Raw genomic sequence first — 219,031 nt, forward strand, 5'->3', positions numbered from 1 at the left:
CTCGATGAAGACGCAGGCGTTCGAGCTGTCCACCATCGAAGCTTCCACGCGGCTGCCGTCCGGCATCTCAATCACGTCAATCACGTTGCCTGTGGGCAGCAGCTTGCCGGTGATCGCGCCCGCCGGGTCGAGGTAGTCGAGTCGGATCAGGTCGCCCGTCCCGGTCACCCCGGCGATGGCGAAGTCGCCCTTTACCGCGGGCCGCCCGTCAACGCTCTGGAAATGCGAGTGGATGATCTTGCCGGTCGAGGTCTCGTGGATGCGGACGGTGGTCGGCCCGTCGCCCGCCGTGACCAGCCCCTCCTCGACCGCGAAGGGGCCGACGGCGGAACTCAGGTTGCCGCAGACGCCGCCCCATTCGCAGACGGGTTCGTCCACCGCGACCTGCACGAAGGTGTAGTCCACATCCGCGTCCGGGTGCTGGGACGGCGTGATGATGACGGCCTTGGAGAGCGACGAAATCCCCCCGCCCATCCCGTTCAGCTGCCGCCCGTTCGGGTCCGGGCTGCCGAGGACCGAAAGCAGGATCGGCTCGATCTCCGCCCGCCCGCGCGGCAGGTCGCGGGCGTGGAAGAACACGCCCTTGGACGAGCCGCCGCGATAGAACACCGCGGGGATGAAACGCTGGCTCATGCCGCTGCCCCCACCATCTCGCGCCACACGGTTGGCATGATGCCGCCGTTCTTCCAGTAGTCCACGTCCTCGCCGGTCTCGAGCCGCGCCGCCAGGCCGATCTCGACGCTGCTGCCATCGGCGCGGCGGATAACGCAGGGAATACGCGACAGGACGCCGATGCCGGTCAGGTCGGGCAGGTCGATCACCTCCGAGCCGTCCATCCCCAGCGTCCGCCAGTCCGTGCCCTCGTCGAAGGCGAGCGGCAGCACGCCCATGCCGACCAGGTTGGTGCGGTGGATACGCTCGAATCCCTGCGCGATGATCGCCTTGACGCCCAGCAGCGCCGGCCCCTTGGCCGCCGAGTCGCGCGACGAGCCGGCGCCGTAGTTCTTCCCGGCCAGCACCGCCAGCGGCACCCCGCGGCGACCATATTCCTGCGACGCCTCGAAGACCCGCATCACGGTGCCGTCGGGCATCAGCCGCGTGAACGGTCCCTCGCGCTCGGGCACCATGGCGTTCCTGAGGCGGATGTTGGCGAAGGTGGCGCGCACCATCGCGTGGTGGTTGCCGCGCCGGGTGGTGTAGTTGTTGAACTCATGCTGCGGCACCCCATGCTCCAGCAGCCAGTCGGCAGTCGGCGTGCCAAGGCTGATCGCGCCGGAGGGCGAGATGTGGTCGGTGGTGATGCTGTCGCCCAGCAGCACCAGCGGGCGGATGCCGGTGATCGCGGATGGCGGGTCCGCCTTCGCCGGCAGGCCGTCGAACCATGGCGGGCGTTGCAGGTAGGTGCTGTCCTCGCGCCAGGGGAAGCGGACGAGGCCGGGCATCTTCAGCGCCTCCCAAGGCGCGCCGCCCTCATAGAGGCTGGCATAGCTGTCGGTGAAGAGCTTCGGGCCGTAGCCCTCGCGGATCACCTCGGTCACCTCGTCGGGGGAGGGCCAGAGGTCGGCCAGCCGTACGGGATTCCCGTCCTTGTCATGCCCCAGCGGATCGCTGGCGATATTCGCGCGCATCGTCCCGGCAAGCGCATGGGCGATGACCAGAGCGGGCGAAGCCAGATAGGCCGCGCGCACGTTGGGGTGGATACGCCCCTGAAAGTTGCGGTTGCCCGACAGCACGGCGGTCGAGACCAGCTTGCCCCCCTCGATCGCGTCCGCGAGCGGCTGCGGCAGCGGGCCGGAGCCGCCGTTGCAGGTCGTGCAGCCGAAGCCGACGATATGGAAGCCGAGCGCATCCAGCGACGGCTGCAGCCCGGTCTTGTCCAGCACCTCGGCCACGACCTGGCTGCCCGGCGCGAAGGAGGTCTTGACCCAGGGTTTCACCTCCAGCCCGCGCGCGACGGCGTTCTTCGCCAGCAGCCCGGCGGTGGCGATGCCCTCCGGCGAGGAGGTGTTGGTGCAGGAGGTGATGGCCGCGATCACGATGTCGCCGTCGCCGAGGCCGAAACCCTCGCCCGCGACCGGGACGCGGGCGTCGGACATCGGCCGCCCGGCGATCTCGGCCACATGGCCGGGGAAGGCGGCGGGTGCCTCGGGCAGCGCGATGCGGTCCTCGGGATTCTTCGGCCCGGCGATGCAGGGGCGGATTTCTGAGAGGTCCAGCGGGATCACGCGGTCGAACTGCGGCGCGGGCGTCGTCGCGTCGCGCCAGAGGCCCTGCGCCTCGCAATAGGCGCGGATGCGGGCGATCTGCTCGGGCGTGCGGCCGGTCATCCAGAGGTAGGCCTCGGTCGCGGCGTCCACCGGGAAATAGACCGCCGTGGCGCCGTATTCCGGGGCCATGTTGGCGATGGTGGCGCGGTCGCCCACGGTCAGCGCCTCGAGGCCAGGGCCGAAGAACTCGACGAACCGGCCGACGACGCCGATAGCGCGCAGCCGCTCGGTGATGGTCAGCACGAGGTCGGTGGGCGTGGTGCCCGCGGGCATCCGGCCCGTGACCTCGACGCCGATCACCTCCGGCAGGGCCATGGCGACGGGCTTGCCGACCATCACCGCCTCCGCCTCGATCCCGCCCACGCCCCAGCCGAGGATGCCGAGGCCGTTGACCATCGGCGTGTGGCTGTCGGTGCCGACGCAGGTGTCGGGGCTGAGCATCGGGCGTGGTTCGCCCTCATCGCACCAGACCACCTGCCCGATCCGCTCGATATGGATCTGGTGCATGATGCCCTTGCCCGGCGGGACCACGCGCACGCCTTCGAAGCTCTCGGCGCACCAGCGGAGGAAGGCGAAACGCTCGCCGTTCCGCTGATACTCGCGGGCGAGGTTCACGCGGGGGGCGTCGGGCGAGGCCCAGCGGTCCACCTGCAGCGAGTGGTCGATGATGATGTCGATCGGCACGCTTGGTTGCACGCGCGCGGGATCGCCCCCCGCCTCGGCCACCGCGTCGCGCAGGCCCGCGATGTCCACCATCATCACGAGGCCGAGGATGTCCTGCCCGAAGATCCGCGTCGGTCGGAACGAGATCGCGGCCCCCACCCGCCGCGCCAGCAGTGCCCCGATCTGGTCGCCCACGTCCTCGCCACGGGCGGCCTGCCGGCAGAGGTTTTCGAGTAGAACCTTGAGCGAGAAGGGCAGCGTCTCGACGCCGGGTAGCTTCGCGATCGGGACGTAGTCGTAATCGCGGCCGTCCACGGTCAGGATGGCGGTGGCGGGAGTCGGGGTCATGCGGGCCTCGGGGTCGCGGATGGGCGGTCCGGCTTGCCGCCTCGGGATGGCTAAGACATATGTTGACGGCCGGGACAATCCAGAGGGGGCCGCGAATGCCCGATCCCGCCGACCTTCTCGCCCCCGCCGGGCCGCTGCGCGCCGCGATCAATCTCGGCAACCCGATCCTCGCGCGGCTTGGGGCGGATGGGGCGCCGGAGGGCGTGTCGGTGGACCTCGCGCGCGCCATTGCTGCGCGTCTGGGACGCGAGGCGGTGCTGCTGCCGGTGGAGGCCGCGCCCCGCTCGGTCGCGGCGGTGGCGGGCGGCCGGGCCGATATCGGCTTCTTCGCCATCGACCCCGAGCGCGGGCGCGAGATCGCCTGGACGTCGCCCATCGTCATCATCGAGGGCGCCTATCTGGTCCGCGCGGAATCACCCTTGCGGCGGATCGAGGACGTGGACGCCCCCGGCGTCCGCATCGCCGCCGGGCGCGGCAGCGCCTATGCCCTGCACCTCGCGCGGCATCTGCGGCAAGCGCGGCTGGTCGAGGCCCCGACTTCGCCCGAGGTGGTGCCGCAGTTTCTCGCGCAACACCTTGAGGCCGCCGCCGGCATCCGCCAGCAGATGGAGGCCGATGCCGCCCGCCACCCCGGCCTGCGCGTGCTGCCCGGCGCCTTCATGACGATCCGGCAAGCCGTGGCCCTCGCCCGCAGCCGCGGCGAGGCGGCGGCCGGGGCGCTGACCTCGCTCGTCGCGGAACTGGTCGCCGGGGGCGCGGTGGCCGACGCGCTCACCCGCCACGGCATCGAAGGCGCGCGCGCCGCCGGTCCCGGCGATTGACGCCCGCGCCGCGCGGTCCTAGCGAGGCCGCGACCGCGAAGGAGGCCGCCATGACCGACACCCCCGCCGCCCGCCTGAGGGCGCTGATCGACGCCCGCCGCGGGGCGCTGCTGCCCGGCGCGGCCAACGCGCTCACCGCCCGGCTGATCGAGGACCTCGGCTTCGAGGCCTGCTACGTCACCGGCGCGGGCGTCACCAACACCTGGTTCGGCCTGCCCGACCAAGGCTTCATGGGCCTGACCGACATGGCCCACCATGTCAGCGCGATCCGCGACGCGGTGGAGCTGCCGCTGGTCGTGGACGCCGACACCGGCTTCGGCAACGCGGTGAACACCTGGCACGCGGTCCGCACGCTGGAGCGCGCGGGCGCGAACGCAATCCAGCTCGAGGATCAGGTGATGCCCAAGCGTTGCGGGCATTTCACCGGCAAGGCGGTGATCCCGGCCGCCGAGATGGCGGTGAAGATCCGCGCCGCGACCGACGCCCGCCGCGACGAAGCCACCCTCATCATGGCCCGCACCGACGCCCGCGCGATCGAGGGCCTCGACGCCGCCATCGACCGCGCCCGGAGCTATCGCGAGGCAGGGGCGGACATCATCTTCCTCGAAGCCCCGACGAGCGCCGGGGAACTGGCCCGCGTCGCCTCCGAGATCGACGCGCCGCAACTGGTGAACCTCGTCGTCGGCGGCCGCACGCCGCTGCTGCCGCGGGCGGAACTGGCCGAGATGGGCTTTTCGCTGGTCCTCTACGCCAACGTGGCGCTGCAGGCGGCGCTTGCGGGGATGACCCAGGCGCTCACCACGCTGAAGGAGGGCGGCGATGTGGGCGAGGGCAGCGGGCTGGTCGCAAGCTTCCAGACGCGCCAGTCCACCGTGCGCAAGCCGATGATCGACGGGCTCGAGGCGGAATACGAGGGCGGCTGACCGCGTCCGGGCGGATCGCCTCAGGCGAGCATCAGCCCGTCGAGGATCAGCGCGCGGAACAGGCGCGCACGCTCGGCGCGGTCCTCGGGCGTCGGGCCGGGGGTGATCGCGCCGGCCATGGCCTGCTGCAGGACCATGAAGGCCTCGGCCGTCACGTCCGGGCGCATCAGGCCCGCGTCGATGGCGGGCCGGGCGGCGGTCAGCAGCAGGTCGGCGATCTCGCGGCGCTCGTTCTGAAAACTGTCGCTCTCGCCGCGCTCCTTCTGAACGGCCTGCGAGAGGCCTGCGTTGCGGACATAGAGGCTGAGTTTCATGTCGAAGAGCGCCGTGAAGTCGCCCGGCTCGCCGGTCTGCCGCGCGGCGAGGGCGCGCATGCTGCCCATGCTCTGCTCGAAGATGGCCGAGGCGAGCTCCATCCGGGTCGGGAAGTTCCGCAGCAGCGTCGTGCGGCCGACCCCGGCCTCGGCGGCAATCTCGGCCATCGGCACGTCGAAGCCCCGCTCGGCAAAGAGCCTGGCCGCGGCGTCGATCAGCGCGGCGCGGTTGCGCGTGGCGTCCGAGCGCAGCGGGCGGTCTGATCTGGGAAGCGAGTCGGTCATGGCGGCCTCGTTGCTGCGGTCAGGCTATCCGATATGTCGCGCCCGACCAAACGGGTTCCCGACTGACGCGGCGTCGGCTCAGCGGCGCACCGCCGGGCTCTCGATCGCCAGCCCGTTCCCGCGCGCGCGCAGGTAGAGTTCCAGCTCGACGGCCATTGGCGAGCCTTCCTCCAGCTGCGTGGCGCGGACGGCCTCGTTGCACCAGGCGATCATGCGGCCCGCCGAGCCGATGTCCTGCCAGAGCTGGCGGTAGATCGGGAAGCCATTGACCTGCCCCTGGCTGATCGTCTCGCCGCGCAGGCGGCTGCCCGCCTGTTCGACATGGCAGTTGGCGCAGGAGAGGTTCAGCTGGCCGCGGCGGGTCTCGAAATAATCGCGGCCTCGGACGTAGGCCTCCGCGGCGGGGCCATCGGTCGCGACCGCCTGCGGCAGGCCGAGGGACTGGTGCATGACGAGTGCCGAGAGGGCCAGCAGCTCGCGGCTGCCATAGGGCAGGGGGACGGCCTGCTGCCGGCCCTCGCGGCAGAGGTTGATCTGCTGCTCGAGGCTGACGACCCGGCCCTCCGTCGCCGACCATGCCGGATAGCGGGCGCCGACGCCGCGCAGGGTCTCAGGGCCCCCGTGGCAACCGGCGCAGCTGTCGCCGCTGGCCTCGGGGCGGTTCCACAGTTCGCGCCCGAGATCGACCCAGAGCATCCCCGGATTGGCGAATGCGTCGTCCTGAAGCGCCTGCGTCTCGGGTTGCATGAAGGCGTAGCCCGAGACCGGCGCCTCGGCCTGCGCCGCCGTCGCCATGAGGGCGAGGAGGGCGGCGTGGCGGATCATGTGACGGTCAGCGTGGCGTCGTCGGTGGTGACCGCGCCATGCTGGTCCACCCAGCGGAACGCGACCGTGCCCGTGCGCTCGGCTCGGAGGCGGAACGAGAACAGCGGGTTCGCCGAGAGGCCGGGGGCGAGGCGGATGTGGACCACTTCCTCGTCCAGATAGGTGCAGGTGAAATCGGTGATGATGTCGACCGGGATGCGCTCGCCCTGGGTGGTGAAGGTGAAGCCGGTGTCCATCGGGTGCATGATCATCACGCGGATCTCAACGGACTCGCCCGCTTTCGCCGTCTCGGGCACGAGGATGCGGGTGTTGAACATCAGTATCTCCCCGGCAGGGCGGTGCAGGCGCCGACCACGACCCGCACATCCGCCCGCGCGGCCATGAGGCGGCCGTCCGAATGTTCGGCCACGCAGACCACCGTCTGCGTCGCCGCAAGCCTGATGTTGGTCACAAGCCGCGGCTCGGCCGCCATGGGTCCGAAGCGCACCTCGCAGCTCAGCGGGCGGGGGTTCTGCTCGGCGAAGACGGCGAGGCGGGTGATGCGGTCGTCCGCGGTCATCGGGCTCTCGACCGCGACCGTCATCGGGACCGAGTTGCCAGTCTCGGCCAGCGCGGGCAGGTCGATCGTGATCGGGCCGTCCTCCAGCGGGGTGCTGCCGAACAGCTTCACGATCTCGGCCGCGACTTCCTCGGGCGTGGCCCATACCGGCAGCGGCAGGATGGTGGCGGCGAGGCCCAGGAGCGCGGTGCGGCGCGAGAGAATCATGGCGCGTCCTCGGTCAGGCCAGAGAGATAGGCGGCCACATCGCCGATCTCTCCCGGCGTCAGGATCGGGCGACCACGGTAGCGCGGATCGACGTCGACCAGCCCCTCGGTGGTACCATAGGGCGGCATCATCGTGTCCGGGTTGCCAATCCGCGCGTCGGTGATCCGCGCGTGCAGTTCCGCGAGGCTCAGCCGTGCGCCGACGCCCGCGAGGGATGGACCGATGTTCCCCTGCGCGTCCTCCGGCAGGCCGATCCCCGGCACGAGATGGCAGATCGAGCAGTTGCCCTTCTGGGAGTCCCGCATCAGCGCCAGCCCGCGGGCCGGATCCTGCGCCCATGCGGGCGCGGCGAGGGAAAGGGCGGTCACGCAGCAGGCGAGGCGGGTCGCAGCCATGATCGTGCCCCCTTTGCTTCGCTTTGGCGCAACCAAATGCAGGGTTCTTTCTTCGTCCACGCCGCCTTCAGCCAGCAGGGTCGCGGCCAAGTGGGCCTCCATGTCCATTTAGACTTGCCCCTTCCGTCCCGGCGCGTCAACATGCCGCAGGAAGTGACCCGTCCGGTCCCGAGGAGGTTCCCCAGAATGGCTTTCACCTTGAACGTCAACGGCACCGACATGGAAGTCGATGCCGCGCCCGAGACGCCGCTGCTCTGGGCGCTGCGCGATCATCTGAGGCTGACCGGCACCAAGTTCGGCTGCGGCATCGCGCAATGCGGGGCCTGCACCGTGGACATCGACGGCGTCGCGACGCGGTCCTGCCAGTTCCCGGTCGAGGCCGCCGAGGGCGTGAAGATCACCACGATCGAGGGGCTGGGCGCCGAGGGCGAGCATGTCCTGCAGAAGGTCTGGACCGAGATGAACGTGCCGCAATGCGGCTACTGCCAGTCGGGCATGGTCATGGCCGCCGCCGCGCTGCTGAAGGACATCCCCGAGCCGTCGGACGCCGATATCGACCTCTATGTCGACAACATCTGCCGCTGCGGCACCTATCCGCGCGTGCGGCAGGCGATCCATCGCGCAGCCGAACTGCTGAAGGCCTGAGGGGGACGACATGACCGAACATATGAAACTCTCGCGGCGCGGCTTCATCTCGACGATGCTGGGAACGGGTGGCGCGCTCGTCATGGGCCTCAGCCGTCCGGTGGTGGCGGCGACGCTCGGGGCCAAGCCCTGGGACAGCTTCGGCGAAGGGGCGGCGTTCACGCCCTGGCTGCAGATTGACCCGACCGGCAAGGTGACGGTCTATGTCACCCATCCCGACATCGGGAACGGCGTGGTGACGCAGGCCTGCTCCTACATCCGCGAGGAGCTGGCCTGCCGCTGGGAGGACATCCGGGCCGAATACGCCGCGCCCGAGCGTGACCATGCTCTCGGCGGCGTCTATTCCGAGGTCGGCGGGCCGCTGGGCTATTTCTCCGGCCGCTCGACCTTCGAGGATCGCCGCACCGCCTACATGACCGCCGCCGCCGGCGCGCGCGAGCGGCTGAAGGCCGCCGCGGCCGAAGCCTGGGGCGTGGACGCAAGCGAGATCACCGCGGAGGAGGGCGTGCTGTCCCACGCCTCCGGCCAGTCGGCGCCCTATGCGGAATTCGTGGCCGCCGCCGCCGCCGTCACGCTGGCCGAGGAGCCGGCGCCGAAGCCGCGCGAGGAATGGACCTTCCTCACCAAGGCCAGCCCGGCCAAGATCCAGATCCCCGAGATCGTCACCGGCCGCGCCGTCTATGGCCTCGACGTGCGCCCGCCGGGCATGGTCTATGCCGCGCTGCGCCAGTCGCCGGTGATGGGCGGGCAGCTGGTCAGCTACGACTTCGAGGCGATCCGCGACATGCCCGGCGTCCGCGCCGTGGTCGAGGTGAAGCCGACCGAGCCGGGCGAGCCCGACCGCATCAAGCCGGCCTTCCCGCTGGGGGCCTCGGTCACCGGCTCCGCCATCGCGGTCATTGCCGATCACTACTGGCAGGCCCGTACCGCCCTCGACGCGCTGCCGGTGGTCTGGGACGATGGTCCCGGCGCCAAGTGGCTGAACATCGAGATGATGGAAGAGGCCGCCATGGCGGCGGTCCGCGCGCCCGGCGAGACGGTCGAGCTGTCGGTCGGCGATGTCGCGGCCGAGTTCGAGGCCGGCGGCACGGTGGTCGAGGCGGAATACCTGACTCCCTATTGCGACCACGTCCAGCTCGAGCCGCTCAACTGCACCGCGCTCATCACCGAAAACAGCGCCGAGGTCTGGGCCCCGGCGCAGCACACGCAGCAGGCCTTTTTCGTGACCGTGCAGGAGACCGGCCTCGCCCCCGAGCAGGTCAAGCTCCACCAGACCTATGTCGGCGGCGGCTTCGGCCGGCGCGTCTTCGGCGACGACACCCGCATGGCGGTGGCGGTGGCCAAGGGCTATCCCGGCGTGCCCGTCCAGGTCATCTGGAGCCGCGAGGAATCCGTGCGCCAGGGCCGCTATCGCCCGCTCATGGGCGCGCATATGAAGGCGCGGCTGGATGACGACGGCCTGCCCTCGGCCCTGCAGATGCGGGTCTCCGGCGGTCCCGGCTTCTTCTCCAACGGCCTGGCCAACACCGCCTTCCCGCTGGTGGTGCCGAACGCGCAGATCGAGAGCACCGTGGTGCGCGACTTCCACATCAAGGCCGGTCCCCTGCGCGGCCCCGGCTACAACTCCTTCGTCTTCTTCCACGAGAGCTTCATCGACGAGCTGGCCGAGGCCGCCGGCGCCGATCCGCTCGATTACCGCATCCGCATCTACGAGAAGTGGGAGGATGAGGGCTGGGTGAAGATCCTCAACGTCCTGAAGGAGAAATCCGGCTGGGGCACGCCCCTCCCGACGGGGCAGGCGCGCGGGGTCGCCATCGGCAACTGGGGCATGGGCGGCCGTCCGCAGCACGGCACCACGCTCGGCGCCGTGGTCCATGCCGAGGTCTCGACCGAGGGCCGGGTCAAGGTGCACCGGATCGACGTGGCCTTCGACAGCGGCCGGGTGATGAACCGAGACGCGGTGCAGGTGCAGCTGGAGGGCGGCGCGATCTTCGGGCTGAACCTCGCCATGAACGAGAAGCTGAACGTGCAGAACGGTCGCATCGTCGAGGGCAACTACGACGAATACCCGCTGATCCGCATGGCCGACACGCCCGAGATCCACATCCACTTCGAGGGCCTGACCGACCACGACCGCTACGACGAGATCGGTGAGCCTCCGGTGGGTCCGGTCGGCCCGGCGCTGGCCTCGGCCATCGCGCAGATCACCGGCAAGCGGCCGCGCAGCCAACCCTACCGCGAACATGACCTCAGCTGGGGCGGCGGCGAAGCCTGAGGGCGCGCCGTCCGGCTGACGAAGGGACAGAGAATTGAGAGCTTTTGCACGTTGGTTCGCCCGGCTGGCGGTGGTCGCGGTGGCGGCAGTCGTGGCCGCCTACTGGTATGGTACGCGGCTGCCCTCGAGCCCCTTCGACGGGGTGCAGGCGGCGGCCGCAATGCCGCTGGAGACCGGGCAATACGCCGCCCGCGTCTCGGACTGCGTCGCCTGCCACTCGACCCATGACGGCCAGCCCTTCGCGGGCGGGCTGGAGATGGGCACGCCGCTTGGCTCGATCCATGCCACCAACATCACCCCCGACCCCGAGCACGGGATCGGCAACTACAGCCTTGCGGATTTCGACCGCGCCGTGCGCCGCGGCGTCGCGCCGGACGGGCGGCGCCTCTACCCGGCGATGCCCTATCCCTCCTACGCCAAGCTCAGCGACGAGGATGTGGCGGCGCTCTACGACTACTTCATGAACCACGTCGAGCCGGTGGCGCAGCCGAACCCGCCTTCCGAGATCGCCTGGCCGCTGAACATCCGCTGGCCAATCGAGGCCTGGAATATCGCCTTCGCGCCGACCGACAGCTTCGAGCCGGACCCGGAGCAAAGCGACTTCTGGAACCGCGGCGCCTATCTGGTACAGGCGGGCGGGCATTGCGGCTCCTGCCACAGCCCGCGCGGGGTGGCGATGAACGAGCAGGGCTACGACGAGACCGACCCGGCGTTCCTGTCGGGCGCGCTGCTCGACGGCTGGTATGCGCCGCCCCTGCGCGGCGGGTCCGGGAACGGCATCGGCCGCTGGTCCGAGGACGAGCTGGTGGCCTTCCTCAAGCAGGGCCGCAACGAGCATGGCGTGGTCTTCGGCTCGATGATGGAGGCGTTCAACAACTCGACCGCCTTCATGACCGAGGCCGACTTGCGGGCAATGGCGCATTACATGAAGTCGCTGCCGCGCGCGTCCGAGCCGCTGTGGGAATATGACGAGACCACCACCGCGAGCTTCGCGGGCGGCATGGCCGAGGCGCAGCCGGGCGCGCAGCTCTACCTGCAAAAATGCAGCTATTGCCACGGCCGCGACGGGCAGAACCGCGGCACGTTCATCCCGCCGCTGGCCGGGCCGTCCTCGGTCCTCGCCGACACGCCGGCCTCGGTCATCAACATCATCCTGAACGGCGCCGGTCGCGTGGTGTCGGACGGCGTGCCCGACAGCTACCGGATGCCGCCCTACCGGGTGCAGCTGACCGATCGCGAGATCGCCGACCTCGCCACTTTCGTGCGGACCTCCTGGGGCAACACCGGCGACGCGGTGACGCCCGAGGAGGTGCGCGAGCTGCGCGAGCGCACGGACCCGTTCAGCGACCGCGTGATCGTGCTACAGATGCGGTGATGGCGGACGTGCTGGACATGATGCGGAGCTCGCTGGCTGGGCATCCGGCGCTGCTCGACCCGTGGCGGGCGGCGCTCGACTGGGGCGAGGGGACGGTGCTTGCCGTCCTGACCGCGACGCATGGCCCGGCCTATCGCCTCGCCGGGGCGGCCGCGGCCATCGCCGCCGATGGCCGCTTCGCCGGGGCGATCACCTCGGGCTGCGTTGAAGCCGACATTACGCTGCGCGCCGCCGAGGTCCGCCGCACCGGCGAGCCCCTGCGGCTGCGCTACGGCGAGGGCTCGCCCTTCCTCGACCTGCGCCTTCCCTGCGGCGGTGCGATCGAGGTCGAGCTGTTCCTGCCGTGCGACCGCGGGGCGCTTGCGAAGCTGGACGCCGCCCGCCGCGACCGCGAACCCGTGGCGCTCCACATCGCGCCCGGCGGCGCGCTGACCTGCGCGCCTTACCGCGAGACTGGCCCCACCCCCGAGGGCTACGCCATCGGCTTCCAGCCCGACATCCGCTTCGTCGTCTTCGGTGCCGGTCCCGAGGCCATCGTCTTCGCGAGCCTCGTCCACGACCTCGGCTACGATCACCTGCTGGTCTCGCATGACCACGCCTGCCTCGATGCCGCCCGCGAGTCCGGCTGCCAGACGCAGCGGCTCACGCGGCTGGACGACATCGCCGCGCTGCGCGTCGATCCCCGCACCGCGGCGGTGCTGTTCTACCACGACCACGACTACGAACCGGAAATCCTGCGCCGCCTCGTCCGCTCCGAGGCCTTCTACATCGGCGCGCAAGGCAGCCGGGCCACGCAAGCCGCGCGGCTCATGCGGCTGCACGAACTGGGCGTGCCGGAGGCCGACACGGCGCGGATACAGGGCCCGATCGGGGTCCTGCCCTCCTCCCGCGACCCGCGCACGCTGGCGATCTCGGCGCTGGCCGAGATCATCGGGCAAGCGGGCTAGAGCAGCCCCGCCGTCCCGTCCAGCACCTCCAGCCCGCGCACCCCGAACCGTTCCGCCAAGGGCGCGAAGCGGTGGGCGTTGGCGTCGGCGGCCGTCCCCGCGGCGGCGCGGTCGGAAATGCCGACGAAGATCACGCCGAAGCGGAAGAGGGCGAAGGCGACGTGGAAGGGGCGCAGGGGCGGGGCGTTGGGCATCATGGCGCGGTAGGCGGCGGTGAACTCGTCGAGGCGCGGGATGCCGGGCACGTCGAGGCCCTTGATGCCGCCATATTCATCCGGCGCGGTGAACCAGGGCATGGCGCAGAAGCCCAGGTCCGCGAGCGGGTGGCCGAGGGTCGAGAGTTCCCAGTCGAGGACCGCGACGACGCGCGGCTCGGTCGGGTGGAACATGAGGTTGCCGAGGCGGAAGTCGCCATGGGCGATGGAGGTGAGGCCGTCGTCCTCGGGCATCACCGCGCGCAGGCGGCGGCCGAGTTCGGCCAGTTGCGGCGACGGCTGGCCGGTCGAGCCCTCCAGCTGCCCGGTCCAGCGGTTCATCTGCCGCTCGAAATAGTTGCCGGGCCGGCCGAAGTCGCCCAGCCCGATGGTGTCAGGGCGGACGGCGTGGAGGCGGCCGAGGGTCTCGGCCATGGCAAGATAGAGCGCGCGGCGTTCCTCCGGGGCGGACTCAGGCAGGGCGGCGTCGTCGAAGACGCGGCCCTCGACGAAGGCCATCAGGTAAAAGGGCGTGCCGAGGATCGCCGCGTCCTGCTCGAAATGGACCATGCGCGGCACCGGCACCTCGGTCGGCGCGAGCGCCGCCATGATCCGGTATTCCCGGTCGATCGCATGGGCGCCCTTCAGCAGCGGTCCGTTCGGCTGCTTGCGGAGGATGTAGCGGTCGCCCCCGCGCCGGAGCACATAGGTCGGATTCGACTGCCCGCCGCTGATCCGCGTCAGCTCGATCGGCTCGGCGGTGCCGAAATGCCGGTCGAGCCAGGCCTCCAGCCGCGCGGGCTCGAAATCGACCGGCCCGCTCACGAGGCCTGTCCTTCGACCGGCCAGGACCAGTAGTTGCGTCCCTCCTCCGAGAGCTTCCGGGCCAGCACCATCCGGTGCACCTCGTCCGCGCCGTCCACCAGCCGCGCCTGCCGGGCGTAGCGGTAGATCCATTCCAATTGCGTGTCGGTCGAGTAGCCGCGCCCGCCGTTGATCTGGATGCCGATGTCGGCCGCGCGGTGCAGCAGGTTCGCGACATGCACCTTGGCGGTTGAGACCTCCTTTTGCGCGTAGCGGCCCTGATCGATCTCCCAGGCCGCGCGCATGACCAGCAGCCGCCCGACCTCGATGTCGGCGCAGAGCGTGCCGAGCATGATCTGGATGCTCTCGCGGTCGATCAGGCGGATGCCGAAGCCCTCGCGGCGCTCGGCGTAGTCGATGGCGATCTCGACGCAGCGCTTGGCGAGGCCGAGCCAGCGCATGCAATGCGTCAGCCGGGCGATGCCGAGGCGGGTCTGCACGACCTTGAGGCCGCGGCCCTCGGCCAGCACCACGTTGCGCGAGGGGATGCGGAGCCCGTCGAACGCGAGTTCGCAATGGCCGCCATGCTCCTCCGGGCCCATGATCGGGATGCGGCGGAGGATCTCCCAGCCGGGATCGTCGCGGTGGAAGAGGAAACAGGTGTGCCCGCGCCGCGCGTCGTCGGAGGTGCGGGCGAGCAGCAGGAAGTGCTCGGCCTCGCCGGCGCCGGTGATGAACCACTTGCGGCCTGTGATCACATAGTCGTCGCCCTCGCGCTCGGCCCGGGTCAGCATCATGCCAGGGTCGGAGCCGCCGCCCGGATGCGGCTCGGTCATGACGAAGGACGAGCGCACCTTGCCCTCGACGATCGGCTTCAGCCACCAGTCCTTCTGCGCGTCGGTGCCGAGCGCCTCGATCACCATCATGTTGCCGTCATCCGGCGCGGCCGAATTGAACACCGCCGGGCCGAAGATCGAGCGGTTCATCTCCTCGTAGCAGACCGCCATGCCGACCTTGTCGAGGCCCCCGCCGCCGGTCTCCTTCTTCAGCTGCAGACACCAGAGGCCTTCCGAGCGCGCCTGCGCCCGGAGTTCGTCCAGCAACTCGATGCGGATGTTCTGGTGCTCGTCGTAGCTTCCGGGGTCGGCTTCCAGCGGCAGGATGCGGTCCGCCACGAAGCGCGCGATGCGGGCGCGGGTGTCCTCGGTTTCGGGGGAGATGCGGAAATCCATGATGCCCTCACAAGCTGGAAACAAGGTGGCCGCCGTCCACGGCGATGACCGCGCCAGTCATGTAGCTGGACGCGTCCGAGCAAAGCAGCCGCAGCGGACCGTCGAGGTCCGACAGCTGCCCGAGGCGGCGCTGCGGAATGCGACGGATCAGCGCCTTGCCCGCGTCCGTGGCGAAGAACTCGCGGTTGAGCGGCGTCTCGACATAGCCGGGGCAGAGCGCGTTGACGCGGATGCCGTGCCGCGCCCATTCGAGCGCGAGGGCCTTGGTGAGCTGGATCACGGCCGCCTTCGACGCTGCATAGGCCGCCACGCTGCCGGCCACGCGCAGCCCGAGGATCGAGGCGATGTTGACGATCGCGCCGCCGCCCTGGTCGGCCATCCGCCGCGCCACCGCCTGCGCCACGACGAAGACCCCGCGCAGGTTGGTGTCGATCACCGCGTCGAAATCCTCGACGCTCTGGGTCAGGGCGGGCTCGGCGCGGCTGATCCCGGCATTGTTGACGAGCACGTCGATCCGGCCGCGGATGCCCTCGAGCGCGGCGGCGACCGAGGCCGGGTCGGTGACGTCCATCACCACCGCCGAGGCCTCGCCCCCGCCCTCCCGGATCTCGGAAGCGATCCCCTCGACCCGGTCCAGCCGCCGCGCGGCGAGCACGGTGCGGAAACCGTCGGCGGCCAGCACCCGCGCGAAATGCTCGCCAAGCCCGCTCGACGCGCCAGTGACCAGTGCAACCTTCTGCGCCATGCCAAGCTCCCTGCCTTTGTGCGGGACCGTCTTACCTCACGGACAGGGCGGCGGCACCCCCTGAAGCCGCGCGGCGGCGGCCGTCAGGCTCTCGGCCAGAAGCGACGACCAGCGTTCCGCGGCGTCCTCGCCCTCGGCCAGGTCGTTCCTGATCTCGATCTCGACGCAGGGCAGCCCGCGCGCCTCGCCGTGGACCGGGATCGCGTAATCGGTGTCGTCGCTGACGCGATAGGGCTCGTTGTCGCCGACGACGTGATGCGAGGTCTGGCGCAGGATCTCCAGCATCGTGGGCGAGAGCGTCATGTCGCGGTTGTGCAGGACCGCAATCTCCCAGGGGCGCGGGACGCCGAGGAAGACCGGCGTGAAGCTGTGGATCGTGACCAGCAGCGTGCGCCGCCCCGCGGCCTCGCGGCGGTCGAGGACCGCCGTCACGTGGTCGTGGAACGGGTGGAAGATCTCGCGGGCGCGCGTAGCGCGATCCTCGGCCGTGAGGCCGATGTTGCCGGGGATTTCGGTCGCCTCGCTCAGGACCGGGGCGAAGCCCGGCACATCCGGGCGGCGGTTGCAGTCGCAGACGAGCCGCGAGTAGCGCTGCATGAAGAGCGGCGCGTCGAGCTTCCGGGCGAGCGCCATGGCGATGCCGCGGGCGCCGATGTCCCACGCGATGTGGCGGGTCAACTCGCTCTCGGGCAGGCCGAGGCTGCGCAGCGACTCCGGGATCAGCCGCCCGGCATGCTCGCAGATCACGACGAAATCGGAGGCGCCCCCGTCGTTGAAGACATCCAGCGGCGGCGGCTCGTGAGGGGCGAGAAGGCGTGGCAAGCGGGTGCTTTCCGTCTGTCGGGGCGTGACACAAATCATACAAAGATGCCGAGCCGGGGCAATATGTCCGCGATGATTGACCGCCCGCCGGCTCTGTTGCTAGCCTTCGCGCCGGGGCGCAGGGGAAACGGGACCATCGACAGCGAGACGATCCTCTCGGCCGAAGGGCTGACGCGGCGGTTCGGCGGCATCACGGCCGTGGAGGGCTACGATCTGCGGCTTGCGCAAGGCGACCTCGTCGGGCTGATCGGGCCGAACGGCGCCGGCAAGACCACGGTCTTCAACATGCTGAGCGGGGTGCTGCGCCCCTCCGCCGGCGGGGTCGCGGTCAACGGGCAGGATCTGACCGGCCGTCCGGCGCACCGCTTCGCCCGTGCCGGGCTGGCGCGGACCTTTCAGAACATCCGCCTGTTTGATGACCTCAACGTCTTCGACAACGTGATGAGCGGCGGGCACATGCGCCTCGGCGCGGGCCTGTGGCCGACGATGCTGCAACTGCCGCGCTTCTGGCGGGCCGAGGCGGCAATCCGCGAGCGCGCGGCGGGGGTGGTCGAGCTTGTGGGCCTCGGCCCGCATATCGGGCGGCGGGCGGGTGATCTGTCCTATGGCGACCGGCGGCGGGTGGAGATTGCCCGCGCGCTGGCCTCGGACCCGCAGGTGCTGCTGCTGGACGAACCGGCGGCGGGGCTGAACCCGTCCGAGACCGCCGGGCTCACGGCGCTGATCCGCGAGTTGGTGAACCGGCATGGCATCACCGTCCTGCTGGTCGAGCATGACATGCGCCTGGTCATGGCGCTCTGCCACCGCATCCAGGTCCTGAACCGCGGCCGCTTCGTGGCCGAAGGCGCACCGCGCGAGATCCAGTCCGACCCGGCGGTGATCGAGGCCTATCTCGGCACCCGCCGCACCCGCGCGGGCGCCGCATGAACGCGCCCTTGCTGGCCATCGAGGGCCTGAACCTGCGCCGCGGGGCCACGCATGTGCTGCACGACCTGACGCTCGACATCCGCCGGGGCGAGATCGTGGCGCTGATCGGCGCGAACGGAGCGGGGAAAAGCTCGACCTTGCAGGCCATTTCGGGGCTGCTGCGGCCGCTTTCCGGGCGCATCGCCTTCGACGGTCCCGACGGCGCAATCGACCTGACCCGCCTCGCGCCCGAGGCGATCGTGCGCGCGGGCGTGGTCCACTGCCCCGAGGGGCGGCAGATCTTCCGCTCGCTGACCGTGCGCGAGAACCTGATGATGGGCGCCTACCCCCGGACCGACCGCGAGAACCTGCCGGCCGAACTCGACCGGGTCCACGAACTGTTCCCGATCCTCGCCGAACGAGCGAAACTCGCGGCGGGCTCCCTCTCCGGGGGCGAGCAGATGATGCTGGCCATGGGCCGCTCGCTGCTGTCAAAGCCGGTGCTGCTTCTGCTGGACGAGCCGTCGCTGGGCCTCGCGCCGCAGTATATCGAGCGCATCTTCGACGTGATCGAGCAACTGCGCTCTCAGGGCGCCACGATCCTGCTGATCGAGCAGAACGCGGCCATGGCGCTCGAGATCGCCGACCGCGGCTATGTGCTCGAGCATGGGCGCATCACCCTCACCGGCACGGGCGCCGACCTCGCCCGGAACGACGAGGTGCGCCGCGCCTATCTGGGGGACCTCGGGTGAGCCAGTATCTGTTCCAGCAGCTGGTGAACGGCCTCTCGCTCGGCAGCCTCTACGCGCTGATCGCGATCGGCTTCTCGATGATCTACGGGATCGTCCGGCTGATCAACTTCGCGCATGGCGATGTGGTGATGGTCGGCGCCTTCGCGTCGCTGGCGATGGTGCAGGCGGGCGTGCCCTGGTCGATGGTGGCGATGCTGGCGCTGGTGATCGGCGCCGCCGCCGGCATGACGATCGAGGCCGCGGTATTCCGCCCCATGCGCGGGGCGAGCCAGGTTACGGGTTTCATCGCCACGCTGGCGGTGTCGGTGCTGATCCAGAACGGGGCGCTGCTGCTGCTGTCGGGCCAACAGCGGACGTTCCAGTTTCCCGCTTTCATGCGCCAGAGGGTCAGCCTCGGCGGCGTCAGCGCCTCCATGACAGACGTGGCGATCATCGTGCTTGCGGTGGTGCTGATCGCGGTGCTGCTGTTCGTGGTCTACCGCACCCGGCTCGGCACGGCGATGCGGGCCACCTCCGAGAACCTTTTGGCGGCGCGGCTGATGGGGGTGCCGGTCAACCGCACGATCCTCGCGGCCTTCGGGATGGGCTCGGCGCTGGCGGGCATCGCGGGGCTGATGTGGGGCGGCAAGTTCGGGCAGATCGACCCGCTGATGGGGGCGGCGCCGGGACTCAAGGCCTTCATCGCCTGCGTGATCGGCGGCGTCGGCTCCATCGGCGGGGCGCTGCTGGGGGGCTATCTGCTGGGCATGGCCGAGGTGCTGTTCGTGGGCCTGCTGCCGCCGGAATACGCGTCCTATCGCGACACCTTCGTGTTCCTGCTGCTGATCGTGATCCTGCTGGTGAAGCCCTCGGGGCTGTTCATGCGCCATGTCGAAGAACGTGCCTGACGCGCTCGCCTTGCCGCAGGCGCGGCCCCTCGCGGGCGGGTTGCGGCTGGCAGCTCTTGTGGCGCTGCTGCTGGCGGCGCTCTGGCTCGCCTCCAGCGTCCTCAGCGCCTATGGCGCGACGCTGGCGGCGCTGGTCTGCCTGAACGTGGCGCTGGCCGTTTCCTTGCAGCTGACCAACGGCCTGACGGGCATGTTCTCGCTCGGGCACCCGGCCTTCATGATGATCGGCGCCTATGTGGCGGCGGTGCTGGGCTATCCGGTGGCGCGGAAGTCCACGATGCTCTCGGGGCTGCCCGAGGCGCTGGCCGCGTGGCAGGCGCCGTTCGTGGTGGCGGTCGCCCTCGGCGCAGTGGCGGCGGGGGTCGCTGCCTGGCTGATCGGACTCGTGGTGCTGCGGCTGAAGGGGCATTACCTCGCCGTCGCCACGCTGGGCCTGATCGTGATCGTGCAGGGGCTGGCGCTCAACTGGCAGGGGATCACGCGTGGCGGCTCGGGACTGTCGGGCATCCCGCGAAAGACCGACATCTGGTGGTGCGCGGGGCTGATGATCGCGGTGCTGGTGATCGTCTGGCGGCTCAAGTTCTCCTCGCTCGGCCGCGCCATGATGGCCACGCGCGAGGACCAGCTCGCGGCCGAGTGCATCGGCGTCCGCACCGCGCGCGTGAAGCTGGTGGCCTTCGTCCTCGGCGCGGTGATGGCCGGGATCGTGGGGGCGCTGATGGCGCATCTGATCACGGTCGTCACGCCGCGCAGCTACGGGATCACGCTCGCGTTCAACCTCGTAGTGATGGTGGTGATCGGCGGCACCGGCTCCATCACCGGCGCGGTGATCGCCGCCGTCGCCATCACGCTCATGGGCGAGGGGCTGAAGCCGCTCGAGGAGGGGATGGGCCTGTACGGTCTGTCGCAGATGATGGTGGCGCTGGCCCTCGTGCTGGTGCTGCGCTTCCGCCCGCAGGGGCTGTTCGGCTCGGGCGAGCCGGGCTGGCTGATCCGCTTCTTCCGGCCGGAGCTTTCTCGATGACCAAACCTCGCCCGCAGGACGTCTTCGCCACCCGCGCCCAGCCTCTGGTCGCCGCCCGCACCGCGCTGCTGGTGATCGACGCCCAGAACTGGGTGTTGGACGAGCCGGCCCGCCAGCCGCGGCCGGAGTTCTACGAGGACGCGCGGGGTTTCGTGATCCCCAACATCGCCCGCCTGATCGCCGCCTGCCGCGAGCGGTGCATCGAGGTCGTCTACACGGTGATGGAGAACGAGACGCTCGACGGGCGCGACCGCTCGCTCGACTACAAGCTGTCGGACTTCTTCATCGCCAAGGGCTCGCATAACGCCCGTGTGATCCCGGAGCTTGCGCCGGGGCCGGACGAGATGGTCATTCCGAAGACCTCGTCGTCGCTCTTCAACTCCACCAATTTCGACTACCTGATGCGGAACATCGGCATCGACACGGTGATCGTGACAGGGTTCCTGACCGATCAATGCTGCGACCACACGATCCGCGACGGGGCCGACCGCGGCTATCACATGATCTGCGTCGAGGACGGCTGCGCGACCGACACCCGCGCGCGGCACCGCGCGGCGCTCGCCGCGTTTGGAGGCTATTGCGTGACCGAGACGACGGACAGCCTGGTCGCCCGCATGGGTCAGTAGACCTCGGCGTAGCGGGCGCAGAGGGCCTCGGGCGGGAGGTCCTTCAGCAGGCCGATCTCAAAGCGCTTGAAGGCGAGGAAGGCAGATTTCAGCACCGGCGTGATGATCGGCGTCAGGTCCTCGTCGGCCTCGAAGGCGTCGAGCGCGTCGGTGAGCGACAGCGGCAGGCGGCGGACGCCCCGCGCCTCGTTGTGGGCATCGTCGAAATGCTGCGGGGCGCCCTCGAACACGCGGGCTGGGTCGAGCCCTTGGTCGAGTCCCCACAGTCCGGCCGCCAGCATGGCGCCGAGGACCATGTATGGGCTCGCGGTCGCATCCGCAGCGCGATACTCGAAGTGATACTGCTTCGCGATCCGCGTCGGGTCGAACACCGGGCAGATCCGCACCCCGGCCTCGCGGTCGCGGTAGCCGAGGTTGTTATAGGCAGCGCTCCAGCGGTTCGGGGTGAGGCGGTAGTAGCTGACCGGCGAGGAGGCCGTGAGTGCCAGATAGGCCGGCATCTTCCGCAGCATGCCTTCGATGAAGCGCCCGGCGGATTCCGAGAGACCGTCGGGCCGGTCGGGATCGTGGTTCACCGGCCGCCCGGTGGCGGATTCGAACAGCGAGAAATGCACATGCACGCCGTTGCCGACCGCATCCGGGCGCAGCAGCGGGGCGAAGCTGACCCGCTGCTCGCCCAGCCGCCACGCCGTCGCGCGGGCGAGTTCGCGGACCAGCACCGCATGGTCGGCGGCGCGCACCCCGATGGCGGGGCCGACGGTCACCTCGTATTGGCTGGGCCCGTATTCGGCCATGAAGGTGTCGAGCTCGATCCCGGCCTGATCGAGCGCGGCCAGATACAGTTCGCCGAACGGGCCGAGGCGGCGCACGGCGCCGAGCGCGTAGGGCGAGTTCGGCTGCTCGTCAGCGCCGAAATAGGCGAACTCGTGCTCGAAGGCGGCGCGGACCGAGAGGCCGTGGCGCTCGTCCAGAGCCTTCAGCACGCGGTTGAGGAAGCCGCGGGTGCAGACCTCCCAAGGGGTGCCGTCCAGATGGCAGATGTCGGCCATGACGAAGCCCTCGACCGCGCTGCCGTCGCCGAAGTCGATCCGCGTCTCGGTCGCCGGGTCGGGGTGCATCACCAAGTCGCCGAACGGCCCCCAGGGCGATGGGGCGATCTTGCCGAAGGGCGTGATGAGCGCGTTGGTGGGCGTCCAGCCGATCCCCCGCTCCAGCCGCCGCTCGCGGTCGCGGGTGGGGTAGCCCTTGCCGCGCGTCTGCCCGCCGATGTCGCTGGTGCAGATGGTGGTGATTTCCTGACGCATCATTGGCCGGTCCCTGTCCTTGTCTTGTCTGCCGCGAGCCGCGCCTGCGCGTCGCGCAGAGCCTCCAGCCGCGCCATCCGCTCGCGCCCCTCGCTTCCGCTGGCATGGGCAACCGCGCCCAGCAGCGCATCCGCCACTGCCATCGCCCCGGTCATCACGTCGAAGATCGAGGGCGAGGCGATCGGGAAGGTCAGCACATGGTCCGCAACCCGTGCGGCGGGCGAGAGCCACGGGTCGGTCAGCACCACCACCTTCGCCTTCTGCGCGGCGGCGAGGCGGGCGAAATCCACGACGTCATCCTGATAGCGGCGCACGTCGAAGACGCAGAGGACCGAGGCGCGTCCGATCCCTAGTAGGTGCTGCGGATGCTTCTGCGCGTCCGGGTCCACTGCCCGCACCCGCGGCCGCACCGAGGCCAGCAGGTCAGCGAAATAATGCGCCACGCGCCCGGAGTAGCGGCCGCCGATGACGTGCAGGTCGCGCTTCGGATCGGCCAGCAGCGCCGTGACGGCGCGAAAGGCGGCGCGGTCCATGCCCGTCCGCAATTCCTCCATGTCGCGGGCGAGCCGCGCGAAATAGGCGTCGAGGAAGTCCGTGCCCGCGCCCTCGCTCCGCTCGAGCCGGATCAGCGGCGATTGCAGCCGGATCTCCAGCTGGGTCTTCAGCGCCGCCTGGAACTGCGCGTAACCCGCGAAGCCAAGGCGGCGGACCAGACGCAGCACGGTCGCGGTGCTGACCCCGCTCGCCTCCGCCAGTTCCGCCACGGTGCCAAGGCCGGAGATAGGGAAGTTCGCGGCGAGGTGCCGAGCGGCGCGAAGCTCGCGCGCGCTCAGGGACGACGCAATGTCCTGCAACCGCGCCTGAAGGTCGCCCGCCGCCTCTGCCTCTACCTGCGCCACGCCCGCTCCCTGCCACCAGCCTGTATCGAAACAGACAAAGCCGCCGCGTTCCACCGAAATGTATGTTTCGTTTGACAGGCCGAAGCGGCTGCTGACACACTCCCGGCCAAGGTCGCCCGACGACCGGCAGGGGGAGAAGCACCATGACAAGACTGTTCGGCGCGACGACGGCCATCGGCCTCGTCCTCGCCTCAGGCGCGATGGCGCAGGAGGCGATCAAGCTCGGCGCGCTCTACAACCTCACGGGCGGCATGTCCTCGCTCGACGGCCCCTCGCTCGCGGGCGCGCAACTCGCGGCCAAGCAGATCAACGAGGCTGGCGGGCTGCTCGACGGCCGCCAGATCGAGATCATCGCGCCGGACGGCAAGACCGACCAGCAGGAGACCGCGATCAACGCCCAGCGGGTGCTGTCCGAAGGCGTCGCCGCGGGCTTCGGCCAGTCCGACACCACCTTCGTGATGGCCGGCGCGCCGCTCTTCCAGGAGGCGGGTATCCCGTTCCTGACCTCGGGCGCCACGCACCCGGAACTGCCCGCCTGGGTCGGCGACCACATGTTCATGACCGCCTTCGGCGACGACGACCAGTCCTTTGCCATCGCCGACTATGCGATGGACACGCTGGGCCACGACAGCTTCGCTGTCTGGACCGACCAGTCGATGGACTTCACCAAGGCGCTGTCGCAGTTCTTCAAGCAGCGGGTCGAGGAGAAGGGCGGCACCATCACCGCCGAAGACAGCTTCATGATCGGCGACACCGACTTCTCGGCCCAGATCGCGCGGCTCGCGGCGCTGGACCCGGCGCCGGATGCGGTCTTCATCTCGGCCATCCCGGCCGAGGCGGGGCTGACCGTCAAGCAGATCCGCGAGGCCGGCATCGAGATGCCGATCATCTCGGGCGACGGCTTTGACACGCGGCTAATCTCAACCATGCCGGGGCCGGAGCTGGCCAATGACGTGTGGTTCTCGACCCACACCTATCTGGCCGACGACCGGCCCGAGGTGGCGCAGTTCATCGAGGACTATACCGCCGAATACGGCCACCCGCCGGAAAACAGCTTCGCGCCGCTGGGCTATGACGCGGTGAAGCTGCTGGCGGACGCGATCACCCGCGCCGGTTCGGCCGAGCCGGAAGCGATCCGCGACGCGCTGGCCGAAACGCGGGACTTCCCGGCTGTGACGGGGACGATCAGCTACACGCGCGAGAGCATGGTGCCGCCGAAGCCGATCTCGATCGTCGAGATGCAGGGCGGCGCGTTCAGCGTCGAGGAGATCTGGCGTCCCGAAGGCCAGTGAACCAGATGAAAGGCGGTGCGGCCGGCCCCTCCCAGGCCGGTCGCTTGCATGATGGAGGCATGAATGACCGCTGCCGGAACCACTCTGGCGCATTACACCGGCCGCGACCGCAAGCTGGACCCGCGGCGCACCGCGGTCCTGATCGTGGACGCCCAGAACGCCGAGGTGTCGCCCGAGGTCGAGGCGCAGCACCCGGATTTCGTCCGCGAACTCCGCCAGAACGCGTTGCCCGCCATGCAGCGCCTGCTGGCAGGCGCCCGGGCGGCGGGGGTCGAGGTCGTTTATACGGTGATCGAGTCGCTGACGCTCGACGGCCGCGACCGCTCGCTCGACCACAAGCTGTCGAACATGCACATTCCCAAGGGCTCGCCGCTCGCGCGAGTGATCGACGCGGTGGCGCCGGCGGGCGACGAGATCGTGGTGCCGAAGACCTCCTCGGGCGTCTTCAACTCGACCAACATGGATTACCTGCTCCGCAATCTCGGGGCCGAGAACGTGATCGTCGCCGGGTTCCTGACCGATCAATGCGTGGACATGGCGGTGCGCGACGGGGCCGATCGCGGCTTCTACATGGTCTGCGCCCATGACGCCTGCGCCAGCTACACGCCCGAGCGTCACGCGGGCGCGCTGAAAGCGTTCGGCGGCTACTGCCGCTTGCAGACGGTGGACGAGGTGCTGGCCGACATCGTGGTCTGAACGCCGGGTGCTCGCCGCGAGCGTCGCCGTGCCGCGCCCCCGCGTTGACTCACGACCGTCCTCGCCGCTACACCCGTGACAAGGCCGCGGATGCGCCTTGGTTGATCGATGCCCGGTTCGGGCTGCCCAGGTTCCGACATCCTGCAAGCGGAGAGCGCGTGGCCGTTCCGTCCCCTGTTGCCCTTGCTGCCGACCCGTCGGCGGCCACCTCGCCGGGCATCTTCGCCGCCCTGCGGCTGCTGCCGGGCGCGGATCTGATCGCGGGCCTGCGCGCGTTGCAGCGGCGGGCGGATGCCCCGGCCATGGCGGTGGTCGCCTGCGCGGGCAGCCTGACGCGGGTGCTGATCCGCCATGCCGATGCCGCCGAAGGCACGCTCTACGAGGGCCGGTTCGAGATCACTTCGCTCTCCGGCACCATCGACCCGCGCCACCAGCATCTGCACATCGCCATCGCCGACCCCGAGGGCCGTGTCTTCGGCGGCCACTTGCTGCCCGGCTCGCAGGTCCGCACCACGGCCGAGATCGTGGCCCTGATCCTGCCCGGCCTGCGCTTCGGCCGGGCGCCCTGTCCGCGCTCCGGCTACGACGAACTGACCATCGCCGCAGAGGAGGCCCCATGATCCGCCTAGCTGTCCCGCTCGCCCTTGCGGCGGGCCTCGCCCCCGCCCAGGCGCAGGAGATCGATCCCGCAGACCTCGCCGTGATGGCCGGGCCTTGCGCCAACTGCCACGGGCCGGACGGGCGCTCGCCGGGCGCGATCCCCTCGATCGCGGGGCTGCCGGAGGGCGAGGCGGCGGCGAAGATGCTGGCCTTCCGGGCCGATGAGGACCCGAAGGCGACCATCATGCCGCGGCTGATGAAGGGCTATGGCGAGGCCGAAATCCGGGCGCTTGCCCGCTGGTTCGCGGAGGTGGGGCAATGATCGCGCGGCGCAGCGTTCTCAAGGGCATCGGCGTGGGCATGGGCGCGCTTGCGCTGCCGTCGCTCGCGCGCGGACAGGCGGCGGCGCATGTGGTGGTCGTCGGCGGCGGCTTCGGCGGCGCGACGGCGGCCCGCTACCTGCGGCGCGGGAACCCCGATCTGCGCGTCACGCTGGTCGAGGCGGACGAGCGGTTCGTGACCTGCCCGTTCTCGAACCTCTATCTCGGGGGCCTTCGCGACCTCGACAGCATCACCCACGGCTATGACGATCTCCGCGCCGCCGGGGTCGAGGTGGTCCATGCGCGGGCCGAGGGGGTGGATGCGGCCGCCCGCACGGTCACGCTCTCGGACGGCTCGCAGCTCGCCTGGGACCGGCTGGTCCTCTCGCCCGGCATCGACATCCGCTGGGGGGCGCTCGCCGGCTATGACGAGGCCGCGGCCGCGCTGGCGCCCCATGCCTGGAAGGCCGGGCCGCAGACGCAGCTTCTGCACGACCAGCTGCGCGCGATGGAGGATGGCGGCACCTTCGTCATGGTCCTGCCGGAGGGCCCGTTCCGCTGCCCGCCGGGCCCCTACGAGCGCGCCAGCATGGTCGCGCATTACTTCACGACCGAGAAGCCGCGCTCCAAGATCCTGATCCTCGATTCGCAGGAGCGCTTCTCCAAGCAGCCGCTGTTCCAGCAGGGCTGGGAGGCGCTCTATCCCGGCATGATCGAGTGGGTGAGCCAGTCCGATGACGGGCTGGTGGTCGAGGTCGACGCCGCCGCGCGCGAGGCCGTCACCGGCTTCGGCGAGCGCCACAAGGCGGATGTGCTGAACGTCATCCCGCCGCAGAAGGCCGGGGCGATCGCCGAGGCAGCGGGCGTCACCGACGAGACCGGCTGGGTGCCGGTCCGCGGCGACCGGTTCGAGTCGGCGCTCGTGCCGGGCATCTACGTCCTCGGCGACGCGACCATCGCCAACCCGATGCCGAAGTCCGGCTTCAGCGCCAACACCCAGGGCAAGGTCGCCGCGGCCGCGATCATCGCCGAGCTTGCCGGGCGCGAGCCGCCGACCGCGAGCTTCGCCAACACCTGCTACAGCCTGATCGGTCCCGGCTACGGCATCTCGGTCGCGGGCGTCTATGCCGCGGACGGCGGGACCGTGATCGAGATCGAAGGGTCCGGCGGCGTCAGCCCGCTCGAGGTGGGGCCAGAGTTCCGGCGGGCCGAGGCCGAGTATGGCGCCGGCTGGTATGCCTCGATCTGCGCCGACATCTGGGGCACCAGGGCGTGACCGGACTGGCCCTCGGCCTCGTCCTCGGCGCCGTCTTCGGCGTCGCGGCCCGGCTCGGGGCCTTCTGTCTGCTGCGCGGGATGAAGGGGCTGCGGCCGGGGGGCGATCTGTCGGCGCTGCGGGCCTTCGCGCTCGCCATGCTGGTGGCCTTGCTGGCAACGCAGGGGTTGAACGCGACGGGCGCGACCGATCTCGGCGCGGCGATGCAGCTGAACGCGACGAATCCGTGGGTCTCGATGCTGACCGGGGGCGTGATCTTCGGCCTCGGGATGGTGCTTGCCAATGCCTGCGGTGCGCGCTCGCTCGTGCTGCTGGCGGGCGGCAACCTGCGATCGCTTCTGGTGCTGCTCTGCCTTGGGCTGGCGGCGCAGGCGACGCTGACCGGGGTGCTGGCGCCGCTGCGTATGGCGGTGCAGCGGATGGGGACGCGCGGTGATGAGACCGCGCTGCCGCAGCTGCTGCAGGCGGCGGGGCTGACCGGGCCGCTCGCCCTCGGCCTCTCCATCGCCCTCCCCGCCCTCGCGCTCGGCTGGTTCGCCTGGCCAGTCCTCCGCCGCAGCCGGATCGAGGCGCTGGCCGCCGCGGTCATCGGCCTCGCCATCGCCGGTGGCTGGTGGATCACCTTCGCCACCGACGATCCCTTCGACCCGAGGCCGCTCATCTCGCTCAGCTTCGTCGGCCCGGTGGGCGAGGGGATGCTGTGGATGATGCTGGCGACCGGGCGGCAGGCGGGTTTCGCCGTCGCCGTCATCGGCGGCACGATCCTCGGCGCCTTCGCCACGGCGCTGGCGACCCGCAGCTTCCGCGCCGAGGGCTTCGGCTCGGCCCGGCAGATGCTGGGCGCGGTCGCGGGCGGCAGCCTGATGGGCTTCGGCGGCGTCCTCGCCCTCGGCTGCTCCATCGGGCAGGGCCTCTCGGGCTTCTCGACCCTTTCCATCGGCAGCCTCGTCGCTCTTGCCGGCATCGTCGCCGGCATCGCGGCGGGCCTCTCTCTCACCCCGCAACCCACACCCGCAGGAGCCCGGACATGATCATCCGCCGCCGCAGCCTTCTCGCCGCCGTGCCGTCCCTCGCGCTCGGGGCCACGCTCGCCGGAAGCCCCCTTCTCGCCGCGCCCGCCTCGCTGAGCGCGGACACGCAGCTGCTCCCCCGCAGCGGCAGCGCCCCGCGCATCGTGATCTGCGGCGGTGGCTGGGGCGGGCTGACGGCCGCCCGCTACCTCAAGCAGGAACTGCCCGGTGCCGAGGTGATCCTGCTCGAGCGCAACCCGTCCTTCTGGTCGGCCCCGTTCTCGAACAAGTGGCTGATCGACGTGGTGGACACCAGCTTCCTGATCCACGACATGCAGCGCCCGGCGAACAAATACGGCTACCAGCTGGTGCAGTGCGAGGTCACGGGGATCGAGCGCGACCGCAAGATCGTCCGCACCTCGAAGGGCGTGGTCGATTACGACTACCTGATCCTCTCGGGCGGCATCCGCGACGCCTGGGACGCCTGGTTCGGCGACGACAAGGCCGCGGCCGCCTATACGCGCGCGCATTACGCCTCGGCCTATATCCCGCAGGGCGAGGTCCTCGGGCTGAAGGACAGGGTGCGCGGCTTCCAGGGCGGCACCATCGTGATGACCCTGCCGCCGCCGCCGCACCGCTGCCCGCCCTCGCCCTATGAGCGCGCCTGCCTCATGGCCTGGCACTTCAAGACCAACAACATTCCCGCAAAGATCGTGATCCTCGATCCGAAACCGCAGGTGGCGCCGATCGGCGGTGGCTACCGCGCGGCCTTCGAGGAACTCTATCCCGACATCATCACCCATGTCCCGAATGCGCGGGTGAAGGAGGTCGATCCTTACAACAAGCGCATCTCGACCGAGGCGGGCGATTTCGACTTCGACGACGCCATCCTGATGCCGCCGCACCAGGCCTCCGACATGGTCTTCTACGCCGACCTGATCGGGAAGGACGTCGAGGGGAAATCGACTGGCTGGGCCGACATGCACCCGCGCCTGTTCCACGCCAACACCGACGAGGACGTCTATATCGTCGGCGACTCGATGGGCGCGGTCTCGCCGCATTTCGGCCATTACCCGAAGAGCGCGCATGTCGCGAACTACATCGGCAAGATCGTCGCCGGCTATATCGGCCAGCGGGTGCGCGGCGAGGAGGTCGTGGCGGCGCTGCCCGACAACCTCTGCTACATGCTGGTGAACGGCGACCCGCGCGAGGCGATCTCGGTCGAGTTCGACTACGAGGTAGGCGCCGACGATCAGGTCCATCAGACCCAGATTGATATCGACGTCCGCACACCCGATCTGATGGCCGAGGACTTCGTCTGGATCAACGGGATGTTTGATGACTTCGTTCGTGTTTGAGCCAACGCGCCGCGACCTCCTTGCGGGGGGCGCGGCGCTCGCCGGGCTGGCGGCGGCGGGCCTCGGGGCCTCCGCCGCGCAGGCGCAGGGCACCTCGCTCGCCATGCCGCAACTCGACTCGGCCGTCGCCGACGATATCGCGGCCGCGTTCGCGGGCGGCGCCACGCCGATCATGGAGGGGCTGGAACTCGACCTGCCCGCGCTCGGCGACAATCCGGCCGCCGTGCCGGTGCGGGTCCACGTCACCGAGCCGATCACCGAGGCGTCATGGTGCGAGGAGCTGATCCTCATCGCGGACCTGAACCCGCTGCCGCTCGCCTGCCGCTTCACCTTCACCCCCGATGCGGGGTCGGCGGATGTCGCGGTGCGGCTGCGGCTGATCGGAACCATGCCGATCCGTGCGCTCGCCCGGATGAACGACGGCCGGGTCCTCGTGGCGCGGCAGGAGATCACCGTCGCCGCCGGCGGCTGCGGTCTTTGAGGAGATGAGCATGGCCCGTCCCCCCCGCATCTGGATCAGCAACGACACGCCCGCCTTGGGCGAGATCGTCCGCGTCCGCGCGCAGATCGTCCATGTCATGGAAAGCGGCTTCCGCATGGATGCGAATGGCGACCCGATCCCGCCGAACCTGCTGACCGGCTTCACCGCGACGCTCGACGACAGGCTGCTGATGGAGTGGCTGCCCGAAACCGCCATCTCGCAGAACCCCTATATCGAGTTCACCTTCGCCGCCCGCGCCTCCGGCACGCTGCGGATGGTCTGGACCGACGAGAGCGGCGTCGTTGCCGAGGCCGGGCAGGAGATCGCGGTCGGCTGACCGTCAGGCGCGGGGCGGCTGGACGCGACTGACATATTCCATCAGCCCGAGGTCATCGAGGTTGCTCTCGACCAGCAGCCGGGCGAGGTCGTCGTCGATCTCGACCGGCTCACCCCCGGCCACGTTCTCGCGCGGGGCCGCGACGGTGAAATCGGGCCATTCGCCCGCGATCTGCTGGCGCAGCCGCTCGACCGCGTCGGGGAAGCGCTCGACCACGCCGAGGACGCCCTCGCGGCGCAGCATGTCGACGGCCAGCATGGCCCGATGCAGCTCCGGCTCCGGGCCGGGGAGGAAGGCCGCGAGGCGCAGGGTCTGGAAGTTACGGCACTGCCGGTCGCCGGAATGCGCGAGCCGGGCGCGGACATAGGCGCCGAAATCGCCGCGCTTGGCCAGCTGCGCGCCCCAGTTGTCGGCCTCCTGCTGCCGCTCGAAGCGGTAGACCGACACGAGCCGCGCGATGGGGTTGCGCAGGAAGGCCACCGGCACCACGCGCGCGCCGTCGATCCGGGGCACCGGGCCGAGGGCGGAATGCGAGGAGAAGGCGACCGCCTCCGGCGCCCCCGCGATCCACTCGGCCAGCAGGGCCGAGTTGTCGCCGCCGCGGGCCGGGAACTCGGCCGTGACCCAGCCGTGACCGAAGTTCCGCTGCAGGACCCGGTCGAAGGAGGTGCCGGCGTTCTTGAACAGGTGGTAGTGCAGGATGACGGTGCGCGCGGTCATGCGCGGCCAGCCCGCCTGAGGGGGCCTCCGCGCGGCGGGATCACTCGCGGGCAGAGGGGCGCGGGAGAGGCGCTGTGATGCATGAAGCGGCGAGGCTCCGTTCGGCGTGGCGGCAGGCGCGATGATAGGATCAAGGCCGAGCCCTGCACAACCAGGCCGGAAGACCTCGGGCCGGCGATGTTGGATTTCACCGCCCCGCTTGGGGCCTGCGCCGCGGGCTGCGAGGGGCGCTGAGGTCAGATCGCCACAGGCTCGGGCCGCACCACCTCGCGCCGCGGGCCCCAGGTGCCGGGGGCGGCGGCGAAGACGCCGGGCAGCCTTGTGCCGCAGGCGGTGCAGGCACCTTCGGGTGTCAGCTTCCAGTCCGACAGTCGGTACCAGTCGCGGCCGATCACCGCCCCGCCGCAGCCGGGGCAGTAACTCGACTGGCCCTCGGGGTCGTGGGTGTTGCCGGTATAGACGTGGCGCAGCCCCACCGCCTTGGCGATCCGCCGTGCCTCGGTCAGCGTCGCAGGCGGGGTGCGGGGCACGTCGGGCATCCGGTGGTCGGGGTGGAAAGCCGAGAAATGCAGCGGCACGTCCGGGCCGAGGCGGTCCATGATCCACTCGCACATCCGGGTGATCTCGTCGACCGCGTCGTTGTAGCCGGGGATCAGCAGCGTCGTCAGTTCCACCCAGCAGTCGGTCTGGTTCACGACGTAGTCGATGGTCTCCAGCACCGGCGCGAGATGCGAGCCGGTCAGCTTGCGGTAGAATTCCTCCGAGAAGCCCTTGAGGTCGATGTTGGTGGCGTCCATCGCGGCGAAGAACTCGGCCCGCGGCGCGGGGGTGATGTAGCCCGCTGTGACCGCCACGCTGCGGATGCCGCGGGCGCGGCAGGCCTCGGCCGTGGCTGTGGCGTATTCGTGGAAGATCACCGGGTCGTTGTAGGTGCAGGCGACCGAGGCGCAGCCCGCGCGGACCGCAGCCTCGGCGATCGCCTCGGGCGTCGCCTCGACGGCGAGGGAGTCAATCTCGCGGCTCTTCGAGATCTCGTGGTTCTGGCAGAACTTGCAGGCGAGATTGCAGCCCGCAGTGCCGTAGCTGAGGACCGGGGTGCCGGGCAGGAAGTGGTTGAGCGGCTTCTTCTCGATCGGGTCGATGCAGAAGCCGGTGGACCGGCCCCAGGTGTCGAGGACGATCCCGTCGCCCTCGCGGCGGCGCACGAAGCACATGCCGCGCTGGCCGGGGCCGAGGGCGCAGAAGCGGGGGCAAAGCTCGCAGACGATACGGTCGTCGGCAGGCCGGGCGGACCAGAAGCGGGCGGTTTGCATCGGCGCAGGCCCTCGCAGGGGCGCGGTCAGTGACTACATGCGGGATATGGGGGCGGCGGGCCGCCGCGCAAGGAGGATGCCATGACCGCGATGCCGCGCCGGTTGCGATTTGCGGGGTCGTTCTTTCCGGGCGAGGTCGGGGCGCTCGGCGCGGCGGTGGACGAGGGTTTGGCGGGGGCCGCGGGCCTGACCGCCGGGGCGATGCCGCGCGCGGTGGTCGCCGCGCATGCGGGATATGTGTATTCGGGGCGCTTCGCGGGGCTGTCGCATGGCGTGGTGCCGCGGCGACCGGGGCGGGCCGTGGTGCTGTCGCCCTCGCACCGCCACGCGTTCCGCGGCGTGGCCTTTCCGTCGCAACCGGCCTTCGTGACGCCGCTCGGGCAGGTGCCGATCGACCGCGCGGGCTGCGCCGCGCTCGCTTCGGCCGGGCTGGCGTGCGAACTCGATGCCGCCCATGACGACGAGCACGGGATCGAGACGCAGCTGCCATTCCTCGCCCGGCTCTGGCCCGGCCTGCCGGTGGTCCCGCTGGTGATCGGGGCCGAAACCCCCGCCACGGTCGCGGAGGCGATCGACGCGCTCGATGACGGGGCGACACTGTTCGTCCTCTCCTCCGACCTCAGCCATTTCCTCACCGACGCCGAGGCCCGCCGCATCGACGCCGAGACGGCGGCGCTGATCGAGCGTGGCGAGGCTGGGGGTCTTGACGGCCAGCATGCCTGCGGATGGCAGGCGGTCGCGGGATGGCTGGCCTCCCGCGCGGGCGCGCAGAGCCGCGCGCTGCGGCTGGGCATGGGGAACAGCGGTGACGTGTCGGGCGACCGGGGGGCGGTTGTGGGCTACGGGGCCTGGGGGTTCTACGATCTGGACGCGGACTGCTTCCCTGCGGCGCACCGGGCGCGGCTTCTGGCGGCGGCGCGGGCGGCCATCGCGGGGCGGCTGGCAGGCGAGCGTTCTGCTGTGCCGGAGGTCCCTGCGCCGCTTCGGACCACGGCCGCCTGCTTCGTCACCCTCACCGAAGCGGGGGCGCTGCGCGGCTGCATCGGAACCCTCGAGGCGCGCGAGCCGCTGGTCGGGGCGGTGATCGATGCCGCCCTCGGCGCCGCCTTCGACGATCCGCGCTTCCCGCCGCTCCGGGCGGGGGAGCTGGACCGGCTGCGGATCAAGATCTCGGTCCTCACCCGCGCCGCGCCGATGGCGGTGGGCTCCGAGGCCGAAGCCCTTGCTGCCATCGAGCCGGGCCGCGACGGGCTGATCCTCGAGGACGGGGCGCGGCGCGCGACCTTCTTGCCGGCGGTATGGGAGAGCCTGCCCGATCCGCGCGACTTCCTGCGCGACCTGCGGCGCAAAGCGGGGCTGGGCGCGGATCACTGGTCGGCGGCGACCAGGCTCTTGCGCTACCGGGCGGAGGAGTTCGGGGAGGAGTGAAGGTCCGCAGGGCGGTCGATGTCGAGCAATTCCTCCGCCGCAACCTCCACCACCGCCGCCTCCGCCAGCAATGCGCCCGCGCCGCGGTCGCCTGACAGCCCCAGCAGCCCTGAAAACATCGTGGCGGGAAAACAGGCGGGGACGCCGGGTCTCCCATCGGGGTGGCGCACCGCCGCCGGTGTCGCGCCGCAGGCCGCCACCACCGCGTCGAGCGTTTCCGGCCGCAGGCGCGGCATGTCCCCGAGGAGGATCAGCAACTTCCGCGCACCGACGGCCTCCGCGTGACGCACGGCGGCGCGCAGGCTCGCGGCCTGCCCCTCGTCCGGCTCGTCGGGGACGAGACGCTCAAGCCCCGGCAAGGCCGCCGCCACTTGGGGCGCGCGGACCACCGCTGCACGGTGATCCACCCGCGCCGCGCCAAGCGCCGCCGCCGCCCATGTGACCAGCGGCCGTCCCTGCCAGTCCGCCAGCAACTTCTCGCCCGCGCCCCATCGGCGCGAATGACCGGCGGCCAGCAGAACGCCCGCGACCCGCATCATGGCCCGCACCCTGTCCTCCGCAGACGGATCACCCAAGGGACGCACGGGGCAGCGAGGGGCGCGGAAAGCATCATCGGCGATGGAACATCCCGCCGTGCGCGTTGTTCCCTGTGGCGGCCAAGGGAGGGGACAGATGCAGCTGAGACTGACGGTGAACGGGACGGAGCATGCGCTCGACCTCTCCGATCCGCGGGTCACGCTGCTCGACCTGCTGCGCTACCGGCTGGGGCTGACGGGCACCAAGAAGGGGTGTGATCACGGGCAATGCGGCGCCTGCACGGTGCTTGTCAACGGGCGGCGGATGAACAGCTGTCTCAGCCTTGCCGCGATGCATGAGGGCGACGAGGTGACGACCGTCGAGGGGATCGGCACGCCCGACAACCTCGCCCCGATGCAAGAGGCCTTCGTGCGCCACGACGGGTTCCAGTGCGGCTACTGCACGCCGGGGCAGATCGTCTCGGCCACCGCCATGCTGAAGGAACTCGCTGCCGGCTGGCCGAGCCAGGTCAGCGGCGATCTGGACGCGGTCGCGCTCAGCGACGACGAGATCCGCGAGCGGATGTCGGGCAATCTCTGCCGCTGTGCGGCCTATCCCAACATCGTGGAGGCGATCCGCGAGGTGGCCGAGCAGGAGGGGCCGGCATGAGGCCCTTCGACTTCCAGCGGGCCTCCGGCGCGGCCGAGGCGATGGACCCCGGCCTGCGCGTGATCGCGGGGGGCACGAACCTGCTCGATCTGATGAAGCACGAGGTCGAGACGCCCGCACGGCTGATCGACGTCAACCATGTCGGGCTTGACGAGGTCAGGCGCGAGGGCGAGGGGCTGCGGATCGGCGCGCTCGTCCGCAACTCGGACCTCGCCGCTCATGAGGCGGTGCGGCGCGACTGGCCGCTGCTGTCGCGGGCGATCCTTGCGGGCGCCTCGGGGCAGATCCGCAACCGCGCCACCACCGGCGGCAACCTGATGCAGCGCACGCGGTGCCCGTATTTCTACGACATCCATGCGCGCTGCAACAAGCGCGAGCCGGGTCAGGGCTGCGACGCCATCGGCGGCTTCACCCGCAGCCACGCGATCCTCGGCGCGTCGGAGGCCTGCATCGCCACCTATCCCGGCGACATGGCTGTGGCGCTGACCGCGCTGGACGCCGTGGTGGAGGTCGAGGGGCAGGGCGGCGCGCGCGAGATCCCGGCGGCCGGCTTCCACCGCCTGCCCGGCGACGACCCCTCCCGCGACAACGATCTGCGGCCCGGCGAGTTCATCACCGGCGTGCGCCTGCCCGCGCCGCTCGGCGGGCGGCAGGTCTATCGCAAGGTGCGCGACCGCCGCTCCTACGCCTTCGCGCTAGTGTCGGTCGCGCTGGCCGTGACGATGGAGGGTGGGCGGATGACCCGTGTCCGCCTCGCCTTCGGCGGGGTGGCGCACAAGCCCTGGCGGGTGCCGGAGGCCGAGGCGCTGCTCGAGGGGCACGCGCCCCACGCGGCGCTCTTCGACCGCGCTGCCGACGCGGTGCTGGAAGGCGCGCGAGGGCAGGGCGACAACGACTTCAAGATCGAGCTTCTGCGCCGCACGCTGGTCGCGACGCTCACTGATGCGACGGGGGACGCGGCATGAGCGATACCGTGCAGGTCGAGCGCCAGCAGAAGATGGACAGCCGCGAGGACACCGATTTCTTCGGCGGCACCGCGCAGGGCGTCCTCTCGACCGCGATGGACCGCCCGGACGGGCCGCAGAAGGTCACGGGCACCGCGACCTATGCCGACGAGGACCACCCGCCGGGCACCGTCTTCGGCTGGCTGGTGCGGGCCACCGTCACGCGCGGCTTCGTCACCGGGCTGAACACCGACGAACTGCGCGCCATGCCCGGCGTGCTGCTGGTCCTCCGCGACGACCGGCTGCTGAGGAACCCCGCGCAGGGGCAGGCGGGCCGCGCGCCGGTTCAGTTCAAGGGCGAGGTCGCCTACAAGGGCCAGCCGATCGCGCTCGTGGTGGCCGAGAGCTTCGAGCAGGCCCGCCACGCCGGGCTGGCGGCGAAGGCCGACTATCTCGACCGCGGCGGCAAGGCGGTGATCTGCCCTGAAGATGCCGAGTTCGAGACGCCGAAGGCCAAGCAGTCCTCCATGGGCGACCTCGACGCCGCCATGACGGCGGCCGCGCACCGGCTCGACGGCGAGTGGACCACGCCCTCGATGAGCCATGTGGCGATGGAGCCGCACAGCGCGGTGGCCTGGTGGGAGGACGGCAAGCTGACGGTCCGCGCCAGCCAGCAGATGCTCAAGCACAATGTCAAGGAACTGGCGGATTCGCTCGGCATCAGCCCGGCGATGGTCCGCATCCTCGCACCCTTCGTTGGTGGCGGCTTCGGCAGCAAGCTGGGGATCAGCCACGAGTCGGTGGCGGCCGCCATCGCGGCGCGAAAGCTGGGCCGACCCGTCGCCGTGCCGCTGCACCGCCGTCAGGTCTGCGAGACGACCACGCGGCGCAGCGAGAGCCGGCAGCGCGTGCGCCTCTGCTGCGACAGGGACGGGGTGCTGACCGGGGTTGGACACGAGGTCTGGGTCTCGAACCTTCCCGGCGAGACCTTTTCGGAGCCCGTCACCCAGTCCACCCCCTTCACCTATCGCGGCGAGAACCGCGAGATCGCCCACCATGTCGGCCGGCTGAACATCACCTGCGCGGGCTCCATGCGGGCGCCGGGCGAGGCGATCGGGGTGCCGGTGACGGAGGCCGCGATCGACGAGCTGGCCGAGATGGCGGGGATCGACCCCATCGAGTTCCGGTTGCGGAACATCCCCGAGGAGGACCCCTCGAAGGAGATCCCCTACAGCTCCAACCGCCTGGCCGACTGCCTGCGCCGGGGCGCCGAGCTTTTCGGCTGGTCCGAGCGCAAGCCCGCGGGCACGCGGCGCGAGGGCGAGTGGCTCATCGGCATGGGCATGGCGACCGCGGTGCGCGTCAACATGCTGCAGGAGAGCGAGGCCAGGGTCGTGCTGCTGCCCGACGGCAGCGCCCGGGTCGAGACCGACATGACCGACATCGGCACCGGCAGCTACTCGATCCTGACGCAGATCGCGGCGGAGGCGCTCGGCCTGCCTGCCGACCGCGTGACCACGGTGCTGGGCGACAGCGACCTGCCGCCCGCGGCCGGCTCGGGCGGCTCCTTCGGCGCGGCATCCTCGGGCAGTTCGGTGACGCTCGCCGCGCAGGCGGTGCGCGAGGAGCTGGCGAAACGCATGGGCGCCGACCCCGGCGAGCTGACACTGAAGGACGGCCACGCCATCGCCGGCAACACGCGGCGCAGCCTGCCCGACCTGCTCGGCGGCGAGGCCATCGAGGGCAAGGGCACGATCAAGCCCGGCAGCAACGCCAGGTCGGTGCGTCAGGCAAGCTGGGGGGCGCAGTTCGCGGAGGTCGCGGTCAGCGCGGTCACCGGCGAGGTGCAGGTGCGGCGCATGGCGGCCGTCTTTGCCGCCGGGCGGGTGCTGAACCCCAAGACCGCGCGCTCGCAATGCATCGGCGGCATGGTCTTCGGGATCGGCTCGGCCCTGACCGAGGAATCGCATTACGACCGGCGCGACGGCAGCTTCGTCAACCGCGACCTCGCCGAGTACAAGATCCCCGCCAATCTCGACGTGCCGAAGATCGAGATCGAGTTCCTGGAGGACCGCGACGCCTGGGCCAACCCCATGCAGGCCAAGGGGATCGGCGAGGTGGCGGTCTGCGGCACCGCGGGCGCGATCCTGAACGCGATTGCCAACGCCACGGGGGTGCGGTTCCGTCATCTTCCGGTTACGCTGGACAAGGTGATCGCCGCCCTGCCGCGCCCCTGAGGGCTGCCGAGGCGGTCCGACAGGGAGGCCTGCCCGTGAACATCGCCCAACTCGACGCCCGCGCGGCGGCCGATTCGCTGCCCGCGCCGCGGCATCCGCAGGTGGTGACGCATTGGGGCCTCTACCGGGCGGTGATGGAGGAAGGCCGGGCCGTGGGGGTGCGGCCGTTCGACGGCGACGTCGCCCCCTCGGCTATCGGGTTGGATTTGATCGCCGACCGCCTCGCGCCCGCGCGCATCACGGCCCCGGCGGTGCGGCAGTCGTTCCTCGAAGGGCGGCGCGGCGGCTTGCGGGGGGCCGAGCCGTTCGTGGAGGTGGGTTGGGACACCGCACTCGACCTCGCGGCCGGGGAACTGGACCGGGTGCGCCGCGAGCATGGCAACGGCGCCATCTATGGCGGCTCCTACGGCTGGGGCAGCGCCGGGCGCTTCCACCACGCGCAGAGCCAGCTGCACCGCTTCCTTAACTGCATCGGCGGCTACGTCGCCTCGCGCCAGAACTACAGCTTCGCGGCGGGCGACGTGATCCTGCCGCATGTGATCGGCTCGTCGGACGGCCTCGCCACGCATCACACGCCCTGGCGACTGATCGCGGGCGAGGCGGAACTGGTCCTCTGCTTCGGCGGGTTGCCGGAACGGAACGCGCAGGTGAGTTCCGGTGGCATGGCGCGGCACGAGGCGGCTCCGGCGCTCGCGGGCATCCGCGCGGCGGGCGGGCGGTTCGTGAACATATCGCCGATCCGCGACGACATGGGCGAGGCGCTCGGAGCCGAGTGGCTGGCGATCCGGCCCGGCAGCGACACGGCGCTGATGCTGGCGCTCGCGCATGTGCTGATCGCTGAGGGGCGGGTGGACCGCGCCTTCCTTGCGCGCTGCACGACCGGCTTCGACCGGCTCGAGGCCTACATCATGGGCGGCGACGAGCCGCGCAGCCCCGAATGGGCCGAGCCGCTCACCGGCATCCCCGCCGCCCGCATCCGCGATCTCGCGCGCGAGATGGCATCCTCGCGGACCTTCATCACCGCCGCCTGGTCGCTGCAACGCGCGCGGCATGGTGAGCAGCCCTACTGGATGGCCGTGGCGCTCGCCGCGATGCTGGGCGGGATCGGGCTGCCGGGGCAGGGCTTCGGCTTCGGCTACATGTCGTCGGGCGGCATCGGCCAGCCGCGGCCGCAGCTCCGCTGGCCCTCGCTGCCGCAGGGGCGGAACCTCGTCGCGGACTTCATCCCGGTGGCGCGGATCGCCGACATGCTGCTGCATCCCGGCGAGCCCTATGACTACGACGGCGAGCGGCGGGCCTATCCCGACATCCGCCTCGTCTACTGGTGCGGCGGCAACCCCTTCCACCACCACCAGGACCTGCACCGGCTGCGGCAGGCGTGGTCGCGGCCCGAATGCGTGATCGTGCAGGACAGCTGGTGGACCGCGAGTGCGCGCCACGCCGACATCGTGCTGCCCGCCTCGACCTTCCTCGAGCGCAACGACATCGCCGCCTCCGGCCGCGAGTCCTTCATCGCCGCCTCGCACAAGCTCTTCGATGCGCCGGAAGGGGTGCGCGACGATTTCGACATCTTCCGCGGCCTCGCCGTGCGACTCGGCGCGGAGCCGGGCTTCAGCGAGGGGCTGGACGAGGCCGCCTGGGTGCGGCGCCTCTACGACGAGGCGCGGGCGCGGGTCGCGGCCATCGGCCAGTCGCTGCCGGAGTTCGACGCGTTCTGGACCGGCGAGGGGCTTGTGGAACTGACCGTGCCGGAGGCCGACGACCCGTCGCTGCTGGCCGGGTTCCGCGCCGACCCGGAGGCGCATCCGCTCGGCACCCCCTCGGGCCTGATCGAGCTTGCCTCGGAGCGGATCGCAAGCTTCGGCTATGACGACTGCCGCGGCCATCCGGTCTGGCTGGAGCCGGAGGAATGGCTCGGCGCCCCCTTGGCCGCGCGTTTCCCGCTGCACCTGCTCTCGAACCAGCCCACGCGGACGCTGCACGCGCAGTGGGACCACGGGCGGCATGCGCGCGCCGACCGGCCCGGCGGGCGGCCGCCGGTGCGGCTGCATCCCGACGATGCCGCCGCGCGGGGGATCGCCGAGGGCGATCTGGTGCGGGTGTTCAACGAGCGTGGCACGGCGCTCGCCTCGGCCCGGCTCTCGGATGCGCTGCGGCCCGGCGTGGTGCAGATGACCACCGGGCCGTGGTTCGACCCGGAAGGTCCGGAGGCAATCGGCGGGATCGACCGCAACGGCAACCCGAACACGCTGACCCCCGACCGCGCCACCTCGCGGCTATCGCAGGCGCCGGGGCCGAACAGTTGTCTGGTGGATGTGGCGCGCTTTGAGGGTGCCGCGCCGGACGTCCGGGTCTATGAACCCCCGGTGATCCTGCGCTGACTACGCGTCCGCCTCGCGGCGCAGCGCGGGGAGGCCAACGCCCGCGGCCTCGAAGCCGCCGTCCACAGCCAGCGTCTGGCCGGTGATAAAGCTTGCCGCCTCCGAGCACAGGAACACGATCGCCTCGGCGATCTCGCGCGCCTCGCCGTAGCGGTTGAGCGGGATCGCGTCGTAATAAGCGGCTATGATCTCGGGCGCGTGGACCGCCATCGCGAGCTTGGTGCGGACCGGGCCGGGGGCGACGCAGTTCACGCGAATGCCGTGCTCGCCCAGTTCGACCGCGTGCTGCTTGGTCAGGTGGATCACGGCGGCCTTGGAGGTGCCGTAGGCCACCCGCAGCGTCGAGGCCCGCAGCCCCGAGATCGAGGCGATGTTGACGATCGCGCCCTTGGTCTCGCTCAGCGCCGGGATCAGCGCCTGGGTGCAGAGGAACACGCCGTCGAGATTCGTCTCCATCACCTCGCGCCACTGCTCGAACGCGGTCTGCCCGACCCGCGAAAACAGCGCCACGCCCGCATTGTTCACGAGCGCGTCGATGCGGCCGAAGCGGGTGGTCGCCTCGGCCACCATGCGCTCCACCTGCTCGGGGATGGAGACATCCGCGACCACCGGCAGCACGCTCTGCCGCTCGCCCGAGGCGAGGCCCAGTTCGTCGCCGTCGCGGTCCACCATCACGACCTGCCAGCCGCGTTCAAGGAAGATGTCGGTCGCGGCGAGGCCGATGCCGCGCGCGGCGCCGGTGACGAGGGCGGTCTTGGTCATGGGGCCTCTACGGGTTCGATCAGGAGTTCGAGGGTGACGCCGACCGGATTGCCGCCGCGCGCGAGGATGCCTGCGGCGATGCGGCCGTCGATGTCCACGACCTCGATTGGCAGATGCGCGCGGCCGCCGGTCACGCGGGCGTCGCGGAACATGAGTTCGGTCGCGTGGCAGTCCATGCGGCTGCCGTCCGCAAAGCGGATGTGGTCGATGGAGCCGACGCCGTGGATGCGGGCGTCGAAGATGCCGTGGGCGGCGCACAGGGTTTCGATGCCCGCGGTCACGTCCTCGCCGGGCAGGATGCGGGCGATCAGACCGGAGGCAGGCGCGCCGCCCTGCGGCTGAAAGAGGGTGAAGGCGGTTTCCTCGTCCGGCAGGGCCTCGAACCATGCGTCTCGCGCGCCAAGACCCGTGACGGGTGCATCCTCGGTCAGCACGGAATCGAGCGGCAGCAGGTGGCCCATGCGCACCTCGCCGCGCCCCTGCCAGATGCCGTGGCAATGCAGGAAACTCGCGCCCTCCTTCTGGCCCACGACGGCCGTAGCGCGGAGGATCGTAGCGCGGCCGAGTTCGTGCGTCTCGCTATACCACGCGCCATGCACCCCGTCGGTCGCATGCGCGGGCAGCACATAGCGCAGCGGCGCGCAGCCGACCCGGTCGAGCGACACCATGCCGCCCTTGCAACCGGCGGCCTCGAACAGCGCCGCCACCCCCTCCATCACCGTCCGTCGGGCCGGCAGCGTGCCCGCCACCGGCACGAGCCGCGTCCGCCGCGCCTGCACCCGCTCGGCCGCGCGCGGCCCCGGATGGATCATCCTCAACCCGCTCATGCGTCCTCTGCAAGCCCGCGAGCCATGATCTCGTCGCGGATCATCTTCTTGGTGATCTTGCCATAGGCCGATTTCGGCAGCCCCTCCCAGATGAGGAACCGCCGCGGCAGCTTGTAGCGCGACAGCTTGCCGTCGAGGAACGCGGCTATGGCCGCCTCGTCCAGCCGCGCGCCGTGGCGGGGCACGCAGACCGCCCAGCCGACCTCGCCCCAGATACGGTCGGGCATGCCCAGTACCGCGACCTCGGCCACGTCCGGGTGCGTGAGGATCTTCTCCTCGATCTCGCGCGGATAGACGTTGGAGCCGCCAGAGATGAACATGTCCGACTGCCGCCCCGTGATGTAGACGAAACCCTCCGCGTCCATGTGGCCGAGGTCGCCGGTGCGGAACCAGCCGTCGCGGAAGCTCTTGGCGTTGGCGTCCGGGTTCTGCCAGTAGCCGGCGAAGACGGCGGCGCCGATGACGCAGATCTCGCCGGTTTCGCCGGGGGCGAGTTCGCGGCCGGTGTCGTCCTGGATCTGGACCTCGACGCCGGTGCGGGGATAGCCGCAGGTGCCGATGCGGGCGCGCTCGCCGTCCTCGGGTTCGTGCAGCCACGGCGGCAGGACGGTGATGTTGCCGGTCACTTCGCCGAGGCCGAAATACTGGACCAGCACCGGGCCGAGCGTGGCAAGCGCGCGCTTCTGGTCCTCGCGATACATGGGCGAGCCCGCGTAGATCACGTAGCGCAGCGAGGAGGTGTCAGCGCGCGCAGCCGAGGGATGCTCGACCAGCAGTTTCAGGATCGTCGGCACCGTGAACATGGTCGAGACGCGCCATTCCTCGACCAGCCGCCACACGGTCTCCACGTCGAACTTGTCGGACGGCATCAGCACTGTCTTCACGCCGCGCGCCACCTGCGTGAGCTGATGCACCCCCGCGCCATGCGAGAGCGGCGCCACGACCAGCGAGGCGTCCTCGGGCGTCAGGCCAGGCATCAGGTCGGCGAGGTGGTTCGTCACCACGAAGGCCATCTGCCCATGCGTCAGGACCGAGGCCTTGGGCCGCCCGGTGGTGCCGGAGGTGAAGAAGAACCAGCAGGGATCGTCGCGGTCCACCGCCGCGACCTCCGGGCGGCGGCCCATGAAGTCGTCGGTCAGGGCCTCGACGGATGGGCCGAAGGCGGATTCGCCGAAGGACAGGGTGAACTCGACGCCCGGGCAGGCGGCGGCGTGGTCGGGGAAGGCGGCGTTGCAGACCATGCCGCGCGCGCCGGAGGCCTCGGCCTGATAGGCCACCTCCTCCGGCGTCTGGCGGAAGTTCGCGGGCACCCAGACGCCGCCCGCGCGCCAGACGGCGAACATCGCCTGCATCATCTCCATGCAGTTCTGCGACTGGCAGAGGACGCGGTCGCCTTTCGTGAGCCCGAACCGCTCCTGCAAGGCCGCGGCGAGGGCGTCGGTGCGGGCCTCGAACTCGGCCCAGGTCCAGCGACGCTCGCCCATGACGAGGGCGATGTCGTCCGGCAGCCGGCGGGCGGACTGCGTGAGGAACGTGGCAAGGTTCATCACCCGCGTGGAGACCGGCGTCATTTCACGCGCTCGAGGATCGAGCAGTAGTTGGCCACCGCCGCCCCGCCCATGTTGAACACGCCCGCGAGCTTCGCGTCCGGCACCTGCATCGCGCCCGCCTCGCCCGCAAGCTGCATCGCCGCCATGACGTGCTGGCTGACGCCGGTCGCGCCGATCGGGTGGCCGCGCGACTTCAGCCCGCCCGAGGGGTTCACCGGCAGCTGGCCGTCCATGCGCGTGGTGCCCTCGCGCACGACCTTCCAGCCCTCGCCGGGGGCGGCGAGGCCCATCGCCTCGTATTCGATCATCTCGGCGATGGTGAAGCAGTCGTGGGTCTCCACGAGGTCGAGGTCCATGATGCCGACCCCCGCCTGCGAGAGCGCATCGGCCCAGGCGCGGTGCGCGCCCTCGAAGGCGATCGGGTCGCGGCGGGATAGCGCCAGCATGTCCCCCGCCTGCGCCCGGGCGCGGAAGCGGATCGCGCGGGCGAGGCCAGCGGCGGTCTCCGCATCGGCCAGCACGATCGCCGCCGCGCCGTCCGAGATCAGCGAGCAGTCGGTGCGCCTGAGCGGCCCGGCCACGCGGGGGTTCTTGTCGGAGGGCGTGTTGCAGAACTCGACCGAGAAATCCTTCTGCATGTGGGCGTAGGGGTTGCGGGTGCCGTTCGCGTGGTTCTTGGCGGCGATCATGGCGAGCTCCTCGGAGCGGTCGCCGTATCGCTGGAAATAGGTGTTGGCGATCTGGCCGAAGACGCCCGCGAAGCCGCCCTCGCCCGCCTCCTCGGGGACGTAGCTGGCGGCCAGAAGGATGTCGCCGACCTCGGCCACCGGGGTCGCGGTCATCTTCTCGGCCCCGATCACGAGCGCGACCTTGCCGCGGCCCGAAGCGATGAAGTCGGCGGCCGCGTAGAGCGCGGCCGAGCCGGTGGCGCAGGCGTTCTCAGTCCGCATGAAGGGCACGCCCGTAAGCTCCGGCGTCCCCATCGCCACTAATGCGCCCTGAAAATCCTGACGCGCGAAGCCGTTGTTCCAGACGCCGACGAAGATGCCGTCCACGTCGCCCGCAGCCAGGCCCGAATGGTCGAGCGCCGGGGTGGCGACCTCGGCCATCAGCGCCATGGTGTCGGGCGCTTCGGACTTGCCGAAGCGGGTATGCGCCCAGCCGACGATCAGGGGCTCGGTCATGGCTTCTCTCCTTGAATGGGGGGCCGCGGCGTCACCGCGGCCCCGTCGGGCATCAGGCGAGCGGACGGCCCACAGCGGCCTCGAGGATCGCCCAGGCCTCGTCGCCATAGTTCTTCTTCCACTCGGCATAGAAGCCCACGTCGCGCAGCTTCTGCTCGAAGGGCACGGGATCGACCTCGTTGAAGACAAAGCCCTCGGCCTCAAGGTCGTCCCGCAGCGTCTGGTTCATCGCCATGACGTCGGCCCGCTGGTTCATGCCGGCCTCGTTGAAATGCTTCGCGACGATCTCCTGCAGGTCCTCGGGCAGCGCCTGCCATGCGCGGCGGTTGCCGAGCAGCCAGAAGCCGTCCCACATGTGGTTGGTCATCGAGGCGAACTCCTGCACCTCCCACAGCTTCGCGGTCTGCATGATCGCCAGTGGGTTCTCCTGCCCGTCCACGACGCCGGTCTGCAGCGCCGAATAGACCTCGGCGAAGTTGATCGAGGTGGGGGCCGCGCCGAAGGCGGTGAACATCGAGGTCCAGAGGGGCGAGACGGGCACGCGGATCTTGAAGCCCTCGAAATCCTCCGGCGTCACGATCGGCCGGGTCGAGGAGGTCGTCTGGCGGAAGCCGTTGTCCCAGATCCTGTCCATCACCACGAGGCCGGCCTTCTCGATCTCGCTGCGCTCGTAGGCGCCCAGATCGCCGTCCATCGCGCTCCAGACGGTATCGTAGTCGGGGAAGGCGAAGCCCACGCCGTTGATCGAGGCGTTCGGGACCAGGGTCGAAAGAATGATCGGCGAGAGCAGGAAGAACTCCACGCCGCCCGCGCGAAGCTGGCTCAGCACGTCCGTATCGGCGCCCAGTTGGTTCGAGGGGAACACCTGCACATCTACCCTTCCGCCCGATTCCTCGGCGATGGCCGCCACCGCCTCGGCCGCGCGAATGTTGGTCGGATGCGTCATCGGCTGGTTGTTGGCCAGCTTCATCGTGAACTCGGCCGCGCGGGCGGCACCCGGACGGATGAAGGGCGCGGCGAGGGCGCCGGCGGCGGCCCCCATCAGGATCGTGCGGCGGTTCAGGATCATGGCTCTGGTTTCCTCCTTAGAGCAGTGCGGTCGAGATGGCGGGCACCGCGGCGATCACCGCGAGGCCGACGAGAAGGGCGGCGATATAGGGCCAGATGCGGCCCATGACGGCGTCGGGCTCGGCGCCGCCGATCTTGCAGGCGATGTAGAAGCCGATGCCGATCGGCGGCGCCATGAGGCCGATGTTCATCGCGGTGACGACGACCATCGCGTAATGGACGTCGTGGATGCCGAGGTTCCTCGCCAGCGGGAACATGATCGGCGCCAGCAGCACGATCGCGGGCAGCCCCTCGAGGATGCAGCCGAGGATCAGGAAGATCAGGATCGAGACGCCCATGAACCCCAGCCAGCCGCCCGGCATGGAGCTGACGAGGGTCATCAGCTCGCGCGCGAAGCCCGACTGCGTCAGCGCCCAGGCCATGGCGGAGGCGAAGCCGAGGATCAGCAGGATCGCTCCCGACATGGCGGCGGTGGCGACCAGCATCGGCATCAGCCGCCGCGGCGGGATGCCGCCGTAGAGGATCACGCCGATCACGAAGGCATAGACGACCGCGATGGCCGAGACCTCGGTCGCGGTGGCGACGCCGCCGCCGACGAGGCCGCGGATCATGAAGGGCAGGACCAGCGCCGGGGTGGCGATCACCGCCGCGCGCAGCACGTCGCCCCAAGTGGCGCGGCGCACGCCGCGCATGTCCTCGCGCCGCGCCTTCCAGCGGGCGAGGGCCGCGAGCGAGACCAGCAGCACGATGGCGATGGCGAAGCCCGAGGTGAACAGCCCCGCGATGGACACGCCCGCGACCGAGCCGAGCACGATCAGCACGATCGATGGCGGCACCGTGTCGGCCATCGCGGCGCCCGTGGCGAGCAGCGCCGTCATCTCGGGCGTGGAATGGCCACGCCGCTTCATCTCGGGGAACAGCGCCGGGGCGACGGTCGCCATGTCCGAGACCTTGGAACCGGAAATGCCGGAGACGAGGAACAGCGAGCCGAGCAGCACATAGCTCATCCCCGCCTTCACATGCCCGAGCAGCGAGCCGAGGAAGCCGACAATGGCACGGCCCATGCCGGTCTCGTCGAGGATCACGCCGAGCAGCACGAAGATCGGAACGGAGAGCAAGATCAGCGACGACATGCCCTCGTCGATGCGGCCGATCATCACGAAGACCGGCGCGGTCGTGGCCAGTGTCAGGTAGCTGAGCGTGCCGAGGCCGAAGCAGAAGGCGATGGGTACGCCCACGGCGAGGAAGGCCGCGACCAGCAGGACGAGGAAGATCGGCAGGTTCCAGAGGCCGAGCGAGGCGAAGAGGGGCTGGCCGAGCCAGGGGAGGCCGATGCCTGCCGCGACCGTCAGCCCCGCCGGGACAAGCATCTTCCGGTCGCCGTCGCGCAGGATGGAGAGCAGCGTCAGCAGCGCCATCAGCGCGATGCCGACCGGCAGCGCGGCGGCGCGGACGGTCATCGGCAGCCCGAGCGCAGCGGAGGTGACGTAGCTCTCCTCCCAGGCGTAGGAGACCGCGACCGGCAGCAGGCGCAGCAGCAGCACCGCCACCGCAATGCGGCCGACGAGTTCGAGGAAGGCGCGGGGACGCTCGGGGATCAGCGGCAGCACGATCGTCAAGCGCAGGTGCTCGTGGCGGTCCACGGCGAGGGCCGCGCCCAGCATTGCCATCCAGATGAAGCTGATGGAGGCGACCTCGTCGCCCCAGATCAGCGGCTTGGTCAGCACATAGCGGAAGAAGACGTTGGCGAGGATCGTGACCATCATCACGAGGAAGAGGCCCGCCGCCAGCAACTCGACCGGGCGCATCCAGCCTTCCGCCCGCTGCGGCGCGGCCTCGATCTCGAGGCCGCCGACGGCCAGCACGCTCTCGTCGGTCATCCGATCCTCCGTCCCCTGCGGCAGCTTACGCAGCGGCGGGGCGGATTCCACGATTTTCGCGCTTCAGATCGGCACCGCGCCGATACTCGCCCCACCGCAGATGTATAGGGTCTGGCCCGTCACGAATCCCGCGCCGGGATCGGCGAAGAACATGAAGGCGCGGGTGATGTCCTCGACCGTGCCGAGTCGGCCGACCGGCAGCCGAGACGCGAGGTCCTCCTGCTGCGGGCTGTCCTTCGGCACGATGCCCCAGAAATTGTCGGTCAGGACCGGCCCCGGCGCGATCACGTTGACCGTGATGCCGTGCGGCGCGAGCTCGAGCGCCCAGGTCCGCGCCATGCCCGCGATCCCCGCCTTGGTGGCGCTGTAGGCGGTGCGGGTCTTCGCGCCGAGCGCCGCGCGGGAGGAGTTGAAGAGGACGCGCCCGAAGCCGCGCGCCTTCATCGCCGGCAGGACAGCCTGCGTTAGCACCAGGGGCGCTGCGAGGTGAAGCTGCGTCAGCGTGGCGAGGTCCTCGGGCCGGGCGTCTTCGATCAGGTTCGGCAGGATCATCCCGGCGTTGTGCACGATATGCGTCACGTCGCCCCGCGCCGTCAGCGCCGCCGCCGCCTCCGCCACCGCTGCGGGGTCGGTCAGGTCGGCCTCCAGATGCCCGATCCGCGCATCCTCTGGCGCGCGGCGGGCGATGGAGACGACCTGCCAACCCTGATCCGCCATCGCCGCCGCGATCCCGGCGCCAATGCCCTTGTTGCCGCCGGTGATGATGGCGGTGAAGCCGCCCGCGCTCACGGCAGAAGCTGGATGTTGCCGAAGGCGGCGTCGGAGTTCAGCAGGTCCACCCGCTTCAGCGCCATCTTCCAGCGGCCGTCCTGCCGCACGAGGTCATGCGTGACCGTCACCGCCAGCAAGAACTGCTCGTCGAGCCGCGTCTCGACATAATGCATCTGCGTCACGACCTTGGCCCGGTCCTCGCCCAGTTCCAGCACGCGGGGGCGGTTCAGGACGTGGTGGCAGCGGCTCTTGGGCTTCTGGCTGAAGGTCCGGGCCCCGTTCAACCGCTCGACCCGCAGGCGCAGCATGAACTGGTCCTCGTGCAGCAGCGAGGTCTCGTGGACCGCGTCCTGCTGCTTCCAGTCGAGCGGCATCCAGTAGATGCCCTCGGGCGTCCACAGGTCCAGCCATTCGGTAAAGCGGCCATCGTCGAGCAGCCAGGCCTCGTCATGGACGAAATCGGCGATCTCCTGCGCGGCGGTTCCGCGGGTCGCCTCGGCGGTCATCACGTCATTCATTCCGCCGCCTCCGGGCGCTGCATGGCGGCCGCGCCGCTCTGGTTCTCGCCCCACAGCATGAACTTGCGCCAGGCGTGGAACTGGTTGCGCATCTGCCGCTCGGTGGTGCCGTTCAGCACCGCCTCCTCCTCGAGGTTCTCGCCGTCCTCGTAGAGCCGCTGGACGTTCACCCATTCGAGGCCGTCCGAGGCCATCCCCTCCTGCGCGCGCTCATACATCTCGAGGTCGTCATGGCCGACCATCGAGGTGGGCGCGTTGATCATGCGGTTGTACATCGCCGTCCGCGCGACCAGCTCGTCGGGCGCCCCGGCGAGGCGGAAGATCCAGCTCTCGACCAGCGTCCGGTCGGCCGCCAGCGGGATGAAGTTCCGCAGCTGCTGGATCGGGCCTTTTATCATGATGTTCGGAAAATAGACGGTGTTGTGCCGGTTCTCGCCAAGGATCGTCTTGGCCCTCTCCTCGCCATGCGTCGCGGACAGCGCCTCGAAATAGCCCGGCACGGCCGAGTAGTCGGAATGGATCGAGTGATGCACCCCGGTATGGCCGTGGCCGTTCGGCCAGGTGCGGATGCCCATGTTCTCGAAGAACTCGTAGGGCGACATGAAGGGCGCGATGATCTCCATCGCAGGGGGCTTCGGCGCGCCCTCGGGCTTCTCCATCTCCTCCCAGATCTTCACCGCCGTCCCGGCGCTCGACTCATGCGCGACCATCGGGTGGCAGGTGTCGGTCTGGTTCTCGACCAGCATCTTCCAGTTGCACTTGTGCATGTAGCGCAAGGGCTGGCCAGAGACGATGAGCCGCCCCTCGGGCGAGCGGTCGACCATGTTGTCGAAGCTCGACAGGCTGCCGCCGAAATACTCGTGGAAGCCGATCCCGTCCTCCGCCAGCCGCGCAAAGACGAAGCCGCGGTAGTTCTCGACCGCGCCGACCGAGGCCATGCCGCCCGCAGCCTCGGACTGGTCGAAGCCGGTGCCCTCGTAGCCCTTCTTCAGCGGGATCGCGAGCAGGCAGCCGTCGGTCTTGAAGGACCAGGCGTGATAGGGGCAGCGGAAGAACTTGCCGGTGTTGCCGCTGCGGTCGATGACGATCTTGGTGCCCTTGTGCGGGCAGCGGTTGTGCAGGACCTTCACTTCGTTGTCGACATGGCGGACCATGATGACCGGCTGATCGCCGACCTGGGTGGTGTAGTAATCGCCCTTGTTCGGCACCTGGCTGTCATGGCCGACATAGACCCAGGTGTTGCGGAACAGGTGCCTCATCTCGAGGCGGTAGATGTCCTGCGAGGTGTAGAGGTCGCGATGCACGGCTTGGGGCCTCATCAGCGGGTCGATCCGTTCGGCGAGCGACATGGCGGTCATGGTCACGTCCCTTTCGGTTTACAGGTCCAGCTTCAGGCGGGGCGTCAGCGCGCGGCTGACGCAGATCTGCATGACGTCGCCGGCCGCGCGCTCGGCCTCGCTGAGGACCACGTCGCGGTGGTCGGGCACCCCCTCCAGCACGGTGGTCTGGCAGATGCCGCAATCGCCGCGCTGACAGTCGAACATGACGTCGTGCCCGGCTTCCTCCAGCACCTCGATGATGGTGCGGCCGGGGGGCACGGTCAGGACCTCGCCGGTGGAGGCCAGCTCGACCTCGAAGGGCTGGTCGCCGGCCTGCTCGGTCGGGTTCTCGAAGAGTTCGGAATGGATACGGTCGGAGGTGAAGCCACGCGCCTCGGCGGCGGCGCGGACCGCTTGGATCATGGGCTTGGGGCCGCAGACATAGACGTGGTCGGCGGCTCCGCTGTCCGCCAGCACCGCCGCCACGTCGAGAAAGCGGCCCGCCTGATCGTCGAGATGCAGGTCGAGCGCCGCGCCATGCCGCGCCGTCAGCGCCTCGGCATAGGCCGCGGCGGCATGGGTGCGGGCTGCGTAGTGGAGGCGGTACGGGCGACCCGATTCGGCCAGCGTCACGGCCATGGACAGGATCGGCGTGATGCCGATGCCGCCCGCGATGAGGATCGCCCGGCCGGGATGCTCTGCCAGCGGAAAGTCGTTCTTCGGCCCCTCGGCCGTCACCCGGTGGCCGGGCTGGAGCGCGTGCATGTGGCGCGAGCCGCCCTTGCCCTCGGCCTCGTAGAGCACGGCGAGCGTGTAGGAGTCGGGCGCCCCGGCGCGGCCGTCGGCATCGACCAGCGAATAGGCGTTGCTGCGCCCGTCAGGCAGGTCGATCCGCAGATGCGCGCCCGCGGTGAACGGCGGCAGCGGCGCCCCGTCCGCGGCCCGCAGCACCAGCTGGCGCACGCCCTGCGCGACCTCTGCCGCGGCCTCGACCGTCAGGTTCAGCTTCGTCATGCGCGTCCTCCCTCCCGAAGCATGAATTATCATGGACCGGGCTGTCAATCTTCCGGCTGGAAAGGGTGCGTTTTCATATTTCCAGTTGCGCAGGGCAGGCGCGGGCTGTCAGCTTGCGGAAAGGACGACCTGTCCGAGGAGGCGGCGCCGGATGACTGCTCCCCTTGACCCGAACAAGCCCGCCGCCGGGCAGGAGTTCCTCCCCGATTACCTGCTGTTCCTGCTGGCCACGGCGAGCGCCGCCGCGAGCGAGGGCTTTCACGCCCGGGCCCGGCAGGCCGGGCTGCGGGTGCCCGAATGGCGCGTGCTGGGCAGCCTGCACGATCAGGACGGGCAGATGATCACCCGCCTCGCGCAGCTCTCGCTGATGGAGCAGTCACGGCTGACGCGGGTGGTCGAGCGCATGGTGGACCGCGGGCTGGTGATTCGTCAGGGCGACGCGGGCGACCGCCGCCGGGTCCGTGTCTGGATGACCGACGAGGGCAGGGCCCTCGCGCGGCGCGTGGTGGCCGAGGCGCGGAGCCATGAGGCGGGGCTGATCGCGCTGCTGGGCGAGGCCGAGGGGCGGCAGCTCAAGGACTTGCTCAAGCGGCTGCACCATCTCGCGAGCGAAGCCGAGGGCAGCGCCCCGCACCCGGCCCTCGGCCCGGCGGTCGCGGAAGACGCCTGACCGTCCGGCTGCAGTTAACATTTCCCCAAGAGACGCGGCCGCTCAGACGGTGAAGCGCCCCTGGTCTCCAGTCGAGCCGTAGAGCCAGGCGATAGTGTCGAACCAGTCCTCGTCCGACTTCGCCTTCATCACCGCGTTCCGCAGCGCCGCATGGCCGCCGGCGGGGTGGTAGACATGGTTGCCGAGCTCGCGCGAGGTCAGCTGCACCCGCGCCGTCCGCAGCATCCGCCGCGACTGGTAGTCCGGCAGCGCGCGGTCGATCTCGCCTCCCGCCGCCTCCATCGCCGCGGCGAGCGCCACCGCGTCCTCCATCGCCATGCAGGCGCCCTGAGCGAGATATTGCAGCATCGGATGCGCCGCGTCGCCCAGCAGCGCCACCCGGCCGTCGAGCCAGTTCGTCACCGGCTCGCGGTCGCAGAGCACCCAGAGCTTCCAGTCGCGGCCGCGGTCGATGATCTGACGGGCGACCGGGCTCACATGCTCGAAGCCGCGGCGGACCTCGTCATGGCTGACGGGGAGGCCCGCGACCGGCTCGGGCGCGTCGTTGTGATAGGTGACGACGAGATTGAACATCTTCCAGCCCTTCAGCGGGTAATGGACGATGTGGCATTTCGGCCCGGCCCAGAGGGTGGCGGCATTCCAGCGCAGATCCTCGGGCATGTCGTCGGTCGGGATCACGCTGCGGTAGGTCGTGTGGCCCGAGACCCGCGGCGGCCCGTCGCCGACGACGCGGGCACGGACCTTCGACCAGAGGCCGTCCGCGCCGATCAGCGCGGCCCCCGCGACCCGGCTGCCGTCGCCAAGGATCGCCGTGACGCGGCTGCTGTCCTGATCGTAGCCCACTACCTCGGCGGAGGTCCGCAGCTCCACCAGCGGGCTCGCCTCGCAGGCGCGCAGGAAAGTGCCGTGGAGGTCGCCGCGGTGGATCACGGCATAGGGGTTGCCGAAGCGGGCGCGGAACGGCTCGCCCAGGGGGATGCGGGTGATCTCGTCACCGCTCAGCGCGTCCATCAGGCGCAGGCTGTCGATATAGACCGCCAGCTCGCGCGCCCGGTCGCCGACGCCGAGATAATCGAAGGCGTGAAAGGCATTGGGACCAAGCTGGATGCCCGCCCCGATCTCGCCCATCCGCGGCGCCTTCTCGAGCACGGCGGAGCGATAACCCTTCTGCGCCAGCCCTATCGCGGCGGCGAGGCCGCCGATGCCGCCGCCGGCGATCAGGATCGGTTGCTGGCTCATCGGGCCCTCACACGGCGTCGGGCTGGCGCGACGGCGCGGCCTCGGCAAAGGCCGGCAGTGCCTCGCAGGCGGCCCGGATCGCGTTGAGGCGCGGGAAGGGCCCGGTGTCGAGGCCGAAGCGGTCGGCCGAGGCCATTTGCGGCACGAGGCAGATATCCGCGAGGCCGGGGGTGTCGCCGAAGGCAAAGGCGCCGCCATGGGTCTGCCGTGCCGCGATCGCCTCGCAGGCGGTCAGGCCGTCGCCGATCCAGCGATGCGTCCAGGCGGTGACGGCGTCCTCGTCCTGCCCCAGGTTCTCGCGCAAATACCTAAGCACACGCAGGTTCTGCAGCGGGTGGACCTCGCAGGCGATGATCTGCGCGAAGGCGCGGACATGGGCGCGGGCGATGGCTCCCGCGGGCAGCAGCGGCGGCGCGGGATGCGTCTCGTCCAGCCACTCGATGATGGCGAGCGATTGGGTCAGCACCTCGCCCTCGGTCTCGAGCGCCGGGACGAGGCCCTGCGGGTTCAGCGCGAGATAGCCCGGCGCCCGCTGCGCGGCTTCGCGGAGCGGCACGAAGACGGTCTCGGGCGCGATGCCCTTGAGGTTGAACGCGATCCGGCAGCGCCAGGCGGCGGAGGAGCGGAAATAGCCGTGGAACCGCATCACCCGGCCGCCCCAAGCGTCAGTTCGAGCGCGGACTTGGTGAAGTAGAACGGCGCCTCGCGGTCCACCTCGAAACCCATTTCGGCGGCGTGGGCGGCGTAGTTGCGGCCGACGCAGAAGACCCGGCGGACGGGGAAGCGGGCGGCTTCGCCCTCGACCGCGAGGGTCGGCCATTCGGGGGCGGGGAACAGCAGGTCGGTCAAGCGACGGTCCTTTCGTCTTCAGGCGCGGGCGGCGCGGCGCGCCTCCCGCGTGTGGCGCGGTCCAGAGGGGACCGGCGGGAAGCGGGGCGGCGTCGGGCGCGGGCATCGCCGATGGCAAGGGCGGGGGCGAGCCGCATTCCGGTCAATACGGCAGCCCGACGTAATTCTCGGCCAGCGATTCCTGCAAAGCAGGCGAGCCGAGGAGATAGTCCAGCTCCGCCGCCTGGATCTTCGCCGCGAACGGCCCGTCATCGGGAAAGCTGTGCAGCAGCGAGGTCATCCACCAGCTGAACCGCTCGGCCTTCCAGACCCGGCGCAGGCAGTCGGCGGAATAGCTCTCGATCCCCGCCATGTCGCCCCCGAGGCAGGCGGCGGCAAGCGCGCGATGCGCGTAGAACACGTCCGAGGCGGCGAGGTTCAGCCCCTTGGCCCCGGTCGGCGGCACGATATGCGCGGCGTCACCGCAGAGGAGCAGGCGGTGCCAGCGCATCGGCTCGGCCACGTAGCTGCGCAGGGGCGCGATCGATTTCTCGATCGAGGGGCCGGTCTCCAGCCGCGCCGCGATCTGGGGCGGCAGGCGGCGGGCGAGTTCGGCCCAGAAACGCTCGTCCGGCCATTCATAGAGATGCTCGGCCAGCGAGCATTGCAGGTAGTAGCGGCTGCGGGTGGTGGACCGCTGGCTGCAGAGCGCGAAGCCGCGGTCGTGGTGCATGTAGATCAGTTCGGACGAGACCGGGGGCGTGTCGGACAGCAGGCCCAGCCAGCCAAAGGGATAGACCCGCTCATACTCGCGCAGGGTGCCCTCGGGGATCGAGGCGCGGCTGATGCCGTGGAAGCCGTCGCAGCCGGCGATCCAGTCGCAGTCGAGCGCGCGGGGGTGGCCATCCTCGACCCAGGTCACGCGGGGGCGGGTGCTGTCGATGTCGCGCAGCGCCACGTCCTGGGCCTCATGGATCACGCGGCCGCCACGGGCCTCGCGCGCCGCCATCAGGTCGCGCGTGACCTCGGTCTGGCCGTAGACGACGACGCTCGCGCCGGTCAGCGCCTTCAGGTCGATGCGCTGCAGGCGGTCGTTCCAGCCGATCTCGATGCCGTCATGGACCAGCCCCTCGCGGTCCAGCCGCTCCGCCACCCCGGCCTCGCGCAGCAGGCGGACCATCCCCTCCTCCAGCACGCCGGCGCGGACCCGGCCGAGGACATAGTCGCGGCTGCGACGCTCCAGCACCACGGTGTCGATGCCCGCAAGGTCCAGCAGTTGCGACAGCAGCAGCCCCGAGGGACCGGCGCCGATGATCGCGACCTGGGTGCGCTCGGCCATCAGCGCTGCCGGATCACGGTGACGGGGCAATGCGCGCGGCGCATGACCTTCTGGGCCGCACGGGCGCAGCCCTTTCCGCGGTCGGCGAAGGGAAAGCGGATGTGGGGGAGCACGGCGGCCCTCAGTTCAGCAGCCGCACCAGCCCGAGGCTGATGGCCGGGAAGGCGACCAGCAGGGCGATGCGGATGATGTCGGAGATCAGGAACGGGATCACGCCGCGGAAGCTCTCGATCATCGGCGTGTCCTTCGCCATCGCGTTGATGACGAAGACGTTCATCCCCACCGGGGGGGTGATGAGCCCGACCTCCACCACCACCACGGCGAGAATGCCGAACCAGATCATCGTCTCCTCACGGCTCATGCCGAAGTCGAGGCCGGCGATGATCGGGTAGAAGATCGGGATCGTCAGCAACAGCATCGACATGCTGTCCATGACGCAGCCGAGCGCAAGGTAGAGCAGCAGGATCGCCAGCAGGACGAGCATCGGCGAGAGGCCCGATCCCACGATCGCGCTGGCCGCGATGCTGGGCGCCTGCGTGAGCGCGAGGAAGGCGTTGAAGGTATCGGCCCCGAGCAGGATCACGAAGATCATGCCGCTCGTGCGCGCCGTGCCCATCAGGCACTCCACGAAGCCGCCCCAGCGCATCCCGCCCTTGATGACGGCGAGCAGGAAGGCCCCGAATGCGCCGACCGACGCGCCCTCGGTGGGCGTGAACCAGCCGCGATACATGCCGACGATCACGACGAGGAAGATTGCGGCAATGGCCCAGGTCTCGCGCAGCGCGGTCAGGCGCCCGGACCAGCCGACGCGCGGCCCGGCGGGACCGGCGGCGGGGTCGAAGCGCACGAAGACGGCGACGGCCAGCATGTAGCCGGCGGCGGCGAGGACGCCCGGCACCATGGCCGCGACGAACATCTTGGCGATGTTCTGCTCGGCCATGAGCGCGTAGAGGACGAGGATCACCGAGGGCGGGATCAGGATGCCCAGCGTGCCGCCCGCGGCCAGCGCGCCGGTGGCGAGGCGGCCGGAATAGCCGTAGCGCCGCATCTCGGGCAGGGCGACCTGGCCCATCGTCGCGGCGGTGGCCAGCGAACTGCCGCAGATCGCCCCGAAGGCCGCGCAGCCGCCGATCGAGGCCATCGCCATGCCGCCGCGCCGATGCCCCAGGAAGGCCGCCGCCGCCCGGAACAGCGCCCGGCTGAGGCCCGCATGGGTCGCGAACTCGCCCATCAGCACGAAGAGCGGGATCACCGACAGCGAATAGGTCGAGAACTGGTAGTAGGGGGCGGTCTTCCAGTAGGCCAGCAGCGGCATCAGCCCGTTGAGCGAGATGTAACCCACGAGGCCGGTGGCGATCATCGCGATCCCGATCGGGATGCGGAATGCCATCAGCGCCAGCAGCGCCGCGAAGCCGGTCAGGCCGGCCGCCATCCCGCTCATCGGAACGCCTCGCGCAGATGGCCGGTCATGGTCCAGAGGCAGGTGACGCAGAGCAGCGCCAGCGACGGCAGGATCACCACGAAGCCCCACCAGAGTGGCAGGCGCAGGATCATCGAGCTTTCCCCGTAGCTGTAGAACTCGGCTGCGCCGACCGAGAGACGCCAGGTCAGCAGCGCGGCGATGACCAGCCAGATGAGGTCGCCGACGGCTTCCAGCAGGTGGTTGGTGCGCGGGCTGGCGCGCATGGTGAAGAAGTCCACCAGCACGTTCCCGGCCCTGAGTTGGCACAAGGGAAGGAAGGCGAAGATGGCGACCGCGCTGGCCATCTCGACCATCTCGAAATCGCCCGGCAGCGGGGCGCCGAACAGCGTCCGGCGGGTCACGCTGATGACGGTCATCAGCATCATGCCGACGAGGACCAGCCCGCCGGCGGTGGCGATGAGGCGGCAGGCCGCCTCGAGCCAGCGGGGCGCGCGGAGGGCGGTCCCGGTCTCGGTGTTCAGTTCCGCGTCGGCCATGCTCGGCGCGTGCCGTCCCTTACTGCGCCTGATGCGCGGCGATCATGTCGCGCGCGTCCTGCAGCATCGCGGCGCCGTCATGGCCGGCCTTGTCCATCGCCGCGACCCAGGCGTCGGTGACGGGCTGGCTCGCGTCCTTCCACGGCTGCAGATCGGCCTCCGGGATCACGATCACCTCGGCCCCGGCGTCGATCGCGTCCTGGCGGATGTCGGCCTCGATCTGGTCGTAAACCGCGGCCGCCTTCCGGGCCAGCACGGTGCCGGAATTGTCGTCGATCACCTGCTTCAGGTCGTCGGGCAGCGAATCGAATTTCGCCTGATTCATCACCAGCGCAAAGACCGAGGTGTACATGCCATGCGGACCGTCGAACTCGGTATGGTAGGGCGTGATCTCGGACAGGCGCAGCGAGGGCGTGACCTCCCACGGGACCAGCGCGCCGTCGATCACGCCGGTCGTCAGCGCCTGCGGCAGCTCGGGCACCGGCATGCCCACGGCCGTTGCGCCGAGCGCGTTGAGCGTGTCGGTCATGGTACGCGACGGGGCGCGGATCTTCATGCCAGCGAGATCCGCAAGGCCCGTCACCGGATGCGTCTTGAGATGGAACTTGCCCGGCGCCGGGACGTGCAGCAGCAACGGCTTCACCTCGCCCAGCTCGTCGGCGAGATACTTCGCCTGGAAATCCTGGAGCGCCATGTTGGTGGCGGCGGCGTTCGAGGCGACGAAGGGCAGCTCGAACACCTCGGCGACAGGGAAGCGGCCGGGGGTGTAGCCCAGAAGCGTCCAAGCGATGTCCACGACGCCGTCGCGGGCCTGGTCGTAGAGCTGCGGCGGCTTGCCGCCGAGCTGCATGGAGGGGAAGATCTGCACGTCGATCCGGCCGCCCGACTGCTCCTCCACCGCCGCGGCCCAGGGCTCCATGATCTGGGTCTGGACCGGCGCGGTCGGCGCGAGGAAATGGTGCAGCCTCAGCGTGACCTCCTGCGCCGAGGCGGCGCCGGAGGTGAGGAGGGCGGCTGCGGCCGCGGCGATCAGTGTCTTCATCATGCTCTCCCCGAATCCCCCCGCGGCACGGCATCGCATGCCGCGCTTGCGCCCAATGGGTGGCATGGCCGGGGGCGTCCGGGCAAGCGCTCTGTGTTGAAAAGGCGAGGCGTTATTCCGCGCGGGGGAGAAAGGCGAGCAGTTCCGGCTCGCCCGGTTTCAGTCCCGGCCGGGGGCTCGCGTGGATGGCGGCCAGCTGTGAGCGGCGCAGGCCGTCGTCGAGCTTCGACAGCGCGAGAACGGCCGGATGGATGTAGCTGTTGCGGCTGATCGTCGGGGTGTTGTGCAGCCGGTCGGCCGCGGCCTGCGAGAGGCCCTTGATGGTCAGGATCTCGGCCTCGCGCGCGTACTGGAAGGCGGCATGGGTGCCGTTCCAAGTGCGGAAGGTCTTGGCCGAGTGACCCTCGCCGCAGACGGCGCGGATGGCGTCGTTGACCTCCTCGGAGGTCACGGCGCAGGGGGTGCCGTCCTCGTCGAGCCAGGTGAAGAGGTCCGCGCCCGGCAGGTCGCCCAGCTGGTGCAGCACGCGGGCCAGCTTGCGGCCCGTCAGCCGCTGCGAGACCTGCTTGCCCCCCTTGGCCGGGAAGGCGAGCGTGACCTCGCCTTTGCCGAGCGTCAGGTGGCCGGTCTGCAGCGTGGTCGCGCCGAAGGAGCCGTTCTCGGCCGCGTATTCCGGGTTGCCGACGCGGATCGAACTGGCGTCGATCAGCGCCAGCACCGCGCCGACCGCAAAACCGTGGTCCCCCGCCTCGCGGCGCAGGCGCGAATCGATCCAGCGGCGCAGGCCGGGGAGGGACTCGCCGAAGGCGGCGAGGCTGGCGTATTTCTTCTCCGACCGGGTGCGGGTCCAGTCGGTGTGATAGCGATACTGCTTGCGGCCCCTGGCGTCGCGGCCGGTGGCCTGCAGGTGGCCATTGGCATGGGGCGAGATCCAGACGCGCTTGTAGGCCGGCGGAATGCCGATCGAGTCGATCCGCAGCCGCACCTCGGGGTCGCGGATCAGCGCGCCGTCGATGTCGAAATAGGCATAGCCGCGGCCCGAGCGGCGGCGGGTGAAGCCGGGGCGGGAATCGGGGTAGAAGCGCAGCCGCGGCATGTTTGTTGCCTCCGCCCGCGTTGTCAGGGCCTCCGCTAACGCTGGGTTGTGACCCCGCGGTTCCCACGGGAGCGGCCGCTAACGATCAACGTCCGTTTAGTCCGATCGCGACGTGAACAGTTTCCCAATAGTCTCGGCGAGAGCTCCTCGGGGTGGCTCGTCAAGTCTGCTGGATATCGAGCTTGGAGGGCCAGGTTGACCATCATCGCGAAGATTCTGCTGCTCGGCGCAGTGTGATCAATGGCCGCGTGCTCTGGCACCATGCAGGGTGTGGTCCGAGGTTCCGGACAGCCGGTGCAGTTCAGTTATGAACAGGGCACGGACAGCGTTACGCTGACCGCCGTCATCGACGGCGAGACATTCAACGGCAAGGCCGTGATGCGTGGTGCGAGCACCACTTGGGCTACTGGCTTTGGCACTGCCACAGCCGGATCGACGGTTGCATCGGCAGTGACAACAATCAGTGGGGTCGGCACGACAGGGGATTTTGTCGCCGTCCTAATCGGCTCGCGCGGGTCGTCGCTTTCGTGCCAACTCCAATACGCCGATTCGAGCGGCTTCACTACAAGTGGCGGCGTCGGCGTCTGCCAGCACAGCGACGGAAGGGTGATCGATATCGTCTGGTGATGCGCCGCGGCGAGCTCGGGACCGGGCGCGGGAACTGGTTGGCTGATCCGGGAGGCCGATCCTATGGCGACGGGGTACGGAACTTCGGACGACAATCCGGTGCTCAGCGCGCCGCCGCGCCGCTTGCATATTCGAGGAACGCGCCCACGGCCTGCGCCTCGCGGCGGCCCTTCAGCGACAGGCCCGAGCGCGCCGCCCAGTCATGCAGCGAGCGTTTCGCGCCGTCATTGAATCCCATCGCCCAGCGGCTGAAGCGACGGTTCGGGATCGGGCCGAGGTGCAGCGGCGTCACCCCCTCGTGGCGCGGGTCGTTCTGGATCGCGTGCCAGACCTGGGCCACGGCCTCGGCCTCGCCCTCGATATACTGGTAGAAGACCCCGTCCTCGTGATGGATGAAGCCGGTCAGATGCCGCTCGCGGTTCCGGGCCGCAAAGCGGTCGAGCGCGCCGCTTTCCAGCAGCCAGGTGCCGAGCGGGGTCGCCACGCTGCGGTAGAGGACCGACCTCAGACCGGACGATGCGCCGAAGATCAGGCGCTGCGGATTGAAGGTCGCGTTCATCTCGTTTCCTGCGATGGTCTTGCTGTTGCCCGTATTTCGAGCTTCTCACAGCAACCCCTAACCGACAATGAACGCCGCCGCACAAATCCTTGTGCGGGGCGTGAGTGTGACCGATCGGACGCGGCGTCACGTCGTGGTCTGCGTCTGTCCCCCGTCGAGAAGCAGGTTCTGGCCGATGATGAAGCGCGCCTGCTGCGAGCAGAGGAACGCGCAGGCGGCGCCGAAATCCTCGGGTCGGCCGTAATCGCCCGCGGGGATTCGCGCCTTGCGCTCGGCCCGCGCCTCGTCGAACGAGACATTGCGGCTGCGCGAGACGTTCTCGTCCAGCTGGATCAGCCGGTCGGTCGCATGCATCCCCGGCAGCAGGTTGTTGATGCAGACGCCCTGTCCCGCGACCTGCCGCGAGACCCCGGCGACGAAGCCGGTCAGCGCCAGCCGCGCCGTGTTGCTGAGGCCCAGCTCGGGGATCGGCGCCCTCACCGACTGCGAGGTGATGTTGACCACCCGGCCCCAGCCGCGCTCGGCCATGCCGGGCACCAGTGCCTGCATCAGCGCCACGGCGGCCAGCAGGTTGCCGTCGAGCGCGCCGATGAAGTCCTCGCGGCTCCAGTCGGTCCAGCGGCCGGGCGGCGGGCCGCCGGCGTTGTTGACGAGGATGTCGGCCTGCCCGCCCAGCGCTTCGAGCACTGCCGCGCGTCCCTCCTCGGTGGTAATGTCGCCCGCCACCGGCGTCACCTCGACGCCGTGGCGATCGGCGATCTCGCGCGCGGTCGCCTCCAGCGTCTCGCGGGTGCGGGCGTTGATGACGAGGTTCACCCCCGCCTCCGCCAGCGCCTCGGCGCAACCGCGCCCGAGGCCCTTCGACGCCGCGCAGACCAGCCCGCGCTTGCCCCTGATGCCCAGATCCATCTCGTTTTCTCCCTCAGAATGGCTGCGGATGCGCCTTGTGGGCCTCCGCGACGGCGTCCAGCACCTCGGCCGAGAGCCGCAGGTCCAGCCCGTCGAGCAGATGCGCGAGTTGCGCGTCGGTGGTGGCGCCGATGATCGGGATGACCGGGAACGGCCGCTGCCGGGTGAAGGCGAGCGCCATCCGCACCGGGTCGAGCCCATGCCGCTGCGCCACCTCGTGATAGGCGGCGACCGCCTCGTCCGCGCGCGGCGTCCGCCGCCCGCCGAGGTCGCCCGCGCCACCCGTGGCGATGTCGTTCGCGGCCCGGCTGGGCTGCGGCGTGCCGCTGGCGTATTTGCCGGTCAGCAGCCCCGCCGCCAGCGGCGAATAGGCCAGCAGCGTCACGCCCTCATTGGCGCCAAGCTCGGCCAGATCGGTGTCATAGAGGCGGCAGAGCAGGGAATATTCGTTTTGGATGCTCGCCAGCGTCAGCCCGTGGCGCGCGGCCGCGTCGATCCATCGCGCGGTGCCCCAGGCGGTCTCGTTCGAGAGCCCGACGGCGCGGATGCGCCCGGCCTGCACCTCGGCGGCGAGCGCCGCCATGACCTCGTCCATGTGCCGCAGGGTCGCGTCGCGGTCGCTGGAGGGCGCGAAGGTCCATGTGCGGCGGAAGTGGTAATGCGGGCGCATGGGGACGTGCAGCTGGTAGAGGTCGATGGTCTCGACGCCCAGCCGCTCCAGCGATTCCGCCACGCGGGTGGCGATGGACGCGCCGTCGAAGCCCGCGCCGCCGCGCACCGCCGGGTTGGGGCCGGAGACCTTGGTCGCGATCTCGACCCGGTTGCGGGTGCCGTGCGCCTTCAGCCAGGCGCCGATCATGCGCTCGCTGTCGCCCACGGTCTCGGGGCGGACCGGGTTCACCGGATACATCTCGGCGCAGTCGAGGAAGGTGATGCCGGCGTCGAGGGCGCGGTCCATCTGCGCGAAGGCGTCCTCGCGGCCGGTCTGGTTCGCGTAGGTCATGGTCCCGAGGCAGACCTCGCTGACCTCCACGTCCGTCCCGCCCAGTCTCACGCGCTGCATCCGCCACTCCTGTCTTGCCGGGCAGCGGCTAGCACGCGGGGACGCGGGGGAAAAGCCGAGGCGGCTTGCGCCTGCGGAGTGCCGCGCGCCAGATGCGCCGACAGCCGAAAGGAGCCGCTGATGTCCCTGCCGCCGATCCTGCAAGACCTGCGCCTGCCGGTGGTCGGGTCGCCCATGTTCATCGTCTCGGGGCCGGAGCTGGTGATCGCCCAGTGCAAGGCCGGGATCGTCGGCTCGTTCCCGGCGCTGAACGCGCGCGAGAGGGAGGGCGAGCCGCCGTTGCTGGACGCCTGGCTGACTCGCATCGCCGAGGAGCTGGACCGCCACAACCAGGCGAACCCGGACAGCCCGGCGGCGCCCTTCGCGGTGAACCAGATTGTCCACCGCTCGAACGCGCGGCTGCAGCGCGACATCGAGATCTGCCACCGCCACAAGGTGCCGATCTGGATCACCTCGCTCGGCGCGCGGGTCGAAGTGAACGACGCCGCGCATGATTGCGGCGGCATCGCGCTCCACGACATCATTAACGCGACCTTCGCCCGCAAGGCGCTGGAGAAGGGGGCGGACGGGCTGATCGCGGTGGCGGCGGGGGCGGGCGGCCATGCGGGGCCGCAGTCGCCCTTTGCACTGGTGCAGGAGATCCGCGAGTTCTTCGACGGCCCGCTGCTCCTCTCGGGGGCCATCGCCACGGGCCGCGCCGTCCTCGCCGCGCAGGCGATGGGGGCCGACCTCGCCTATATCGGCAGCCCGTTCATCGCGACGGCCGAGGCGCATGCGCCGGCCGACTACAAGCGGATGATCGTCGACTCCTCGGCCGAGGACATCATCACCTCCTCGGTCTTCACCGGCATCTCGGGCAACTATCTCGGCCCCTCGATCCGTGCCGCCGGGATGGACCCGGACGTGCTGGGCCATGGCAGCCCGTCGGACATGGACTTTGCCGAGGACGGCGCGAAGCCGAAGGTCTGGAGCCAGATCTGGGGCAGCGGCATGGGTATCGGCGCGGTGAAGGAGGTGGTGCCCGCCGCCGCGCTCGTGGACCGGCTGGCGCGGGAATATGCTGCGGCGCGGACGGCCTTGGCCGCCGCGCCGGGCCTGCGCGGCGGTTGAGGCGCGCGGCTCAGCCGTTCAGCTGCGCGAAGGTGCCGCCCTCGTCGGCCATGCGCCGCAGGATCGCCGGCACGCGCCACTGCCAGGGGTCCTCGGCGCTCCACTCCTCCATCCGCCGCACCAGCTCGGCCGCGCCGATCACGTCGGCCTGATGCAGCGGGCCGCCGAGATGGCGCGGGAAGCCGTAGCCGTTGAGGAACACCGCATCGACGTCCGAGGGGCGCTGGGCGATGCCGTCCTCGACCACCCGCGCCGCCTCGGCTATCATCGCGGTGAGATAGCGGTCGCGGATATCGTGATCCGAGAACTCGCGCGGGGCGATGCCCGAGAGGGCGCGCTCGTCGGCGACGATGCCGTCGAGGTCCGGGTTCGGCACCGGCTTGCTTTCCCCATAGACGTAATAGCCCTTGCCGGTCTTGCGGCCGAGGGTGCCGGCCTCGACCAGCCGGTCGGCGACCTTGCTGTAACGCTCCTCCGGCGGGCGGATCGGGTCGCGGCGGCGGCGGTTGAAATAGCCGATGTCGAGCCCGGCGAGGTCGGCCATCTCGAACGGTCCCATCGCCATGCCGAGGCCCCGCACGGCCCGGTCCACCTGCGAAGGCGCCGCGCCGTCGAGGACCAGGTGCTCGGCCGCGCGGGCGTAGTTGCCGAGGATGCGGTTGCCGATGAAGCCGTCGCAGACCCCGGCGCGGACGCCGATCTTGCCGAGCCGCTTCGCCAGCGCGAAGCCCGTCGCCACCACCTCGGGCGCGGTCCGGTCCGCGACCACGATCTCCAGCAGCCTCATGATGTGCGCGGGCGAGAAGAAATGCAGCCCGATCACGTCCTCGGGGCGCGACGTGACGGCCGCGATCTCGTTCACGTCGAGATAGGAGGTATTCGTCGCCAGCACCGCGCCGGGCTTGGCGATGCGGTCGAGCGCGGTGAAGATCTCGCGCTTGACCTCCATCTTCTCGAAGGCCGCCTCGATGATGAGGTCGGCATCGGCCAGCGCCTCCATGTCGGTCGTGGCGTCGAGCGCAGCCTCGGCCTCGGCGCGGGCGGCGGCGGTCATCTTGCCGCGCTCCATGGCGCCGTCCAGGTTCTTCGCGATCGCCGCCTCGCCGCGGCCGAGGGCCTCCTCCTTGACCTCGACCAGCGTCACGTCCAGCCCGGCGAGCAGGCAGGAGGTGGCGATCCCTTGCCCCATCGTGCCCGCGCCGATCACGCCGACGCGTTTCACCGCGCGCGGCTTGGCGCCGGCCTCGGGATATTTCGCAACCGCGCGCTCGGCGAGGAAGGCGTGGACCAGTGCCGCCCGCTGCGGGTCGTCGTAGCATTCCATGAACAGCCGCCGCTCCTCGGCCAGCCCCTCGGTGATGGGCCGGGTGCTGGCGGCGACCGCCTCGACGATGCGCGGCGGCGCGTTGAGGCCCGGCTTCTTCGCCAGCTTCACCTGCGCGGCGTTGATCGCGTCGGTGTCGGCGGGCGTCTCGAGTTCGCCCGTGCGACGGGTCTTGAGATCGCCCGCGGCCGCGCGGCGTGCGGCGTCGAGCGCGACCTCCCGCGGCTCGCCCCGCGTCAGTTCATCGATCAGCCCGTGCTTCAGTGCCTCCTCGGCCGGCATCGGCTTGCCCGAGAGCGCCATGTCCAGCACCGGCGCGATGCCCGCCAGTCGCGGCCCCCGCTGGGTGCCGCCCGCGCCGGGGAGGATGCCGAGGTTCACCTCGGGGAAGCCGACCCTGAGCCCGCTGAGGCCGATGCGCGCGTGGCAGGCGAGCGCCAGCTCGAACCCGCCGCCCAGCGCGGTGCCGTGCATGACGGCCACGATCGGCACCGCCGAGGCTTCGAGCGTGTTGCAGACCTCGGGCAGCGAGGGCGGCTGCGGGGTCTTGCCGAACTCGCGCACGTCGGCCCCGGCGGTGAAGGTCCGGCCCGCGCACCAGAGGCCCGCGGCCTTCGCGCCGCTGCCCGCCAGCCACGACACGGCGGCGGTCAGGCCCTTGCGGACTTCGTGGCCCGCGGCGTTGACCGGCGGGTTGTCGATACAGATCAGCGCCACCTCGCCGACCATCTCGCCCGTGACCGCCTCGCTGAACCGTTCCATGCCGAACCCTCCGCTCTGATATGACGGCAAGCTAGTAGCAGCGTCGCGCCCCGCGTCAACGCGGGTTGCCCGGCGGGGCCGCTTGCCGCAAGGATGCCGCCGCAAGCGGCGCGAGGCTCCGATGACGTCGATCCTGATCCTGAACGGCCCGAACCTGAACCTGCTGGGCACCCGCCAGCCCGAGGTCTATGGCCCGACCACGCTGGCCGACATCGAGGCGATGTGCCGCGAGGCGGCGGACCGGCTGGGTATCGAGGTCGCGTTCCTGCAGTCGAACCACGAGGGCGCGCTGATCGACGCCATCCATGCCGCGCGCGGGGTGCATCGGGGCATCGTCATCAACGCGGGCGCGCTGACCCATACCTCGGTCGCGCTGATGGATGCGCTGGCCTCGGTCGAGCTGCCGGTGGCCGAGGTGCACCTGTCGAACATCCACCGGCGCGAGGAGTTCCGCCACCGCTCCTACATCTCGCTGGTCGCGATCGGCATGATCGCAGGCTTCGGCCCGAAGGGCTACGTTCTCGCCCTCGAGGCGCTGTCGGAGCGGCTGGCATGAGTGCGGCGATGCGGATGACCGTGGACGAGGCCCTCAGCCGCGGCGGTGCGGGCGCCTTCCAGCGGCGGATGCTGCTGATCTTCGGCCTCGTCTGGGCCGCGGATGCGATGCAGGTGATCGCGGTCGGCTTCTCGGCCCGCTCGATCGCTGACACCTTCGGCGTCACGGTCCCGGTCGCGCTGCAGACCGGGACGCTATTCTTCCTCGGCATGTTCATCGGCGCGATGCTCTTCGGCCGCATCGCCGACCGGATCGGGCGGCGCAACGTGCTGCTGTTGACGGTGGGCCTCGACGCGATCTTCGGCCTCGCCTCGGTCTTTGCGCCGGACTTCCAGACGCTGCTGATCCTGCGCTTCCTGACCGGCGCCGCGGTGGGCGGCACGCTGCCGGTGGACTACGCCCTGATGGCCGAGTTCCTGCCGCCGAAGAACCGCGGACGTTGGCTCGTGCTGCTCGAGGGCTTCTGGGCGGTCGGCACGGTCATCATCGCCCTGACCGCCTGGGCCGCGAGCCTCGCCGGCCACCCGGAGGCGTTCCGCTGGATCTTCTTCGTCGCGGCGGTCCCGGCGCTGATCGGCATCTTCCTGCGCCTGCTGGTGCCGGAATCGCCCCTCTACCTGCTGCGCCGGAACCGCGAGCCCGAGGCGCGGCGGATCGTCTCGCGCATCCTCGCCACGAACCGGGCCGAGCCGCTGCCCACGGGCACGACCCTCAGCCTGCCGCAGCAGACGCCGACCGAGGGCGGCATCTTCGGCCCGGCGATGCGGCGGCTGACCTTCGCCGTGCTGGCCCTGTGGTTCGTGGTGTCGCTGGCCTATTACGGCGTCTTCACCTGGCTGCCGCCGCGGCTGGCCGAGGAGGGTTTCGGCTTCGTGCGCGGCTACGGGTTCCTGCTGTGGCTCGCCGTCGCGCAGCTGCCGGGCTACGCGCTCGCCGCTTGGGGGGTCGAGGCGATCGGGCGGCGGTGGACGCTAATGCTGTTCCTGGTCCTCTCGGCTGCGGGCTGCACGATCTTTGCGCTGGCCGCTTCGCCGATGGTCGTGGCGCTCGGCCTGACGCTGATGAGCTTCGCGCTGCTCGGCACCTGGGGCGCGCTCTACGCCTTCACGCCGGAGCTCTATCCGACCGACCTGCGTGGCACCGGCATGGGCACCGCTTCGGCCGCCGCGCGGCTGGCGGGGCTGCTTGCCCCTTCAGCCCTGGCGCCGATGGTGGTGGGGCGGGGGTTTCCCTTCGCCGCAGGGGTGTTCGCGGCGCTGCTGCTGCTGGGCGTGGTCGTGGCGCTGACGATCCGCGAGGAGACCCGCGGCCGGGCGCTCGACTGACGTGACCGTCGCGATCCTGCTGGCCACCTACGACGGGGCGCGGTGGCTGCCGGAGCAACTGGCAAGCCTTGCGGCGCAGGGGGGCGTGGAGTGGCGGCTGGTCGCCGGGGACGATGGTTCATCGGACGCGACGCCCGCCATCTTGCGCGCCTTCGCAGCGGCGCATCTGGGACGGGTCGAGTTGCATGACGGCCCGCGCGCCGGGGTGGCCGCCCATTTCCGCATGCTCATGGCCCGCGCCGGGGAGGCAAAGTTTGCCGCCTTCTGCGATCAGGACGATGTCTGGGACGCCGACAAGCTCTCCCGCGCGATCCGCGCGCTCGCGCCGGTGGAGGGACCCGCGCTCTGGGCCGCGCGGGTGCGGTATGTGGACGAGGCGCGGCGGCCGCTGGGCCTGTCGCCGGGGCTCAGGCGGCCGGCGGGCTTCGGCCACGCGCTGATCCAGAACATCGCGCCGGGCAACAGCATGGTCCTGAACCGCGCCGCGCTGCGGCTGCTGCAGGCGGCGGATGCCGAAGCCGGGCCGGTGCCGATCCATGACTGGTGGGCCTATCAGCTCGTGACCGGCGCGGGCGGCGCGGTGCTGTTCGAGGACGCGCCCTGCCTCGACTACCGCCAGCACGACGCGAACGCGATCGGCACGCCGCTCGGGCTGCGCGGGCTGGCGCGCCGGGCGACGCGGCTCGTGGGCGGGGATTACGGCAGGGCGCTCGCAGCCGGGCTGAAGCCGATCGCTGCCTCCGCGCATCGGCTGACCCCTGAGAACCGCGCGCGCCTTGACGCCCTGCAGGCGGCATTGGCGGCGCGGAGCGCGGCGCGCCGGATGGCCTTCCTCAGGGCCTCGGGGGCCTACGCCCAGCGGCCGGTGGCGAACCTCGCCCTGCGCGCCGCCGCGCTCGCCGGCTGGGGCTGACTTCCCGCTTGCAAGACCCGGGCCGGCCGGGCTAGCGAAGGGAACGGACAACGGGAGACACCGGGCGGGCAACCGTCCGGGGCCGAAGGAGCAACCGCCCCGGTAAACTCTCAGGCGAAAAGAACCGCTGTTCGTGACGGACTCTGGAGAGTGGCGCAGCCGCGCCCGCCGAAGGGATAACGATCTCAGGCGCCCCGTCCGGGGCAGGGACAGAGGGGGCATCGGCGGGCGATCGGACCCGCAGCGATGACGCCGGTGCCGGGAACGCGCCGGTCCGGGAGGGGACAGGCATGGCTGATACGCCGGGCGGTTTGCGGCGGACGCCGCTCCACGATCTGCACCTCGCCCGCGGGGCGCGGATGGTGCCCTTCGCCGGCTGGGAGATGCCGGTCCAGTATCCGATGGGCGTGCTGGGCGAGCACAACCATACCCGCGCGAAGGCGGGTCTCTTCGACGTCAGCCACATGGGCCAGATCGTGCTCCGGCCCGCGGTCGAATGGCCGAGCGGCCATGCCCGCCCGGCGGCGCATGAGGAGGTGAACGACCTCAAGCTGCGGCTGGAGACGCTGGTTGCCGCCGACGTGCTGGGCATCCCGCAGGGGCGGCAGCGATACGGGCTGTTCACCACGCCCGAGGGCGGGGTGCTGGACGACCTGATGATCGCGGACAAGGGCGACCACCTGCTCCTCGTCGTGAACGCGGCCAATGTCGAGGCGGATCTGGCGCATCTGCGGACGCTCGAGGGCACCGATGTCGTCCTGCTGGACGCCCGCTCGCTCATGGCACTGCAGGGGCCGGAGGCGGAGGCGGTGCTGGAGCGGCTCGTGCCGGGTGTGGCCGCGATGCGGTTCATGGACGTGGCCGAGTTCGACTGGGACGGGGCGCGGCTGTGGGTCAGCCGCTCGGGCTACACCGGCGAGGACGGGTTCGAGATTTCCATCCCCGACCACCGCGCGGTGGAGTTCGCCGAGGCGCTGCTGGGTGACGAGGCGGTGGCGCTCATCGGCCTCGGGGCGCGGGATTCGCTGCGGCTGGAAGCGGGGATGCCGCTTTATGGCAACGACATGGATGCCGGGACGACGCCCGGTTCCGCGGGCCTCGGCTGGTCGATCCCCAAGGTGCGGCGCACCGGCGGCGCTCGGGCGGGGGGCTTCCCCGGTGCCGAGCGCATCCTGGCAGAACTGGCCGAGGGCGCGAAGGCGACCCGGCGCGGCTTAAGGCCCGAGGGCCGCGCGCCGATCCGCGAAGGGGTGCCCCTCTACGAGGCCGAGACCGGCGGCGAGCCTATCGGCACCGTCCGCTCCGGCGGCTTCGGCCCGACCGTGGGCGGCCCGATTGCCACCGCCACGCTGCCCGCGCATCTCCCCGAGGGCGCCACCGTCTGGGCCGAGCTTCGCGGCAAGCGCATTCCCGCGACCATCGTGCCCCTTCCCTTCATCAAACCCTCCTACAAGCGCTGAGGTCAGACATGCTGCGTTACACCGAAGACCACGAATGGCTCCGCGCCGAGGGCGAGGAAGTCGTCGTGGGCATCACCGCCCATGCCGCCGAGCAGCTGGGCGACGTGGTGTTCATCGAACTGCCCGAGGTTGGGCGCGAGGTCACGAAGGGCGAGGAGATCGTGGTGATCGAGTCGGTCAAGGCCGCCTCCGAGATCACCGCGCCGCTGGCCGGGACCATCACCGCCGTCAACGACGCGGTCGAGGCCGATCCCGGCAGCGTCAACAGCGACGCGGCGGCCGCGTGGTTCTTCCGCATCAAGCCCACCGAGCCCGACCTCACGGGCTTCATGGACGAGGCCGCCTATCAGGCGATGATCGGATAACCGCCATGCCCCTGCCCGTGACCGACTACGATCCCTACGACTTCGCCAACCGCCGCCACATCGGCCCCTCGCCGGCCGAGATGGAGGAGATGCTGCGCGCGCTTGGCGTCGCCTCGCTCGACGCGCTGATCGACGAGACGGTGCCGCCCTCAATCCGCCAGTCGGAGGCGCTCGGCTGGGAGCCGCTCAGCGAGCATGAGCTGCTGGCGAAGATGCGGGGGCTGGCCAAGCGCAACCCGCGCATGGTGAGCCTGATCGGGCAGGGCTATCACGGCACCGTCACCCCGCCCGCGATCCAGCGGAACATTCTGGAGAACCCGGCCTGGTATACGGCCTACACGCCCTACCAGCCGGAGATCGCGCAAGGGCGGCTCGAGGCGCTGCTGAACTATCAGACGATGGTCTCGGACCTGACCGGGCTGCCGGTGGCGAACGCCTCGCTGCTGGACGAGGCGACTGCGGCGGCCGAGGCGATGGCGATGGCGCAGCGGTCCTCGAAGGCGAAGACCATGCGCTTCTACGCCGACGAGGCGCTGCACCCGCAGACGCTCGCGGTGGTGAACACGCGCGCGCAACCGCTGGGGATCGAGGTCGTGACCGGTCCCGCCGACGACGTGCCGGGCGATGTGTTCGGGGCGATCTTTCAGTATCCCGGCACGCATGGCGACCTGCCGGACCTGACCGCGCCCATTGCCGCCGTGAAGGCGGCGGGCGGCCTCGCGATCGTCGCGACCGACCTGCTGGCCCTCTGCCTGCTGAAATCGCCGGCCGAGATGGGCGCCGACATCGCCGTCGGCACCTCGCAGCGCTTCGGCGTGCAGATGGGCCACGGCGGCCCGCATGCCGCCTTCTTCGCCTGCCGCGACGAGTTCAAGCGCGCCATGCCCGGCCGCATCGTCGGCGTCAGCGTGGATGCGCGCGGCAACCGCGCCTATCGCCTCGCGCTGCAGACGCGCGAGCAGCACATCCGCCGCGAGAAGGCGACCAGCAACGTCTGCACCGCGCAGGCGTTGCTGGCCGTCATGGCCGGCTTCTACGCCGTCTTCCACGGCCCCAAGGGCCTGCGCGCCATCGCCACCCGCATCCATCACCGCACCGCCCGCCTCGCCGCGGCGCTGAAGGCGGCGGGCGCGTCCGTCGCCAATGACAGCTTCTTCGACACGCTCACGGTCGAGGTCGGCATCGGCCAGACCGCGGTGATGACCGCCGCGCAGGACAACGGCATCCTGCTGCGCCGCGTCGGCCGCTCGCGCGTGGGCATCAGCGTGGACGAGACCACCACCGACGAGACCCTGAACCTCCTCCTCCGCAAGGCCTTCGGCAGCGAGGCGGGCCTGCCCGACGCGGCCCCCGAGGGCGTGCCGGAGGGGCTTGTCCGGACCTCGGACTACCTCACCCATCCGATCTTCCAGATGAACCGGGCCGAGTCCGAGATGATGCGCTACATGCGCCGCCTCAGCGACCGCGACCTCGCGCTCGACCGGGCGATGATCCCGCTCGGCTCCTGCACGATGAAGCTGAACGCCGCGGCCGAGATGATGCCGATCACCTGGCCGGAGTTCGCCGACGTCCACCCCTTCGCCCCGGTCGAGACCGTCAGCGGCTACCGCGAGATGCTGGCCGACCTCGAGGCGAAGCTCTGCGCCATCACCGGCTACGACGCCTTCTCGATGCAGCCAAACAGCGGCGCGCAGGGTGAGTATGCCGGGCTGCTGACGATCCAGAGCTACCACCGCGCCAACGGCGACGATCAGCGGACGGTCTGCCTGATCCCCGTCAGCGCGCATGGCACCAACCCGGCTTCCGCCCAGATGGCCGGGATGGAGGTGGTGGTCGTCAAGTCCACCGCCACCGGCGACATCGACCTCGACGACTTCCGCGCCAAGGCCGAGGCCGCGGGCGACCGCCTCGCGGCCTGCATGATCACCTACCCCTCGACCCACGGCGTCTTCGAGGAGACGGTGCGCGAGGTCTGCGACATCACCCACCGCTTCGGCGGGCAGGTCTATCTCGACGGGGCGAACATGAACGCCCTCGTCGGGCTGGTGCGGCCGGGCGAGATCGGCAGCGACGTCAGCCACCTGAACCTGCACAAGACCTTCGCCATCCCGCATGGCGGCGGCGGGCCGGGCATGGGCCCGATCGGCGTCAAGGCGCATCTGGTCCCGCACCTGCCCGGCGACCCGCGCGACCCGGAGGCGGGGGCGGTCAGCGCCGCGCCCTTCGGCAGCGCCTCGATCCTGCTGATCTCATGGGCCTACATCCTGATGATGGGCGGCGCGGGGCTGACGCAGGCGACGCGGGTGGCGATCCTCAACGCCAACTACATCGCGGCGCGGCTGAAGGGGGACTATCCGGTCCTGTTCCTCGGCAATCGAGGGCGGGTCGCGCATGAGTGCATCCTCGACACCCGCCCCTTCGCCGCGCATGGCGTGACCGTGGACGACATCGCCAAGCGGCTGATCGACAACGGCTTCCACGCGCCGACGATGAGTTGGCCGGTCGCCGGCACGCTGATGGTCGAGCCGACCGAGAGCGAGACCAAGGCCGAGCTCGACCGCTTCATCGCCGCCATGCTGGCGATCCGGGCCGAGATCGAGGAGGTGGCGCAGGGCCGCATCGACGCCGCCGCCAGCCCGCTGCGCCACGCGCCGCACACGGTCGAGGACCTCGTCGGGGACTGGGACCGCCCCTACCCGCGCGAGCAGGGCTGCTTCCCGCCCGGCAGCTTCCGGGTGGACAAGTACTGGCCGCCCGTGGGCCGCGTGGACAACGTCGCCGGCGACCGCAACCTGATCTGCACCTGCCCGCCGCTGGAGGCGTATCTGGAAGCGGCGGAGTAGGGGCGGGAGACACGCGTTTGGCCCCGCGACCTCGCTTGACAACCCCCGCACCCCGCGCCAGATAGGCCCCCGGTGCGGGGCAGTAGCTCAGTTGGGAGAGCGCGTCGTTCGCAATGACGAGGTCAGGGGTTCGATCCCCCTCTGCTCCACCAGGCACCGGTTCATGTGAGATTTGGGTTGGGCGCGGGGCGCGTGTTGGGCTTGCGCCTCGGCATAGAGCTGAATCATGCTAGGTGCAAAGACGAGGTGCCGCGGGCCTACATGGACGGACAGCAAGCGGAAAGAGATCGTGCGGGGGAAAGCAGTGTCATCCTCTGCCTACCCCTTAGCTGTAACTGTTAGATGTTTGCCGTGACTCTCGTTTAAATAGAGTTGCAAGCGTTGAAAGGGCAACGTCGTTGCGCGTAGCCGAAAAATGATTTTCGAAATCTACAACGGTTTCGAGTGCCGGCCGTTGATAGCCGTATCTGAGAAGGATGTGCTCTAGCGCATCCTCCCGGCTTTTTGACGTGCTCGACGACCGGCGAAGGGACAGGACCCTTCGCACAAAGCTCTCGGGGAACTCTTTTTCTAAAGACGTAGGGGAGAACAGGAATCTCCCCCTCTCCACAGCTAGAGAAATGAGGATCGTTCGGGCGCACCACGCAAATCGCCGATTTATAATGCAGGGATCTGCCGATTTAGCCTGATCAATGAGAAACCAGCCCAGATCAGATGCCCTTCTGCGCGGCTGGTCGTAGTTCTTTTGTACAGTAATCGATTCCCGAAAATTAGAGAAAAAACCTGAAGGGTCGAAAATAGTTTGCCCTTCAAGCGCAAGATGGAGCGCAAACAGGTCTCCCTCGCGGGCCATCTCAAGCAGTTTCCCCGCAGGCATGACTTGGAGTTCAACGTTCCCCCGTCTAACTGAAAATGGTCTTCCGCTTTGCTTTATCTGAAGCAGGTCGATATCGGAAGTCTCGGTGAAGTCGCCCCGTGCGAAACTGCCGTAGAGCATCATCGCATCATACACTAGCGAATCCTCGTGAGTTTATTTACGACGGTAGGCACGGCGACGATATACCAAACAACCCCTGCCAGCGCATTGGCAAGCATCATGCTGTCCCCGGTTGGGTGAGATGGAGACGGTGAGTGTTTAGTGTAGCCGAACAGCAGGAACAGCTCGGTAGCTTCCTTGAATGCGGAGGAGAATGCTACATTATCGGCTCCCACATAGTAATAGGAGAAAACGCAAAGGACCACCGTGCCTACCGCAATAGTTCTGCTGATGCTGGCGCCCCAAGCGTTTATGGCGCCTAAGATAGACAGGGCGATGACGTCAATCGCAGACAACAGGAGCACGAGCAAGCCACGAACTGCCCTCGCGAGATACCTTACGATTTCGTGAGCTCTCCATTGGATTTGGAAATTACGTCAAGTAAGCCAGTCGACGCTCGGGCAAAGCTCTCCTGCCGGGAGGCAACGCGCACACATTCGTAGAATGAGGCATCAGGTCCCTTGCGCGACAGGTTGCTAAGAAGAGCACGTGCGACGGCAGAGCGGTCCCTCTGAAACCGTAGAAATTGCCTTGCGGCATTAACGCCGGAGGGGGGATTCTTGAGGTTAGTTCGCGTTGCTCTGATGAACGCTGCCGGATTAGAAATTATGGTGCTGGTCAGGTCGGTTTCGTTGCTTGAGATTCCGATATCATCGAACTCACATCCTTGAAAGTCGCAACCGCTAAGAGAGCATTGCGTGAATGAGCTGCTCCTGAACTCGCACCCGCTGAATTTTGCGCCTTGAAACGTGCTTAATCCAAAGTCGCAGAGTGTGAACTTGCAGTCCTTGAATACGGGTCACGGTGAGGAGAAGACGCCTTGGAAGTCACACTCGGTAAAGCTTATGCCGCGTACGACTGGAGGAGCTTTAGACGAGAAATCGGACGCGTCGAGATGGCAGCGGACCACCCCACTTTCGTGTTCGAAATCCCAGTCGTGGCATTTAAACAGCTTCGGAGCGTTCGGATCGTATATTACCTCCCAATAGCTCTCTAGCCTGCGATTCCTGGCGGGTGCGTTGGCTGTTGTCATTCCCCGATAACCTCACCCCTGCAACGTCCGCACGCGCACATCCTCCTCCTCCCGCGACCGGATCGCCGCCGCCGCCGCCACCGCCCCGGCCGCCGTGGTGAAATACGGAATCCGGTCCATCAGCGCCACGGCGCGGATGTCGCGGCTGTCGCTGACGGCCTGCGTGCCCTCGGTCGTGTTCAGGACCAGCGCGATCTCGTCGTTCTTCAGGCGGTCCACGATGTTCGGGCGGCCTTCGTAGACCTTGTTCACGCGCTCGGCCTCGACCCCGCGCGCGGCCAGCCAGGCGGCGGTGCCGCGGGTGGCGACGAGGGTGAAGCCATTCGCCGCGAGGTCGGCCATCGCGGTCCCGAGCTCCTCGGTCTTGTCGGCGTCACGGACCGAGACGAAGACGCGGCCCGCCTCGGGCAGCTTCACCCCGGCGCCGAGCTGGGCCTTGAGGAAGGCGCGCGGGAAGCTGCGGTCCCAGCCCATGACCTCGCCGGTCGAGCGCATCTCGGGGCCGAGCAGCGGGTCTACGCCGGGGAAGCGGGCGAAGGGCAGCACCGCCTCCTTGACCGAGAACCAGGGCGTGATCGGGTCCGCGAGCGTCAGCGGGTCGGCATAGGGCAGCGGCGTGTCGGGGCCGACGCCGGCGGGGTAGGGTTCGCGCAGCGGGAAGGCCGAGAGCGGCTCGCCCGCCATCAGCCGCGCCGCGATCGAGGCGATGGCGCTGTCGGTGGCCTTGGCGACGAAGGGGACGGTGCGGCTGGCGCGGGGGTTGACCTCCAAGACGTAGATGTGGCCGTCCTTGATCGCGAACTGGACGTTCATCAGCCCGACGACGCCGAGGGCCAGCGCCATGGCCTCGGTCTGGCGCTTGAGCTCGGCGATGGTGGCGGCGTCGAGCGTATGCGGTGGGAGCGAGCAGGCGCTGTCGCCGGAATGGACCCCTGCTTCCTCGATATGCTCCATGATGCCGGCGACGTGGACCTGGCGCCCGTCGCTGAGGGCGTCCACGTCCACCTCGATCGCCTTCGAGAGATAGCTGTCGAGCAGCACCGGGTTCGCGCCCGAGACCTGCACCGCCTCGGTGATGTAACGCCGCAGCTGGGCCTCGTCGCGGACAATTTCCATCGCGCGGCCGCCGAGGACGTAGGAGGGGCGGATGACCAGCGGGTATCCGACCTCGCCCGCGATCCGCAGCGCCTCGTCGGGCGCGCGGGCGATGCCGTTGACCGGCTGGCGGAGGCCGAGGCGGTTCAGGAGCTGCTGGAACCGCTCGCGGTCCTCGGCCAGGTCGATGGCGTCGGGGGAGGTGCCGAGGATCGGGATGCCCTCGGCCTCCAGCGCGTCGGCGAGCTTCAGCGGCGTCTGGCCGCCGAACTGGACGATGACGCCGTGCAGCGTGCCGGCCTGCTGCTCGGTCCGCAGGATTTCGAGGACGTGCTCGAAGGTCAGCGGCTCGAAATAGAGGCGGTCGGAGGTGTCGTAGTCGGTGGAGACGGTCTCCGGGTTGCAGTTGACCATGATGGTCTCATAGCCCGCATCGCTGAGCGCAAAGCAGGCGTGGCAGCAGCAATAGTCGAACTCGATCCCCTGACCGATCCGGTTCGGGCCGCCGCCCAGGATGACGACCTTCTTGCGGTCCGTGGGGCGGGCCTCGTCCTCGGCGGCGCCCATCGCCGGGGCCTCGTAGGTCGAGTACATGTAGGGGGTCTGGGCCTCGAACTCGGCCGCGCAGGTGTCGATGCGCTTGAAGACCGGGGTGACGCCGGCGCGATGCCGGGCGCGGCGGATGTCGGCCTCGGGGTTGCCGGTGAGGCGGGCGAGGCGGGCGTCGGAGAAGCCCAGCATCTTCAGGCGGCGCAGGCCGGGCGCGTCGGCGGGCAGGCCCTCGCGGATCGCGGCTTCGGCGTTCACGATCTCGCGGATCCGGGCGAGGAACCACGGGTCCCATGACGTGACGGCGCCGATCTCGGCATCGTCGAGGCCGGCCCGCATGGCCTCGGCGATGACGCGGATGCGGTCGGGGGTCTGCCTCGAGAGCGCGGCGATGATGGCGGGTTTGCCCTGCTCGGCCGCGCCCTCGATCGCGATCTCGTCGAGGCCGGTGAGGCCGTTCTCCATCGAGGCGAGCGCCTTTTGCAGCGACTCGTGGAAGCTGCGGCCGATGGCCATGACCTCGCCCACGGATTTCATCGCCGTGGTCAGTTCGGGCTTGGCGCCGGGAAATTTCTCGAACGCAAAGCGGGGGATCTTCGTGACGACATAGTCGATGGACGGCTCGAAGCTCGCCGGGGTGACGCGGGTGATGTCGTTGTCGAGCTCGTCCAGCGTGTAGCCGACCGCCAGCTTCGCCGCGATCTTGGCGATCGGGAAGCCTGTCGCCTTCGAGGCCAGCGCCGAGGAGCGGCTGACGCGCGGGTTCATCTCGATCACGACCATGCGGCCGGTCGCGGGATCGACCGCCCATTGCACGTTCGACCCGCCGGTCTCGACGCCGATCTCGCGCAGCACCGCGACCGAGGCCGAGCGCATCCGCTGGTATTCGCGGTCCGTCAATGTCAGCGCCGGGGCCACGGTGATGCTGTCGCCTGTGTGGACGCCCATCGGGTCCATGTTCTCGATCGAGCAGACGATGATGGCGTTGTCGGCGGTGTCGCGCACCACCTCCATCTCGAATTCCTTCCAGCCGAGCAGGCTCTCGTCGATCAGGATCTGCCCTGCGGGGCTGGCATCCAGACCGCTGCGGCAGATCGCCTCGTAGTCGTCGCGGTTGTAGGCGACCCCGCCCCCGGTGCCGCCCAGCGTGAAGGCAGGGCGGATGATCGCCGGCAGGCCCACGGTGTCGATCGCCTCCATAGCCATCCGCACGCCCGCGGCGGTGTCGAAGCGGCCATCGGCGCGCTTGGGCGAGGTGACGATGGTGGCGCGCGGGTTCTCGAGCCCGATCCGCTCCATCGCCTCGCGGAAGAGCTTGCGGTCCTCGGCCATCTCGATGGCCTCGCGCCTGGCGCCGATCAGTTCGACCCCGTAGCGCTCGAGCGTGCCGCGGTCGGCCAGCGCAAGCGCGGTGTTCAGCGCCGTCTGCCCGCCCATCGTCGGCAGCAAGGCATCGGGGCGCTCGGCTGCGATGATCTTCTCGACGATCTCGGGGGTGATCGGCTCGATATAGGTGGCGTCGGCCATGCCCGGGTCGGTCATGATCGTGGCCGGGTTCGAGTTCACGAGGATGACGCGATACCCCTCCTCGCGCAGCGCCTTGCAGGCCTGGGCGCCGGAATAGTCGAACTCGCAGGCCTGACCGATGACGATGGGACCGGCGCCGATGATCAGGATCGACTGGATGTCGGTGCGTTTCGGCATGGCATGTCCCCGGAGGCTGGCGGCGCGGGCGCGCGTCAGCCGGGCGTTATAGCCAAGGGGGGCAGCGGCGCAACCCGATGGGCCGGGCGCCCCCGCCGCGTCGCCGCGACGCGCGCCACGTCTTTGCCCGTACCGGGCGGGAGGGACCACCGAAAGCACCGGCTACGTGGTCGGTCGACGAAGGGGAACGTTGATTGCCTCCCCTTGTCCCTACGCTTTTTGTTCCCGCTCCCGCTCCCGCTCCCGCTCCCGCTCCCGCTCCCGCTCCCGCTCCCCTGCCAGGCCTCCACGCCCCGCCTCAGCCCCGGAGGATCGCAAGGGCCGCGTTCCAGGGGCCCGATACTGCCGTGGCCTGCAGGCTTGCCCGCGCGAGGAAGGCATCGACAATCCGCGACATCGTGGCCGGGTCCTCCAGCTGGTTGAAGCTGCCGATTCCGAGGCGGCGGCTTGCCGTCTCGGCGAAGAGTTCGACCTGACGGTCGATCGGCATCCGGATCGTCTCCTTCGGAAGCCCAAGCGCCGCCTCCATTACCTGTCGCAGCGGCGGGGTGCCCATGACCTCGAACCACTTGGTCCGATCACTCGAGCTCCGTCCCGCGATCGAGGCCAGCTCGCGCCCCGCGTTCATGGCAAGGCGCAGGTTGCCATCGACCTCGCCGACCCGACGCTCGAACTCGCGTTCCAGATAGAGGCCGGACACACGTGCGGCAATCGCATCGGGTTCCGGCGGAACCCCTCCCGCGCCGAGGCCAAAGGTCTCGGCTAACTGGCGGTACCGCTTGTCCGTCAATCGGTTGGCCAGGCTCTTGGGATCCGAGAGGTCCGATTCCATTACCTTGCGCAGGAACGCCTTGTTCGGGAGATCGGCCTCCAGTCCGAACGCACTCAGCGCCACCTTCAGCATCTGGTAGTCGCCAACCAGCGCCTGGGCAGAGTCGAGCTTGTCCGCCCCGGCCTCGAAGCGCGCCCGTTCGCGCGCGACCTGTGGATCGCGGGCCAGCGCCGACAGCTGCTGGCCGGACGTGCGTTGCAGCAGCCGCCAGCCCGCCAGCCCGCCGCCACCGACCAGAGGCCGCATTATTGCATGGGCGCGAGCAGCCGCGCCTCGATCGGTATCAGTCCGCGGAGGGCCTTGAGGGTGCCGTAGTCGTTCCCGGAGAGCAGGGCCGAGCGCGCCTGACCGATCAGGCGGCCGCTTTCCGTGGCGGTAAAGACCTGCGCCAGCTCCTTGAGCGCGCGCGACAACTCGCGCCGGCCCTGCGCGGGCGGGAGGTCGCCCGAGAGAAGCAGCTGGCACAGATAGATGGCGCGCGTCACGGGCGTGGTGGCCTGGTCCGGGTGCAGCGCGTCGGACAGCCGCAGGATGTTGGCGTTCGGGGTCTTGATCCACAGGCTCGCGCGGCGGTCGCCGTTCTCGATCACGGCGCTGTTGATCAGGACGCGCTCCCTCGGGGCGAGCTTGAGGACAAGGCCGCCGCCGCTCATGCCGCGAGCGCCTGAGCGCTGAGGCCGTGAATGACGGCGCGGTTAACCTCGATCAGAGGTTCCGCCGCGGCCTCGCCGGCGAGGACGCGCGAGGAATGGGCGAGGACGAACCCCGCGAGAGAGATCATCCCGGCCCGGAGATCGGCCGGCAGGCCGTTGCCGTCGTCCGCGAGATCGGCCGCCGCCGCGGTCCAGAAGCGGCGGTTGTCGTTCAGCGCCACGGCGAGCTGCGGGAAGCCGTCGCGCCCCCTGGCCGCGGCGGTGTGGAGGCGCGCGGTGATCCGGGCGAGCACCGCCGATTCGGCCGTGCGCGGGTCCTTGGCGGGCGAGTGGGCGGAGCCGTAGGCATGCGGGAGCGGAGGGGTCATGTAAGTTCGCCTCATCCTGGTGACGGGGGCACGAAGCCCCAAGGGGAAGAGGGCGCGGGCGCCCCCTTCCGGTCGCATGGCTTTGATCAGCGGAACAGCGACAGCAGCTGCTGCGGCGCCTGGTTGGCGATCGACAACGACTGCGTGGCCAATTGCTGCTGGACCTGCAGGGCCTGCAATCGGGCCGAGGCTTCCTCCATGTTGGCGTCCACGAGCGAGCCGATGCCCGACTTCATCAGGTCGGAGAGCTTGCCGACGAAGTCGTTCTGGATCTCGATCCGCTGCTGCGCCGAACCGAGGGCCGAGGCGGCGTTGATCGAGGTCTGGATCAGCCCCTCGATCGCCGTGAGGGCGGCTGTTGCGCCGGAGTCCGTCGTGACGCTCATGGTGTTCAGTGCGCCGAGGCCGCCGCCCGACGCGGGAACGCCGCCGGTCGCCGTCGTTGCGGTCACGCTGATGTCGTCTCCAGAGGCGTTGGTGAACTCGATCCGATCATTGACCCGCAGCACCGAGTAGTTCGTGTTGTTGGTCGAGGCAAGGTGCTGCGCGATCTGGTCGCCCAGACGGGTCGCCACGTCGACGGCGCTGTCCTGCGCCGTTGCCACATACGAGAAGGTCCGCGAGCCGAGGCTGTTCGCATCAGCCGTGTCGTCCAAGGTGATGCTGTAGCTGTGACCGGAACCCACCGATTCAATGGAGATGGTCTGCGTGCCCGCGGTGGCGAGCGTCGCCGCGGTTCCGGCGGCCGTGCCGCCGTTGTCGATGATCGAGAGGTCGTTCACCGCGGTGGCGCCGAAAGTCGCGGCGACCGCAGGTACCAGTGAAATATCCTGACGCGCGACCGAAATGTGCCGGGGCGTCACGCCGCCGCCGTCGCGATCGAGCGACGACAGCACGTTCATCGGCGTGGTGCTGGAGCCGTTCAGCAGGTTGACCCCGTTAAACTGGGCTGCACCCACGACCGAGCCGATCTGCTCCCGCAGCGCCTCGATGTCGGTCTGCATTTTGAGGCGGTCGCTGCCGCTGGCCTGCTGCGCCGAGACGATCTTGCTCTTGATGTTCTTCAGCAGGTCGGTGACGGATTCCGCCGCGGCGCGCGCGGTCGCGACGGTGGACTCGCCCTGGCTCAAGCCGTCGGAAATTCCCTTGAAGCCGTCCATGTCGGCCTCCATCGTCTTGGAGATCGCCCAGACCGCGGCATTGTCCTTGGCGGTGCCAACCGCCTTGCCGGTCGAGATCTCGCTCTGGGTCTTGCCGAGGCTCTGATTGATCCCCTTGAGGGTCTGCAGCGCGACCATTGCGCCGTTGTTGGTCAGGATGCTGGACATTGCGTCCTCCGAAATTGGGGCTTCGGCCCCGGATTGTTGACCGGCCTTCTGACCCTTGGGGCCTTTGCCCCGATCGACCTTCTGTCGCCTTCCCGTCTAGCGTGCCGGGATTTCCGAATACTGAACGGCGGGGCGTCCGCCTATCGAGAAGCCCGTAAAATGCCCCCTAGAAGGCGCGGCCGGGGCGCGGGCGGGCCTGGCGATGCGCGCGCGCGCCCCCCGAGTCGTAAGTGGTCAGCTGGCCCGCGGCCTCGAGCGCCTCGGCAAAGGTCCTGCAGGCGCTGGCCGCGCCTTCGGCGCAGGCCTGGGCGAGCCCGTGCAATTCCCGCACCAGCCGGACGCAGCGTTCGCGCTCGGCGGCGGGTGCGGGTGCAGTTTCCAGAAATGCCTCGAATGCGAGGATTTCCCGCTCGCAATCCTGCGGGCGGCCCTCGAGCAGCGCCTTTCGCGCCCGCACGAGCGCCCCGAGATGCCCGCTCACTGCTTCGCCCCTTCGAGCCGCAGGTCGATCCGCTCGCTCAGCAGGCGCGCGTATTGCTGCTGGAGGAAGGAGTGGAACTGCGATTCGCCGGCGCCGCCGGAGAGGGTGCCCTCGCGGGCGCGCAGGCCCATGGGGGTGAGCATCTGCTCGAGAAACGCGGCCTCGAGGGCCTCGGCGGGCGCGGTGCTGCCGCGGCTGGGGAGGCCGGGCCGAATCGGCGCGAGGCCCGTGATGGGAAGGGACGACATGGGCAGGCTCCTTTCGGTTGCGGTGCCCTTGGCATAACGCGCTGCGGTAAACATTCTGGTAATGCGGCTGCGGTAAGGAATCACGAAACGAGGAGCGTTTCCCGTGATGCCGATTCTTCCTCCCTCTGCTGCGGCGACCCCCGGAGTGCCGCAGCCTGCGCCACCGCGCAGTGGTGCTGCGGGCGAGTCCTTTCTTGCCTTCATGTCGACGTCGGAACCCGTCTGCGGCGAGAGGTGCGAGCGGGATGCTGGCAGCCTGCCCGACGCCACCGGGCCTTCGGACGGTGTCGAGATGGAGGTGGAGGACCCCGCAGGCGGTGCGGAGGACTGGCCGGAGGTGGACGCGCGTCCTCTCCCCATCATGCCCGGCGCGCATTCGCCGGATTCGGGGCCCGACAAGGGGAAGCCCGCGATCATGGTGGCGGCGAAGGTGATGGCACCCGCGCCTGGCGTGGAGGCCGGGCCTCCGGGTGGGATAGAGCGGGGTTTGCCAGTCGTGGCCGAAGCAGGGTCGGGCAAGCCGCTCGAAGGGAATCCGATTGCTGCAGCTGGCGGCCAGGTCGGAGCGGCCGCCGAAATGTCGTCCTTTCCACCTCGCAGTGGCGACTTCGACAACAGGGCCGCGGGTCCGACACTTCCGAAGGAGTCGGTCGAAATCGACCGGCCGTCCTACCGCCCCGCCACGGTCCCGCGGCCCGACATCATTCCGGCCCCGGAGCAGGGAACGTCCGGCGCCCGGACAGGCGAGGGTGCGGGCGTCACCAGCCTTGCTGCGCCGCTTCAGCGAGCGGATATGCCCGGCAGCCCGCGGAACGCGGCGTCGCAGCAAGTGGCGCGTCAGGCGGATGCGACTGCCAGCGTGAAAGTGGAAACCGGGGTCGAGGCGGAAAAGGCGACGGGTCACGGCGCGGTTGCGCCCGCTCGGAACGTCGGGACGGCCGCCGCGATAGTTGATTTGTGCCGGCCTCCCGGCGCCGACGGAACATATCAGCGGACCTCCGAGGCCGTCACCGCGCGAACCGGGGAAGCCGGGGTTCTCGAACTCGCAGAGCCGCCGGCGGAAGCTGCCACTCGCAGCATCGGGGGCGAGGGCGCTGCGGCGACCCCGCTGCGACCCGAGTTGCCGTCGGCGATCCCGGCTCCCGCCGGGGAGACGATGGCGATAATGGCGATGCGCGATCAGGCAGAGCGCCCCGAAGAAGGTCAGCGCCATCAGGAGGCAGGCGCGCCGGAGGGTGACGGGCCGCAGGCTTCGCCCGTGCGAACGCCCGTCCCCGCCGCGCCCGATGCGATGCGCGTGCGGCTCCGTGTGGATGGCGAGACCGCGCGGCTCACGGTGGCGCCGGATGAGCTCGGGCCGGTCGAGATCAGCGTGGCGGCGGATGAGGCCGGCCTCGCCATCCATGTGCGCGCCGATCGGGCGGAGAGCGGCGATCTGCTGCGCCGCCACGCCGAGCTGTTGCAGCGCGAGCTTGCCGAGGGCGGGGTGGCGGCCTCCCGGCTGACCTTCTCGCAATCCGGGCAGGACGGCACGCCGGGCGGGCGCTCCGGCCATGCCGGCGAGCCGATGCGCCACCCCCGCGCGCGCGGCACGGACGCGCCGCAACCCGCGCCAGCCCCCGCCGCCTCTGGCGTGACCGGGCGTCTGGACCTGCGCCTGTGAACGCCGCGTCCAAGGCCTGCGCCTGCTGCGCGAGGACGAACGGCGCCGCCGCGACGCAACAGAATCCACGTCTCACCGAGGAGTCGGCATGATCCCCCCCATCGCAACCAGCGGAGCGCCGGCCACAGGCACCTCGGCGGCATCATCCCCAAGCGGCGGCTTCGCCGGCGGCGATTTCGAGACCTTCCTGAAGATGCTGACGACGCAGATCAGGAACCAGGATCCGCTGAACCCGATGGAGGGCGCAGATTTCGCCGTCCAGCTCGCCACCTTCTCGGGGGTCGAGCAGCAGGTGCGGACCAACCAGCTGCTCGAGGCGCTCGCAGGGGCGGATCAGGGGCGGGGGCTGGCGCAATATGCCGGCTGGATCGGGCGCGAGGTGCGCTTGACGGCGCCGGTCTGGTTCGAGAATGCGCCCGTCACGCTGGAGATCGCGGCCGATCCGGCGGCCGATCAGGTGGTGCTGGTGACGCGGAACGCGCGCGGGCAGGTCGCCTCGCGCGAGGCGATCGGTCCCGGCAGCGGGCCGGTCGAATGGCTGGGCCGGGACGCGGGCGGCGCGGTCCTGCCGCCGGGAAGCTACAGCTTCAGGATCGAGAACTGGAAGGGCGGCACGCTTCTCTCCGAGAGGCCGGCCCCGAGCTACAGCCGCGTGACCGGGGTCGAGACCGGGTCCGCCGGGCCGGAGCTGCTGCTGCGGGGCGGTGGCCGGGTCGCGGCCGCGGAGGTCACCGCGCTGCGCGATCCCGCGACGGCCGCCAGCCAGTCCGGATCGTGACATGCTTTCGGCCGGCCCGCGCCTCAGCCGAACGCCGCCAGGAGCAGCCCGAGCAGCCCCGCTCCGCCGGCCGCGCCCAGCGTCAGCCACAGGCCGCGGCGCGGGCGCGGCGCGATCACGGCCGTCACCTGCGGCTCCGTCGCGCGCCACAGCGCCTGCTCGATGATTTCCGGCAGCAGCGGGCCGTAGTGGCCCAGGGTCCTCAGCGCGCGGCCGAGATCGGTCGCCACCGCGCGCGGGCCGATCGAGGCGCGGATATAGTCCTCGACCACCGGCCGCGCGGTCTCCCACATGTTCATCTGCGGGTCGAGCGAGCGCGCCACCCCCTCGACCACCACCATTGTGCGCTGCAGCAGGATCAACTCGGTCCGGGTCTGCATGCCGAAGCGTTCCGTCACCTCGAAGAGGTAGCTCAGCAGGTTCGCCATCGAGATCTGACTGGCATCGGCGCCGAAGATCGGCTCGCCCACAGCCCGCAGCGCGCGGGCGAACTCGGCCTTGTCGCGGTCGCGGGGGACGTAGCCGGCCTCGAAATGGACCTCCGCCACCCGGCGGTAGTCGCGGCGGATGAAGCCCATCAGGATCTCGGCATAGACGCGACGGCTATAGTCGTCGATCTCGCCCATGATGCCGAAGTCGTAGGCAAGGATATCGCCGTTCGCCGCGACCTTCAGGTTGCCCTGGTGCATGTCGCCATGGAAGAAGCCGTCGCGCAGCGCGTGCCGCAGGAAGAGCTGCATCAGCCGGATCGCCAACACCGCAGGGTCGTGGCCGGCGGCCCGGATCGCGTCGAGATCGCCCAGCGGCACGCCCTCGGCCCAGTCCGACGTCAGCACCCGGCGCGCCGACAGCGGCCAGTGCGGCCGCGGCACCGCGAAGCCGGGATCGTCCTTCGTGTTCTCGGCGAATTCGGACGCCGAGGCAGCCTCGAGCCTGAGGTCCAGCTCGCCCAGCACCACCGATTCGAAATGCGCCACCACGTCACGGGGCCGCAGGCGACGGGTGGAGGGCGAGAGGCGTTCGACCAGGGAGGCGCCGAGATAGAAGGCGTCGATGTCGCGGCGGAAGGCGGCAAGGATGTTCGGGCGCAGCACCTTCACCGCCACCTCCGCCCCGGTATCGGCGCGTCGAGCGCGGTGCACCTGCGCGATCGAGGCCGCGGCGACGGGGGGCGAGAATTCCGAGAAGAGCACCGGCGCCGGGCGGCCGAGCTCCGCCTCGATGGTGGCGACGGCCGCGGCGGTGGGGAAGGGCGGCATCCGGTCCTGCAGCACGCGCAGATGCATGGCGACCTCGGTGCCGACCACGTCGGGACGGGTCGAGAGGATCTGGCCGAACTTGACGTATGCGGGCCCGAGCGCCGTCAAGGCCCGCGTGACCGGCGGCAGCGCCGGGTCCCCCTTGTAGCCGAGCCAGCGGAACGGCCAGCCCAGCACCCGCGCTGCCACCCGGACCCGCGGCGGGGCGCCCATCGCGTCGAGCGCCACACTCATCGCCCCGGTGCGCTCGAAGGTGGCGCCGGTGCGGATCAGGCGCAGGATGTTGTGGGGGCCGCGCATGGATTCAGAGCTTCCAGCCCGAATGCAGCGCGGCAATGCCCATCGAGAGGTTGCGGTATTGCACCCGGCCGAAGCCCGCTTCCCGGATCATGCCCGCGAAACGCTCCTGATCGGGGAAGCGGCGGATCGATTCGACGAGATACTGGTAGCTGTCGCGGTCCTCGGCCACGAGCCCGCCGAGCGGCGGGATGACGTTGAAGGAGTACTGGTCATAGGCCCATTGCAGCGCGGGGACGGGAAGCTGGCTGAACTCCAGCACCATCAAGCGGCCGCCGGGCTTCAGCACGCGGAAGAAATCGGCCAGCGCGTCCTGGATGCGGGTCACGTTGCGGATGCCGAAGCTGATCGTCACGCGGTCGAAGCTGGCATCCGCGAAGGGCAGCGCCATGGCATCGCCCGCGACCCAGGCGAGGCGCTCGGCCAGCCGCGCGGCCTCGGCCCGGTGGCGGCCCTCGACGAGCATCGCCTCGGTCATGTCGCAGACGGTGACGCTGGCCCCGGGCGCGCGCTCGAGGAAGCGGAAGGCGATGTCGCCGGTGCCGCCCGCCACGTCCAGCAGGTGCTGGCCGTTCCGCGGCGCGAGCCAGTCCATCATCGCGGCTTTCCACAGGCGGTGGACGCCCGCGCTCATCAGGTCGTTCATCAGGTCGTAGCGCGAGGCCACGCGGCTGAAGACCCCATGGACCAGCCCCGCCTTCTCGTCCTCGGCGACGTCGCGGAAGCCGAAATGGGTGGTGCGGCCTTGGCGGTCGTCCATGCTCTTGCCCCTGGCGTGGTGGTTCCGGCATCAGTGGCGAGGCGCCGGGATCGGCGCGGACACTGCAACGGATGGGCCGGAAATGCCAGAACTGCCGGAGGTCGAGACCGTAAGGCGGGGCCTCGCGCCGCATCTGGTGGGCCACCGCCTCGCGCGGGTCGAGGTCCGCCGCCCCGACCTGCGCTGGCCGCTGCCGGTGGACCTGGTGCAGGTGCTGACCGGTGCGACGGTGACGGGGCTGGAGCGGCGGTCGAAATACCTTCTGGCGCCGCTCGATCGCGGGCCGGTGCTGCTGATGCATCTGGGCATGTCGGGCCGGTTTCTGGTCGAGGACGCGAGCCTCGGCCAGTTCCACCGCGATCCAGGCATCCTGCCGCGGCACGACCATCTGGTGCTGACGACCGAGGCGGGCACGCGGGTCACCTTCAACGACGCCCGGCGCTTCGGCATGGTGGACCTGATCCGCGAGGGCGCCACGCATCCGCTGCTGGCCGGTCTCGGGCCGGAGCCGCTGGGTGCCGATCTGGACCTGGCCGAGGCCTTCCGCGGCCGTCGCGCGCCGGTGAAGCAGGTGCTGCTGGACCAGCGGCGGGTGGCGGGCCTCGGCAACATCTACGTCTCCGAGGCGCTGCACCGGGCCGGGATCGACCCGCGCCGGGCGGCGGGGCGGATCGGGGCGGCGCGGATCGCGGCGCTCGAAGGCCATGTCCGCGACGTGCTGGAGGAGGCGATCGCGGCGGGCGGCTCGTCCCTGCGCGACCACCGCCAGGCCTCGGGCGAGCTCGGCTATTTCCAGCACCGCTTCCGCGTCTACGACCGCGAGGGCCAGCGCTGCCCGACACCCGGCTGCACCGGCACCATCCGGCGCATCGTGCAGGGCGGCCGCTCCACCTTTTTCTGCCCGCGCTGCCAGAGGTAGCCGGCTGGCCTTGCCCCCGGCCCTCTGATAATGCCGGCGCGTTCCAGCAGGGGTGCTCCGCATGGCCTACCAGACCATCATCGTCGAGATCGAGGATCACGTCGCGCTCGTCCGGCTGAACCGGCCCGAGGCCCTGAACGCGCTCAACAGCCAACTGCTGGGCGAGCTCGCGACGGCGCTCGCGGCGCTCGACGCCGACCCGGAGGTGCGCTGCATCGTGCTGACCGGCAGCGAGAAGGCCTTCGCCGCCGGAGCCGACATCAAGGAGATGTCGGAGAAGAGCTTCACCGACATGTTCCTCGAGGACTTCTTCGCGGCCGAGCAGGACGCGATCATGCGCATCCGCAAGCCGATCATCGCCGCGGTCGCGGGCTATGCGCTCGGCGGCGGCTGCGAGCTGGCGATGATGTGCGATTTCATCATCTGCGCCGAGAACGCCAGGTTCGGCCAGCCCGAGATCAACCTCGGCGTCGTGGCCGGGATCGGCGGCACCCAGCGGCTGACGCGCCTCGTGGGCAAGTCGAAGTCGATGGACATGCACCTGACCGGCCGCTTCATGGACGCGGCCGAGGCCGAGCGCGCGGGCCTCGTGAGCCGGGTGGTGCCCGCGGCCGACCTGCTGGCCGAGGCGAAGGGCGCGGCGAAGAAGATCGCGGCGAAATCGGCGGTGGCGGTGCGGGCGGTCAAGGAAGCGGTCAACCGCGCCGAGGAGACCAGCCTCAGCGAAGGCATCCTCTTCGAGCGGCGGCTGTTTCACGCGCTGTTCTCGACCGAGGACCAGAAGGAGGGCATGGCCGCCTTCCTCGCCAAGCGCGAGGCGCAGTTCCGCGACCGCTGAGTGGTTGACTCGGCCCCCGCGCCTCACTAGAAGCGCGTCTTCAATTCAGATTCGCCTCAGACATCGGAACCCCGCCAACATGGCCAACACGCCCCAGTCCCAGAAGCGCGCCCGCCAGACCGAGCGCCGCACCGCCGTCAACAAGGCCCGCCGCTCGCGCATCCGCACCTTCATCAAGAAGGTCGAACTGGCGATCGCCGGGGGCAACGCCGAGGTCGCGGCCGAGGCGCTGAAGACGGCGCAGCCGGAGCTGATGCGCGGCGTCACCAAGGGTGTGGTCCACAAGAACACCGCCGCGCGCAAGATGTCGCGCCTCGCGGCCCGCGTGAAGGCCCTCGCGGCCGCCTGACCCCGGCGCCTCTGGCGTCCGCACAACCTGTCTGGGGCGTGGCTTCGCAGCCGCGCCCTTTTTCGTTGATCGGCCGCACCAATTAACGGTTTTTTAACGAAAAATCACCCTGAGGCCGCGCGGCAACGGGCCGCGGGGATTCGATCAGGCGAACGTTCTGTCAAGCGCGAAGATCGGTTGCGGGCAGAGGTCCCATGGCCCAAGGTTCAAGAACGCGATTCACATCGCAGGGGGACAAGACGCTTCGGCGGACCGGTGCTGCCAACCGGTTCGGGGCGCGGGTAAGGGGGCGTGGCCAACGCGCCCCGGCGACAATGCCGCGGCTGCCACCGCGGCCACCCGCGCCACGCACCGAAGCAACTCAGCGGCCCGCAGGCCCACCAACCGGCGATTCGCCGGCGGGGGTCGGCGTGGCCGTGATCTGTCGGTCCTGCCGTGGAGCGCGTGTCCTGCCGGTCGTTTCCCGGCAGGGACTGGGGACAGGAACGGGATGACGGACGACATGCTGCAGGAACTCTGGGGGCAGGCACGGGCCGAGCTTCAGAAGACGGTCGGGGCGGACAGCTACGCAACCTGGATCGAGCCGCTTCGGCTCACCCGGCTGGACGAGGGCGAGGCGGGCTTCGCGTCGCCGACGCGGTTCATGTCGAACTGGGTCTCGCGCCATTACGGCGACCGCATCCTCAGCGAGCTGGCCCGCGCCGGCGGCGCCGTCGAGCGCATCTCCTTCGAAGTCGCGGCGCCCGCGCCCGCCAACGACACCCGGCCCGCGCCGGTCCCTGCCGCCGCCACCGGAGCGCGCGAGGACGATATGACCGCGCCGCTCGATTCCCGCTTCACCTTCGGCAACTTCATCGTCGGCAAGCCGAACGAGCTTGCCCATGCCGCCGCCCGCCGGGTGGCCGAGGGCGGGCCGGTCACGTTCAATCCGCTGTTCCTCTATGGCGGCGTCGGCCTCGGCAAGACCCACCTGATGCACGCGATCGCCAGCGAATACCGCAGCCGCCACCCCGAGGCGCGGGTCCTCTACCTCTCGGCCGAGCAGTTCATGTACCGCTTCGTGCAGGCGCTGCGCGAGCGCAACGTCATGAGCTTCAAGGAAATCTTCCGCACCGTCAGCCTGCTGATGGTCGATGACGTGCAGTTCATCGCCGGCAAGGAGAGCACGCAGGAGGAGTTCTTCCACACCTTCAACGCGCTCGTGGACCAAGGCAAGCAGATCGTCATCTCGGCCGACCGCGCCCCGGGCGAGATCAAGGAGATGGAGGAGCGGATCAAGTCGCGCCTCAGCTGCGGGCTGATCGTGGACCTGCACCCGACCGACTACGAGCTGCGCCTCGGCATCCTGCAGGCCAAGGTCGAGGCCTTCCGCGGCACCTATCCCGGCCTGCAGATCTGCCCCGAGGTGCTGGAGTTCCTCGCCCGCCGCATCACCTCGAACGTCCGCGTCCTCGAAGGCGCGCTGCAACGGCTGTTTGCCCATGCGAGCCTGCTCGGCTGCGAGATCACGCTCGACCTGACGCAGAGCTGCCTCGGCGACATCCTGCGCTCCTCCGACCGGCGGCTGTCGATCGAGGAGATCCAGCGCAAGGTGGCCGAGCATTACAACATCCGCCTGTCGGACCTCGTTGGCCCGAAGCGCGTGCGGACCGTGGCGCGGCCGCGGCAGGTAGCGATGTATCTGGCCAAGCAGATGACCAGCCGCTCGCTGCCCGAGATCGGCCGCCGCTTCGGCGGGCGCGACCACACCACGATCATGCACGGCGTGCGCAAGATCGAGGAGCTGAAGCTCGAGGACCGGCAACTCGCCGAGGACGTCGAGCTGCTGCGGCGCCTGCTGGAAGCCTGACAGCCCAACCGATTGACAATCTTGTGAGAGGCCGCCGGCGCGGCTAGAAGCAAGGTCCGGGAAAACGGACCGGACGGGGGGCAGGCGATGAAGTTCTCGATCGAGCGGGCGGTGCTGGTGAAGGCCGTGGCCCAGGCGCAGTCGGTGGTCGAGCGGCGCAACACCATCCCGATCCTCGGCAACGTGCTGATCGAGGCCGGCCCCGACGACGTCGTGTTCCGCGCCACCGACCTTGACACCGAGATCGTGGACCGCGCCCCGGCCCAGGTGGAACGCCCCGGCGCCACCACCGTCAGCGCCGTGATGCTGAACGAGATCGCCCGCAAGCTGCCCGACGGCGCGCTTGTGCAACTGACGCTCGAAGGCGCGACCGAGCGGCTGACGGTGCAGGCCGGACGCTCGACCTTCAGCCTCGCCACGCTGCCCCGCGAGGATTTCCCGGTGATGGCGTCCTCGGAATACGCCACCAACTTCTCGGCCCCGGCGGGCGTGCTGAAGCGGCTCTTCGACAAGTCGCAATTCGCCGTCTCGAACGAGGAGACGCGCTATTACCTGAACGGCGTCTACATGCATGTGGCCCGGGGCGAGGACGGCCAGCACCTGCGCTGCGTGGCGACCGACGGCCACCGCCTCGCGCGAATCGACGGCCCGCTGCCGGAGGGCGCGGAGGACATGCCGGGCGTGATCGTGCCGCGCAAGACTGTGGCGGAACTGCTGAAGCTGCTGGGCCAGGTGGCCGAGGACGAGCCGATCGCGGTGTCGGTCAGCGAGACCAAGTGCCGCTTCGCCACGCCGCAGGTGACGCTGACCTCGAAGGTCATCGACGGCACCTTCCCCGACTACGCCCGCGTGATCCCCCAGGCCAACGCCCGCCGGCTGGAGGTCGATGCCGCCGACTTCGCCCGCGCGGTGGACCGCGTGGCGACCGTGAGCAGCGAACGCTCGCGCGCGGTGAAGCTGGCGCTGGACGAGGACCGGCTGATCCTCTCGGTCCACGCGCCCGACACCGGCGCGGCCGAGGAGGAGCTGGCCGTGGCCTATGGCGACGGGCCGCTCGAGATCGGCTTCAACGCCAAGTATCTCAAGGAGATCGCCGACCAGGTCGACCACGAGAACGCGGTCTTCCTGTTCAACGGCTCCGGCGATGCCGCGCTGATCCGCGAGGGCGGCGACACGAGCGCGGTCTATGTCGTGATGCCGATGCGCGTGTGAGCCTCGACCGGCTGCAGCTGGCGCAGTTCCGCAGCTGGACGCGGCTGGACCTTGGCTTCGACGGGCGGCCGGTGGCGATTCACGGGCCGAACGGGTCGGGCAAGACCAATATTCTGGAAGCCATTTCGATGCTGTCGCCGGGCCGGGGCTTGCGCGGCGCGGCGCCGGGCGAGCAGGGCCGGCAGCAGGCAGGCGTGGGCTGGCGGGTGCGCGCGGTGCTTGGCGGGCATGAGGTCGAAACCGGCGCGCAGGACGGGCCGCGGGAGGTCCTGGTCGACGGCAAGCCCGCGCCGCAGGTCGCGCTCGGGCGGCTGGCGCGGGTGATCTGGCTGGTGCCGGCGATGGACCGCCTCTGGACTGACGCGCCCGAGGTGCGGCGGCGGTTCCTCGACCGGCTGACGCTGAGCTTCCTGCCCGAGCATGCCGAGGCGGCGCTGACCTGGGACAAGGCGATGCGCGAACGCAACCGGCTGCTGCGCGACGAGGTGTCAGACCCGCGGTGGTACGGCGCGCTCGAGGCGCAGATGGCGGAGGCTGGGGCGGCGGTGACGCGCAACCGGCTGGCAGCGCTCGACCGGCTGGCGGCGGCGCAGGCGGACGGACAAACGCCGTTCCCGGCCGCCCGCCTCGCGCTGCTGCCGGGCGAGGGGTTTGCCGACGACCCCGACCCCGTCGCCCTCGCCACGCGGCTGGCCCACGGACGCAACCGCGACCTCGCCGCCGGCCGCACCCTCACCGGCCCGCACCGCGCCGACCTCGGCGCCGTGTGGGGGCCGCAAGACATGCCGGCCGCCCTCGCCTCGACCGGCGAACAGAAGGCGCTGCTGCTGTCGCTGATCCTTGCCAACGCCCGCGCGCTTGCGGGCGAAACGGTGCTGCTGCTGCTCGACGAGGTCGCGGCGCATCTCGACGCCGGGCGGCGGGCGATGCTCTATGACGAGATCGCGGCGCTGCGGGCGCAGAGCCTGCTGACCGGCACCGGCCGCGAGCTGTTCGAGGCATTGGAGGGGCGGGCGATGTTCCTGCAGGTATCCCATGACGGCCGGACCAGCCGCGCGGAGGTGGAGGCATGAGCCTGCCAATGCAGCGGGTGACGCTGATTACCCTCGGCGTGGCCGACATGGAGCGCGCGCGCGGCTTCTATGAAGGCTGGGGCTGGCGGCGGCATCCCGCGTCGATGGACGGGCTGTCGCTTTACCAGCTGCACGGGCAGGCGCTCGCCCTGTTCTCGCGCGGGGAGCTGGCGGCGGATCAGGGCCGCCCCGGCGCAGAGCTCGGGACCGGGGCCATGACGCTGGCGCAGAACTGCGGCAGCGAGGCCGAGGCGGACGCGGTGTTCGACAGCGCGATCAAGGCTGGCGGCACGGTGCTGAAGCGCCTCGAGCGCGCATTCTGGGGCGGGTATTCCGGCTATCTCGCCGACCCGGACGGCCATGTCTGGGAGATCGCCTTCAATCCCGGCTGGCCGCTCGACGCAGACGGCAACCTGACGCTGCCGGCACCCTAGAGCAGCCACTCGATCGGCAGCCAGCCCAGCACCGTCATCGCCAGGCGCGAGCCGAGGCTGGTCCCCGGCTCGACCCGGTGAACGGTCACGCTGCCGTCGGCTGCGGTCTCTTGCCAGACCGTGCGCCCGTCCCGCAGCACCGGGCGCAGGCTGTGGCGCACCATCGCGCCGCCGAACTGCGCGCTCGACGCCTGCGCGAGCGCCGGACTGTCGATCAGAAAGCCCATCTCGCAATTCAGCGCGACCGAGCGCGGGTCGAAGTTGAACGAGCCCGCGAAAAGCTGCTGCCCGTCCACCGCGAAGGACTTGGCATGGAGCGAGGTCCCGGAGAGGCCGAGCCGCCCCATCTCCTCGCGCCCGCTCGGCGCGCCGCCGCCGGGCAGCACCTCGAAGATCTCCACCCCGGCCCGCAGCAGGTCGTCGCGGCGCTTGACGTAGCCCGCATGGACCAGCGGCACGTCGGTCGCGAGGAACGAGTTCGTCAGGATGCGGACCTGCCGGCCCGAAGCCTCGATCCCCTCCAGGATGCGACTGCCGCGGGGGCCGGGAACGAAATAGGAGGACACGATGTCGAGCCGGTCCTCGGCCGCCATCAGGATCTCGCTGAGCCGCTTGAAGAGGAAGGTGTTGTCCGCCGCGTCGCCCAGCACCTTGCCGGGCGGATCGGCCAGCACCTCGACCCGCGCCCATTCGAGCGGCGGGCCACCGCGGGCGAGCAGCACCGGCGGCGAGGAGGGCAGTCCCGCCACCGCCCGCGCCCGTTCCGAGCCCCGGGCGAGCATCACCTCCGCTTCCAGCCGTTCGGCATCCGGGGCGGGGAAGCCGCGCAGCTCGGCAATGTCGATGGCAGCGCGCGCGTTCCAGTAGGCGTCGAAAACCGCCGCCGTGTCCGGCACCACCTGCCCGACGCCCAGCACGTCGAGGTCGAAATACTCGATCCCGTCGCCAAGGCTGAAATACTCGTCGCCGATATTGCGCCCGCCGACGATGGCCGCGGCGCCGTCCACGATCAGCGCCTTGTTGTGCATCCGGCGGTTGATCCGCACCGGGTTGAGCAGGTAGCCCGCCCATTTCACCCGCCGGATGGTCGAGGGGTTGAAGATGCGGACCTCGAAGCCCGGCAGCGCGTCGAGGGCGCCGAGCAGCGGGTCCATGCGCTGCTCGATGCCGTTGTCGTCCAGCAGCAGCCGCACCCGGACGCCACGCAGCGCCGCCTCGCGCAGGGCGTCGAGCAGCAGGAGGCCGGAGGCGTCCTCGTGCCAGATGTAATAGAGCGCGTCGATCGAATGTTCGGCGAGCGCGATCAGGTCGAGGCGGCTCTTCAACGCGTCCTCGCCCTCGGCCAGCGCGATGATCCCGCTCATGCCCGGATGCGCCTCGGCCGCCCGGCGCGCGGCCGGCCCGAAGGTGCTGTCGGGCGCGAAGGGGATCGAGGACACGGGCGCCCGGCCCGCGGTCGAAGGCAGCGGATAGGCAATGCGCGCGCCGACCCATGCCGCGCCCAGCAGAGCCGCCGTGATGCCCAGCCAGACGGCGCCGCGCCGCATCCGCCAGCCTCCTCGTTTCCAGCGCAGACTGTCGGTTGCGTGCAGGCTCGGCAAGGGGCTGCGTCCGAAGCCGCGAGACCCGCAAAATCCTGTGTCTGCGCCGTGACTTCCCCCGGCGGAGGGCCTATATGACAGGGGTCAGGATCAGGACCAATCACGCATGAGCGCAGCGACCCCTCAGCCGGCTGATTACGGCGCCGATTCCATCAAGGTTCTCAAGGGGCTGGAGGCCGTCCGCAAGCGGCCCGGCATGTATATCGGCGACACCGACGACGGCTCGGGCCTGCACCACATGGTGACGGAGGTCGTGGACAACGGCATCGACGAGGCGCTCGCCGGTCATGCCGATTTCGTGCGCGTCAAGATCCACGCCGATTCCAGCGTCAGCGTCCGCGACAACGGCCGCGGCATCCCGGTGGATATCCATGCCGGCGAGGGCGTCAGCGCGGCCGAGGTCATCATGACCCAGCTGCATGCGGGCGGGAAGTTTGACAGCAACAGCTACAAGGTGTCGGGCGGTCTGCACGGGGTCGGCGTGTCGGTGGTGAACGCGCTCAGCGACTGGCTGGAGCTTCGCATCTGGCGCCGCGGCAAGGAGCATTTCGCCCGCTTCGAGAATGGCGAGACGGTCGAGCATCTGCGCGTCGTCGGCGATGCGCCGGGCGAGAGCGGGACCGAGGTGCGCTTCCTCGCCTCGGCCAAGACCAACCGCGCGGACGGCACCTTCTCGAATCTCGACTACAGCTTCCGCACCCTCGAGGCGCGGCTGCGCGAGCTGGCCTTCCTCAACTCCGGCGTCCGCATCATCCTCGAGGACGAGCGTCCGGCCGAGCCGCTGCGGGTCGAGCTGTTCTACGAGGGCGGCGTCCGCGAGTTCGTGCGCTACATCGACCGCTCCAAGACTCCGCTGATCCCCGAGCCGATCTTCATCACCGGCGAGCGCGGCGGCATCGGCGTCGAGGTCGCGATGTGGTGGAACGACAGCTACCACGAGACGGTGCTGCCCTTCACCAACAACATCCCGCAGCGCGACGGCGGCACGCATCTCGCGGGGTTTCGCGGTGCGCTGACGCGGGTCATCAACAGCTACGCCCAGTCGAGCGGCATCGCCAAGAAAGAAAAGGTGGACTTCACCGGCGACGACGCCCGCGAGGGGCTGACCTGCGTGCTGTCGGTGAAGGTGCCGGACCCGAAGTTCTCCAGCCAGACGAAGGAGAAGCTCGTCAGCTCCGAGGTGCGACCCGCGGTCGAGGGCCTCGTAGGCGAGAAGCTGGCCGAGTGGTTCGAGGAGCATCCGGCGGAGGCCCGGACCATCGTCGGCAAGATCGTCGAGGCCGCGCTCGCCCGCGAGGCGGCGCGCAAGGCGCGGGAACTCACGCGGCGCAAGACGGCGATGGACGTGGCCTCGCTGCCGGGGAAGCTGGCCGACTGCCAGGAGAAGGACCCGGCGCTGGCCGAGCTTTTCATTGTCGAGGGTGACTCGGCCGGTGGGTCCGCGAAGCAGGGGCGGAGCCGCCAGAACCAGGCGGTGCTGCCGCTGCGGGGCAAGATCCTCAACGTCGAGCGGGCGCGGTTCGACCGGATGCTGTCATCCGATCAGGTCGGCACCCTCATCACCGCGCTCGGGACCGGCATCGGGCGGGGCGAGTTCAACCTCGACAAGCTGCGCTACCACAAGATCGTCATCATGACCGATGCCGACGTGGACGGCGCGCATATCCGCACGCTGCTGCTGACCTTCTTCTTCCGCCAGATGCCGGAACTGATCGAGGCCGGGCACCTCTACATCGCCCAGCCGCCGCTCTACAAAGTCACGCGCGGGCGATCGGAGGTCTATCTCAAGGACGAACCCGCGCTCGAGGATTACCTGGTCGAGCAGGGGATCGACGGCGCGGCGCTGCGGACCGGCGAGGGCGAGACGCTGACCGGCGCCGACCTGCGCCGCGTGGTCGAGGAGGCGCGGCTGACGCGGCGCATCCTGCGGACCTATCCGACCCATTATCCGCCCCACATCACCGAGCAGGCGGCCATCGCCGGCGCGCTGCTGCCGGGGCGGGTCGAGGCCAACGCCGCCGGCGTGGCCGACGAGGTCGCCGCCCGGCTGGACCTCATCGCCGAGGAATACGGCCGCGGCTGGCAGGGCCGTCCGACCCAGGACGGCGGCATCCGCCTCTCGCGGCTGCTGCGCGGGGTGGAGGAGATGCGGACGCTGGACGGGCAGATGCTGCGCTCGGCCGAGAGCCGGCGGCTCGGGCAGATGACCGACGCGCTGCAGGAGGTCTATGTCGCGCCCGCCGCGCTGATTCGCAAGGACCGCGAATCGGTGATCCACGGGCCGCTGGACCTGCTGCAGGCGATCTTGCTGGAGGGCGAGAAGGGCCTCAGCCTGCAACGCTACAAGGGTCTCGGCGAGATGAATCCCGAGCAGTTGTGGGAAACGACGCTCGACCCTGACGCGCGGACCATGCTGCAGGTGAAGATCGAGGACTTGGCCGAGGCCGACGACATCTTCACCAAGCTGATGGGCGACGTGGTCGAGCCGAGGCGCGAGTTTATCCAGCAGAACGCCCTGAGTGTGGAAAATCTCGACACTTAAACCATAAGTTGATCGTCGCTGTGGCATTTTTGCACCGATCGGACGCCCTCAGCCGTTCGCGCGCCGGTTTGACGGACCTCCCATGCCCGATTCTGGTTTAGCTTGCATCCTCAAGCGAGAGCCGCTGGGGATGCCGTCGGGGCGTCTCAGCGGTTTCTTTGGAAGGAGTAAGGTGACTTCATGAAATACAGCTTTGCATCCGTCGCGGCGGCCAGCCTTTTCGCCGCGGGCGCCGCTTCGGCGGGGGGCTATGTCGCGCCGGTCGTGGAACCGGCCCCCATCGCGCCGGTCATCACGCCCACCGCGACGGTCGGGAACTGGCAGGGCGGCTATGCCGGCGCCTCGCTGGGCTATGCCTTCGGCGGTGATGACGAGTTCACTATCGCGACGGGCACCGACAATACCGAGATCAGCGGCGTGAACGGCGGCCTCCACGTCGGTTATCGCTGGCAGCGCGACCGCTGGGTGTTCGGCCCCGAGCTTTCGATCACCGGCGGGAGCATCGACGACAGCGTCACGGTCGGCGGTGTTGACGTCGAGTCCTCTGTCAACCACGTGGCCGCGCTCAAGCTGAAGACGGGCTACGAGGTGCAGCCGAACACGCTGCTCTACGGTACCGCCGGTATTGCCCGCGGGGACTTCACCTTCACGGCGGACGGTACGGATTTCGACTACGACGCTAATGGCTACGTCTTCGGCATCGGTATGGAACGCAAGGTGACCGAGCGCATGTCCATGTTCGGCGAGATTGAGCGCAACCACTTCAAGTCCGAGAACATCGATCTCGGTCCCTTGGGCGACACCAACACCTCGCCCTCCTTCACGAACGTTAAGCTCGGCGTGAACTTCAACTTCTGAGGTCCGCTCCGATCCCGCGAAGGCCGCCCCTGTGGCGGCCTTCTGCCTTTCACCCCGCCATCCGCGCGAGCGGCACCGGCACCGCCCGGTGCAGACAGGCTACCGCCAGCCCGCCGCCGGCGAGCCGCGCAAGCGCGGGGGCGTTCGCGTCCAGCCCACCCGTGTAGGCCCCGAAGGCCGGCAGGATCAGGTGCTGCGCGCCGATCAGGAAGGCCCGGCGCCGCCCGCCGCCGAGGCGCACGACGGGATGGAAATGCCCCGATATATCCGGCCCCGCGCCCGCCTCGTGCCGCGCGGTCACGCCGCCCATCGCGGCCTCCGCCGCGATCCGGCCCGGCAGGCTGGCCGCCGCCCGCAGCGGATCGTGGTTGCCCGCGAGCCACAGCCAGTCGCGCCCCCGCGCCAGATCCTCCAGCATCGCGCGGACAGTCGCGTCCAGCCCGCCGCTCGCTGCGTCGTCGTCGAACCCGTCGCCGAGGCTCACTACCACCGCCGGATCGAGCGCCGTGATCTCCGCCCCGAGCCGCTCCAGCGTCGCCAGCCCCTCATAGGGCGGCAGCAGCGCGCCGCCGCGCCGGGCCATGCGCTCGGACTTGCCAAGGTGCAGATCGGCCACCAGCAGCCACCGCGCCTCCGGCCACCAGAGCGCGCCCGAGGCCCGCGCCTCGAGCCGCAGCCCGTGCCAGTCGAAGCGGTATCCGTCCATGCCCAAGCCCTCGAGCCGGTCACGCCAGCCCCGCCTCCGCCATCAGCGCCGCGGCCTCGTCTTCGGCCAGCCGCAGGCGGCCCTGGCCCTCGATCCGCACCCGCCCCATTTCAAGCATCAGCGGCGCGCCGAGCGGGGTTACGCGGTCGAGGATGCGGTGGTCAAGGACGGGCGAGCGGTCCAGCATCTCCTCGATCCGGCCGAAATCGACGAGGCCCCGCGCCGCCTCCTGCGCGGTGATCCTGAGCAGCAGGTGCCCGGCGTCATACTTCCGCAGCGTGTCATAGAGGATGTCGGAACTGAACGTCGCCTGCCGCCCCGTGCGCCGCGCGCCGATGTTGTTGCGCTGGATCAGCCCGGCGACGATGGCGACGTTGCGGAAGGTGCGCTTCATCACCGTGTTGCCGGCGAGCCAGGCGTCGAGACCGTGCCGCAGCCGTTCCCGGTTGAGCAGCGGGCCCACATCGAGGACCGGGTCCACCGACCAGACCAGCAGCGCGTAGTCGGTGGCGAGGAAGCCCAGCGGTCCCAGCCCCGCCGCCTCCATCTCCTTCGTCAGCAGCAGCCCAAGCGTTTGCAAGGCGTTCCGCCCGGCGAAGCCGTAAACCGCCAGATGCCAGCGCCCCTGATACGGGAAGGTCTCGGCTAGCAGCACCCCGGGCCCCGGCACGCGCGAGACCTCGGCCTGCAGCGCCAGCCAGTCGCGGGTGTTTTCCGGCAGCGCCGCCCAGCGGTCCGGGTCGCCCAGCAGCGCCAGCACCCGGTGGCTGAGTTCCGTGGACATGGCGAGCTTCAGCCCGCCATAGACCGCGATCTTCGGCTCGCGGTGCGGGTTGGGCGAGACCTCCAGCGTCAACTCGCGCATCCCCTCGTAGCGAACCGTCCGGCCGCCGAAGAGGAAGGTGTCGCCGGGAACCAGGGTGGCGGCGAAGGCTTCCTCGACCTCGCCCAGCGGCTTGCCGCCGCGGCCGCGCAGGCGGACCTTCACCATCTCGGCCTCGACGATGGTGCCGATGTTCATCCGCAGGTCTCGCACGGCGCGCGGGTCGCGGAGGGTCCAGAGCCCGTCGCGCAGCATCAGCCGCTTCCAGCGGTCATAGGCGCGCAGCGCGTAGCCGCCGGTGGCGCAGAACTCGAGGCAATCGTCGAAATCGGCGCGGCAGAGCCCGGCATAGGGACCGGCCCGCCGCACCTCGGCATAGAGCGCATCGGCGTCGAACGGCCCGGCGCAGGCAGTCAGCAGGATGTGCTGGCAGAGCACGTCCAGCGGACCCGGCCCGCGATCCTCGCCGTCGAGGTCACGCTCGCGCACCGCCTCGAGCGCGGCGACGCATTCGATCACCTCGAACCGGTTCGCGGGCACGATCCTCGCCTTCGAGGGCGCGTTGTAGCGGTGGTTCGAGCGCCCGATCCGCTGCACGAGGCGCTTCACGTTTTTCGGCGCGCCGACCTGGATCACCTGATCGACGCTGCCCCAGTCGATGCCGAGATCGAGGCTGCCCGTCGCCACGACCGCGCGCAGCTCCCCCGCCGCCATCGCCGCCTCGACCCGCTGCCGCTGCTCGCGGGCGAGCGAACCGTGATGGATGCCGATGGGCAGGTTCTCGTCATTCACAGCCCAGAGCCGCTGGAAATACAGTTCCGCCTGCGCGCGCGTGTTGATGAAGATGATCGTGGTCTGCGCCCCGCGGACGGCGTCGAGCACGTCGGGGACCGAGTAATGCCCGTTGCCGCCGGACCACGGCGCCGGTGCGGTCGTCCCCAGCATGCCAATGTCGGGATCGGGGCCGGGATCGGCCAGCAGCACCTCGGCCCCGCCCATGAAGCGGGCGAGCGCCGCGGGATCCTCAACCGTTGCGCTGAGGCCGGTCGCGGTCAGCCCCGGCGAAAGACTCCGGAGCCGGGCGAGGCCCAGCATCAGTTGATCGCCCCGCTTGCTCTCGGCCAGCGCGTGCAGTTCGTCCAGGATCACCCGGCGCAGGCCGCCGAAAATCCGCGGTGCCTCGGGGTAGGAGAGCATCAGCGCGAGGCTCTCGGGCGTGGTCAGCAGGATATGCGGCGGGTCGGTGCGCTGCCGCTGCCGCTGCGCCTGCCCCGTGTCGCCGGTGCGGTCCTCGACCCGGATCGGCAGGCCAAGCTCGGCGATGGGCCGGGCGAGGTTGCGGCCGATGTCTGCCGTCAGCGCCTTCAGCGGCGAGACATAGAGCGTGTGCAGCCCGGATCGTTCGGACGAACGATCTGAACGCAAATCTTCGTACGAAGATTTGAGGGCCACGAGCGTCGGCAGGAAACCGGCCAGCGTCTTGCCCCCGCCCGTCGGCGCGATCAGCAGCGTGTCGCCTTCCGCCTCCAGCAGCGCCAGTTGATGCGGGTGCGGGGACCAGCCCTTCGACGCGAACCAGGCGGCGAAATCGGGCGGCAGGCTCACGCGCGACGCCCGGATTTGCGCGGCGTGGTCTGCGCCGGGCCGCCGCCGATCATCGCCTCGAGCGTCGGCAGCACATCGGCCTCGGCCACCGGCTTGTCCCAGCGGATGCGGCTGATCCGGGGGAAGCGCATGGCCACGCCCGAGCGGTGGCGGGCCGAGCGGTTCACGCCCTCGAAGGCGACCTCCAGCACCAGCTTCGGGGCGACCGCGCGCACGGGGCCGAACCGCTCGGTGGTGTTGTTGCGCACAAAGCGGTCCAATTCGCGCAGCTCCTCGTCGGTGAAGCCGAAATAGGCCTTGCCGACCGGCACCAGCTCCCCCCCGGCCCAGAGCCCGAAGGTGAAGTCGCTGTAGAACCCCGAGCGCTTGCCGTGACCCCGCTGGGCATACATCAGCACCGCGTCCACCGTCATCGGATCGCGCTTCCACTTGAACCACGGCCCGCGTGGGCGACCGCCGACATAGGGGGAATCGCAGCGCTTGATCATCACCCCTTCGATAACCGGCTCGGGCGGGTCGGCGCGCAGGGCGGCGAGGTCGTCCCATGTCGTGAAACCCAGCACCTGCGAAATGTCGATCCGGTCGGAGCCGAAATCCGCCGCTTCCAGCACCTTGCGGCGGCGGGCCAGCGGCAGGTCGCGCAGGTCGCGGCCCTCCCAGATCAGCAGGTCATAGACCCGGAGGCCCGCCGGGTGGCTGGCGAGTTGCGCCTTGCCGACGGTCTTGCGGTTCAGCCGTTGTTGCAGGTCGTTGAAGGTCGCGACCTCCCCGGCACGGCGGACCAGCAGCTCGCCATCGGCCGTGCCCTCGAAGTTCATCGCCTCGATCACGTCCGGGAAGCTGCCCGAGATATCCTCGCCCGTGCGCGAATAGAGCCGCCGCACGCCGCCCTCGCTGACCGCCTGCACGCGGATGCCGTCCCATTTCCACTCGGCCAGATGCTTGGCCGGGTCGAGGGCGCGGAGCTGGTCGAGGTCGGTTGGGGTGGAGAGCATGACCGGGCGGAAGGGCGCAAGCGCGGCGCGTTCCGGGCGCGGGCCGCCTGCAATCCACTCGAACAGGTTAATGTAGGGCGGCGAGAGGCCGTGCCACAACTCCTCGATCTCGGGCAGCGTCGGACCGCCCATCTCGGCCAGCGCGGTCCGCGCGAGGCGGGCCGAGAGGCCGACGCGCATGTTGCCGGTGGCGAGCTTCAGGAAAGCCAGCCGCTCGGAGGCGTCGAGGCCGTCGAGGGTCTGCGCGATCACGGCGGGGAGCGCCGCCTTGCCGGTGGTCTGGAGCAGTTTCACCGCCTCGGCCAGCCCGAGATGCCGCGGCTCGCCCTCGGGCCAGATCAGCGCAATGGTTTCGGCGAGGTCGCCCACGAAATCGTAGCTTAGCGCGAACAGCACCGGGTCCACCCGCTCGGCCACCAGTCCGCGCAGCAGCGACGGCGTGACGGTCCTGAGCTTCAACTCGCCGGTCAGCGCCGCCAAGGCATAGCCCCGGTCGGGGTCCGGCGTGCGCTCGAGGTAGTGGCGCAGGATCGTCAGCTTGGCATTGCGGGCCGGCGTGAAGGCGAGGCGTTCGAGGAGGCGGGCGAAATCCCTCATTCCGGCTCGTCCTCGTAGCCGACGAGGCGCAGCGGGCGCGAGGCGATCCCGTTCAGCTCGCACCACCGCAGCACGCCGTCCTCGGCCCCATGCGTGACCCAGACCTCCCTCGCGGCCAGTTCCTTGAGCGTCTGCGTCAGTTGCGGCCAGTCCACATGGTCGCTGATGACCAGCGGCAGCTCCACGCGCCGCTGCCGGGCGCGGGCGCGGACCGCCATCCACCCGGAGGCGAAGCAGATGACCGGGTCGCGGAACCGCTGCACCCAGGGCGAGGCGAAGGCCGAGGGCGGCGCGATCACGACCTGCCCCTCGATCTCCTTTGGCACCGTGGCCGGGCGAAGTTCGCCAAGCTCGATGCCTTCGGCCACGTGATAATCGGTCAGCCGCTCCATCGCGCCATGAAGATGGATCGGCGCGTCATATCCCGCCTGCCGCAGCAGCGCGATCATCCGCTGGGCCTTGCCCAACGGGTAGGCGCCGACCAGATGCGCGCGGTCGGGAAACTCGGCCATCGAGGCGAGGAGGCGCCGGGTTTCCTCCAGCGGGTCGGGGTGGCGAAAGACCGGGAGGCCGAAGGTCGCCTCGGTCACGAAAACGTCGCAGGGGACCGGCTCCCACGGCGCGCAGACCGGGTTCGGCGTGCGGCAGTAGTCGCCGGAGACGGTGATGCGCGGGCCCTCGTCCGGCACGATCTCCACCTGCGCCGAGCCGAGGATATGGCCCGCGGGATGGAACCGCACCGTGACGCCGCCGATGCGCGTCTCGCCCTCCGCCGCCTGCCTCGTTCCGGCGAAATCCTCGCCATAGCGGATCGCCATGATGTCGAGCGTCTGCCGCGTCGCCATCACCGCGCCATGCCCCGCGCGCGCATGGTCGCTATGCCCGTGGGTAATCAGCGCGCGTTCCACCGGCCGCACCGGGTCGATGTAGAAATCCCCCGGCGCGCAATAGAGGCCGGAGTCGGTCGGGAAAAGGATCTCGTCGGCGCGCATGGGACCATAACGGCGCACTGGCGCCCGGGTTGCCGGGCCGGGCATTGCCGCTGCCTGCCCGCGCCAGTAAAGCGAGGGCAGGCGCGGGGCAAGGCGAGAGGCAAGAGGAATGGCGGGCACGGACGATCCGACGGTGCTGGTCTCGACCGGCTGGCTGGCCGCGCATCTGAACGATCCCGACCTGCGGGTGATCGACGCGAGCTGGTATCTGCCCGGCGAAGGCCGCGACCCTCGCGCCGAATATGAAGCCGCGCATATCCCCGGCGCCCGCTTCTTCGATATCGACGCCATCGCCGACACCCGCTCGGACCTGCCGCATATGGCGCCGCCGCCGGAGATGTTCGTCAGCCGCATGCGCGCGATGGGCGTCGGCGACGGGCATCAGGTCGTGGTCTATGACGGCAGCGGGATCTTCAGCGCGGCGCGGGTCTGGTGGACCTTCCGGCTGATGGGCAAGACCGATGTCGCGGTGCTCGACGGCGGCTTTCCGAAATGGCAGGCCGAGGGCCGCCCGGTGGAGGACATGCCGCCGATCCTGCGCGACCGGCACATGACGGCCTCGCGGCAGGCGGGCCTCGTGCGCGACGTGACGCAGGTTGCCGCGGCCTCGAAGCTGGGCGGGCCGACGATCGTGGACGCCCGCCCCGCCGCCCGCTTCCGCGGCGAGGCGCCGGAGCCGCGGCCCGGCCTGCGTTCGGGCCATATCCCCGGCGCGCGCAACCTGCCCTTCACCGAGTTGCTGAACGAGGACGGCACGATGAAGGCGCCGGAGGTCCTGCGCGCCGCCTTCGAGGGTGCCGGAGTAGACCTCTCGCGGCCTGTGATCACAACCTGCGGCTCCGGCGTTAGCGCGGCGGTCCTCGCCCTTGCGCTCGAACGGCTGGGCCACCGCGACTGGTCGCTCTATGACGGCTCATGGGCCGAATGGGGCAGCTTCCCCGACCTCAGGATCGCCACCGGAGACGCATGATGCTGGGCAATCTCAAGCCGCAACAGCCTGACAAGATCCTCGCCCTGATGGGCGAGTTCCGCGCCGATACGCGGCAGGGCAAGATCGACCTCGGCGTCGGGGTCTACAAGGACGCGAGCGGCAACACGCCGATCATGCGCGCGGTAAAGGCGGCCGAGCAGCGGATGCTCGAGACCGAGACGACCAAGTCCTACACCGCGCTGCCGGGCGAGCCCGCCTTCCGCGATGCGATGGCGGCGATGATCCTCGGCGAGCCGCCCGCGGACCGGCTGGCGAGCCTCGCGACTGTCGGCGGCACCGGCGCGATCCGGCAGGGGCTGGAACTGGCGCGGATGGCCTCGCCGGGGCTGACGGTCTGGTATTCCGACCCGACCTGGCCCAACCACCTGTCGATCCTCGACTTCATGGGCATTCCGAAGCGCGCCTACCGCTATTTCGACGCCGAGACGCGGGGCGTCGATTTCGAGGGCATGGCCGCCGATCTGGCGCAGGCCCAACCCGGCGACGTGGTGCTGCTGCACGGCTGCTGCCACAACCCGACCGGGGCGAACCTGACCGCGACGCAGTGGGAGGAGGTCGCCGGCCTGCTGGAGCGGACCGGCGCGCTACCACTGATCGACCTCGCTTATCAGGGTTTTGGCGATGGGCTCGACCAGGACGCCGAGGGCACCCGCCTGATCGCCGCGCGTCTGCCCGAGACGCTGATCGCGGCGTCCTGCAGCAAGAACTTCGGCATCTACCGCGAGCGGACCGGCGTGCTGCTGGCGCTGAGCTACCCTGCCGCGCGCGATCTGACACAGGGGGCGATGGCGTTTCTCAACCGCCAGACCTACAGCTTCCCGCCCGACCACGGCGCGCGGATCGTCAGCACGATCCTCGGCGATGCGGAGCTTGCGGCGGACTGGAAGGCGGAACTGGAGGAGGTTCGCAACCACATGCTGGCCCTGCGGTCGCAGCTAGCGGGCGAACTGCGCGACCTGACCGGCAGCAACCGCTTCGACTTCATCGAAGAGCACCGCGGCATGTTCTCGCGCCTCGGGGCCACGCCCGAACAGGTCGAGGCGATCAAGCGCGATGCGGCGATCTATATCGTGGGCGATTCGCGCATCAACATAGCGGGGTTGAACCGGGACACGGTGCCGATCCTCGCGCGGGCCATCGTCGAGGCGGGGGTGTAGGGTAGGGTGCGTTCGAAGAACGCACCCTACGCGGCATGATCCGAGGCTGGGGTAGGGTGCGTGGTCCCCACGCACCGTCCTCACGCCACCGCTTCCAGCCTCGGCGCCGCCAGAATCCCGAGGGCCGCACATACGTCCCGCGTCATTTCCGGCCGGTTCAGCGTGTAGAAATGCAGGTCTTCCACGCCGCCCTCGATCAGCGCATCGCAGAGTTCGGCGCAGATCGCGGTCGCCAGAAGCTGCTCGCGCCCGTCGCGGCGGGCGGTGGCGAAGGCCTCGTCCAGACCGGCGGGAACCGCGGTGCCGCAGCGTGCGGCGAAGCGTTTGGCGCCCTCCCATGACTGGATCGGAAGGATACCGGGGATGATCGGCGCAGTGATTCCGGCATCGGCGCAGGCGTCGCGGAAGCGGAAGAAGGTGTCTGCCTCGAAGAAGAACTGCGTGATCGCGCTTGAAGCCCCGGCGTCGATCTTGCGCTTGAGCCAGGCGACATCGGCGGCGGTGTCGGCCGAATCGGGATGCGGCTCGGGATAGGCGCCGACGCGGACCTGCATGTCGCCGCGCGCCGCGATCGCCTCGATCAGCTCGACCGAGGAGGCGAAGCCATCCGCGTGCGGGGTGAAGCGGTCGGTCCCTTGCGGCGCGTCGCCGCGCAGGGCCACGATCTCGCGCACGCCGGCTTTCGCGTAGCCGTCAACGATCGCCATCGTCTCCTCGCGGCTGGCCTCGACGCAGGTCAGATGCGCGGCCACGCTGACCCAGTAATGACTGCCGATGGTCGTCACCGCCTCATGCGTCAGCTGCCGCGTGGTGCCGCCGGCGCCGTAGGTGACGGAGACGAAGGCGGGGTCGAGCGGCGCCAGTTCGCGCACCGTCTCCCAGAGGCGGAAAGAGGCGTCGAGCGACCGAGGGGGGAAGAACTCGAAGCTGAGGCGGGGGCGGGACATGACGGGACTCCGTGATTTCTGCGCTTGTGACACGGCAGCCAGCGTGAGACAAACTCATCCTCCGCAAGATCGTCTTGAAACCGGCTCATGCATCTCGACCTCCGCCACCTCCGCACCATCGCCGCGATCCACCGCCACGGCGGCCTCGCCCGCGCGGCCGAGGCGCTGAACCTGACGCAATCGGCGCTGAGCCATCAGCTGAAGGGGCTGGAGGGGCAGGCCGGGGTGGAACTGGTCGTGCGCCGCGGCAAGCCGCTGCGGCTGACCGCGGCCGGGCTGCGGCTGCTGCGGACGGCCGAGCAGGTGCTGCCGCTGATCGAGGCCGCGCAGGACGAGTTCCGCGCCGTCGAGGCCGGCAGCGCCGGGCGGCTGCATGTGGCGATGGAATGCCACGCCTGCTTCGACTGGCTGCTGCCTGTGATGGACCGCTTCCGCCGGGCCTGGCCCGCGGTCGATATCGACATCCGCGCCAGCCTCGCCTTTCAGGCCCTGCCCGCGCTGATCCGCGAGACGGCCGACCTCGTGGTGACCTCCGACCCCGAGCCGCTGGACGGCATCATCTACCAGCCGCTGTTCGACTACGCGCCCCTGCTGGCGGTCCCCGCCTCGCACCCGCTGGCCGAGCGCGGCTGGGTCGCGCCCGAGGACCTCGCCGGCGAGACGCTCATCACCTATCCGATGGACCGCGCGCGCCTCGACGTGTTCTCGCATTTCCTGACGCCTGCGAGGGTCGAACCCGCGTCGGTGCGCGAGGTCGAGCAGTCGGCCGTGGCGCTGATGCTGGTCGCGTCGGGCCGGGGCGTCACGGTGCTGCCCGACTGGGTGCTGCGCCGCGAGGCCGCGAACCCGGAACTGGCCTTCCTGCGCCTCGGGCCCGGCGGTGTGCTGCGGCGGGTGCTGGCGGCGGTGCGCGAGGGCGACCTCGGCCTGCCGTTCATGGGCCATTTCCTGCGCCTCGCGCGGACCGAGCCGATCCGGTTGTTGCGCTGATCACTCCGGCGCAAGGCGATAGGCGATAACCTCGCCCGCCGCCGTGACCGGGACCAGCAGCAAATCTCCCGCCGTCCCGAGATCGGCCGCCGTGCGTGCGGTCTCGGCCAGCGTCGTCAGCTCATCGCCGCTGAGCGCCAGGATGCGCCCGGTCTGGAAATCGTCATAGATCACCCGCTGGCCCAGCCGGGCGATTCCGTCCACGCTGCCGCTCGCCTCGGTGCCGGGAACCGGCGCGACCTTGCCGCTGGCCAGATCAAGCCGCCACAGCCCACCGGGGCTTGCGACCGACAGATCGTCGGCCAGCCCTTCACCGAAGGAGCCCACGAGGAGGTTGCCGTCATCGACAAGGAGGCCGTTCGGCAGGGAAAGCCCGCCCTCCGGCAGCACCTGATCCACCGCCTCGCCCTGAATCCGATAGATGCTGCCGGCGAGCATGTCGCTGACATAGACCGTGCCCTCGGCATCGGCGGCCACGTCGTTCAGAAGCTGCGCCCCCGGCACGGGGATCGGCCCGACCTGCTCTCCGGTGGCCATGTCGATGCGGTGCAGCCTGTCGGGATCGGCGACATGGAGGGTGCCGTCGACCACCGCCATCCCCTTCGGATCGACGAGGCCCGTCACCCAGTCGGCCTCGATCATCGCGCCTTCGGGCGACACCAGGCTGAGCCTGCCATCCGCCTCCGGGCCGAATGCGCCCATCTGCGAGACGACGATCTGCCCGGTCGCCGGGTCGAACATGGCGGATTCGGGGGCGTTGAAGCCGCCGAGCCGCCAGACCTCGGTGAGCGCCTGAGCCTGCGCCGCCGCTGCGGGAAGCAGGACGCCGAGGAGGCAGACCGCGGCGGCCTTGGCGGAGGAGCGGCCGGATTGCGGCCGGACAGCGGGGGCGCTCATGGGCGGGCCCTTTCCTAGTTCGACGTCACGCGCGAAACGGGGTGCTGCCCGCGATCCTATCACTTCCCCCCGGCTGCTGCTATTCCGGCGTCCCCCCTTCCCTTCGGCGGACGGCGCAAGTAATCCGCCGGCTTCCCAGACCGGAGGCCCACCGATGCCGAGCGCCAATCTCAACGTGATGATCAAGGCCGCCCGCAAGGCGGCGCGCGGGCTCGTGAAGGACTTCCGCGAGGTCGAGAACCTGCAGGTCTCGGTCAAGGGCGCGGGCGATTTCGTGACCCGCGCCGACCGCGAGGCCGAGCGGGTGATCAAGGAGGAACTCCGCGGCGCGCGGCCGAACTACGGCTGGCTGGGCGAGGAGACCGGGGCGGAGCCCGGCGAGGACCCGACCCGGCGCTGGATCGTGGACCCGCTCGACGGCACCACCAACTTCCTGCACGGGATGCCGCATTGGGGCATCAGCATCGCCCTCGAACACAAGGGCGAGATCGTCGCGGGCGTGATCTTCGACCCGGTGAAGGACGAGCTTTTCTGGGCCGAGAAGGGCGAGGGCGGCTGGATGAACGACACCCGCCTGCGCGTCAGCGGAAGGCGCAAGATGGCCGAGGCGGTGTTCGCCACGGGCGTGCCTTGGGGCGGCAGCCGCGAGCTGCCGGCGCTGCTGCGCGACCTCGCCCGCGTCTCGCCGCAGACCGCGGGCATCCGCCGCTGGGGTTCGGCGGCGCTGGACCTCGCCTATGTCGCCGCGGGCCGCTTCGACGGCTACTGGGAGCGGGGCGTCCATGCCCATGACGTCGCCGCCGGGATCATCCTCGTGCGCGAGGCCGGGGGCTTCGTCGAAGGCCTCACGCCGGGCGAGAGCCCGCTGGAGTCGGGCGGGATCGTCTGCGCCAACACGCAGCTCTTCGGAACGCTGGCAGAGACGCTGCGGGAAGCCTGACGCAGGAACCCCCCGGACCGGCCGGCGTTGCGGGCGGGTCCAGCTGGGGGAAGCCATGGAAGCGCAGGAACTGCATCGCGGCCGCCTGATCGACCACATCCAGCTCATCGTGCGCGATCTTGCCGCAAGCCGCCGCTTCTACGAGGCGGTGCTGGGCGCGCTCGGGGTGCCCATCGGCGGCACCGAGGCGGATTACTTCTGGGCCGACGAACTCTTCGTCTCGACCGCCGACAGCGCGGCGGCAGCGGGACAACTGACGGGCCGCCACCACCTCGCCTTTCAGGCTCGCGACCGGGAGATGGTCGAGGCGTTCCACAAGGCCGGGCTGGCGGCGGGCGGCATCGACAACGGCCCGCCGGGCGAGCGGCCCTATCATCCCGGCTACTATGCCGCGTTCCTGCTCGATCCCGACGGCAACAACATCGAGGCCGTGTTCCACGGCGAGGCGCAGCGCAGCGCACCCTCGGTGAAGATCACGTTCTGATGCCTCGGTCGGACGGGTGGTTCACCCCGTCCGCCCACGGCACCGGATCGAGGTCGCGCGGGTTCACCCCCTCGAGCGCGCCCGCGTTGACGCCGTATTCGGTCGGGTTCGACCGACGGCGGTGGTGGGTGTAGATGCCGCAACGCGAGCAGAACCAGTGCTGCGCGGTCATGGTGCCGAACTGGTAGAGGCTCAGCACCTCCGCGCCCCGCACGATCTCGACGCCATCCAGCGGCGCGCTCACCGTCATCGCGCCCCGCCTGCGGCAGAAGGAGCAGTCGCAGCGGCGCGCGCCCCTCAGCCCGTTCTTCAGCGTCACGGCCAGCTCGACCGCGCCGCAATGGCAGGTCAGGCGATGGCGCGGGCCGACCTCCGGCAGGCTCATCGCCGCACCACCGGCACCCGGCTCTCGTGGAAGGTCGGCGGATGCGGCGGATGCCCTCGGGTGCGGTCCCAGAAGGCCCGCCCGCCGCGGCGCAGGAACAGCGGCACCGCAAACACCACCCCGGCCACGAAGCCGCCCGTATGGGCCCAGTAGGCGATGCCGCCCTCCGGCCCTGCGGTCCAGCCGCCGAGGATCTGCAGCGCGAACCAGGCCACCAGCACCACCCAGGCGCGGATCGTGAACCGCTTGATGATGATGATGACGATCGCGATCACGTCCACGCGGGCGCGCGGGAACATCAGCAGGTAGCCCCCCATCACTCCGGCAATGGCGCCCGAGGCGCCGACCATCGGGATCGGGCTCCACGGATCCATTGCGATCTGCGCGGCGGCGGCGGCGAGGCCGCAGGCGAGGTAGAAGACGAGGAAGCCGACAGGCCCCATCTGCTCCTCGAGGTTGTCGCCGAAAATCCACAAAAACAGCATGTTGCCGCCGATATGCAGCAGCCCGGCATGCAGGAACATGTGGCTGACGAGGCCCCAGAGGTGACTGCCGTGCAGCACCGCGACCGGGTAGAGCGCCAGCTCCGTCCACAGCCGCTCCATCCCGCCGAGCCAGGGCGTCGTGAGCAAAAACATCAGCAGGTTCAGCGCGATGAGCGTGATCGTGACGTATGGCGTGCCCTCGGAGGGGTTGTGGTCGCGGATCGGGAACATCAGCGCCGCGGGGCGAGGTCGGGCGGCACCGGCGCGCTGCCCCCGGCCCTTAGGACGGCGGCCGCGAGCGCGCGGTTGGGACGGACGGGCATGGCGGGCCTCCACGGGTCGCCGGAACCCTGTCGCAGCGGGCGCGGGCAGGCAAGAGCCGCCGCACTGGAACGGTGCCGGCGGCGCGGCTAGAAGGGGCCAACCCCAGGGAGGAGCGCCGAAGATGGCCGACACGCAGATGACCGACCGCAAGAACGCCGCCATCTCGCGCGGCGTCGGCATGACCACGCAGATCTACGCCGAGCGGGCCGAGAACGCCGAGATCTGGGACCGCGACGGCAAGCGCTGGATCGACTTCGCCGCCGGGATCGCCGTGGTGAACACCGGCCACCGCCACCCGAAGGTGATGGCGGCGGTGAAGGCGCAGCTCGACCGCTTCACCCATACCTGCCACCAGGTCGTGCCCTACGAGAGCTACGTGGCGCTGGCCGAGCGGCTGAACCGGCTCGTGCCCGGCGACTTCGAGAAGAAGACCATCTTCGCCACCACCGGCGCCGAGGCGGTCGAGAACGCGGTCAAGGTCGCGCGCCACTACACCGGCCGCCCCGGCGTCGTCGCCTTCACCGGCGCCTTCCACGGCCGCACCTTCATGGGCATGACGCTGACCGGCAAGGTGCAGCCGTACAAGGCGGGCTTCGGCGCCATGATGCCGGACGTCTGGCACCTGCCATTCCCGAACGACCTGCTGGGCGTGAGCCAGGAGGACGCGACGCGGGCGCTCGACAAGCTCTTCAAGGCCGACATTGACCCGAAGCGCGTGGCGGCGATCATCGTCGAGCCGGTGCAGGGCGAGGGCGGCTTCTACGAGGTCCCGGCCGGCTTCATGCGGAAGGTGCGCGAGATCTGCGACGAGCACGGCATGCTGCTGATCGCCGACGAGGTGCAGACCGGCTTCGCGCGGACCGGCAAGCTCTTCGCGATGGAGCATCACGGCGTCGCGGCGGACATCACCTGCATGGCCAAGGGCCTCGGCGGCGGGTTGCCGATCAGCGCCGTGACCGGCCGGGCCGAGGTGATGGACAGCCCCGATCCGGGCGGCTTGGGCGGCACCTACAACGGCAACCCGCTGGGGGTCGCAGCGGCGCATGCGGTGCTCGACGTGATCGAGGAGGAAGGCCTGAACGAGCGCGCCGTCCGCCTCGGCCAGCGGCTGAAGCAGCGCCTCGCGGGGCTGCGCGACGAGGTGCCGGAGATCGTGGACATCCGCGGCCCCGGCTTCATGAACGCGGTGGAGTTCAACGTGGCGGGCAGCGACAGGCCCAACCCCGAGATGACCAACCGCGTCCGCGAGGAGGCGCTGAAGCGCGGGCTGATCCTGCTGACCTGCGGGGTCTATGGCAACGTGATCCGGTTCCTGGCGCCGCTGACGATCCCGGATGACGTGTTCGACGAGGCGCTCGGGATTCTCGAGGAGTCGGTGAAGGCGGCGCGCGGCGGTGGCTCGGGCGACGCGGCGAAGGACGGGAATGTGGGGGCGGGGATGCAGGAGGCGTGAGCGGCGCGAGGGTGGCGGTGCGTTCGTAGAACGCACACTGCTTCATTTTCCGCCGTAGGCTGCGCGGTTCCCACGCACCCGCCATCCTCCCGCGTCCGCAAGCGGGACCCTGTGCCCATTTGCGCGCAACCTCAGCCACGGGACGACCGATCCGCCCCGCGGATCGGTCAGCGTCCGCCCTCCCCACGGCGGACGCTTTGCGTCCACCAGGGCGAACGCTGACCTTTGTCTCGATACGCTCGCGACGAGCGTGTTTTCCGTCGCCACTTCCCTCTTCCCGCTTCCCCCGCGCGCGCCCTTCCGCTACGCTCCCTCCATCGGCGCGCGTGACGGCGGATCAACCGCAGCGTGCAGCGCCGCAGAACAACCCCGCGGCAAAGCGGGGGCGAAAGGCAGAACGTGGCGGGCATGTCGAGCAGGGCAGCCCAGACCGTCGCCGTCCTGATGGGCGGACCCTCGGCCGAGCGCGAGGTGTCGCTCTCGTCGGGACGTGAATGCGCGACCGCGCTGCGGCGGGCGGGGTATCAGGTGGTGGAGGTCGCGCTTGCGGCCGACGCGGGCGCGAGCCTGCCGGCGCGGCTGGCCGAGGCCCGGCCCGACGTCGTGTTCAACGCATTGCACGGCCGCTGGGGCGAGGACGGCTGCGTCCAGGGCCTGCTGGAGTGGCTCGGCTACCGCTACACCCATTCCGGCGTGCTCGCCTCGGCCCTCGCCATGGACAAGACCCGCGCCAAGGAGGTCTTCCGCGCCGCCGGTCTGCCGGTGGTCGAGAGCCGCCTTGCCTGCGCGGCCGAGGTCGCCGCCCGCCACGTGCTGACGCCGCCCTATGTGGTCAAGCCGAACGCCGAGGGCAGCAGCGTCGGCGTCCATATCGTGCGCGAGAACGGCAACGGCTTCGCGCCCGTGACCGCGGGCGTCTGGATGGTCGAGGCCTATGCGCCGGGGCGCGAGCTGACCACCTCGGTCCTCGGCGACCGGGCGCTCGGCGTGACCGACATCATCACCGACGGCTGGTACGACTACGACGCCAAATACGCGCCCGGCGGATCGCGCCATGTCATCCCGGCCGAGATCCCGGCCGAGATCGACGCCCTCTGCCGCGACTACGCCGTGCGCGCCCATGAGGCGCTTGGCTGCCGCGGGCTGACGCGCACCGATTTCCGCTGGGACGAATCGAAGGGCGCCGAGGGGCTGATCCTCCTCGAGACCAACACCCAGCCCGGCATGACGCCGACCTCGCTCTCGCCCGAGCAGGCGGCGGCGGCGGGGCTCGATTTCCCGGCGCTCTGCGCGTGGATCGTGGAGGACGCGCTGTGCAGGGACTGACGCCCCGGTTCTTCGACGGCGACGGGTCCGCCCGGCCCGCGCCCATCCGCGCCGGCGCCCGTCCCGCCCCGCGCCCTCCGCGCCGCGACCCGGCGCCCTCGCGGCTGGCTTACCGGCTGCATCGCATGTGGCTCACGCCGCTCTACCGCCGGCTGCTGCGCGTCGGCCTGCCCGCCTTCATCATCGCGATGGTCGCCGGCCTCTGGCTCAGCGATCCCGACCGCCGCGCCAGCCTCACCGCGCAGGTGGATGGCGTGATCGAGCAGGTGCAGACCCGCGACGCCTTCATGGTCAAGGCGATGCGCATCGACGGCGCCTCCGACACGGTGGACCGCGCCATGCGGGCCATGCTGCCGGTGACGCTGCCCGCCTCGAGCTTCGATCTCGACCTCGACATGCTACGGGCGCGGGTGCTGCGGCTCGATGCCGTCAAGAGCGTCGAGTTGCGGATCATGCCGGATGGTGTCCTCTCGGCCGTGGTGGTCGAGCGCGAGCCGGCGGCCCTCTGGCGCCACGCGCAGGGGATCGAACTGATCGACGAGACCGGCCACCGCGTGAACTCGGTCGAGAGCCGCGAGGCGCGGCCCGACCTGCCGATGCTGGCGGGCGCAGGGGCGGACGCCGCCGCCGCCGAAGCCATGGCGCTGATAGACGCCGCCGGGCCGATCCTGCCGCGGCTGCGCGGGCTCGAACGGATGGGCGAGCGTCGCTGGGACGTGGCGCTCGACCGCGGGCAGCGGATCATGCTGCCGGCGGAGGGCGCGCTCGCCGCCCTCGAACGCGCGCTCGCCATGCACCGCGACACTGGCCTGCTCGACCGCGACGTGGCGGCGCTCGACCTGCGCGATCCGCAGCGGACCGCGATCCGCCTCGGGCTGGATGCCCAGAACGCCATCCGCGGCGCGCGGGGCGAGGGGCTGCTGGGACCTGACGGCCAGCCGCTGCCGGAAGACACAAACACGACCGGCAAGAAGCCGGCGGCATGAGGAGGGGCGAGGGGTGAGCGACTTGTATCAGGTCCAGCGGTCCATGCGGGCGATGCGCCGCGCGGCGCTGCAGCGCGGGCTGATCGCGGTGCTGGACATCGGCACCTCCAAGATCGCCTGCCTCGTGCTGCGCTTCGACGGCCCCGGCCAGTTCCGCGCCACCGACGGGGTCGGGCCGATGGCCGGGCAGTCGAACTTCCGCGTCATCGGCGCCGCGACCACGCGCTCGCGCGGGGTGCGCTTCGGCGAGATCGAGACCGTCTCCGAGACCGAGCGTGCGATCCGCACCGCCGTTCAGGCGGCGCAGAAGCTCGCCGGCGAGCGGGTGGACCATGTGATCGCCTGTTTCTCGGGCGGGCGGCCGTCCTCCTACGGCCTCGCGGGCGAGATCGCGCTGCCTGCGGGCCGGGTGGCCGAGCAGGACGTGGCCCGCGTGCTGGCCGCCTGCGACGCGCCCGACTTCGGCCGCTCGCGCGAGGTGCTGCATGCGCAGCCGGTGAACTTCGCCGTGGACCACCGCTCGGGCCTCGCGGATCCGCGCGACCTGATGGGCAACCGGATGGCGGTGGACATGCACGTCCTGACGGCGGACGGGTTGTCGCTCGGGGCGCTCGCGCAATGCATCCGGCGCTGCGACCTCGAACTCGCGGGCGTCGCGTCCTCGGCCTATGTCAGCGGACTCGCCTCGCTCGTCGAGGACGAGCAGGAGCTGGGAGCGGCCTGCATCGACCTCGGCGGCGGGGCGACGGGCGTCTCGGTCTTCATCAAGAAGCACATGATCTTCGCCGATGCCGTGCGCCTCGGCGGCAACCAGATCACCTCCGACATCGCCCAGGGACTGCGCGTCAGCCAGGCGGTGGCCGAGCGGCTCAAGACCCTCAACGGCGGCATCGAGGCGACGGGACGCGACGACCGCGAGATGATCGAGCTCGGCGGCGAGACCGGCGACTGGGAGACCGACCGCCGCACCGTCAGCCGCGCCGACCTGATCGGCATCATGCGCCCGCGGGTCGAGGAGATTCTCGAGCGGGTGGCCGAGGTGCTGCATGCGGCCGGATTCGAGCACATGCCCAGCCAGCAGATCGTGCTGACCGGCGGCGGCGCCCAGATTCCGGGCCTCGACGGACTCGCGGCGCGGATGCTGGGGCCGAATGTGCGGATCGGGCGGCCGCTGCGGATCCAGGGCCTCGCGCATCAGCTGACCGACCCTTGCTTCGCCTCGGCCGTGGGCCTCGCCCTCTTCGCGGCGCATCCGCAGGACGAATGGTGGGACTTCGAGATGCCCGCGGACCGCTATCCGGCGCGCAGCCTCAAGCGGGCCTATCGCTGGTTCCGAAACAACTGGTGAACGGCGGAACGGCCGCCGCCACCACAATTCGGCGAATCGGCAAGATGCCGCCGATTCTACTGAGTCTATCCACACGATTTTGTGGACAGTCTGTGGTTTTCGGGTGACGCGAGGCGTCCTCCGGGGGTAAGCTGGGAATGAACCGGGGGACGGGTTCGGACCGGCGTCGAGCGGTAATCGGGCGGAAAGCCCGGCGGAACAAGGGATACGGGCGAATGGCACTCAACCTCATGATGACGGAAGACGATGAGCTGCGGCCGCGGATCACGGTCTTCGGCGTCGGCGGCGCGGGCGGCAACGCGGTCAACAACATGATCGACCAGCAGCTCGAAGGGGTGGAGTTCGTCGTGGCGAACACCGACGCCCAGGCGCTCGCCCAGTCGCGGGCCCGCTCGCGCATCCAGATCGGCCCCAAGAAGACCGAGGGCCTCGGCGCGGGCGCCAACCCGGCCATCGGCGCCGCCGCGGCCGAGGAGACGATCGAGGACATCGTCGATCACCTGATGGGCGCGCATATGTGCTTCATCACCGCCGGCATGGGCGGCGGCACCGGCACCGGCGCCGCGCCGATCATCGCCCAGGCCGCGCGCGAGATGGGCATCCTGACCGTCGGCGTCGTGACCAAACCCTTCCAGTTCGAGGGCGTGAAGCGCATGCGCCAGGCCGATGCGGGCATCGAGGCGCTGCAGAAGGTCGTGGACACGCTGATCGTTATCCCGAACCAGAACCTGTTCCGGCTCGCCAACGAGAAGACCACCTTCACCGACGCCTTCGCCATGGCCGACGACGTGCTGCACCAGGGCGTCAAGGGCGTGACCGACCTGATGGTCCGTCCGGGCCTCATCAACCTCGACTTTGCCGACGTGCGCGCGGTGATGGACGAGATGGGCAAGGCGATGATGGGCGCGGGCGAGGCCACGGGCGAGAACCGCGCGGTGCAGGCGGCAGAGAAGGCGATCGCCAACCCGCTGCTGGACGAGATCAGCCTCCACGGCGCCAAGGGCGTCCTCATCAACATCACCGCCGGCTACGACCTCACGCTGTTCGAGCTGGACGAGGCCGCCAACATCATCCGCGAGAAGGTGGATGCCGACGCCAACATCATCGTCGGCTCGACGCTGGACGAGACCATGGAAGGCGCGCTGCGGGTCTCGGTCGTGGCGACCGGCATCGACGCCGAGCCGGCCGCGGCGGAGGTGCCCCATCCCCGCCGCAGCATGAGCGCGCCGCTGACACAGAACCCCTCGGTCACGCAGAAGGAGCAGCCCGCGCCGGCCGCCCGTCCGGCCGTGGCCGAGGAGGACGACCTGCCGGTGCCGCCGCGCCGTGTCGCGCCGACCGCCGACCCGCGCGTCCTGGCCGCGAGCCGCGCGCATGAGGACGAGGGCATGCCCGAGCCGGCCTATCGCCCCGCGCCCGAGCAGCGGCAGGACCTGCGCCCGGCGACCGCCCGCCTCGGCGACGATGCGGCGAGCTTCACCGCCCCCGCGCGTCCCGCCGGCCAGCCCGCGCCGCAGATGCTCGACCGGGTATCGAACGCGGTGAACCGCGCCGCCGCGCGCGCGCCTTCCTTTGATCCCCGCGGTCAGCGCGCGCCGGAGCAGGCGCCGCAGGCCGCGCCCGCCGCGGGCCGTATGGGGGGCCTCGCCCGGATGCTCGAGCGGATGTCGGGCCATGCCGAAGGCGGGGCGAAGCCGTCCTCCGCGACGCTCGCCGATCGCATCAGCGAGCGCGTCGCGCATCGCCGCTCGACTCAGGACGAGTTCGACGGAATTGACGAGCCGGCGCGCGACGACGATCCGGTCGAGATCCCGGCTTTCCTGCGCCGCCAGGCGAACTGAGCCGTCACCAGGCCGTCACGTTTCCGGCAACACCGTCCCCGAGGCCTCCCCCAAGGCGGCCTCATTTGTTGCCTGCAGCGCAGCTTCCCGCGCCAAACTGTTTCATCCGTTCATAATTTGTTAATTGAGACATGCCGCACGAAGACTAGATGACAGTCATCCAGACCGGACCCGCGAGAGGTCGGGCCGAATGACTCGGGCAGGACAGTGGCGATGCAGGCGACAATCAGACAGGACGCGGCGTTCCTCGGGGTGGGCCTCCACACCGGGGCGCCTGCGCGGCTGGTGATCCGGCCTGCCACGGCCGGACACGGCATCATCTTCCGCCGCACCGACCTTCGCGGCCGGCCGCGCATCCCCGCGCTCTGGCACCAGGTCTCGCCCTCGCGCCTCAGCACGCTGCTGGAAGGCGAGGGCGGGGTCACGGTCTCGACCATCGAGCATGTGATGGCGGCGCTTGCCGGGACCGGGATCGTCAACGCCCTGATCGACCTGCACGGGCCGGAAGTGCCGATCCTCGACGGCTCGGCGGCGCCCTTCGTGGACGGCATCCTCGCCGCCGGCATCGTGCCGCAGAACGCCCCGGCGCGGGCGATCCGGGTGCGAGAGCGGGTCGAGGTGCGCGAGGGGCTGGCCTGGGCCGCGCTCGCGCCGGGCGACCACCTTGAGATCGAGTTCGAGATCGACTTCCCCGACGCCGCGATCGGCAGGCAGCGCAAGCGACTCGACATCACGCAGGCGAGCTTCGTGCGCGAACTGGCCGACAGCCGCACCTTCTGCCGGCTCGAGGACGTGGCGGCGATGCAGGCGGCCGGGCTGGCGCGCGGCGGTTCTTACCTGAACGCCGTGGTGATCGACGGCACGGAGGTGCTGACGCCCGGCGGGCTGCGCCACCCGGACGAGGCGGTGCGCCACAAGATGCTGGACGCGCTTGGCGACCTCGCGCTTGCCGGGGCGCCGCTGCTGGCGCGCTTCAGCACCAGCCGTGGCGGCCATGCGCTGACCAACCGGCTGCTGCGGGCTCTCTTCGCGGACGAGACCGCCTGGGAACTGGTCGAGGGCACGGGCGACCTCGACGCGCGGCTGCCCGGACAGGGCCTCGCGCTGCCTCCGGCGGCGCGGCAGCCTGCCGCCGGGCCCGCCGCAACGCTGCGCTCGGCCGCGGGCTGACCCGGCTGCGGCCGCGGGCGATTGCCATTTTGCGCGCCCCAGATATCTATGCTAGCAGGTTCGGACCGTGCGCGACGGGGCCCCTGCAGGCCACGCGCGGCGATGCAGGGGACAGGCGGAACGGCATGGCGGGATTCGCATCAAGGGCAACCCTCGCGGCGCTCGCCGTCACCGTGCTGCTGGCCGGCTGCGGAGAGCGTGGGGGCGGCCCCTCGGGCACCCGCCACTCGCTCGAGAACTTCGACGCCGCGGCAATCTACCAGCGCGGCGAATACGAGCTGGAGAACAACGACCGCCCGCGCGAGGCGGTCTACTACTTCTCCGAGGTCGAGCGGCTCTACCCCTATTCCGAATGGGCCAGGCGCGCGCTGATCATGCAGGCCTTCAGCTATCACCGCGCCGGCAACTACGAGGACGCGCGCGGCGCCGCGCAGCGCTTCATCGACGCCTATCCCGGCGACGAGGACGAGGCCTATGCGAAATACCTCCTCGCGCTCAGCTTCTACGACCAGATCGACGATGTCGGCCGCGACCAGGGCCTGACCTTCCAGGCGCTGCAGGGGCTGCGCGAGGTGATCGAGCTCTATCCCGACAGCGAATATGCGCGCTCGGCGATCCTGAAGTTCGACCTCGCCTTCGACCATCTCGCCGCGAAGGAGATGGAGATCGGCCGCTACTACCTGCGCGGCGGCCACTACACCGCCGCCATCAACCGCTTCCGCGTCGTGGTGGAGGAGTTCCAGACCACCACCCACACCCCCGAGGCGCTGATGCGGCTGGTCGAGAGCTATCTCGCCCTCGGTCTCACCGACGAGGCGCAGACCGCGGGCGCGATCCTCGGCCACAACTTCCAGTCCTCGCCCTTCTACCAGGACGCCTATGCGACCCTGCGCGGCCGCAATCTGGCGCCGGAAGCGCGCGGCGACAGCTGGCTGACCAACGTCTACCGCCAGGTGATAGAGGGCCGCTGGCTCTGAGGGGAGGCCGCGATGCTGCGGCATCTCGACATCCGCGACATGCTGCTGATCGAGCGGCAGGAGCTGGAGTTCGGCCCCGGCCTCAACGTGCTGACCGGCGAGACCGGGGCGGGAAAGTCGATCCTGCTCGACGCGCTCGGCTTCGTCCTCGGCTGGCGCGGGCGGGCGGATGTGGTGCGGCAGGGCGCGGCGCAGGGCGAGGTGACGGCGGTGTTCGCGCTGCCGCCGGGTCATCCGGCGCACGGGATCCTGGCCGAGGCGGGGCTGGCGGCCGAGGACGAGCTGGTCCTGCGCCGCACCGCCACGCCCGAGGGCCGCAAGACCGCCTATGTGAACGACCGCCGCAGCTCGGCCGAGATGCTGCGCGCGCTCGGCGAGAGCCTCGTGGAGTTGCACGGTCAGCACGACGACCGGGGCCTGCTGAACCCGCGCGGGCACCGGGCGCTGCTCGACGCCTTCGCGGGGCTGGATACCGCTCCGGTGCGCGCCGCCTGGGCAGCCCGACGCGATGCCGTTGCCGGGCTGGCGGCGGCGGCGGAGGCGCTTGCGAGCGCGAAGGCCGAGGAGGAGTTCCTGCGTCATGCGGTGGCGGAGCTCGACCGTCTCGCCCCGCAGCCGGGCGAGGATGCGGAACTCGACACCCGCCGGAGGGGCATGCAGGCGGCGGCGCGCTTCCGCGAGGATGTGGTGCGGGCGCTGAACGCGCTTGGCTCTCAGGGGGCGGAGGGGGCGATGATTGACGCATCCCGCTGGCTCGAGGACGCGGCCGAAGGGGTGGAAGGCGCCCTCGAGGACCCGCTCGCGGCGCTCGGGCGGGCGCTGATCGAGCTGGGCGAGGCGACGAGCGGGATCGAAGCGGCGCTGCGGGCGATGGACTTCGCGCCGGAGGAACTGGAAGCGGCGGAGGAGCGGCTGTTCGCCATCCGCGCCCTCGCCCGCAAGCACGACACGCTGCCGGATGATCTCGCGGTGCTGGCCGATGACCTGCGCGGGCGGCTGGAACGACTGGAGGCGGGGGAGGGCGAGGTTGCGCGGCTTGGCGAGGCGCTCGCGGCAGCCGAATCCGGTTACGAGCGCGCAGCCGATGCCGCCACGAAGGCGCGGAAAGCGGCGGCGCTTCGGCTCGACGCCGCGATGGCGCAGGAGCTTGCGCCGCTGAAGCTGGAACGCGCCCGCTTCGAGACCCTCGTGGAGCCGGGCGAGCCCGGCCCCGACGGCCGCGACGCGGTGCAGTTCGTCGTCGCCACCAACCCCGGCGCCCCGGCCGGGCCGATCGACCGCATCGCGTCGGGGGGCGAGCTCTCCCGTTTCCTGCTGGCGCTGAAGGTCTGCCTCGCGCACGGGTCCGAGCCGGTGACGATGATCTTCGACGAGATCGACCGTGGCGTCGGCGGCGCGACCGCGGATGCCGTGGGCCGCCGCCTCGCCCGGATCGCCGAGGACGCGCAGGTTCTGGTCGTGACGCATGCGCCGCAGGTCGCTGCGCGCGGAGCCGACCATTTCCTCGTCGCGAAGTCGGCCTCCGACGAGACGACGCGGACGGTGGTGACGCCGCTGGCCGAGGCCGAGCGCGTGGACGAGATCGCGCGGATGCTGGCGGGGGAGACCGTCACGGCCGAGGCACGCGCGGCGGCCGAGGCGCTGCTCAGGGGCTGAGGTTCAATCGACCGGATGCACCTGCCGCCGGATGACCGAGCGCACCATCATCGTCGCCGGGTCAAGCCGCACGAGCGAGTCCGAGACGATCGCATAGCGCCCGTGCACCGGCTGCGGCCCGAGACCGTAGAGGCCCGGCCGCTCGATCAGGTGCGTCTCGGCCGCCGGCGCAATCGCGCCCACCGCGATCGGCCGCGGAACGAGAGGCCGGGCGACCTGCTCCGGCTCGGAGCCGGCGAGCGTGGATGCGAGGGCCGCGAGTGCGATGGCAAGGGCTCCGGCGGCGATCAGGTGAGTATTCTGCATCTTCTCGGGTCCGGGCGTGTCAGCCAATAGAACCCGCCCGGTCGCGGATCGGTTGCCCTGCCGGGTTCACGAATCCCGGCGCCGGGCCGAAAAACGCGGCAGCATGGCCGAAAAGTCACGCCCCCGCCCGCCTTCCTGCTCGACGAAGGCGGCGTAGAGCCGCATCGCAAGCTCGCCCATCGGCGTGTCGGCATCGACCGCCTCGGCCGCCTGCTGCGACAGGCGCAGGTCCTTGAGCATCAGGTCGGCGGCGAAGCCGGGGCGGTAGTCGTTGTCGGCCGGGCTCCTGGGGCCGACGCCGGGGGCGGGGCAGTAGGTGTTCATCGACCAGCTCGACCCCGAGGAGGTCGAGACCACGTCGAACATCTTCTGCCGGTCCAGACCCAGCTTGTCGGCGAGGGCGAAGGCCTCGCAGGTGGCGATCATGGTCGCGCCGAGGATCATGTTGTTGCAGATCTTGGCCGACTGCCCGGCCCCCGCCTCGCCGCAATGGACGGCCTTCTGGCCCATGATCTCGAACAGCGGCCGCACCTTCTCGAACGCCGCGTCACCGCCGCCGACCATGAAGGTCAGCGTCCCGGCCGCCGCCCCGCCGACGCCGCCCGAGACCGGCGCGTCGAGCGCGCCGAGGCCCGCCGCCTCGGCCTGCGAGGCGACCGCGCGTGCGCTCTCGACATCCACGGTCGAGCAGTCGCAGAGGACCGCGCCTTCGGCCATCGCCGGGATCGCCTGGAGGGCGACCGAGCGCAGGATCTCGCCGTTCGGCAGCATGGTTAGGACCACCTCCGCGCCCTCGACCGCCTCCTCGGCACTGGCGGCACGCGCGACGCCCTCGGGCGGCTCGGCCGAGGGGTCAAAGCCGCGGACCTCGTGGCCCGCCCCGGCCAGGTTGGCGGCCATCGGCCCGCCCATGTTGCCCAGACCGATGAATCCGATCCTCATCCCCGACCCTCCGTGTCATCCCAGGGCAGCTCGTCGGCGCCGAGCGGCGCCAGCATCGCCTCGACCTTCGCGCGATCGGCGGGGGCCGACCACACGGGCTTTCTGTCCTTGTCGATCAGCTGCGCGCGGACGCCTTCCATGAAGTCGCCCTCCTCGGTCGCGCGCCAGGTGAAGCGATGCTCGCGGCTCAGGCTCTGCTCGATCCGCCGGTCGCCGCGGGCGGCGCGCACCATCTTGAGCGTCGCCGCCATGCTCAGCGGCGAGTTGCTGCGCATCACCTTCAGCGTCTCCTCGTCGCCCGCCGCCTCGAGCGCCGCCATGATCTCCGGCACCGTCGCCTGCCCGAAGGCCGAGAGGTCGCGCCGTTCCAGCGGCGCATCGAGGCCGGGGCCCTGCGGGACGACGGACGCGTCGCCGGTCTCGGCCAGCCGGTCGATGATCTCCGGCCAGTCGGCTTCCGGCAGCCAGCGGTCGGCGAAGCCCGCATGGATCGCGTCGCCCGGACCCATCCGCGCGCCGGTGAGGCCCAGGTATTCCCCGATCCGCCCCGGCGCGCGGGACAGCAGCCAGGTGCCGCCCACGTCGGGGATCAGGCCGATTCCGCTCTCCGGCATGGCGATCTGCGTGCTGTCGCCCACGATGCGGAGCCGCGCGTTGCCGCCGACGCCGACCCCGCCGCCCATGACGAAGCCCTGCATGAAGGCGACGACCGGCTTGCGGTAGTTCGCGACGGCCGCGTTCATGCGGTATTCGTCGGCGAAGAAGCGGCGGCCGACCGCGTGGTCGCCCGCCTTCGCCGCCCGCCACAGCGCCGCGATGTCGCCGCCGGCGCAGAAGGCGCGCTCGCCCTCGGCGTCGATGACGACGAGGCGCACTTCCGGGTCGTTGCGCCACGCGTTCAGCGCCGCCTCGATCGCCAAGGCCATGTCATGCGTCAGCGCGTTGAGCGCCTGCGGCCGCGTGAAGGTGATCCGGCCCGCCCGGCGGTCCTTCCTGATCGCAAGGTCGTCCATCAGCCGCGTGTCCCCCGGTCGCGTTCCGTCAGCAGCGCGCGGCTGACGATCATCCGCATGATCTCGTTGGTGCCCTCGAGGATCTGGTGCACGCGCAGGTCGCGGACGATCTTCTCGATCCCGTAATCGGCGAGGTAGCCGTAGCCGCCATGCAGTTGCAGGCACTGGTTGGCGACCTCGAAGGCGGCATCCGTGACCTGCAGCTTCGCCATGGCACAGAACTTCGAGGCGTCGGGCGCGCCCTGATCCAGCTTCCACGCCGCCTGCCGCAGGAAGATGCGCGAGCATTGCAGCGCCGTCTCCATCTCGGCCAGCCGAAACTGCAGCGCCTGGAACTGGTCGAGGCTCTGCCCGAAGGCCCGCCGCTCGCCCATATAGGCCAGCGTCGCGTCGAGCGCCGCCTGCGCCCCGCCGAGCGCGCCGGCCGAGATGTTCAGCCGACCCCCGTCGAGGCCCGCCATCGCATAGGCAAAACCGCGCCCTCCCTCGCCGAGCAGGTTCCCGGCCGGGATACGGCAGTCGTCGAACTGGACCTCGGCGGTCGGCTGCGCGCGCCAGCCCATCTTGTCCTCGAGCGCGCCGAAGCTGAGGCCCGGGGCGCCCGCCTCCACCACCACCGCGCTGATGCCCTTCGGCCCGTCGCCGCCGGTGCGGACCATGGTGAGATAGGCGTCTGAATAGCCCCCGCCGGAGATGAAGGCCTTGGTGCCGTTGAGGGTCCAGCCCTCGTTGGTGCGCTCGGCCCGCGTCCTCAGCGCCGCGGCGTCCGAGCCGCTGCCGGGCTCGGTCAGGCAGTAGGAGAACACCTTTCGCAAACTGGTGAGGTCCGGCAGCCACCGCGCCTTGTCCTCGTCCGAGCCATAGCGGTCGATCATGCCGCCGCACATGTTGTGGATCGACAGGAACGAGCCGACCGCCGGATCGGCCATCGCGAGCGCTTCGAAGACCAGCGTGGCGTCGAGCCGCGTGAGGCCCGCGCCGCCGTAGTCCTCCGAGACGTAGATGCCGCCGAGTCCAAGCTCCGCGACCTTGCCCCACAGCGCCTTCGGGATCGTCCCCGCCGCCTCCCATTCGCGCGAGAAGGGCGCGATATGCTCGGCCCCGAAGTCGCGGGCCATGTCGAAGATGGCCTGCTGCTCCTCGCTCAAGCCGAAATCCATGCTGCCTCCCACGGCTGACGACGACGGCTACCGTTCAACTGTTGCAGCGGATTTTGCAACAGGCGCGAGGGGGCGGCGCGCGGCCGCCCCCGCCTCGTCAGTCGATGGCGCGGAAGTGGAACTCGCCGCCTTCCTTGATGCCCGAGGGCCAGCGCGAGGTGACGGTCTTCGTCCGCGTGTAGAAGCGGAAGGCGTCCGGGCCGTGCTGGTTCAGGTCGCCGAAGCCCGAGCGCTTCCAGCCGCCGAAGGTGTGGTAAGCCAGCGGCACCGGAATCGGGACGTTGATGCCCACCATGCCCACGTTGATGCGGCTGGCGAAGTCGCGGGCGGCGTCGCCGTCGCGGGTGTAGATCGCCACGCCGTTGCCGTATTCGTGGTCCATCGCGTAGGAGACCGCCTCCTCGTAGGACTGCGCGCGGACGGTGGAGAGGACCGGGCCGAAGATCTCGGTCTTGTAGATGTCCATGTCGCGGGTCACGCGGTCGAAGAGATGCGGGCCGACGAAGAAGCCATCCTCGTAGCCTTGGAGGCTGAAATCGCGGCCGTCCACGACCAGTTCGGCGCCCTGCTGGATGCCGCTCTCGACCAGCCGCAGGATGTTCTGCTGCGCCGCCTTCGTCACCACCGGGCCATAGTCCACGTCGTTGCCGGCCGTGTAGGGGCCGACCTTCAGCTTCTCGATCCGCGGGACGAGCCGCTCGATCAGCGCGTCGGCGGTCTTCTCGCCCACCGGCACCGCGACCGAGATCGCCATGCACCGCTCGCCCGCGGCGCCGTAGCCTGCGCCGACAAGGGCATCCGCCGCTTGGTCCATGTCCGCGTCGGGCATGATGATCATGTGGTTCTTCGCGCCGCCGAAGCACTGCGCCCGTTTGCCGGTCTTGGCGGCTTCCTCGTAGATGTACTGCGCGATCGGGGTCGAGCCGACAAAGCCCACGGCCTGGATCACCGGGCTGTGGAGCAGCGCGTCCACGGCCTCCTTGTCGCCGTTCATCACCTGCAGGACGCCATCGGGCAGCCCGGCCTCCTTGAAGAGCGCGGCCAGCATCATCGGCACGGTGGGGTCGCGCTCGGAGGGCTTGAGGATCGCGGCGTTGCCCGAGGCGAGCGCGGGGCCGAGTTTCCACAGCGGGATCATCGCCGGAAAGTTGAAGGGCGTGATGCAGGCAACGACGCCCAGCGGCTGGCGCATGGAATACATGTCGATACCGGGGCCGGCGCCGTCGGTGAACTCGCCCTTCAGCAGATGCGGCGCGCCGATCGAGAACTCGATCACTTCGAGCCCGCGCTGCACGTCGCCTTTCGCGTCGGGCAGGGTCTTGCCGTGCTCCGAGGACAGCGCCTCGGCCAGCTTGTCCATGTCGCGGTTCAGCAGCCGCACCATCTCCATCATCACCCGCGCCCGGCGCTGCGGGTTGGTGGCGCCCCAGGCCTTCTGCGCCTCGCCGGCCGACGCGATGGCCCGATCCATCTCCTCGCGGCTGGCGAGGGCGAGCTTGGCCTGCACCTCGCCGGTGGCCGGGTTGTAGACGTCGGCGGTGCGACCCGAGCCGGCGACCTCCTGCCCGTCGATCCAGTGTCCGATGGTTCTCATGATGCCCTCCGTGATCTCGGTCGCGCGGCACAGTAGGGGCGCGCGGGCCGGGGCGAAAGGGGGATGGGCAGGGGTCGCTCGGTTCCGGCCGTGCCGTGCCCGCGGGGGTTGCTGCACCCGGGGCGCGGCCTCGCCCCCATCTGCGGCAGTCCGCCATGCCGCAAAAGGCCCGCTTGACGGAACCCCGCGCCCCGGTCACGTTCAACCCTGAACCGTCAGGCGACAGGAGGAAGCAGCCCGTGCTGGTGAACCAGATCCTCGCGCTCAAGGCCGAGTCCTCGCCCCTCCACGCGCGTCGGGTGGCGACCGTGTCGCCCGACACGACGCTGGCCGAGGCCACGGCGATCCTGGCCGAGAAGCGCATCGGGGCGCTCGTGGTCTCCAGCGATGGTGCGCGGCCGGAGGGGATCCTGTCCGAGCGCGACATCGTGCGCGAGATCGGGCGGCAGGGGCACACGGCGCTCGACCGCCCCGTCCGCGAGGCGATGACGGCGCCGATCGCGACCTGCCGCACCGGGGACGACGCCCTCGTGATCCTCGACCGCATGACCCAGGGCCGGTTCCGCCATCTTCCGGTCGTGGACGAGGACGGCGTGATGATCGGCCTCGTCTCCATCGGCGATGCGGTCAGCGGCCGTCTGAAGGAGCTGTCGGCCGAGAAGGAGGCGCTGACCGGCATGATCATGGGCGCCTGACGGGTTGCCAAGACGGCAAAGGTGCTGTTTTCGTGGCGCCGACCTGCCAGCGAGGGCGCGATCATGCGGACCGGCTTCTATCCCGGCACCTTCGACCCGATCACGCTCGGGCATCTCGACATCATCCAGCGGGCCATGGCGCTCGTGGACCGGCTGGTGATCGGCGTCGCGATCAACCGCGACAAGGGGCCGCTGTTCTCGCTCGAGGAGCGGGTGGAGATGGTCTCGGAGGAGTGCAGCGCCATCGCCGCGCGGAGCGGGGGCGAGATCGTCGTCCGTCCGTTCGAGAACCTGCTGATCGATTCGGCCCGCGACGTGGGCGCCACGGTGATCGTGCGCGGTCTGCGGGCAGTCGCGGATTTCGAATACGAGTTCCAGATGGTCGGCATGAACCGCGCCCTCGACAGCTCGATCGAGACGGTGTTCCTGATGGCCGACGCGCGGCGGCAGGCCATCGCCAGCAAGCTGGTCAAGGAGATCGCCCGGCTCGGCGGCGACGTGTCGAAGTTCGTGACCCCGGCGGTTTCCGAGGCGCTGCGCCTGCGGTTCGACGGCGGGCGTTGAACCGGGCCGCCACTCTGCCCTAGCGTCACAGTGACGCAGGGGGAGAGAGGAAACGCCCGCATGAACCAGACCAGCGCCGCCACGGCCGGACGCCCGCCGAACCCGTTTCCCGATCCGGTGCCGGACCCGATTCCCGGCCCGGCGCCGCTGCCGGGGCCCCAACCCGACACGCCGGACGAGATCCCGGCCGCCTCGATCATCGACATGGGCGTGGTCGGGCGGTCGCTGCGGGCGGGGCTGCGCGACTTCCGCCGCGCGCCGGCCTGGGGCCTCGCCTTTTCCGGTTTCTACGTCGCAGGCGGGCTGGTCCTCGCGGCGGTGGCGACCGCGATGGGGCAGGACTGGTGGCTGATGCCCTTCATCGTGGGCTTCCCGCTGATCGCGCCTTTCGCCGCCGTCGGCCTCTACGGGGTCAGCCGCCGCCTCGAGGCCGGGGAGCCGCTCGACCGCCGCTCGGTCCTCGGCGTCGTCTTCGCGCAGAAGGACCGGCAGGTGCCATCCATGGCCATGGTGATCCTGCTGCTGTTCATGTTCTGGGTCTTCGTCGCGCATACGATCTTCGCGCTGTTCCTCGGGCCGGGCGCGATGACCAATGTCTCGCAGTCCTTCGAGATCCTCTCCGGGCCGCGCGGCACGGCCATGCTGGGCCTGGGCACCGGCATCGGCGCGGTCATGGCGGCGGCCCTGTTCAGCATCACCGTGGTCGGCCTTCCGATGCTGCTCGACCGCGAGGTGGACTTCATCTCGGCCATCATCGCCAGCTTCGAGGCGGTGGCTGGGAACCCAGTCGTGATGCTCGTCTGGGCGGCGGTAATCGCGGTGCTGCTGCTCGCGGGGATGCTGCCGCTGTTTCTGGGCCTGTTCGTGGTGCTGCCGATCCTCGGCCATGCAAGCTGGCACATGTATCGGGAGCTGATCCCCGAGGACGCCTGAACGAAAAAGGGCGCCCCTCGGGGCGCCCTCGAAACCTGCGGCCGCGCGGCTCAGCCGGGCTCGCCCTCGGCTTTCGCCTTCGGCGGCGCGAGGCGGGGCTGGCCGTTGGTCGCCAGCGGGTCCTCCTGGCGCTGCACCGAGCCCTCGAAATGCGCGCCCGATTCGATCGCGATGGTCTTGTGGATGATGTCGCCCTCGACCCGCGCGGTGGCCGACAGGCGCACTTTCAGGCCGCGCACCCGGCCGACGACGCGGCCGTTCACGACGATGTCCTCGGCCACGATCTCGCCGCGGATGGTGGCGCTCTCGCCCACGGTCAGCTGATGGGCGCGGATGTCGCCCTCGACCTGGCCCTCGATCTGGACGTCGCCCTGGGTCTTGATGTTGCCGGTGACGGTCAGGTCGGCCGAGAGGACCGAGGGGGTCGCGCGGCCGCGCGTGGTTGCCGGAACGTTGCCGGGGGCCGGGTCGTCGGCGAGGGGCCGATAGGGCTCCGGCTCGGGGGCGCCGGCGCTGCGGGGGCCGGGTTCGGTCACGCGCGTCTTAGAAAACATTCTGGGCTGCCTTGATGAAGCTGAGCGGATCGACGGCGGTTCCCTTGACGCGCACCTCGTAGTGCAGATGCGGGCCGGTGGACCGTCCGGTGTTGCCCATATCACCGATCCGCGCCCCGCGCGAGACCTGCTGGCCGGCGCGGACATGGATCTTGTTCAGGTGCCCGTAACGGGTCTCGAGTCCCAGCTCGTGCTGGATCTTGATGACGTTGCCATAGCCGCGCTGCCAGCCCGCGAAGGTCACGGTGCCCTCGCCGGTGGCGTAGATCGGCGTGCCGACCGGGCCGGCCATGTCGATCCCCGCGTGCTGGCGGCCCCAGCGGGCGCCAAAGCCCGAAGTGTAGCGGAAGGCGGCCTGCACCGGCATGGCCAGCGGCATCTTGTCGGCGGCGATGCGGTAGGTATTGATCTGGTCGAGCGAGATCAGAATGTCGTTCGCCCGCGCCTCGCCCTGGCTGATGGCGGCGTTGCCCCGCGACGAGTAGGACATCGGCTCGAGCGGCCCGCCCTGGCCGGAATAGCCCGAGCGCACGGTCCGCAGCAGCCGGTCGGCGTCGACGCCGGCCGATTCGAACATCTTCTGAAGCGGCTCGACCGAGACTTCGACCGCGGCCTCGAGCTGGGCGAAGATCTCGTCGTGACGGGCAACGATGGCGTCGCGCTCGACCGCGATCTGCTGGGCCTGACGGCGGGCCTCGGCGGCGTCGGCCTCGGCCAGCGCGCGGCCTTCGGCGGCGCCGTCGAGTTCGCCCGAGAGGATGTCGAGGGCGACGCTGATCTCTTCCGAGCGGTCGGCCTGCGCCGGCTGGTCGGCGGCAAGGGCGACCGCATCGGAAGCACGGGCGGCGAGGGCGTCCTGCAGGCTCGCCTGCACCACCTCGAGACCGGTCTCCAGCTCGCGCCGCCGCTCCTCCGAGGCGAGCAGTTCGTTCTGCATGCGCGACACCTGCTCGAGCGCCGTGGCGAAGCGCGCCTGCGCCGCAGCGGCCTCGGAAGCGCGCGTGTCACGCTCGGCGGCCAGCGCGTCCAGCCGCTCCTCGAAGGCGCCGTTGGCGCGGGCCATCTGGTCGCGGGCGCTGCCGGCGCTGATCGCGTCGATGGCGAGAACGGCGGTGGCGAGGATCGCCCAGCCGAAGACCAGCGCGGTGCCGCCGAGGGCCACGAGCTGGGTTCCGGGCCGCAGGCGCACAAACCGCGTGGAGCGCTCCGACTTCAGAAACAGGCGCTGTTCAGGCAGCCAGCCTTCGAGGACGGCGTTCAGGCGGTATGCGATACGAAGCGGCAAGGTCGTCACTGTCCGTTTTGGGTCCGTTGGTCGGATCCGGCGCAGCCTTCTTCGCGGGCGCGGCAGGGAACCTGAAAGCGGTAAACAGCACCTGTGCTTTGGCCGCAACGGTTCCCTAAAAATCGGGCCGCAAGTCGGCGGAATGACGCCGCTCTGCGGCGAGCGTCGGCGGCATCGCGCGCGTGACGCATCCCGTAGCGACCACGCGGCGCTTGACCGCTCTCAGCCGCGGCGCACCAGCAGGATCGACGCAAGCGACGCCGCCGCGGAAACGGCCATGATCGCCACCAGCGGCGTAGCCCCCGCACCGGGCACCAGCAGCGCCCCGGCCAGCGCCGCGAGCGCGGCCCCGCCCGCCACCATCAGCGCGCCGCCCAGGCCCGCCGCGGTCCCGGCCAGATCGGGCCGCACGCTCATCATCCCGGCATTGGCGTTCGGCAGCACCATGCCGTTGCCGATCCCCATCAGCACCACAGTGCCGAAGAAGCTCAGCGGCACCGTCCCTCCACCGAGGTCGATCGCCAGGGACAGCAGCACCGCCGCGAGCGTCACCGCCCCGCCGGCGACGATCATCCGGTTGATGCCGACCCGGCCCGAGAACCGGCCCGAGAGGAAGTTGCCCAGGAGGTAGCCGAAGGAGGGCGCGGCGAACCAGTAGCCGACCTCGGAGGGGGACATGCCGAAGACGCTGCTGCCGACGAAGGGCGCGCCGCCGAGATAGGCGAAGAACGTCCCCGAACCGAAGGTGGCGATGCCGACATAGCCCCAGTAGCTGGGCGAGCCGAACAGCACCGGATAGCCGCGCGCCTGCTCGCGCAGGCTGGTGCCGCCGTCGGCGACGGTCTCGCCCATGTCGTGCCACGCCCAGATCAGCACCAGCACGCCCACCGCCCCCAGCATGACGAAGTTGGCCCGCCAGCCGAACGCCTCGTCGAGGACGCCGCCGATCGCCGGGGCCATCATCGGCACGACCGACATGCCCATGGTGACGTAGCCGAGGCGGCTCGCCGCCTGGTCGGGCGGCGCGGTGTCGCGCACCACCGCCCGCGACAGCACCATGCCTGCGGTGATGACCGCCTGGATCATGCGGAAGAACAGGAACATCGTCGCCGTGGTGGCGAGGATCGTGCCCAGCGTCGCCAGCAGGAAGATGACGATGGAGCCGAGCGTCACCGGCCGGCGGCCGATGTGATCGCTGATCGGCCCGGCCACGAACTGCAGCACCGCCCCCGCCGCCAGATAGGCCGAGACCGAGAGCTGCATCACCGCGTAATCGACGCCGAAATCCCGCGCCATGCCGGGCAGCGACGGCAGGAACACGTTCATCGACAGCGCCGCCAGCGCCGTCAGCGCGACCAGCGTGATGAGCCGCGGCGGCCGCCGGAAGGGCCGCGTGGCGGCCGCGAAGGCGCCCGGCTCAACCCCAGTCATGGAACACGAACCATGCGCCGAGGCAGATCAGCGCAAAGCCGACGCCATGCTGCCAGCCGAGCCGCTCGCCCAGCCAGAGCCATGAGAAGACCGCGAAGACCGAGAGGCTGATGACCTCCTGGATGGTCTTCAATTGCGCCGCGGTCAGCGCGCCGTGGCCGATGCGGTTGGCGGGGACCTGCAGGACGTATTCGAAGAAGGCGATGCCCCAGCTGACGAAAACCACGAGGGCAAGGGGCGCCGCCTTGAAGCGCAGGTGCCCATACCACGCGAAGGTCATGAAGACGTTCGAGCCGAGCAGCAGAAGGATCGTGACGGCCGGTGCCGGAAGCCCGGTCAACCCCATTGCGGCGCCTGCCGCGCGAGGTCGGAAAAGCGCGTGAACTGCCCCTCGAAGGCCAACTCCACCGTGCCGATGGGGCCGTGGCGCTGCTTGCCGATGATGACCTCGGCCTTGCCGTGGCAGGATTCCATCACCTGCTGCCACTTGGCCATCGCCTCGAGGTCGTGGTCGGCAGGCTTCTCGCGCTCCTTGTAGTATTCCTCGCGGAACACGAACATCACCACATCTGCGTCCTGCTCGATCGAGCCGGATTCGCGCAGGTCGGACAGCTGCGGGCGCTTGTCCTCGCGGTTCTCGACCTGACGCGAGAGCTGGCTCAGCGCGATGACGGGGATGTTCAGCTCCTTGGCGATGGCCTTGAGGCCCTGCGTGATCTCGGACACCTCGTTCACGCGGTTGTCGGATTTACCCGTCCCGCGCAGCAGCTGCAGGTAGTCCACGAAGAGCACGTCGAGGCCATGCGTCCGCTTCAGCCGCCGCGCCCGCGCGGCGAGCTGGTTGATCGGCAAAGCGGGCGTGTCGTCGATATAGAGCGGGCATTTCTGCAGATCGCTCGCCGCCTGCAGGAACTTGCGGAACTCGTCCTCCGACAGGTCGCCGCGGCGGATTTTTTCGGACGCGACCTCGGCGGCCTCGGACAGGATCCGGGTGGCGAGCTGCTCGGCCGACATCTCGAGCGAGAAGAAGCCGACCACGCCGCCACCCAGCACCTGCCGCTGGCCGGCATCGTCGGTGCCCTCGCGGTAGGCCTTGGCGACGTTGAAGGCGATGTTGGTGGCGAGCGAGGTCTTTCCCATCGACGGCCGCCCGGCAAGGATCAGCAGGTCCGAGGGGTTCAGCCCGCCCAGGCGGTGATCGAGGTCCTTCAGGCCCGTGGGCGTGCCGGACAGCCCCCCATCCCGTTCATAGGCAGCACCCGCGACCCGCACCGCGTCGGCGGCGGCCTTCAGGAAGCTCTGGAAGCCGCGTTCGGCCACGCCCTGCTCGGCGAGGCGGTAGAGCACCTGCTCGGCGGTCTTGATCTGCTCGGCCGCGTCCTCCTCGACGCTGACCTTCGCGGCGCGGGCGCTGATGTCCTGCCCGAGCGCGATCAGGTCGCGGCGCATGGCGAATTCGCGGATCATCTGGGCGTAATCGCGCGCGGCATAGGGCGAGATCGCCGCCGCCGCCATCCGCGCGAGGTAGGCCGGGCCGCCCAACTCCTTGAGGCCGGCGTCGTCCTCCATGAAGGCCTTGATCGTCACCGGGCTGGCGAGGAAGCCGCCGGTGATGCGCTGCGCGCAAAGCTCCCAGATGCGGGCATGGACCGGGTCGTAGAAATGCTCGCCGGAGACGATCTGGCTCACCCGCTCATAGACGTCGTTGTTGGTCAGCACGGCGCCGATCAGCTGCTGCTCGGCCTCGATCGAGAAGGGGATGGTGGCCTCGGTCTCGGAACCCGTCTGCTCTCCGAATGCCGCGCCGCCCGCCGGCCGCAGCTGCACCGCCCGCGCCTCACCCATGTCGCTGTCCTTCCTGTCCGCGCCCGCCGCCCGCGCGGTTCAGTCCCGCGTCGGTCGGTGCCTTATCCCACAGCCCGCGCGGGCCCGCCATCGGGATATCCGGTGGAGAAGCTGTGGACAGTTTCGCCGGGCGTCACCGCGCCGACTGCCAGCCCCGCGGATCGCGCAGGAAGGCTTCGACGCCGTCCAGCGTCTCGGTGTCGAACGCGCCCTGCGCGCGGGCCTCGGCCAGCACGTCCCACCAAGTGCAGAGGTGGTGCAGCTTCACGCCATGGCCGTCGAGCCGCTCGGCGGTCTCGGGGAAGATGTCGTAATAGAAGATCACCGCCGTATGCCCGCAGGAGGCGCCGGTGTCGCGGATCGCGTCCACGAAGGAGAGCTTCGAGCCGCCGTCGGTGGTCAGGTCCTCGACCAGCAGCACCCGGTCGCCCTCGGCCATCACGCCCTCGATCCGGGCGTTGCGGCCGTAGCCCTTGGGCTTCTTGCGCACATAGGTCATCGGCAGGCCGAGCCGCTCGGCCACCAGGGCTGCGAAGGGGATGCCCGCGGTCTCGCCGCCGGCGACGCTGTCGAAGGCCTCGAAGCCCGCGTCACGCAGGACGGTCGCCACCATGAAATCCATCAGCGTGCCGCGCACGCGCGGGAAGCTGATGAGGCGGCGGCAGTCGATATAGGTCGGCGCCTTGAGCCCCGAGGCCAGGGTGAAGGGCTCGGCCGCGTTGAAGAGGACCGCGCGGACCTCGATCAGCATCCGTGCGGTCAGCCGCGCGATCTCCTCGCGGCTCAGGAAACCCGTGCTCATTCCGCCTCCTCGGGGTGCCAGTAGAGTGGCTGGCCCGGGTCGAAGACCGTGACCGACTCACCGCCGGCGTCGATATGCGACGGCGCGGCGAAAGGCACGTCCCGGCGGACGAGCGCGATGCGGTCCTCGTTCGGCGGCAGGCGGTAGAAGGCGGGGCCGTGGAGCGATGCGAAGCCCTCGAGCCGGTCGAGCGCGCCCTCGGCCTCGAAGACCGCCGCCAGCAGCGGCATCGTCACCGGCGCGGTGAAGCATCCGGCGCAGCCGCAGGCGCTTTCCTTGGCGTGGTCGGGATGGGGGGCGGAATCGGTGCCGAGGAAGAAGCAGGTCTCGCCGCCCGTCGCCGCCTCCACGAGCGCGCGGCGGTGCGTCTCGCGCTTGGCTACGGGCAGGCAGTAGTAATGCGGGCGGATGCCGCCGGCGAGGATGTGGTTGCGGTTGATGACGAGGTGATGCGCGGTGATCGTGCCGCCCATGTCCGGCCCGCCCGCGCGGACGTAGTCGAGGCCGTCCCTCGTGGTCACATGCTCCAGCACCACGCGCAGCCCCGGCGTGGCGCGGCGGATCGGGTCGAGAACGCGGTCGAGGAACACCGCCTCGCGGTCGAAGATGTCCACCGCCGGGTCCGTGACCTCGCCATGGACCAGCAGCGGCACGCCCGCGCCCGCCATCGCCTCCAGCACGGGGCGCACGCGGTCGAAGTCGCGCACCCCGCTGTCGGAATTGGTCGTCGCCCCGGCGGGGTAGAGCTTCACCGCCGCGATCAGCCCCTCGGCATGGGCGGCCAGAATGTCGGCGGGGTCCGAGCCCTCGGTCAGGTAGAGCGTCATCAGCGGGTGCAGCGCCGCGCCTTCGGGCAGGGCGGTGCGGATGCGGTCGCGATAGGCGCGGGCCTGGGCGCCGGTCACGACCGGTGGGACCAGGTTCGGCATGATGATCGCGCGGCCGAAAGCGGCGGAACTGGGCGCCACGGCGGCCAGCATCGCGCCGTCGCGCAGGTGCAGGTGCCAATCATCGGGGCGGCGGAGGACGAGGCGATCGTACATGATGGCCTCGTAACGCGACGTTTTGGTGAAACCAAGCGGGTTTTCGGAAAGTTACGGTTGGTCTCGGGCGCGGATCGGATGCAGCCTGTCCGGCAGAATTACAGGAATCGAAGGGAATCGGTATGATGGTTGCGAACCCGTGGGCGCTCTGGGGGCAGATGGTCCAGATGGGCCTCGAAGCCCAGATGGTCATCGGCCTGCGAACCGCCGCGATGATGGGCATGCTGCCGCAATCCGCAGGCGAAAACGCACGCATGGTGACCGAGAAACAGGATGCTGCGGCTGCGTCGATGCGGGCCGCGATGCGTGCCGCCGGACGCGGTGCCCGTGCCGACGAGGTGCTGGCCGCGGCGATGAGGCCCTACGGCCTGCGCACCCGCGCCAATGCCCGCCGCCTGACCAAGAACGCCTGCGGCTTCTAAGGCCGCTGCCCGGCGCCGCCGCCCGCGAACGGCAGCACCGGATCTCACGACGACGGAAATGAAAAAGGGGCCGCGTCGCCGCGACCCCCCTTCAGCCCGCATGTCGCCGGGCTCAGATCAGCTTGCCCATCGCCACGGCGGTGTCGGACATGCGGTTCGAGAAGCCCCACTCGTTGTCGTACCAGGTCAGGATGCGGCACATGCGGCCCTCCATCACCTTGGTCTGGTCGAGGTGGAAGATAGAGCTGCGCGGGTCGTGGTTGAAGTCGATCGAGACCAGCTTCTCATCGGTGTAGCCGAGGATGCCCTGCAGCGGTCCCTGGTCGGCGGCGTTGCGGATCGCCTCGTTGATTTCCTCGACCGACGTGTCGCGCGCGGCTTCGAAGGTCAGGTCCACGACCGAGACGTTGGGCGTCGGCACCCGGATCGCCACGCCGTCGAGCTTGCCCTTCAGCTCCGGCAGCACGAGGCCCACGGCCTTCGCGGCGCCGGTCGAGGTCGGGATCATCGACATCGCCGCGGCGCGGGCGCGGTAGAGGTCCTTGTGCATCGTGTCCAGCGTCGGCTGGTCGCCGGTATAGGCGTGGATGGTGGTCATGAAGCCCTTGGCGATGCCGATGCGGTCATTGAGCACCTTGGCCACCGGCGAGAGGCAGTTGGTGGTGCAGGACGCGTTCGAGACCACGTGGTCGCCGGACTCCAGCGTGTCGTGGTTCACGCCGAAGACGATGGTCTTCAGCGCGCGGTCCGTGCTCCACTCGCCCGAGACCGGGGCCGAGACCAGGACGCGCTTCGAGCCGTTCTTCAGATGGATGGCAGCCTTGGCGCCGTCGGTGAAGATGCCGGTGCATTCCATCGCTACGTCCACGTCGTCCCACGGCAGCGCGGCCGGGTCGCGCTCGGCGGTGACGCGGATCGGCCCGCGGCCGACGTCGATGCTGTCGCCCGCAACCGTCACCTGGGCCGGGAAGCGGCCGTGGACGCTGTCATAGCGCAGCAGGTGGGCGTTGGTCTCGACGGGGCCGAGATCGTTGATCGCCACCACCTCGATGTCGGTGCGGCCCGATTCGATGATCGCCCGCAGAACGTTCCGGCCGATCCGGCCAAAACCGTTGATCGCTACCTTGACAGCCATGATCCTCTCCAACTTGGGGCTTTGGCGGGGAATGGCCCGAATCCCGGCGGAATGCAATTCGGGGGCGAGGGACGGCGGGCGCGTTCAGCGCCAGAAGCTCGCCCATTCGACCAGCCGCACGAACTCGCGCCCGACCAGCAGCGGCAGGTTCCAGTGCAGCAGCTGCGCGTCGAGGATCAGCAGCCCGCCGATGACGAGCGCGAGGATGATGGCGAGGGTATTGGTCATGGCAGGCTCCGCGCCGCAGATGGCGCCGCTCTAGGCGGGGCAGGGGGGGCGGGGCAAGGCGCGGCGGCGATTATCCGGGCTGCGACACCGCCGAGATGGTGATCTCCTCGCCCTCCTCCGCCTCGCCGGCGATGAGGAACAGGTCGCCCGCCGCCTCCATCGCGCGGATCGCGGCCACGACCTCGGACATCGCCGCTTCGGCGTCGGCCGCCGACACCTTGCCCGCGGTCTCCATCTCCTCGCGCAGGCTGTCGGCCATGCGGCTGCCGAGCGCGCCGAGGAGGAACCCCACCGTCGGCTCGTCGGCCCCCCGCGCGCCCGCGAGCGCCCGGACCAGCACCGGCTGGTCCACCGCGCGGGTGATCCGCGGCACGTCGCGCGGGTCGATCCTGAGCGGGATGTTGGCCCAGGTGAAGATCGCCTTGCGGACGCTGCGGGCGAAATCGTGGTCGTCCTCGTCGAGGCCGTCGAGGACCGTGTCCCGCGTCGCGGCGGGCGAGAAGTTGAGGATCGCGCCGACCTTCTCGACCGGCCCGCCGTCCAGCACCGGCTGCGGCAGCGCCTCGGCTGCGTGGACGAGCGCCTGCCCGATGCGCCTGAGGGCAGGGGCCTCGATGCCGCCGGTCAGCGACATGGCATAGGCGATCCGCCGCGCGCGTCCGGGGTCGAGCCGCCCGAAACTCTCCGCCGCCTTCGTCACCGGCAGGCGCGCGAACATCACCGCCGCGATCTCCTGCGCCTCGGTCTCGGCCAGATGCACGAGCGTCGCGACCGGCAGCGTGGCGATCCGCTCCCACGGGTCCCCCCGGCCCGAGAGCGCCGCCAGCCGCCGCAGCCGGTCCGAGGCGTCGCGCGAGATGCGCGCGCCCAGCAGGTCGAGCGTGCCGTCCAGCCCCTGCGGGAAGGTCAGCCCCACGGCGTCGAGCCGGTCACAGAACTCCGCGATCACCGAATCCCGCGTCGTGCGGTCGATCAGGCCCATGCCCGACATCTCGTCGGCGAGTGCCCCCTGCAGCTCCACCGGCAGCGCCTCGAGCGAGATATCCTCGCCCTCCGCCAGCAGCAGCCGCACGATCACCGCCGCCTTCTGCCGCGAGGTCAGATCCGCCCCGTCGATCATTCCCGCCCCCGCCAGATTCGGAACGTGCCGACTATCGCAGCGAAAGCCTGACGCCCGGTTAACGGGCGAGGGGGCGCGTCAGCCCCGCGCCTCGCGCAGCCATTCGGGATGGCCGGCGCGCTCGACCGCCGCGCGCACGGCGTCGCGGGCCTCCGGCGCGAAGCGGGCGAGGATGTCGTCGGAATGGAGCTTCTGGCGTCGCGGCGCGAGGTCGCGCGGCGCAACCCCGAGGAACGCCTGAATTCGCGCGATGCCGGGGTCGGGCAGTTCGCCATAGGCGACCTCGAGCAGCTCGCCCGCAGCGTGCGCGCGATACTCGTCGAAAAGCTTTTGCTGCCGCTTCAGAAAGGCCTCGAAATCCGCTGCGTCGAAGGGCAGCAGCGGCGGCGCGGCCTTGCGCCCCTCGCCCGGCCAGAGGTTCCAGACGCCGGTGGTGAAGGCCAGGCGGACCGAGGAGTAGGCGGCGAGGCGGTTCTTCCGCTCGATCACGATCTTGCGCAAGCCGGGATCGGCGAGGATCTCGCGCGCCGCCGCCGGCGCCTGCCAGGTCCACATCTTGAAGCCGACCACCGGCGGCCCCGGCGTGAAATCCAGCACCGCACGCGCCAGTTTCACCGGCGTTTTCGCCAGCCCCTCCACGTCATGCGCGGCGCGGAACTCCTTGAGGATGTGGTTCTCGCGCTTCGCCTGAAAGATCTCCGCGTGGCAGTAGATGTCCGGGTGCTGGCCCAGCGTCGCCGTGACGAGGCTGGTGCCCGACCGGGCCGAGCTGAAGATCACGAAGCGCGTCCGTGGCGTCATGCGCCGAACACCCGTGCGAAGATCGTGTCCACGTGCTTGGTGTGATAGCCGAGATCGAACTTCTCCTCGATCTCGGCGGGCGAGAGCGCCGCGGTCACCTCGGGGTCGGCCAGCAGCTCCTCGCGGAAATCGGCCCCGGCTTCCCAGACCTTCATCGCGTTCCTCTGCACCAGCCGGTAGGCGTCCTCGCGGCTGATGCCGGCCTGCGTCAGCGCCAGCAGCACGCGCTGGCTCATCACGAGGCCGCGGAAGCGGTCCATGTTGCGGCGCATGGTCTCGGGGTAGACGACGAGCTTCTCGACCAGCCCGGCGAGGCGGTGCAGCGCGAAGTCGAGCGTAACGGTCGCGTCCGGGCAGATGCCGCGCTCGACGCTCGAATGGCTGATGTCGCGCTCGTGCCAAAGCGCCACGTTCTCGAGCGCCGGCGTGACCGTCGAGCGGACCAGCCGCGCGAGGCCGGTGAGGTTCTCCGACAGGACCGGGTTGCGCTTGTGCGGCATCGCCGAGGAGCCCTTCTGGCCGGGCGAGAAATACTCCTCCGCCTCCAAAACCTCGGTGCGCTGCATGTGGCGGATCTCGACGGCGATGTTCTCGATCGACGACGCGATCACGCCCAGCGTGGCGAAGAACATGGCGTGCCGGTCGCGCGGGATGACCTGGGTGCTGATCGGCTCGGGGACGAGGCCCAGCTTCTCGCAGACATGCGCCTCGACCGCCGGATCGATGTTGGCGAAGGTGCCGACCGCGCCGGAAATCGCGCCGGTCGCGATCTCCTCGCGAGCGCGGGCGAGGCGCTGACGGCCGCGGTCGAACTCGGCATGGAAGCGGGCGAAGGTGAGGCCGAGGGTCGTCGGCTCGGCATGGATGCCGTGGCTGCGGCCGATGCGGAGCGTATCCTTGTGCTCGAAGGCGCGGGCCTTCAGCGCCGCGAGCACCCGCGCCATGCCCTGATCGAGCAGGTCCGCGGCGCGGGTCAGCTGCACGTTCAGCGCGGTGTCCAGCACGTCGCTGCTGGTCATGCCCTGATGCACGAACCGCGCCTCGTCGGCGCCGACATGCTCGGCCAAGTGGGTCAGAAAGGCGATGACGTCGTGCTTCGTGACCGCCTCGATCTCGTCGATGCGGGCCACGTCGAACTCCACGTCCTTCGCGCGCCAGACCGCCTCGGCGTTCTCCTTCGGCACCACGCCGAGCGCCGCCATCGCGTCGAGCGCATGGGCCTCGATCTCGAACCAGATGCGGAACTTGGTCTCGGGCGACCAGATGGCCACCATCTCGGGGCGGGAATAGCGCGGGATCATGGGGGTCTCCTCGGGGGTTGCCGCCCTGTAGCCGGTGTGACCCCGCGGGACAACGCTGGGGCCGGCGGCAACGAAACAGGCGCCCCGGAGGGCGCCTGCCGGTCAGTCAAGCCGCCTCAGCAGCTGTAATACATCGCGTATTCGATCGGATGGGGGGTGTGCTCGAAGGCATAGACCTCCTCCCATTTCAGCCGGATGAAGCTCTCCAGCTGGTCGCGGGTGAAGACGTCGCCCTGGAGCAGGAAGTCCATGTCCTTCCCCAGTTCCTCGAGCGCCTCGCGCAGCGACCCGCAGACGGTCGGGATCTCGGCCAGTTCCTCCGGCGGCAGGTCGTAGAGGTCCTTGTCCGAGGCCGGGCCGGGGTCGATCTTGTTGCGGATGCCGTCGAGCCCGGCCATCAGCAGCGCCGCGAAGCAGAGATACGGGTTGGCCGAAGGATCGGGGAAGCGCGCCTCGACCCGCTTGGCCTTCGGGCTCTCGGTCCACGGGATCCGCACGCAGCCCGAGCGGTTGCGGGCCGAGTAGGCGCGCAGCACCGGGGCCTCGAAGCCGGGGATCAGGCGCTTGTAGCTGTTCGTGGAGGGGTTGGTGATCGCGTTCAGGGCCTTCGCGTGCTTCAGGATGCCGCCGATGAACCACAGCGCCTCCTGGCTCAGGTCGGCATATTTGTCGCCTGCAAACAGCGGCTTGCCGTCCTTCCAGATCGACATGTTGACGTGCATGCCGCTGCCGTTGTCGCCCTTCATCGGCTTCGGCATGAAGGTCGCGGTCTTGCCGTAGGCGTCGGCCACGTTGTGGATGACGTATTTGTATTTCTGGATGTTGTCGGCCTGCTCGACCAGCCCGCCAAAGACCAGCCCCAGCTCGTGCTGACCCGAGGCGACCTCGTGATGGTGCTTGTCGGTGCGCATCCCCATGCGCTTCATGGTGGTCAGCATCTCGCCGCGGATGTCCTGGCCGCGGTCGATGGGGTTCACCGGGAAATACGCCCCCTTGTGCGGCGCGCGGTGGCCGTGGTTGCCGGTCTCGTATTCGGCGTCGGTGTTCCAGGCGGCGTCGTCGGCGTCGAGCTGGAAGCTGACCTTCTGCGGCGTGACGGCATAGCGGACATCGTCGAAGATGAAGAACTCGGCCTCGGGTCCGCAGTAGAAGGCGTCGCCGATGCCGGTGGACTTGAGATAGGCCTCGGCCTTGACGGCGGTGCCGCGCGGATCGCGCTCATAGGGCTCGCCGGTGTCGGGTTCGGCCACGTTGCAATGCAGGCAGAGGGTCTTCTCGGCGTAGAACGGGTCGATATAGGCCGAGGACGGGTCCGGCATCAGCTTCATGTCGGACTGGTCGATCGACTTCCATCCGGCGATGGAGGAGCCGTCGAACATGAGGCCGTCCTCGAAGAACTCCTCGTTCAGCAGGTCGATGTCCAGCGTGACGTGCTGCAGCTTGCCCTTGGGATCGGTGAAGCGGACATCGACATAGGCGATTTCCTCCGCTGTCACGAGGTCCATGACCTCGGCGACCGTCTTGGTCATGTTCTCTCCTTTATCCGCCTTCTCGGGCGGTCTGCGAACTGGGGTTCAGAGGGCGTCGTCGCCGCTCTCGCCGGTGCGGATGCGGATCGCCTGCTCGACGGGCGAGACGAAGATCTTGCCGTCGCCGATCTTGTCGGTGCGCGCGGCCGAGATGATGGCCTCGATGGCCGGCTCCACCAGGTCGTCGGGCAGCACCACCTCCAGCTTCACCTTGGGCAGAAAATCGACGATGTATTCCGCCCCCCGGTAGAGCTCGGTATGGCCCTTCTGGCGGCCGAAGCCCTTGATCTCGGTGACGCTGAGGCCCTGCACGCCGACCTCCTGCAGCGCCTCCTTCACGTCGTCGAGCTTGAACGGCTTGATGATCGCCTCGACTTTCTTCATCGCGTCAGCCTCCGTGCCTGTCGGAACCGTTCCACCAGCTTCCCCGAAGGCCGTCCACCGACTAGCCTCGCACTGATGCCGCCCTCGCGCCGCTGCGCTGACTCAATGGCGAATATTTGGGCAAGATGCTGAATGGTGGGGCACATAGATGACGCCGCTGCTGACCTCGGCCCAGATGCGCGCCCTCGAGGCCGAGGCGATCGCCGCGGGCCGCACGACCGGCCGTGCCATGATGGAGGATGCCGGGCGCGGGGTGGCGCAGCTGATCCTCTCGCGCTGGCCCGGGGCGCGGAAGGCCCGCGTGCTGGCGGGGCCGGGCAACAACGGCGGCGACGGCTATGTGGTGGCGCGGCATCTGGCCGAGGCGGGCTGGCGGGTCGAGGTCGCGGCGCTCGCCCCTCCGGCGACGGCGGATGCCGCCGCGGCGGCCGCGGACTGGCACGGGCCGGTGCGGGCCTGGGAGGACGCCACTGGCGGGGCCGACGCGGAGACGGTCGTGGTGGACGCGCTGTTCGGCACCGGCCTCGTCCGACCGCTGGCGGCGGAGGTCGCGCGCGTGATCGACCGGCTCGCCCGTCAGGCAGGCCCTGTGGTCGCCGCGGATATCGCCTCGGGGATCTGCGCGGACAGCGGGCGCGTTCTCGGGGGCGGGGCGTCTCACGACGTGGAGCTGACCGTGACCTTCCAGGCCGCCCGGCCGGGCCATCTGCTGGACCAGGGCGGGGCGCAGTCGGGGGAGCTGGCGGTGATCGACCTCGGCCTCGACGTGGGGGCCGAGGATGGCCGGAGGATCATGCAGGTCGGCGCGCCGCGCGATATGGGCAAGCACACCGGCCACAAATACGACCACGGCCACGCGCTGATCCTGGCCGGGCCTGCCACCCGCGGCGGCGCGGCGCGGCTCGCCGCCCGCGCGGCGCTGCGGATCGGGGCGGGGCTGGTGACGGTCGGCGCGCCGGACGATGCGCTGATCGAGAACGCGGCCCGCCTCGATGCGGTGATGCTGCGCGAGATCGGTGCGCCGGGGCAGCTTCGCGATGCGCTCGAGGACAGGCGCATTTCCGCGGTGCTGATGGGTCCGGGCCTCGGCCGCGACCGCGCCTCCGCCCTGGTGGCGGCAGCGCGAGGCGCGCGGGCGCTGGTTCTCGACGCCGACGCCCTGGACGCTGATCTCGGGGCGTTGCCCGCCGAATGCGTGCTCACCCCGCATGACGGCGAGTTCGCGCGCCTGTGCCCGGATCTGGCCGCCCGGCTGGCGGAGACGCCGCTGCAGGGCCCGGCCTTTTCGCGCGTCGATGCGGCGCGCGAAGCGGCGGCGCGGCTGGGTGCGGTCGTCCTGCTGAAAGGCCCCGACACCGTGATCGCCGCCCCGGACGGCCGCGCCTGCATCCACGCCGCGCATCGCGCAGCGGCCGCGCCCTGGCTCGCCACCGCGGGGTCGGGCGATGTGCTGGCGGGCCTCATCACCGGACTGCTGGCGCGCGGGTTTCCGGCCTATGACGCCGCCGCGAGCGCCACCTGGCTCCACGCCGCCGCCGCCCGCCGCTTCGGTCCCGGCCTGATCGCCGAGGACCTGCCCGACCTGATCCCCGCCGTCCTGCGCGACCTCGGCGCCTGACGAATCTTCTGGCGAAGATTCCTCGCAGAGGAATCGCATCCCCCGCCCTGGCCTGCTATCAGGCCCCCGTGCGGGTGTGGCGGAATGGTAGACGCACCAGATTTAGGTTCTGGCGCCGCGAGGCGTGGGGGTTCGAGTCCCTTCACCCGCACCAGCCTCGCGCTTGCAGTCGCCCTTTCGCGTCACTAGAAGCCCCCAATCCCCTTGGCGGCCCTCGGCGGGCGGCCGCGTCCGACATGAGCAAGGATTCCCGACGATGCAGGTGACCGAGACCCTCAGCGAAGGCCTCAAGCGCGGCTACAGGTTCACCCTCCCCGGCACGACGCTGACCGAGACGGTGAACCGCAAGCTGGCCGAGGCGCAGCCCGAAGTCGAGATGAAGGGCTTCCGCAAGGGCAAGGTGCCGATGGCGATGCTGAAGAAGCAGTTCGGCCAGCGGCTGATGGGCGACGCCCTGCAGGAGGCGATCGACAGCGCGCTGAAGGGCCATCTGGAGGAAACCGGCCACCGCCCGGCGGTGCAGCCCAAGGTCGAGATGGAAGGCGGCGAGGCGTGGAAGGAAGGCGACGACGTCGTCGTCAACGTCGAATACGAATCGCTGCCCGACATCCCGGAGACGGATCTCTCGGACCTCGAGCTTGAGCGGCTGGTCGTCCCCGCCGACGAGGCCGCCGTGGACGAGGCGCTGCAGAACCTCGCCAAGAACGCCCGCACCTTCGAGGACCGCGAGGAGGGCGCCGCGGCCGAGAACGACGACCAGATCGTGATCGACTTCAAGGGCATGATCGGCGACGAGGCCTTCGAGGGCGGCTCGGCCGAGGATTTCCCGCTGGTCCTCGGCTCCGGCAGCTTCATCCCCGGTTTTGAGGAGCAGCTCGTCGGGGCGAAAGCCGGCGACGAGCGCGACGTGACCGTCAGCTTTCCCGACGACTACGGCGCGGCGCATCTCGCCGGCAAGGAAGCGGTGTTCCATACCAAGGTGAAGGCGGTGAAAGCCGGCAAGCCGGCCGAGATCGACGATGCGCTGGCCAAGCGCTACGGCGCCGACGACCTCGCCGCGCTGCGCACCCAGATCAGCGACCGCATCGGCGCCGAATACAAGGGCGCGGCGCGGCAGGTGATGAAGCGGGCGCTGCTCGACCGACTGGACGAGCGGGTGAAGTTCGACCTGCCGCCGAGCCTGGTGCAGGCCGAGGCCGAGCAGATCGCGCATCAGCTGTGGCACGAGGAGCACCCGGAGGAGCACGGCCACGACCACGCCCATATCGAGCCGACCGAGGAGCACCGCAAGCTGGCCGAGCGCCGCGTCCGCCTCGGCCTGCTGCTGGCCGAGATCGGCCAGAAGGCCGGCGTGGCCATCTCCGATCAGGAAATGACGCAGGCGGTGATGAACCAGGCCCGCAACTTCCCCGGCCAGGAGCGCGCCTTCTTCGAATACATCCAGAACACCCCCGCCGCCCAGCAGCAGCTGCGCGCGCCGATCTTCGAGGACAAGGTGGTGGACCACATCGTCGAGGGCGCGAAGGTCACCGACCGCGAGGTGACGAAGGAAGAGCTGGAGAAGGCGATCGAGGCGCTGGACGAGGTCTGAGGCCTTCCCGATCGGCTTTCGCGGGCGAGGGTCTGCGCATCTTGAACCTGCCGGCCGCGAGGTCGGCAGGTTCTCTTGTCTCAGAGGGTGCGATCCTCAACTGTCATGTCGAGCCGCGCTGCGATCGCAGCCCTCACCGAGGACAGTTCCTGCGCCGCGATCCGGCCCCTTGGTTCGGCTCGGGCGAGATCGATCGTCGCGATCTTGGCGGTGCGGACGACCGACGCTGCGGGAAGACCCGCGCTACGGGAGTCGGCAATCTCCACATCGCCGGGCCAGCCGCGGTTCTCGGCCGAGGTAATCATCACGACCCAGATCAGGAACGGCTCCGCACCCGAGCCTGCCTGAGCCACCACGAGGGCCGGGCGATGCTGGCGGGTCTCGGCGTCGGTATAGGGGAACGGAACGCGCACTACCGCTCCCGGGGCCTCAGAAATCGGCATAGGCCTTGCGGTCCGCCGCGCTGTCCCATTCGGAGAAGGTGGCGAAGGGGTCGTCGGGCGGGTTCTCCGCCCGTGTCATGATGACGCGGCCCTGTTCGATCCGGTAGCTGACCAGATCACCCTCCTTGAGCCCGAGCGCCTTGCGGACCGGGGCGGGGATCGTGGTCTGCGCTTTTGTTGTCAGCCGGGACTGGATCATGGGCTTGGTCCCCCTCCTCCCACAAGGTAAGGAATGTCCTTACTCGTGTAAAGGCCGCCCTCCCCCGGGTTTCACCCGCCTCACTCACTCGTATCCTTGGCCGCATCATCCTCGAGCGGAATCCCGTTCTCCTTCTGGATCTGGCGCTCGACCTCGCTGTTCACCTCGGCACCGACCAGCACCACGGTGCAGGCGATCCACAGCCACATCATCAGCGCGATGGCGGCGCCGAGCGAGCCGTAGGTCTCGTTGTAATTGGCGAAGTTCGACGCGTACCACGAGAACAGGACCGAGGCGATCAGCAGCCCGGCCGTGGCGATCAGCGCGCCGGGCGAGATCCAGTGCCACTTGGCGTCGTCCTTGTCGGGCGCGAAGCGGTAGAGGGCCGCGAGCGCCACGGTCAGCGCGATCACGATGAGCGGCCAGCGGGCCCAGTTCGCGACCGTGCCCCAGAAGCTGCTGCCGGGGAGCGCGTTCAGGATCGCGGGCAGGACCGCGATGGCCGCGATGAAGGCGATCACCAGGACGATGCCGCCCAGCGTCATGCCGAGCGCGAGCAGGTTCAGCTTGATGAAGCCCCGGCGCTCGGTCTGGAACCAGGCGATGTTCAGCGCCTGAATCAGCGCCTTCATGCCGCCCATCGCGCTCCACAGCGCTGCCAGCAGGCCGACCACCGTGGCGATTCCGAGGGCCCGCGCCGGGGCGTCGACGATGGCGACAATCTGGCCGCGGATCAGTTCGACCGCGCTTTGCGGCAGGATGCGGTTCAGCGCGCCGATCTGGTCGAGGATGGTCTGGTTGTCGGCAAACAGGCCGTAGATCGACACGAGGGCCGTGATCGCCGGAAACAGCGCCAGCAGCCCGAAGAAGGTCACGCCGGCCGCGACCGAGGTCACGCGGTCCTTCGAGAACTCCTTCACCACGCGCTTGAAGGTCTCGATCCAGGACGCCCGGCTCAGCTGCCAGGGCGAGGAGGGCGCGCCCGGCACCCGCGGCGGCGCGCCCTTGGCCTTCTCGGCCTTGATCCCGGCGTTGCGGAGGGTGCCGCTGTCCTGCGGTGCTGCGGTCCCGGCCCCCGGCGGCGGGTCGAGGTGGAAACGCCGTCGCGCCTCGGGGGTGAGGTCGCCGAGAAGCGCATCGGTCACGGAGCGCGGGGTAGGGCTGGGCATTTCGCCTCGGGTGAGGAAGGGGAGGGACGGGGCGCCGATGAGGGCGCCCCGGCCTCACAGGTTATGGGTGCGGGTGTCGGCGCGGTGCTCGGCTTCGGTCTCGTCGCGCAGGTCGACGACATCGCGCCGAGAAGGGCGCGCGGTAGCGGGACGCGGCCGGCGCTGTCGATCCGGGGCCGCGGTGTCGAGCATGCTGCGGACCGTGTCGGCGGCATTGTGGAACTCGTCCATGATGCCGCCGGCCTGGCCCGCGACGCTCTGGAAGCCCTTCACGGCGGCGTTCACCGTGTCGAGCAGGTTGCGCACGCCGTCGGTCATGTCGGCGACGGTGTGGTTCACGTCGTCGAGCAGCCCCGCGCCCATGGGACGCTGCGGCGGCGGGCGGCGGCGCGGGGCGGAACGGGCGCGCTCGAAACGCTCCTGATCTTCCTCGGGCTCGTTGAAGCCGCCGACGGCATAGCGGGGCGTTCGGCCGCGGGGGGCGTAGGCGTTGCGCGGCATCCGGCTGCGCTGACGCCGCCGCGCACGCTCGCGGGCCTCCTCGACGCGATCTTCGTCGTCGTCATCGCCCGAGATGGCGTCCACCACCGCGCGGACGGCAAGGACCGCACCCGCGGTCGCGGCCGCCGCCGCGATGCCGATGCCGCCATAGACCAGGACCTTGCTGGTCAGCGACGTGCGCGGCCAGGGCCGGGTGCCGTCCGGAGACACGTCACCCGAGGGCGGAACGCCGCGCGGCGGATAGGGCGAGGGGCGGTAGGTCTCCTGACGGCGGTCGATCGGGTCGGAGGCGGAGGCGGCGCCCGGCGCGGGCGCGGTGAGGGGGGAATCGCTGTGGCTCATCGGGCATCCTCGGGCTGAAGCGCGGCAGCGCCGCGGGCTCGCCGGTTCAACTTGCGGTGCGGCGCGAATGTTCCGCGCAAGCCGCCGGGAGATGATGCGTCCGGTCCGCTGACGGCCTTGCCCCGGCCCGACGCCGCAGATGCGAAAACGCCGCCCCGGGTGGGGCGGCGTTTCCAGAATCGTCAGGGAGGCTTGGCTCAGAACTCGCGGTCGCGCGACACCGGCTCGCCGTCCTCGTCGCGGCCCGCCGCGCCGAGGTCGTCGAAGAGGCCCGCGATCTCGAACTCGGCCTCGGCATCCGCCTCGGCCTGCGCGTCCTGGATCGTGCGGCCCGAGGCCTGCAACTCGGCCTCCTCGGGCGAGCGGGCGACGTTCAGGCGGATCGTGACATCGACCTCGGGGTGCAGGTGCACGCGCACGTCGTGCACGCCCAGCTCCTTGATCGGCGCGGCGAGCACGATCATGCGCCGCTCGAGAGCGTAGCCGGCCTCGTTGGCGGCATCAACCGCATCGCGCGGGCTGACCGAGCCGTAGAGGGCGCCGGCGTCGGAGGCCGAGCGGATGATCACGAAGGTCTTGCCGTCCAGCGTCTCGGCCACGGCCTCGGCCGTCTTGCGCGAGTCCTCGTTCTGTTGCGCGAGGCCGGCCTTGCGCGCCTCGAAGCCCTTGATGTTGGCCTCGGTCGCGCGCAGCGCCTTGCCCTGCGGCAGCAGGAAGTTGCGGGCATAGCCCTCGCGCACCGACACGACATCGCCCATATGGCCGAGCTTGCCGACGCGCTCCAGCAGGATCACTTGCATTGCAGGGTCCCCCTCACTTCACGGCGTAGGGCAGCAGCGCGAGGAAGCGCGCGCGCTTGATCGCCTGCGCCAGCTTGCGCTGGTTCTTGGCCGAGACGGCGGTGATCCGCGACGGCACGATCTTGCCGCGCTCGCTGATGTAGCGTTGCAGCAGGCGGGTGTCCTTGTAGTCGATCACGGGCGCGTTGTCGCCGCCGAACGGATCGACCTTGCGGCGGCGGAAGAACGGTTTGGTTGCCATCTGTCAGTTCTCCCTCAGGTCCGTTCCGGCCGCGGGCCGCGGTCGCCGCGGTCGGCCCCACGATCACCACGATCCCCGCCGCGATCACCGCGGTCACGGTCGCCACGGTCACGATCGCCGCGCGGGCCGCGGTCGCGGTCGCCGCGGTCACGCTCGTCGCGCTTCTGCATCTGGATCGACGGGCCTTCCTGATGCTCGTCCACCTTGATGGTCAGCACCCGCATGACGTCGTCATGCAGCCGGGCCAGACGCTCCATCTCCTGCACCGCCGCCGAGGGGGCGTCGCTGCGCAGGAAGGCGTAATGGCCCTTGCGGTTCTTGTTGATCTTGTAGGCGAGCGTGCGCACGCCCCAGTATTCATGCTCGACCACCTTGCCGCCATTGTCGGCGAGAACGGTGGAGAAATGCTCGATCAGCCCCTCGGCCTGCGTGTTCGACAGGTCCTGGCGGGCGATCAGCACATGCTCGTAAAGCGGCATGGGCGATCCTTCGGTTCGTATCGGGCGGCTTCATAGGCGGGCGGTTGCCTTTCCGCACCCCGCCACGAGAGGCTACGCCGTTTGATCTCATATCGGCGGAAAGGATGCGGGCTTATATCAGGGCCGCCGCCGCGCGCAACTCGAATCGCCCGGCGGACGTTCGTCGCCGGCCACCGTTCCCATGACATGGAAGGAGATCGCCTTGACACGCGCCGGATTGATCCTTGCCGCTCCGCTGATCCTCGCCACAGCGCTGCCGGTCTTCGCGCAGACCGCCCCGGCGCCTGGCGCGGATGCGACCGCCCCTGCCGCCGAGGCTCCGGCCACCCCCGCGGCCGAAGCCCCGGCCAGCGCCGACGCGACGGCGGCCAATGCCGCAACGGCCGACGCCGCGCCCGCCGACAGCGGCGGCCTCGAGATGGTCGAGCCGGGCGGCACCTGGGAGTTCGACCCCGAACACAGCCATGTGATCTGGAGCTACGATCACATGGGCTTCTCGACTTCCACCGGAACGATTCGCGGCGTGACCGGCACGGTCACGCTGGATCAGGACAATCCCGCGAACTCCTCGGTCGAGGCGAGCTTCCCGCTCTCCGCCCTGAAGTCCGTCTCGGCCCTGCTCGACGAGCATCTGATGGGCGACGACTTCTTCGCCGGGGCGGCGCCCGACACCGCGATCACCTTCCGGTCGACCTCGGTGGAGCCCACGGGCGACAAGACCGCCAAGGTGACGGGGAATGTGGAGCTGAACGGCGTCACGCAGCCGCTGGTCCTCGACGTCACCCTGCGGCAGACCGCGGTGGACCCGGTCACGCAGCTGCCGACCGCCGGCTTCGCGGCCACCGGCACCCTGCTGCGGACCGACTTCAATCTCGGCGCCTTCGCCCCGGCGGTCAGCGACGAGATCAAACTCGTCATCAACGTCGAGGCCAAGAAGGGCAGCTGATCCGGCCTGCACTCAGGCAGAGGGCCGCCTTCCGGGGCGGCCCTTGGTGATTTTGCGTCAGGCAGGTGCCGTGTCCTCGGCCGGGGCTGCGGCGGTCTGCGCGCCGAGCGGCATGGCAGTTGCCTCCAGCAGGGTGGCGGGGAGCGCGGGACGGGCTGGGGACTTGGTCCTCTCCTTCCTGCATAGGGACCATGCGTGGCCTCTGCGGAGGTTCCCTGATCTGCACCGATATCCTAAGAAACAGCGGGCGGATGGGAGGATGGCAGATGGCGCTCGAGGATGCGGCTTCGCAAGTTGACGAGGCGCTGACCCGCGGGGATCTGCGCGGCCCGACCTTCGAGAACGCCTTCGCCGGGGCGCCGTCCTTCCTGCGTCGCCGATGGACCAAGGACCTGACGGGGGCCGATCTCGCCATCACCGGCATCCCCTTCGACCAGGCCGTGACGCACCGCCCCGGCGCCCGCTTCGGGCCGCGCGCGATCCGCGAGGCCTCGACCCTGCAAGCCTTCGACGCGCCCTTCGGCTGGGGCTACGACCCGCTGACGGAACTGGCGATCATGGATCACGGCGACATGGCCTTCGACTATGCCCGCGTGGCCGATGTCCCCGCCCGCATCGAGGCCCATGTCGCCGCGATCCTCGCCGCGGGCGTCGGCTGCATTGCGCTTGGCGGCGATCATTCCGTCACGCTGCCGATCCTGCGCGCCCATGCCGCGCGCTTCGGGCCGCCGGCGCTGATCCAGTTCGACGCCCATTCCGACACCTGGCCGGATGACGACCCGGCCCGCATCGACCACGGCACCTTCCTCTACAAGGCGCTGAACGAGGGCGTGGTGCGGCCCGAGTCGACCGTGTCGGTCGGCATCCGCACCGACAACCCCGACACCCGCGGCGTGACGATCCTCGACGCAGCCAGCGTCCACCGCGACGGCATCGACGCGACCCTCGCCCGCATCCGCGACGTTGTGGGCGAGCGCCCAACCTACATCACCTTCGACATCGACTGCCTCGACCCGGCCTTCGCGCCGGGCACCGGCACGCCGGTCTGGGGCGGGCTCGCCAGCTGGCAGGCGGCGGCGCTGCTGCGGGGGCTCGCCGGCATCAACCTGATCGGCGGCGACGTGGTCGAGGTCTCGCCGCCCTACGACCCGACCGGCGCCACGGCCATCGCGGGCGCGCATGTCGCGGTGGAGCTCATCTGCCTCTGGGGCTGGACCCGCCGCCTTGCCGCCCCCGCCTCGCGCGGCTAAGCGGGCGCGATGCTGCCCGCCGACCGTCTCGACCAGATCGTGCAGCGCTTCGAGTATCTCGAGGCGCGGCTGTCGGCAGGCGCAACGGCCGACGAGATCGCGCGGCTGTCGCGGGAATATTCGGGCCTGAGGCCGGTCGTCGCCGGGATCGCGGACTGGCGCGCGGCGAAAGCCGGGATCGCCGAGGCCGAGGCCATGCTGGCCGACCCGGAGATGCGCAGCCTCGCCGAGGAGGAGCTCTCGCGCCTGCGTGAAGGCCTGCCCGATCTCGAGCACGCGCTGCGCCTCGCGCTGCTGCCCAACGACGCCGCCGACGCCCGGCCCGCGATCATGGAAATCCGCCCCGGCACCGGCGGCGATGAGGCGGCGCTCTTCGCGGGCGACCTGCTCAGGATGTATCACCGCCACGCCGAGGCGCAGGGCTGGCGGTTCGAGCTGATGGACCTCACCACCAACGAACTCGGCGGCGTGCGCGAGGCGATCGCGCGGATCGAGGGCGAGGGGGTCTTCGCGCGGCTGAAATACGAAAGCGGCGTCCACCGCGTGCAGCGCGTGCCCGAGACCGAGAGCCAGGGCCGCATCCACACCTCCGCCGCGACCGTGGCGGTCCTCCCCGAAGCCGAGGAGGTGGACATCGCCATCCCCGACGCGGACATCCGCATCGACACCATGCGCTCGTCGGGCGCGGGCGGGCAGCACGTCAACACCACCGATTCGGCCGTGCGGATCACCCACCTGCCGACCGGCATCGTCGTCACCAGTTCCGAGAAATCGCAGCACCAGAACCGGGCCAACGCGATGGCCGTCCTGCGCGCCCGCCTCTACGACATGGAGCGCACCCGCGCCGACGCCGCCCGCGCCGCCGAGCGCCGGGGCCAGGTCGGCAGCGGCGACCGCTCGGAACGCATCCGCACCTACAACTTCCCGCAGGGGCGGCTGACGGATCACCGCATCGGCCTGACGCTCTATGCGCTCGACCGGGTGATGCAGGGCGATCTGGGCGAAGTGATCGACGCGCTCGCCGCGCATGATCAGGCGGAAAAGCTGGCCGCGCAGGAAGATTAGCTTCTATCGAGGAGCCAGTGACAGGAAGGGGGCAGATCGGAGGCATCGGCTCCCACCGTCCCGCGTCCGCAAATGGGACCCTGTGCCCATTTGCGCGCAGCGTCAGCCGCGGGAGGACCGATCCGCCCCGCGGATCGGTCAGCGTCCGCTCTCCCCACGGCGGACGCTTGGCGTCCACCAGGGCGGACGCTGCCCTCTGTCGCGACGAGGCCTGCCACAGGCGACGCCGGCTCGCGGCGGCGCGATCTTACGAGACCCGCCAAGCCGCCGGGATGCGGTTGTCCCCGCCGAGGACGAGGTCCGCCACCGCTGCGGCGACCCATGGCGCCATGCCGAAGCCGATCTTGAAGCCGCCATTGGCGATCACGTGACCCGGCCGCCCCGGCCACGCCCCGACCAGCGGCGCGCGCGAGGCGGCGCGGGGGCGCACGCCCGCCCAGCGGTCCGCAACCGGGGCATCGCGCAGGGCAGGGACTGCGGCACGGGCGCGCTCGATCAAGGCGTCCAGCTGAGCGTCGGTGGCGGTGCCGTCGGAAAACGCACGCTCGGAGGTCGAGCCGATCGCCACGGTGCCGTCCGCATGAGGCACGACATGCAGCCCGTCCGTGTAGAGCTGCGGCCCGGAGGCGCCGGGAAGCGCCAGCAGCGCCGACTGGCCCTTCACGCCGCCGCCCGCGCCCAGAACCGCCAGCCCCGGCGCCCCGGTGGCCCAGACCACCGGCGGCGTCGGCCCTTCCGGCCCGACCTCGCCGCACCCCTCCTTGATCACGCCCCCCGCCGCCCGGATCGCCGCCGCAAGCGCCGCGAGGGCCCGGCGCGGGGCGATCCGGGCCGAGAGCCTGTCGTGCAGCCACAGGCCCTCAAGCCCCTCCGGCGCGTCGACCAGCCGCATCCCGAAGCCCTCGGGCCAATGCGCCTTCGCCGCCGCAATCCGCGCCTCGGCCTTCGCAACGCCGTCCGCTGCCACCGGCTGCAACCGCCCGATCCGCCCGTAGCCGGAATCGACGCCGCCCGCCGCAGCCACCTCGCCCCAGAAACCCTCGGCCGCGAGCAGGCTCTCCAGCTGAACCTGCTTCTTCTCGTTCCAGTTCTCCGGCGCATGCGGGCTCAGCGCCCCCACATTCCCGCCCGACGACCCGGCCCCGATCCGCGCCGCCTCCAGCACCCGCACCCGCGCCCCGCGCCGGGCCATCGCCCAGGCGCAGGCGAGCCCGAAGATGCCCGCGCCGACCACCGTGACTTCGCTGGACATGCGCGTTCCTCTGCGGCTAGGCCCGCGCGAGAGGTAGCGCGCATGACTGATCCCGACCAGCCGCTCGACTGGCGCGAAGGGGGCGTCCCGGTGTCGCGGCGCTTCGACGATCCGTATTTCAGCCTCGCCGGGGGGCTGGCCGAGACCCGCCACGTCTTCCTCGACGGCAACGGTCTGCCCGAGCGGCTGCGCCCCGGCTTCCACGTCGCCGAACTCGGCTTCGGCACCGGCCTGAACCTGCTCGCCCTCGCCAGCATCACCACGGTCCCGATCCGCTTCACCAGCTTCGAGGCCTTTCCGCTTGGCGAGCGGGACCTCTCCCGCGCCCACGCCGCCTTCCCCGCGCTCGCCCCCCTCGCCGCCGAACTGCGCGCGGGCCTTGCCACCGGCACCCGCTTCCGCGTCGGCGAGGTGGAGGCCGAGATCATCCCCGGCGACGCGCGCGAGACGCTGCGCCTCTGGCCGGGTCGCGTCGACGCCTGGTTTCTCGACGGCTTCTCGCCCGCAAAGAACCCCGAACTCTGGGGCGAGGCGCTACTGGCCGAAGTCGCCCGCCACACCGCCCCCGGCGGCAGCTTCGCCACCTACACCGCCGCGGGCCATGTCCGCCGCGCGCTGACCGCCGCGGGCTTCGCGGTCGAGCGCCGTCCCGGCTTCGCGGGCAAGCGCCACATGACCGCCGGCCGCCTGCCCGACATTGCGGCGGCGGGGGCGAGCCGCCATATCCAAGGCTGAACCGCCTTCCCCGGCGGGGCGTTGTCCCGGCCCCTCAAGGAGACATTCCCGATGAACGATCAGCGCCACTCACCCGGTCCCATCCACCGCATCTTCGGCCGCCCGATGAACGAGCCGGTGCCGCATGGCTTCGAGCAGGCGGTCTTCGGCATGGGCTGCTACTGGGGCATCGAGCGGCTGTTCTGGAACATGGACGGCGTCTGGATGACCGAGGTCGGCTTCGCCGGCGGCCATGTCCCGAGCCCGACCTACGAGCAGGTCTGCCGCACCGACACCGGCCATGCCGAGGTCGTCCGCGTGGTCTTCGACCCGAGCCGCGTCAGCTACGAGAAGCTGCTGAAGGCCTTCTGGGAGAACCACGACCCGACCCAGGGCAACCGGCAGGGCAACGACGTGGGCTCGCAATACCGCTCGCTCATCATGACCTTCTCGGACACCCAGCGGGCGCAGGCAGAGGCGTCGAAGGTGGATTACGACAACCGCCTCGGGGTGGCGGGCTTCAAGCACATCACCACCGAGATCATCCCCGCCGGGCCGTTCTGGCCGGCGGAGGAGCCGCACCAGCAGTATCTCGACCGCAACCCCAACGGCTACTGCGCGATGCGCGGCACCGGGGTCGAGGCCTCCATGCCCGAGCCGCACGAGCCGGCCTGATGGCCACCTGGACCGCGCTGACCCACCTGCCCGGACGCGCCGCGGCCGAGGCGCTGGCCGCGCAGGGCGAGGAGGTGCTGGACCCCCTGCCCGCGGGCAGCGGGGTCTTCGAGGTCGAGGACGGCTCCGACAGCTGGGAGGTCGGGCTCTACTTCACCGAGGCGCCCGACGAGGTCGCGCTCGCGCTGCTGGCCGCGGCCGCGGGCGCGCAGCCCTTCGCGGTGTCGGAACTGCCCGAGGTGGACTGGGTCGCGCATGTGCGGCGTGAGTTGAAGCCCGTCGTCGCGGGGCGGTTCTTCGTCCACGGCGCGCATGACGCCGACAAGGTGCCGCCGGACGCCGAGCCGCTGCTGATCGAGGCGGCGATGGCCTTCGGCACCGGGCATCACGGCACCACGCGCGGCTGCCTCGAGGCGCTCGACCGGCTGATCGAGGCGGGAGAGCGGCCGGAGCGGATCGCGGATATCGGCTGCGGCACGGCGGTCCTCGCGATGGCCGCCGCGCGGGTGTTCAGGCACACGGTCGTCGCGGGCGACATGGACCCGCTGGCGGTGGAGACGGCGGCCGCGAACGTTATCGCCAACGGCCTCGCGGGGCGGGTGGAATGCGTGGTGGCCGAGGGCTTCGACCATCCGCTGCTGGAGGCCGCGGCGCCCTACGACCTCGTCTTCGCCAACATCCTCAAGCAGCCGCTGATCGACCTCGCGCCCGACATGGCCGCCAGTATCGCGCCGGGCGGGCGGGCGATCCTCAGCGGCATCCTCGTGCCGCAGGCGGAGGCGGTCGAGGCGGCTTACCACGCGCAGGGCTTCGCGACCGAGCGCCGCGACGACCTCGGCGAATGGACCACCCTGGCGATGCGGCGGGCGTGAAACGAGAAAGGCCCCGTTCGGGAGCGCCGAACGGGGCCTTTGGGCTGGATGGCGCGGGGCTCAGAGGCCGCGCGCGATCCGGTCGATGTCGCCGCGGACGAGGCCGATGTCGTCCAACTCGCGGTCGCTGAGCCGCGAGAGTTCGCGCCGGGTCACGCGGGTGTTGTACCAGTTGTTCAGCGTCGCGGAGACGCGGGAGAACATACCGGGGGCCGCCGCGACATGGGCGCGGCTGTCGATTGCAGTCATTCTGTCACCTGAAGTTGGCACCGGCCGGATGCCGGTAGCTTTGTTCCTCGATGCCGCCGACATAGACCTCGTCAGGCCGAACGAGCAGGGGGGCCGGCGGCAATCCAGCTATGCAGCTTCTACATAACTGCCCGAGTTCTATTAACTTTTCGCGGGTGCCCGTTCAGCTTCTACATAGCTACGACGCAGCGCTGAATCAAGGTGCTGCGATGCGGCATAAAGCCTCGTGCGCGTGCAGAAACTTCAGCGCGGGACGAGCGTTGAGCCAGATGCGCGACGGGCGGCGACGCTGCGTCACGTCATCCGCGAACCGCCCCAGTCCCCGAGCGCCGCCTGCCAAAGCGTGATGGCAGCGCAGGCGGCGGTGTCCGCGCGGAGGATCCGCGGCCCCAGGCTAACCGGCGTCACGACGCCGCTCCCCCCGAGGCGCGTCCGCTCCGCCTCCGAAAACCCGCCCTCCGGCCCGATCAGAATCGCCCAGGGGCCGCGCGGCAGTCCCGCCAGCGTCTCCGCCGGGCCGACCCGCGATTCGTCGGCCCAGAGGATGCGCCGCCCTTCGTCCCAGCCGTCCAGCACCCGCGTGAGCGGCGAGAGCTCCGCCACCTCGGGCACATGCGTGCCGCCGCATTGCTCGGCCGCCTCGACGGCATGGGCCTGCAGCCGGTCGCGCGCGATCCGCCCGGCCTGCGTGAACTCGGTCGCCACCGGCAGGATGCGCGCGCAGCCGAGCTCGGTCGCCTTCTCGACGATGAAATCCGTGCGCGCCTTCTTGATCGGCGCGAACATCAGCCAGAGGTCCGGCGGCGGCAGCGGCGGCCTCACCTGCGCCACGGCCTCGATCCGCCCGCCGCGCTTGCCCAGTTCGACGATCTGCGCGGACCAGCCGCCGTCACGCCCGTTGAACGCCTCGATCTCGGCACCCGGCCCAAGCCGCATGACCCCGCCGAGATAATGCGCCTGCGCGGTGTCCAGCCCCGCTTCTTGTCCCCCGCCGAGCGGCTGGTCTATGTAGAGGCGCACCTGTCCCATGAGGTCTGTTCCTATGGCAGCCCGCAGCGCCGCGCCAGCCGCAGGCGCGCAGCCCGACGCCCCGGCCGGCAACTGGGTGGACCGCAGCGCCCCCGCGTCGTGGCGGCCGTGGCTGCGACTGAGTCGCATCGACCGGCCGATCGGCACCTGGCTGCTGTTGCTGCCCTGCTGGTGGGGGATCGGCCTCGCGATGATCGCCCACGGTCCCGGCTGGCGGGCGCTTTGGATCGCCGTGGCCTGCGGCATCGGCGCGGTGGTGATGCGCGGGGCGGGCTGCACCTGGAACGACCTCACCGACCGCGACATCGACGCGAAGGTCGAGCGCACCCGCATCCGGCCGCTGCCCTCGGGTCGGGTGACGGCGCGGGGAGCCTTCGTCTGGCTGGTGGTGCAGTGTCTCATCGGGTTCGCGCTGCTGCTGACGCTCGGCCCGGCGGCGATCTGGCTCGGGGTGCTGTCGCTGATCCCGGTCGCCATCTACCCCTTCGCCAAGCGCTTCACCTGGTGGCCGCAGGTGTTCCTCGGCATCGCCTTCAACTGGGGCGCGATGCTGGCCTATGCCGCCCATGCCGGGCGGCTGGAGGCGCCCGCGGTGATCCTCTGGCTCGCCGGAATCTGCTGGACGCTGGTTTACGACACGATCTACGCCCATCAGGACATCGAGGACGACGAGCTGATCGGCGTCAAATCCACCGCCCGCCGTTTCGGCGACAACAGTCTGCGCTGGCTCTCGGGCTTCGCGGTGGCATCAGTCGCGGGCATCGCCCTCGCGATCGTGATGGCGGGGCCGGAGAGCGCGCTCGCCTGGGGGCTGGCGCTCGGCGGACTTGCGGGATTCGCGGTGCATCTGGCGTGGCAGCTGCGACAGTTCAGACCACGCGATGGTGAACTGGCCTTGAGATTGTTCCGCTCCAACCGTGATGCCGGGCTGATCCTTGCGCTGTTTCTCGCCTCGGCCGGGCTGGTCTGATTGCCCCCCGGGCGGCGTGGGGCTAAACCCCCGCGGTCCTGAAGCTGCCGCGAGGCACCGATGAGCCGACCCCCTCCCCGCCGCCGTTCGCGCAAAGGCGTCGCCACCCTCGCGGCTGCGGTGCTGATGGCGGGCGCGGCCGGGGGCGCGTGGTTCGGGGCGATCGAGGCCGCCGACTACATCGAGAACCGCTCCGCCATCGAGGTGCGCCGCGCGCTCGCCGACGGCTTCCCCTGGGCCAGCGTGGCGACGGACGGGCTGCAGGTGGCGCTGACCGGCACCGCGCCCGACGAGGGCGCGCGGCTGCGCGCCCTCGCCGCCGCGGGCACGGCGGTCGATCAGGGCCGCATCGTGGAGCGCATCGAGGTCGCGCGCCAAGCGCCCGTCGCCCCGCCCGCGTTCAAGGTCGAGCTGCTCAGGAACGACTCCGGCATCTCGATGATCGGCCTCGTGCCCGCGGCCAGCGATCCCGCCGCAATCGCCAGCACCGCCGGCGGTTCCGGCCGCGTGCCGGTCGCCGACCTGCTCGAGACCGCCGACTTCCCCGCGCCCGAGGGCTGGGCCGAGGCGCTCGGCTTCGCGCTCGAGGTGGTGGCCGGCACCCCGCGAGCGAAGATTTCCGTGGCGCCCGGCCATGTCGCGGTGACGGCGCTGACCGACAGCGCCGAGGAGAAGGCGCGGCTCGAGGGCGCGCTGACCAGCCGGGCGCCCGAGGGGGTGGTCCTCGATCTCGACATCTCGGCCCCCCGGCCGGTCATCTCGCCCTTCGCCCTGCGCTTCGTCATGGACGAGGCGGGCGCGCGCTTCGACGCCTGCGCCGCGGATACCGAGGCCGCGCGCGACCGCATCCTTGCGGCGGCGCGGCAGGCCGGGGCGACGGCCAGCGACTGCGCGCTCGGCCTCGGCGCCCCGTCCCCGCGCTGGGCCGATGCCGCGTCAGCCGCGATCTCGGCGCTCGCGGCGCTGGGCGAGGGCTCCGTCACCCTCTCGGACGGCGACGTGGCCCTGCGCGCGCCCGCGACGGTCCCCGCCGCCGCCTTTGACGAGCAGGCGGCAAGGCTCGAGCATACCCTGCCCGATGTCTTCCGCCTCACCACGCTCCGCGACGCGCCCGCGGCCGAGGCGCCGCGGCCCGCGGAGTTCGTCGCCGTCGAGGACAGCTCCGGCCGCCTCACCATGCGCGGCCGCGTCCCCGACGAGGCCATGCGCGACGCGGTCCAGAGCTTGGCGCGCTCGCGCTTCGCCAGCGTCGATGCGGCGCTGACGGTGGACCCCTCGGTGCCGGAAGGCTGGACGGTGCGGGTGATCGCCGCGCTCGAGGCGATGGGGGATCTGGCCACGGGTGCGGTCGAGGTCACGCCGGCGCTGATCCGGGTGCAGGGGGTGTCCGGCAGCCGCACGGCGTCAGACGCCGCCGCGACGGCGCTCGCCGGCCGTCTCGGCGCGGGGGCGGCCTATGCGCTCGGCATCCGCTACGAGCCCCGACTGGACCCGGTCCTCGGCCTGCCGGATGGGGCCGAATGCGCCGCGGCGGCGAATGAGGTCCTGGCTGTGTCCGAAATCGGCTTCGAGCCCAACCGGCCGGAGATCGCGGGCGAGGTCGAGCCGTCGCTCGCCGCGCTCGCCGAGGCGCTCGAGCATTGCGGCGACTTCCGGCTGGAGATCGGCGGGCACACCGACTCGCGTGGGTCGGAAGAGTTCAATCAGCGCCTGTCGCAGCAGCGCGCCGAGGCGGTGCGGGCGGCGATGGCCGGGGCCGGGATCACGACCACCCACATGACCGTGGTCGGCTATGGCGACAGCCGCCCCGTCGCCAGCAACGAGACCGTGGCCGGGCGCGAGGCGAACCGGCGGATCGAGTTCCGCCTGCTCTCGCCCGAGCCGGTCGGCGGCTATCCGGCCGCGGCGGCCTCGTTCGTGAGCGGCGTGACCGGGGGGCCTGCACCGGAGAGCGCGGGCGAGGCGCCCGTGCTGGTCGCGGCGGAAGCCGAGGCGCTTGAGGAGGACGACGCGCCGGAGCGGCACGAGCCCGAGCCGATCGCCTGGCCCCAGACCGACGCCGACCTCGACGCCCTGCGCGACGATCTCGGCTTTGCGGACGACCCCCCGGCCAGCTATACCGCCGGGACGAGCGCGATTGCCGCGCATGTCTCGCCCGGCCCGCCCGACTGAAGGACCGTCCATGGACCGCGAGCAGTTCATCGTCGCCACGGCCGTGACGCTGTTCGCAGCCTTCGTCATGGGCTGGTTCGCCAGCTGGCTGATCCACCGCCTGACCCGCGCCACCCGCGCCGACATGGGCGAGCTGGACCGCATGGCGCAGCAGCTCCACGAGGCCGAGGAGGCCATCGCCACGCTGGAAGCGCGCGAGTCGGACCTGTCGAGCCGCCTCGCCGCGGCCGGGATCGAGCTTCGCGGCGCGATGGACGCGCTGGCCGAGAGCCGGGCCGAGGTCGAGGAGCTGCGCGACTACATCGAGAAAAAACTGGCCCGCAGCCGCGGCGCCTCGTGAGCAAGGGGCCACGGATGACGGCACGGTTGATCGACGGCAAGGCGCGCGCGGCCGCGCTGCGGATGCGTGTGGCCGAGGAGGTGGCAGCGTTGAAGGCCGGGCACGGCCTGACGCCCGGCCTCGCCGTGGTGCTGGTCGGCGCCGATCCGGCGAGCGAGGTCTATGTCCGCTCCAAGGGCAAGGCCACCGTCGAGGCCGGGATGCAGAGCTTCGAGCACAGGTTGCCCGCCGAGACGCCGCAGGCCGATCTGCTGGCGCTGATCGCGCGCCTGAACGCGGACCCGGCGGTGCATGGCATCCTCGTCCAGCTGCCGCTGCCCGCGCAGATCGACGAGGCGGCGGTGCTGGGCGCGGTCGCGCCCGCCAAGGACGTGGACGGCTTCCATATCGAGAACGCCGGCCGTCTGGCGACCGGGCAGGAGGCGATGGTGCCCTGCACGCCGCTCGGCTGTCTGATGCTGCTGCGTGAGGAGTTGGGGTCGCTCGCGGGGCTGGATGCGGTGGTGGTGGGCCGGTCGAACATCGTCGGCAAGCCGATGGCGCAGCTGCTCTTGCGTGACAGCGCGACGGTGACGGTGGCGCATTCGCGGACCCGCGACCTGCCGGGGCTGTGCCGCCGGGCCGATATCCTGGTGGCCGCGGTGGGGCGGCCGAAGATGATCGGCGCCGGCTGGATCAAGCCGGGCGCGGTGGTGATCGACGTGGGCATCAACCGGACGCCCGAGGGGCTGGCCGGCGACGTGGATTTCGACGCCGCGCGCGCCGTGGCAGGGGCGATCACCCCGGTGCCGGGCGGGGTCGGGCCGATGACGATTGCCTGCCTGCTGGCGAATACCGTGACCGCCGCGGCGCGGGCGAACGGCCTGCCGGTGCCGAAGGGGCTCACCGCCTGACGACCCCGTTACGGCCCGCCCGTCCGCCAAAGCGGACGGGTCCGCGCCCGCCCGCCCGACAGGCGGGCGCGATTGCGCCCACCTTCGTGCGTGCGGGGACCCTCTGTTGCGCTGCGTCATCATACGGAGCGGGATCGGGTCACGCGCCCCGATCCCTCGCGCGGAAATCTTCGCCTACCGCAAGGCGGCGAGCGCCTCCCCCAGATCGAGCGCGCCGTCATAGAGCGCCCGCCCCGAAATCGTCCCTGCGATTGCGCCCGTATCCCGCAGCGCCAGCAGGTCCGCGAGGCGGCTGACCCCGCCCGAGGCGATCACCGGGATCGTCACCGCCCGCCCAAGCGCCGCTGTCGCCTCGACATTCGGCCCCTGCATGGCGCCGTCGCGGTCGATGTCGGTGTAGATGATCGCGGCCACGCCCGCGTCCTCGAAGCGGCGGGCGAGGTCGGTGGCCTCGACCTCCGTCTCCTCGGCCCAGCCCCGCGTGGCGACCCGGCCCCCCCGCGCGTCGATGCCGACTGCGATCCGGCCCGGATGCGCGGCCGCCGCCTCGCGCACGAGGTCCGGCGCCTCGACCGCGACGGTGCCGAGGATCACCCGCGCCACGCCCTTCTCCAGCCAGGCCTCGATCCCCGCCCGGTCGCGGATGCCGCCGCCGAGCTGGACCGGGATGCTCACCGCGCCGAGGATCGCCTCCACCGCCGCGGCGTTCACCGGATGCCCGGCGAAGGCGCCGTTCAGGTCCACCAGATGCAGCCACTCGGCCCCGGCCTCCGCAAAGGCGCGGGCCTGCGCTGCGGGGTCGGTGCCGAAGACCGTCGCGGCCGCCATGTCGCCGCGCAGCAGCCGGACGCAGTTGCCGTCCTTGAGGTCGATGGCGGGGTAGAGGATCATGGCGCGCTCCCTGTTGATGGCCGCGGCTTGCCACAGGCGGACCGCCGCCGGAACCCCACGTCAGGCTTGATCGGCCGCGAGCCGCCCGCGCAGGCTTCGGGCGAAACGAAAGGAGGCTCATCGATGCACAGGCTCGCACTCGCCGCCGCCCTCGCGCTCGCCGCCGGGGCGGCGCAGGCGCAGGGGATCGGCGGCATCTTCCAGACCCAGGCCAACGACAACGGCGATGTGGGCATGGTCCAGTTCGCCCCCTGCGGCGACCGCTGGTGCGGCACGCTGATCAAGTCCTTTCACGCCGACGGGACCGAGTTCCAGTCGCCGAACACCGGGCGCAACATCGTCTCGGACATGCAGGACAATGGCGGCGGGGCATTCTCGGGCGGCAGGATCTGGGACCCCGGCTCGGACCGGACCTATTCCTCGAAGATGACGCTCGATGGCGGCACGCTGAAGGTCCAGGGCTGCATCGCGGTGATCTGCCGGACGCAGACCTGGGTGCGGGTGCGGTAAGGAACCCCGCGGCGGCGCAAGGGTTCGGCCCCCGACAGCAAGGGAGGTCCGCATGTCCCGCATCACCGCCGCCGATGGAACGTCGCTCTACGTCAAGGACTGGGGGCAGGGCCGCCCGGTCGTGCTGATTCACGGCTGGCCGCTCTCGTCCGATGCCTGGGAGTACCAGGCGGTGCCGCTGGCCGAGGCGGGCTATCGCGTCGTGGCCTATGACCGGCGCGGCTTCGGGCGCTCGGACCAGCCGTGGACGGGCTACGATTACGACACGCTGGCCGACGACCTCGCCACGGTGATGCGCGAGCTGGGCCTCAGCGACGCGACGCTGGCCGGCTTCTCCATGGGCGGCGGCGAGGTCGCGCGCTACATGAGTCGGCACGAGGGCCGCGGCGTGCGGCAGGCGATCTTCGTCTCCTCGGTCGCGCCGGGGCTGCTGAAGTCCGAGGCGAACCCGCATGGCGCCACGGGCGACGTCTTCGACGGCATGAAGGACGGCATCCGCAAGGACCGGGCGCAGTTCTTCAAGGACTTCTTCCCGTCGTTCTACGGCAACGGCCTGATGAGCGGCGGCGCGAGCGACGGCATCCTGCACTGGAGCTGGAAGATGGCGATGCAGGCGAGCCTGAAGGCGACGCTCGACTGCGTGGACGCGTTCGGGCGCACGGATTTCGCCGCCGACATGGGGGCGATCAATGTGCCGGTGCTGGCGATCCATGGGACGAAGGATGCAACCGTGCCCATCGGGGCCACGGCGCACCGGGTGGCGAAGCTGGTGAAGGGGGCGGAGCTGATCGAATACGACGGCGGCGCGCACGGGATTCCGGCCACCCATGCGGTGAAGCTGGCGGCGGACATGAAGCGGTTTCTGGCGGGGCCGATCGCGTGAGCGGGTAGGGTGCGTGCTCTGCACGCACCGGGGGCGACGGTGCGTGGAAACCACGCACCCTACGGCGCCCAGCGAAGGAAATTGCCGAGTATCCGCAACCCCGCGGCCTGCGACTTCTCCGGGTGGAACTGGCAGCCCGCGATGTTGTCGCGCCCCACCACCGCCGTCACTGGCCCGCCGAAATCCACCCGGGCCAGCAGATGCGCGGGGTCGTCGGGGTGGAACTGGTAGCTGTGGACGAAATAGGCGTGGTCGCCGGTCGCGACGCCCTCCAGCAGCGGATGCGGGTGCAGCACCTCGAGGTCGTTCCAGCCCATCTGCGGCACCTTGAGGCGCGGGTCCGCGGGCTCGATCCGGCGGATATGTCCGCCGATCCAGCCCAAGCCCGGCGTCTCCTCGTATTCGTGCCCTGTGGTCGCCAGAAGCTGCATGCCGACGCAGATGCCGAGGAACGGCACACCCCGGTCCAGCACCGCATCGCGCATCGCCTCGACCATCCCCGGCACCGCGTCGAGCGCGGCGCGGCAGGCCGGGAACGCCCCGTCGCCCGGCAGCACGATCCGGTCGGCGCGGCGCACCGCCTCGGGATCGGCCGTCACCGCGACTGTCGCGCCCAGGTCGCGCCCTGTCAGCGCCAGGGCCTTTTCGGCCGAATGCAGGTTGCCGCTCTCGTAATCGATGAGCGCGACCCGCATCAGAGGGCGCCCTTGGTCGAGGGCAGCACGCCGCCCATGCGCGGGTCCGGCTCCACTGCCTCGCGCAGCGCGCGGGCGACGGCCTTGAAGGCGGCCTCGGCGATGTGGTGGCTGTTCAGCCCGTGCAGGCGGTCCACATGCAGGGTGATGCCGCCATGCGTGGCCAGGGCCTGGAAGAACTCGCGAACCAGTTCGGTGTCGAATGCGCCGATCTTCGCGGTCGGGAAGTCCACGTTCCACACCAGAAACGGCCGCCCCGAGAGGTCGAGCGCCGCGCGGAGGAGCGCGTCATCCATCGCGAGGTGAAAACTGCCGTAGCGGCGGATGCCGCGCTTGTCGCCCAGCGCCTGTGCCAGCGCCTGCCCGAAGGCGATGCCGGTGTCCTCGACCGTGTGGTGGTCGTCGATGTGCAGATCGCCCGTCGCGCGCACCGTCAGGTCGATGAGCGAATGCCGCGCCAGCTGGTCGAGCATGTGGTCGAAGAAGCCGACGCCGGTCCGGTTGTCATAGGCGCCGCTGCCGTCGAGGTTCACGCGGACCTCGATCTCGGTCTCGGCCGTGGCCCGGCTGACGCTCGCCTCGCGCATGGGGTCCTCCTGTGCGCCGTCGCAGATCGCGGTTTGCGGCGCTTTCCCGCGCGGGGTTCTTGTCAGGCCGGGGGTGCGGATGCAACAACGGGCAGGACGGACGAAGGACAGATCAATGAGCGACCTCTCCGCCAGCGAACGGCGCCTGCTCGCGGCGCTGGACCGGATCGACCGGAGCATCGACCTGATCCGCGCGCGGGAGGCGGAAGCCCCTGCGCCCGCGGCGGAGGGCGCCTCCGAGGCGGCGCGGCTGGCCGCGGCGAATGACGAACTGATCGCGGCCAACCGCGCGCTGATGGCGGCGTTGGACGGGCAGGGCGGGGGGGAGGATGCCAGCCGCCGCGCGCTCGAGGCCGAGATCGAGGCCCTGAAGGCCGCCCGCGCGGCCGAGATCGCGCAGCTTGGCGATGTCCTCGGCGCGCTCGAGGCGCTGACGGGGCGCCAGGACGGCGGCCCGGCCGGGGACGAGGAGGCGGCGGGCGACCTGCCCTCGCTGCCCGAGGGCGGCCTGCCGCGGACCGCGGAGGCCACGCCGATGGCCGATCCCGAAGCGGAGGAGCGGTGATGGCCGAGGTCGATTTCACCATCGGGCACAAGCAATACACCCTCACCTCGCAGGAGGGGGAGGAGCGGCTGCTGCGCCGTGCCGCGGGCCTTCTCGACGCCGAGGCGCAGGCGATCCTCGAGCAGGCCGGAAGGATGCCCGAGGCGCGGCTCCTGCTGCTCGCCGGGCTGATGCTCGCCGACCGGATGTCCGCGCTCGAGGATCGGGCGGCATCGGCCGAGCGCGAGTTGAACCGGCTCAAGTCGAACCCGCAGCGGGTCGAGGTCCCGGTGTTTCCGCCGGAACTGCGGGAGGCGCTCAACGAATGGGCGGCGCGGGCCGAATCGGTGGCGATGCGGGCCGAGGAGCTGGCGCAGGAATAGTCAGTTCAGCCGCGCGGCGAGGGCCACGAAGGCCGGGTCGCCGGATTTGGCCATGCGGCGATTCGCAAACAGCGTCGCTTGGCTCGCATGGATCAGCCCGTCGGGCAGCACCTTGAGGTGGTTCGCGCGCAGCGTCTCGCCGGAACTGGTGATGTCGGCGATCGCCTCGGCCGTGTGGTTCGCCACCGTCCCCTCCGTCGCGCCCTGGCTGTCCACAAGCTGGTAGTCAGCGACGCCCTTCTCGGCGAGGAAGGCGCGCACGAGGCGGTGGTATTTCGTCGCGATCCGCAGCCGGTGGCCATGCGTGGCGCGGAAGTCCCGCGTGACGGCGGAGAAATCGTCCAGGGTCTCGACATCCTGCCAGCAGGCCGGAACCGCGAGGACCAGATCGGCATGGCCAAAGCCCATCGGAGCAAGCTCCACCACGTCCGAGCGCCAGCCCGCCAGCCGCTCGCGCACGAGGTCCGAGCCGGTCACGCCAAGGTCGATCCGCCCCGAAGCCAGCTCGCGCGGGATCTCGCCGGCCGAGAGCAGGACCAGCGACAGCCCGTCCGCGCCCTCGACCCGCCCTGCATATTCGCGCGCGCCGCCCGCCCGGCCCAGCATGATGCCGCGCGCCGCGAACCAGGCGAAGCTCTCCTCCATCAGCCGCCCCTTGGACGGCAGGCCGAGCTTCAGCATCGCCCGGCCTCCAGTTCCGCCACGAGGCCGGGACGGATGATGCCGCCGACCGCCGGGATCGCCGCCCCGCGGCCGAGTTCGGCGGTCAGCAGGTCGTAGCGGCCACCCGAGGCGACCGGGGGCCAGTCGGCTCTTCCGGGGGCGAGGAAGCTGAAGGTCATGCCGTCGTAATATTCCATGGTGCCGCGGCCGTGGCTGGCGTCGAAGCCGATCACGTCGAGGGGCACGCCGGCCCCTGCGATCAGCGACAGGCGGCGCGCAAGGCGCTCGACCGCCTCGGCGATGCCGGGCCAGTCGCCGGCGAGGCGGCGCAGGTCAGTCAGCGCCGCGGGTGCGGGGCCGGCAACGGCGAGCAGCCGACGCAGCGCCTCGGCCGCGTCGGGGGCGAGCGGGGGTTCGGCCGAATCGACCTTGAGGCGCAGGAGGCGGGCCTCCATCTCCTCGCGCGAGCGACGCCCGGTCCAGGGGGCCTCCGAACGGGCCGGGTGGCGCGGTGGCACGGGAGCCGAGAAGCGCGCCAGCAGCCGCTCGAACCTGACCGGCCGCCAGATGTGATGCAGGAGCGCCGACCGGCGCAGGGCCGCGAGCGGCAGCGCCGCGATGGCGTCGCGCACGAGGCCCATGTCGCCCATCACCGGCGTCAGCCGCAGGGGCGCGAGCAGCCGGTGAAAGAGCGCGAAGACCTCGGCATCGGCGGTGGCCACGTCGCGGTCGAACACCTCGAAGCCGACCTGCAGGTATTCGTTGTCGCGCGGATCCGCGGGCCGCTCCTCGCCCGGATCCTGCTTGCGGAACACCTCGCCCAGATAGCAGTAGCGCGCCGGATCGGCCCCGTCCTGCATGTGCAGCCGCACCACCGGCACGGTGAAGTCGGGCCTGAGCGCCACCTCGCCCCGCAGGGGATCGGTCGTGACATAGGCCCGCGCGCGGATGTCCTCGCCGTAGAGGTCGAGGAGGGTGTCGGCGGGCAGCAGCACGTCGGGCGAGACCTCGTCCGCGCCCGCCTCGCGGAAGGCGGCGAGCAGGCGCTGACCGGTGCGGGCCTTGGCAGTCTTGGCGATCATCGGCGCGCGGCGGCGCGCTCGAGCATCGCGCGGACGCCCTCGACCAGGCCCGTGCGCGCGACCTCGGTCTGCGCCGGCTGCGAGCGCCATTCCTCGTGCGTGATCTCGCCCGCGAGCCGCGCGCCGAGGTCGAGGTCCTTGAGCTGCACGACACCGCGCGCCGCCTCGTCCTCGCCCGCGATCACCGCCACCGGCGCGCGGCGGCGGTCGGCATATTTGAGCTGGTTGCCGAAGTTCCTGGGGTTGCCGAGATAGACCTCGGCCCGGATGCCCGCCGCCTGCAACTCGGCGGCCATGGCGAGGTAATCGGCCATCCGCGCGCGATCCATGACCGTCACGACCACCGGCCCGGCCTCGTCCTCCCCCGCCAGCCCCTTCTCGCGCAGCGCCGCGAGCAGCCGGTCCACGCCGATCGAGACGCCGGTCGCCGGCACCTTCTGGCCCGTGAAGCGTTCGACCAGATCGTCATAGCGCCCGCCGCCCGCCACGCTGCCGAACTGGCGCGGGCGGCCCTTGTCGTCCAGCACCTCGAAGGTGAGCTCCGCCTCGAAGACCGGGCCGGTGTAATAGGCGAGGCCGCGGACGATGGAGGGATCGATGACGACGCGATCCGGGCCAAGTCCGAGCGCGGCGAGCAGGGTGGCGATGGTCGCCAGCTCCTCGACGCCCTCCGCGCCGGAGGCCGAGCCGCCGACGGCCATGCGCAGGTTGTCGAGCGTCGCCGCGTTGTCAGCGCCCTTGGAGGTCAGGAAGGCCAGCACCGGCGCGGCGGCGGCCTCGGTCAGGCCCACGCCCTCGATCTCGGCCCCGGATTGATCGCGGCGTCCGGCGGTCAGCAGCTGCCGCACCCCCTCGGCGCCGATCTTGTCGAACTTGTCGATGGTCCGCAGCACCGCGGCGGCCCGCTCGCCCGCGACGCCGACCGCCTCCAGCACCCCGTTCAGCACCTTGCGGTGGTTGATCCGCACCAGATAGTCGCCCGGCGCGATCCCGGCCGCCTCGAGCGCCTCGGCCAGCATGGCGATGATCTCGGCATCCGCGGCGGGAGAGGCGCTGCCGACGGTGTCGGCGTCGCACTGGTAGAACTGCCGGAAGCGCCCCGGCCCCGGCTTCTCGTTGCGCCAGACCGGGCCCATCGCGTAGCGCCGGTAGGGCGAGGGCAGGTCGTTGCGATATTGCGCCGCGACGCGGGCGAGCGGCGCCGTCAGGTCGTAGCGCAAAGCCAGCCAGTCGCCCGAGCCGCCGCCGGGCACCGCCTCCTCCTGCCAGGCGAAGACGCCGGCATTGGGGCGGTCGGTGTCGGGCAGGAATTTTCCCAAGGCTTCGACCGTCTCGACCCCCGCGGTCTCGAGCGCGTCGAAGCCGTGCCGGTGGTAGACCGCGGCGATACGGTCCAGCATCGCCTTGCGCCCGGTCACCTCGGCGCCGAAATAGTCGCGGAAGCCCTTGGGCGTCTCGGCCCGCGGGCGGCGGATTTTCTGGCTTGGCGGCATGGCGGCTTCCGGTCTGGTCGGGCGCCGGTCTAGCGAAGGGGGCGGGCATGGACAAGGACGGGCGGCTGGAGCGGATCGAGGCGGCGCTCGCCCATGCGCTGCGGGCGGTGGAGGAGCTCTCCGAGGTCGTGGCCCGGCAGGATGCCGAGCTCGCCCGCCTCTCGCGCCGGGTGGGCCAGCTGCTCGAGCGCGAGGCCGAGCGCGAGGCGGATGCCGGCGGCACGATCCCCATTGCCGACCAGCGGCCGCCGCACTGGTGAGGCTCAGCTCTCGCGGAAGGCGCGGGCGAAGTAGTTGGACAGCGGCTGCATGAGGTAGTCGATCGGCCGCCGCTCGCCGGTCAGGACATAGACCTCGACCGGCATGCCGGGGACGAGGACCAGGTTGCCGAGCTTGGCGCGCTCCGCCTCGGGGATGCTGACCTCGCCGCGATAATAGGGCATCTGCGTGCGCTCGTCGGTCACGGCATCGGCCGAGATCCGCTCCAGCACGCCCTCGATCTCGGGCGTGGTGCGCGAGGCGAAGGCCGAGAAGCGCAGCCGCACCGGTTGGCCGGGGCGGACCTCGTCGATGTCGATGGTGGCGATTTGCGCCGCGATCACCAGCGGGCGGTCCTGCGGCACGAGGAACAGGATCGGATCGGCCGGGCGGATGACCGAGCGCGGCGTCGTCACCTGCAACTGGTGGACGATGCCCGAGACCGGGGCGCGGATCTCCAGCCGGGCGATCTGCTCGCCGAGGGAACGGCGGCGCTCGGCCAGTTCCAGCTCGCGATAGCCGAGATCGCGCAGCTCGGCCTCGGCGTTCTCGCGGCGGGTGGCGGTGAGGCGCAACTGCTCGATGTCGAGTTCGGTGATGCGTGCCTCGGCCTGCGCGCGGCTGGCCGCCAGCTCGCCCAGCCGGCCGTCGAGGCCCGCCGCGTCGCGCCGCAGCGCCAGCACCCGAGGCGCCTGCGCGAGGCCCTTGTCGAGCAGCGTCTGGGCATCGCCCAGCTCCTGCCCGATCAGCTCGCGCTGCTCGGCCAGCGCGGCGGACTGGGCGTTGATCCCCTCGATCTGGGCCCGCATCTGCTCGGCCTGCTTGTCGAGCTGGTCGAGCGATTGCCGCAGCGTGTCGAGCCGGGCCTCGAACAGCGCCGTCTGGCCCTGCATCAGCTCGGCGGCGTCGGGATCGGTGGCCGCGGCATCCACCAGAGGGGCGGGGAAGGTGAGGGTCTCGGCATCGGCGCGTTCGGCCTCGAGCCGGCCGCGGCGGGCCATGACCTCGAAATACTGGCCCTCGACGATCGAGCGTTCGGTCGTGAGCAGCGCGCCGTCGAGGCGGATCAGCGGCTGCCCGGCTTCGACGGTCTGGCCCTCGCGGACCAGGATCGCGTCGACCACGCCGCCATCGGGGTGCTGGACGACCTGCCGGTGAAGCTCGACCTCGACCTGCCCCTGGGCGACCACGGCCCCGCCGATGCGCGCGCCCCAGGCCCATCCGCCCAGGGCCCCGACGAGGAGCAGGAGGCCCATGAAGCCGAGCAGCAGGCCGCCACGCGCTGACCACCGGCGCGGGGGCGGCGGCGGCTCGGGGCGGAGCGGCGTCGGATCGCGCGGCGCCTCGGCCTCGCGCGCGGGCGGCGGCGCGCCGTTCGGCTGGCCGGTGCGGCCGGGCGAATAGGCGGTGCCGGTGACGCCGGTGACGCGATAGGCGGGCGCGTCGGTGCCTGCCGTGAGATCCTTGTCGCTCATGCCACACCCGTCCCGGCGCTGCCCGCCCGCTGGATCTCGCCCGCGTTGCGCACCACCGCCTTCAGCACCTCCTCGCGCGGGCCGAAGGCGCGGCGCACGCCGCCCTCCAGCATCAGCAGGAGCTCGCATTCATTGATGGCGGCGGGCCGGTGCGCCATGATGATGACCGCGCCGCCCCGCGCCTTGATCGCGCGGATGGCGCGGTTCAGCGCCTCGGAGCCTTCGTTGTCAAGGTTCGAGTTCGGCTCGTCGAGGACGAACAGCACCGGGTCGGCATAGAGCGCCCGAGCGAGGCCGATGCGCTGGATCTGCCCGCCCGAGAGGCGCCCGCCGGTCTGCGAGACGAGAGTGTCGTAACCCTCGGGCAGCTCGAGGATCATGCGGTGGGCGTTGGCCGCCGTCGCCGCGGCCACGACGCGCGCAGCGTCCGGCTTGGTCGAGAGGCGGGCGATGTTCTCGGCGATGGTGCCGTCGAACAGCGTGACCTGCTGCGGCAGGTAGCCGATCAGCTGGCCCAGAACGTCCGGGTCGTACTGGTCGAGCGTCGCGCCGCCGAGGCGGATGGTGCCCGCGGCGGGGGTCCAGGCGCCGATCAGCGCCTTGGCGAGCGTCGTCTTGCCCGCGCCGGAAGCGCCGATCACGCCGAGCGCCTGGCCCGGGCCGAGCGCGAAGCTGACGCCGCGTAGCGTGGCGAGGTTCTGGCCGGGCGGCACGACCGAGAGCTGGCTCACCTCCAGCTTCGCCTCGGGACGGGGGAGCGCGGTGCGGGGCGCGAGCGGGGGACGGCGCGAGAGCAGCCCGGCGAGCCGCCGCCAGCCATCCTGAGCCGCCTGGACCGAGGCCCAGCCGCCGACCACCTGGTCCACCGGCGCGAGCGCCCGGCCCATCAGGATCGAGGCGGCGATCATGGCGCCGGGCGTCAGCTGGGCCCGCAGGACCAGCCAGGCCCCGGCGGCGAGCAGCGCGCTTTGCAAAAAGAGGCGGAAGGTGCGCGAGAAGACGGTGAAGCCCGCCGCCCGGTCGGCGCCGCTGACCGCCGCGACCGCCGAGACGTCGCGCGCGGCCTTCCACCGCGCATGCGCCGCACCGCGCATGCCGAGTGCGCCCACAAGCTCTCCCGCGTCGCGATAGAGATCGCCCATCCGCTCGGCCGCCTTGCCGTAGCGCATGGCCTGCTGCAGCGGCTTGCGGCTGAAAAGCTGGTTCGCCAGCGTCGTCAGGACCAGCACCACGAGCCCCGCCAGCGCCACGAGGCCGAGGATCGGATGCAGCAGGAACACCGCCGCCATGAAGAGCGGCGCGAACGGCAGGTCGAACAGCGCCAGCAGCAGCGGCGAGCCGACCAGCCGCTGCACCGAATCGAGGTCGCGCATGCCGCCCTGCAGGACGGCCGAGTCCGGCGCGGCCCCGCCCTCGCGCAACGCGGCATCGAAGACCCGCGGCTCCAGCCGCTCCTGCAGGCGGGCGCCGACGCGGGTCATCACCCGGCTGCGGGCGAGGTCGATCGCCCCCATCAGCACGAACAGCGCGGTGACGAGCGCAAAGAGCGCCGCCAGCGTCGGCACCGAGCGGCTGGTCAGCACCCGGTCATAGACCTGCATCATGAAGAGCGGCCCGGTGAGCATCAGCAGGTTCACCGCCACCGAGAACAGCCCGACAGCCGCCAGCAGCGGCCATGACTGGCCGCGCGCGGCCGAAAGCTCGGCCCATCCGTGTCGCTGAGGCGTGAGTGTCATCTCGCCCTTCCATGTCCATTGCAGCGCCGCGTCGGGCCGAGTCGTCGGGCCGAGGCTAGCGCCGGAATCTTTACGCGCGGTTGACGCGCGTCAGTTGCTGCCCATCGCCTGTCCCAAGGCCGCCGCCAGCGGATCGGCCCCGCCCTGCGGCGCCACCGGGGAGGCCTGTCCCTCCGGCCCGTTGCTGACGATGCGGCCCGGCGTCGCTGGCGCGCCCATCGCCTCGCCCAGCGCCGCCTGCATCGGGTCGCCCGCGGGCGCGCCCAGCACCTGACCGAGCGCGGCCGCGAGCGGGTCGCCACCCTCCATCGCCACCGGCGTGATCTGCGTCGCGCCCACGCCCTCGGGGAAGTCGGTCCCGAGCGCCACATTGGGCAGGCCCTCGTGGATCTCGGCCATGACCGCCTGCCACATCTCGGCCGGCAGCCCGCCGCCGGTGACGCCGGTCAGCGGCGTGTTGTCATCATAGCCCATCCAGACGCCGGTAACGTATTGATCGGTGAACCCGATGAACCAGGCATCGCGGTAGGAGGAGGTGGTGCCGGTCTTGCCCGCGGCGTCGCGCCCCGGCAGCTTCGCCCGGCCGCCGGTGCCGCCCTCGATCACCTGCCGCATCATGCCGATCAACTCGCCGGCCGCCTTCTGCGAGATCACCCGCCGGCCCATGCCGCCCGACTGGCCGATCAGCGGCGTGTCGTCGCTCTTCAGGCGCACCTCGACCATGCCGTAGGGGCGCACGGCGGTGCCGCCGTTGCGGATGCCGGCATAGGCGCCGGTCATCTCGAGCAGCGTCGATTCGGAGGCGCCGAGGCCCAGCGAGGGCGAGTGCGTCATGTCGCCGCCGAAGCCGAAATCCTCGGCCACGCGGCGCACGTTCTCGCGGCCCGCGGCCTCCTGCAAGCGGATGGTCGCGGTGTTGATCGACTGCGACAGCGCCCGGGTCAGCGTGATCTCGCCCAGATAGCGGCGGGTGTAGTTCTGCGGCGACCAGGGGCCGGAGCCGGGGATGTTGATGGTCAGCGGTCCGTCCAGCACGATCGAATCGGGCGAGTAGCCTTGGTCGAGCGCCGCGGCGAAGACGAAGGGCTTGAAGGCCGAGCCGGGCTGGCGGCGGGCCTGGGTCGCGCGGTTGAAGGTGCCGTCCTCGGTGTTGGTGCGCCCGCCGATCATCGCGCGCACCGCGCCGTCGGCGCTCATCACGACTACCGCCGCCTGCGCGGCCGAGCCTTCCTTCACCTTCTCGGCGAAGATCTGGTTCATCGCACGCTCGGCCGCGCGCTGCACCCGCTGGTCGAAGGTGGTGCGGATGACCACGTCCTCGGTCGTCTCGGAGGTGAGGAAGCCCGGCCCGCTTTCCATCAGCCAGTCGGCGAAATAGCCGCCGGACCGCGCGGCGGCGGCGCGCGACAGCTGCGCCGGGTTGGCGCGCGCCGCCTCGAGCTCGGGTTCGTTGATGTAGCCCTGCTCGCGCATCAGCGCGAGGACCACGTTGGCGCGGTTCTGCGACCGCTGGATGTTGCCGGTCGGCGCGTAATAGGAGGGCGCCTGCAGCAGCCCGGCCAGCATCGCCGCCTCCGGCAGCGACACCTCGAGCGCCGGCTTGTCGAAATAACGCTGCGAAGCGGCCTCGAAGCCGCGCGCGCCGCCGCCGAGATAACTGCGGTTCATGTAGATGTTGAGGATGTCGTCCTTGGAGTACTTGATCTCCAGGGCGAGCGAGAAGGGCACTTCCTTGACCTTGCGCCAGAGCGACGAGGTCCGGCACTCGGCTTCGAAGGCCGATTCGCTCTCCCAACGGGTCGGGTCGAACTCCTCGCCGAGGCAGAGCAGCTTCGAGACCTGCTGGGTGATGGTCGAGCCGCCATGCCCCTCCAGCGGGCCGCGGCCCTCGGAGAGGTTGATGCGGATGGCCGAGGCGATGCCGCGCGGGTCGATGCCGGGGTGGATGTAGAACCGCCGGTCCTCGGTCGCGATCACCGCCTCGCGCAGGACGGGCGCGATCTTGTCGGAGGTAACCATGCCGAAGGTCTCGCCGCGCCAAGCGAAGGTCCGCCCGTCGGTGTCCATCATCGTGACCGAGCCGCGGGCGCGGCCGTCGAACAGCTCCGCCGCCTCGGGGAGGTCCGCGTAGTAAAACGCCGTGGCGGTGCTCAGAATCAGCAGCATCACCAGCCCGAGCCGCCAGAACGAGCCCCAGAGGACGCGCCAGACCAGCGAGATTCCCCCCGTGACGCTGCGCACCAGCCAGTTGCCGCGACGCGCCGGCCGCGCCTTCGCCCGCCGCCTCGGCTTGCGGGGCGATTCGGGCGGGGGCTCGGTTACGATGCGTCGATCGGCGGTCAGGCGCCGCGGCGATCCGCTGGGTTTCTTCATCTGCTCGTCCTGCCCCGGCCGTCTCGCGCGGCTCGTCAAAACGCGAAGTTACAGCAAAGCCGCGGCTATTGGAAACCGCGCGCACCGAAGCGTGACCGGAGGAGAGCGGCGGACCGCCGCCCGCGTGTCCGCCTCAGGCGATCCGCTCGACCACGAAGCCCGAAAGGTCAGCCAGCATCCGCCGCAGGGGCGTGTCCGGCAGGGCGCCCAGAGCGTCGCGGGCCTGCCCGGCCCAGTCGAGGGCGTCGGCGCGGGCTGCCTCCATCGCGCCGTGGCGCGCCAGCAGCGCAATCGCGTGCTGCAGGTCGCCGCCACGCTGGTCGCCGGCCTCGATCACCCGCGACCAGAAGGCGCGCTCCTCGTCACTGGCGCGCGCGACGGCCTTGATGACCGGCAGGGTCAGCTTGCGCTCGCGGAAATCGTCGCCGACCTCCTTGCCGATCACCGCGGCGCTGCCGCCGTAGTCGAGCAGGTCGTCCACGATCTGGAAGGCGATCCCCAGGGCGTCGCCATAGGTCCGCAGCGCATCGACCTGCGCCTCGCTGCCGCCCGCGATCACGCCGCCGACCTCGGCCGCGGCGGCGAAGAGCGCCGCGGTCTTGCCGCGCACGACCTGAAGATAGGTCGCTTCGCTGGTGGACAGATCCTGCGCCGCGGTCAGCTGCAGCACCTCGCCCTCGGCGATCACGGCGGAGGCATCGGCGAGGATGTCGAGCACGCGCAGGCTGCCGGTCTCGGTCATCAGCTGGAAGCTGCGGGCGAAGAGGTAGTCTCCGACCAGCACGCTCGACTTGTTGTCCCAGAGCAGATTCGCCGTCGGCCGCCCCCGCCGCTTGCTGCTCTCGTCCACCACGTCGTCGTGAAGCAGCGTCGCGGTATGCAGGAACTCCACCGTCGCCGCGAGGCGGATGTGGTCCTCGCCCTGGTAGCCGAGCGCCTTCGCGGCCGCGAGCGTCAGCATCGGCCGCAGCCGCTTGCCGCCGGCCTCGACCAGATGCGCCGTGACCTCGGGGATGCGGGGCGCGTGGCGGCTGGCCATCCGCTCGCGGATCAGGGCGTTCACGCGCGTCATCTCGGCGTCGAGTTCGGCGGACAGGCGGTCGAGCGGGGTGGGATCGTTCATCGGGCGTGCCTTTCGCCCGCCCCTTGCCACGGCCCCCCGGCTTCCGCAAGTTTCCCGCCATGAAGGAACTGATCCGCAGCAACGACCCCGTCCGCCTCTCGCGCGCCGCCGGACTCCTCGAGGCCGAGGGCATCCCCAGCTTCGAGCTGGACGGACACATGAGCATCCTCGACGGGTCGATCGGCATCCTGCCGCGGCGGCTGATGGTGGCCGACCGCGATCATTTCATGGCCCTCGCGATCCTGCGCGACCATGACCTCATCGACGGCTGAACCGGGCGCGACCCGGTGCGACGCGTTCCTCGGCGGCGCCTTGCTGCTGGAGCAGCCGGTGCGCGGCTACCGCGCCGGGATGGACGCGGTTCTGCTGGCCGCCGCCTGCCCGGCCCGGCCGGGGGAGAGGGTGCTGGAGCTTGGCTGCGGCGCCGGGGCGGCGGTGCTGGCGCTGTCGCGGCGCGTGGCGGGCATCGAGGCCGCGGGACTGGAGGTGCAGGGGAAATATGCCGCGCTGGCGCGGGCGAATGCGGCGGGCAACGGCCTGAGCCTGGAGGTGGTCGAGGGCGACCTCGCGGCGATGCCGGAGGCGCTGCGCGGCCGCTCCTTCGATCACGTCATCGCGAACCCGCCCTTCTTCGCCGCCGGTCCCTCTGCCCCGGATGCCGGGCGCAGCCGCGCGCGGCACGAGACGACGCCGCTTGCCGTCTGGGCCGATGCCGGGCTGCGGCGGCTGCGGCCCGGCGGCTGGCTGACGCTGATCCTGCCCGCGGGGCGGATGGGCAGCCTACTGGCGGCGCTCGAGGGCCGCGGCGGTGATGCCCGTGTGCTGCCGGTCGCGCCGCGCGACGGCCGCCCGGCGGGGCGGGTCATCGTCGCCGCGCGCAAGGGGGCGAAGGCGCCGCTGACCCTGCTGCCGCCCCTCGTCCTGCACGCGCAGGCGGCGCATCTGACGGATGGCGAGGACCTGACGCCCGCCGCTCAGGCGGTCCTCCGCCGGGGCGCGGCATTATCGCTCGCCTTTGTGCAAACCGGGTGACAGCGGGACGGGAACGTGGTGGGATCGGCGTCACTGGCATAACAGGAGGATGACCATGACCGTCGCGTCCCACGTCCAGGAACTCCGCCGAAAGCATCAGGCGCTCAGCGCCGCGGTCGAGACCGCGCAGCGCAACCCCGGCATGAGCGATATCGAGATCGCCCGGATGAAGAAGGAGAAGCTCCGGCTGAAGGAGGAGATCTCGCGCCTGACACCGGACGCAGCGGAGGGGGCCAACGGCACGGCGATGCGCCAGCCGGCGGGCTGACCCTGCCGCGCGAAGAGTGGGGGCTTCGCGCCCCCACACCCCCGCGGGATATTTCTGGACAGAAGAAGGGACAGGTAACGGTCGGGCGCTGGGCGGCCGATGGCCTTCCAAACGGCGATGGGAGCCGGCCTCGTCACTGGCGACACGGGACTCCTCTGACGGAGAAGCAGTGGCTTCGCGCCGTGGGTCGTCGCTGAGCCCGGCCCGGTTCGACTTGCCAGTTGTCATGTCACGGTCGGACCGCGCCGTCGTCGAGCAGCCGATCCGCCGCAGCGTCGCTCCGGGCAATTTCCTGAACGACGCGCGGCGTTTCGGGTTGCGGGACTCAGCTGACGAACTGGCCCCCGTTCACGCTGATGGTGGAGCCGGTGATGAAGCCGGCGTCGTCGGAGGCGAGGAACACCACGGCGCGCGCGATCTCCTCCGGCTCGCCGAGGCGGCCGACGGGAATCTGCGGGATGATACGCTCGTTCAGCACCTTCTCGTCGATGGCGCGGACCATGTCGGTGCCGATGTAGCCGGGGGCAATGACGTTGACGGTGATCCCGGCTCGCGCCCCCTCCTGCGCGAGCGCGCGGGTGAAGCCGATGTCGCCGGCCTTGGCGGCGGAGTAGTTCGCCTGACCCGCCTGACCCTTCTGGCCGTTCACCGAGCTGATGTTGACGATGCGGCCGAACTTGCGGTCGCGCATCCCGCCCCAGACGCCATGGGTCATGTTGAAGACACCGGTGAGATTGGTGTCGATGACCTCCTTCCACTGCTGCGGGGTCATCCTGTGGAACATCGCGTCGCGGGTGATGCCGGCGTTGTTGACCAGCACCGCGACGGGCCCGAGGTCCTCCTCGACCTGCTTCAGCCCCGCGGCGCAGGCGTCATAGTCGGCCACCGACCATTTGTAGGTCTTGATTCCGGTCTCGTCGGTGAAGGCCTTCGCGGCCTCGTCGTTGCCGGCATAGTTGGCCGCGACCCTGTAGCCCGCCTCCTTCAGCGCCTTCGAGATGGCCGCGCCGATCCCGCGCGAGCCGCCCGTCACTACCGCGACCTTGTCCCCGTCCGCCATGCCGTCACTCCCCCGGTTGGTGTTCCACGCAATCTTTCTAACCAGCCGCCGCGTCACCAAGCAAGATCATTGCGCGCTACGAGCGGGCCGCGGCCGAGGGTGAGGTCCAGGGAGGATGGACGGTCGGAGCGCCGAAGTAGAAGCCCTGCAGGCAATCCACGCCCATGCCGATCAGGAAGGCCGCATCCTCGGCCGTCTCGACCGATTCGGCGACGGTGAACATGTCGAAGTGATGGGCGATGTCGATCAGCGCGCGGGTCAGCACCTGGCAGTCCTGCGCCTGGGCGATGCCGCGCACGAACTGGCCGTCCACCTTGATCATGTCGAAGGTGAAGTCGCGCAGGTAGCGGAAGGAGGTGTGCCCGGCGCCGAAATCGTCGAGCGCGAAGCTGACGCCGCGGCCCTGCCATTCGCGCATGAAGGCCGTGACCACCTCGGGGGCGTCCATGGCGGAGCTCTCGGTGATCTCCAGCACCAGCCGCTCGGAGATGCGGTCGTCGCCGCCGGTCTCGGCCTGCATCGTCCGGATCCAGTCGGGATAGCCGATCGAGCGTGCCGACATGTTGATCGAGAGCCGCAGCGACGGGTCGGCCGCGAGCGCCGCGAGGCCGAGCGAGAGCGACAGGCAGTCGATCTGCCGCCCCAGCTCGGTAGCCTCGGCTTGGGGCAGGAAGTCGCGGACCGGCACGAAGCGGCCGGTGTCGTCGATGATGCGGATCAGACCCTCGTGGAAGGCGGCGTGGGTGGGGCGGTCGGCCTGCACCACCGGCTGGAAGGCCAGCACCGCGTCGCGCCGGGCCACCGCACGCGCCACGGTGGCGAGCGTCAGCCGGTTCTGCTGGCGGATCGCCTCCTCGATCGGCGAGCTTCCACCGCGGTCGTCCCTCATCATCGGCCCCCCGTTTCCCATGTGTCACGAGTTCTGGCAGGAAGCCCTGAACATACCGTAAACTCCAACCGCTAAACGGAGAGAATTTTAGCGATGTCAGACCGTTGCCCGTGGTGCGGGACCGATCCCCTCTATGTCGCCTATCATGACGAGGAATGGGGCATGCCCGAGCGCGACCCGCGGGCGCTGTGGGAGAAGCTGGTCCTCGACGGCTTTCAGGCTGGGCTGAGCTGGATCACGATCCTGCGCAAGCGCGAGGCGTTCCGGGCGCGATTCGAGGGCTTCGACCCGGAACGCGTCGCCCGCTGGGGCGAGGCGGAGGTCGCGGCGGCGCTCGGCGATCCGGGCATCGTGCGCCATCGCGGCAAGATCGAGGCGGCGGTGACGGGCGCGCGGGCCTTCCTCGAGGTCGAGGCGGCGGAGGGATTCGCGCCCTTCCTGTGGCAGTTCATGGGTGACGCGCCGATCCAGAACGAGTGGCGCGCAGGCGAGGTGCCGACCGAGACCGTGCAGTCGCGGGCCATGGCCAAGGCGCTCCGTCAGCGGGGTTTTCGCTTCTGCGGGCCGGTAATCACCTATGCCTTCATGCAGGCGACGGGCATGGTCAACGACCACCTCGTCACCTGTCCGCGTCACAGCGAGGTCAGGGCGCTGTCAGCTGCGCGATGACCGCTTTCGCGGGTTCCGACGCCCAGTCCGCGTCGCCGATCAGCCGCGCGACCTCGTGCCCCTCGCGGTCGATCAGGACCGTCACCGGCAGCCCGAGGACGCCCATCGCGCGGGCGAGCGACTGGCGCTCATCGCGCAGGATCGGCAGCGTCTCGATGCCGTTCTCGTCGTAGAACTTCTCGATCGCGGGCAGCGGGTTGCGGCCGGAGGCGATCGTCAGCACCTCGAAATCATCGCCGCCCAGCTCCTGCTGGAGCGCGTCGAGCGACGGCATCTCCTCGCGGCAGGGGGCGCACCAGGTGGCCCAGAAGTTGACCAGCAGCACCTTGCCCTGCCAGTCGGCGAGGCTGCGCTCCTCGCCCGCGGCGTTGAGGAACACGGTATCCGGGGCCGCCACCGGCTCGGGCAGGTCGGCGATCTTGGCCAGCCCCGCGTCGCGCGCCGCCTGCCAGTCCACCGGGCCGGCAAGGGCGCCGTTTGCGAAGCCGAGAAACGCCGTGATAAGGACGAGCGACGCGCGCATGCGACCCCCTTTCCGAGAGCTTCAATCCGATGACCGACCGTCCCACCCCCGATGCCGCCAACAGCATGTGGGGCGGCCGCTTCGCCGCGGGGCCGGACGCGATCATGGAGGCGATCAACGCCTCGATCGGGTTCGACCGTCGGCTCGCGGCCCAGGATATCCGGGGCAGCCGGGCCCATGCCGCGATGCTGGCGGCGCAGGGCATCATCACCCCTAGCGATGCCGCCGCGATTGAGGAAGGGCTGCTCACCGTCTTGTCAGAGATCGAGGGCGGCGGGTTCCAGTTCCGCACCGACCTCGAGGACATCCACATGAACGTCGAGGCGCGGCTGAAGGCGCTGATCGGCGACCCGGCGGGGCGGCTGCACACGGCGCGGTCGCGGAACGACCAGGTGGCGACGGACTTCCGGCTCTGGGTGCGCGACCAGTGCGACGCTGCCATCGCGGGGCTTGAGGCGCTGATCCGCGCCGCGCTGACGCAGGCCGAGGCGGGGGCCGACTGGGTGATGCCGGGCTTCACGCATCTCCAGACCGCACAGCCGGTGACCTGGGGCCATCACATGATGGCGCATGTCGAGATGTGGGGGCGCGATCTCGGCCGCTTCCGCGACGCGCGGGCGCGGATGAACGAAAGCCCGCTGGGCGCCGCGGCGCTGGCCGGGACCGGGTTCCCGATCGACCGCGAGGCGACCGCGAAGGCCCTCGGCTTCGACCGGCCGATGGCCAACAGCCTCGATGCCGTCTCGGACCGCGACTTCGCGCTCGAGTTCCTCGGTGCCGCCTCGATCTGCGCCATGCACCTCTCGCGGCTGGCAGAGGAGATGGTGATCTGGTCCTCGGCCCAGTTCCGCTTCGTCGCCATGTCGGACCGCTGGTCCACCGGATCGAGCATCATGCCGCAGAAGCGCAACCCCGACGCGGCGGAGCTGATCCGGGCCAAGATCGGCCGCATCCTCGGGGCGACGGTGGCGCTGTTCACCATCATGAAGGGCCTGCCCTTGGCCTATTCCAAGGACATGCAGGAGGACAAGGAGCAGGTCTTCGACGCCGCCGACAGCCTCATGCTGGCGCTTGCGGCGATGGAGGGCATGCTGCGCGACCTGACCGTGAACCGCGAGGCGATGGAGCGGGCGGCGGCCTCGGGCTTCTCGACCGCGACCGACCTCGCCGACTGGCTGGTGCGCGAGGCCGGGCTGCCGTTTCGCGAAGCGCATCACGTGACCGGATCGCTGGTGGCGAAGGCCGAGGCGCGGGAGGTGGACCTGCCGGACCTGAGCCTCGGCGAGATGCAGGCGGTCAATCCGGCGATCACGGCGGCGGTGTTCGACGTTCTGGGCGTGCAGAACTCGGTCGCCTCGCGCACAAGCTACGGCGGCACCGCGCCGGTGCGGGTCCGCGAACAGATTGCCCGCTGGAAGGAGCGCCTCGGATGAAGGCCCTGACCCTCGCCCTGTCCCTTACCCTCGGACTCGCCGCATGCGGCGTGGACGGCCCGCCCGTGACCCCTGCCGCGGCTGGCGTCACGTTTGGCGGTGATGCCTATGTCGGCGTTCGTGGCGAACTCTAAGCTGACGCCCCTGCGCCTCTTCTGGCTGCTGGCCGCGCTCGCGGGCGCGGCGTTCGCCCTGCTGCGCGGGCCCCTCGGTCCGGCTTCGGCGGGCGAGTGGGTCGCGGCCGCGGTGCTGGTCGTCTGGTGCGGGCTGGAAACGCAGGTGCGGCGCAATTGGGAGGCGCTGCTGACGCTTCCGGCGCTGATCCTCGGGACCGGCTGCGCGCTGCCCCTCTACCTGTTCCTGCGCTCGCGCCCGGTGGCCTGATGGACCATTTCAACTACCAGGGCGGCATCCTCCATGCCGAGGACGTGCCGCTGACCCGGATCGCCGAGGCGGTCGGCACGCCAGTCTATGTCTACGCCGCCGCCACCCTGCGCCGACATTTCGGCCTGTTTCAGGAGGCGCTGGCCTGGGCGCCGGGGCATCTCATTGCCTTCGCGGTCAAGGCCAACTCCAACCTCGCGGTGCTGAAGCTGCTGGCGGACATGGGCGCGGGCATGGACGTGGTCTCGGGCGGCGAATACGCGCGGGCGAAGGCTGCGGGCGTGCCGGGCGAGCGGATCGTCTTCTCCGGCGTCGGCAAGACCCGCGAGGAGATGGCCGCGGCGCTGAGGGGCGGCATTCGCCAGTTCAACGTCGAGAGCGAGCCGGAACTCGCAGCACTGTCCGAAGTCGCGGTGAGCCTCGGCGTGACCGCGCCGGTTGCCATGCGCGTCAACCCGGACGTGGATGCCCGGACGCATGCCAAGATTTCCACCGGCAAGGCCGAAAACAAGTTCGGCATCCCCCTCGCGCGGGCGGTGGAGGTCTATGCCGAGGCCGCGCGCCTGCCCGGCATCGAGGTAGTGGGGGTGGACATGCATATCGGCAGCCAGCTGACCGACCTCGACCCCTACCGGCAGGCCTATGCCCGCATGGCGCGCCTGACCCGCGAGTTGCGCGCGGAGGGCCACGACATCCGCCGCCTCGACATGGGCGGCGGCCTCGGCATCCCCTACCGCCGCGACAACAACGCGCCGCCGCTGCCGATCGAATGGGGGCAGGTGATCCGCGAGGCGGTGGCCGATCTCGGCTGCGAGATCGAGGTCGAGCCGGGGCGCAACATCGCCGGCAATGCGGGCGTGCTGCTGTCGCGCGTGATCTGGGTCAAGCGCGGCGAGGGGCGGGACTTCCTGATCCTCGACGCGGCGATGAACGACCTGATCCGCCCGGCGATGTATGACGCGCATCACGACATCGTCCCGGTGCGCGAGCCGGAGGTCGTGGCGCCGCTCGCCCCCTTCGACGTGGTCGGCCCGGTCTGCGAAACCGGCGACACCTTCGCCCGCGGTGCGCCCCTGCCGGAGATGGACGAGGGCGATCTGGTCGCCTTCCGCTCGGCCGGGGCCTATGGCGCGGTCATGGCGTCCGAATACAACTCGCGCCCGCTGGTGCCCGAGGTGCTGGTGGACGGCGATCACTTCGCCGTGATCCGCGCCCGGCCTTCAGTCGACGAGATGCTGGCGCGTGATAGCATCCCGGAATGGCTCTGAGGTTCACCCGCGGCGTCTCCGGGCGCACTCGTGACACGGGGGGCTTCGCGCCCCCCGAGCCCCTCGCGGGATATTTCCAGACAGAAGAAGACCCGGCCGAGGTCGCGCGGGCCGTCGCGCGGACCCGCCGAGCGATGTGGTGGGAAGTTGCGGCGCGGGCGTTCTGGCCGACTTTTGCCTGGGGCGTGGGCGGCGTGGCAGCGTTCGGGCTCGGGCTGGGCGAGGTGGTTCCGGACTGGGTGGCGGCGGTCTGGCTGGGCGTTCTGGCGCTGCTGCTGGTCGGCGGGCTGTGGCGGCTGTGGCGGCTGCGGTTGCCGGGGCGCGGGGCGGCGCGGGCGCGGGTGGATGCGCGGCTTCCCGGTCGACCGCTCTCGGCGCTGCGGGATGGGTTGGCGCTCGGGCAGGGCGATGGCGGTGCGGCGGGGCTGTGGCGGGCGCATCTGGCGCAGATGCGCGAGGCGGCGCGCGCGGCGCGGGCGGTGCCGGCGGCGCCGGGGCTGGCGCGGCGCGATCCGCTGGGGCTGCGGCTCGCGGCGCTGACGGCGCTCGCGATGGCGATGCTGTTCGGCAGCGCCGGGCAGTTGGGGCAGGGCCTCGGCGCGGTGGCCTCGACCTTCCGCCCGGTCATGCGCGACGCGCCCGGCGGTCCCGGCTGGGAGGGCTGGGCGCAACCGCCCGACTATACCCGCCGCCCGGTGATCTATCTCAACGCCCTGCCCGAGGAGGCGGTGCTGTCGCTGCCCAAGGGCAGCCGCTTGAGCTTCCGCCTCTATGACGACGCGCAGGTGGTGCAGGATATCGGCCCGCTGGCCGACGCGGCACCGGAGGCGCCGGTGATCCTCGCCGAGCGCTCGGGCGCGGTGGCGGTAGCAGATCGCCGCTTCACCGTGGACGTGCTGCCCGACGACCCGCCCGTGATCCGCGCCGGGGCTGCGCCGCAGCGACGGGCGGATGGCCGGCTGGTGCAGCAGTTCACCGCCGCCGACGATATCGGCGTCGCGGGGGCCGAGGCCGAGATCACGCTCGACCTGCCCGCTGTCACCCGCCGCTACGGCCTCTCGGCCGAGCCGGAGCCGCGCGAGCCGGTGCGTCTCGACCTGCCGCTGCCGCCGCGTGGGGCGCGGACCGAGATCGAGGGCGCGTTGACCGCCGATCTGGCGCAGCATCCCTGGGCCAATCTGCCGGTCACGATCCGGCTCTCCGCCGAGGACGGGATCGGCCAGATGGGCATGGCGCCGCAGATGGCGATGGTGCTGCCGGGGCGGCGGTTCTTCGACCCGCTCGCCGCCGCGCTGATCGAGTTGCGGCGGGACCTGCTGTGGTCGCGCCAGAACGCCCCGCATTCGGCGCAGCTGCTCCGCGCGGTGTCATGGCAGCCGCAGGACGCGATGGACCGTGACCTTGCCGCGATTCTCGGCGGCATCGTCGGGCGGCTCGAAGCCGCGCCGCTCACACCCGAGGCGCGGGACGAGGTCGCGGCCGCGCTGTGGGAGGCGGCGGTGCTGCTGGAGGATGGGGGCCTTGCTGATGCTTTGGCCGCCATGCAGCGGGCGCAGGAGCGGCTCAGCGAGGCGATGCGGCAAGGCGCGACTCCGGACGAGATCGCGCGGCTGATGGAGGAGCTGAAGCGCGCCACCGAGGACTACACCCGGATGCTGGCCGAGCGCGGCGAGACCGACCCGAACGAGCGTTTCGTCAAGCAGGGGCCCTCGCAGCGCATCACCGGCGACCAGATCCAGGCGATGATGGACGAGATCGAGCGGCTGATGAACGAGGGCCGCATGGCCGAGGCGGAGGCCCTGCTGGAGCAGTTCGCGCGCATGATGGAGAACCTGCAGGTCACGCAGGGGCAGGGCGGCGAAGGCGAGGGCGGCGCGCGCGAGGAACTGGCGGACACCCTGCGCGAACAGCAGCAACTCGCCGACGAGGCGATGCGGCAGATGCAGGACGAGTTCCTCGGCCGCCGGCCGGGGCAGCAGCCGGGGGAGCAGGGCGAGGGGCAGGGACAGGGGCAGGGCGCCGGCCAGCAGGGCGAGGGCGACCTCGCCGGGCGGCAGCGCGGGTTGCGCGAGGACCTCGGTGCGCAGCGCGGGATGCTGCCGGGCGCGGGCAGCGAGGACGGCGAGGCGGCGCGGCGAGAGCTCGACCGCGCGGGCGAGGCCATGCGCGAGGCCGAGGAGGCGCTGCGCCAGGGCGACAACGCCGGCGCGATGGACCGTCAGGCCGAGGCGATCGAGGCGATGCGCGAGGGGCTGCGCGCCCTTGGCCGGATGCGCGGCGAGGGCGAGGGCGAGGCACAGGCGGGCGATCCGGGCCAGCCGCAGGACGGCCCGCCCGGCAGCACAGCCGAGGAGGGCGCGGCGGCGATGCCCTATCTGCCGCGGCCGCCGACCGATCCGCTGGGCCGCGAACTCTCCGGCTCCGGCAGCACCGTCACCACCGGCGATCCGCTGGCCGAGACCGGCGTCGACCCGGCCGAACGGGCGCGCGACCTGCTGGACGAGATCCGCCGCCGCAGCGGCGAACGCTCGCGCAGCGCTGAGGAGCGCGGCTATCTCGACCGGCTGCTCGATCACTTCTGACGCGGTTCAGCGCTCGATCAACTCGCGGATGGCGGCGATGCCTTGGTCCGTCGCCGGGGCGGCGCGGTCGTAGAGCCAGAGGCGGCCGTCGTCCACCGCGGCGCGGTATTCGCCCAAGGCGGTCCCGGCGCGGCCCTGACCGGCGAGCGGAGGCGCGGCGACATAGGCGCCGACCGCGAGCAACGACAGGGCCAGCACGAGGCCGAAGCCTGCGTCGTAGCCGCGATTGCTGCGGCGGCGCGGCGGTAGGCGATGGGCAGCTGTGGCTGCGGGGGGGGCGACGGCCTGCGGGTCGGGCCAGTTCAGGCTCGCCGCCATGGCTTTCGGATCGGGGAGCGGCGCGTCGTCCTCGACCAGCTCGGCCTCGATCACCTCGGGCGCGTCTGCGGGCGCCTCGCGCCGGGTGGCGGCGGCGACCTGGGCGCGAGCCTCGTCGGCCGGGCGCTCGGCGGCGCGGGCCTGCAACTCGCGCGCGGCCTCCTCGCGCAGGATGGCGAGGGCGGCGGCGCTGGCGGGCGCGGCGCGCGGGGGCAGCGGCGGCGGGTCGTCCTCGGCCTCGGCCGCCGCGACCACGGCGCCTTCGGGGCGCAGGACGATCCGCGGGCCGGGCTGGTGCCAATGATGGCCGCAGGAGGCGCATTCGACCTCGCGGCCCGAGGCCGGGATCAGCGCGTCTTCGACCTCGTATTCGGCCGCGCAGCTAGGGCAGATCACCCGCATTGGTCCCGTCCCCCGCCTGGCCAGCTTTCTGGCGTTCCTCGCGCGGACGTTCTATCAACGCGCGATCCCGCTTCCAAGACGGGGTGCGGGCGAGACGCGGGAACACGCGCGAAGGCGGCAGATGGCAGGACAGCCCTTGATCGAGATGCAGGACGTGGCCTTTGGCTATCGCGGCGGCGGCACGCTTCTCGGTGGCATGGAGCTGGCGTTGCAGCCGGGCTCGTTCCATTTCCTCACCGGCCCGTCCGGTTCGGGCAAGACCACCTTCCTCAAGCTGCTGACCGGGGAACTCACCCCCTCCACCGGCCGCATTACCGCCTTCGGCCGCGACCTCGCCGAGCTTGGCCGCGACGGCATCGCCGCCCTGCGCCGCCGGATGGGGGTCGTGCACCAGGACCCGCAGTTCCTCGACCACCTGCCGCTGGTCGAGAACATCGCTTTGCCGCTGACCGTCGCCCGGCAGCCGGTGGACGTGCCGGCGCTGAAGGGGCTGATGGCCTGGGTCGGGCTGACCGGCCATGCCAAGACCCTGCCGCCGGCGCTCTCGGGCGGCGAGCGGCAGCGGGCGGCGCTTGCGCGTGCGGTGATCCTGTCGCCCGATCTGGTGCTGGCCGACGAGCCGACCGGCAACCTCGACGAGGAGATGTCCATGCGCCTGATGCAGCTGCTGGTGGAGCTGAACCGCTCGGGCAAGACGGTGCTGCTGGCCACGCATGACCTGAACCTGATCCGGGCGCTGAAGCCGATGGTCGCGGCGCGGGTGCTGAGGATCGCGGGCGGGCGGGTGCAGCTGGCGGGGGCGGACCTGTGACCCGGCTGGCGCAGGGCCAGCCGCGTCCCGGCCGGGGGGCGAATCTGCCCAAGATCGGCGCGCTGAACCCCAAGGCGCTGTGGAGCGGCCTCGTTTCGGGCGAGGGCGGGGCGGGTGACCGCATGGTGCCGCGCACCGGGGCGACGGCGATGCTCGTGCTGCTGACCTCGGGGGCGATGGCCTTCCTCGCGGTCTTTGCGCTCGCGCTGACCTTCGCCACCGGGCGCCTCGCCGACCGCTGGGCCGAGGGGCTGGCGCGGACCATGACCATCCGCATCACCGCGCCGCAGGACGTGGCCGACGCCGAGGCGCGCCGCGTCCTCGACATCCTCGCGCAGACGCCGGGCGTGGCCGAGGCCCGCACCGTCTCGCAGGAGGAGATGCAAGAGCTGCTGCTGCCGTGGTTCGGCCCCGACATGCCGGTGGACGCGCTGCCGATCCCGCGGCTGGTCGAACTCACGCTCGACGGCGGCGGCCCCGACGTGGACAACCTCGAGTTGCGGCTCGAGGGCGAGGTGCCCGACGCGGTGCTGGACGACCACACCCGCTGGCGCGAGCCGCTGGTCACGGCGGCGACGCGGCTGCGGAGCCTGGGATGGATGTCGCTGGGACTGATCGCGGTGACGGCGGCGGGGATGATCTCGCTGGCCGCGCAGGCGTCGCTGGCGGCGAATGGCGGCGTGATCCGGGTGCTGCGGCTGATCGGGGCGCGCGACCTCACCATCGCCGGGGCCTTCGTGCGGCGCTTCACGCGGCGCGCGGCCTTGGGCGCGCTCGGCGGCGCGCTGCTCGGCATGCTCGCCATCGCCGCGCTGCCGGACATGGATCAGGCGGGGACGTTCCTCACCGGCCTCGGCTTCACCGGCGCGTCCTGGCTCTGGCCGCTGCTGATCCCGGTCTTCGCGGCGGGTATCGCCTTTCTCGCCACCCGCCGCGCCGCCATCCGCCGCCTGCGCGAGATCCCATGAGCGCCGTGCCCCCCGGTCCCCTCGGGCCGCTGACATGGCTGCGGACGATCCTGTTCTACATCCACATCGCGCTCGCCACGCTGGTCATCGGCCTCTGGGGCCTGCCGCGGGTGCTGCGCGACCGCCGCCATGCGAACCGCGTGGCGACCGTCTGGCTGCGCTATCTGCTGCGCTGCGCCCGCTGGCATCTCGGCCTCACCTGCGAGGTCCGCGGGCGGGTTCCGGGTGGCGACTGCCTCGTCGCCGCGAAGCATCAGAGCTTCTGGGACATCCTGTGTCTCGCCCATGCCTTGCCCGAGCGCGCCTTCATCATGAAGCGGGAGGTTTTGCGGGTGCCGGTCATGGGCGCCTATGCCCGCGCGATCGGAAGCATCCCCATCGACCGCAGCCGCGGCGGTGAGGCGATGACGCGGATCGGGGCCGAGGTGCGCGCGGCGATGGCGCGGCCCGAGGGCCTCGGCCAGCTCATCATCTATCCCGAGGGCACCCGCACCCGTCCGGGCGAGCGCCGCCGCTACAAGCACGGCGTCGCCTCTCTGGCGGGGGCGACGGGCCTGCCGGTGGTGCCGGTGGCGGTGAACGTGGGCCTCTTCTGGTCCCGCAAGGGCTTCCCGATCCGCTCGGGCCGGTCGGTGATCGAGTTTCTCGACCCTCTGCCGCCGGAGCTGCGCGGCGAGGCCGTGACTGCGGCGCTGCAGGCGCGGATCGAGCCTGCCTCCGACCGGCTGATGGCCGAGGCGGGATTCGTCGCGCCGCAGCGTCCGGGCTAGGATCGCAGGCAGCCGGAGCCCTCCCATGAGCCCGCTTCCCCCCTCCGAATCGGTCCTCTTCGCCATCTATCTCGTGGCCATCACCGCCGAGGCGATGTCGGGCGCGCTCGCGGCGGGGCGGCGCGACATGGACATCTTCGGGGTGGTGGTCATCGCCTTCGTCGCGGCGCTCGGCGGCGGCACAATCCGCGACCTGATCCTCGGCCGCTTCCCGATCGGGTGGACCCAGCACCCGGAATACGTCTACATCGTCATCACCGCCGGGCTTCTGACCACGGTCGTCGCGCCCTTCATGCAGAATCTGCACCGCATGTTCCTCGTGCTCGACGCGATGGGGCTGGTCGCCTTCTCGCTGATCGGCTGCAGCGTGGCGATGCAGATGGAGTATGCGACGGTCGTCGTCATCATGGCCGGCATGACCACCGGCATCTGCGGCGGCATCCTGCGCGACGTGCTCTGCGCCCAGGTGCCGGTGGTGTTCCGGCGCGAGCTCTATGCGAGCGTGTCGCTGGCGGTCTGCGGGCTGTTTCTCGTCCTGCACGCGCAGGGCGTGGACGCGGACCTGAACACCGCGATCAGCTTCGCCGCCGGGCTGACGCTGCGGCTGCTGGCGATCTGGCGGCGGTGGAGCCTGCCGGTCTTCTCCTACCAGGATCGCTGGGAGTAGCGGTTCAGGCCGCCAGCCCCTTCTTGCCCATGTCGAGGAACTTCTGCCGCCGCCTGCGGACCAGCTCCTCGGGCTTGGCGCCCTCCAGCTCGCCAAGCGTCCTTGCGATCGCCTCGCCCACGGCGGCGATCGTCTCGGGTTTGTGGCGCTGCGCGCCGCCCGCGGGCTCGGGGATGATGCCGTCGATCACGCCCAGCTTGCGCAGGTCCTGCGCCGTCAGCTTCAGCGCCTCGGCCGCCTCGCGCATCTTCTCGGCGTCCTTCCACAGGATCGAGGCGCAGCCCTCGGGCGAGATCACCGAATAGATCGAATGCTCCAGCATCAGCACCCGGTCGGCGGTGGCGAAGGCGACCGCGCCGCCCGAGCCGCCCTCGCCGATGATGACCGAGACCAGCGGGACGCCGATCTGCAGGCATTTCTGGGTCGAGCGGGCGATCGCCTCGGACTGCCCGCGCTCCTCCGCGCCCTTGCCGGGATAGGCTCCGGGCGTGTCCACCAGCGTCACCACCGGCAGGCGGAAGCGGTCGGCCATGTCCATCAGCCGGATCGCCTTGCGATAGCCCTCGGGCCGGGCCATGCCGAAGTTGTGGTGGATGCGCGACTTGGTGTCGTCGCCCTTCTCGTGGCCGATGACCACCACGGGCGCGTCGTTGAACCGCGCCAGCCCGCCCATCACGGCGTGGTCGTCGCCGAAGGTCCGGTCGCCCGCGAGCGGGGTGTATTCGGTGAACAGCGCCTCGATGTAGTCGCGGCAATGCGGGCGCCGCGGGTGGCGAGCGACCAGCGTCTTCCGCCAGGGGTCGAGGTTCTGGTAGATCACGCGAAGCTGATCGGCCGCCTTGAGGTCGAGCGCCGCGGCCTCCTTCTCGACATCGACCGCGCCTTCGCCCTTGCGGGCCATGGCGCGCAGTTCCTCGGCCTTGCCCTCGATGTCGGCGAGCGGCTTTTCGAAGTCGAGATAGGTCATCGGCGCCCTCAAGCGGTTGCGCGGACTATATGCGGGGGGCGTGGCGGGATTGCAACGAAGGCGGGCGCGCGGCGGCTTGCCGCGATGCGGCCGCGGACCTAGACCGGCGGGCAGGGGACGGCCCCTCCCGATGCGGGTTCGGATGACCAGGACGGCCTGGCTCTCGGATGGAGATGCACATGGCCTGGGTCTGGCTTGTCACCGCGGGACTTTTGGAAATCGTCTGGGCCTTCGCGATGAAGCAGTCGGCGGGCTTCACCCGGCCGCTGCCGACGGCGGTGATGCTGGTCTCGATGCTTGCCAGCTTCGGGCTGCTGGGTGTCGCCATGCGGAGCCTGCCGCTCGGGACCGCCTATACGATCTGGACCGGCATCGGCGCGGTGGGCGCGTTCCTCGTCGGGATCATGGTTCTCGGAGAGGCAGCAACGCCCCTGCGCCTGCTTGCCGGGGGGCTGATCGTCTCGGGTCTGGTCCTGATGACGCTCTCGACGCCGTCGTGAGGCTTGCGGTGGGGCAGGGCCAGCCGCAGGCTGAGGGCGGTCCCGAGGGAGCCGCCCATGTCCGCCATCCTGCTGCGCCTGCACCCGCCCCGCCCGACCTTCCCCGCCGACGCCACGGCCGAGGAGTTGTCGGCCATGGAGCGCCACGCCGCGTGGTGGCAGGGGCTGGCCGACAGCGGCGAGGCGGTGGCAGCCGGGCCGGTGCTGGACCCGGAGGGCGTCTGGGGGCTGGCGATCCTCATCGCCGGGAGCGAGGCCGCGGCGCTGAGGCGGGTGGAGGATGACCCGGTGATCGTGGCCGGTTTGGGGTTCCGGTATACGGCGGTGGCGATGGGCGGGTTGATCGTCCGGTCGCGGTGAACGGAGCGACGGTGATGCGTGCGAAGCACGCATCCTACGGGTGAAGTCTAGCCCCCCGTGACTCGCCACCCAAGGGACCGACGCGTCGGAGGGTGCGTGGTTCCCACGCACCGGTGCGCCTCACCACCGCCCGAGCGCGTCCTCGTCCTCGTCCTTCGCCGCGACCCACGTTCCCGGTGTCCCGTCCGCAACGATCTCGCGCTTCCAAAACGGGGCGCGGCTCTTCAGCCAGTCCATCAGGAACTCCGCCGCCTCGAAGGCCGCCCTGCGGTGCGGGGCTGCGGTCGCGACCATCATGATCGGCTCGCCGGCCGTCATTGGGCCGGTACGGTGGACGATCTTCCATTCCGTCAGGCCGAACCGCTCCGCCGCCTGCGCGCCGAACGCTTCGAGCGCGCGTTCGGTCATGCCGGGGTAGTGCTCGATCTCCAGCCCCGCCAGCCGGCCGCCCTCGTCACGCACCAGCCCTGTAAAGCTTACGACCGCCCCGGCCCCCGCGCCGAAGCCCGCAAGCTCCGCCCCGAGGTCGAACGCGGACTCCTGAACCCGCGCCGCCATCAGCCGCCGGTCATCGGCGGGAAGAACGCCACCTCGCGCGCGCCCTTGATCGGCGCGTCGAGCGGAGACAGCTCCTGATCCACCGCAACCCGCACTGCGGCCATGTCCGAGAAGGCGGCGGCGTGCCACTCGTCCTTCGCCGCCAGTTCGCCCACCAGTTCGCGCACGGTGGCGGCGGCGGTCTCGATGCGTTCCTTGGGCACGCCCACCCGCTCGCGCAGCCAGGCGAAATACAGCACATCCAGAGTCGTCATCGCGGCTCCCTCAGCCAGGGCAGGGCCTTGCGGAAATAATCCCAACCCGTGATCGCCGTCAGCCCTGCCGCGATCCAGATCAGCGCCAGCCCGAGATGGGTGGCAAGGGCGGCCCAGCTCGCGGACCAGGGCAGGCCGACCTGCCCCACCCGCGGCGGACGGCCGAACTCGACATAGGCAAGCCCGGTCCCGAGAAACAGCACCGAGATCGCCACCATCTGCGCCGTGGTCTTCCATTTGGAAAGCTGCGTCACCTTCAGCTTGCCCGCATCCGCGCCGAGAAACTCGCGCAGGCCCGAGACGAACACCTCGCGGAAGAGGATCACCGTCACCGGGATGATGAGCCAGGGGTTCATGCCCGAATAGCCGGTGATGACCACGAGCGCGATGATGACCATCGCCTTGTCGGCGATCGGGTCCATGGCGGCGCCGAAGCGGCTCTCCTGACCCCAGGCACGGGCCACGCGGCCGTCGATCCAGTCGGTCGCGGCCGCGACAAGAAACAGCGCGAGCGCCGCCCAGTCGGCCCATGGCCGCCAGAAGAAGAGGAACATCAGCGGCACGCCCGGCGCGGCGAGGAGCCGCAGCACGGTCAGCACATTGGGGAGGTTCCAGCGCATGGCCGCAAGGTAAGTGTCCGCCGCGGGAAGGGGAAGGGGCGCGCGTCAGGCGGGATGCGCTGCCGGTGCGCGGTCGCGGATGCCCAGCATCAGCGGCAGGGCAAGCGCATAGACCGCCGCCGCGGCCAGCCAGACCGTGCCGAAGAAGGCGTCCCGCGTCAGCATGTAGATCCCGGTGAAGAACAGCGGCCCGGCGACGGCGGTCAGACTGCCGAGACTCGCCAGCACGCCCTGCAGCTGCCCCTGATGCGCGGCGTCCACCTTGGCGGTGATGAGCGCCTGGAAGGCCGGAAAGCCGATCCCGCCCAAGGCGAAGGCGGGCGCGAGCGCGAAGAGCAGCCAGCCCTGCGAGGCGAAGGCGATGGCGACGATCCCGGTGATTTCGAAACCGGCGCCGAGCAGCATGGAGCGCCGCTCTCGCAGCCGGGCGACGATCGGGCCGGTCAGGAAGATCTGCGCGGCGGCATGGCAGAGGCCGAAGGCCGCCAGCGACAGCCCGATCATGGTCATGTCCCAGCCGTAGCGGTCGGCGCCGTAAAGCACCCAGACCGAGCCGTAGACCTGCCCGACGAAGTAGAGGATCATGTTGATCGCCAGCAGCGGCACGAGCGCGCGGAAGCGCAGCGCCCAGACCAGCGGCAGGAACGGGTTCAGCGCCTTGGCCTCGAACCGGAGCCCGCGGTCGCTCGGCCGCGATTCGGGCAGCACGAGAACCGCCACTAACGCGTTCAGCCCGTTCAGCGCCGCCGCCAGCAGGAAGGGCGCGCGAACCCAGGCGTCGCCCAGCACGCCGCCCAGCGCCGGGCCGATGATGAAGCCGATCCCGAACATCGCGTGGAAATAGCCGAAGCGACGGGCGCGCTCCTCTTCGGGGGTGATGTCGGTGATGTAGGCCGTAGCCACCGCCATGTTCGCCGCCGTCGCGCCGGCGATGGCGCGGCCGAGAAAGAGCATCCACAACTCGGGCGCGAAGGCCATGAACAGATAGTCGATCGCTGCCCCCGCGAGCGAGCCGATCAGCACCGGCCGCCGACCGTAGCGGTCGCTGAGGACGCCCAGCACCGGCGCACACAGGAACTGCATCGCCGCGTAGAGCGCGATGAGCCCGCCATAGGCCAGCGTGATATCGCCCGCATGCGCCACCTCGCGCAGCAGCGAGGGCAGGATCGGCATGATCAGCCCGATACCGATGGCGTCCAGCGTCACCGTGGCGAGGATGATGAGCAGCGGGCGCGGCATGGGGCGGGGTCCGAGCGGTCCCGCGGGCCGGGACCTGAGGCTGCGGCATCTAGCCGCAGGCGGTCGCGCTGTCTATCGCGACGATGCGTCCGCCGAAGGTGTTGCCTCACCCCTTCTCATGAAAATGGTCATGCACCTTCTTCGCCATGCTGGCGCTGATCCCCTCCACCGCCAGCAACTCCGCCACGCTCGCCCGCGACACCGCCTTGGCGCTGCCGAAGTGCGACAGCAGCGCGCGCTTCCGTGCGGCCCCGACGCCCGCGATCTCGTCCAGCGGCGAGGCCCCGATCGCCTTGGAGCGTCGCGCCCGGTGGGTGCCGATGGCCCAGCGATGCGCCTCGTCGCGCAGGCGCTGCACGAAGTAGAGGACGGGGTCGTTCATCCTCAGCGAGAAGGGGCGGCGGCCGGGGCGGTGGAACTCCTCCTTGCCCTGGTCGCGGTCGATGCCTTTCGCCACACCGACCACGGGGATGTCCTCGACGCCGAGGTCAGCGAGGATGCCCGCCACAGCCGAGACCTGCCCCGCGCCGCCGTCGATCAGCAGCAGGTCGGGCCAGGTGCCGCCCTCGCGGTCGGGGTCCTCGGCCATCAGGCGCTTGAAGCGGCGGGTCAGGACCTCCCGCATCATGCCGAAGTCGTCGCCCGGCGCGATCTCGGTGCCCTTGATGTTGAACTTGCGATACTGCGACTTGATGAAGCCTTCGGGTCCCGCGACGATCATGCCGCCGACCGGGTGGCTGCCCTGGATGTGGCTGTTGTCAAAGACCTCGATCCGGCGCGGGGGGCCGGGGAGCTCGAACGCCTCCGCCAGCCCGTCCAGCAGCCGCGCCTGGGTCGCGCTCTCGGCCATGCGGCGGGCGAGGCTCTCGCGGGCGTTCCGGTGGGCGTTCTCGACCAGCTCCGCCTTCTCGCCCCGTTGCGGCACGCCCAGCGTCACCTTGCGCCCGGCGCGCTGCGACAGCAGCTCGGCCATCAGGTCGGGGTCGTCGGGCGACTGGCTGAGCAGGATCAGGCGTGGCGGCACCTTGTCGTCGTAGAACTGGGCGAGGAAGGCCTCCATCACCTCGGGCGGGCCGGCGCCCTCGCCGGTGCGAGGATAGAAGTCGCGGTTACCCCAGCTCTGGTTGCCGCGGATGAAGAACACCTGCACGCAGGCCTGCCCGCCCTCCATCGCGAGCGCGATCACATCTGCCTCGGCCACGCCCTTGGGGTTGATCGCCTGCACCGACTGCACTGCGGTCAGCGCCTTGATGCGATCGCGCAAGGCCGCCGCGCGCTCGTATTCCATCGCCTCGGCCGCCTCGGCCATCTCGGTCGCGAGGCCGGCCTGGATGCGGGTGCTGCGGCCCTTCAGGAACAGCTCGGCATCGGCCACGAGGTCGGCATAGTCGTCCTCGCTGATGCGGCCGACGCAAGGGGCGCTGCAACGCTTGATCTGGTGCAGCAGGCAGGGCCGCGTGCGCGCCGCGAAGGTCGCGTCGGTGCAGGAGCGCAGCAGGAACACCCGCTGCAACTGCGTCAGCGTCCGGTTCACCGCCCCCGCCGAGGCGAAGGGGCCGTAATAGTCGCCCGGCTCGGACTTGGCGCCGCGGTGCTTCTTGATCTGCGGGAAGGGGTGCGCCTTGGCGACGAGGATGTTCGGGAACGACTTGTCGTCGCGCAGCAACACGTTGTAGCGCGGCTTCAGCTGCTTGATGAGGTTCTGCTCCAGCAGCAGCGCCTCGGTCTCGGTCCGCGTCGTCAGGAACATCATCGAAGCGGTGTCGCGGATCATTCGGGCGATTCGCGGCGAATGACCGTAGTCGCGGGCATAGGCCGAGACCCGGGCCTTCAGGTTGCGTGCCTTGCCGACGTAGAGGACCGCCCCCTGCGCGTCGAGCATCCGGTAGACGCCGGGCGAGGAGTCCAGCCGCTTGAGGTGATCGGCGATCACCGCCTGACCGGTGCGCCGGGCCGGGGATTCGAGGGTCATGATACACGCATAAGGAGAGTCGGCCAGATAGGGCCGCCGCAGGGGGGAATGCAAGCCTTAAAGCGTCCACGGAAGCTGTGGATAACCCTGTGGGCGCGCTCGGGGCGGCGATGCTCCCGGCCAGCGACGGCAGGCCCCCGGAGGGTTTGCACAAGATTTAGGCAAAACCGCAAGCCTTTGAAAGTGCTATGAAAGTTTTTCAGACGTCTCACTTCTGTGACTAAGACCTTCATTTTGGTCAGGCTTTTGTGAAGTCAGCGGCGGGTTGAGCGGCGGGTGGACAACTTGCCGCGTGCTCCTCAGCCCGCGCCCCGCACGTCCCGCGTCTGCCACAGCAGATGCTGCCCGCCATCGACGCAGATCAGCTGCCCGGTGACGGCCCTCGCCTCCAGAAGATAGCCGAAGGCAGCCACCACGTCAGCCTCGTCCGCCCCGCGTTCCAGCAGGGTGGCGGCGCGTTGCCGGGCGAAATGCGCCGCACTCTGCCGGGTGGCGCGCAGGGTCGGCCCGGGGCCGATGGCGTTCACGCGGATGCGCGGAGCGAGGGCCTGCGCCGCGGTGCGGGTGAAGGACCAGAGCGCCGCCTTGGCGAGCGAGTAGGTCATGAACTCGGGCGTCGGTTTCAGCACCCGCTGATCGACCATGTTGACGACGAGACCCGAGGCCAGCGGCTCGCCGGCGTCCTCGCGCGCCGGCGGGCATTGCGCGGCGAAGGCCTGGGTCAGCACGAAGGGCGCGCGCAGGTTGCTGCCGAAGTGACGGTCCCAGTTTTCGCGGGTGGCGGTGTCGAGGCGGTCGTGCTCGAAGATCGAGGCGTTGTTGACGAGGACCGTGAGCGGGCCGAGCGCTTCCGCCGCGGCCGGAACCAGCCCGGCGAGCGCGTCCTCGTCCAGCAGGTCGGCGCCGAGCGCCACCGCCTTCACGCCATGCCCGCGCGCTTCGGCCGCCACCGCCTCGGCCGCCTCGGCCGAGTTGTGATAATGGATCGCCACGGCGAAGCCCCGCGCCGCGAGGTGCAGCGCCATGGCCCGGCCGAGGCGCTGCCCGGCGCCGGTGACGAGAGCCGCCTCAGCCACCGCCGAACCCCAGCAGCCGGCGCAGGAAGCGCCGGAACCCCGGCCCGGTCAGCAGCGCGACGGCGACGAAGAGGATCAGGAACAGCGTGACGATCTTGAACAGCATCAGCCAACCCCGAACCGCGCCCAGGCCGCGCGGTCGTCGGCTGCGGCCATCACCGCGTCGGCGGAAAAACCCAGCCGCCGGAACCACGGCACCCGCATCCCGTAGCCCAGGAAGCGGACCTTCTCGCCATGCACCTGTTTCATCCGCGGGACCAGATGGCCGATCCCGTCCGCAAGGCCGAGGGCAACGGCCTCGCGCCCCGCCCAGACGTCGCCGGTAAAGAGGTCGCGGTCGGTCGCCAGCCGCGCGGCCCGCCGTGCCTCCACCTGAGCCTTGAAAGCGTCGTGGATCGGCTCCAGCAGGCGCCGCAAACGCTCGACATCCTCGGGCTTCTGCGGGCTGAACGGATCGAGCAGCGACTTGGAGCGCCCGGCGGTATGGATCCGACGCTCGATCCCCCAGCGGTGCAGAAGCTCGTGGAAGCCGAAGCCGGCCGCGATCACCCCGACCGAGCCGACGAGCGAGCTTTCGTCCACCCAGATGTCATCCGCCGCCGTGGCGAGCCAGTAGCCGCCCGAGGCCGCCACGTCCTCGACGAAGGCGTGGACCGGCATCCTGCGCTCCTCCGCCAGCCGCCGGATGCGAGCCGCAATCAGCGAGGACTGCACGGCCGAGCCGCCGGGCGAGTTGATGACGAGCGCCACCGCGACCGGCCGCTTGCGGCGGAAGGCGCGTTCGAGCACGGGGGCGAGGCCCGCATCCGAGAGGCCGCTGCCCCCGGGCCGTCCCGCCGCGCCGATCGTTCCGGCGAGGCGGACCACGGCGACCACCGGCGGACGGGGCGAGAAGAAGGGGATGCGCATGGTCCGCAGATAGGCGCGGGCGCGGCCACGGGCAAGCCGCGGTGGCCGCTTGCCCTGACTGCCGGTGCAAGCCAGACAGGACGACAATCGACGGAGCCGCCGCCCATGATCCGCCCCGAACTGGCCGCCCGCCTCGCGCCCTGGCGCCCCGCCGCTGCCGCCTCGACGACGGCGGTCCTCGGCGCGTGGCTCTTCACGCTCGGCGGCTGGATCCTCTGGCCGGTCGGCGCGATCCTCGCGGCCGTCGGCGTGATCTGGCTCGGGGTCGAGCTGAACCACCTGCGCCTGCGCGGCGGCGCGGATGGGCAGGGTCTCGTCGAGATCGAGGAGGGCGCGGTGCGCTATTACGCGGCCCGCGCGCTCGGCGGCGAGGTGGCGCTGCGCGACCTGGCCGAGATTCGCATCCTGCGCCTCGGCGGACGGCCGCATTGGCGGCTGCGGACCCGCGAGGGCGAGGCGCTGCTGATCCCCGCCGATGCGGCAGGGGCGGGGGCGCTCGCCGACGGCTTCGCGGCGCTGCCCGGCGCCGATCTCGGCCGCCTCGCCGCCGCCCTCGAACGCGCGGCGGCGGGCGGGCCTTCGGTGCAGACGGTCTGGACCGCGCCGCATAGGGGCCCAAGCTCGCCTTGACTCGCCCGGCGCCGCGCGCCACCTGTCCCGCGCACGGGCGTCGAGAGGATCAGCCATGTCCATTCCCCAGCAGGGCGGCGGTCTCATCGAGGGGCGCGCGCAACTGGTCGAATACGTCGCCTCGGGCGAGAAGCCGCGCACGGACTGGCGCATCGGCACCGAGCACGAGAAGTTCGGCTATCTGCGCGACAGCCTCGAGCCGCTGCCCTATGACGGCCCGCGCTCGATCAAGGCGATGCTCGAGGGCATGGCGGACCGCTTCGGCTGGACCCCGGTGCTGGAGCAGGACAACATCATCGGGCTCAGCCGCGACGGGGCCAGCGTCTCGCTTGAACCGGGCGGGCAGTTCGAGCTGTCGGGCGCGCCTCTGGAGACGATCCACCAGACCTGCGACGAGGTGCATCAGCATCTGGCCGAGGTGAAGGCCGTGGCGGACGGGATCGACACCGGCTTCATCGGTCTCGGCGCGGCGCCGATCTGGAGCCAGGAGCAGATGCCGATGATGCCCAAGGGGCGTTACCGGCTGATGACCGACTACATGGGCCGGGTCGGCACCCTCGGCACGCAGATGATGTATCGCACCTGCACCGTGCAGGTGAATCTCGACTACGGCTCCGAGGCCGACATGGTGAAGAAGCTGCGCGTGGCCCTCGCGCTGCAGCCGGTCGCCACGGCGCTGTTTGCCAATTCTCCCTTCCTCGACGGCAAGCCGAACGGGATGAAGTCGTGGCGCAGCCATATCTGGCAGAACCTCGACGACGACCGTACGGGCCTGCTGCCCTTCGTCTTCGAGGACGGCTTCGGCTATGAGCGGTGGGTGGACTACATCCTCGACGTGCCGATGTATTTTGTCTACCGCGACGGGAAATACATCGACGCCCTCGGGCAGAGTTTCCGCGATTTCCTCGACGGCCGCCTTCCCGCGCTGCCGGGCGAGCGGCCGACGCTCTCGGACTTCGCCGACCACATGACCACCGCCTTCCCCGAGGCGCGGGTGAAGAAATTCATCGAGATGCGCGGCGCCGACGGCGGCCCCTGGTCGCGCCTCTGCGCGCTGCCGGCGCTGTGGGTCGGGCTGACCTATGACGACGCGGCGCTCGATGCCGCCTGGGATCTGGCGAAAGGCTGGGACCACGAGACCCGCGAGGGCCTGCGCCGCGTCGCCGCCCGCGACGCGCTGCAGGGCGAGGCGAACGGATTGAAGCTGCACGACCTCGCCCGCGAGGTGGTGGCGATCGCCCGCGCGGGGCTGAAGGCGCGCGCCCGGCCGAGCTGGAATGGCATGACCCCGGATGAGACTGGCTTTATCGAGGCGCTCGAGGAGAGCGTCGAGACCGGCCGCGTGCCCGCCGACGAGCTGCTGGAGAAATACCACGGCGAATGGCAGGGCGACCTCAGCCGCATCTACGCCGAGTATTCCTACTAGGCGCCGTAGTCTGCGTCCGAGACCTTCTCGAGCCAGTCCGCCGTCACGCCGTCCAGGGCCTCCTGCAAGGCGATATGCGTCATCTCCACGTCGGGCGCGGCCCCGTGCCAGTGTTTCTCGCCGGGCGCGAACCAGACGATGTCGCCCGGCCGCAACTCCTCCACCGGCCCGCCTTCGCGGGCGCAGCGGCCGAGGCCGGCGGTCACGATCAGCGTCTGGCCCAGCGGATGCGTGTGCCACGCGGTTCGCGCGCCCGGCTCGAAACTGACGGTGGCACCGCGGAGGCGCGCGGGCGCGTCGGTCTGGAAAGCGGCGTCGAGGCGGACGCGGCCGGTGAAGTAGTCCTCGGGGCCGGGTTTCGATGGCAGGCTGCCGGCGCGGGTGATCTTCATGGGCGTGACTCCTCAGAAGGGGGCGGGGGAGGAAAAAGTCATGTGCCGCCCGCCGTCCGGGTGGCGCAGCCGCAGGCTCTCGGCATGCAGCATCAGCCGCGGGTGGTCGTCGCGCGCGGGTCCCTCGGCATAGAGCGGATCGCCGAGGATCGGATGCCCGAGGCTCTGCATATGCACGCGCAACTGGTGGCTGCGCCCGGTGAGCGGCATCAGCCGGACCCGCGTTTCGTCGTCCGTCGCGCGGACCACGCGCCAGTCGGTCCGCGCCGGTCGCCCGCGCTCGTGATCGATCATCTGCTTCGGCCGGTTCGGCCAGTCCACGATCAGCGGCGCCTCGACTGTCCCGGTCGCGGGTTCCAGCCGCCCGGCGACGCGGGCGACATAGGTCTTCTTCACATGCCGCCGCTCGAACTGGAGGCCGAGATGGCGCTGCGCGTGGGGCGTCAGCGCGAAGACCATGACGCCGGAGGTGTCGAGGTCGAGACGGTGGACCAGCAGCACCTCGGGGAAGGGGCCGCGCAGCCGGGCGATCAGGCAGTCGGCGCGGTCCTCGCCCTTGCCGGGCACCGAGAGCAGCCCGGCGGGCTTGTCCACGACCAGCAACTCATGGTCGTGGTGAATGATGCGGGGCGCTTCCTCGGTCGGGCGATAGACGAAAGGCGCGCTCATGGCAGCGCGCCGAAGGTCTCGGCAAGGATGGCGGCGAGGGCGTCGGCGTCCTCGGCCGTGAAGGCATCGGGCCGGTCGCTGTCGATGTCGAGAACGGCCATAAGCCGCCGGCCGGCCGCGAAGACCGGCAGCACCAGTTCCGAGCGGGTCGAGGCGGCGCAGGCGATGTGGCCGGGGAAGGCCTCCACGTCCGGCACGATCTGCGCCTCGCCGGTCCGCGCGCAGGCGCCGCAGACGCCGCGGTCGAACGGAATCGTCAGGCAGCCGTGGCCGCCCTGGTAGGGGCCGATCTTCAGCAGCCGCGGGGCCACGACGCGGTAGAAGCCGGTCCAGTCGAAGCGGTCATCGGCGTGGTGGATCTCGCAGGCGAGGGTCGCCATCAGGGCGACCTCGTCGCGCTCGCCCTCGGTCAGGGCGCGGAGGCGGGCGGCGAGGGCGGCATAATCGGCCATGCTCTCCATCGGCCACGAAAAAGCCCCGGCCGCAAGGCCGGGGCTTGAGATTGGCGCGTCGGATCAGTTGGTGGTCGCGGGCGCGGTCGTATCGGTGGCCGGCGCCGTGTCGGTCGTCGTCGCCGCCGCATCGTCGGTAGCGGCCGCATCCGTCGAGGCCGTGCCGTCCAGCGGCACCGTGGTCACGGTCGTGTTCGTGTCCGCATCGGCCGCCGTATCGGTGGCGGCATCGGTCGCGGCCGCGCCGCCGGCTGCGGTATCCGTCACCGGCACGGTGGTGGTTTCCGTGGTGGTGTCGGTCGTCGCGCTGTCCGTGTCGGTCGTGGTGACGGCGGTCGCGGGCGCTTCGGCGGTCGCGGGCTCGGTCGTGGTGGTCGTCGTCACGGCCGCGGGCTCGGTGGTGGTCACTACGGTGTCGTCGCCGCTCGGCCTCAGCAGCCACCAAGCGAGCGCGGCCGCCACCAGCAGCGCGAGAATGATCCACAGCAGCGAACCTCCGCCGGTCCTCTCGGCGGCGGCACCGACCGGACGCTCGGTCACGACGGTGCGGTTCGTGGTGGTCGTGGTGTTGTGGGGATCGGGGTTGCGATCGGACATGCGTCAGTTCCCTCTAGGATAAGCGTTACCTGCCTGCCGCAGGCCGAACCAGTGTGGGGTGCCAACGCCGGGCTTTCGCGCCGGTTCCAAAGGGCTGCGATCTGGCGGCGAAATCCTGCAAGCCAGCGGAAATCAGGCAAAAATGTCACAACCCTGCCGCGAGCCTGCGCTCTGCCAGGGCGAGGTCCGCGAGAGTGTTCACGTTGAAGAAGGGCTCGTCGCCCGGAAAGGCGACCTCGACGAGGCCGCCCGCCTCGGCCACCTCGCCCACCCGCCGCCGCCCCGCGGCGAGCGCCTCGCGCAGCCTCGGGCGCATGGTCACGGCCCACCAGGCGAAAGTCGGATGGCGGCGGACGCCGTCGGGCGTGGCGCCAGTGGCCAGGGCCACCGGGACGCGCGCCTCGGCCGCCGCGGCGGCAAGGCGGACGGCGCAGTCGCGCGGGAAGAATGGCGTGTCGGCGGCGGCGGTGACGATCCCGTCCGCGCCCTGCGCGGCGGCCCAGTCAAGACCCGCGAGCACGCCTGCGAGCGGCCCCGGATGGCCGGGCAGCGTATCGGGCAGGACCGGCAGACCGAAGCTGGCGAAGCGCGCCGGATCGCCATTGGCGCTGATCGCCCGCGCGCAGCCAAGCCGCTCGATCACATGCCCGATCAGCGGCCGACCGCCGAGCAGGGCCAGGGGCTTGTCGATCCCGCCCATGCGCCGGCCGAGACCGCCGGCCAGCACGATGCCGATCAGGGGAGAGGGGCTCATGATGGCCATCAAAGCCCCGTCGCGGCGGTGCGGCAAGGGCGCATGTTGCGCGGCGCGGCGGTCGCCTTATGCTTCACGCTTCGAGGCGAGGGACAGGCGATGCTCGGATACATCCTGCGGCCGGAAGGGGCTCAGAGCGCGGCGGTGGACCAGCTGCTCGATGCGCTCGCGCAGGCGCTCGGGGCGGAGGGCGTGGCCCTCGGCGGCGGGGTGCAATCGGCTGGCCAGGGCCCCGGCTGCCGGGCCGAGATGCGGTTGCGCCTGCTCGGCTCGGGCGAGGAGCGGGTGATCTCGCAGCCGCTCGGCAGCGGCGCTGAGGGCTGCCGCCTCGATTCGGGCGCGCTCGAACTGGCCGTCGAGGCGATGTCGCGGCGGCTGCCCGCGGCGCGGCTGGTGATCCTCAACAAGTTCGGCAAGCAGGAGGCCGCCGGACGGGGCGTGCGCCCGCTGGTCGCCCATGCGATGGTGTTGGGGCTGCCGGTCCTCCTCTCCGTCTCGCCTGAGGTGTTGGACGAGTTCCGCAGCTTCGCGGGCGGCCTCGCCGAAGCCGTGGCGCCCGAGGGCGCCGAGGCCTGGTGCCGCGGGGCCATGGCCGCCGCATGAGCGACGCCACCGAGATCGACGCCCGCGGCCTCCTCTGCCCGCTGCCGGTATTGCGCCTGCGCAAGCGCCTGCTGGCCCTGCCCGCAGGCGCCGAGGCGGTCCTGCTGGCGACCGACGCCGCCGCTGCCCTCGACGTGCCGCATTTCTGCGGCCAGGCGGGCCACGACTATCTCGGCGCCGAACCCCGCGATGACGGCGCTACGGCCTATCGCGTCCGCCGCGGCGGCTGACGCGTCACTCCACCAGCGTCGCCGTCACCTTCATCGTCTGCCCGCCCACCTCGTAATCCGCCTCCAGCTCCACCCCCGGCGCGGCGGGCGTCAGCGGGCTGAGCGAGCCGAGCGAGATCAGGTCGCCGGCCTTCAGCGCCGCGCCGTCCTCGACCAGCCACAGCACCACGTCCAGCGGATGCCCCAGCAGCATCTCGCCGGTCCCCTGCGCCACTTCAGCACCGTTCGAGTCCAGCTTGACGGTCAGCGCGGCGAGGTCGGCCACCGGATCGGCGAGATCGGCGATCTTGACGCCCGCGCCCATCACCCCGCGCCACGGCGTGACGCCATAGGCGGTCATCAGCGCGCCCGTGGGCGCCACGCCCTCGACGAAGGCGAGGTCCGGCAACTCGATGAAGGGCCGCACCTCCTCCAGCGCGGCCGCCGCAGCCTCCCGCGTCGTGGCGGCGGCGAGGGCGTCGGGGTCGGCCACGGTGACGATCAGATCGGCCTCGTAGAAGGGCGTCCGCGTGCCGGTCAGGCTGACGCTCGCCCCGTCCTCGAGGATCATCGGCGCGAAGAGAGCGCCGGCGACCGGGCCGGGCACGCCGAATCGCTCCTGCGCGGGTTTCGAGGTGAAGCCGACCTTCCAGCCGACCGGTTCCCCGAACTCGGCCTCGAGAGCGGCGCGCCAGCCGTCATAGGCGCAGCGCGCCTCCTCGGGCGAGGCGAGCTCGAGGTCGGGGATGGTGCCGCCTGCCGCCCATGCGCGGGCATGCTCGGCCATTTCGGCCGGGGGCGGGCAGGCGGCGAAGGCGGGGGCGGCGGTGATGAGGGCGAGAATCGTGGTTCGGATGAGCATGGCGAGGTCCTCCCGCGGATCAGGATGAAGCCACGCCCTGCGTGCGGCAAGCGCCGCGTGAGGGCTGGACTCGGGCAGGCTACGGCAGAAACATTAAGGGAACATGCACACCCGAGTCGCCCGCCGAATCGTCGCCGTCTGGCTGCCCCGTCTCGCGGTCGAGACGGCCGCCCGGCATGTGCCCGAGGCCTCGCTGCGCCCCTTCGCGCTCGTCACCCGCAGCGGCAGCGCCGACCGGCTGGCGGGCGTGACCCTGCTTGCCGCGAAGGCCGGGCTTCGGGCGGGGATGAACCTCGCCGATGCCCGCGCGCTGCAGCCGGAACTGGCGACGCGGCCGCACGATCCCGAGGCCGAGGCCCGGGCGCTGACCGCGCTCACCCGCTGGGCCGGGCGCTTCAGCCCTTGGGTCGGGCGCGAGGCGGACGGGCTGGCCCTCGACCTCACCGGCAGCGCGCATCTCTTCGGCGGCGAGGTGGCGGCGATGGAGCGGATCGGCCTCGGCCTCGCCCGCGCCGGCCTCACCGCGCGGCTGGCCGCGGCGCCCACCCGCGGCGCGGCCCATGCGCTTGCGCGATTCGGCCCGCCCGGCGCCTCCGTGGACGACCTGGCAGACCTGCCCGCGGCCCTCGGCCCCTTGCCGCCCGCCGCCCTGCGCCTCGCGCCCGAGACCTGCGAGCGCCTCGCGCGGCTCGGCCTCGACCGCATCGCGCAACTGCTGGAGATGCCGCGCGGCCCGCTCGCCCGGCGCATGGGGCCGGAGCTGATACTGCGGCTCGACCAGGCCCTCGGCGCGGTGCCCGAGCCGGTGACGCCCGAGGCGCTGCCGCCGGTCTTCGCCGCGCGGCTGACGCTGCCGGAGCCGATCGGGCTTCTCGCGGACCTCGCCGCGGGCCTCGAGCGGCTCCTCGCGCGGCTTTGCGAGCGGCTCGAGGCGGCCGAGCGTGGGGCGCTGACGCTGGTTCTGGAGGCGCGGCGGGTGGACGGCTCGCCCGAGCGGGCCGCGATCCGGCTGGCGCGACCGATGCGCGATCCGGCGGCGCTCGCGCGGCTGATGGCGCCGAAGCTGGACGGCATCGAGGCCGGCTTCGGCATCGACGCGCTGCGGCTCTCGGCCCCCCAGACGGGGGCGCTGAGGGCGGTGCAGGCAGAGGCGGCGGGCGAGGCGGCAAAAGGGGAGGCGCTCGCCGATCTCGTCAGCCGCCTCGGCAACCGGCTGGGTTTCGAGGCAGTCACGGCCTTCCGCCCGGCGGCGAGCCATCTGCCCGACCGCAGCTTCCAGATCGTCGAGGCCCGCTTCGCCCCGCCGCCCGAGCCCTGGCACCTGCCCGCACCCCGCCCCCTGCGCCTCTTCCCGCCCGAGCCGGTGCTGGAACCCGACACTGCGCGCCAGCCCACGGAGCCGCCGGTTCCAGCGCGGTTCCGCTGGCGGCGGATGGTGTTCAGCACCGTCGCCGCCTCCGGCCCGGAGCGGATCGCCCCCGAGTGGTGGTTCGACCTTCCGGTCTGGCGGACGGGGCCGCGCGACTATTGGCGCGTGGTGACGGAAGAGGGACGGATGCTGTGGCTCTACCGCGCTTTGGGAGAGCCGGGATGGTGGGCGGAGGGGGAGTTCGGGTGAGGGGGGCGGCACACCGAGCGCATGGCCTTGCGGCTGCGTCCCGCCTGTCAGCCCAAGCAGACCGATCTGTCCGGGATCAAGCGGGATTGCACCCCGTGCTCAATCCCTCGCGCTGAACACCACGCAGCACGAAGCCAGTGATTCCGTGTCGCCCGTCACTCTCTACCGTGACCCCGGCGCCACTCAGCAAGACTCCGCCGGCCGGGCAAATGGAACTTGCACTTCCTGCTCCCCGTTCTCCGGTCGAACGAAACTCGGGCGGCACCCCAACGACCGCTCCGCGAAGGAACCAGTCAGGGGCCCTGCGAGCGTCATCATCAACCTGGGCTTCGGCCTCGGGCTAGCCCTCGGATCGGCGCTGCTGCTCGTCTTGTAAGCCGCCAGTCCTGAGACGGATCAACGAAAACCCCCGGTCCTGCGACCGGGGTTTTTCGTTGTCCGGGGCGAAGCGTCACGCCTGCGGCTGCGGCGACGGCCCGGCCGCGGGGCGCACCGGCGGCACGCGCGCGGTCGAGGACACTGCCGGGATCGAACTCGACGGTGTGTCGTCGTCGCCGCCGAGCTGCTCGCCGCGGATCACGCGGCCGATCTCCTCGCCGGTGAGGGTCTCGTACTCCAGCAGACCCTGCGCCAGCCGCTCGAACTCCTCCGAGCGTTCCAGCAGAATCCTGCGGGCGATCTCGTAGCCCTCGTCGATCAGGTCCTTGACCTCCTGCTCGATCAACTCCTTGGTCGCGGCGCTGACCGAGAAGCCGCCGGTGTTGCCGGAATAGCCCTCATGCGCCTCGGCGTAGTCCACCGCGCCGACCTTGTCGGACATCCCCCACCGCATGACCATGGCGCGGGCAAGCGCCGAAGCCTGCTGGATGTCGCCGGCCGGGCCGTTCGAGACGCCTTCCTCGCCATATTTGATGATCTCGGCCGCCTTGCCGGCCATCGTCATGGCGATCTTCTGCTTCACCTCGTCCTTGTGGTAGTTCAGCCGGTCCATCTCGGGCAGGCTGACGACCATGCCGAGGGCGGAGCCGCGCGGGATGATCGTCGCCTTGTAGACCGGATCGCACTTCGGCAGTGACAACCCGACGACGGCGTGGCCGGCCTCGTGATAGGCGGTCTTTTCCTTCTGGTCGGGCGTCAGGACCATGCTGCGGCGCTCGACCCCCAGCATGACCTTGTCCTTGGCGTTCTCGAAATCCTCCATCGTCACGAACCGCCGGCCCACGCGCGCGGCCGTCAGCGCGGCCTCGTTCACGAGGTTCATCAGGTCCGCGCCCGAGAAGCCGGGCGTGCCGCGGGCGATGATGCGCAGGTCCACGTCGGGACCTTGGGGCACCTTGCGGGCGTGGACGTTGAGGATCTTCTCGCGGCCCTTGATGTCGGGGTTCGGGACGTGGATCTGGCGGTCGAAGCGGCCGGGGCGCAGCAGTGCCGGGTCCAGCACGTCCTTGCGGTTGGTGGCGGCGATGATGATGACGCCCTCGTTGGCGTCGAAGCCGTCCATCTCGACCAGCAGCTGGTTCAGGGTCTGCTCGCGCTCGTCATTGCCGCCGCCGATGCCTACGCCGCGGGCGCGGCCGACCGCGTCGATCTCGTCGATGAAGACGATGCAGGGCGCGGATTTCTTCGCCTGCTCGAACATGTCGCGCACGCGGCTTGCGCCGACGCCCACGAACATCTCCACGAAGTCCGAGCCCGAGATGGTGAAGAACGGCACCCCCGCCTCGCCCGCAATCGCGCGCGCCAGCAGCGTTTTACCCGTGCCCGGAGGGCCGACCAGCAGCGCGCCCTTGGGGATCTTGCCGCCGAGGCGCGAGAACTTCTGCGGGTTGCGGAGGAATTCGACGATCTCCTCCAACTCCTCCTTGGCCTCGTCGATGCCGGCCACGTCGTCGAAGGTGACGCGTCCATGCTTCTCGGTCAGCAGCTTTGCGCGCGATTTTCCGAAGCCCATCGCGCCGCCGCGGCCGCCGCCCTGCATGCGGTTCATGAAGAAGATCCAGACGCCGATCAGCAGGATGAAGGGCAGCCAGACGCCGAGCAGCGACAGGAAGCCCGAGGTCTGCTGGCGCTCGACCCGGACCTCGACATCGTTCTGGATCAGCCGGTCGGCGATGTCCTCGCCTTGCGGCCGGATGGTCACATACTGCTGACCGTCGGTCGCCTGGATATAGACCTGCTCGCCGTCGATGGTGGCGGTCTCGACCTGGTTGTTCTCTACCCGCGAGATGAAGTCCGAATAGCTGATCTGGCGGCTGTTCATCTGCCCCTGTCCGTCGCTGAACAGGTTGAAGAGCGCCAGCACCATCAGGAACAGGACGACCCAGAAGGCGATGTTGCGCGCGTTGCCCAAGGGCGGTTCCTCCGAAGGAAGGGGATTGGTGCGAAGATAGGGCTTTCGGGGCGGGGTTCAATGCGACGGAACGGGCCGACGGTCAAGAACCGCCGAGATGGCGGAGGAAGTCGGGGAGTGCGCGGGCGGCGGTGAGGCGGATGCCGTGCGGCGGAACGGGCAGCAGCGGGGCGATGAGTTGCCCGCCGCGCCAGAGGCCGGGGGAGCACTCGGCGGCGGCGCGCGACATTTTCAGGACGCGGCGGTCGAGAGCAGGGGCCGCGGGGCCGAGCGCGCGAATCTCGGTGCCGGGGGGCAGGCCGGAGATGATCCAGCGGCGGTCCCAGACGCCGTCTGCCGTCAGCGGCGGCGCCTTGACGGCGGCGGCGGGTTCGCGCTCCACCCGGAGCGTCGTCGAGGTGAGGCGCAGCAGCGCGCCGCCGGCAGCAGCGCCGCGGCCGCTAGCCAGTGCAGCGAGCGTGGCGGCAAGGGCATCGCGGCGCGGCGGATAGTCCTCGCCGGTGACGCAATGCAGCGCCGCCTTCAGCAGCAGCCGCCGCAACTCGGGATGCGCGGCCTCGAAGGCGACGCGCGGCAGATGCAGCGAGCCGTGGTGCCAACGGGCACCCTGGGCCGCCGCAACGGCAACCGCGCCAAGCGCCTCCCGCGCGGCCCGCAGATGCGACGCGCTCTCGGCCAGCCGCGCCGGATCGAGGCCGAGCGCCGCAATCGCCTGCCGCGCCCGCGTCCGTTCCTGCGAGGGATCGTCGTTGGTCGGGTCGTCGGCCCAGCCGATCCCGCGCGCCGAAAGCCAGCCGCGCAACTCGGCCCGGCCCAGCCCCAGCATCGGCCGCAACCAGACCATCCCCTCGGCTTCGCGGCGCTCCGCCATCGCCGAAAGCCCGTCCAGCCCCGCGCCGCGACCCAGCCGCATCAGCAGCGTCTCACCCAGATCGTCGCGGGTGTGGCCGAGAAGGACCGCGCCCAGTCCCTCGTCCCGCGCCCATGCGCCGAGCAGCCGCAGCCGCGCAGCGCGGGCGGTCGCGGGCAGGTTGCCGCCCTCGTGAGGATGCTGCCAGGGCAGCGTCTGGTGGGCGATGCCCAGAGCCGCGGCCGCCGCCCCGGCCTGCGCGGCTTCTGCCCCCGATTCCGGCCTCAGCCGATGATCCACCGTCGCCGCGGCAAGGCGAATCCTCCGCCCCTGCGCCCACGCGGCCGTGAAATGCAGCAGCGCCGTCGAATCGCCGCCGCCCGAGAGCGCCACCCCCAACGCCGCCTGATCCCCGGCCAGCCGGTCGAGCGCCGCGAGGGCCCGTGCCTCGGGGTCAGCCGCCCCCGGCATCGTCCGGGACCGCGCCGCCCTCGCAGCCCAGGGCCGCCGCCCGATTCTCCGCCTCGGTTGCGGAGGGCGAACCGGCATAGCGCAAGCCGACCTCCGCGAGGAAGGTGCAGGCCTCGGCCTGGCGCCCGCCCGCCGCGATCACCCCGGCGACCCCGATCAGCGCCGGTGCCGCGCGCGGCCCCTCCGGGGCGGCGGTGTAGGCGGCGAGCCAGGCCTTCCCCGCGCCGGTGCCGTCGCCCGCCGCGGCGAGCGCCTCGCCCTGCAGATAGAGGGCCTCGGGGACCAGCGGACTCTGCGGATGGGCCGTCGCGAAAGCCGCGAACTGCGCCGCCGCGCCTGCCGGATCGGCGGTGTTCATCGCCTCGACCGCGCGGCTGAAATCGGCCTGCTCGGCCGGGTTCTGCGCCGGGGCGGCGGCCGGCACGGGCGCGGGCATCGCCAGCACCTCCATCCCCGAGCCGCCCTGCATCTGCGCCGTGGTCAGCGCGCCGAGGTCGCAACCGGGGTCGATCTCGCAGAGCCGGAACTCGATATCGCCCGCGCGGTTCGTGGCCTCCGCCAACGCGGTCTCGACGCGCTGCCCGAGCCGCTCGACCTCGCCCGTGAGGCGGGCGATTTCCGCCTCCATGGCGTCCATCCGCTCGATCGCGCCGGGCCCACCGGCGATCTCGTAGCCCTGCGGGCCGGCGGCCACCATCTCGGCCCGCAACGCCGTCACCGCCTGGCTCATGGCCGCTAGGTCGGCGCGAATCTGCGCCAGGGTTTCGGGCGCGACCGCCCCGGCCGGCGGCGCGTCGAGCGCGATATCCAGCCCCTGCGCCGGCGCCGCGCCCGTCATCGCCGCCAGCAGCGGCAGCGCGAGGGCAAGCGCGCGCATCAGACCCCGGCGCCGGCCGGCGAGACCACCGTCACCGCGCGACGGTTGCGCTCGAAGCAGGCCTCGTCGGTGCAGGCCTCCAGGGGCCGCTCGTTGCCGTAGCTCACCGTCGAGATGCGGCCCGGATCGATCCCGCGCGCGACCAGATGCTGCTGCACCGAGGCCGCCCGCCGCGCGCCGAGGGCGAGGTTGTGCTCGCGCGTGCCCTGCTCGTCGGCATGGCCCTCGATGACGGCGCGGAAGTCGCGGTGGCGGGTCAGCCACTCGGCCTGCCGGGCGACGATCAACTGTGCCTCGGCGGTGAGGACGACCTGATCGGCCGGGAAGGTCACGGTATCGCCGGCCATCGCGGCGAAGGCCTGCGGCGTCGGTGTGCCCGGCAGCACCGCCTGCGTTGCGCCCACGGTCACGTCGCCCGCATAGCGCGCCCCGCCGCCGGGCAGGTCCACATAGGGATCGACCACAAGGCTCCCCGGCGTCGCTTGCGGCGCATCGGTGCAGCCCGCCGCCAGCAGCAGTCCGGCCGTGGCGCAGGCCCCCATCAGCATTGCCGGCAGCCGAGCCATTCCGACGCTCCTTCCCCTCACGGCAGCAGTGGTCCCCAGTCCGGGTCCGAGGCCGCCGCCTTCAGCTCGACAGGTCGCATGTCGCGCCCGGCGATGTCCACCGCATGGAGGCGCGCGCGCCCGTTTTCGGCCCGCTCCTGTCGCGTGAAGACCACGACGCGGCCGTTCGGCGACCAGCTCGGCCCCTCGTCATGCGGCCCCTCGGTCAGCAGCCGCTCGCCGGAGCCGTCGGGGCGCATGACGCCGATCATGAAGCGGTCGCCGACTCTGCGTGTGAAGGCGATCAAATCGCCCGTGGACGACCATGCGGGGGTTGAATAGCGCCCCTCGCCGAAGCTGATCCGCTGCGCCTCGCCGCCGCCGTCCAGCTGCATCAGGTAGAGCTGCTGCGCGCCCGAGCGGTCGCTCTCGAACACCATCGCGCTGCTGTCGGGCGCGAGGCCGGGCGCGGTGTCGATCCCCGCGCCGGTCACGAGCGCGCGGGCGAGGCTGCCGGTGGCGTCGGTCTGCCAGATATCGGTGTCGCCGTCGCGCGAGCGGGAATGGACGAGCCAGCGGCCGTCGCGCGAGGGGCGCGGCGCGAAGGCCATGACGCCCGGCTCGGAGGGCAGCAGCCGCGGCGGGCCGCCGTCGAGCGCGATCTCCGCCAGCCGCGGCGCGCCGCCCGCGAAGCTGACGAAGACGATGCGCCGGCCATCGGCCGAGAAGCGCGGCGACAGGACCAGTTCCGCCCCGTCGGTCAGGTAGCGGACGTTCTCGCCGTCCTGGTCCATCACCGCGAGGCGCTTGATACGGGCGGTGCGCGGGCCGCTCTCGGCCACGAAGGCAATGCGGCTGTCGAAATAGGGGTCCTCGCCGGTCAGGCGGGAATAGACCCGGTCGGCCAGCTTGTGGCCAAGCCGCCGCCAGCCCTCGGGCGGACCGTCGAAGCTCAGCCCGTCGCCGAGCGGGCGAGCGGCGAAGATGTCGTAGAGGCGGAAGCTGACATGCAGCTTGCCCGCGTCCATGCGCGCCGCGCCGAGGACCAGCGCCTGCGCGTCGGCCGCGCGCCACTCCTGCCACGCGGGCGCCGCATCGATGCCCTGCCCCTGTGCGGGCATGGTCCCGGTCGCGATCTCGCGGAAGAGGCCGGTCCCGGTCAGGTCGCGCGCCACGAGGTCGCGCAGGGCCCGGGTCTGTTCCGCCGCGCCGCCCTCGTCGAGGAAGGGCGGGATGGCGATGGTCATGGGCTCGCTCACGCCCTCGGTGATCTCGATTCGCAGCGGCTGCGCGGCGGCTGGCCGGGCCAGCAGCGGCAGGGTCGCGCCGAGGGCGAGGAGGCTGCGGCGGGAGAGGGTCATTGCAGTTCCAGCAGCCCCTCGGGGTGGAAGTTCATGACCACGTCGCTCCAGCGGTCCCAGCGGTCACGGGGCAGCGGATAACCGGTCTCCCCCGCACAGCGCATCACCGCGCGGCGGCCGGCGTCGAAGGCCTGCTCGGCCACCTCGGCGGAGACCGGCAGCCCATCCGCCCCGATCGCCGCCTCAAGCATGATCGAATCGTAGATCGGTTGCGCCGCGGGCGTCATGGCAAGCCGCATCGTGACGGTCGTGCCGCGCGCTTCCATCGACAGCGGCCGCAGGTTCCAGCAGGGCGCGACCTGATCGCGGAACGCGGCGATCTCCGCCGCCGAGAGGCCCGGCCCGGAGCCTGTCCCGTCCCGGTTGCCGCCGCCCTCGCCGGTAGTGATGGTCAACGCCTGCACGAGTGCTTCGGCCAGCGGGTCGCCGCCCGGCGTCGGGTCGTCGCTGCTGGCATCGGCGGGCATGGGGCCTTCGGCCATCTCGCCCTCGGGCGGCAGCGCGTCGGGGTCCGTGGCCAGCGCCTCGGCCAGCGCCTCGGCCAGCTCGTCCGCCTCGCCGACCGGCGTGATGCCGGGGTCGAGCGGGGTGACGCTCTGCGTCGGGTCGATGATCGGGCTTTCGAAGGTCGGATCGAGCGGATTGGAGAAGGGATCGGGCGTCGGCGACGGGTCGGCAGGCACCGCCCCGGCGAGCGCGTCGGCCAGGGGATCCGCCTGAGCGAGCCGCTCGGCCTCGGCCGCGGCGGCGGCGAGCGCGCGCTCTTCCGCGGCGGCGGCTTCGGCGGCGGCGCGCTCCTCGGTCTCGGCCTGAAGGGCGCGGGCCAGTTCCTCGGCCTCGCGCTGCCGCTGCTCCTCCTCGAGGCGGGCCAGTTCCGCCTGCCGCTGCGCCTCGGCTTCGGCTGCCGCACGGGCGGCTTCGGCCTGCCGCGCTTCGGCCTCGGCAGCGACGCGGGCTGCTTGCGCTTCGGCCTGCCGTTGCGCCTCGGCTTCCGCCGCGACCCGCGCGGCTTCGGCCTCCGCCCGACGCTGCGCTTCGGCTTCTGCGGCCAGCCGCGCCGCCTCCGCGTCTGCCCGCCGCTCGGCCTCGGCCTCGAGCTGCTCGGCTTCCGCCTGCCGCTCGGCTGCAGCCGTTGCGGCAAGGCGGGCCGCTTCGGCGTCCTGCGCCGCCTGCCGTTCGGCGGCGAGCCGCGCGACCTCCGCCGCCTCGGCCTCGGCCGCGATACGAGCCGCCTCGGCCTCCGCGATCCGGGCCTGCTCCGCCGCCGCGGCCTGCGCGAGCGCCGCCTGGGCCTCCGCCCGCGGGCGCGGCGGGGCGGAGGTCTGAATCGCCGGAGCCGCGGGCGCGGCGTCCGGGGCGGCGGGTGCCGGGGCGAGGGCGCCTGGAAGCGATGGGGCCGGGCTGATCGCGGTCGTTTCGGCGGCCGGGGCCGAGGGCGCCTCGGGCGGCGCATCGGCCTCGGCAACGCCGGGCAGCGAGCCGGGCGATACGCTCGCCACCGCCACCGGTGGCTGGACGCGGTTGAAGTCGCTGAGGTCCGGGGCGCTCTCGGGCGGGGGCGTGCCGGCGGAAGGGGGCGGCGCGACCGGCTCCGGCGGCGTGTCGGCCTCGGGCGCGCTCGCCCCGCCACCACCGGCAGCGGGCGTGGCGGGCTGCGAGGGCGACGCGTCGCCGCCGGGTGCCACCGGCCCGGCGCCGCGGGCGGCGGCGGCGATGGTCTGGAACTCGGCCTCGGTCATGGTCGAGACCTCGGCCGCGCGCAGCGCCTCGCCCGGCTGCGGCCGGAACAGCGCGCCGCCCAGGATCGCCCAGAGCAGCACGGCCAGATGCACGCTGCCCGACACCCAGGCGCCGGTGCGCCGCGCGCGGTCCATGGCTCAGCCGCCTCCCGGCGGCGCTGTGGTCGCGGGAACCGGAGCGCCGCCCATGTCGGGGCCGCCGCCCTCCGTCACCAGAACGAGATCGTTGATCCCGGCGGCGTTCAGCGCCCCCATGACCTGCATCACCCGGCCATAGGGCAGCCCCGCGTCGGCGCGCAGGAACACGCGCTGCGACTGCCGTTCGGTCAGCAGCGCCTGCAGGCTGGGGATCAGCTGAGCCTCGGCCACCTCGCTCTCCATCAGCACGAGCGGTCCCTCGCGGGTGATCGACAGCGTCACCGGCTCCTGCGGCTCGCCCGGGACGGCCTGCGCGGCGGTCTGAGGCAGTTCCAGCGGCACGCCCACGGTCAGCAGCGGTGCTGCGACCATGAAGATGATGAGCAGCACCAGCATCACATCCACGAAGGGCGTGACGTTGATCTCGGCCATGGGCCGGTTGTGGCGCTTGCGGCGCATCGGCTTGCGGGGGGCGGCGCTGTCCATGCCTCAGTCCCCCTCGAGCTGCCGCGACAGGAGCGTGGCGAACTCGTCGGCAAATCCCTCGTAGCCGCCGGCGATGCGGTCGGCGTCGGCGGCGAGCTTGTTGTAGAAGATCACCGCCGGAATCGCGGCCAGAAGCCCGAGCGCGGTCGCCAGCAGCGCCTCGGCGATGCCGGGCGCGACGACGGCCAGCGAGGTGTTCTGGCTGATGGCGATGCCCTCGAAGGCGGTCTTGATGCCCCAGACAGTGCCGAAGAGGCCGATGAAGGGCGCGGTCGCGCCGACCGTGGCGAGCAGCGTGAGGCCGCGGGTCAGCCGGTCCTCCTCGCGGTTGACGACGATCCGCATGGCGCGGTCGATGCGGGCGCGGGCGCCCGCGATCACGCCGCCGTCGTCGCGGTGGCTGCGCCGCCACTCGCCCATGCCGGCGGCGAAGACGCGCTCGGCCGCGCCTGCGGGGCGGTCACCGATGCGGTCGTAGAGGTCGTCGAGCGGCTGGCCCGACCAGAAGGCGCGGTCGAAGCGGGCCGCGTCACGGCGGGCGGCGGCGAAGACGATCAGCTTCTGGATGATGA

The 219,031-nt window shown here is 70.8% G+C and carries 222 protein-coding genes, 2 tRNA genes, 1 pseudogene and 1 riboswitch (2 of these 226 running past the window's edge); of the genes and pseudogenes, 101 read left to right on the top strand and 124 right to left on the bottom strand.

Annotation, left to right across the window (positions count from 1 at the left end; genetic code table 11):
- Positions 1-633: the 5' portion of a 2-methylaconitate cis-trans isomerase PrpF family protein gene (locus tag GI374_RS00520; RefSeq protein WP_154335066.1), read on the bottom strand. It extends 495 nt beyond the left edge of the window; only the first 633 of its 1,128 coding nucleotides appear in the window; its start codon is at positions 631-633; its stop codon lies beyond the left edge, outside the window.
- Positions 630-3,278, bottom strand: coding sequence for an aconitate hydratase AcnA (gene acnA, locus GI374_RS00525; protein WP_154335067.1), 2,649 nt, complete (start codon positions 3,276-3,278; stop codon positions 630-632). The genes GI374_RS00520 and acnA overlap by 4 nt, the downstream gene beginning before the upstream one ends.
- A 95-nt stretch (positions 3,279-3,373) precedes the next feature.
- On the opposite strand from acnA, the gene GI374_RS00530 reads away from it, so the two are divergent.
- Positions 3,374-4,099, top strand: a complete 726-nt coding sequence (locus GI374_RS00530) for a transporter substrate-binding domain-containing protein (RefSeq protein WP_154335068.1) — start codon at positions 3,374-3,376, stop codon at positions 4,097-4,099.
- 50 nt (positions 4,100-4,149) lie between these two features.
- Positions 4,150-5,022, top strand: a complete 873-nt coding sequence (locus tag GI374_RS00535; RefSeq protein ID WP_154335069.1) for an oxaloacetate decarboxylase — start codon at positions 4,150-4,152, stop codon at positions 5,020-5,022.
- A gap of 20 nt (positions 5,023-5,042) precedes the next feature.
- Here GI374_RS00535 and GI374_RS00540 read toward each other — a convergent pair whose 3' ends face one another.
- The 5 genes from GI374_RS00540 to soxX form a co-directional block, all read right to left on the bottom strand.
- Entirely contained in the window at positions 5,043-5,621 is a 579-nt protein-coding gene (locus tag GI374_RS00540) for a TetR/AcrR family transcriptional regulator (protein WP_154335070.1), read from the bottom strand.
- Between the two features lie 78 nt (positions 5,622-5,699).
- On the bottom strand, positions 5,700-6,446 hold the full coding sequence (gene soxA / locus GI374_RS00545; protein WP_154335071.1) for a sulfur oxidation c-type cytochrome SoxA: 747 nt from the start codon (positions 6,444-6,446) through the stop codon (positions 5,700-5,702).
- Positions 6,443-6,763 carry a thiosulfate oxidation carrier complex protein SoxZ gene (soxZ, locus tag GI374_RS00550; protein WP_154335072.1) on the bottom strand — a complete coding sequence of 107 codons (321 nt, stop codon included), beginning with the start codon at positions 6,761-6,763 and terminating at the stop codon, positions 6,443-6,445. Before soxZ ends, soxA begins: the two co-directional genes overlap by 4 nt.
- Entirely contained in the window at positions 6,763-7,212 is a 450-nt protein-coding gene (locus GI374_RS00555; RefSeq protein WP_154335073.1) for a thiosulfate oxidation carrier protein SoxY, read from the bottom strand. The genes soxZ and GI374_RS00555 overlap by 1 nt, the downstream gene beginning before the upstream one ends.
- The gene (gene soxX / locus GI374_RS00560; protein ID WP_195759794.1) at positions 7,209-7,607 is read right to left on the bottom strand and encodes a sulfur oxidation c-type cytochrome SoxX; all 399 of its coding nucleotides are present in this window, start codon (positions 7,605-7,607) and stop codon (positions 7,209-7,211) included. Before soxX ends, GI374_RS00555 begins: the two co-directional genes overlap by 4 nt.
- Before the next feature lie 186 nt (positions 7,608-7,793).
- Between soxX and GI374_RS00565 the strand changes: the two genes are divergently transcribed.
- The 4 genes from GI374_RS00565 to GI374_RS00580 are packed head-to-tail and all read left to right on the top strand — an operon-like array spanning position 7,794 to position 12,849.
- The gene (locus tag GI374_RS00565; RefSeq protein WP_154335075.1) at positions 7,794-8,252 is read left to right on the top strand and encodes a (2Fe-2S)-binding protein; all 459 of its coding nucleotides are present in this window, start codon (positions 7,794-7,796) and stop codon (positions 8,250-8,252) included.
- A 10-nt stretch (positions 8,253-8,262) separates the two neighbouring features.
- On the top strand, positions 8,263-10,527 hold the full coding sequence (locus tag GI374_RS00570) for a xanthine dehydrogenase family protein molybdopterin-binding subunit (protein ID WP_154335076.1): 2,265 nt from the start codon (positions 8,263-8,265) through the stop codon (positions 10,525-10,527).
- A 34-nt stretch (positions 10,528-10,561) separates the two neighbouring features.
- Positions 10,562-11,902: a cytochrome c gene (locus GI374_RS00575; RefSeq protein WP_229582415.1), complete on the top strand. Its 1,341-nt coding sequence runs from the start codon at positions 10,562-10,564 to the stop codon at positions 11,900-11,902.
- The gene (locus tag GI374_RS00580; RefSeq protein ID WP_154335077.1) at positions 11,902-12,849 is read left to right on the top strand and encodes an XdhC family protein; all 948 of its coding nucleotides are present in this window, start codon (positions 11,902-11,904) and stop codon (positions 12,847-12,849) included. Before GI374_RS00575 ends, GI374_RS00580 begins: the two co-directional genes overlap by 1 nt.
- On the opposite strand, the gene GI374_RS00585 is transcribed toward GI374_RS00580, so the two are convergent.
- Genes GI374_RS00585 through GI374_RS00600 form a run of 4 tightly spaced genes read right to left on the bottom strand, consistent with a single transcriptional unit; the run spans position 12,846 to position 16,646 of the window.
- Positions 12,846-13,868 (bottom strand): phosphotransferase family protein, encoded by a 1,023-nt coding sequence (locus GI374_RS00585; RefSeq protein ID WP_370515070.1) that lies wholly within the window; start codon positions 13,866-13,868, stop codon positions 12,846-12,848. The genes GI374_RS00580 and GI374_RS00585 overlap by 4 nt on opposite strands.
- Complete coding sequence (locus GI374_RS00590; RefSeq protein ID WP_154335078.1) at positions 13,865-15,079, bottom strand: acyl-CoA dehydrogenase family protein; 1,215 nt, start codon at positions 15,077-15,079, stop codon at positions 13,865-13,867. The genes GI374_RS00585 and GI374_RS00590 overlap by 4 nt, the downstream gene beginning before the upstream one ends.
- A 7-nt stretch (positions 15,080-15,086) precedes the next feature.
- A complete protein-coding gene (locus GI374_RS00595; RefSeq protein ID WP_154335079.1) occupies positions 15,087-15,824 on the bottom strand; it encodes an SDR family NAD(P)-dependent oxidoreductase in 738 nt (245 codons plus the stop codon).
- A gap of 36 nt (positions 15,825-15,860) precedes the next feature.
- On the bottom strand, positions 15,861-16,646 hold the full coding sequence (locus GI374_RS00600; RefSeq protein ID WP_229582417.1) for an N-formylglutamate amidohydrolase: 786 nt from the start codon (positions 16,644-16,646) through the stop codon (positions 15,861-15,863).
- A gap of 96 nt (positions 16,647-16,742) precedes the next feature.
- Here GI374_RS00600 and GI374_RS00605 point away from each other — a divergent pair, with 96 nt between their 5' ends.
- From GI374_RS00605 to GI374_RS00625, 5 genes are read left to right on the top strand one after another with little or no spacing between them, the layout of a single operon-like run.
- A complete protein-coding gene (locus GI374_RS00605) occupies positions 16,743-17,573 on the top strand; it encodes an ABC transporter ATP-binding protein (RefSeq protein ID WP_229582419.1) in 831 nt (276 codons plus the stop codon).
- Between the two features lie 8 nt (positions 17,574-17,581).
- Positions 17,582-18,304, top strand: coding sequence for an ABC transporter ATP-binding protein (locus tag GI374_RS00610; protein ID WP_370515109.1), 723 nt, complete (start codon positions 17,582-17,584; stop codon positions 18,302-18,304).
- A complete protein-coding gene (locus GI374_RS00615; protein WP_154335083.1) occupies positions 18,301-19,191 on the top strand; it encodes a branched-chain amino acid ABC transporter permease in 891 nt (296 codons plus the stop codon). The genes GI374_RS00610 and GI374_RS00615 overlap by 4 nt, the downstream gene beginning before the upstream one ends.
- Positions 19,172-20,215: a branched-chain amino acid ABC transporter permease gene (locus GI374_RS00620; RefSeq protein ID WP_154335084.1), complete on the top strand. Its 1,044-nt coding sequence runs from the start codon at positions 19,172-19,174 to the stop codon at positions 20,213-20,215. Before GI374_RS00615 ends, GI374_RS00620 begins: the two co-directional genes overlap by 20 nt.
- A complete protein-coding gene (locus GI374_RS00625) occupies positions 20,212-20,841 on the top strand; it encodes a cysteine hydrolase family protein (protein ID WP_154335085.1) in 630 nt (209 codons plus the stop codon). Before GI374_RS00620 ends, GI374_RS00625 begins: the two co-directional genes overlap by 4 nt.
- On the opposite strand, the gene GI374_RS00630 is transcribed toward GI374_RS00625, so the two are convergent.
- On the bottom strand, positions 20,835-22,145 hold the full coding sequence (locus tag GI374_RS00630) for a glutamine synthetase family protein (protein ID WP_229582421.1): 1,311 nt from the start codon (positions 22,143-22,145) through the stop codon (positions 20,835-20,837). The two genes, GI374_RS00625 and GI374_RS00630, sit on opposite strands and share 7 nt — an antisense overlap.
- The gene (locus tag GI374_RS00635; protein WP_154335087.1) at positions 22,145-23,044 is read right to left on the bottom strand and encodes a MurR/RpiR family transcriptional regulator; all 900 of its coding nucleotides are present in this window, start codon (positions 23,042-23,044) and stop codon (positions 22,145-22,147) included. Before GI374_RS00635 ends, GI374_RS00630 begins: the two co-directional genes overlap by 1 nt.
- Before the next feature lie 143 nt (positions 23,045-23,187).
- On the opposite strand from GI374_RS00635, the gene GI374_RS00640 reads away from it, so the two are divergent.
- The 9 genes from GI374_RS00640 to GI374_RS00680 all read left to right on the top strand — a co-directional run bounded on the left by GI374_RS00640 (position 23,188) and on the right by GI374_RS00680 (position 30,414).
- Entirely contained in the window at positions 23,188-24,336 is a 1,149-nt protein-coding gene (locus tag GI374_RS00640; protein ID WP_154335088.1) for an ABC transporter substrate-binding protein, read from the top strand.
- A 63-nt stretch (positions 24,337-24,399) separates the two neighbouring features.
- Positions 24,400-25,032 (top strand): isochorismatase family cysteine hydrolase, encoded by a 633-nt coding sequence (locus GI374_RS00645; protein WP_154335089.1) that lies wholly within the window; start codon positions 24,400-24,402, stop codon positions 25,030-25,032.
- A 158-nt stretch (positions 25,033-25,190) separates the two neighbouring features.
- Positions 25,191-25,652 carry a PPC domain-containing DNA-binding protein gene (locus GI374_RS18785; RefSeq protein WP_195759795.1) on the top strand — a complete coding sequence of 154 codons (462 nt, stop codon included), beginning with the start codon at positions 25,191-25,193 and terminating at the stop codon, positions 25,650-25,652.
- On the top strand, positions 25,649-25,954 hold the full coding sequence (locus tag GI374_RS00655) for a c-type cytochrome (RefSeq protein ID WP_154335091.1): 306 nt from the start codon (positions 25,649-25,651) through the stop codon (positions 25,952-25,954). The genes GI374_RS18785 and GI374_RS00655 overlap by 4 nt, the downstream gene beginning before the upstream one ends.
- The gene (locus GI374_RS00660; protein WP_154335092.1) at positions 25,951-27,228 is read left to right on the top strand and encodes an NAD(P)/FAD-dependent oxidoreductase; all 1,278 of its coding nucleotides are present in this window, start codon (positions 25,951-25,953) and stop codon (positions 27,226-27,228) included. Before GI374_RS00655 ends, GI374_RS00660 begins: the two co-directional genes overlap by 4 nt.
- Positions 27,225-28,259 (top strand): YeeE/YedE family protein, encoded by a 1,035-nt coding sequence (locus tag GI374_RS00665; RefSeq protein ID WP_370515071.1) that lies wholly within the window; start codon positions 27,225-27,227, stop codon positions 28,257-28,259. The genes GI374_RS00660 and GI374_RS00665 overlap by 4 nt, the downstream gene beginning before the upstream one ends.
- A complete protein-coding gene (locus tag GI374_RS00670; protein ID WP_154335093.1) occupies positions 28,256-29,596 on the top strand; it encodes an FAD-dependent oxidoreductase in 1,341 nt (446 codons plus the stop codon). The genes GI374_RS00665 and GI374_RS00670 overlap by 4 nt, the downstream gene beginning before the upstream one ends.
- Positions 29,589-30,077 carry a thiosulfate oxidation carrier protein SoxY gene (locus GI374_RS18985; RefSeq protein ID WP_370515072.1) on the top strand — a complete coding sequence of 163 codons (489 nt, stop codon included), beginning with the start codon at positions 29,589-29,591 and terminating at the stop codon, positions 30,075-30,077. The genes GI374_RS00670 and GI374_RS18985 overlap by 8 nt, the downstream gene beginning before the upstream one ends.
- Before the next feature lie 10 nt (positions 30,078-30,087).
- Positions 30,088-30,414 carry a thiosulfate oxidation carrier complex protein SoxZ gene (locus tag GI374_RS00680; protein ID WP_154335095.1) on the top strand — a complete coding sequence of 109 codons (327 nt, stop codon included), beginning with the start codon at positions 30,088-30,090 and terminating at the stop codon, positions 30,412-30,414.
- Positions 30,415-30,417: 3 nt separating this feature from the next.
- On the opposite strand, the gene GI374_RS00685 is transcribed toward GI374_RS00680, so the two are convergent.
- The gene (locus tag GI374_RS00685; protein WP_154335096.1) at positions 30,418-31,134 is read right to left on the bottom strand and encodes a sulfotransferase family 2 domain-containing protein; all 717 of its coding nucleotides are present in this window, start codon (positions 31,132-31,134) and stop codon (positions 30,418-30,420) included.
- A 236-nt stretch (positions 31,135-31,370) separates the two neighbouring features.
- Positions 31,371-32,447: an AmmeMemoRadiSam system radical SAM enzyme gene (gene amrS, locus GI374_RS00690; protein ID WP_154335097.1), complete on the bottom strand. Its 1,077-nt coding sequence runs from the start codon at positions 32,445-32,447 to the stop codon at positions 31,371-31,373.
- A gap of 81 nt (positions 32,448-32,528) precedes the next feature.
- Here amrS and amrA point away from each other — a divergent pair, with 81 nt between their 5' ends.
- The gene (gene amrA / locus GI374_RS00695) at positions 32,529-33,875 is read left to right on the top strand and encodes an AmmeMemoRadiSam system protein A (RefSeq protein ID WP_154335098.1); all 1,347 of its coding nucleotides are present in this window, start codon (positions 32,529-32,531) and stop codon (positions 33,873-33,875) included.
- Here the strand turns inward: amrA and GI374_RS00700 are convergent.
- Entirely contained in the window at positions 33,845-34,414 is a 570-nt protein-coding gene (locus GI374_RS00700; RefSeq protein ID WP_154335099.1) for an NTP transferase domain-containing protein, read from the bottom strand. The two genes, amrA and GI374_RS00700, sit on opposite strands and share 31 nt — an antisense overlap.
- A 133-nt stretch (positions 34,415-34,547) precedes the next feature.
- Here GI374_RS00700 and GI374_RS00705 point away from each other — a divergent pair, with 133 nt between their 5' ends.
- The 4 genes from GI374_RS00705 to GI374_RS00720 are packed head-to-tail and all read left to right on the top strand — an operon-like array spanning position 34,548 to position 40,622.
- Positions 34,548-35,060 carry a 2Fe-2S iron-sulfur cluster-binding protein gene (locus GI374_RS00705; RefSeq protein WP_154335100.1) on the top strand — a complete coding sequence of 171 codons (513 nt, stop codon included), beginning with the start codon at positions 34,548-34,550 and terminating at the stop codon, positions 35,058-35,060.
- The gene (locus GI374_RS00710; RefSeq protein WP_154335101.1) at positions 35,057-36,025 is read left to right on the top strand and encodes a xanthine dehydrogenase family protein subunit M; all 969 of its coding nucleotides are present in this window, start codon (positions 35,057-35,059) and stop codon (positions 36,023-36,025) included. Before GI374_RS00705 ends, GI374_RS00710 begins: the two co-directional genes overlap by 4 nt.
- A 32-nt stretch (positions 36,026-36,057) precedes the next feature.
- Entirely contained in the window at positions 36,058-38,241 is a 2,184-nt protein-coding gene (locus GI374_RS00715; protein ID WP_154335564.1) for a xanthine dehydrogenase family protein molybdopterin-binding subunit, read from the top strand.
- Between the two features lie 35 nt (positions 38,242-38,276).
- On the top strand, positions 38,277-40,622 hold the full coding sequence (locus tag GI374_RS00720) for a molybdopterin-dependent oxidoreductase (protein ID WP_195759823.1): 2,346 nt from the start codon (positions 38,277-38,279) through the stop codon (positions 40,620-40,622).
- Here the strand turns inward: GI374_RS00720 and GI374_RS00725 are convergent, their stop codons facing one another.
- From GI374_RS00725 to GI374_RS00770, 10 genes are all read right to left on the bottom strand, one after another.
- Positions 40,623-41,384: an SDR family NAD(P)-dependent oxidoreductase gene (locus tag GI374_RS00725; protein WP_154335102.1), complete on the bottom strand. Its 762-nt coding sequence runs from the start codon at positions 41,382-41,384 to the stop codon at positions 40,623-40,625.
- Complete coding sequence (locus GI374_RS00730) at positions 41,381-42,211, bottom strand: PCC domain-containing protein (RefSeq protein WP_229582423.1); 831 nt, start codon at positions 42,209-42,211, stop codon at positions 41,381-41,383. Before GI374_RS00730 ends, GI374_RS00725 begins: the two co-directional genes overlap by 4 nt.
- Positions 42,208-43,782, bottom strand: a complete 1,575-nt coding sequence (locus tag GI374_RS00735) for an acyl-CoA synthetase (RefSeq protein ID WP_154335103.1) — start codon at positions 43,780-43,782, stop codon at positions 42,208-42,210. Before GI374_RS00735 ends, GI374_RS00730 begins: the two co-directional genes overlap by 4 nt.
- Complete coding sequence (locus GI374_RS00740; RefSeq protein WP_154335104.1) at positions 43,779-44,945, bottom strand: acetyl-CoA acetyltransferase; 1,167 nt, start codon at positions 44,943-44,945, stop codon at positions 43,779-43,781. Before GI374_RS00740 ends, GI374_RS00735 begins: the two co-directional genes overlap by 4 nt.
- 52 nt (positions 44,946-44,997) lie before the next feature.
- Positions 44,998-46,014: a TRAP transporter substrate-binding protein gene (locus GI374_RS00745; protein ID WP_154335105.1), complete on the bottom strand. Its 1,017-nt coding sequence runs from the start codon at positions 46,012-46,014 to the stop codon at positions 44,998-45,000.
- Between the two features lie 16 nt (positions 46,015-46,030).
- Complete coding sequence (locus tag GI374_RS00750; RefSeq protein WP_154335106.1) at positions 46,031-47,893, bottom strand: TRAP transporter large permease subunit; 1,863 nt, start codon at positions 47,891-47,893, stop codon at positions 46,031-46,033.
- A 63-nt stretch (positions 47,894-47,956) separates the two neighbouring features.
- On the bottom strand, positions 47,957-48,682 hold the full coding sequence (locus GI374_RS00755; protein WP_370515073.1) for an SDR family oxidoreductase: 726 nt from the start codon (positions 48,680-48,682) through the stop codon (positions 47,957-47,959).
- On the bottom strand, positions 48,679-49,182 hold the full coding sequence (locus GI374_RS00760; protein ID WP_229582425.1) for an aromatic-ring-hydroxylating dioxygenase subunit beta: 504 nt from the start codon (positions 49,180-49,182) through the stop codon (positions 48,679-48,681). Before GI374_RS00760 ends, GI374_RS00755 begins: the two co-directional genes overlap by 4 nt.
- On the bottom strand, positions 49,179-50,540 hold the full coding sequence (locus tag GI374_RS00765; RefSeq protein WP_154335108.1) for an aromatic ring-hydroxylating dioxygenase subunit alpha: 1,362 nt from the start codon (positions 50,538-50,540) through the stop codon (positions 49,179-49,181). The genes GI374_RS00760 and GI374_RS00765 overlap by 4 nt, the downstream gene beginning before the upstream one ends.
- Positions 50,541-50,558: 18 nt before the next feature.
- On the bottom strand, positions 50,559-51,515 hold the full coding sequence (locus GI374_RS00770; protein ID WP_154335109.1) for a PDR/VanB family oxidoreductase: 957 nt from the start codon (positions 51,513-51,515) through the stop codon (positions 50,559-50,561).
- Positions 51,516-51,666: 151 nt separating this feature from the next.
- Between GI374_RS00770 and GI374_RS00775 the strand changes: the two genes are divergently transcribed.
- Positions 51,667-52,185, top strand: coding sequence for a MarR family winged helix-turn-helix transcriptional regulator (locus GI374_RS00775; RefSeq protein ID WP_154335110.1), 519 nt, complete (start codon positions 51,667-51,669; stop codon positions 52,183-52,185).
- A gap of 42 nt (positions 52,186-52,227) precedes the next feature.
- On the opposite strand, the gene GI374_RS00780 is transcribed toward GI374_RS00775, so the two are convergent.
- The 8 genes from GI374_RS00780 to GI374_RS00815 all read right to left on the bottom strand — a co-directional run bounded on the left by GI374_RS00780 (position 52,228) and on the right by GI374_RS00815 (position 59,688).
- Positions 52,228-53,424, bottom strand: a complete 1,197-nt coding sequence (locus GI374_RS00780) for a 3-hydroxybenzoate 6-monooxygenase (RefSeq protein WP_154335111.1) — start codon at positions 53,422-53,424, stop codon at positions 52,228-52,230.
- Between the two features lie 7 nt (positions 53,425-53,431).
- Positions 53,432-54,070 carry a maleylacetoacetate isomerase gene (gene maiA / locus GI374_RS00785; protein ID WP_154335112.1) on the bottom strand — a complete coding sequence of 213 codons (639 nt, stop codon included), beginning with the start codon at positions 54,068-54,070 and terminating at the stop codon, positions 53,432-53,434.
- On the bottom strand, positions 54,070-54,273 hold the full coding sequence (locus tag GI374_RS00790; RefSeq protein ID WP_370515074.1) for a hypothetical protein: 204 nt from the start codon (positions 54,271-54,273) through the stop codon (positions 54,070-54,072). Before GI374_RS00790 ends, maiA begins: the two co-directional genes overlap by 1 nt.
- A 142-nt stretch (positions 54,274-54,415) precedes the next feature.
- Positions 54,416-55,591 (bottom strand): 4-hydroxybenzoate 3-monooxygenase, encoded by a 1,176-nt coding sequence (gene pobA, locus GI374_RS00795; protein WP_154335113.1) that lies wholly within the window; start codon positions 55,589-55,591, stop codon positions 54,416-54,418.
- Between the two features lie 121 nt (positions 55,592-55,712).
- Positions 55,713-57,032, bottom strand: a complete 1,320-nt coding sequence (locus tag GI374_RS00800) for a TRAP transporter large permease (protein ID WP_154335114.1) — start codon at positions 57,030-57,032, stop codon at positions 55,713-55,715.
- Positions 57,029-57,550, bottom strand: coding sequence for a TRAP transporter small permease (locus GI374_RS00805; RefSeq protein ID WP_154335115.1), 522 nt, complete (start codon positions 57,548-57,550; stop codon positions 57,029-57,031). The genes GI374_RS00800 and GI374_RS00805 overlap by 4 nt, the downstream gene beginning before the upstream one ends.
- A 19-nt stretch (positions 57,551-57,569) precedes the next feature.
- Positions 57,570-58,592 carry a TRAP transporter substrate-binding protein gene (locus GI374_RS00810; protein ID WP_154335116.1) on the bottom strand — a complete coding sequence of 341 codons (1,023 nt, stop codon included), beginning with the start codon at positions 58,590-58,592 and terminating at the stop codon, positions 57,570-57,572.
- Between the two features lie 112 nt (positions 58,593-58,704).
- Positions 58,705-59,688 carry a DNA topoisomerase IB gene (locus tag GI374_RS00815; protein ID WP_154335117.1) on the bottom strand — a complete coding sequence of 328 codons (984 nt, stop codon included), beginning with the start codon at positions 59,686-59,688 and terminating at the stop codon, positions 58,705-58,707.
- 294 nt (positions 59,689-59,982) lie between these two features.
- Between GI374_RS00815 and GI374_RS00820 the strand changes: the two genes are divergently transcribed.
- Positions 59,983-60,315 (top strand): hypothetical protein, encoded by a 333-nt coding sequence (locus GI374_RS00820; protein ID WP_154335118.1) that lies wholly within the window; start codon positions 59,983-59,985, stop codon positions 60,313-60,315.
- A gap of 103 nt (positions 60,316-60,418) precedes the next feature.
- Here GI374_RS00820 and GI374_RS00825 read toward each other — a convergent pair whose 3' ends face one another.
- The 3 genes from GI374_RS00825 to GI374_RS00835 form a co-directional block, all read right to left on the bottom strand.
- Positions 60,419-60,874 (bottom strand): BLUF domain-containing protein, encoded by a 456-nt coding sequence (locus GI374_RS00825; protein WP_154335119.1) that lies wholly within the window; start codon positions 60,872-60,874, stop codon positions 60,419-60,421.
- A gap of 126 nt (positions 60,875-61,000) precedes the next feature.
- On the bottom strand, positions 61,001-61,783 hold the full coding sequence (locus GI374_RS00830; RefSeq protein ID WP_154335120.1) for an SDR family oxidoreductase: 783 nt from the start codon (positions 61,781-61,783) through the stop codon (positions 61,001-61,003).
- Positions 61,784-61,796: 13 nt separating this feature from the next.
- Positions 61,797-62,846, bottom strand: a complete 1,050-nt coding sequence (locus tag GI374_RS00835) for an aldo/keto reductase (RefSeq protein WP_154335121.1) — start codon at positions 62,844-62,846, stop codon at positions 61,797-61,799.
- A gap of 120 nt (positions 62,847-62,966) precedes the next feature.
- Here GI374_RS00835 and GI374_RS00840 point away from each other — a divergent pair, with 120 nt between their 5' ends.
- Positions 62,967-63,956 (top strand): nitronate monooxygenase family protein, encoded by a 990-nt coding sequence (locus GI374_RS00840; protein ID WP_154335122.1) that lies wholly within the window; start codon positions 62,967-62,969, stop codon positions 63,954-63,956.
- A 10-nt stretch (positions 63,957-63,966) separates the two neighbouring features.
- On the opposite strand, the gene GI374_RS00845 is transcribed toward GI374_RS00840, so the two are convergent.
- Entirely contained in the window at positions 63,967-66,042 is a 2,076-nt protein-coding gene (locus tag GI374_RS00845; protein WP_154335123.1) for a 3-hydroxyacyl-CoA dehydrogenase NAD-binding domain-containing protein, read from the bottom strand.
- 121 nt (positions 66,043-66,163) lie between these two features.
- Here GI374_RS00845 and aroQ point away from each other — a divergent pair, with 121 nt between their 5' ends.
- The 7 genes from aroQ to GI374_RS00880 all read left to right on the top strand — a co-directional run bounded on the left by aroQ (position 66,164) and on the right by GI374_RS00880 (position 73,656).
- Positions 66,164-66,598 carry a type II 3-dehydroquinate dehydratase gene (gene aroQ, locus GI374_RS00850; RefSeq protein ID WP_154335124.1) on the top strand — a complete coding sequence of 145 codons (435 nt, stop codon included), beginning with the start codon at positions 66,164-66,166 and terminating at the stop codon, positions 66,596-66,598.
- Entirely contained in the window at positions 66,595-67,923 is a 1,329-nt protein-coding gene (locus GI374_RS00855) for an MFS transporter (protein WP_229582427.1), read from the top strand. Before aroQ ends, GI374_RS00855 begins: the two co-directional genes overlap by 4 nt.
- A gap of 1 nt (position 67,924) precedes the next feature.
- Positions 67,925-68,836, top strand: coding sequence for a glycosyltransferase family 2 protein (locus GI374_RS00860; protein WP_154335125.1), 912 nt, complete (start codon positions 67,925-67,927; stop codon positions 68,834-68,836).
- A gap of 41 nt (positions 68,837-68,877) precedes the next feature.
- Positions 68,878-68,973: riboswitch (glycine riboswitch) on the top strand.
- Between the two features lie 153 nt (positions 68,974-69,126).
- Positions 69,127-70,296: a glycine cleavage system aminomethyltransferase GcvT gene (gene gcvT, locus GI374_RS00865; RefSeq protein WP_154335126.1), complete on the top strand. Its 1,170-nt coding sequence runs from the start codon at positions 69,127-69,129 to the stop codon at positions 70,294-70,296.
- Positions 70,297-70,304: 8 nt separating this feature from the next.
- Positions 70,305-70,661 (top strand): glycine cleavage system protein GcvH, encoded by a 357-nt coding sequence (gene gcvH / locus GI374_RS00870; protein WP_154335127.1) that lies wholly within the window; start codon positions 70,305-70,307, stop codon positions 70,659-70,661.
- A gap of 5 nt (positions 70,662-70,666) precedes the next feature.
- On the top strand, positions 70,667-73,504 hold the full coding sequence (gene gcvP, locus GI374_RS00875) for an aminomethyl-transferring glycine dehydrogenase (protein WP_154335128.1): 2,838 nt from the start codon (positions 70,667-70,669) through the stop codon (positions 73,502-73,504).
- A 76-nt stretch (positions 73,505-73,580) separates the two neighbouring features.
- A tRNA-Ala gene (locus GI374_RS00880) sits at positions 73,581-73,656 on the top strand.
- Positions 73,657-73,829: 173 nt separating this feature from the next.
- Here GI374_RS00880 and GI374_RS00885 read toward each other — a convergent pair.
- The 10 genes and pseudogenes from GI374_RS00885 to GI374_RS00930 all read right to left on the bottom strand — a co-directional run bounded on the left by GI374_RS00885 (position 73,830) and on the right by GI374_RS00930 (position 82,831).
- A complete protein-coding gene (locus GI374_RS00885; RefSeq protein ID WP_154335129.1) occupies positions 73,830-74,516 on the bottom strand; it encodes a nucleotidyltransferase domain-containing protein in 687 nt (228 codons plus the stop codon).
- Positions 74,516-74,851 carry a hypothetical protein gene (locus tag GI374_RS00890; RefSeq protein ID WP_154335130.1) on the bottom strand — a complete coding sequence of 112 codons (336 nt, stop codon included), beginning with the start codon at positions 74,849-74,851 and terminating at the stop codon, positions 74,516-74,518. Before GI374_RS00890 ends, GI374_RS00885 begins: the two co-directional genes overlap by 1 nt.
- 26 nt (positions 74,852-74,877) lie before the next feature.
- Positions 74,878-75,321, bottom strand: a pseudogene (locus tag GI374_RS19740) (pentapeptide repeat-containing protein); the annotation flags it as partial.
- Positions 75,322-75,585: 264 nt separating this feature from the next.
- Complete coding sequence (gene carB, locus GI374_RS00900) at positions 75,586-78,921, bottom strand: carbamoyl-phosphate synthase large subunit (RefSeq protein ID WP_154335131.1); 3,336 nt, start codon at positions 78,919-78,921, stop codon at positions 75,586-75,588.
- 298 nt (positions 78,922-79,219) lie between these two features.
- Entirely contained in the window at positions 79,220-79,999 is a 780-nt protein-coding gene (locus GI374_RS00905; RefSeq protein ID WP_154335132.1) for a DUF1217 domain-containing protein, read from the bottom strand.
- Positions 79,999-80,406 carry a flagellar biosynthesis repressor FlbT gene (locus GI374_RS00910; RefSeq protein WP_154335133.1) on the bottom strand — a complete coding sequence of 136 codons (408 nt, stop codon included), beginning with the start codon at positions 80,404-80,406 and terminating at the stop codon, positions 79,999-80,001. Before GI374_RS00910 ends, GI374_RS00905 begins: the two co-directional genes overlap by 1 nt.
- On the bottom strand, positions 80,403-80,774 hold the full coding sequence (flaF, locus tag GI374_RS00915) for a flagellar biosynthesis regulator FlaF (protein WP_154335134.1): 372 nt from the start codon (positions 80,772-80,774) through the stop codon (positions 80,403-80,405). Before flaF ends, GI374_RS00910 begins: the two co-directional genes overlap by 4 nt.
- Before the next feature lie 86 nt (positions 80,775-80,860).
- Complete coding sequence (locus GI374_RS00920; RefSeq protein ID WP_154335135.1) at positions 80,861-82,102, bottom strand: flagellin; 1,242 nt, start codon at positions 82,100-82,102, stop codon at positions 80,861-80,863.
- Positions 82,103-82,268: 166 nt separating this feature from the next.
- Positions 82,269-82,583: a hypothetical protein gene (locus GI374_RS00925; protein WP_154335136.1), complete on the bottom strand. Its 315-nt coding sequence runs from the start codon at positions 82,581-82,583 to the stop codon at positions 82,269-82,271.
- Positions 82,580-82,831, bottom strand: coding sequence for a flagellar biosynthesis protein FlgJ (locus GI374_RS00930; RefSeq protein WP_154335137.1), 252 nt, complete (start codon positions 82,829-82,831; stop codon positions 82,580-82,582). Before GI374_RS00930 ends, GI374_RS00925 begins: the two co-directional genes overlap by 4 nt.
- Positions 82,832-83,123: 292 nt before the next feature.
- Between GI374_RS00930 and GI374_RS00935 the strand changes: the two genes are divergently transcribed.
- Both GI374_RS00935 and GI374_RS00940 read left to right on the top strand, forming a co-directional pair.
- Positions 83,124-84,494, top strand: coding sequence for a flagellar hook-length control protein FliK (locus GI374_RS00935; protein WP_229582429.1), 1,371 nt, complete (start codon positions 83,124-83,126; stop codon positions 84,492-84,494).
- Between the two features lie 88 nt (positions 84,495-84,582).
- The gene (locus GI374_RS00940; protein WP_154335139.1) at positions 84,583-85,272 is read left to right on the top strand and encodes a flagellar hook capping FlgD N-terminal domain-containing protein; all 690 of its coding nucleotides are present in this window, start codon (positions 84,583-84,585) and stop codon (positions 85,270-85,272) included.
- A 23-nt stretch (positions 85,273-85,295) separates the two neighbouring features.
- Here GI374_RS00940 and ubiB read toward each other — a convergent pair whose 3' ends face one another.
- Together ubiB and ubiE are read right to left on the bottom strand one after the other, a co-directional pair.
- Positions 85,296-86,831: a 2-polyprenylphenol 6-hydroxylase gene (gene ubiB, locus GI374_RS00945; protein ID WP_154335140.1), complete on the bottom strand. Its 1,536-nt coding sequence runs from the start codon at positions 86,829-86,831 to the stop codon at positions 85,296-85,298.
- Positions 86,832-86,835: 4 nt separating this feature from the next.
- On the bottom strand, positions 86,836-87,588 hold the full coding sequence (ubiE, locus tag GI374_RS00950; RefSeq protein WP_154335141.1) for a bifunctional demethylmenaquinone methyltransferase/2-methoxy-6-polyprenyl-1,4-benzoquinol methylase UbiE: 753 nt from the start codon (positions 87,586-87,588) through the stop codon (positions 86,836-86,838).
- A gap of 82 nt (positions 87,589-87,670) precedes the next feature.
- Here ubiE and mutM point away from each other — a divergent pair, with 82 nt between their 5' ends.
- The 7 genes from mutM to GI374_RS00985 all read left to right on the top strand — a co-directional run bounded on the left by mutM (position 87,671) and on the right by GI374_RS00985 (position 94,262).
- Positions 87,671-88,507: a bifunctional DNA-formamidopyrimidine glycosylase/DNA-(apurinic or apyrimidinic site) lyase gene (gene mutM / locus GI374_RS00955; RefSeq protein WP_154335142.1), complete on the top strand. Its 837-nt coding sequence runs from the start codon at positions 87,671-87,673 to the stop codon at positions 88,505-88,507.
- Between the two features lie 61 nt (positions 88,508-88,568).
- Positions 88,569-89,345, top strand: a complete 777-nt coding sequence (locus tag GI374_RS00960; protein WP_154335143.1) for an enoyl-CoA hydratase — start codon at positions 88,569-88,571, stop codon at positions 89,343-89,345.
- A 79-nt stretch (positions 89,346-89,424) separates the two neighbouring features.
- Entirely contained in the window at positions 89,425-89,694 is a 270-nt protein-coding gene (gene rpsT / locus GI374_RS00965) for a 30S ribosomal protein S20 (protein WP_154335144.1), read from the top strand.
- Positions 89,695-90,196: 502 nt separating this feature from the next.
- Positions 90,197-91,543: a chromosomal replication initiator protein DnaA gene (gene dnaA, locus GI374_RS00970; RefSeq protein WP_154335568.1), complete on the top strand. Its 1,347-nt coding sequence runs from the start codon at positions 90,197-90,199 to the stop codon at positions 91,541-91,543.
- 87 nt (positions 91,544-91,630) lie between these two features.
- Positions 91,631-92,755, top strand: a complete 1,125-nt coding sequence (gene dnaN, locus GI374_RS00975) for a DNA polymerase III subunit beta (protein ID WP_154335145.1) — start codon at positions 91,631-91,633, stop codon at positions 92,753-92,755.
- The gene (gene recF / locus GI374_RS00980) at positions 92,752-93,828 is read left to right on the top strand and encodes a DNA replication/repair protein RecF (protein WP_370515075.1); all 1,077 of its coding nucleotides are present in this window, start codon (positions 92,752-92,754) and stop codon (positions 93,826-93,828) included. Before dnaN ends, recF begins: the two co-directional genes overlap by 4 nt.
- A 2-nt stretch (positions 93,829-93,830) precedes the next feature.
- Positions 93,831-94,262, top strand: a complete 432-nt coding sequence (locus GI374_RS00985) for a VOC family protein (protein WP_154335570.1) — start codon at positions 93,831-93,833, stop codon at positions 94,260-94,262.
- Here GI374_RS00985 and GI374_RS00990 read toward each other — a convergent pair.
- Positions 94,259-95,809: a phospholipase D family protein gene (locus tag GI374_RS00990; RefSeq protein WP_154335146.1), complete on the bottom strand. Its 1,551-nt coding sequence runs from the start codon at positions 95,807-95,809 to the stop codon at positions 94,259-94,261. The two genes, GI374_RS00985 and GI374_RS00990, sit on opposite strands and share 4 nt — an antisense overlap.
- A gap of 160 nt (positions 95,810-95,969) precedes the next feature.
- Between GI374_RS00990 and gyrB the strand changes: the two genes are divergently transcribed.
- Positions 95,970-98,405, top strand: coding sequence for a DNA topoisomerase (ATP-hydrolyzing) subunit B (gyrB, locus tag GI374_RS00995; protein ID WP_154335147.1), 2,436 nt, complete (start codon positions 95,970-95,972; stop codon positions 98,403-98,405).
- Positions 98,406-98,585: 180 nt separating this feature from the next.
- Entirely contained in the window at positions 98,586-99,263 is a 678-nt protein-coding gene (locus GI374_RS01000; RefSeq protein WP_154335148.1) for an outer membrane protein, read from the top strand.
- A gap of 49 nt (positions 99,264-99,312) precedes the next feature.
- Here GI374_RS01000 and pdeM read toward each other — a convergent pair whose 3' ends face one another.
- From pdeM to GI374_RS01020, 4 genes are read right to left on the bottom strand one after another with little or no spacing between them, the layout of a single operon-like run.
- On the bottom strand, positions 99,313-99,969 hold the full coding sequence (gene pdeM / locus GI374_RS01005) for a ligase-associated DNA damage response endonuclease PdeM (RefSeq protein ID WP_154335149.1): 657 nt from the start codon (positions 99,967-99,969) through the stop codon (positions 99,313-99,315).
- Positions 99,970-99,988: 19 nt separating this feature from the next.
- Complete coding sequence (locus tag GI374_RS01010; protein WP_370515077.1) at positions 99,989-102,397, bottom strand: ligase-associated DNA damage response DEXH box helicase; 2,409 nt, start codon at positions 102,395-102,397, stop codon at positions 99,989-99,991.
- Positions 102,394-103,989, bottom strand: a complete 1,596-nt coding sequence (locus tag GI374_RS01015) for a cisplatin damage response ATP-dependent DNA ligase (protein WP_154335150.1) — start codon at positions 103,987-103,989, stop codon at positions 102,394-102,396. Before GI374_RS01015 ends, GI374_RS01010 begins: the two co-directional genes overlap by 4 nt.
- Positions 103,986-104,981 carry a ligase-associated DNA damage response exonuclease gene (locus tag GI374_RS01020; RefSeq protein ID WP_154335151.1) on the bottom strand — a complete coding sequence of 332 codons (996 nt, stop codon included), beginning with the start codon at positions 104,979-104,981 and terminating at the stop codon, positions 103,986-103,988. The genes GI374_RS01015 and GI374_RS01020 overlap by 4 nt, the downstream gene beginning before the upstream one ends.
- A gap of 109 nt (positions 104,982-105,090) precedes the next feature.
- On the opposite strand from GI374_RS01020, the gene sseA reads away from it, so the two are divergent.
- Together sseA and GI374_RS01030 are read left to right on the top strand one after the other, a co-directional pair.
- Entirely contained in the window at positions 105,091-105,951 is an 861-nt protein-coding gene (sseA, locus tag GI374_RS01025) for a 3-mercaptopyruvate sulfurtransferase (protein WP_154335152.1), read from the top strand.
- Positions 105,951-107,129: an amino acid aminotransferase gene (locus GI374_RS01030; protein WP_154335153.1), complete on the top strand. Its 1,179-nt coding sequence runs from the start codon at positions 105,951-105,953 to the stop codon at positions 107,127-107,129. Before sseA ends, GI374_RS01030 begins: the two co-directional genes overlap by 1 nt.
- An 80-nt stretch (positions 107,130-107,209) precedes the next feature.
- Here the strand turns inward: GI374_RS01030 and metF are convergent, their stop codons facing one another.
- Positions 107,210-108,076 carry a methylenetetrahydrofolate reductase [NAD(P)H] gene (gene metF / locus GI374_RS01035; protein ID WP_154335154.1) on the bottom strand — a complete coding sequence of 289 codons (867 nt, stop codon included), beginning with the start codon at positions 108,074-108,076 and terminating at the stop codon, positions 107,210-107,212.
- Between the two features lie 87 nt (positions 108,077-108,163).
- Between metF and GI374_RS01040 the strand changes: the two genes are divergently transcribed.
- The gene (locus tag GI374_RS01040; protein WP_154335155.1) at positions 108,164-109,066 is read left to right on the top strand and encodes a LysR family transcriptional regulator; all 903 of its coding nucleotides are present in this window, start codon (positions 108,164-108,166) and stop codon (positions 109,064-109,066) included.
- On the opposite strand, the gene GI374_RS01045 is transcribed toward GI374_RS01040, so the two are convergent.
- Positions 109,067-109,963 (bottom strand): hypothetical protein, encoded by an 897-nt coding sequence (locus GI374_RS01045; RefSeq protein ID WP_154335156.1) that lies wholly within the window; start codon positions 109,961-109,963, stop codon positions 109,067-109,069.
- A gap of 154 nt (positions 109,964-110,117) precedes the next feature.
- Between GI374_RS01045 and GI374_RS01050 the strand changes: the two genes are divergently transcribed.
- Both GI374_RS01050 and GI374_RS01055 read left to right on the top strand, forming a co-directional pair.
- Positions 110,118-110,903, top strand: coding sequence for an inositol monophosphatase family protein (locus GI374_RS01050; RefSeq protein ID WP_154335157.1), 786 nt, complete (start codon positions 110,118-110,120; stop codon positions 110,901-110,903).
- 55 nt (positions 110,904-110,958) lie between these two features.
- The gene (locus GI374_RS01055) at positions 110,959-111,387 is read left to right on the top strand and encodes a VOC family protein (RefSeq protein WP_154335158.1); all 429 of its coding nucleotides are present in this window, start codon (positions 110,959-110,961) and stop codon (positions 111,385-111,387) included.
- Here the strand turns inward: GI374_RS01055 and GI374_RS01060 are convergent.
- Positions 111,377-111,772, bottom strand: a complete 396-nt coding sequence (locus tag GI374_RS01060; protein WP_154335159.1) for a GFA family protein — start codon at positions 111,770-111,772, stop codon at positions 111,377-111,379. The genes GI374_RS01055 and GI374_RS01060 overlap by 11 nt on opposite strands.
- A complete protein-coding gene (locus tag GI374_RS01065; protein WP_154335160.1) occupies positions 111,769-112,488 on the bottom strand; it encodes a rhomboid family intramembrane serine protease in 720 nt (239 codons plus the stop codon). Before GI374_RS01065 ends, GI374_RS01060 begins: the two co-directional genes overlap by 4 nt.
- A gap of 214 nt (positions 112,489-112,702) precedes the next feature.
- Between GI374_RS01065 and GI374_RS01070 the strand changes: the two genes are divergently transcribed.
- The 8 genes from GI374_RS01070 (at position 112,703) to recN (ending at position 123,338) form a co-directional block, all read left to right on the top strand.
- On the top strand, positions 112,703-114,034 hold the full coding sequence (locus GI374_RS01070; RefSeq protein ID WP_195759798.1) for a 4-aminobutyrate--2-oxoglutarate transaminase: 1,332 nt from the start codon (positions 112,703-112,705) through the stop codon (positions 114,032-114,034).
- Between the two features lie 408 nt (positions 114,035-114,442).
- The gene (locus tag GI374_RS01075) at positions 114,443-115,360 is read left to right on the top strand and encodes a D-alanine--D-alanine ligase (RefSeq protein ID WP_154335161.1); all 918 of its coding nucleotides are present in this window, start codon (positions 114,443-114,445) and stop codon (positions 115,358-115,360) included.
- A complete protein-coding gene (locus GI374_RS01080) occupies positions 115,348-116,346 on the top strand; it encodes a cell division protein FtsQ/DivIB (RefSeq protein ID WP_370515078.1) in 999 nt (332 codons plus the stop codon). Before GI374_RS01075 ends, GI374_RS01080 begins: the two co-directional genes overlap by 13 nt.
- Positions 116,347-116,359: 13 nt before the next feature.
- Positions 116,360-117,694, top strand: coding sequence for a cell division protein FtsA (gene ftsA / locus GI374_RS01085; protein ID WP_370515079.1), 1,335 nt, complete (start codon positions 116,360-116,362; stop codon positions 117,692-117,694).
- Between the two features lie 215 nt (positions 117,695-117,909).
- Positions 117,910-119,535: a cell division protein FtsZ gene (gene ftsZ / locus GI374_RS01090; protein ID WP_154335162.1), complete on the top strand. Its 1,626-nt coding sequence runs from the start codon at positions 117,910-117,912 to the stop codon at positions 119,533-119,535.
- Between the two features lie 213 nt (positions 119,536-119,748).
- Positions 119,749-120,705 carry a UDP-3-O-acyl-N-acetylglucosamine deacetylase gene (gene lpxC / locus GI374_RS01095; protein ID WP_154335163.1) on the top strand — a complete coding sequence of 319 codons (957 nt, stop codon included), beginning with the start codon at positions 119,749-119,751 and terminating at the stop codon, positions 120,703-120,705.
- A 125-nt stretch (positions 120,706-120,830) separates the two neighbouring features.
- The gene (locus GI374_RS01100; RefSeq protein WP_154335164.1) at positions 120,831-121,682 is read left to right on the top strand and encodes an outer membrane protein assembly factor BamD; all 852 of its coding nucleotides are present in this window, start codon (positions 120,831-120,833) and stop codon (positions 121,680-121,682) included.
- A gap of 12 nt (positions 121,683-121,694) precedes the next feature.
- Positions 121,695-123,338 carry a DNA repair protein RecN gene (gene recN, locus GI374_RS01105; protein WP_154335165.1) on the top strand — a complete coding sequence of 548 codons (1,644 nt, stop codon included), beginning with the start codon at positions 121,695-121,697 and terminating at the stop codon, positions 123,336-123,338.
- 3 nt (positions 123,339-123,341) lie between these two features.
- On the opposite strand, the gene GI374_RS01110 is transcribed toward recN, so the two are convergent.
- The 5 genes from GI374_RS01110 to GI374_RS01130 form a co-directional block, all read right to left on the bottom strand.
- On the bottom strand, positions 123,342-123,644 hold the full coding sequence (locus GI374_RS01110) for a hypothetical protein (protein ID WP_154335166.1): 303 nt from the start codon (positions 123,642-123,644) through the stop codon (positions 123,342-123,344).
- A gap of 66 nt (positions 123,645-123,710) precedes the next feature.
- On the bottom strand, positions 123,711-124,586 hold the full coding sequence (mmsB, locus tag GI374_RS01115) for a 3-hydroxyisobutyrate dehydrogenase (RefSeq protein WP_154335167.1): 876 nt from the start codon (positions 124,584-124,586) through the stop codon (positions 123,711-123,713).
- The gene (locus GI374_RS01120) at positions 124,583-125,599 is read right to left on the bottom strand and encodes an enoyl-CoA hydratase/isomerase family protein (protein ID WP_154335168.1); all 1,017 of its coding nucleotides are present in this window, start codon (positions 125,597-125,599) and stop codon (positions 124,583-124,585) included. The genes mmsB and GI374_RS01120 overlap by 4 nt, the downstream gene beginning before the upstream one ends.
- Positions 125,599-126,759 (bottom strand): acyl-CoA dehydrogenase family protein, encoded by a 1,161-nt coding sequence (locus tag GI374_RS01125; RefSeq protein WP_154335169.1) that lies wholly within the window; start codon positions 126,757-126,759, stop codon positions 125,599-125,601. Before GI374_RS01125 ends, GI374_RS01120 begins: the two co-directional genes overlap by 1 nt.
- Before the next feature lie 97 nt (positions 126,760-126,856).
- On the bottom strand, positions 126,857-128,353 hold the full coding sequence (locus GI374_RS01130) for a CoA-acylating methylmalonate-semialdehyde dehydrogenase (RefSeq protein ID WP_154335170.1): 1,497 nt from the start codon (positions 128,351-128,353) through the stop codon (positions 126,857-126,859).
- A 239-nt stretch (positions 128,354-128,592) separates the two neighbouring features.
- Here GI374_RS01130 and GI374_RS01135 point away from each other — a divergent pair, with 239 nt between their 5' ends.
- The 3 genes from GI374_RS01135 to GI374_RS01145 all read left to right on the top strand — a co-directional run bounded on the left by GI374_RS01135 (position 128,593) and on the right by GI374_RS01145 (position 130,545).
- Entirely contained in the window at positions 128,593-129,048 is a 456-nt protein-coding gene (locus GI374_RS01135) for a CBS domain-containing protein (protein ID WP_370515080.1), read from the top strand.
- A 63-nt stretch (positions 129,049-129,111) separates the two neighbouring features.
- On the top strand, positions 129,112-129,612 hold the full coding sequence (gene coaD, locus GI374_RS01140; RefSeq protein WP_154335172.1) for a pantetheine-phosphate adenylyltransferase: 501 nt from the start codon (positions 129,112-129,114) through the stop codon (positions 129,610-129,612).
- 60 nt (positions 129,613-129,672) lie between these two features.
- Positions 129,673-130,545 carry a DUF2189 domain-containing protein gene (locus GI374_RS01145; RefSeq protein WP_154335173.1) on the top strand — a complete coding sequence of 291 codons (873 nt, stop codon included), beginning with the start codon at positions 129,673-129,675 and terminating at the stop codon, positions 130,543-130,545.
- A 50-nt stretch (positions 130,546-130,595) separates the two neighbouring features.
- Here GI374_RS01145 and GI374_RS01150 read toward each other — a convergent pair whose 3' ends face one another.
- From GI374_RS01150 to pyrC, 7 genes are all read right to left on the bottom strand, one after another.
- Positions 130,596-131,099 carry a polymer-forming cytoskeletal protein gene (locus GI374_RS01150; RefSeq protein ID WP_154335174.1) on the bottom strand — a complete coding sequence of 168 codons (504 nt, stop codon included), beginning with the start codon at positions 131,097-131,099 and terminating at the stop codon, positions 130,596-130,598.
- Complete coding sequence (locus GI374_RS01155; RefSeq protein ID WP_154335175.1) at positions 131,089-132,384, bottom strand: DUF5930 domain-containing protein; 1,296 nt, start codon at positions 132,382-132,384, stop codon at positions 131,089-131,091. Before GI374_RS01155 ends, GI374_RS01150 begins: the two co-directional genes overlap by 11 nt.
- A 222-nt stretch (positions 132,385-132,606) precedes the next feature.
- The gene (locus tag GI374_RS01160; RefSeq protein WP_154335176.1) at positions 132,607-133,815 is read right to left on the bottom strand and encodes a multidrug effflux MFS transporter; all 1,209 of its coding nucleotides are present in this window, start codon (positions 133,813-133,815) and stop codon (positions 132,607-132,609) included.
- The gene (locus GI374_RS01165; protein WP_195759799.1) at positions 133,802-134,155 is read right to left on the bottom strand and encodes a DMT family protein; all 354 of its coding nucleotides are present in this window, start codon (positions 134,153-134,155) and stop codon (positions 133,802-133,804) included. Before GI374_RS01165 ends, GI374_RS01160 begins: the two co-directional genes overlap by 14 nt.
- Positions 134,152-135,660 (bottom strand): replicative DNA helicase, encoded by a 1,509-nt coding sequence (locus GI374_RS01170; protein ID WP_154335178.1) that lies wholly within the window; start codon positions 135,658-135,660, stop codon positions 134,152-134,154. The genes GI374_RS01165 and GI374_RS01170 overlap by 4 nt, the downstream gene beginning before the upstream one ends.
- A gap of 133 nt (positions 135,661-135,793) precedes the next feature.
- Positions 135,794-136,462 carry an orotate phosphoribosyltransferase gene (locus tag GI374_RS01175; protein WP_154335179.1) on the bottom strand — a complete coding sequence of 223 codons (669 nt, stop codon included), beginning with the start codon at positions 136,460-136,462 and terminating at the stop codon, positions 135,794-135,796.
- Positions 136,459-137,505 (bottom strand): dihydroorotase, encoded by a 1,047-nt coding sequence (pyrC, locus tag GI374_RS01180; RefSeq protein WP_154335180.1) that lies wholly within the window; start codon positions 137,503-137,505, stop codon positions 136,459-136,461. The genes GI374_RS01175 and pyrC overlap by 4 nt, the downstream gene beginning before the upstream one ends.
- Positions 137,506-137,663: 158 nt before the next feature.
- Between pyrC and GI374_RS01185 the strand changes: the two genes are divergently transcribed.
- Positions 137,664-137,927: an antibiotic ABC transporter gene (locus tag GI374_RS01185; RefSeq protein ID WP_229582432.1), complete on the top strand. Its 264-nt coding sequence runs from the start codon at positions 137,664-137,666 to the stop codon at positions 137,925-137,927.
- Between the two features lie 112 nt (positions 137,928-138,039).
- Here the strand turns inward: GI374_RS01185 and gap are convergent, their stop codons facing one another.
- The 7 genes from gap to GI374_RS01215 all read right to left on the bottom strand — a co-directional run bounded on the left by gap (position 138,040) and on the right by GI374_RS01215 (position 144,425).
- Positions 138,040-139,062, bottom strand: a complete 1,023-nt coding sequence (gene gap, locus GI374_RS01190) for a type I glyceraldehyde-3-phosphate dehydrogenase (RefSeq protein ID WP_154335182.1) — start codon at positions 139,060-139,062, stop codon at positions 138,040-138,042.
- Positions 139,063-139,146: 84 nt separating this feature from the next.
- Positions 139,147-139,290 carry a hypothetical protein gene (locus GI374_RS18790; protein WP_195759800.1) on the bottom strand — a complete coding sequence of 48 codons (144 nt, stop codon included), beginning with the start codon at positions 139,288-139,290 and terminating at the stop codon, positions 139,147-139,149.
- Between the two features lie 70 nt (positions 139,291-139,360).
- Positions 139,361-140,410 carry a FliG C-terminal domain-containing protein gene (locus GI374_RS01195; RefSeq protein WP_154335183.1) on the bottom strand — a complete coding sequence of 350 codons (1,050 nt, stop codon included), beginning with the start codon at positions 140,408-140,410 and terminating at the stop codon, positions 139,361-139,363.
- 78 nt (positions 140,411-140,488) lie between these two features.
- Positions 140,489-141,211, bottom strand: a complete 723-nt coding sequence (locus tag GI374_RS01200; RefSeq protein WP_154335184.1) for a hypothetical protein — start codon at positions 141,209-141,211, stop codon at positions 140,489-140,491.
- Positions 141,208-142,512 (bottom strand): adenylosuccinate lyase, encoded by a 1,305-nt coding sequence (gene purB, locus GI374_RS01205; RefSeq protein ID WP_154335185.1) that lies wholly within the window; start codon positions 142,510-142,512, stop codon positions 141,208-141,210. The genes GI374_RS01200 and purB overlap by 4 nt, the downstream gene beginning before the upstream one ends.
- Before the next feature lie 116 nt (positions 142,513-142,628).
- Positions 142,629-144,041: a type I glutamate--ammonia ligase gene (gene glnA / locus GI374_RS01210; protein WP_154335186.1), complete on the bottom strand. Its 1,413-nt coding sequence runs from the start codon at positions 144,039-144,041 to the stop codon at positions 142,629-142,631.
- A 45-nt stretch (positions 144,042-144,086) separates the two neighbouring features.
- Positions 144,087-144,425 carry a P-II family nitrogen regulator gene (locus GI374_RS01215; protein ID WP_154335187.1) on the bottom strand — a complete coding sequence of 113 codons (339 nt, stop codon included), beginning with the start codon at positions 144,423-144,425 and terminating at the stop codon, positions 144,087-144,089.
- 148 nt (positions 144,426-144,573) lie between these two features.
- Between GI374_RS01215 and GI374_RS01220 the strand changes: the two genes are divergently transcribed.
- The 3 genes from GI374_RS01220 (at position 144,574) to tig (ending at position 147,634) form a co-directional block, all read left to right on the top strand.
- Positions 144,574-146,043 carry an NAD(P)H-hydrate dehydratase gene (locus GI374_RS01220; RefSeq protein WP_154335188.1) on the top strand — a complete coding sequence of 490 codons (1,470 nt, stop codon included), beginning with the start codon at positions 144,574-144,576 and terminating at the stop codon, positions 146,041-146,043.
- Positions 146,044-146,113: 70 nt separating this feature from the next.
- Positions 146,114-146,197, top strand: a tRNA-Leu gene (locus GI374_RS01225).
- A 102-nt stretch (positions 146,198-146,299) separates the two neighbouring features.
- Complete coding sequence (tig, locus tag GI374_RS01230; RefSeq protein WP_154335189.1) at positions 146,300-147,634, top strand: trigger factor; 1,335 nt, start codon at positions 146,300-146,302, stop codon at positions 147,632-147,634.
- Positions 147,635-147,714: 80 nt separating this feature from the next.
- Here tig and GI374_RS01235 read toward each other — a convergent pair whose 3' ends face one another.
- From GI374_RS01235 to rpsF, 7 genes are all read right to left on the bottom strand, one after another.
- A complete protein-coding gene (locus GI374_RS01235; RefSeq protein WP_370515081.1) occupies positions 147,715-148,047 on the bottom strand; it encodes a type II toxin-antitoxin system PemK/MazF family toxin in 333 nt (110 codons plus the stop codon).
- Between the two features lie 16 nt (positions 148,048-148,063).
- Entirely contained in the window at positions 148,064-148,276 is a 213-nt protein-coding gene (locus GI374_RS01240; protein ID WP_154335191.1) for a type II toxin-antitoxin system PrlF family antitoxin, read from the bottom strand.
- 80 nt (positions 148,277-148,356) lie between these two features.
- Complete coding sequence (locus tag GI374_RS01245) at positions 148,357-149,421, bottom strand: YihY/virulence factor BrkB family protein (protein WP_195759801.1); 1,065 nt, start codon at positions 149,419-149,421, stop codon at positions 148,357-148,359.
- Between the two features lie 78 nt (positions 149,422-149,499).
- On the bottom strand, positions 149,500-150,288 hold the full coding sequence (locus tag GI374_RS01250; protein WP_154335193.1) for a hypothetical protein: 789 nt from the start codon (positions 150,286-150,288) through the stop codon (positions 149,500-149,502).
- A gap of 197 nt (positions 150,289-150,485) precedes the next feature.
- Positions 150,486-151,088 (bottom strand): 50S ribosomal protein L9, encoded by a 603-nt coding sequence (gene rplI / locus GI374_RS01255; protein WP_154335194.1) that lies wholly within the window; start codon positions 151,086-151,088, stop codon positions 150,486-150,488.
- A gap of 13 nt (positions 151,089-151,101) precedes the next feature.
- Positions 151,102-151,329: a 30S ribosomal protein S18 gene (gene rpsR / locus GI374_RS01260; RefSeq protein ID WP_154335195.1), complete on the bottom strand. Its 228-nt coding sequence runs from the start codon at positions 151,327-151,329 to the stop codon at positions 151,102-151,104.
- Between the two features lie 14 nt (positions 151,330-151,343).
- Entirely contained in the window at positions 151,344-151,808 is a 465-nt protein-coding gene (gene rpsF / locus GI374_RS01265; protein WP_154335196.1) for a 30S ribosomal protein S6, read from the bottom strand.
- Between the two features lie 202 nt (positions 151,809-152,010).
- Between rpsF and GI374_RS01270 the strand changes: the two genes are divergently transcribed.
- From GI374_RS01270 to prfA, 3 genes are all read left to right on the top strand, one after another.
- A complete protein-coding gene (locus tag GI374_RS01270; protein WP_154335197.1) occupies positions 152,011-152,754 on the top strand; it encodes a YceI family protein in 744 nt (247 codons plus the stop codon).
- 266 nt (positions 152,755-153,020) lie between these two features.
- Complete coding sequence (speB, locus tag GI374_RS01275) at positions 153,021-154,004, top strand: agmatinase (RefSeq protein WP_154335198.1); 984 nt, start codon at positions 153,021-153,023, stop codon at positions 154,002-154,004.
- 9 nt (positions 154,005-154,013) lie between these two features.
- On the top strand, positions 154,014-155,069 hold the full coding sequence (prfA, locus tag GI374_RS01280; protein ID WP_154335199.1) for a peptide chain release factor 1: 1,056 nt from the start codon (positions 154,014-154,016) through the stop codon (positions 155,067-155,069).
- A 247-nt stretch (positions 155,070-155,316) separates the two neighbouring features.
- Here prfA and GI374_RS01285 read toward each other — a convergent pair whose 3' ends face one another.
- A complete protein-coding gene (locus GI374_RS01285) occupies positions 155,317-156,321 on the bottom strand; it encodes an FAD-binding oxidoreductase (RefSeq protein ID WP_154335200.1) in 1,005 nt (334 codons plus the stop codon).
- A 42-nt stretch (positions 156,322-156,363) separates the two neighbouring features.
- Between GI374_RS01285 and mnmD the strand changes: the two genes are divergently transcribed.
- The 3 genes from mnmD to GI374_RS01300 are packed head-to-tail and all read left to right on the top strand — an operon-like array spanning position 156,364 to position 158,582.
- Entirely contained in the window at positions 156,364-157,056 is a 693-nt protein-coding gene (gene mnmD, locus GI374_RS01290; protein ID WP_154335201.1) for a tRNA (5-methylaminomethyl-2-thiouridine)(34)-methyltransferase MnmD, read from the top strand.
- 51 nt (positions 157,057-157,107) lie between these two features.
- Positions 157,108-157,710, top strand: coding sequence for a peptide-methionine (S)-S-oxide reductase MsrA (gene msrA / locus GI374_RS01295; RefSeq protein ID WP_154335202.1), 603 nt, complete (start codon positions 157,108-157,110; stop codon positions 157,708-157,710).
- A complete protein-coding gene (locus GI374_RS01300; RefSeq protein ID WP_154335203.1) occupies positions 157,710-158,582 on the top strand; it encodes a 50S ribosomal protein L11 methyltransferase in 873 nt (290 codons plus the stop codon). The genes msrA and GI374_RS01300 overlap by 1 nt, the downstream gene beginning before the upstream one ends.
- A 60-nt stretch (positions 158,583-158,642) precedes the next feature.
- Here the strand turns inward: GI374_RS01300 and GI374_RS01305 are convergent, their stop codons facing one another.
- Together GI374_RS01305 and GI374_RS01310 are read right to left on the bottom strand one after the other, a co-directional pair.
- Positions 158,643-158,831, bottom strand: coding sequence for a DUF1127 domain-containing protein (locus tag GI374_RS01305; RefSeq protein ID WP_154335204.1), 189 nt, complete (start codon positions 158,829-158,831; stop codon positions 158,643-158,645).
- 294 nt (positions 158,832-159,125) lie between these two features.
- Positions 159,126-159,860, bottom strand: coding sequence for a 16S rRNA (uracil(1498)-N(3))-methyltransferase (locus GI374_RS01310; protein WP_154335205.1), 735 nt, complete (start codon positions 159,858-159,860; stop codon positions 159,126-159,128).
- Between the two features lie 13 nt (positions 159,861-159,873).
- Between GI374_RS01310 and ubiA the strand changes: the two genes are divergently transcribed.
- Genes ubiA through folD form a run of 4 tightly spaced genes read left to right on the top strand, consistent with a single transcriptional unit; the run spans position 159,874 to position 164,235 of the window.
- Positions 159,874-160,830, top strand: coding sequence for a 4-hydroxybenzoate octaprenyltransferase (gene ubiA / locus GI374_RS01315; protein ID WP_154335206.1), 957 nt, complete (start codon positions 159,874-159,876; stop codon positions 160,828-160,830).
- A 60-nt stretch (positions 160,831-160,890) separates the two neighbouring features.
- Entirely contained in the window at positions 160,891-163,002 is a 2,112-nt protein-coding gene (locus tag GI374_RS01320) for an OmpA family protein (protein WP_154335207.1), read from the top strand.
- 10 nt (positions 163,003-163,012) lie between these two features.
- The gene (locus GI374_RS01325; protein WP_154335208.1) at positions 163,013-163,342 is read left to right on the top strand and encodes a hypothetical protein; all 330 of its coding nucleotides are present in this window, start codon (positions 163,013-163,015) and stop codon (positions 163,340-163,342) included.
- 14 nt (positions 163,343-163,356) lie between these two features.
- A complete protein-coding gene (folD, locus tag GI374_RS01330; RefSeq protein WP_154335209.1) occupies positions 163,357-164,235 on the top strand; it encodes a bifunctional methylenetetrahydrofolate dehydrogenase/methenyltetrahydrofolate cyclohydrolase FolD in 879 nt (292 codons plus the stop codon).
- Between the two features lie 174 nt (positions 164,236-164,409).
- Here the strand turns inward: folD and hisA are convergent, their stop codons facing one another.
- Positions 164,410-165,126, bottom strand: coding sequence for a 1-(5-phosphoribosyl)-5-[(5-phosphoribosylamino)methylideneamino]imidazole-4-carboxamide isomerase (gene hisA, locus GI374_RS01335; protein ID WP_154335210.1), 717 nt, complete (start codon positions 165,124-165,126; stop codon positions 164,410-164,412).
- Positions 165,127-165,249: 123 nt separating this feature from the next.
- On the opposite strand from hisA, the gene GI374_RS01340 reads away from it, so the two are divergent.
- Both GI374_RS01340 and GI374_RS01345 read left to right on the top strand, forming a co-directional pair.
- Positions 165,250-165,636, top strand: coding sequence for a DUF2147 domain-containing protein (locus GI374_RS01340; protein WP_154335211.1), 387 nt, complete (start codon positions 165,250-165,252; stop codon positions 165,634-165,636).
- A gap of 52 nt (positions 165,637-165,688) precedes the next feature.
- On the top strand, positions 165,689-166,519 hold the full coding sequence (locus GI374_RS01345; RefSeq protein WP_154335212.1) for an alpha/beta fold hydrolase: 831 nt from the start codon (positions 165,689-165,691) through the stop codon (positions 166,517-166,519).
- A 59-nt stretch (positions 166,520-166,578) separates the two neighbouring features.
- Here the strand turns inward: GI374_RS01345 and hisH are convergent, their stop codons facing one another.
- A complete protein-coding gene (gene hisH / locus GI374_RS01350) occupies positions 166,579-167,214 on the bottom strand; it encodes an imidazole glycerol phosphate synthase subunit HisH (RefSeq protein ID WP_154335213.1) in 636 nt (211 codons plus the stop codon).
- Positions 167,214-167,801 (bottom strand): imidazoleglycerol-phosphate dehydratase HisB, encoded by a 588-nt coding sequence (hisB, locus tag GI374_RS01355; protein ID WP_154335214.1) that lies wholly within the window; start codon positions 167,799-167,801, stop codon positions 167,214-167,216. The genes hisH and hisB overlap by 1 nt, the downstream gene beginning before the upstream one ends.
- Positions 167,802-167,916: 115 nt before the next feature.
- Here hisB and GI374_RS01360 point away from each other — a divergent pair, with 115 nt between their 5' ends.
- Positions 167,917-168,366, top strand: a complete 450-nt coding sequence (locus GI374_RS01360; protein WP_195759802.1) for a hypothetical protein — start codon at positions 167,917-167,919, stop codon at positions 168,364-168,366.
- The gene (zapA, locus tag GI374_RS01365) at positions 168,366-168,728 is read left to right on the top strand and encodes a cell division protein ZapA (RefSeq protein ID WP_154335215.1); all 363 of its coding nucleotides are present in this window, start codon (positions 168,366-168,368) and stop codon (positions 168,726-168,728) included. Before GI374_RS01360 ends, zapA begins: the two co-directional genes overlap by 1 nt.
- On the opposite strand, the gene hisG is transcribed toward zapA, so the two are convergent.
- The 3 genes from hisG to hisS are packed head-to-tail and all read right to left on the bottom strand — an operon-like array spanning position 168,729 to position 171,966.
- Positions 168,729-169,409 carry an ATP phosphoribosyltransferase gene (hisG, locus tag GI374_RS01370; protein ID WP_154335216.1) on the bottom strand — a complete coding sequence of 227 codons (681 nt, stop codon included), beginning with the start codon at positions 169,407-169,409 and terminating at the stop codon, positions 168,729-168,731.
- Positions 169,403-170,473, bottom strand: a complete 1,071-nt coding sequence (locus tag GI374_RS01375) for an ATP phosphoribosyltransferase regulatory subunit (RefSeq protein WP_154335217.1) — start codon at positions 170,471-170,473, stop codon at positions 169,403-169,405. Before GI374_RS01375 ends, hisG begins: the two co-directional genes overlap by 7 nt.
- Complete coding sequence (gene hisS, locus GI374_RS01380; RefSeq protein WP_154335218.1) at positions 170,470-171,966, bottom strand: histidine--tRNA ligase; 1,497 nt, start codon at positions 171,964-171,966, stop codon at positions 170,470-170,472. The genes GI374_RS01375 and hisS overlap by 4 nt, the downstream gene beginning before the upstream one ends.
- A gap of 47 nt (positions 171,967-172,013) precedes the next feature.
- Between hisS and GI374_RS01385 the strand changes: the two genes are divergently transcribed.
- Positions 172,014-172,226, top strand: coding sequence for a SlyX family protein (locus tag GI374_RS01385; RefSeq protein ID WP_154335219.1), 213 nt, complete (start codon positions 172,014-172,016; stop codon positions 172,224-172,226).
- A gap of 3 nt (positions 172,227-172,229) precedes the next feature.
- On the opposite strand, the gene GI374_RS01390 is transcribed toward GI374_RS01385, so the two are convergent.
- The 4 genes from GI374_RS01390 to GI374_RS01405 all read right to left on the bottom strand — a co-directional run bounded on the left by GI374_RS01390 (position 172,230) and on the right by GI374_RS01405 (position 178,931).
- Complete coding sequence (locus GI374_RS01390) at positions 172,230-173,480, bottom strand: HlyD family type I secretion periplasmic adaptor subunit (protein WP_154335575.1); 1,251 nt, start codon at positions 173,478-173,480, stop codon at positions 172,230-172,232.
- A gap of 215 nt (positions 173,481-173,695) precedes the next feature.
- Entirely contained in the window at positions 173,696-175,435 is a 1,740-nt protein-coding gene (locus GI374_RS01395; protein WP_154335220.1) for a type I secretion system permease/ATPase, read from the bottom strand.
- Between the two features lie 90 nt (positions 175,436-175,525).
- On the bottom strand, positions 175,526-177,808 hold the full coding sequence (locus GI374_RS01400; RefSeq protein WP_154335221.1) for a transglycosylase domain-containing protein: 2,283 nt from the start codon (positions 177,806-177,808) through the stop codon (positions 175,526-175,528).
- 133 nt (positions 177,809-177,941) lie between these two features.
- Positions 177,942-178,931 carry a polyprenyl synthetase family protein gene (locus tag GI374_RS01405; RefSeq protein ID WP_154335222.1) on the bottom strand — a complete coding sequence of 330 codons (990 nt, stop codon included), beginning with the start codon at positions 178,929-178,931 and terminating at the stop codon, positions 177,942-177,944.
- Between the two features lie 59 nt (positions 178,932-178,990).
- On the opposite strand from GI374_RS01405, the gene GI374_RS01410 reads away from it, so the two are divergent.
- The 3 genes from GI374_RS01410 to GI374_RS01420 are packed head-to-tail and all read left to right on the top strand — an operon-like array spanning position 178,991 to position 180,231.
- Positions 178,991-179,203, top strand: coding sequence for a DUF2007 domain-containing protein (locus GI374_RS01410; protein WP_154335223.1), 213 nt, complete (start codon positions 178,991-178,993; stop codon positions 179,201-179,203).
- The gene (locus GI374_RS01415) at positions 179,184-179,963 is read left to right on the top strand and encodes a tRNA1(Val) (adenine(37)-N6)-methyltransferase (protein WP_154335224.1); all 780 of its coding nucleotides are present in this window, start codon (positions 179,184-179,186) and stop codon (positions 179,961-179,963) included. The genes GI374_RS01410 and GI374_RS01415 overlap by 20 nt, the downstream gene beginning before the upstream one ends.
- A 55-nt stretch (positions 179,964-180,018) precedes the next feature.
- Positions 180,019-180,231, top strand: a complete 213-nt coding sequence (locus GI374_RS01420; protein WP_154335225.1) for a YdcH family protein — start codon at positions 180,019-180,021, stop codon at positions 180,229-180,231.
- Between the two features lie 325 nt (positions 180,232-180,556).
- Here GI374_RS01420 and phbB read toward each other — a convergent pair whose 3' ends face one another.
- Positions 180,557-181,291: an acetoacetyl-CoA reductase gene (gene phbB, locus GI374_RS01425; protein WP_154335226.1), complete on the bottom strand. Its 735-nt coding sequence runs from the start codon at positions 181,289-181,291 to the stop codon at positions 180,557-180,559.
- A 76-nt stretch (positions 181,292-181,367) separates the two neighbouring features.
- Positions 181,368-182,180: an EAL domain-containing protein gene (locus GI374_RS01430; RefSeq protein ID WP_229582434.1), complete on the bottom strand. Its 813-nt coding sequence runs from the start codon at positions 182,178-182,180 to the stop codon at positions 181,368-181,370.
- Between the two features lie 93 nt (positions 182,181-182,273).
- On the opposite strand from GI374_RS01430, the gene GI374_RS01435 reads away from it, so the two are divergent.
- A complete protein-coding gene (locus tag GI374_RS01435; RefSeq protein ID WP_154335228.1) occupies positions 182,274-182,849 on the top strand; it encodes a DNA-3-methyladenine glycosylase I in 576 nt (191 codons plus the stop codon).
- Here the strand turns inward: GI374_RS01435 and GI374_RS01440 are convergent.
- Positions 182,824-183,372 carry a TlpA disulfide reductase family protein gene (locus GI374_RS01440; protein WP_154335229.1) on the bottom strand — a complete coding sequence of 183 codons (549 nt, stop codon included), beginning with the start codon at positions 183,370-183,372 and terminating at the stop codon, positions 182,824-182,826. The genes GI374_RS01435 and GI374_RS01440 overlap by 26 nt on opposite strands.
- A gap of 29 nt (positions 183,373-183,401) precedes the next feature.
- Between GI374_RS01440 and argH the strand changes: the two genes are divergently transcribed.
- Genes argH through GI374_RS01465 form a run of 5 tightly spaced genes read left to right on the top strand, consistent with a single transcriptional unit; the run spans position 183,402 to position 189,039 of the window.
- Positions 183,402-184,805 carry an argininosuccinate lyase gene (gene argH, locus GI374_RS01445; protein ID WP_154335230.1) on the top strand — a complete coding sequence of 468 codons (1,404 nt, stop codon included), beginning with the start codon at positions 183,402-183,404 and terminating at the stop codon, positions 184,803-184,805.
- A complete protein-coding gene (locus GI374_RS01450; RefSeq protein WP_154335231.1) occupies positions 184,802-184,939 on the top strand; it encodes a hypothetical protein in 138 nt (45 codons plus the stop codon). Before argH ends, GI374_RS01450 begins: the two co-directional genes overlap by 4 nt.
- Entirely contained in the window at positions 184,914-185,189 is a 276-nt protein-coding gene (locus GI374_RS01455; protein ID WP_154335232.1) for a DUF2834 domain-containing protein, read from the top strand. Before GI374_RS01450 ends, GI374_RS01455 begins: the two co-directional genes overlap by 26 nt.
- Positions 185,189-186,457, top strand: coding sequence for a diaminopimelate decarboxylase (lysA, locus tag GI374_RS01460; protein ID WP_154335233.1), 1,269 nt, complete (start codon positions 185,189-185,191; stop codon positions 186,455-186,457). The genes GI374_RS01455 and lysA overlap by 1 nt, the downstream gene beginning before the upstream one ends.
- A complete protein-coding gene (locus GI374_RS01465; RefSeq protein WP_229582437.1) occupies positions 186,448-189,039 on the top strand; it encodes a DUF4175 domain-containing protein in 2,592 nt (863 codons plus the stop codon). Before lysA ends, GI374_RS01465 begins: the two co-directional genes overlap by 10 nt.
- A 6-nt stretch (positions 189,040-189,045) precedes the next feature.
- Here GI374_RS01465 and GI374_RS01470 read toward each other — a convergent pair whose 3' ends face one another.
- Entirely contained in the window at positions 189,046-189,759 is a 714-nt protein-coding gene (locus GI374_RS01470) for a zinc-ribbon domain-containing protein (RefSeq protein ID WP_154335234.1), read from the bottom strand.
- Between the two features lie 136 nt (positions 189,760-189,895).
- Between GI374_RS01470 and GI374_RS01475 the strand changes: the two genes are divergently transcribed.
- The 4 genes from GI374_RS01475 (at position 189,896) to GI374_RS01490 (ending at position 192,975) form a co-directional block, all read left to right on the top strand.
- A complete protein-coding gene (locus GI374_RS01475) occupies positions 189,896-190,570 on the top strand; it encodes a cell division ATP-binding protein FtsE (RefSeq protein WP_154335577.1) in 675 nt (224 codons plus the stop codon).
- A gap of 122 nt (positions 190,571-190,692) precedes the next feature.
- Positions 190,693-191,538 carry an ABC transporter permease gene (locus tag GI374_RS01480; protein ID WP_229582514.1) on the top strand — a complete coding sequence of 282 codons (846 nt, stop codon included), beginning with the start codon at positions 190,693-190,695 and terminating at the stop codon, positions 191,536-191,538.
- Positions 191,535-192,308 (top strand): 1-acyl-sn-glycerol-3-phosphate acyltransferase, encoded by a 774-nt coding sequence (locus GI374_RS01485; protein WP_154335235.1) that lies wholly within the window; start codon positions 191,535-191,537, stop codon positions 192,306-192,308. Before GI374_RS01480 ends, GI374_RS01485 begins: the two co-directional genes overlap by 4 nt.
- Positions 192,309-192,333: 25 nt before the next feature.
- Positions 192,334-192,975, top strand: a complete 642-nt coding sequence (locus tag GI374_RS01490) for a trimeric intracellular cation channel family protein (RefSeq protein ID WP_154335236.1) — start codon at positions 192,334-192,336, stop codon at positions 192,973-192,975.
- Positions 192,976-192,979: 4 nt separating this feature from the next.
- Here GI374_RS01490 and GI374_RS01495 read toward each other — a convergent pair whose 3' ends face one another.
- The gene (locus GI374_RS01495) at positions 192,980-193,942 is read right to left on the bottom strand and encodes an acetyl-CoA carboxylase carboxyltransferase subunit alpha (protein WP_154335237.1); all 963 of its coding nucleotides are present in this window, start codon (positions 193,940-193,942) and stop codon (positions 192,980-192,982) included.
- A gap of 179 nt (positions 193,943-194,121) precedes the next feature.
- Here GI374_RS01495 and GI374_RS01500 point away from each other — a divergent pair, with 179 nt between their 5' ends.
- Together GI374_RS01500 and GI374_RS01505 are read left to right on the top strand one after the other, a co-directional pair.
- Positions 194,122-194,442, top strand: coding sequence for a multidrug efflux SMR transporter (locus GI374_RS01500; RefSeq protein WP_154335238.1), 321 nt, complete (start codon positions 194,122-194,124; stop codon positions 194,440-194,442).
- 57 nt (positions 194,443-194,499) lie between these two features.
- Complete coding sequence (locus GI374_RS01505) at positions 194,500-194,802, top strand: YciI family protein (RefSeq protein ID WP_154335239.1); 303 nt, start codon at positions 194,500-194,502, stop codon at positions 194,800-194,802.
- Positions 194,803-194,922: 120 nt separating this feature from the next.
- Here GI374_RS01505 and GI374_RS01510 read toward each other — a convergent pair whose 3' ends face one another.
- From GI374_RS01510 to GI374_RS01540, 7 genes are all read right to left on the bottom strand, one after another.
- Positions 194,923-195,360, bottom strand: coding sequence for a molybdenum cofactor biosynthesis protein MoaE (locus tag GI374_RS01510; protein ID WP_154335240.1), 438 nt, complete (start codon positions 195,358-195,360; stop codon positions 194,923-194,925).
- Positions 195,360-195,605: a molybdopterin converting factor subunit 1 gene (gene moaD, locus GI374_RS01515; protein ID WP_154335579.1), complete on the bottom strand. Its 246-nt coding sequence runs from the start codon at positions 195,603-195,605 to the stop codon at positions 195,360-195,362. Before moaD ends, GI374_RS01510 begins: the two co-directional genes overlap by 1 nt.
- 5 nt (positions 195,606-195,610) lie before the next feature.
- Positions 195,611-196,234: a CDP-diacylglycerol--glycerol-3-phosphate 3-phosphatidyltransferase gene (gene pgsA / locus GI374_RS01520; protein WP_154335241.1), complete on the bottom strand. Its 624-nt coding sequence runs from the start codon at positions 196,232-196,234 to the stop codon at positions 195,611-195,613.
- A gap of 45 nt (positions 196,235-196,279) precedes the next feature.
- Entirely contained in the window at positions 196,280-197,473 is a 1,194-nt protein-coding gene (tet, locus tag GI374_RS01525) for a Tet(A)/Tet(B)/Tet(C) family tetracycline efflux MFS transporter (RefSeq protein WP_154335242.1), read from the bottom strand.
- Between the two features lie 106 nt (positions 197,474-197,579).
- Positions 197,580-199,445 (bottom strand): excinuclease ABC subunit UvrC, encoded by a 1,866-nt coding sequence (gene uvrC, locus GI374_RS01530; protein WP_154335243.1) that lies wholly within the window; start codon positions 199,443-199,445, stop codon positions 197,580-197,582.
- A gap of 299 nt (positions 199,446-199,744) precedes the next feature.
- Entirely contained in the window at positions 199,745-200,521 is a 777-nt protein-coding gene (locus tag GI374_RS01535) for an SDR family oxidoreductase (protein WP_370515082.1), read from the bottom strand.
- Between the two features lie 105 nt (positions 200,522-200,626).
- Positions 200,627-201,430: a S49 family peptidase gene (locus tag GI374_RS01540; protein ID WP_154335244.1), complete on the bottom strand. Its 804-nt coding sequence runs from the start codon at positions 201,428-201,430 to the stop codon at positions 200,627-200,629.
- 105 nt (positions 201,431-201,535) lie between these two features.
- On the opposite strand from GI374_RS01540, the gene GI374_RS01545 reads away from it, so the two are divergent.
- The gene (locus GI374_RS01545; RefSeq protein ID WP_154335245.1) at positions 201,536-202,060 is read left to right on the top strand and encodes a hypothetical protein; all 525 of its coding nucleotides are present in this window, start codon (positions 201,536-201,538) and stop codon (positions 202,058-202,060) included.
- Between the two features lie 55 nt (positions 202,061-202,115).
- Positions 202,116-203,486, top strand: coding sequence for a glutamate--cysteine ligase (locus tag GI374_RS01550; RefSeq protein WP_154335246.1), 1,371 nt, complete (start codon positions 202,116-202,118; stop codon positions 203,484-203,486).
- Here GI374_RS01550 and GI374_RS01555 read toward each other — a convergent pair.
- From GI374_RS01555 to mobA, 5 genes are all read right to left on the bottom strand, one after another.
- Positions 203,483-203,878, bottom strand: coding sequence for a cupin domain-containing protein (locus GI374_RS01555; protein WP_154335247.1), 396 nt, complete (start codon positions 203,876-203,878; stop codon positions 203,483-203,485). The genes GI374_RS01550 and GI374_RS01555 overlap by 4 nt on opposite strands.
- A gap of 12 nt (positions 203,879-203,890) precedes the next feature.
- Positions 203,891-204,547: an RluA family pseudouridine synthase gene (locus GI374_RS01560; RefSeq protein WP_154335248.1), complete on the bottom strand. Its 657-nt coding sequence runs from the start codon at positions 204,545-204,547 to the stop codon at positions 203,891-203,893.
- Positions 204,544-204,999, bottom strand: coding sequence for a GAF domain-containing protein (locus tag GI374_RS01565; protein WP_154335249.1), 456 nt, complete (start codon positions 204,997-204,999; stop codon positions 204,544-204,546). The genes GI374_RS01560 and GI374_RS01565 overlap by 4 nt, the downstream gene beginning before the upstream one ends.
- A gap of 63 nt (positions 205,000-205,062) precedes the next feature.
- The gene (locus GI374_RS01570; RefSeq protein WP_154335250.1) at positions 205,063-205,596 is read right to left on the bottom strand and encodes a hypothetical protein; all 534 of its coding nucleotides are present in this window, start codon (positions 205,594-205,596) and stop codon (positions 205,063-205,065) included.
- Between the two features lie 145 nt (positions 205,597-205,741).
- Positions 205,742-206,350, bottom strand: coding sequence for a molybdenum cofactor guanylyltransferase MobA (gene mobA / locus GI374_RS01575; protein ID WP_229582439.1), 609 nt, complete (start codon positions 206,348-206,350; stop codon positions 205,742-205,744).
- 99 nt (positions 206,351-206,449) lie between these two features.
- Here mobA and GI374_RS01580 point away from each other — a divergent pair, with 99 nt between their 5' ends.
- Positions 206,450-206,953 (top strand): DUF2478 domain-containing protein, encoded by a 504-nt coding sequence (locus tag GI374_RS01580; RefSeq protein ID WP_154335252.1) that lies wholly within the window; start codon positions 206,450-206,452, stop codon positions 206,951-206,953.
- Positions 206,950-207,183 (top strand): sulfurtransferase TusA family protein, encoded by a 234-nt coding sequence (locus tag GI374_RS01585; protein WP_154335253.1) that lies wholly within the window; start codon positions 206,950-206,952, stop codon positions 207,181-207,183. The genes GI374_RS01580 and GI374_RS01585 overlap by 4 nt, the downstream gene beginning before the upstream one ends.
- A gap of 4 nt (positions 207,184-207,187) precedes the next feature.
- Here GI374_RS01585 and GI374_RS01590 read toward each other — a convergent pair whose 3' ends face one another.
- Positions 207,188-208,024: a 2-keto-4-pentenoate hydratase gene (locus tag GI374_RS01590; protein WP_154335254.1), complete on the bottom strand. Its 837-nt coding sequence runs from the start codon at positions 208,022-208,024 to the stop codon at positions 207,188-207,190.
- A 103-nt stretch (positions 208,025-208,127) separates the two neighbouring features.
- Here GI374_RS01590 and GI374_RS01595 point away from each other — a divergent pair, with 103 nt between their 5' ends.
- Positions 208,128-209,642, top strand: coding sequence for a DNA polymerase Y family protein (locus tag GI374_RS01595; protein WP_154335255.1), 1,515 nt, complete (start codon positions 208,128-208,130; stop codon positions 209,640-209,642).
- Positions 209,643-210,093: 451 nt separating this feature from the next.
- On the opposite strand, the gene ftsH is transcribed toward GI374_RS01595, so the two are convergent.
- The 8 genes from ftsH to tolQ form a co-directional block, all read right to left on the bottom strand.
- Positions 210,094-211,992, bottom strand: a complete 1,899-nt coding sequence (ftsH, locus tag GI374_RS01600; RefSeq protein WP_154335256.1) for an ATP-dependent zinc metalloprotease FtsH — start codon at positions 211,990-211,992, stop codon at positions 210,094-210,096.
- Positions 211,993-212,074: 82 nt separating this feature from the next.
- The gene (gene tilS, locus GI374_RS01605) at positions 212,075-213,313 is read right to left on the bottom strand and encodes a tRNA lysidine(34) synthetase TilS (protein ID WP_154335257.1); all 1,239 of its coding nucleotides are present in this window, start codon (positions 213,311-213,313) and stop codon (positions 212,075-212,077) included.
- On the bottom strand, positions 213,297-214,190 hold the full coding sequence (locus tag GI374_RS01610; RefSeq protein ID WP_154335258.1) for a tol-pal system protein: 894 nt from the start codon (positions 214,188-214,190) through the stop codon (positions 213,297-213,299). Before GI374_RS01610 ends, tilS begins: the two co-directional genes overlap by 17 nt.
- On the bottom strand, positions 214,190-214,756 hold the full coding sequence (locus GI374_RS18990; RefSeq protein WP_229582441.1) for an OmpA family protein: 567 nt from the start codon (positions 214,754-214,756) through the stop codon (positions 214,190-214,192). The genes GI374_RS01610 and GI374_RS18990 overlap by 1 nt, the downstream gene beginning before the upstream one ends.
- A 17-nt stretch (positions 214,757-214,773) precedes the next feature.
- Positions 214,774-216,096: a Tol-Pal system beta propeller repeat protein TolB gene (gene tolB, locus GI374_RS01620; protein ID WP_154335259.1), complete on the bottom strand. Its 1,323-nt coding sequence runs from the start codon at positions 216,094-216,096 to the stop codon at positions 214,774-214,776.
- Positions 216,093-217,970: a hypothetical protein gene (locus tag GI374_RS01625; RefSeq protein ID WP_154335260.1), complete on the bottom strand. Its 1,878-nt coding sequence runs from the start codon at positions 217,968-217,970 to the stop codon at positions 216,093-216,095. Before GI374_RS01625 ends, tolB begins: the two co-directional genes overlap by 4 nt.
- Positions 217,971-217,973: 3 nt before the next feature.
- Complete coding sequence (locus tag GI374_RS01630) at positions 217,974-218,459, bottom strand: ExbD/TolR family protein (protein WP_154335261.1); 486 nt, start codon at positions 218,457-218,459, stop codon at positions 217,974-217,976.
- 3 nt (positions 218,460-218,462) lie between these two features.
- Positions 218,463-219,031: the 3' portion of a protein TolQ gene (gene tolQ, locus GI374_RS01635; RefSeq protein ID WP_154335262.1), read on the bottom strand. 127 nt of this gene lie beyond the right edge of the window; 569 of the gene's 696 nt are visible here — the last part of the coding sequence; its start codon lies beyond the right edge, outside the window; it ends in the stop codon at positions 218,463-218,465.

The sequence above is a fragment of the Paracoccus sp. S-4012 genome (assembly GCF_009674885.1).
Classification (GTDB): Bacteria; Pseudomonadota; Alphaproteobacteria; order Rhodobacterales; family Rhodobacteraceae; genus Paracoccus.

What these genes read in the sequence shown, in the direction of transcription:
- acnA (WP_154335067.1), bottom strand. Translation starts at nt 3,278, where the DNA reads ATGACCCCGACTCCCGCCACCGCCATCCTGACCGTGGACGGCCGCGAT.
- GI374_RS00530 (WP_154335068.1), top strand. Translation starts at nt 3,374, where the DNA reads ATGCCCGATCCCGCCGACCTTCTCGCCCCCGCCGGGCCGCTGCGCGCC.
- GI374_RS00535 (WP_154335069.1), top strand. Translation starts at nt 4,150, where the DNA reads ATGACCGACACCCCCGCCGCCCGCCTGAGGGCGCTGATCGACGCCCGC.
- GI374_RS00540 (WP_154335070.1), bottom strand. Translation starts at nt 5,621, where the DNA reads ATGACCGACTCGCTTCCCAGATCAGACCGCCCGCTGCGCTCGGACGCC.
- soxA (WP_154335071.1), bottom strand. Translation starts at nt 6,446, where the DNA reads ATGATCCGCCACGCCGCCCTCCTCGCCCTCATGGCGACGGCGGCGCAG.
- soxZ (WP_154335072.1), bottom strand. Translation starts at nt 6,763, where the DNA reads ATGTTCAACACCCGCATCCTCGTGCCCGAGACGGCGAAAGCGGGCGAG.
- GI374_RS00555 (WP_154335073.1), bottom strand. Translation starts at nt 7,212, where the DNA reads ATGATTCTCTCGCGCCGCACCGCGCTCCTGGGCCTCGCCGCCACCATC.
- soxX (WP_195759794.1), bottom strand. Translation starts at nt 7,607, where the DNA reads ATGGCTGCGACCCGCCTCGCCTGCTGCGTGACCGCCCTTTCCCTCGCC.
- GI374_RS00565 (WP_154335075.1), top strand. Translation starts at nt 7,794, where the DNA reads ATGGCTTTCACCTTGAACGTCAACGGCACCGACATGGAAGTCGATGCC.
- GI374_RS00570 (WP_154335076.1), top strand. Translation starts at nt 8,263, where the DNA reads ATGACCGAACATATGAAACTCTCGCGGCGCGGCTTCATCTCGACGATG.
- GI374_RS00580 (WP_154335077.1), top strand. Translation starts at nt 11,902, where the DNA reads ATGGCGGACGTGCTGGACATGATGCGGAGCTCGCTGGCTGGGCATCCG.
- GI374_RS00590 (WP_154335078.1), bottom strand. Translation starts at nt 15,079, where the DNA reads ATGGATTTCCGCATCTCCCCCGAAACCGAGGACACCCGCGCCCGCATC.
- GI374_RS00595 (WP_154335079.1), bottom strand. Translation starts at nt 15,824, where the DNA reads ATGGCGCAGAAGGTTGCACTGGTCACTGGCGCGTCGAGCGGGCTTGGC.
- GI374_RS00620 (WP_154335084.1), top strand. Translation starts at nt 19,172, where the DNA reads ATGTCGAAGAACGTGCCTGACGCGCTCGCCTTGCCGCAGGCGCGGCCC.
- GI374_RS00625 (WP_154335085.1), top strand. Translation starts at nt 20,212, where the DNA reads ATGACCAAACCTCGCCCGCAGGACGTCTTCGCCACCCGCGCCCAGCCT.
- GI374_RS00630 (WP_229582421.1), bottom strand. Translation starts at nt 22,145, where the DNA reads ATGCGTCAGGAAATCACCACCATCTGCACCAGCGACATCGGCGGGCAG.
- GI374_RS00640 (WP_154335088.1), top strand. Translation starts at nt 23,188, where the DNA reads ATGACAAGACTGTTCGGCGCGACGACGGCCATCGGCCTCGTCCTCGCC.
- GI374_RS00645 (WP_154335089.1), top strand. Translation starts at nt 24,400, where the DNA reads ATGACCGCTGCCGGAACCACTCTGGCGCATTACACCGGCCGCGACCGC.
- GI374_RS00655 (WP_154335091.1), top strand. Translation starts at nt 25,649, where the DNA reads ATGATCCGCCTAGCTGTCCCGCTCGCCCTTGCGGCGGGCCTCGCCCCC.
- GI374_RS00660 (WP_154335092.1), top strand. Translation starts at nt 25,951, where the DNA reads ATGATCGCGCGGCGCAGCGTTCTCAAGGGCATCGGCGTGGGCATGGGC.
- GI374_RS00670 (WP_154335093.1), top strand. Translation starts at nt 28,256, where the DNA reads ATGATCATCCGCCGCCGCAGCCTTCTCGCCGCCGTGCCGTCCCTCGCG.
- GI374_RS00680 (WP_154335095.1), top strand. Translation starts at nt 30,088, where the DNA reads ATGGCCCGTCCCCCCCGCATCTGGATCAGCAACGACACGCCCGCCTTG.
- GI374_RS00685 (WP_154335096.1), bottom strand. Translation starts at nt 31,134, where the DNA reads ATGACCGCGCGCACCGTCATCCTGCACTACCACCTGTTCAAGAACGCC.
- amrS (WP_154335097.1), bottom strand. Translation starts at nt 32,447, where the DNA reads ATGCAAACCGCCCGCTTCTGGTCCGCCCGGCCTGCCGACGACCGTATC.
- amrA (WP_154335098.1), top strand. Translation starts at nt 32,529, where the DNA reads ATGACCGCGATGCCGCGCCGGTTGCGATTTGCGGGGTCGTTCTTTCCG.
- GI374_RS00700 (WP_154335099.1), bottom strand. Translation starts at nt 34,414, where the DNA reads ATGATGCGGGTCGCGGGCGTTCTGCTGGCCGCCGGTCATTCGCGCCGA.
- GI374_RS00705 (WP_154335100.1), top strand. Translation starts at nt 34,548, where the DNA reads ATGCAGCTGAGACTGACGGTGAACGGGACGGAGCATGCGCTCGACCTC.
- GI374_RS00710 (WP_154335101.1), top strand. Translation starts at nt 35,057, where the DNA reads ATGAGGCCCTTCGACTTCCAGCGGGCCTCCGGCGCGGCCGAGGCGATG.
- GI374_RS00715 (WP_154335564.1), top strand. Translation starts at nt 36,058, where the DNA reads ATGGACAGCCGCGAGGACACCGATTTCTTCGGCGGCACCGCGCAGGGC.
- GI374_RS00725 (WP_154335102.1), bottom strand. Translation starts at nt 41,384, where the DNA reads ATGACCAAGACCGCCCTCGTCACCGGCGCCGCGCGCGGCATCGGCCTC.
- GI374_RS00730 (WP_229582423.1), bottom strand. Translation starts at nt 42,211, where the DNA reads ATGAGCGGGTTGAGGATGATCCATCCGGGGCCGCGCGCGGCCGAGCGG.
- GI374_RS00735 (WP_154335103.1), bottom strand. Translation starts at nt 43,782, where the DNA reads ATGACGCCGGTCTCCACGCGGGTGATGAACCTTGCCACGTTCCTCACG.
- GI374_RS00740 (WP_154335104.1), bottom strand. Translation starts at nt 44,945, where the DNA reads ATGACCGAGCCCCTGATCGTCGGCTGGGCGCATACCCGCTTCGGCAAG.
- GI374_RS00745 (WP_154335105.1), bottom strand. Translation starts at nt 46,014, where the DNA reads ATGATCCTGAACCGCCGCACGATCCTGATGGGGGCCGCCGCCGGCGCC.
- GI374_RS00750 (WP_154335106.1), bottom strand. Translation starts at nt 47,893, where the DNA reads ATGACCGACGAGAGCGTGCTGGCCGTCGGCGGCCTCGAGATCGAGGCC.
- GI374_RS00760 (WP_229582425.1), bottom strand. Translation starts at nt 49,182, where the DNA reads ATGAATGACGTGATGACCGCCGAGGCGACCCGCGGAACCGCCGCGCAG.
- GI374_RS00765 (WP_154335108.1), bottom strand. Translation starts at nt 50,540, where the DNA reads ATGACCGCCATGTCGCTCGCCGAACGGATCGACCCGCTGATGAGGCCC.
- GI374_RS00770 (WP_154335109.1), bottom strand. Translation starts at nt 51,515, where the DNA reads ATGACGAAGCTGAACCTGACGGTCGAGGCCGCGGCAGAGGTCGCGCAG.
- GI374_RS00775 (WP_154335110.1), top strand. Translation starts at nt 51,667, where the DNA reads ATGACTGCTCCCCTTGACCCGAACAAGCCCGCCGCCGGGCAGGAGTTC.
- GI374_RS00780 (WP_154335111.1), bottom strand. Translation starts at nt 53,424, where the DNA reads ATGAGCCAGCAACCGATCCTGATCGCCGGCGGCGGCATCGGCGGCCTC.
- maiA (WP_154335112.1), bottom strand. Translation starts at nt 54,070, where the DNA reads ATGCGGTTCCACGGCTATTTCCGCTCCTCCGCCGCCTGGCGCTGCCGG.
- pobA (WP_154335113.1), bottom strand. Translation starts at nt 55,591, where the DNA reads ATGGCCGAGCGCACCCAGGTCGCGATCATCGGCGCCGGTCCCTCGGGG.
- GI374_RS00800 (WP_154335114.1), bottom strand. Translation starts at nt 57,032, where the DNA reads ATGAGCGGGATGGCGGCCGGCCTGACCGGCTTCGCGGCGCTGCTGGCG.
- GI374_RS00805 (WP_154335115.1), bottom strand. Translation starts at nt 57,550, where the DNA reads ATGGCCGACGCGGAACTGAACACCGAGACCGGGACCGCCCTCCGCGCG.
- GI374_RS00810 (WP_154335116.1), bottom strand. Translation starts at nt 58,592, where the DNA reads ATGAAGACACTGATCGCCGCGGCCGCAGCCGCCCTCCTCACCTCCGGC.
- GI374_RS00815 (WP_154335117.1), bottom strand. Translation starts at nt 59,688, where the DNA reads ATGCCGCGGCTGCGCTTCTACCCCGATTCCCGCCCCGGCTTCACCCGC.
- GI374_RS00825 (WP_154335119.1), bottom strand. Translation starts at nt 60,874, where the DNA reads ATGAACGCGACCTTCAATCCGCAGCGCCTGATCTTCGGCGCATCGTCC.
- GI374_RS00830 (WP_154335120.1), bottom strand. Translation starts at nt 61,783, where the DNA reads ATGGATCTGGGCATCAGGGGCAAGCGCGGGCTGGTCTGCGCGGCGTCG.
- GI374_RS00835 (WP_154335121.1), bottom strand. Translation starts at nt 62,846, where the DNA reads ATGCAGCGCGTGAGACTGGGCGGGACGGACGTGGAGGTCAGCGAGGTC.
- GI374_RS00840 (WP_154335122.1), top strand. Translation starts at nt 62,967, where the DNA reads ATGTCCCTGCCGCCGATCCTGCAAGACCTGCGCCTGCCGGTGGTCGGG.
- GI374_RS00845 (WP_154335123.1), bottom strand. Translation starts at nt 66,042, where the DNA reads ATGGAACGGTTCAGCGAGGCGGTCACGGGCGAGATGGTCGGCGAGGTG.
- aroQ (WP_154335124.1), top strand. Translation starts at nt 66,164, where the DNA reads ATGACGTCGATCCTGATCCTGAACGGCCCGAACCTGAACCTGCTGGGC.
- GI374_RS00855 (WP_229582427.1), top strand. Translation starts at nt 66,595, where the DNA reads ATGAGTGCGGCGATGCGGATGACCGTGGACGAGGCCCTCAGCCGCGGC.
- gcvT (WP_154335126.1), top strand. Translation starts at nt 69,127, where the DNA reads ATGGCTGATACGCCGGGCGGTTTGCGGCGGACGCCGCTCCACGATCTG.
- gcvH (WP_154335127.1), top strand. Translation starts at nt 70,305, where the DNA reads ATGCTGCGTTACACCGAAGACCACGAATGGCTCCGCGCCGAGGGCGAG.
- gcvP (WP_154335128.1), top strand. Translation starts at nt 70,667, where the DNA reads ATGCCCCTGCCCGTGACCGACTACGATCCCTACGACTTCGCCAACCGC.
- carB (WP_154335131.1), bottom strand. Translation starts at nt 78,921, where the DNA reads ATGCCGAAACGCACCGACATCCAGTCGATCCTGATCATCGGCGCCGGT.
- GI374_RS00905 (WP_154335132.1), bottom strand. Translation starts at nt 79,999, where the DNA reads ATGCGGCCTCTGGTCGGTGGCGGCGGGCTGGCGGGCTGGCGGCTGCTG.
- GI374_RS00910 (WP_154335133.1), bottom strand. Translation starts at nt 80,406, where the DNA reads ATGAGCGGCGGCGGCCTTGTCCTCAAGCTCGCCCCGAGGGAGCGCGTC.
- flaF (WP_154335134.1), bottom strand. Translation starts at nt 80,774, where the DNA reads ATGACCCCTCCGCTCCCGCATGCCTACGGCTCCGCCCACTCGCCCGCC.
- GI374_RS00920 (WP_154335135.1), bottom strand. Translation starts at nt 82,102, where the DNA reads ATGTCCAGCATCCTGACCAACAACGGCGCAATGGTCGCGCTGCAGACC.
- GI374_RS00930 (WP_154335137.1), bottom strand. Translation starts at nt 82,831, where the DNA reads ATGTCGTCCCTTCCCATCACGGGCCTCGCGCCGATTCGGCCCGGCCTC.
- GI374_RS00935 (WP_229582429.1), top strand. Translation starts at nt 83,124, where the DNA reads ATGGAGGTGGAGGACCCCGCAGGCGGTGCGGAGGACTGGCCGGAGGTG.
- GI374_RS00940 (WP_154335139.1), top strand. Translation starts at nt 84,583, where the DNA reads ATGATCCCCCCCATCGCAACCAGCGGAGCGCCGGCCACAGGCACCTCG.
- ubiB (WP_154335140.1), bottom strand. Translation starts at nt 86,831, where the DNA reads ATGCGCGGCCCCCACAACATCCTGCGCCTGATCCGCACCGGCGCCACC.
- ubiE (WP_154335141.1), bottom strand. Translation starts at nt 87,588, where the DNA reads ATGGACGACCGCCAAGGCCGCACCACCCATTTCGGCTTCCGCGACGTC.
- mutM (WP_154335142.1), top strand. Translation starts at nt 87,671, where the DNA reads ATGCCAGAACTGCCGGAGGTCGAGACCGTAAGGCGGGGCCTCGCGCCG.
- GI374_RS00960 (WP_154335143.1), top strand. Translation starts at nt 88,569, where the DNA reads ATGGCCTACCAGACCATCATCGTCGAGATCGAGGATCACGTCGCGCTC.
- rpsT (WP_154335144.1), top strand. Translation starts at nt 89,425, where the DNA reads ATGGCCAACACGCCCCAGTCCCAGAAGCGCGCCCGCCAGACCGAGCGC.
- dnaA (WP_154335568.1), top strand. Translation starts at nt 90,197, where the DNA reads ATGCTGCAGGAACTCTGGGGGCAGGCACGGGCCGAGCTTCAGAAGACG.
- dnaN (WP_154335145.1), top strand. Translation starts at nt 91,631, where the DNA reads ATGAAGTTCTCGATCGAGCGGGCGGTGCTGGTGAAGGCCGTGGCCCAG.
- GI374_RS00990 (WP_154335146.1), bottom strand. Translation starts at nt 95,809, where the DNA reads ATGCGGCGCGGCGCCGTCTGGCTGGGCATCACGGCGGCTCTGCTGGGC.
- gyrB (WP_154335147.1), top strand. Translation starts at nt 95,970, where the DNA reads ATGAGCGCAGCGACCCCTCAGCCGGCTGATTACGGCGCCGATTCCATC.
- GI374_RS01000 (WP_154335148.1), top strand. Translation starts at nt 98,586, where the DNA reads ATGAAATACAGCTTTGCATCCGTCGCGGCGGCCAGCCTTTTCGCCGCG.
- pdeM (WP_154335149.1), bottom strand. Translation starts at nt 99,969, where the DNA reads ATGGACGGATACCGCTTCGACTGGCACGGGCTGCGGCTCGAGGCGCGG.
- GI374_RS01015 (WP_154335150.1), bottom strand. Translation starts at nt 103,989, where the DNA reads ATGAGGGATTTCGCCCGCCTCCTCGAACGCCTCGCCTTCACGCCGGCC.
- GI374_RS01020 (WP_154335151.1), bottom strand. Translation starts at nt 104,981, where the DNA reads ATGCGCGCCGACGAGATCCTTTTCCCGACCGACTCCGGCCTCTATTGC.
- sseA (WP_154335152.1), top strand. Translation starts at nt 105,091, where the DNA reads ATGGCGGGCACGGACGATCCGACGGTGCTGGTCTCGACCGGCTGGCTG.
- GI374_RS01030 (WP_154335153.1), top strand. Translation starts at nt 105,951, where the DNA reads ATGCTGGGCAATCTCAAGCCGCAACAGCCTGACAAGATCCTCGCCCTG.
- metF (WP_154335154.1), bottom strand. Translation starts at nt 108,076, where the DNA reads ATGTCCCGCCCCCGCCTCAGCTTCGAGTTCTTCCCCCCTCGGTCGCTC.
- GI374_RS01040 (WP_154335155.1), top strand. Translation starts at nt 108,164, where the DNA reads ATGCATCTCGACCTCCGCCACCTCCGCACCATCGCCGCGATCCACCGC.
- GI374_RS01045 (WP_154335156.1), bottom strand. Translation starts at nt 109,963, where the DNA reads ATGAGCGCCCCCGCTGTCCGGCCGCAATCCGGCCGCTCCTCCGCCAAG.
- GI374_RS01050 (WP_154335157.1), top strand. Translation starts at nt 110,118, where the DNA reads ATGCCGAGCGCCAATCTCAACGTGATGATCAAGGCCGCCCGCAAGGCG.
- GI374_RS01055 (WP_154335158.1), top strand. Translation starts at nt 110,959, where the DNA reads ATGGAAGCGCAGGAACTGCATCGCGGCCGCCTGATCGACCACATCCAG.
- GI374_RS01060 (WP_154335159.1), bottom strand. Translation starts at nt 111,772, where the DNA reads ATGAGCCTGCCGGAGGTCGGCCCGCGCCATCGCCTGACCTGCCATTGC.
- GI374_RS01065 (WP_154335160.1), bottom strand. Translation starts at nt 112,488, where the DNA reads ATGTTCCCGATCCGCGACCACAACCCCTCCGAGGGCACGCCATACGTC.
- GI374_RS01070 (WP_195759798.1), top strand. Translation starts at nt 112,703, where the DNA reads ATGGCCGACACGCAGATGACCGACCGCAAGAACGCCGCCATCTCGCGC.
- GI374_RS01075 (WP_154335161.1), top strand. Translation starts at nt 114,443, where the DNA reads ATGTCGAGCAGGGCAGCCCAGACCGTCGCCGTCCTGATGGGCGGACCC.
- ftsZ (WP_154335162.1), top strand. Translation starts at nt 117,910, where the DNA reads ATGGCACTCAACCTCATGATGACGGAAGACGATGAGCTGCGGCCGCGG.
- lpxC (WP_154335163.1), top strand. Translation starts at nt 119,749, where the DNA reads ATGCAGGCGACAATCAGACAGGACGCGGCGTTCCTCGGGGTGGGCCTC.
- GI374_RS01100 (WP_154335164.1), top strand. Translation starts at nt 120,831, where the DNA reads ATGGCGGGATTCGCATCAAGGGCAACCCTCGCGGCGCTCGCCGTCACC.
- recN (WP_154335165.1), top strand. Translation starts at nt 121,695, where the DNA reads ATGCTGCGGCATCTCGACATCCGCGACATGCTGCTGATCGAGCGGCAG.
- GI374_RS01110 (WP_154335166.1), bottom strand. Translation starts at nt 123,644, where the DNA reads ATGCAGAATACTCACCTGATCGCCGCCGGAGCCCTTGCCATCGCACTC.
- mmsB (WP_154335167.1), bottom strand. Translation starts at nt 124,586, where the DNA reads ATGAGGATCGGATTCATCGGTCTGGGCAACATGGGCGGGCCGATGGCC.
- GI374_RS01120 (WP_154335168.1), bottom strand. Translation starts at nt 125,599, where the DNA reads ATGGACGACCTTGCGATCAGGAAGGACCGCCGGGCGGGCCGGATCACC.
- GI374_RS01125 (WP_154335169.1), bottom strand. Translation starts at nt 126,759, where the DNA reads ATGGATTTCGGCTTGAGCGAGGAGCAGCAGGCCATCTTCGACATGGCC.
- GI374_RS01130 (WP_154335170.1), bottom strand. Translation starts at nt 128,353, where the DNA reads ATGAGAACCATCGGACACTGGATCGACGGGCAGGAGGTCGCCGGCTCG.
- coaD (WP_154335172.1), top strand. Translation starts at nt 129,112, where the DNA reads ATGCGGACCGGCTTCTATCCCGGCACCTTCGACCCGATCACGCTCGGG.
- GI374_RS01145 (WP_154335173.1), top strand. Translation starts at nt 129,673, where the DNA reads ATGAACCAGACCAGCGCCGCCACGGCCGGACGCCCGCCGAACCCGTTT.
- GI374_RS01150 (WP_154335174.1), bottom strand. Translation starts at nt 131,099, where the DNA reads ATGTTTTCTAAGACGCGCGTGACCGAACCCGGCCCCCGCAGCGCCGGC.
- GI374_RS01160 (WP_154335176.1), bottom strand. Translation starts at nt 133,815, where the DNA reads ATGACTGGGGTTGAGCCGGGCGCCTTCGCGGCCGCCACGCGGCCCTTC.
- GI374_RS01170 (WP_154335178.1), bottom strand. Translation starts at nt 135,660, where the DNA reads ATGGGTGAGGCGCGGGCGGTGCAGCTGCGGCCGGCGGGCGGCGCGGCA.
- GI374_RS01175 (WP_154335179.1), bottom strand. Translation starts at nt 136,462, where the DNA reads ATGAGCACGGGTTTCCTGAGCCGCGAGGAGATCGCGCGGCTGACCGCA.
- pyrC (WP_154335180.1), bottom strand. Translation starts at nt 137,505, where the DNA reads ATGTACGATCGCCTCGTCCTCCGCCGCCCCGATGATTGGCACCTGCAC.
- GI374_RS01185 (WP_229582432.1), top strand. Translation starts at nt 137,664, where the DNA reads ATGGTCCAGATGGGCCTCGAAGCCCAGATGGTCATCGGCCTGCGAACC.
- gap (WP_154335182.1), bottom strand. Translation starts at nt 139,062, where the DNA reads ATGGCTGTCAAGGTAGCGATCAACGGTTTTGGCCGGATCGGCCGGAAC.
- GI374_RS18790 (WP_195759800.1), bottom strand. Translation starts at nt 139,290, where the DNA reads ATGACCAATACCCTCGCCATCATCCTCGCGCTCGTCATCGGCGGGCTG.
- GI374_RS01195 (WP_154335183.1), bottom strand. Translation starts at nt 140,410, where the DNA reads ATGATCGACGGGGCGGATCTGACCTCGCGGCAGAAGGCGGCGGTGATC.
- GI374_RS01200 (WP_154335184.1), bottom strand. Translation starts at nt 141,211, where the DNA reads ATGACGCCACGGACGCGCTTCGTGATCTTCAGCTCGGCCCGGTCGGGC.
- purB (WP_154335185.1), bottom strand. Translation starts at nt 142,512, where the DNA reads ATGATCCCGCGCTATTCCCGCCCCGAGATGGTGGCCATCTGGTCGCCC.
- glnA (WP_154335186.1), bottom strand. Translation starts at nt 144,041, where the DNA reads ATGACCAAGACGGTCGCCGAGGTCATGGACCTCGTGACAGCGGAGGAA.
- GI374_RS01215 (WP_154335187.1), bottom strand. Translation starts at nt 144,425, where the DNA reads ATGAAGAAAGTCGAGGCGATCATCAAGCCGTTCAAGCTCGACGACGTG.
- GI374_RS01220 (WP_154335188.1), top strand. Translation starts at nt 144,574, where the DNA reads ATGACGCCGCTGCTGACCTCGGCCCAGATGCGCGCCCTCGAGGCCGAG.
- tig (WP_154335189.1), top strand. Translation starts at nt 146,300, where the DNA reads ATGCAGGTGACCGAGACCCTCAGCGAAGGCCTCAAGCGCGGCTACAGG.
- GI374_RS01240 (WP_154335191.1), bottom strand. Translation starts at nt 148,276, where the DNA reads ATGATCCAGTCCCGGCTGACAACAAAAGCGCAGACCACGATCCCCGCC.
- GI374_RS01250 (WP_154335193.1), bottom strand. Translation starts at nt 150,288, where the DNA reads ATGAGCCACAGCGATTCCCCCCTCACCGCGCCCGCGCCGGGCGCCGCC.
- rplI (WP_154335194.1), bottom strand. Translation starts at nt 151,088, where the DNA reads ATGCAAGTGATCCTGCTGGAGCGCGTCGGCAAGCTCGGCCATATGGGC.
- rpsR (WP_154335195.1), bottom strand. Translation starts at nt 151,329, where the DNA reads ATGGCAACCAAACCGTTCTTCCGCCGCCGCAAGGTCGATCCGTTCGGC.
- rpsF (WP_154335196.1), bottom strand. Translation starts at nt 151,808, where the DNA reads ATGCCGCTTTACGAGCATGTGCTGATCGCCCGCCAGGACCTGTCGAAC.
- speB (WP_154335198.1), top strand. Translation starts at nt 153,021, where the DNA reads ATGGCGCTCGAGGATGCGGCTTCGCAAGTTGACGAGGCGCTGACCCGC.
- prfA (WP_154335199.1), top strand. Translation starts at nt 154,014, where the DNA reads ATGCTGCCCGCCGACCGTCTCGACCAGATCGTGCAGCGCTTCGAGTAT.
- GI374_RS01285 (WP_154335200.1), bottom strand. Translation starts at nt 156,321, where the DNA reads ATGTCCAGCGAAGTCACGGTGGTCGGCGCGGGCATCTTCGGGCTCGCC.
- mnmD (WP_154335201.1), top strand. Translation starts at nt 156,364, where the DNA reads ATGACTGATCCCGACCAGCCGCTCGACTGGCGCGAAGGGGGCGTCCCG.
- msrA (WP_154335202.1), top strand. Translation starts at nt 157,108, where the DNA reads ATGAACGATCAGCGCCACTCACCCGGTCCCATCCACCGCATCTTCGGC.
- GI374_RS01300 (WP_154335203.1), top strand. Translation starts at nt 157,710, where the DNA reads ATGGCCACCTGGACCGCGCTGACCCACCTGCCCGGACGCGCCGCGGCC.
- GI374_RS01305 (WP_154335204.1), bottom strand. Translation starts at nt 158,831, where the DNA reads ATGACTGCAATCGACAGCCGCGCCCATGTCGCGGCGGCCCCCGGTATG.
- GI374_RS01310 (WP_154335205.1), bottom strand. Translation starts at nt 159,860, where the DNA reads ATGGGACAGGTGCGCCTCTACATAGACCAGCCGCTCGGCGGGGGACAA.
- ubiA (WP_154335206.1), top strand. Translation starts at nt 159,874, where the DNA reads ATGGCAGCCCGCAGCGCCGCGCCAGCCGCAGGCGCGCAGCCCGACGCC.
- GI374_RS01320 (WP_154335207.1), top strand. Translation starts at nt 160,891, where the DNA reads ATGAGCCGACCCCCTCCCCGCCGCCGTTCGCGCAAAGGCGTCGCCACC.
- GI374_RS01325 (WP_154335208.1), top strand. Translation starts at nt 163,013, where the DNA reads ATGGACCGCGAGCAGTTCATCGTCGCCACGGCCGTGACGCTGTTCGCA.
- folD (WP_154335209.1), top strand. Translation starts at nt 163,357, where the DNA reads ATGACGGCACGGTTGATCGACGGCAAGGCGCGCGCGGCCGCGCTGCGG.
- hisA (WP_154335210.1), bottom strand. Translation starts at nt 165,126, where the DNA reads ATGATCCTCTACCCCGCCATCGACCTCAAGGACGGCAACTGCGTCCGG.
- GI374_RS01340 (WP_154335211.1), top strand. Translation starts at nt 165,250, where the DNA reads ATGCACAGGCTCGCACTCGCCGCCGCCCTCGCGCTCGCCGCCGGGGCG.
- GI374_RS01345 (WP_154335212.1), top strand. Translation starts at nt 165,689, where the DNA reads ATGTCCCGCATCACCGCCGCCGATGGAACGTCGCTCTACGTCAAGGAC.
- hisH (WP_154335213.1), bottom strand. Translation starts at nt 167,214, where the DNA reads ATGCGGGTCGCGCTCATCGATTACGAGAGCGGCAACCTGCATTCGGCC.
- hisB (WP_154335214.1), bottom strand. Translation starts at nt 167,801, where the DNA reads ATGCGCGAGGCGAGCGTCAGCCGGGCCACGGCCGAGACCGAGATCGAG.
- GI374_RS01360 (WP_195759802.1), top strand. Translation starts at nt 167,917, where the DNA reads ATGAGCGACCTCTCCGCCAGCGAACGGCGCCTGCTCGCGGCGCTGGAC.
- zapA (WP_154335215.1), top strand. Translation starts at nt 168,366, where the DNA reads ATGGCCGAGGTCGATTTCACCATCGGGCACAAGCAATACACCCTCACC.
- hisG (WP_154335216.1), bottom strand. Translation starts at nt 169,409, where the DNA reads ATGCTGAAGCTCGGCCTGCCGTCCAAGGGGCGGCTGATGGAGGAGAGC.
- GI374_RS01375 (WP_154335217.1), bottom strand. Translation starts at nt 170,473, where the DNA reads ATGATCGCCAAGACTGCCAAGGCCCGCACCGGTCAGCGCCTGCTCGCC.
- hisS (WP_154335218.1), bottom strand. Translation starts at nt 171,966, where the DNA reads ATGCCGCCAAGCCAGAAAATCCGCCGCCCGCGGGCCGAGACGCCCAAG.
- GI374_RS01385 (WP_154335219.1), top strand. Translation starts at nt 172,014, where the DNA reads ATGGACAAGGACGGGCGGCTGGAGCGGATCGAGGCGGCGCTCGCCCAT.
- GI374_RS01390 (WP_154335575.1), bottom strand. Translation starts at nt 173,480, where the DNA reads ATGGGCCTCCTGCTCCTCGTCGGGGCCCTGGGCGGATGGGCCTGGGGC.
- GI374_RS01395 (WP_154335220.1), bottom strand. Translation starts at nt 175,435, where the DNA reads ATGACACTCACGCCTCAGCGACACGGATGGGCCGAGCTTTCGGCCGCG.
- GI374_RS01400 (WP_154335221.1), bottom strand. Translation starts at nt 177,808, where the DNA reads ATGAAGAAACCCAGCGGATCGCCGCGGCGCCTGACCGCCGATCGACGC.
- GI374_RS01405 (WP_154335222.1), bottom strand. Translation starts at nt 178,931, where the DNA reads ATGAACGATCCCACCCCGCTCGACCGCCTGTCCGCCGAACTCGACGCC.
- GI374_RS01410 (WP_154335223.1), top strand. Translation starts at nt 178,991, where the DNA reads ATGAAGGAACTGATCCGCAGCAACGACCCCGTCCGCCTCTCGCGCGCC.
- GI374_RS01415 (WP_154335224.1), top strand. Translation starts at nt 179,184, where the DNA reads ATGACCTCATCGACGGCTGAACCGGGCGCGACCCGGTGCGACGCGTTC.
- GI374_RS01420 (WP_154335225.1), top strand. Translation starts at nt 180,019, where the DNA reads ATGACCGTCGCGTCCCACGTCCAGGAACTCCGCCGAAAGCATCAGGCG.
- phbB (WP_154335226.1), bottom strand. Translation starts at nt 181,291, where the DNA reads ATGGCGGACGGGGACAAGGTCGCGGTAGTGACGGGCGGCTCGCGCGGG.
- GI374_RS01430 (WP_229582434.1), bottom strand. Translation starts at nt 182,180, where the DNA reads ATGAGGGACGACCGCGGTGGAAGCTCGCCGATCGAGGAGGCGATCCGC.
- GI374_RS01435 (WP_154335228.1), top strand. Translation starts at nt 182,274, where the DNA reads ATGTCAGACCGTTGCCCGTGGTGCGGGACCGATCCCCTCTATGTCGCC.
- GI374_RS01440 (WP_154335229.1), bottom strand. Translation starts at nt 183,372, where the DNA reads ATGCGCGCGTCGCTCGTCCTTATCACGGCGTTTCTCGGCTTCGCAAAC.
- argH (WP_154335230.1), top strand. Translation starts at nt 183,402, where the DNA reads ATGACCGACCGTCCCACCCCCGATGCCGCCAACAGCATGTGGGGCGGC.
- GI374_RS01450 (WP_154335231.1), top strand. Translation starts at nt 184,802, where the DNA reads ATGAAGGCCCTGACCCTCGCCCTGTCCCTTACCCTCGGACTCGCCGCA.
- GI374_RS01455 (WP_154335232.1), top strand. Translation starts at nt 184,914, where the DNA reads ATGTCGGCGTTCGTGGCGAACTCTAAGCTGACGCCCCTGCGCCTCTTC.
- lysA (WP_154335233.1), top strand. Translation starts at nt 185,189, where the DNA reads ATGGACCATTTCAACTACCAGGGCGGCATCCTCCATGCCGAGGACGTG.
- GI374_RS01465 (WP_229582437.1), top strand. Translation starts at nt 186,448, where the DNA reads ATGGCTCTGAGGTTCACCCGCGGCGTCTCCGGGCGCACTCGTGACACG.
- GI374_RS01470 (WP_154335234.1), bottom strand. Translation starts at nt 189,759, where the DNA reads ATGCGGGTGATCTGCCCTAGCTGCGCGGCCGAATACGAGGTCGAAGAC.
- GI374_RS01480 (WP_229582514.1), top strand. Translation starts at nt 190,693, where the DNA reads ATGGTGCCGCGCACCGGGGCGACGGCGATGCTCGTGCTGCTGACCTCG.
- GI374_RS01485 (WP_154335235.1), top strand. Translation starts at nt 191,535, where the DNA reads ATGAGCGCCGTGCCCCCCGGTCCCCTCGGGCCGCTGACATGGCTGCGG.
- GI374_RS01490 (WP_154335236.1), top strand. Translation starts at nt 192,334, where the DNA reads ATGAGCCCGCTTCCCCCCTCCGAATCGGTCCTCTTCGCCATCTATCTC.
- GI374_RS01495 (WP_154335237.1), bottom strand. Translation starts at nt 193,942, where the DNA reads ATGACCTATCTCGACTTCGAAAAGCCGCTCGCCGACATCGAGGGCAAG.
- GI374_RS01500 (WP_154335238.1), top strand. Translation starts at nt 194,122, where the DNA reads ATGGCCTGGGTCTGGCTTGTCACCGCGGGACTTTTGGAAATCGTCTGG.
- GI374_RS01505 (WP_154335239.1), top strand. Translation starts at nt 194,500, where the DNA reads ATGTCCGCCATCCTGCTGCGCCTGCACCCGCCCCGCCCGACCTTCCCC.
- GI374_RS01510 (WP_154335240.1), bottom strand. Translation starts at nt 195,360, where the DNA reads ATGGCGGCGCGGGTTCAGGAGTCCGCGTTCGACCTCGGGGCGGAGCTT.
- pgsA (WP_154335241.1), bottom strand. Translation starts at nt 196,234, where the DNA reads ATGCGCTGGAACCTCCCCAATGTGCTGACCGTGCTGCGGCTCCTCGCC.
- tet (WP_154335242.1), bottom strand. Translation starts at nt 197,473, where the DNA reads ATGCCGCGCCCGCTGCTCATCATCCTCGCCACGGTGACGCTGGACGCC.
- uvrC (WP_154335243.1), bottom strand. Translation starts at nt 199,445, where the DNA reads ATGACCCTCGAATCCCCGGCCCGGCGCACCGGTCAGGCGGTGATCGCC.
- GI374_RS01540 (WP_154335244.1), bottom strand. Translation starts at nt 201,430, where the DNA reads ATGCGCATCCCCTTCTTCTCGCCCCGTCCGCCGGTGGTCGCCGTGGTC.
- GI374_RS01545 (WP_154335245.1), top strand. Translation starts at nt 201,536, where the DNA reads ATGATCCGCCCCGAACTGGCCGCCCGCCTCGCGCCCTGGCGCCCCGCC.
- GI374_RS01550 (WP_154335246.1), top strand. Translation starts at nt 202,116, where the DNA reads ATGTCCATTCCCCAGCAGGGCGGCGGTCTCATCGAGGGGCGCGCGCAA.
- GI374_RS01555 (WP_154335247.1), bottom strand. Translation starts at nt 203,878, where the DNA reads ATGAAGATCACCCGCGCCGGCAGCCTGCCATCGAAACCCGGCCCCGAG.
- GI374_RS01560 (WP_154335248.1), bottom strand. Translation starts at nt 204,547, where the DNA reads ATGAGCGCGCCTTTCGTCTATCGCCCGACCGAGGAAGCGCCCCGCATC.
- GI374_RS01565 (WP_154335249.1), bottom strand. Translation starts at nt 204,999, where the DNA reads ATGGCCGATTATGCCGCCCTCGCCGCCCGCCTCCGCGCCCTGACCGAG.
- GI374_RS01570 (WP_154335250.1), bottom strand. Translation starts at nt 205,596, where the DNA reads ATGTCCGATCGCAACCCCGATCCCCACAACACCACGACCACCACGAAC.
- mobA (WP_229582439.1), bottom strand. Translation starts at nt 206,350, where the DNA reads ATGAGCCCCTCTCCCCTGATCGGCATCGTGCTGGCCGGCGGTCTCGGC.
- GI374_RS01580 (WP_154335252.1), top strand. Translation starts at nt 206,450, where the DNA reads ATGCTCGGATACATCCTGCGGCCGGAAGGGGCTCAGAGCGCGGCGGTG.
- GI374_RS01585 (WP_154335253.1), top strand. Translation starts at nt 206,950, where the DNA reads ATGAGCGACGCCACCGAGATCGACGCCCGCGGCCTCCTCTGCCCGCTG.
- GI374_RS01590 (WP_154335254.1), bottom strand. Translation starts at nt 208,024, where the DNA reads ATGCTCATCCGAACCACGATTCTCGCCCTCATCACCGCCGCCCCCGCC.
- GI374_RS01595 (WP_154335255.1), top strand. Translation starts at nt 208,128, where the DNA reads ATGCACACCCGAGTCGCCCGCCGAATCGTCGCCGTCTGGCTGCCCCGT.
- tilS (WP_154335257.1), bottom strand. Translation starts at nt 213,313, where the DNA reads ATGCCGGGGGCGGCTGACCCCGAGGCACGGGCCCTCGCGGCGCTCGAC.
- GI374_RS01610 (WP_154335258.1), bottom strand. Translation starts at nt 214,190, where the DNA reads ATGCGCGCGCTTGCCCTCGCGCTGCCGCTGCTGGCGGCGATGACGGGC.
- GI374_RS18990 (WP_229582441.1), bottom strand. Translation starts at nt 214,756, where the DNA reads ATGGCTCGGCTGCCGGCAATGCTGATGGGGGCCTGCGCCACGGCCGGA.
- tolB (WP_154335259.1), bottom strand. Translation starts at nt 216,096, where the DNA reads ATGACCCTCTCCCGCCGCAGCCTCCTCGCCCTCGGCGCGACCCTGCCG.
- GI374_RS01625 (WP_154335260.1), bottom strand. Translation starts at nt 217,970, where the DNA reads ATGGACCGCGCGCGGCGCACCGGCGCCTGGGTGTCGGGCAGCGTGCAT.
- GI374_RS01630 (WP_154335261.1), bottom strand. Translation starts at nt 218,459, where the DNA reads ATGGACAGCGCCGCCCCCCGCAAGCCGATGCGCCGCAAGCGCCACAAC.